Source organism: Streptomyces cirratus (assembly GCF_014650775.1).
Lineage (GTDB): Bacteria > Actinomycetota > Actinomycetes > Streptomycetales > Streptomycetaceae > Streptomyces > Streptomyces cirratus.
The window spans coordinates 1-229,387 of the sequence record NZ_BMVP01000009.1 but is presented as its reverse complement, the minus strand read 5'-3'; the positions used below and the strand labels follow the sequence as shown (position 1 = coordinate 229,387).

General features: G+C 72.1%; 201 protein-coding genes, 3 tRNA genes and 2 pseudogenes (1 of these 206 cut by a window edge). 127 read left to right on the top strand and 79 right to left on the bottom strand.

Features of this window, described 5'->3' with window-relative positions; genetic code table 11:
* Together IE207_RS22590 and IE207_RS22585 are read right to left on the bottom strand one after the other, a co-directional pair.
* A protein-coding gene (locus IE207_RS22590; protein WP_229873894.1) for an alkaline phosphatase crosses the window boundary here: on the bottom strand, positions 1-1,100 show its 5' portion. 403 nt of this gene lie to the left of the window's left edge; the window shows 1,100 of its 1,503 coding nt (coding positions 1-1,100); the start codon lies at positions 1,098-1,100; its stop codon lies off the left edge, out of view.
* Between the two features lie 171 nt (positions 1,101-1,271).
* Positions 1,272-2,198 carry an alpha/beta fold hydrolase gene (locus tag IE207_RS22585; protein WP_190186092.1) on the bottom strand — a complete coding sequence of 309 codons (927 nt, stop codon included), beginning with the start codon at positions 2,196-2,198 and terminating at the stop codon, positions 1,272-1,274.
* Between the two features lie 141 nt (positions 2,199-2,339).
* On the opposite strand from IE207_RS22585, the gene IE207_RS22580 reads away from it, so the two are divergent.
* Positions 2,340-2,963 carry a TetR/AcrR family transcriptional regulator gene (locus IE207_RS22580; protein WP_190186091.1) on the top strand — a complete coding sequence of 208 codons (624 nt, stop codon included), beginning with the start codon at positions 2,340-2,342 and terminating at the stop codon, positions 2,961-2,963.
* Positions 2,964-2,982: 19 nt separating this feature from the next.
* Here IE207_RS22580 and IE207_RS22575 read toward each other — a convergent pair whose 3' ends face one another.
* Positions 2,983-3,984, bottom strand: coding sequence for a LuxR C-terminal-related transcriptional regulator (locus IE207_RS22575; RefSeq protein WP_190186114.1), 1,002 nt, complete (start codon positions 3,982-3,984; stop codon positions 2,983-2,985).
* A 24-nt stretch (positions 3,985-4,008) separates the two neighbouring features.
* Between IE207_RS22575 and IE207_RS22570 the strand changes: the two genes are divergently transcribed.
* Complete coding sequence (locus IE207_RS22570; protein WP_229873893.1) at positions 4,009-4,668, top strand: protein kinase domain-containing protein; 660 nt, start codon at positions 4,009-4,011, stop codon at positions 4,666-4,668.
* A 208-nt stretch (positions 4,669-4,876) separates the two neighbouring features.
* Here the strand turns inward: IE207_RS22570 and IE207_RS22565 are convergent, their stop codons facing one another.
* Positions 4,877-6,166 carry a tannase/feruloyl esterase family alpha/beta hydrolase gene (locus IE207_RS22565; RefSeq protein WP_190186090.1) on the bottom strand — a complete coding sequence of 430 codons (1,290 nt, stop codon included), beginning with the start codon at positions 6,164-6,166 and terminating at the stop codon, positions 4,877-4,879.
* A gap of 216 nt (positions 6,167-6,382) precedes the next feature.
* Here IE207_RS22565 and IE207_RS22560 point away from each other — a divergent pair, with 216 nt between their 5' ends.
* Together IE207_RS22560 and IE207_RS22555 are read left to right on the top strand one after the other, a co-directional pair.
* The gene (locus IE207_RS22560; RefSeq protein ID WP_190186089.1) at positions 6,383-7,468 is read left to right on the top strand and encodes a sensor histidine kinase; all 1,086 of its coding nucleotides are present in this window, start codon (positions 6,383-6,385) and stop codon (positions 7,466-7,468) included.
* Entirely contained in the window at positions 7,462-8,106 is a 645-nt protein-coding gene (locus IE207_RS22555) for a response regulator transcription factor (RefSeq protein ID WP_190186088.1), read from the top strand. The genes IE207_RS22560 and IE207_RS22555 overlap by 7 nt, the downstream gene beginning before the upstream one ends.
* A gap of 20 nt (positions 8,107-8,126) precedes the next feature.
* Here the strand turns inward: IE207_RS22555 and IE207_RS22550 are convergent, their stop codons facing one another.
* Complete coding sequence (locus tag IE207_RS22550; RefSeq protein ID WP_190186087.1) at positions 8,127-8,462, bottom strand: DUF6204 family protein; 336 nt, start codon at positions 8,460-8,462, stop codon at positions 8,127-8,129.
* Entirely contained in the window at positions 8,455-9,174 is a 720-nt protein-coding gene (locus IE207_RS22545) for a TetR/AcrR family transcriptional regulator (RefSeq protein WP_190186086.1), read from the bottom strand. The genes IE207_RS22550 and IE207_RS22545 overlap by 8 nt, the downstream gene beginning before the upstream one ends.
* Positions 9,175-9,275: 101 nt before the next feature.
* On the opposite strand from IE207_RS22545, the gene IE207_RS22540 reads away from it, so the two are divergent.
* The 7 genes and pseudogenes from IE207_RS22540 to IE207_RS22510 form a co-directional block, all read left to right on the top strand.
* Positions 9,276-10,817: an MFS transporter gene (locus IE207_RS22540; protein ID WP_190186085.1), complete on the top strand. Its 1,542-nt coding sequence runs from the start codon at positions 9,276-9,278 to the stop codon at positions 10,815-10,817.
* Between the two features lie 510 nt (positions 10,818-11,327).
* A complete protein-coding gene (locus IE207_RS22535) occupies positions 11,328-12,869 on the top strand; it encodes a sigma-70 family RNA polymerase sigma factor (protein WP_229873892.1) in 1,542 nt (513 codons plus the stop codon).
* A gap of 461 nt (positions 12,870-13,330) precedes the next feature.
* Positions 13,331-15,712 carry a non-reducing end alpha-L-arabinofuranosidase family hydrolase gene (locus IE207_RS22530; protein ID WP_190186083.1) on the top strand — a complete coding sequence of 794 codons (2,382 nt, stop codon included), beginning with the start codon at positions 13,331-13,333 and terminating at the stop codon, positions 15,710-15,712.
* Positions 15,713-16,199: 487 nt separating this feature from the next.
* Positions 16,200-16,715, top strand: a complete 516-nt coding sequence (locus IE207_RS22525; RefSeq protein WP_190186082.1) for a hypothetical protein — start codon at positions 16,200-16,202, stop codon at positions 16,713-16,715.
* A 99-nt stretch (positions 16,716-16,814) separates the two neighbouring features.
* Entirely contained in the window at positions 16,815-16,949 is a 135-nt protein-coding gene (locus IE207_RS22520; protein ID WP_373304750.1) for an SDR family oxidoreductase, read from the top strand.
* 30 nt (positions 16,950-16,979) lie between these two features.
* Positions 16,980-17,414 carry an NUDIX hydrolase gene (locus tag IE207_RS22515; protein WP_190186081.1) on the top strand — a complete coding sequence of 145 codons (435 nt, stop codon included), beginning with the start codon at positions 16,980-16,982 and terminating at the stop codon, positions 17,412-17,414.
* A 389-nt stretch (positions 17,415-17,803) separates the two neighbouring features.
* Positions 17,804-18,160, top strand: a pseudogene (locus tag IE207_RS22510) (tyrosine-type recombinase/integrase); the annotation flags it as partial.
* A 126-nt stretch (positions 18,161-18,286) separates the two neighbouring features.
* On the opposite strand, the gene IE207_RS22505 reads toward IE207_RS22510, so the two are convergent.
* Positions 18,287-18,360: transfer RNA gene (locus IE207_RS22505), tRNA-Gly, on the bottom strand.
* Positions 18,361-18,827: 467 nt separating this feature from the next.
* Between IE207_RS22505 and dcd the strand changes: the two genes are divergently transcribed.
* Positions 18,828-19,415, top strand: coding sequence for a dCTP deaminase (gene dcd / locus IE207_RS22500; protein WP_190186080.1), 588 nt, complete (start codon positions 18,828-18,830; stop codon positions 19,413-19,415).
* Positions 19,412-19,909: a phosphoribosyltransferase gene (locus tag IE207_RS22495; protein WP_190186079.1), complete on the top strand. Its 498-nt coding sequence runs from the start codon at positions 19,412-19,414 to the stop codon at positions 19,907-19,909. Before dcd ends, IE207_RS22495 begins: the two co-directional genes overlap by 4 nt.
* A 79-nt stretch (positions 19,910-19,988) precedes the next feature.
* Here IE207_RS22495 and IE207_RS22490 read toward each other — a convergent pair whose 3' ends face one another.
* From IE207_RS22490 to IE207_RS22480, 3 genes and pseudogenes are all read right to left on the bottom strand, one after another.
* Positions 19,989-20,936: a Yip1 family protein gene (locus tag IE207_RS22490; protein ID WP_190186078.1), complete on the bottom strand. Its 948-nt coding sequence runs from the start codon at positions 20,934-20,936 to the stop codon at positions 19,989-19,991.
* 903 nt (positions 20,937-21,839) lie between these two features.
* Positions 21,840-24,098: pseudogene (locus IE207_RS22485) on the bottom strand ((Fe-S)-binding protein); the annotation flags it as partial.
* A gap of 110 nt (positions 24,099-24,208) precedes the next feature.
* Entirely contained in the window at positions 24,209-24,835 is a 627-nt protein-coding gene (locus tag IE207_RS22480; protein ID WP_190186076.1) for a sugar transferase, read from the bottom strand.
* A 208-nt stretch (positions 24,836-25,043) separates the two neighbouring features.
* Between IE207_RS22480 and dnaK the strand changes: the two genes are divergently transcribed.
* The 4 genes from dnaK to IE207_RS22460 are packed head-to-tail and all read left to right on the top strand — an operon-like array spanning position 25,044 to position 29,258.
* Positions 25,044-26,903: a molecular chaperone DnaK gene (gene dnaK / locus IE207_RS22475; protein ID WP_190186075.1), complete on the top strand. Its 1,860-nt coding sequence runs from the start codon at positions 25,044-25,046 to the stop codon at positions 26,901-26,903.
* On the top strand, positions 26,903-27,586 hold the full coding sequence (gene grpE / locus IE207_RS22470; protein WP_190186074.1) for a nucleotide exchange factor GrpE: 684 nt from the start codon (positions 26,903-26,905) through the stop codon (positions 27,584-27,586). The genes dnaK and grpE overlap by 1 nt, the downstream gene beginning before the upstream one ends.
* Positions 27,587-27,625: 39 nt before the next feature.
* Positions 27,626-28,810, top strand: coding sequence for a molecular chaperone DnaJ (gene dnaJ / locus IE207_RS22465; RefSeq protein WP_190186073.1), 1,185 nt, complete (start codon positions 27,626-27,628; stop codon positions 28,808-28,810).
* 1 nt (position 28,811) lies between these two features.
* The gene (locus IE207_RS22460) at positions 28,812-29,258 is read left to right on the top strand and encodes a heat shock protein transcriptional repressor HspR (RefSeq protein ID WP_190186072.1); all 447 of its coding nucleotides are present in this window, start codon (positions 28,812-28,814) and stop codon (positions 29,256-29,258) included.
* A gap of 76 nt (positions 29,259-29,334) precedes the next feature.
* On the opposite strand, the gene IE207_RS22455 is transcribed toward IE207_RS22460, so the two are convergent.
* The gene (locus IE207_RS22455) at positions 29,335-30,369 is read right to left on the bottom strand and encodes a helix-turn-helix transcriptional regulator (RefSeq protein ID WP_190186071.1); all 1,035 of its coding nucleotides are present in this window, start codon (positions 30,367-30,369) and stop codon (positions 29,335-29,337) included.
* A gap of 342 nt (positions 30,370-30,711) precedes the next feature.
* Here IE207_RS22455 and IE207_RS22450 point away from each other — a divergent pair, with 342 nt between their 5' ends.
* Positions 30,712-30,993, top strand: a complete 282-nt coding sequence (locus IE207_RS22450; RefSeq protein WP_136210630.1) for a Rieske (2Fe-2S) protein — start codon at positions 30,712-30,714, stop codon at positions 30,991-30,993.
* A gap of 163 nt (positions 30,994-31,156) precedes the next feature.
* Here IE207_RS22450 and IE207_RS22445 read toward each other — a convergent pair whose 3' ends face one another.
* Entirely contained in the window at positions 31,157-31,561 is a 405-nt protein-coding gene (locus IE207_RS22445; protein ID WP_190186070.1) for a pyridoxamine 5'-phosphate oxidase family protein, read from the bottom strand.
* 134 nt (positions 31,562-31,695) lie between these two features.
* Here IE207_RS22445 and clpB point away from each other — a divergent pair, with 134 nt between their 5' ends.
* Positions 31,696-34,311, top strand: coding sequence for an ATP-dependent chaperone ClpB (clpB, locus tag IE207_RS22440; protein ID WP_190186069.1), 2,616 nt, complete (start codon positions 31,696-31,698; stop codon positions 34,309-34,311).
* Positions 34,312-34,468: 157 nt separating this feature from the next.
* Complete coding sequence (locus IE207_RS22435) at positions 34,469-35,011, top strand: type III secretion system chaperone family protein (protein ID WP_190186068.1); 543 nt, start codon at positions 34,469-34,471, stop codon at positions 35,009-35,011.
* A 4-nt stretch (positions 35,012-35,015) separates the two neighbouring features.
* Here IE207_RS22435 and IE207_RS22430 read toward each other — a convergent pair whose 3' ends face one another.
* The gene (locus tag IE207_RS22430) at positions 35,016-36,167 is read right to left on the bottom strand and encodes a putative hexosyltransferase (RefSeq protein WP_229873891.1); all 1,152 of its coding nucleotides are present in this window, start codon (positions 36,165-36,167) and stop codon (positions 35,016-35,018) included.
* 269 nt (positions 36,168-36,436) lie between these two features.
* Positions 36,437-37,621, bottom strand: a complete 1,185-nt coding sequence (locus IE207_RS22425) for a pyridoxal phosphate-dependent aminotransferase (RefSeq protein ID WP_190186067.1) — start codon at positions 37,619-37,621, stop codon at positions 36,437-36,439.
* Between the two features lie 697 nt (positions 37,622-38,318).
* Here IE207_RS22425 and IE207_RS22420 point away from each other — a divergent pair.
* The 9 genes from IE207_RS22420 to IE207_RS22380 all read left to right on the top strand — a co-directional run bounded on the left by IE207_RS22420 (position 38,319) and on the right by IE207_RS22380 (position 48,121).
* Positions 38,319-38,870 (top strand): DUF2617 family protein, encoded by a 552-nt coding sequence (locus IE207_RS22420; RefSeq protein ID WP_190186066.1) that lies wholly within the window; start codon positions 38,319-38,321, stop codon positions 38,868-38,870.
* A gap of 109 nt (positions 38,871-38,979) precedes the next feature.
* Positions 38,980-40,620: a polyamine aminopropyltransferase gene (locus IE207_RS22415; RefSeq protein WP_190186065.1), complete on the top strand. Its 1,641-nt coding sequence runs from the start codon at positions 38,980-38,982 to the stop codon at positions 40,618-40,620.
* 58 nt (positions 40,621-40,678) lie between these two features.
* A complete protein-coding gene (locus IE207_RS22410; protein ID WP_190186064.1) occupies positions 40,679-41,593 on the top strand; it encodes an SRPBCC domain-containing protein in 915 nt (304 codons plus the stop codon).
* Positions 41,594-41,646: 53 nt separating this feature from the next.
* On the top strand, positions 41,647-42,435 hold the full coding sequence (locus IE207_RS22405) for an aldose epimerase family protein (RefSeq protein ID WP_190186063.1): 789 nt from the start codon (positions 41,647-41,649) through the stop codon (positions 42,433-42,435).
* Positions 42,436-42,468: 33 nt separating this feature from the next.
* On the top strand, positions 42,469-43,008 hold the full coding sequence (pyrE, locus tag IE207_RS22400) for an orotate phosphoribosyltransferase (protein WP_190186062.1): 540 nt from the start codon (positions 42,469-42,471) through the stop codon (positions 43,006-43,008).
* A 262-nt stretch (positions 43,009-43,270) separates the two neighbouring features.
* Positions 43,271-44,293: a class II fructose-bisphosphate aldolase gene (fbaA, locus tag IE207_RS22395; protein ID WP_190186061.1), complete on the top strand. Its 1,023-nt coding sequence runs from the start codon at positions 43,271-43,273 to the stop codon at positions 44,291-44,293.
* Positions 44,294-44,507: 214 nt separating this feature from the next.
* Entirely contained in the window at positions 44,508-45,269 is a 762-nt protein-coding gene (locus IE207_RS22390; protein ID WP_190186060.1) for a ScbR family autoregulator-binding transcription factor, read from the top strand.
* A gap of 127 nt (positions 45,270-45,396) precedes the next feature.
* On the top strand, positions 45,397-46,098 hold the full coding sequence (locus IE207_RS22385; RefSeq protein WP_190186059.1) for an AfsR/SARP family transcriptional regulator: 702 nt from the start codon (positions 45,397-45,399) through the stop codon (positions 46,096-46,098).
* A gap of 70 nt (positions 46,099-46,168) precedes the next feature.
* Positions 46,169-48,121 carry a helix-turn-helix domain-containing protein gene (locus IE207_RS22380; RefSeq protein WP_190186058.1) on the top strand — a complete coding sequence of 651 codons (1,953 nt, stop codon included), beginning with the start codon at positions 46,169-46,171 and terminating at the stop codon, positions 48,119-48,121.
* Between the two features lie 463 nt (positions 48,122-48,584).
* On the opposite strand, the gene IE207_RS22375 is transcribed toward IE207_RS22380, so the two are convergent.
* Entirely contained in the window at positions 48,585-49,775 is a 1,191-nt protein-coding gene (locus IE207_RS22375) for an IS701 family transposase (RefSeq protein WP_229873889.1), read from the bottom strand.
* Between the two features lie 181 nt (positions 49,776-49,956).
* On the opposite strand from IE207_RS22375, the gene IE207_RS22370 reads away from it, so the two are divergent.
* From IE207_RS22370 to IE207_RS22350, 5 genes are all read left to right on the top strand, one after another.
* Positions 49,957-50,370: a DUF3151 domain-containing protein gene (locus tag IE207_RS22370; protein ID WP_190186057.1), complete on the top strand. Its 414-nt coding sequence runs from the start codon at positions 49,957-49,959 to the stop codon at positions 50,368-50,370.
* 128 nt (positions 50,371-50,498) lie between these two features.
* Entirely contained in the window at positions 50,499-51,344 is an 846-nt protein-coding gene (locus IE207_RS22365; protein ID WP_190186056.1) for a tryptophan 2,3-dioxygenase, read from the top strand.
* Between the two features lie 13 nt (positions 51,345-51,357).
* Positions 51,358-52,620, top strand: coding sequence for a kynureninase (gene kynU, locus IE207_RS22360; RefSeq protein ID WP_190186111.1), 1,263 nt, complete (start codon positions 51,358-51,360; stop codon positions 52,618-52,620).
* Positions 52,621-52,831: 211 nt separating this feature from the next.
* Positions 52,832-53,707, top strand: a complete 876-nt coding sequence (locus IE207_RS22355; RefSeq protein WP_190186055.1) for an alpha/beta hydrolase — start codon at positions 52,832-52,834, stop codon at positions 53,705-53,707.
* Between the two features lie 209 nt (positions 53,708-53,916).
* A complete protein-coding gene (locus IE207_RS22350; RefSeq protein WP_190186054.1) occupies positions 53,917-54,849 on the top strand; it encodes a hypothetical protein in 933 nt (310 codons plus the stop codon).
* Positions 54,850-54,951: 102 nt separating this feature from the next.
* Here IE207_RS22350 and IE207_RS22345 read toward each other — a convergent pair whose 3' ends face one another.
* On the bottom strand, positions 54,952-56,235 hold the full coding sequence (locus IE207_RS22345) for an adenylosuccinate synthase (protein WP_190186053.1): 1,284 nt from the start codon (positions 56,233-56,235) through the stop codon (positions 54,952-54,954).
* Positions 56,236-56,419: 184 nt separating this feature from the next.
* Here IE207_RS22345 and IE207_RS22340 point away from each other — a divergent pair, with 184 nt between their 5' ends.
* Positions 56,420-57,235 (top strand): serine/threonine-protein kinase, encoded by an 816-nt coding sequence (locus IE207_RS22340; RefSeq protein WP_190186110.1) that lies wholly within the window; start codon positions 56,420-56,422, stop codon positions 57,233-57,235.
* 18 nt (positions 57,236-57,253) lie between these two features.
* Here IE207_RS22340 and IE207_RS22335 read toward each other — a convergent pair whose 3' ends face one another.
* The 7 genes from IE207_RS22335 to IE207_RS22305 form a co-directional block, all read right to left on the bottom strand.
* Positions 57,254-58,456: a cytochrome P450 gene (locus IE207_RS22335; RefSeq protein WP_190186052.1), complete on the bottom strand. Its 1,203-nt coding sequence runs from the start codon at positions 58,454-58,456 to the stop codon at positions 57,254-57,256.
* Between the two features lie 38 nt (positions 58,457-58,494).
* Positions 58,495-59,154: a response regulator gene (locus IE207_RS22330; RefSeq protein WP_190186051.1), complete on the bottom strand. Its 660-nt coding sequence runs from the start codon at positions 59,152-59,154 to the stop codon at positions 58,495-58,497.
* Positions 59,151-60,530, bottom strand: a complete 1,380-nt coding sequence (locus IE207_RS22325) for a sensor histidine kinase (RefSeq protein ID WP_190186050.1) — start codon at positions 60,528-60,530, stop codon at positions 59,151-59,153. Before IE207_RS22325 ends, IE207_RS22330 begins: the two co-directional genes overlap by 4 nt.
* 181 nt (positions 60,531-60,711) lie before the next feature.
* Entirely contained in the window at positions 60,712-61,329 is a 618-nt protein-coding gene (locus tag IE207_RS22320; RefSeq protein ID WP_190186049.1) for a LysE family translocator, read from the bottom strand.
* A 35-nt stretch (positions 61,330-61,364) separates the two neighbouring features.
* Entirely contained in the window at positions 61,365-61,754 is a 390-nt protein-coding gene (locus tag IE207_RS22315) for a nuclear transport factor 2 family protein (protein ID WP_190186048.1), read from the bottom strand.
* Between the two features lie 81 nt (positions 61,755-61,835).
* The gene (locus IE207_RS22310; RefSeq protein ID WP_190186047.1) at positions 61,836-62,414 is read right to left on the bottom strand and encodes a MarR family winged helix-turn-helix transcriptional regulator; all 579 of its coding nucleotides are present in this window, start codon (positions 62,412-62,414) and stop codon (positions 61,836-61,838) included.
* On the bottom strand, positions 62,407-63,048 hold the full coding sequence (locus IE207_RS22305) for a DJ-1/PfpI family protein (protein ID WP_190186046.1): 642 nt from the start codon (positions 63,046-63,048) through the stop codon (positions 62,407-62,409). The genes IE207_RS22310 and IE207_RS22305 overlap by 8 nt, the downstream gene beginning before the upstream one ends.
* Positions 63,049-63,219: 171 nt before the next feature.
* Here IE207_RS22305 and IE207_RS22300 point away from each other — a divergent pair, with 171 nt between their 5' ends.
* The 3 genes from IE207_RS22300 to IE207_RS22290 all read left to right on the top strand — a co-directional run bounded on the left by IE207_RS22300 (position 63,220) and on the right by IE207_RS22290 (position 66,253).
* Positions 63,220-64,572: an aspartate aminotransferase family protein gene (locus IE207_RS22300; protein ID WP_190186045.1), complete on the top strand. Its 1,353-nt coding sequence runs from the start codon at positions 63,220-63,222 to the stop codon at positions 64,570-64,572.
* 149 nt (positions 64,573-64,721) lie between these two features.
* On the top strand, positions 64,722-65,393 hold the full coding sequence (locus IE207_RS22295) for a GntR family transcriptional regulator (protein WP_190186044.1): 672 nt from the start codon (positions 64,722-64,724) through the stop codon (positions 65,391-65,393).
* 209 nt (positions 65,394-65,602) lie between these two features.
* Positions 65,603-66,253, top strand: coding sequence for a putative DNA-mimic protein (locus tag IE207_RS22290; protein ID WP_190186043.1), 651 nt, complete (start codon positions 65,603-65,605; stop codon positions 66,251-66,253).
* A 36-nt stretch (positions 66,254-66,289) separates the two neighbouring features.
* On the opposite strand, the gene IE207_RS22285 is transcribed toward IE207_RS22290, so the two are convergent.
* Positions 66,290-67,015 carry an SLATT domain-containing protein gene (locus IE207_RS22285; protein ID WP_190186042.1) on the bottom strand — a complete coding sequence of 242 codons (726 nt, stop codon included), beginning with the start codon at positions 67,013-67,015 and terminating at the stop codon, positions 66,290-66,292.
* Positions 67,016-67,288: 273 nt separating this feature from the next.
* On the opposite strand from IE207_RS22285, the gene IE207_RS22280 reads away from it, so the two are divergent.
* From IE207_RS22280 to IE207_RS22250, 7 genes are all read left to right on the top strand, one after another.
* Positions 67,289-67,630, top strand: coding sequence for a YbaB/EbfC family nucleoid-associated protein (locus IE207_RS22280; RefSeq protein ID WP_190186041.1), 342 nt, complete (start codon positions 67,289-67,291; stop codon positions 67,628-67,630).
* A 66-nt stretch (positions 67,631-67,696) separates the two neighbouring features.
* Complete coding sequence (recR, locus tag IE207_RS22275) at positions 67,697-68,296, top strand: recombination mediator RecR (protein ID WP_190186040.1); 600 nt, start codon at positions 67,697-67,699, stop codon at positions 68,294-68,296.
* Positions 68,289-68,954: a DUF5063 domain-containing protein gene (locus IE207_RS22270; protein ID WP_190186039.1), complete on the top strand. Its 666-nt coding sequence runs from the start codon at positions 68,289-68,291 to the stop codon at positions 68,952-68,954. Before recR ends, IE207_RS22270 begins: the two co-directional genes overlap by 8 nt.
* A 163-nt stretch (positions 68,955-69,117) precedes the next feature.
* Positions 69,118-70,392 (top strand): aspartate kinase, encoded by a 1,275-nt coding sequence (locus IE207_RS22265; RefSeq protein WP_190186038.1) that lies wholly within the window; start codon positions 69,118-69,120, stop codon positions 70,390-70,392.
* Positions 70,389-71,465, top strand: coding sequence for an aspartate-semialdehyde dehydrogenase (locus IE207_RS22260; RefSeq protein ID WP_190186037.1), 1,077 nt, complete (start codon positions 70,389-70,391; stop codon positions 71,463-71,465). Before IE207_RS22265 ends, IE207_RS22260 begins: the two co-directional genes overlap by 4 nt.
* Before the next feature lie 169 nt (positions 71,466-71,634).
* The gene (locus IE207_RS22255; protein ID WP_190186036.1) at positions 71,635-72,468 is read left to right on the top strand and encodes a SigE family RNA polymerase sigma factor; all 834 of its coding nucleotides are present in this window, start codon (positions 71,635-71,637) and stop codon (positions 72,466-72,468) included.
* Entirely contained in the window at positions 72,465-73,568 is a 1,104-nt protein-coding gene (locus tag IE207_RS22250; RefSeq protein ID WP_190186035.1) for a hypothetical protein, read from the top strand. Before IE207_RS22255 ends, IE207_RS22250 begins: the two co-directional genes overlap by 4 nt.
* On the opposite strand, the gene IE207_RS22245 is transcribed toward IE207_RS22250, so the two are convergent.
* Together IE207_RS22245 and IE207_RS22240 are read right to left on the bottom strand one after the other, a co-directional pair.
* The gene (locus IE207_RS22245; protein ID WP_190186034.1) at positions 73,540-74,337 is read right to left on the bottom strand and encodes an SURF1 family protein; all 798 of its coding nucleotides are present in this window, start codon (positions 74,335-74,337) and stop codon (positions 73,540-73,542) included. The two genes, IE207_RS22250 and IE207_RS22245, sit on opposite strands and share 29 nt — an antisense overlap.
* Before the next feature lie 42 nt (positions 74,338-74,379).
* Positions 74,380-76,197, bottom strand: a complete 1,818-nt coding sequence (locus tag IE207_RS22240; RefSeq protein WP_190186033.1) for a S9 family peptidase — start codon at positions 76,195-76,197, stop codon at positions 74,380-74,382.
* Positions 76,198-76,355: 158 nt separating this feature from the next.
* On the opposite strand from IE207_RS22240, the gene codA reads away from it, so the two are divergent.
* Together codA and IE207_RS22230 are read left to right on the top strand one after the other, a co-directional pair.
* The gene (gene codA, locus IE207_RS22235; RefSeq protein ID WP_229873887.1) at positions 76,356-77,657 is read left to right on the top strand and encodes a cytosine deaminase; all 1,302 of its coding nucleotides are present in this window, start codon (positions 76,356-76,358) and stop codon (positions 77,655-77,657) included.
* A 36-nt stretch (positions 77,658-77,693) separates the two neighbouring features.
* On the top strand, positions 77,694-78,284 hold the full coding sequence (locus IE207_RS22230) for an HD domain-containing protein (RefSeq protein ID WP_190186032.1): 591 nt from the start codon (positions 77,694-77,696) through the stop codon (positions 78,282-78,284).
* A 330-nt stretch (positions 78,285-78,614) separates the two neighbouring features.
* Here IE207_RS22230 and IE207_RS22225 read toward each other — a convergent pair.
* Positions 78,615-78,688, bottom strand: a tRNA-Pro gene (locus tag IE207_RS22225).
* Between the two features lie 101 nt (positions 78,689-78,789).
* On the bottom strand, positions 78,790-79,734 hold the full coding sequence (locus IE207_RS22220) for a metallophosphoesterase (RefSeq protein WP_190186031.1): 945 nt from the start codon (positions 79,732-79,734) through the stop codon (positions 78,790-78,792).
* Between the two features lie 79 nt (positions 79,735-79,813).
* Here IE207_RS22220 and IE207_RS22215 point away from each other — a divergent pair, with 79 nt between their 5' ends.
* On the top strand, positions 79,814-80,275 hold the full coding sequence (locus tag IE207_RS22215; protein ID WP_190186030.1) for a GatB/YqeY domain-containing protein: 462 nt from the start codon (positions 79,814-79,816) through the stop codon (positions 80,273-80,275).
* Between the two features lie 96 nt (positions 80,276-80,371).
* Here IE207_RS22215 and IE207_RS22210 read toward each other — a convergent pair whose 3' ends face one another.
* A complete protein-coding gene (locus tag IE207_RS22210) occupies positions 80,372-82,675 on the bottom strand; it encodes a transglycosylase domain-containing protein (protein WP_190186029.1) in 2,304 nt (767 codons plus the stop codon).
* Positions 82,676-83,071: 396 nt separating this feature from the next.
* Between IE207_RS22210 and IE207_RS22205 the strand changes: the two genes are divergently transcribed.
* Positions 83,072-83,422 carry a WhiB family transcriptional regulator gene (locus tag IE207_RS22205; RefSeq protein ID WP_053676911.1) on the top strand — a complete coding sequence of 117 codons (351 nt, stop codon included), beginning with the start codon at positions 83,072-83,074 and terminating at the stop codon, positions 83,420-83,422.
* 64 nt (positions 83,423-83,486) lie between these two features.
* On the opposite strand, the gene bagB is transcribed toward IE207_RS22205, so the two are convergent.
* A complete protein-coding gene (gene bagB, locus IE207_RS22200; protein WP_373304746.1) occupies positions 83,487-84,812 on the bottom strand; it encodes an ATPase BagB in 1,326 nt (441 codons plus the stop codon).
* A complete protein-coding gene (bagA, locus tag IE207_RS22195) occupies positions 84,809-85,792 on the bottom strand; it encodes an ATPase BagA (protein ID WP_190186028.1) in 984 nt (327 codons plus the stop codon). Before bagA ends, bagB begins: the two co-directional genes overlap by 4 nt.
* A 178-nt stretch (positions 85,793-85,970) precedes the next feature.
* Between bagA and sp36 the strand changes: the two genes are divergently transcribed.
* The 5 genes from sp36 (at position 85,971) to IE207_RS22170 (ending at position 89,766) form a co-directional block, all read left to right on the top strand.
* Positions 85,971-86,135, top strand: a complete 165-nt coding sequence (gene sp36, locus IE207_RS22190; RefSeq protein WP_136216794.1) for a Sp36 family protein — start codon at positions 85,971-85,973, stop codon at positions 86,133-86,135.
* Positions 86,132-86,605, top strand: coding sequence for a RidA family protein (locus IE207_RS22185; protein WP_190186027.1), 474 nt, complete (start codon positions 86,132-86,134; stop codon positions 86,603-86,605). The genes sp36 and IE207_RS22185 overlap by 4 nt, the downstream gene beginning before the upstream one ends.
* 1,105 nt (positions 86,606-87,710) lie before the next feature.
* On the top strand, positions 87,711-88,640 hold the full coding sequence (locus IE207_RS22180) for an NUDIX hydrolase (RefSeq protein ID WP_190186026.1): 930 nt from the start codon (positions 87,711-87,713) through the stop codon (positions 88,638-88,640).
* Positions 88,637-89,482 carry an MBL fold metallo-hydrolase gene (locus IE207_RS22175; protein ID WP_190186025.1) on the top strand — a complete coding sequence of 282 codons (846 nt, stop codon included), beginning with the start codon at positions 88,637-88,639 and terminating at the stop codon, positions 89,480-89,482. The genes IE207_RS22180 and IE207_RS22175 overlap by 4 nt, the downstream gene beginning before the upstream one ends.
* Positions 89,479-89,766, top strand: coding sequence for a hypothetical protein (locus IE207_RS22170; RefSeq protein ID WP_190186024.1), 288 nt, complete (start codon positions 89,479-89,481; stop codon positions 89,764-89,766). The genes IE207_RS22175 and IE207_RS22170 overlap by 4 nt, the downstream gene beginning before the upstream one ends.
* Positions 89,767-90,304: 538 nt before the next feature.
* Here the strand turns inward: IE207_RS22170 and IE207_RS22165 are convergent.
* Positions 90,305-90,979 (bottom strand): Crp/Fnr family transcriptional regulator, encoded by a 675-nt coding sequence (locus tag IE207_RS22165; protein ID WP_003981529.1) that lies wholly within the window; start codon positions 90,977-90,979, stop codon positions 90,305-90,307.
* A 211-nt stretch (positions 90,980-91,190) separates the two neighbouring features.
* On the opposite strand from IE207_RS22165, the gene nth reads away from it, so the two are divergent.
* The 3 genes from nth to IE207_RS22150 all read left to right on the top strand — a co-directional run bounded on the left by nth (position 91,191) and on the right by IE207_RS22150 (position 94,246).
* Positions 91,191-92,156 carry an endonuclease III gene (gene nth / locus IE207_RS22160; protein WP_229873897.1) on the top strand — a complete coding sequence of 322 codons (966 nt, stop codon included), beginning with the start codon at positions 91,191-91,193 and terminating at the stop codon, positions 92,154-92,156.
* A gap of 115 nt (positions 92,157-92,271) precedes the next feature.
* Positions 92,272-93,030, top strand: coding sequence for an NUDIX hydrolase (locus IE207_RS22155; RefSeq protein WP_190186023.1), 759 nt, complete (start codon positions 92,272-92,274; stop codon positions 93,028-93,030).
* Between the two features lie 13 nt (positions 93,031-93,043).
* Positions 93,044-94,246 carry a MarP family serine protease gene (locus IE207_RS22150; protein WP_190186022.1) on the top strand — a complete coding sequence of 401 codons (1,203 nt, stop codon included), beginning with the start codon at positions 93,044-93,046 and terminating at the stop codon, positions 94,244-94,246.
* A 33-nt stretch (positions 94,247-94,279) separates the two neighbouring features.
* Here IE207_RS22150 and IE207_RS22145 read toward each other — a convergent pair whose 3' ends face one another.
* From IE207_RS22145 to IE207_RS22120, 6 genes are all read right to left on the bottom strand, one after another.
* Positions 94,280-94,453, bottom strand: coding sequence for a hypothetical protein (locus IE207_RS22145; protein WP_190186021.1), 174 nt, complete (start codon positions 94,451-94,453; stop codon positions 94,280-94,282).
* Positions 94,454-94,645: 192 nt separating this feature from the next.
* Complete coding sequence (locus IE207_RS22140) at positions 94,646-95,602, bottom strand: alpha/beta fold hydrolase (RefSeq protein WP_190186020.1); 957 nt, start codon at positions 95,600-95,602, stop codon at positions 94,646-94,648.
* Positions 95,599-96,057 carry a phage holin family protein gene (locus IE207_RS22135; RefSeq protein WP_190186019.1) on the bottom strand — a complete coding sequence of 153 codons (459 nt, stop codon included), beginning with the start codon at positions 96,055-96,057 and terminating at the stop codon, positions 95,599-95,601. Before IE207_RS22135 ends, IE207_RS22140 begins: the two co-directional genes overlap by 4 nt.
* Before the next feature lie 52 nt (positions 96,058-96,109).
* Positions 96,110-97,546, bottom strand: coding sequence for a Na+/H+ antiporter NhaA (gene nhaA / locus IE207_RS22130; RefSeq protein WP_190186018.1), 1,437 nt, complete (start codon positions 97,544-97,546; stop codon positions 96,110-96,112).
* A 244-nt stretch (positions 97,547-97,790) separates the two neighbouring features.
* Complete coding sequence (gene acs, locus IE207_RS22125; protein ID WP_190186017.1) at positions 97,791-99,788, bottom strand: acetate--CoA ligase; 1,998 nt, start codon at positions 99,786-99,788, stop codon at positions 97,791-97,793.
* 447 nt (positions 99,789-100,235) lie between these two features.
* Positions 100,236-102,677, bottom strand: a complete 2,442-nt coding sequence (locus IE207_RS22120; RefSeq protein ID WP_190186016.1) for a SulP family inorganic anion transporter — start codon at positions 102,675-102,677, stop codon at positions 100,236-100,238.
* A gap of 230 nt (positions 102,678-102,907) precedes the next feature.
* Between IE207_RS22120 and IE207_RS22115 the strand changes: the two genes are divergently transcribed.
* On the top strand, positions 102,908-104,218 hold the full coding sequence (locus tag IE207_RS22115; protein ID WP_190186015.1) for a polysaccharide deacetylase family protein: 1,311 nt from the start codon (positions 102,908-102,910) through the stop codon (positions 104,216-104,218).
* Here the strand turns inward: IE207_RS22115 and IE207_RS22110 are convergent.
* Positions 104,172-105,206, bottom strand: a complete 1,035-nt coding sequence (locus IE207_RS22110; RefSeq protein ID WP_190186014.1) for an ATP-binding protein — start codon at positions 105,204-105,206, stop codon at positions 104,172-104,174. The genes IE207_RS22115 and IE207_RS22110 overlap by 47 nt on opposite strands.
* Before the next feature lie 109 nt (positions 105,207-105,315).
* Here IE207_RS22110 and IE207_RS22105 point away from each other — a divergent pair, with 109 nt between their 5' ends.
* Positions 105,316-106,164 carry a Fic family protein gene (locus tag IE207_RS22105; protein WP_190186013.1) on the top strand — a complete coding sequence of 283 codons (849 nt, stop codon included), beginning with the start codon at positions 105,316-105,318 and terminating at the stop codon, positions 106,162-106,164.
* A 1,135-nt stretch (positions 106,165-107,299) separates the two neighbouring features.
* Here the strand turns inward: IE207_RS22105 and IE207_RS22100 are convergent.
* Complete coding sequence (locus tag IE207_RS22100; RefSeq protein WP_190186012.1) at positions 107,300-108,163, bottom strand: HAD family hydrolase; 864 nt, start codon at positions 108,161-108,163, stop codon at positions 107,300-107,302.
* Between the two features lie 490 nt (positions 108,164-108,653).
* Here IE207_RS22100 and ssd point away from each other — a divergent pair, with 490 nt between their 5' ends.
* Genes ssd through IE207_RS22065 form a run of 7 tightly spaced genes read left to right on the top strand, consistent with a single transcriptional unit; the run spans position 108,654 to position 113,672 of the window.
* Positions 108,654-109,910 (top strand): septum site-determining protein Ssd, encoded by a 1,257-nt coding sequence (ssd, locus tag IE207_RS22095; RefSeq protein ID WP_190186011.1) that lies wholly within the window; start codon positions 108,654-108,656, stop codon positions 109,908-109,910.
* Positions 109,907-111,055 (top strand): TadA family conjugal transfer-associated ATPase, encoded by a 1,149-nt coding sequence (locus IE207_RS22090; protein ID WP_190186010.1) that lies wholly within the window; start codon positions 109,907-109,909, stop codon positions 111,053-111,055. The genes ssd and IE207_RS22090 overlap by 4 nt, the downstream gene beginning before the upstream one ends.
* Positions 111,056-111,081: 26 nt before the next feature.
* Positions 111,082-111,951: a type II secretion system F family protein gene (locus IE207_RS22085; RefSeq protein WP_229873886.1), complete on the top strand. Its 870-nt coding sequence runs from the start codon at positions 111,082-111,084 to the stop codon at positions 111,949-111,951.
* Entirely contained in the window at positions 111,951-112,727 is a 777-nt protein-coding gene (locus IE207_RS22080) for a type II secretion system F family protein (RefSeq protein WP_190186009.1), read from the top strand. Before IE207_RS22085 ends, IE207_RS22080 begins: the two co-directional genes overlap by 1 nt.
* A gap of 48 nt (positions 112,728-112,775) precedes the next feature.
* Entirely contained in the window at positions 112,776-112,973 is a 198-nt protein-coding gene (locus IE207_RS22075; RefSeq protein WP_190186008.1) for a DUF4244 domain-containing protein, read from the top strand.
* Positions 112,960-113,337 carry a TadE family type IV pilus minor pilin gene (locus tag IE207_RS22070; protein WP_190186007.1) on the top strand — a complete coding sequence of 126 codons (378 nt, stop codon included), beginning with the start codon at positions 112,960-112,962 and terminating at the stop codon, positions 113,335-113,337. The genes IE207_RS22075 and IE207_RS22070 overlap by 14 nt, the downstream gene beginning before the upstream one ends.
* Entirely contained in the window at positions 113,334-113,672 is a 339-nt protein-coding gene (locus IE207_RS22065; RefSeq protein ID WP_190186006.1) for an Rv3654c family TadE-like protein, read from the top strand. The genes IE207_RS22070 and IE207_RS22065 overlap by 4 nt, the downstream gene beginning before the upstream one ends.
* Before the next feature lie 1,150 nt (positions 113,673-114,822).
* On the opposite strand, the gene sftH is transcribed toward IE207_RS22065, so the two are convergent.
* A complete protein-coding gene (gene sftH, locus IE207_RS22060; protein ID WP_190186005.1) occupies positions 114,823-117,276 on the bottom strand; it encodes a DEAD/DEAH box helicase in 2,454 nt (817 codons plus the stop codon).
* An 81-nt stretch (positions 117,277-117,357) separates the two neighbouring features.
* Here sftH and bldG point away from each other — a divergent pair, with 81 nt between their 5' ends.
* The 10 genes from bldG to IE207_RS22010 all read left to right on the top strand — a co-directional run bounded on the left by bldG (position 117,358) and on the right by IE207_RS22010 (position 134,110).
* A complete protein-coding gene (gene bldG, locus IE207_RS22055; RefSeq protein ID WP_008743037.1) occupies positions 117,358-117,699 on the top strand; it encodes an anti-sigma factor antagonist BldG in 342 nt (113 codons plus the stop codon).
* Between the two features lie 187 nt (positions 117,700-117,886).
* On the top strand, positions 117,887-118,333 hold the full coding sequence (locus IE207_RS22050; protein ID WP_190186004.1) for an ATP-binding protein: 447 nt from the start codon (positions 117,887-117,889) through the stop codon (positions 118,331-118,333).
* Positions 118,334-119,021: 688 nt separating this feature from the next.
* Entirely contained in the window at positions 119,022-121,427 is a 2,406-nt protein-coding gene (locus tag IE207_RS22045; RefSeq protein ID WP_190186003.1) for a sodium-translocating pyrophosphatase, read from the top strand.
* A gap of 219 nt (positions 121,428-121,646) precedes the next feature.
* Positions 121,647-122,204, top strand: a complete 558-nt coding sequence (locus IE207_RS22040; RefSeq protein WP_190186002.1) for a small secreted protein — start codon at positions 121,647-121,649, stop codon at positions 122,202-122,204.
* A gap of 345 nt (positions 122,205-122,549) precedes the next feature.
* Complete coding sequence (locus IE207_RS22035) at positions 122,550-124,079, top strand: DUF7059 domain-containing protein (protein ID WP_190186001.1); 1,530 nt, start codon at positions 122,550-122,552, stop codon at positions 124,077-124,079.
* 453 nt (positions 124,080-124,532) lie between these two features.
* On the top strand, positions 124,533-127,340 hold the full coding sequence (topA, locus tag IE207_RS22030) for a type I DNA topoisomerase (protein ID WP_190186000.1): 2,808 nt from the start codon (positions 124,533-124,535) through the stop codon (positions 127,338-127,340).
* A 319-nt stretch (positions 127,341-127,659) separates the two neighbouring features.
* The gene (gene tmk / locus IE207_RS22025; protein WP_190185999.1) at positions 127,660-130,866 is read left to right on the top strand and encodes a dTMP kinase; all 3,207 of its coding nucleotides are present in this window, start codon (positions 127,660-127,662) and stop codon (positions 130,864-130,866) included.
* 119 nt (positions 130,867-130,985) lie between these two features.
* The gene (locus IE207_RS22020; RefSeq protein ID WP_190185998.1) at positions 130,986-132,197 is read left to right on the top strand and encodes a DNA polymerase III subunit delta'; all 1,212 of its coding nucleotides are present in this window, start codon (positions 130,986-130,988) and stop codon (positions 132,195-132,197) included.
* A gap of 170 nt (positions 132,198-132,367) precedes the next feature.
* Entirely contained in the window at positions 132,368-133,921 is a 1,554-nt protein-coding gene (locus tag IE207_RS22015) for an alpha/beta hydrolase (protein ID WP_190185997.1), read from the top strand.
* Positions 133,922-134,036: 115 nt separating this feature from the next.
* Positions 134,037-134,110 (top strand) — tRNA-Thr (locus tag IE207_RS22010).
* 85 nt (positions 134,111-134,195) lie between these two features.
* Here the strand turns inward: IE207_RS22010 and IE207_RS22005 are convergent.
* The 7 genes from IE207_RS22005 to IE207_RS21975 form a co-directional block, all read right to left on the bottom strand.
* On the bottom strand, positions 134,196-135,098 hold the full coding sequence (locus IE207_RS22005; RefSeq protein WP_190185996.1) for a DMT family transporter: 903 nt from the start codon (positions 135,096-135,098) through the stop codon (positions 134,196-134,198).
* A complete protein-coding gene (gene dcsG, locus IE207_RS22000) occupies positions 135,095-136,027 on the bottom strand; it encodes a D-cycloserine synthetase (RefSeq protein ID WP_190185995.1) in 933 nt (310 codons plus the stop codon). Before dcsG ends, IE207_RS22005 begins: the two co-directional genes overlap by 4 nt.
* Before the next feature lie 42 nt (positions 136,028-136,069).
* Entirely contained in the window at positions 136,070-136,816 is a 747-nt protein-coding gene (locus IE207_RS21995) for an SDR family oxidoreductase (RefSeq protein WP_190185994.1), read from the bottom strand.
* A gap of 28 nt (positions 136,817-136,844) precedes the next feature.
* Entirely contained in the window at positions 136,845-138,014 is a 1,170-nt protein-coding gene (gene metX, locus IE207_RS21990; protein WP_190185993.1) for a homoserine O-acetyltransferase MetX, read from the bottom strand.
* Between the two features lie 57 nt (positions 138,015-138,071).
* Positions 138,072-139,049 carry a cysteine synthase A gene (gene cysK / locus IE207_RS21985; RefSeq protein WP_190185992.1) on the bottom strand — a complete coding sequence of 326 codons (978 nt, stop codon included), beginning with the start codon at positions 139,047-139,049 and terminating at the stop codon, positions 138,072-138,074.
* Between the two features lie 67 nt (positions 139,050-139,116).
* A complete protein-coding gene (locus IE207_RS21980) occupies positions 139,117-139,932 on the bottom strand; it encodes an arginase family protein (RefSeq protein WP_190185991.1) in 816 nt (271 codons plus the stop codon).
* 2 nt (positions 139,933-139,934) lie between these two features.
* The gene (locus IE207_RS21975; protein WP_190185990.1) at positions 139,935-140,717 is read right to left on the bottom strand and encodes a YqcI/YcgG family protein; all 783 of its coding nucleotides are present in this window, start codon (positions 140,715-140,717) and stop codon (positions 139,935-139,937) included.
* A 291-nt stretch (positions 140,718-141,008) separates the two neighbouring features.
* On the opposite strand from IE207_RS21975, the gene IE207_RS21970 reads away from it, so the two are divergent.
* Complete coding sequence (locus IE207_RS21970; RefSeq protein ID WP_190185989.1) at positions 141,009-141,950, top strand: UbiA family prenyltransferase; 942 nt, start codon at positions 141,009-141,011, stop codon at positions 141,948-141,950.
* 93 nt (positions 141,951-142,043) lie between these two features.
* Here IE207_RS21970 and IE207_RS21965 read toward each other — a convergent pair whose 3' ends face one another.
* Complete coding sequence (locus IE207_RS21965; protein ID WP_190185988.1) at positions 142,044-142,742, bottom strand: helix-turn-helix transcriptional regulator; 699 nt, start codon at positions 142,740-142,742, stop codon at positions 142,044-142,046.
* Between the two features lie 366 nt (positions 142,743-143,108).
* Here IE207_RS21965 and IE207_RS21960 point away from each other — a divergent pair, with 366 nt between their 5' ends.
* Together IE207_RS21960 and IE207_RS21955 are read left to right on the top strand one after the other, a co-directional pair.
* On the top strand, positions 143,109-144,365 hold the full coding sequence (locus IE207_RS21960) for a serine hydrolase domain-containing protein (RefSeq protein WP_190185987.1): 1,257 nt from the start codon (positions 143,109-143,111) through the stop codon (positions 144,363-144,365).
* A gap of 22 nt (positions 144,366-144,387) precedes the next feature.
* Positions 144,388-144,864, top strand: coding sequence for a GNAT family N-acetyltransferase (locus tag IE207_RS21955; protein ID WP_190185986.1), 477 nt, complete (start codon positions 144,388-144,390; stop codon positions 144,862-144,864).
* 80 nt (positions 144,865-144,944) lie between these two features.
* On the opposite strand, the gene IE207_RS21950 is transcribed toward IE207_RS21955, so the two are convergent.
* Entirely contained in the window at positions 144,945-146,624 is a 1,680-nt protein-coding gene (locus IE207_RS21950; RefSeq protein WP_190185985.1) for a bifunctional 3'-5' exonuclease/DNA polymerase, read from the bottom strand.
* Positions 146,625-147,107: 483 nt separating this feature from the next.
* On the opposite strand from IE207_RS21950, the gene IE207_RS21945 reads away from it, so the two are divergent.
* The 3 genes from IE207_RS21945 (at position 147,108) to IE207_RS21935 (ending at position 150,884) form a co-directional block, all read left to right on the top strand.
* Complete coding sequence (locus IE207_RS21945) at positions 147,108-148,274, top strand: DUF2786 domain-containing protein (RefSeq protein ID WP_229873885.1); 1,167 nt, start codon at positions 147,108-147,110, stop codon at positions 148,272-148,274.
* A 172-nt stretch (positions 148,275-148,446) separates the two neighbouring features.
* Positions 148,447-150,498 carry an FUSC family protein gene (locus IE207_RS21940; RefSeq protein ID WP_190185983.1) on the top strand — a complete coding sequence of 684 codons (2,052 nt, stop codon included), beginning with the start codon at positions 148,447-148,449 and terminating at the stop codon, positions 150,496-150,498.
* A 140-nt stretch (positions 150,499-150,638) separates the two neighbouring features.
* Positions 150,639-150,884, top strand: coding sequence for a DUF397 domain-containing protein (locus IE207_RS21935; protein WP_190185982.1), 246 nt, complete (start codon positions 150,639-150,641; stop codon positions 150,882-150,884).
* 153 nt (positions 150,885-151,037) lie between these two features.
* Here the strand turns inward: IE207_RS21935 and IE207_RS21930 are convergent, their stop codons facing one another.
* A complete protein-coding gene (locus tag IE207_RS21930) occupies positions 151,038-151,526 on the bottom strand; it encodes an ATP-binding protein (protein ID WP_229873884.1) in 489 nt (162 codons plus the stop codon).
* Positions 151,527-151,901: 375 nt separating this feature from the next.
* On the opposite strand from IE207_RS21930, the gene IE207_RS21925 reads away from it, so the two are divergent.
* The 6 genes from IE207_RS21925 to IE207_RS21900 all read left to right on the top strand — a co-directional run bounded on the left by IE207_RS21925 (position 151,902) and on the right by IE207_RS21900 (position 158,981).
* Positions 151,902-152,780, top strand: coding sequence for a Sco1979 family transcriptional regulator (locus tag IE207_RS21925; RefSeq protein ID WP_190185980.1), 879 nt, complete (start codon positions 151,902-151,904; stop codon positions 152,778-152,780).
* Between the two features lie 92 nt (positions 152,781-152,872).
* Positions 152,873-154,330, top strand: coding sequence for an aldehyde dehydrogenase family protein (locus tag IE207_RS21920; protein WP_190185979.1), 1,458 nt, complete (start codon positions 152,873-152,875; stop codon positions 154,328-154,330).
* 226 nt (positions 154,331-154,556) lie between these two features.
* On the top strand, positions 154,557-156,632 hold the full coding sequence (gene mrdA, locus IE207_RS21915) for a penicillin-binding protein 2 (RefSeq protein WP_190185978.1): 2,076 nt from the start codon (positions 154,557-154,559) through the stop codon (positions 156,630-156,632).
* A 106-nt stretch (positions 156,633-156,738) separates the two neighbouring features.
* Entirely contained in the window at positions 156,739-157,281 is a 543-nt protein-coding gene (locus IE207_RS21910) for a DinB family protein (RefSeq protein ID WP_190185977.1), read from the top strand.
* An 82-nt stretch (positions 157,282-157,363) separates the two neighbouring features.
* Positions 157,364-158,122, top strand: coding sequence for a MerR family transcriptional regulator (locus IE207_RS21905; protein WP_190185976.1), 759 nt, complete (start codon positions 157,364-157,366; stop codon positions 158,120-158,122).
* A gap of 154 nt (positions 158,123-158,276) precedes the next feature.
* Complete coding sequence (locus IE207_RS21900; RefSeq protein ID WP_190185975.1) at positions 158,277-158,981, top strand: DedA family protein; 705 nt, start codon at positions 158,277-158,279, stop codon at positions 158,979-158,981.
* 68 nt (positions 158,982-159,049) lie between these two features.
* Here IE207_RS21900 and IE207_RS21895 read toward each other — a convergent pair whose 3' ends face one another.
* Entirely contained in the window at positions 159,050-160,690 is a 1,641-nt protein-coding gene (locus tag IE207_RS21895; protein WP_190185974.1) for a threonine/serine exporter family protein, read from the bottom strand.
* Positions 160,691-160,898: 208 nt separating this feature from the next.
* Positions 160,899-161,393: an inorganic diphosphatase gene (locus tag IE207_RS21890; RefSeq protein ID WP_030031597.1), complete on the bottom strand. Its 495-nt coding sequence runs from the start codon at positions 161,391-161,393 to the stop codon at positions 160,899-160,901.
* Positions 161,394-161,553: 160 nt separating this feature from the next.
* On the opposite strand from IE207_RS21890, the gene dacB reads away from it, so the two are divergent.
* The 6 genes from dacB (at position 161,554) to folE (ending at position 169,187) form a co-directional block, all read left to right on the top strand.
* Positions 161,554-163,008 carry a D-alanyl-D-alanine carboxypeptidase/D-alanyl-D-alanine endopeptidase gene (gene dacB / locus IE207_RS21885; RefSeq protein ID WP_190185973.1) on the top strand — a complete coding sequence of 485 codons (1,455 nt, stop codon included), beginning with the start codon at positions 161,554-161,556 and terminating at the stop codon, positions 163,006-163,008.
* A gap of 82 nt (positions 163,009-163,090) precedes the next feature.
* Positions 163,091-164,254 carry an Rv3626c family coenzyme F420 biosynthesis-associated protein gene (locus IE207_RS21880; RefSeq protein ID WP_190185972.1) on the top strand — a complete coding sequence of 388 codons (1,164 nt, stop codon included), beginning with the start codon at positions 163,091-163,093 and terminating at the stop codon, positions 164,252-164,254.
* A gap of 293 nt (positions 164,255-164,547) precedes the next feature.
* Positions 164,548-165,570, top strand: a complete 1,023-nt coding sequence (tilS, locus tag IE207_RS21875) for a tRNA lysidine(34) synthetase TilS (protein ID WP_190185971.1) — start codon at positions 164,548-164,550, stop codon at positions 165,568-165,570.
* A gap of 69 nt (positions 165,571-165,639) precedes the next feature.
* Positions 165,640-166,200 (top strand): hypoxanthine phosphoribosyltransferase, encoded by a 561-nt coding sequence (hpt, locus tag IE207_RS21870; RefSeq protein ID WP_136216392.1) that lies wholly within the window; start codon positions 165,640-165,642, stop codon positions 166,198-166,200.
* A gap of 239 nt (positions 166,201-166,439) precedes the next feature.
* Positions 166,440-168,467 carry an ATP-dependent zinc metalloprotease FtsH gene (ftsH, locus tag IE207_RS21865; RefSeq protein WP_190185970.1) on the top strand — a complete coding sequence of 676 codons (2,028 nt, stop codon included), beginning with the start codon at positions 166,440-166,442 and terminating at the stop codon, positions 168,465-168,467.
* A 111-nt stretch (positions 168,468-168,578) separates the two neighbouring features.
* On the top strand, positions 168,579-169,187 hold the full coding sequence (gene folE, locus IE207_RS21860; RefSeq protein ID WP_190185969.1) for a GTP cyclohydrolase I FolE: 609 nt from the start codon (positions 168,579-168,581) through the stop codon (positions 169,185-169,187).
* 37 nt (positions 169,188-169,224) lie between these two features.
* Here folE and IE207_RS21855 read toward each other — a convergent pair whose 3' ends face one another.
* The 6 genes from IE207_RS21855 to IE207_RS21830 all read right to left on the bottom strand — a co-directional run bounded on the left by IE207_RS21855 (position 169,225) and on the right by IE207_RS21830 (position 174,154).
* A complete protein-coding gene (locus IE207_RS21855) occupies positions 169,225-169,713 on the bottom strand; it encodes a DUF3180 domain-containing protein (RefSeq protein ID WP_190185968.1) in 489 nt (162 codons plus the stop codon).
* A 55-nt stretch (positions 169,714-169,768) separates the two neighbouring features.
* Positions 169,769-170,377 (bottom strand): 2-amino-4-hydroxy-6-hydroxymethyldihydropteridine diphosphokinase, encoded by a 609-nt coding sequence (gene folK, locus IE207_RS21850; protein WP_190185967.1) that lies wholly within the window; start codon positions 170,375-170,377, stop codon positions 169,769-169,771.
* Positions 170,374-170,733, bottom strand: coding sequence for a dihydroneopterin aldolase (folB, locus tag IE207_RS21845; RefSeq protein WP_190185966.1), 360 nt, complete (start codon positions 170,731-170,733; stop codon positions 170,374-170,376). Before folB ends, folK begins: the two co-directional genes overlap by 4 nt.
* 130 nt (positions 170,734-170,863) lie before the next feature.
* Positions 170,864-171,250 carry a nuclear transport factor 2 family protein gene (locus IE207_RS21840; RefSeq protein WP_229873896.1) on the bottom strand — a complete coding sequence of 129 codons (387 nt, stop codon included), beginning with the start codon at positions 171,248-171,250 and terminating at the stop codon, positions 170,864-170,866.
* A gap of 85 nt (positions 171,251-171,335) precedes the next feature.
* Entirely contained in the window at positions 171,336-172,208 is an 873-nt protein-coding gene (gene folP / locus IE207_RS21835; RefSeq protein ID WP_190185964.1) for a dihydropteroate synthase, read from the bottom strand.
* Positions 172,209-172,300: 92 nt separating this feature from the next.
* Complete coding sequence (locus IE207_RS21830; protein ID WP_190185963.1) at positions 172,301-174,154, bottom strand: phosphatidylglycerol lysyltransferase domain-containing protein; 1,854 nt, start codon at positions 174,152-174,154, stop codon at positions 172,301-172,303.
* A 153-nt stretch (positions 174,155-174,307) separates the two neighbouring features.
* Between IE207_RS21830 and IE207_RS21825 the strand changes: the two genes are divergently transcribed.
* Positions 174,308-175,417, top strand: coding sequence for an alpha/beta hydrolase (locus IE207_RS21825; RefSeq protein ID WP_190185962.1), 1,110 nt, complete (start codon positions 174,308-174,310; stop codon positions 175,415-175,417).
* Between the two features lie 80 nt (positions 175,418-175,497).
* Here IE207_RS21825 and IE207_RS21820 read toward each other — a convergent pair whose 3' ends face one another.
* Positions 175,498-176,460, bottom strand: a complete 963-nt coding sequence (locus tag IE207_RS21820; RefSeq protein WP_190185961.1) for an ABC transporter ATP-binding protein — start codon at positions 176,458-176,460, stop codon at positions 175,498-175,500.
* 171 nt (positions 176,461-176,631) lie between these two features.
* On the opposite strand from IE207_RS21820, the gene IE207_RS21815 reads away from it, so the two are divergent.
* The 4 genes from IE207_RS21815 (at position 176,632) to IE207_RS21800 (ending at position 180,276) form a co-directional block, all read left to right on the top strand.
* Positions 176,632-177,357, top strand: a complete 726-nt coding sequence (locus IE207_RS21815) for an ABC transporter permease (protein ID WP_190185960.1) — start codon at positions 176,632-176,634, stop codon at positions 177,355-177,357.
* A gap of 3 nt (positions 177,358-177,360) precedes the next feature.
* The gene (locus IE207_RS21810; RefSeq protein ID WP_190185959.1) at positions 177,361-178,032 is read left to right on the top strand and encodes an ABC transporter permease; all 672 of its coding nucleotides are present in this window, start codon (positions 177,361-177,363) and stop codon (positions 178,030-178,032) included.
* 86 nt (positions 178,033-178,118) lie between these two features.
* A complete protein-coding gene (locus IE207_RS21805) occupies positions 178,119-179,102 on the top strand; it encodes an ABC transporter substrate-binding protein (protein ID WP_190185958.1) in 984 nt (327 codons plus the stop codon).
* Positions 179,103-179,214: 112 nt separating this feature from the next.
* The gene (locus IE207_RS21800) at positions 179,215-180,276 is read left to right on the top strand and encodes a hypothetical protein (RefSeq protein ID WP_190185957.1); all 1,062 of its coding nucleotides are present in this window, start codon (positions 179,215-179,217) and stop codon (positions 180,274-180,276) included.
* 267 nt (positions 180,277-180,543) lie between these two features.
* On the opposite strand, the gene IE207_RS21795 is transcribed toward IE207_RS21800, so the two are convergent.
* Both IE207_RS21795 and IE207_RS21790 read right to left on the bottom strand, forming a co-directional pair.
* Positions 180,544-180,759 (bottom strand): hypothetical protein, encoded by a 216-nt coding sequence (locus IE207_RS21795; protein ID WP_190185956.1) that lies wholly within the window; start codon positions 180,757-180,759, stop codon positions 180,544-180,546.
* A 96-nt stretch (positions 180,760-180,855) separates the two neighbouring features.
* Complete coding sequence (locus IE207_RS21790; protein WP_190185955.1) at positions 180,856-181,998, bottom strand: NADH-quinone oxidoreductase subunit D; 1,143 nt, start codon at positions 181,996-181,998, stop codon at positions 180,856-180,858.
* Positions 181,999-182,029: 31 nt separating this feature from the next.
* Here IE207_RS21790 and IE207_RS21785 point away from each other — a divergent pair, with 31 nt between their 5' ends.
* The 3 genes from IE207_RS21785 (at position 182,030) to IE207_RS21775 (ending at position 184,540) form a co-directional block, all read left to right on the top strand.
* Positions 182,030-182,521 (top strand): PH domain-containing protein, encoded by a 492-nt coding sequence (locus IE207_RS21785; protein WP_229873883.1) that lies wholly within the window; start codon positions 182,030-182,032, stop codon positions 182,519-182,521.
* A 71-nt stretch (positions 182,522-182,592) separates the two neighbouring features.
* Positions 182,593-183,945, top strand: coding sequence for a PH domain-containing protein (locus tag IE207_RS21780; RefSeq protein ID WP_373304749.1), 1,353 nt, complete (start codon positions 182,593-182,595; stop codon positions 183,943-183,945).
* 121 nt (positions 183,946-184,066) lie between these two features.
* Complete coding sequence (locus tag IE207_RS21775; protein ID WP_190185953.1) at positions 184,067-184,540, top strand: carboxymuconolactone decarboxylase family protein; 474 nt, start codon at positions 184,067-184,069, stop codon at positions 184,538-184,540.
* 21 nt (positions 184,541-184,561) lie between these two features.
* Here the strand turns inward: IE207_RS21775 and IE207_RS21770 are convergent, their stop codons facing one another.
* Positions 184,562-185,239, bottom strand: coding sequence for a response regulator transcription factor (locus IE207_RS21770; RefSeq protein ID WP_190185952.1), 678 nt, complete (start codon positions 185,237-185,239; stop codon positions 184,562-184,564).
* Positions 185,240-185,242: 3 nt separating this feature from the next.
* Complete coding sequence (locus IE207_RS21765) at positions 185,243-186,445, bottom strand: sensor histidine kinase (protein ID WP_190185951.1); 1,203 nt, start codon at positions 186,443-186,445, stop codon at positions 185,243-185,245.
* Positions 186,446-186,552: 107 nt separating this feature from the next.
* On the opposite strand from IE207_RS21765, the gene IE207_RS21760 reads away from it, so the two are divergent.
* Complete coding sequence (locus tag IE207_RS21760) at positions 186,553-187,551, top strand: SAM-dependent methyltransferase (protein ID WP_190185950.1); 999 nt, start codon at positions 186,553-186,555, stop codon at positions 187,549-187,551.
* A gap of 33 nt (positions 187,552-187,584) precedes the next feature.
* Here the strand turns inward: IE207_RS21760 and IE207_RS21755 are convergent, their stop codons facing one another.
* The 3 genes from IE207_RS21755 to IE207_RS21745 form a co-directional block, all read right to left on the bottom strand.
* Entirely contained in the window at positions 187,585-189,141 is a 1,557-nt protein-coding gene (locus IE207_RS21755) for a M28 family metallopeptidase (protein ID WP_190185949.1), read from the bottom strand.
* 120 nt (positions 189,142-189,261) lie between these two features.
* Positions 189,262-190,386 (bottom strand): DUF5937 family protein, encoded by a 1,125-nt coding sequence (locus tag IE207_RS21750; RefSeq protein ID WP_190185948.1) that lies wholly within the window; start codon positions 190,384-190,386, stop codon positions 189,262-189,264.
* A gap of 203 nt (positions 190,387-190,589) precedes the next feature.
* Entirely contained in the window at positions 190,590-191,714 is a 1,125-nt protein-coding gene (locus IE207_RS21745) for a threonine aldolase family protein (RefSeq protein WP_190185947.1), read from the bottom strand.
* A gap of 108 nt (positions 191,715-191,822) precedes the next feature.
* Here IE207_RS21745 and IE207_RS21740 point away from each other — a divergent pair, with 108 nt between their 5' ends.
* The 11 genes from IE207_RS21740 to IE207_RS21690 all read left to right on the top strand — a co-directional run bounded on the left by IE207_RS21740 (position 191,823) and on the right by IE207_RS21690 (position 200,377).
* Positions 191,823-192,779 carry a Rossmann-like and DUF2520 domain-containing protein gene (locus IE207_RS21740; protein WP_190185946.1) on the top strand — a complete coding sequence of 319 codons (957 nt, stop codon included), beginning with the start codon at positions 191,823-191,825 and terminating at the stop codon, positions 192,777-192,779.
* Positions 192,776-193,786 carry a pantoate--beta-alanine ligase gene (gene panC, locus IE207_RS21735; protein ID WP_190185945.1) on the top strand — a complete coding sequence of 337 codons (1,011 nt, stop codon included), beginning with the start codon at positions 192,776-192,778 and terminating at the stop codon, positions 193,784-193,786. Before IE207_RS21740 ends, panC begins: the two co-directional genes overlap by 4 nt.
* Positions 193,783-195,525: an L-aspartate oxidase gene (locus IE207_RS21730; protein WP_190185944.1), complete on the top strand. Its 1,743-nt coding sequence runs from the start codon at positions 193,783-193,785 to the stop codon at positions 195,523-195,525. Before panC ends, IE207_RS21730 begins: the two co-directional genes overlap by 4 nt.
* Positions 195,522-196,511, top strand: coding sequence for a carboxylating nicotinate-nucleotide diphosphorylase (gene nadC / locus IE207_RS21725; RefSeq protein WP_190185943.1), 990 nt, complete (start codon positions 195,522-195,524; stop codon positions 196,509-196,511). The genes IE207_RS21730 and nadC overlap by 4 nt, the downstream gene beginning before the upstream one ends.
* Before the next feature lie 3 nt (positions 196,512-196,514).
* Positions 196,515-197,324: a type III pantothenate kinase gene (locus IE207_RS21720; RefSeq protein WP_190185942.1), complete on the top strand. Its 810-nt coding sequence runs from the start codon at positions 196,515-196,517 to the stop codon at positions 197,322-197,324.
* A 310-nt stretch (positions 197,325-197,634) separates the two neighbouring features.
* The gene (locus IE207_RS21715; RefSeq protein ID WP_190185941.1) at positions 197,635-197,826 is read left to right on the top strand and encodes a DUF397 domain-containing protein; all 192 of its coding nucleotides are present in this window, start codon (positions 197,635-197,637) and stop codon (positions 197,824-197,826) included.
* 111 nt (positions 197,827-197,937) lie between these two features.
* Complete coding sequence (locus IE207_RS21710) at positions 197,938-198,564, top strand: hypothetical protein (RefSeq protein WP_190186104.1); 627 nt, start codon at positions 197,938-197,940, stop codon at positions 198,562-198,564.
* A gap of 14 nt (positions 198,565-198,578) precedes the next feature.
* Positions 198,579-198,746 (top strand): hypothetical protein, encoded by a 168-nt coding sequence (locus IE207_RS21705; protein ID WP_190185940.1) that lies wholly within the window; start codon positions 198,579-198,581, stop codon positions 198,744-198,746.
* Positions 198,747-198,855: 109 nt separating this feature from the next.
* Positions 198,856-199,326: a BlaI/MecI/CopY family transcriptional regulator gene (locus IE207_RS21700; protein WP_190185939.1), complete on the top strand. Its 471-nt coding sequence runs from the start codon at positions 198,856-198,858 to the stop codon at positions 199,324-199,326.
* A gap of 9 nt (positions 199,327-199,335) precedes the next feature.
* The gene (locus IE207_RS21695; protein WP_190185938.1) at positions 199,336-199,866 is read left to right on the top strand and encodes an amino-acid N-acetyltransferase; all 531 of its coding nucleotides are present in this window, start codon (positions 199,336-199,338) and stop codon (positions 199,864-199,866) included.
* A gap of 175 nt (positions 199,867-200,041) precedes the next feature.
* Complete coding sequence (locus IE207_RS21690) at positions 200,042-200,377, top strand: histone-like nucleoid-structuring protein Lsr2 (RefSeq protein ID WP_190186103.1); 336 nt, start codon at positions 200,042-200,044, stop codon at positions 200,375-200,377.
* Here IE207_RS21690 and IE207_RS21685 read toward each other — a convergent pair.
* Entirely contained in the window at positions 200,359-200,964 is a 606-nt protein-coding gene (locus IE207_RS21685) for an SCO3374 family protein (protein ID WP_190185937.1), read from the bottom strand. The genes IE207_RS21690 and IE207_RS21685 overlap by 19 nt on opposite strands.
* A 462-nt stretch (positions 200,965-201,426) precedes the next feature.
* Between IE207_RS21685 and IE207_RS21680 the strand changes: the two genes are divergently transcribed.
* Positions 201,427-203,952: an ATP-dependent Clp protease ATP-binding subunit gene (locus IE207_RS21680; protein ID WP_190185936.1), complete on the top strand. Its 2,526-nt coding sequence runs from the start codon at positions 201,427-201,429 to the stop codon at positions 203,950-203,952.
* Between the two features lie 437 nt (positions 203,953-204,389).
* Positions 204,390-205,040 (top strand): M23 family metallopeptidase, encoded by a 651-nt coding sequence (locus tag IE207_RS21675; protein ID WP_190185935.1) that lies wholly within the window; start codon positions 204,390-204,392, stop codon positions 205,038-205,040.
* Positions 205,041-205,093: 53 nt separating this feature from the next.
* Here IE207_RS21675 and IE207_RS21670 read toward each other — a convergent pair whose 3' ends face one another.
* The 6 genes from IE207_RS21670 to IE207_RS21645 all read right to left on the bottom strand — a co-directional run bounded on the left by IE207_RS21670 (position 205,094) and on the right by IE207_RS21645 (position 210,856).
* On the bottom strand, positions 205,094-206,296 hold the full coding sequence (locus tag IE207_RS21670) for a LamG domain-containing protein (RefSeq protein WP_190185934.1): 1,203 nt from the start codon (positions 206,294-206,296) through the stop codon (positions 205,094-205,096).
* Positions 206,297-206,384: 88 nt separating this feature from the next.
* Complete coding sequence (cseC, locus tag IE207_RS21665) at positions 206,385-207,698, bottom strand: two-component system sensor histidine kinase CseC (protein ID WP_190185933.1); 1,314 nt, start codon at positions 207,696-207,698, stop codon at positions 206,385-206,387.
* Positions 207,699-207,711: 13 nt separating this feature from the next.
* Positions 207,712-208,422, bottom strand: coding sequence for a two-component system response regulator CseB (cseB, locus tag IE207_RS21660; RefSeq protein ID WP_190185932.1), 711 nt, complete (start codon positions 208,420-208,422; stop codon positions 207,712-207,714).
* A 13-nt stretch (positions 208,423-208,435) separates the two neighbouring features.
* On the bottom strand, positions 208,436-209,074 hold the full coding sequence (locus tag IE207_RS21655; protein WP_190186102.1) for a hypothetical protein: 639 nt from the start codon (positions 209,072-209,074) through the stop codon (positions 208,436-208,438).
* Positions 209,075-209,118: 44 nt separating this feature from the next.
* Positions 209,119-209,679 carry a SigE family RNA polymerase sigma factor gene (locus tag IE207_RS21650; RefSeq protein ID WP_190185931.1) on the bottom strand — a complete coding sequence of 187 codons (561 nt, stop codon included), beginning with the start codon at positions 209,677-209,679 and terminating at the stop codon, positions 209,119-209,121.
* A gap of 271 nt (positions 209,680-209,950) precedes the next feature.
* Positions 209,951-210,856: an iron-sulfur binding domain-containing protein gene (locus tag IE207_RS21645; RefSeq protein ID WP_190185930.1), complete on the bottom strand. Its 906-nt coding sequence runs from the start codon at positions 210,854-210,856 to the stop codon at positions 209,951-209,953.
* A 345-nt stretch (positions 210,857-211,201) separates the two neighbouring features.
* Between IE207_RS21645 and IE207_RS21640 the strand changes: the two genes are divergently transcribed.
* The gene (locus IE207_RS21640; protein ID WP_308433643.1) at positions 211,202-211,933 is read left to right on the top strand and encodes a hypothetical protein; all 732 of its coding nucleotides are present in this window, start codon (positions 211,202-211,204) and stop codon (positions 211,931-211,933) included.
* Positions 211,934-211,951: 18 nt separating this feature from the next.
* Here IE207_RS21640 and disA read toward each other — a convergent pair whose 3' ends face one another.
* The gene (disA, locus tag IE207_RS21635; protein WP_190185928.1) at positions 211,952-213,076 is read right to left on the bottom strand and encodes a DNA integrity scanning diadenylate cyclase DisA; all 1,125 of its coding nucleotides are present in this window, start codon (positions 213,074-213,076) and stop codon (positions 211,952-211,954) included.
* A gap of 176 nt (positions 213,077-213,252) precedes the next feature.
* Positions 213,253-214,665, bottom strand: a complete 1,413-nt coding sequence (gene radA, locus IE207_RS21630; RefSeq protein WP_190185927.1) for a DNA repair protein RadA — start codon at positions 214,663-214,665, stop codon at positions 213,253-213,255.
* Between the two features lie 158 nt (positions 214,666-214,823).
* Here radA and IE207_RS21625 point away from each other — a divergent pair, with 158 nt between their 5' ends.
* Positions 214,824-216,566, top strand: coding sequence for a BACON domain-containing protein (locus IE207_RS21625; protein WP_190185926.1), 1,743 nt, complete (start codon positions 214,824-214,826; stop codon positions 216,564-216,566).
* A gap of 29 nt (positions 216,567-216,595) precedes the next feature.
* Here IE207_RS21625 and IE207_RS21620 read toward each other — a convergent pair whose 3' ends face one another.
* Positions 216,596-217,414: a DUF3109 family protein gene (locus tag IE207_RS21620; RefSeq protein ID WP_190185925.1), complete on the bottom strand. Its 819-nt coding sequence runs from the start codon at positions 217,412-217,414 to the stop codon at positions 216,596-216,598.
* 63 nt (positions 217,415-217,477) lie between these two features.
* On the opposite strand from IE207_RS21620, the gene IE207_RS21615 reads away from it, so the two are divergent.
* The 4 genes from IE207_RS21615 to ilvD all read left to right on the top strand — a co-directional run bounded on the left by IE207_RS21615 (position 217,478) and on the right by ilvD (position 221,955).
* Positions 217,478-218,407 (top strand): Ppx/GppA family phosphatase, encoded by a 930-nt coding sequence (locus IE207_RS21615; protein ID WP_190185924.1) that lies wholly within the window; start codon positions 217,478-217,480, stop codon positions 218,405-218,407.
* 127 nt (positions 218,408-218,534) lie between these two features.
* Entirely contained in the window at positions 218,535-219,362 is an 828-nt protein-coding gene (locus IE207_RS21610; RefSeq protein WP_190185923.1) for a sugar phosphate isomerase/epimerase family protein, read from the top strand.
* Positions 219,359-219,979 (top strand): TetR/AcrR family transcriptional regulator, encoded by a 621-nt coding sequence (locus IE207_RS21605; RefSeq protein WP_190185922.1) that lies wholly within the window; start codon positions 219,359-219,361, stop codon positions 219,977-219,979. The genes IE207_RS21610 and IE207_RS21605 overlap by 4 nt, the downstream gene beginning before the upstream one ends.
* 125 nt (positions 219,980-220,104) lie before the next feature.
* Positions 220,105-221,955, top strand: a complete 1,851-nt coding sequence (gene ilvD, locus IE207_RS21600) for a dihydroxy-acid dehydratase (RefSeq protein ID WP_190185921.1) — start codon at positions 220,105-220,107, stop codon at positions 221,953-221,955.
* 52 nt (positions 221,956-222,007) lie between these two features.
* Here ilvD and IE207_RS21595 read toward each other — a convergent pair whose 3' ends face one another.
* Entirely contained in the window at positions 222,008-224,164 is a 2,157-nt protein-coding gene (locus IE207_RS21595; RefSeq protein WP_229873881.1) for a serine/threonine-protein kinase, read from the bottom strand.
* Positions 224,165-224,271: 107 nt separating this feature from the next.
* On the opposite strand from IE207_RS21595, the gene IE207_RS21590 reads away from it, so the two are divergent.
* The 5 genes from IE207_RS21590 to proC all read left to right on the top strand — a co-directional run bounded on the left by IE207_RS21590 (position 224,272) and on the right by proC (position 227,721).
* Entirely contained in the window at positions 224,272-224,583 is a 312-nt protein-coding gene (locus IE207_RS21590) for a peptidase (RefSeq protein WP_190185920.1), read from the top strand.
* Between the two features lie 79 nt (positions 224,584-224,662).
* Positions 224,663-225,199, top strand: a complete 537-nt coding sequence (locus IE207_RS21585) for a hypothetical protein (protein WP_190185919.1) — start codon at positions 224,663-224,665, stop codon at positions 225,197-225,199.
* Between the two features lie 104 nt (positions 225,200-225,303).
* A complete protein-coding gene (locus IE207_RS21580) occupies positions 225,304-226,110 on the top strand; it encodes an ABC transporter ATP-binding protein (RefSeq protein WP_190185918.1) in 807 nt (268 codons plus the stop codon).
* Positions 226,107-226,844, top strand: a complete 738-nt coding sequence (locus tag IE207_RS21575) for an ABC transporter permease (RefSeq protein WP_190185917.1) — start codon at positions 226,107-226,109, stop codon at positions 226,842-226,844. The genes IE207_RS21580 and IE207_RS21575 overlap by 4 nt, the downstream gene beginning before the upstream one ends.
* A 67-nt stretch (positions 226,845-226,911) precedes the next feature.
* Positions 226,912-227,721 carry a pyrroline-5-carboxylate reductase gene (proC, locus tag IE207_RS21570; RefSeq protein ID WP_190185916.1) on the top strand — a complete coding sequence of 270 codons (810 nt, stop codon included), beginning with the start codon at positions 226,912-226,914 and terminating at the stop codon, positions 227,719-227,721.
* A 49-nt stretch (positions 227,722-227,770) separates the two neighbouring features.
* Here proC and trpS read toward each other — a convergent pair whose 3' ends face one another.
* Positions 227,771-228,769 carry a tryptophan--tRNA ligase gene (gene trpS, locus IE207_RS21565; RefSeq protein WP_190185915.1) on the bottom strand — a complete coding sequence of 333 codons (999 nt, stop codon included), beginning with the start codon at positions 228,767-228,769 and terminating at the stop codon, positions 227,771-227,773.
* Positions 228,770-229,387 lie beyond the last annotated feature (618 nt).

Below are 229,387 nucleotides of genomic sequence, written 5' to 3'. Positions count from 1 at the left end.
AAGCCGGCGCACTCGTGGTCGGCCGTGACGATCACCAGCGTGTGGCCGTCCTTCTTCGCGAAGTCGTACGCGGCCTTCACCGCGTCGTCGAACGCCTTGACCTCACCGAGCGTCTGCGCGGCGTCGTTGGCGTGCGAGCGCTTGTCGATCTGGGCGCCCTCGATCTGGAGGAAGAAGCCCTTGCCCTTGCCGCGCTCCTGCTGCTTGCGGTCGGAGAGCAGCGCGATCGACTTGCGGGCCATGTCGGCGAGCGACGGCTCCTGCTTCTGCGGGGCGTCGGCGGGCAGAGCGGCCTTGGCCTGCTCGACCGTCAGGTTGCCGCGGTTGAAGAGGCCGATGACCTTCTTGCCCTTGGCGTTGTCGAGGTCGGCCTTGGTGGCGACCTTCTGGCTGGCGGCGGTCTGGGCGGGCAGCGCGGCGTCACCGAAGCTGCCGAGCACCTGGTAGCCCTGGGCCTGGAGGGCCTTCTGGTCGTCCGGCTCGAAGCGGGCGAGGCCGCCGCCGAAGACGACGTCGGCGGTGCCGTTGCGGGCGATCTGCTCGGCGATCGGCGTGATCAGCGTCTTGTCGGCGGGCGCGGCCTCGTACGTACCGTCCTCCTTCTTCGGGAGGCAGGCGGCGTCGGAGTAGACCGGGCCCTGGCAGCCGCGCAGCAGCGCGTGGCTGAACTCGGCCGCCGGGGTGGCGTCGGTGACCTCGGCGGTGGAGACGTTGCCCGTGGCGAAGCCGGCCGCCTTGGCCTGCTCCATCAGCGTGGCGACCTTCTTCTCGTACGAGTCCACGCCGATCGCGGCGTTGTACGTCTTGACGCCCGAGGACCAGGCGGTGGCGGAGCTGGCCGAGTCGGTCACGAGGGAGGGCTTGGCGGTGCCCTTCTCGACGGCGTACGTGGCGACCGCACCCGTGAAGGGGAGGGTCTCCATCGTCAGCTTCCCGCCGGCGCCGTAGAACCGGTCGCGGGCGGCCGTGACGTGAGTGCGGCCCATTCCGTCACCGAGCAGGTAGATGACGTTGCGGATTTCCTTGTCATGGTCGCTGTTCTGCGGCGCGGAGTTGGCGGCGCCCGCCGTCCCGGCGGCCAGGGCCCCCGCAAGGGCCATAACGGTCAACGTCTTCACAGGTCTGCGGCGCATCTGCTGGAGGATCCCCTCGAAAGGACTACTCGGTCCCTCCGAAGCTATGAGCGCCACATGAACGGCCCCTGTTCAACGCGTAACCACCACCCGAACGCAGCACGCCGCACCCCCGCCCGGCGGCAAGGCGACCGCCACCTACGCGTCGGCCTGCGCGTCGACGTCCGCCATGAAACCCAGCATCCGGGCGTTGACCACGTCGGGGTGGTCGATCTGCGGTCCGTGACCCGTGGCGGCGATGATCTCGGCGCGGGCCCCCGGGATCAGGCGCGGTACGCGCTCCAGCTGCCTCCTCGGGTGCACGAGCAGGCTCCGCTTGCCCATGACCAGGTAGAACGGCGTGCGGATGGAACCCAGTTCGGCGTCGGTCAGCGGCAGGGGTGCGGGGCGGCGTATGCGGAAGGCCCGGGCGCCGGCGTGGACCCACTTGCGCAGCTCGGGAACGGCGATGACGGGCTGCTCCAGCCAGGAGGCGAGCCGCGGGCGCAGCGCTTTGGGGGCGAAGGTGGCGAAGAGGCTCACGAAGACCCAGGCGAAGAAGCGCAGGCCCACCTTTTCCAGGCCGCCCGGGTCGAGGGCGGTGACCGAGGCGAGCCGTCCGGGCCGCAGGTGTGCCTGGTTGATGACGAGCCAGCCGCCGTAGGAGGAGCCGACGAGGTGGACCCGGTCGAGGCCGAGGGCGTCGAGGGCCTCGTCCATCCACTGGGCGGCGCGCTCGGGTTGCCACATGGGCTCGCGCTGGACGCTGCGCCCGGCGTCGCCGGGGGTGTCGAGCGCGTAGACGGGCCGTTCGGCGCTGAGCGCGGGGGTGTTGGGATACCACATCGCCGAGCAGTAGCCCGCGCCGTGGATCAGGACGATCGGGGTGCGGGACTCGCCGGCCGGGTCGGTGGGGCCGTACCGGTAGACGTGCGTGGTGCCGAAGCTCGTCTCGACGTCCGTCTCGCAGCGGGCGGGCGCGCCCATCGCGTAGACGGCTTCGCAGGCGGCGAAGTACCGGTCGCGCAGCTCGTCGTTGACGTAGCGGCCGACGTCGCGGCGCACGCGGGTCGTGTTCCTGGGCACGGGGCACCTCCGGGGGAAGATCCGTTCTTCGTGGTACGAACGTATCATGATGTTGATACGGCGGTATCATGAAGAGTGTCGCGAGTCATGAAGAGGCCCGGCCACGACGGATCCGACGACGAAGGACAGAGAGCCGAACACATGCCGAAACGCGTGGACCACGAGGAACGGCGCGCCCAGATCGCCGAGGCGCTCATCCGGGTCGCGGGGCGGCGAGGGCTGCACGCCGTCGGCATGCGCGACGTGGCCGCCGAAGCCGGGGTGTCCCTCCGGCTCGTGCAGTACTACTTCCAGACCAAGGAGAAGCTGCTCTTCTACGGGCTACAGCACCTGACCGACCGCTTCACCGCCCGCGTGGGCGCCCGCCTGCGTGACGCCGGCCCCGAACCGGGTCCGCGTGCGACCGTCGAGGCGCTGCTGCTGGCCTCCCTGCCGACCGACGAGGAGAGCCGTACCTTCCACCTCCTCTACAGCTCCTACTCGATCCTTTCCGTGACCGACGAGGCGCTGGCCGCCCAGCCCTTCATCGACAGTCCCGACGCCGCGGAGAACGCGCTGACGGGGCTGCTGGAGCGGGCCCAGGCCGAGGGCCTGGCCGACCCGGACGCCGACGCCCGTACGGAGGCGATCAGCCTGCTGGCGATGACGGCGACGATGGGCACCAGCATCCTGGTCGGCCAGCGCACCCCGCAGTCCGCCGTCGCGGTCCTCGACCACCACCTCGACCGCGTCTTCCGGCCCGGCCCGCGCCCGCCGGCCGCGTAGCAACGGGGCGGTCAGGTCACTAGATCCAGCCGTGGTCGCGGGCCAGCAGTGCGGCCTGGAAGCGGTTCGTCGCCCCAAGGCGCTGCATGAGGTCCGCCACGTACTTGCGGTAGGTGCGGACGGAGACGCCGACCTCGCGGGCCCCGCTCTCGTCCTTCTCCGCCTGGTACATGGTGGTCAGCACCTTGCGTTCGATCCCGGTGAGCGCGGCGCCCGTACCCTGGCGGGCCGCGACCGCCTCGCGCAGGTCGACGGAGTCCGACCACATCCGCTCGAACAGCGACACCAGGTTGGCCACCAGCCCCGCCTCCCGGATCACCAGGGCCCCCAGGCGCGGGTTCTGCGGGTCGATCGGGGTCAGCGCCGCGGCCCGGTCGAAGACGAGCATCCGTTCCAGCGGCTTGTCCGAGATCCGGATCTCCGCGCCCATCGCCGAGATCTCCTGGAGGTAGGCGAGGGTCGGGCCGTCCTCCACCGCCGCCGAGCGCATGATCGTGCGCATCTGTATGCCGCGCCGCAGGATGCGGGCGTCCAGCGGCCGGGACGCCTCGATGCTGGCCGCGCTGAGCGCGCCGTGCGGCTGGGTGGTCAGTCCCTCCTGCCGGGTGAAGAACGTCAGCTCGTCGATCACCGCCCGGACGTTCGGGGTCCCCTCCACCCGTTCGATGGCCGGCCGTTCCGACATGTCGTCGGCCGCCGCACGCACCGCGTGGCGCTCCGCGAGCAGCGACTCGACGACCCGCTGCTCGGCCGCCACCCGCTGCAACTCCTCACGCAGCTCCCGCAGTCGCAGATCGATCAGGCGCTGCACGGCGATCGCGGGAGGAGCGGGCCGGATACAGCCATTATCGGCCAAAGCCGTCAGCTCCACCGACTCCAGCCGTGCCAGCCATTCCTCCACATCGGGCAGCGGCCGGCCGAGCTGGTCGGACAGGTCGGCGGGCGTGGCCTCGGACAGGTCGCCGCGCGCAACGCCGCCACCCTGCGGGACTTCCCGTTCCGGGCGACCAGGGCCCTGCACTTCTCCAACGGCGGCGGCGTCTACGTGGCGACCGACACCCGCACCGGCGGCTCCGTCCTGCTCAAGGAGGCGCGCCCGCTGGCCGGGCTCGACGAGGACGGCGCCGACGCCGTGGCCCGGCTGGAGCGCGAGCACTGGGCGCTGGAGCAGCTGTCCGGCCTGGACTGCATCCCGGCGGTCGTGGACTACCGCAAGGGCCACGAGCACTGGTTCCTGGCGCGGGAGTACGTGGAGGGCAAGCCGCTCGCCCGGGAACTCCTGAGCCGCAACCCCATGGTGGCCGACGACGGCACCCCCGGGGCCGCGGACGCGCGCGGGGCGTACACCGCCTGGGCCTTGAAGATCCTCGACCAGGTGGAGCGGGGCGTGGAGGCCATGCACGCCAAGGGGGTCGTCTTCGGCGACCTCCACCCGAACAACATCCTGGTCCGCCCCGACGACACCCTCTCCTTCATCGACCTGGAGACCGCGACCCCCGTCGGCGACGAGTCCGCGCAGGCCATCGGCGCCCCCGGCTTCCGCGCGCCCGCCGGCTACCGGGGGACCGCCGTCGACCGGTACGCGCTCGCCTGCATCCGGCTGGGCCGGAGCGATCTTCGTCCTCATCGGCGGCGGAGCGTGGTGCCTCGCACGGGGCTGGAAGCGCAGGTGACACGAGCCCCCCTGCTCCAGCTCGAGGGCTGAGGATCGCGGTGGCCGGGACCGGCCGAGCGAGGGCGCCGTCACCTTCGAAGGGAGCCCGCGGCCGGCCGCGGTTCGCCGGACGCGCCAGGCCCGCGAGGCGTGACGGCCGGAAGCGGGGGACGGCTTCGTGCCGGCACGGCAAGACGCGGACCGATGCCCCGGACGCTGGTCGTCCGGGGCGCTTCCGCACGTTCGGGGGGTGTGTCCGTCAGGAGGCGGAAGTGGGTCGCGTCCAGCACTCGAGGTCGCTCAGGGCCTTGGTGAAGGAGCCGAGCATCGGGCGCAGGTGGTCCGGGTCGAGCGGGACGAGGCCGTCGGTGTGGGCACCGCCCGGCACCGTGACGTAGCGGTGCAGGCCGGCGCGGCCGGCGGTGGTGACCATGCGGTGGTAGGCGTCGCCGAAGGCGGCCGGCGGGGTGAGGGCGTCGAGGCTGCCCTGGATGCTGATGAGGGGGCGGCGGATGTTCCCGGTGAGGGAGATCCGTTCCACGGCCTCGTGCACCGCCCGGGGGCGGGAGGCGAAGTCGTAGTCGGTGTCGCAGCCGGCTCCGGTGCCCGCGGGGCAGGGCGGGGTGCCCGGCTGGGGGGCTCCGGGTCCGTCGTAGTCGGGGTCGAGCTCCTCGCGGATCACGCGCTGGAGGAGGTTCCACTGCTTGTCGTAGTGCCAGCCCCACTGGGGTTCGGAGCCCTTGGGATAGCCGGCGGCAAGCATGGCGGCCTGGGCGGTCCGGTCGCCCTCGTCGTAGCGGGGGTAGGCGCGCAGGGCGGGCGGGAGGGTGGCGAGGAGGCCGCCGTCGGGGGTGAAGGTGAGGGCGTTCCAATCGAGGCCGCCGGTGTAGAGGTCGGGTCGGTGTTCGAGTTGCCAGCGGACGAGGTAGCCGCCCGCGGAGAGGCCGGCGGCGTAGGTGAAGCGCGGGCTGCGCCCGTAGTGCTGGTCGGTGACCTGTTTGGCGGCGACGGTGAGTTCGGTGACCCTGCGGTGCCACTCCAGGATGGCGTCGCCGGGGCGGTCCCCGTCCTTGTAGATCTCGGGGCCCGTGTTGCCCTTGTCGGTGGCGGCGTAGGCGTATCCCTTGGCGAGCACCTGGTCGCTGATGATCCGGTCGTTGGCGTACTGCTTGCGCAGTCCCGGCGGTCCGGCGACCACGAGTCCGCCGTTCCAGTGGTCGGGCAGCCGGATGACGAACTGGCTGTCGTGCTTCCAGCCGTAGTTGACGTTGGTGTTGGTGGTGGAGGTGTCGGGGAAGTAGCCGTCGACCTGTATGCCGGGGACGCCCGAGGGGGTCGTGGTGCCGGGAGCCTCCAGGCCCGCCCAGTCGAGCGGGTCCGTGTGCCCGGTGAGCTTGGTGCCCGTGGTGGTCAGATCGGTCAGGCGGGCGGAGACGGTGTGCTCGGCGCCCGGGACCTTGATGTCGGCGGTGTGGGTCCGGGCGGCCGCCGGGGCTGTCAGAACGGTTGCCAACAGCAGGGGTGCGATGGCGAGGGAACGCAGGTGCATGAGTCCTCATCTCGTGCGGTGGTGACGCCGAGAAACCTAGGAACCGCAGGTCATGGCGGGTAAGTACGGAGCGGCAGGGGTGTGCGGCACCGGAGGGCACATGACCTTCGGCCACATCCCGCACTCCGTCCGTCGCGTGGTGCGGACGGGCCCCGTGGGTCTGCGTACGCTGCGGAGACCGTGCGTGGGCACGGGATTTGCGAGGAGGTCCGTCCGATGCCGCGTCCAGTGCCCTGGATACCTGCCGTCCTCTACGGGGCGGTGCTCGCGGGGGGTCTCTACTACGCCGCGATCGGTCCGGGGTTCGACGTCCGCTCCGCCGGGTTCACGGTGCTGCTGTGTGTGCTGGCGGCTCTCGACGGGAGGGCGTGGCCGATCCCCGGGAGCGCGGTGTTCGCCTTCAGGGTCGTACTGCTCTGCGCGGTGTCCGCTCTCGACACCTCGGGGCTCTCGCGGGTGCTGTTCGTGCTGGTGCCGTTCCTGGGGTTCTTCACCTTCGGGCCGGCCGCCGCGGTGTGGCTCGGTGCGGGCTGTGTGCTCCTGCTGGCGGGCGCGTTCACCCTGTGGGTGCCGGACTGGGCCGTGCGCGCCGAGTACATCTCCGACCTGTTGATGTTCGCGCTGGGCATCGTACTGGCGCTGGCCACGGCGGCGGTTGCCGTGCGCGAGCAGCGGGCCCGCGGCCGGCTGGAGGACACCCTCGCGCAGGTGGCGCAGCTGTCGGCGGCCCGGGAGCGCAACCGGCTGGCCCGCGAGATCCACGACAGTCTCGGGCACCACCTGACCGCGATCGGGATCCAGTTGGAGAAGGCCGAGGCGTTCGTCTCCCTCGATCCGGCCGCCTCCGCGCAGGCGGTGTCGCATGCCCGCTGGTCCGCGAACCGGGCCCTGGACGAGGTACGGGCCTCGGTGCGCACTCTCGGCCCCGAGGCGGAGTCGGAGCCGGTGGGCCTCGCCCGGACGCTGGCCGACCTCGTGCACCACCTGGACGGCGGTGCCCGCCGGATCTCCCTGGACGTGTCGGGCGTCGAGCGGCGGCCCCTGCTGGTGCTGTACCGGGCGGCGCAGGAGGGCCTCACCAACGCCTGCCGGCATTCCGGAGCCACCGAGATCGGCGTGCGGGTCCGCTACGACGACCTCGGCGCGAGCCTGTGCGTCACGGACAACGGCAGCGGACTGGGCGCAGCCGAGGAGGGCTTCGGCCTGGCCGGGCTGCGGGAGCGGGTCCGCCTGGCCGACGGGACGCTGGAGCTGTCCAGTTCGGACCGGGGCACCGCCCTCACGGTGGGGGTGCCGTGGTGAACGGGCCCGTGGCGCAGGAGGGGGCGACCGTACGCGTCCTCGTGGTCGACGACCAGGACCTCGTCCGCGAGGGCATCGCCGCACTGCTCGGCATCCAGCCGGGCATCGAGGTGGTGGGCAGCGCGCGGGACGGCGCCGAGGCCGTGGACCTGGCCGGGCGGTGTCACCCCGACGTGGTGCTGATGGACGTCCGGATGCCCGGCATGGACGGAGTGGCCGCCACGGCGCTGCTGAGGCGGCAGCTGCCCGGCTGCCGGATCGTGATGCTGACGACGTTCAACGACGACGAGTACGTCGGACGGGCGCTGAGGGCGGGCGCGGTCGGCTACCTGCTCAAGAACCTGCCCGCGGCAGAACTCGCCCGGGCGGTCCGCCTGGCGCACGCCGGTGTCGCCCAGTTCGATCAGACGGTCCTCGCCGCGCTGGCCGCCGGCGCCCCCGCTCCGGACCTGCTGACGCCGCGGGAGACGGAGGTGCTGCGGCTCATCTCCGCGGGCGCCACGAACAGGGAGATCGCCGCCCGGCTGTACCTGAGCGAGGGGACCGTCAAGAACCACATCTCGCGCGTGCTGAGCCGGCTGGGCCTGCGCGACCGGACCCAGGCCGCGCTCTACGCCCGGGACAACGGGCTGATCTGAGCGACGGCCCGGCCGCTCGATCAGCCCCGGCGGGGCCGGCGGATCTTCATGTCGTCCACGCTGGTGACCTTGGTGCGCAGGGCGCCGTGGCCGATGCCGCGTGCGGCGAGGGCGGCGGCCGCACGGTCGCAGGCCGCACCGCCCGCGGCCTCGTCCTCCAGGTCGGCGGCCTGCCGGACCACGCAGCGGAAGGAGAAGGCGCGCAGCTCCCGGTCGTAGACGAGGGTGCCGTCGTCGGTGAACGCCGCCCTGAGGATGTCGTGTTCGCCGGCGGAGGCGAGGAGCCGGGTGCGCTGGGCATCGTCCAGGTCGGCGAACACGCCGCGGACGATGACCCGGTAGGTGCGCTCACTCATGGGACGTTCCTTCTTCTCGTACGCCGGAGCTCTGCTCCAGCAGGGTGGACAGTCCGTCCAGGACGCGTTCGAGGGCGAACGAGAAGCGGGCTTCCATGGACGGGCCGGTCAGGTCACCGGCGAGTGCGACCAGGTGGGGGAAGGTCTCCGGCGGCAGTCGGCGCAGCTGCTCCCCCGCGGCCGTGGCGACCTCCCGGCGGTCGGCGCCCATGGCCTCGGACGCCGAGAGGGGGCCCAGCTCCTGGAGCACGAAGCCCTGGACGAACGCGCCGAGCAGATAATTGATCATGGCTGCGTCGGCGTCGGCGAAGCCGGCCTCCCGCAGGCGGCCGAGCTGGTCCTCCATCAGGCGCAGCAGGTGCGGGCCCGGGACGAGCCGGCCCGCGACGACCTTGGCGGCGTCGCGCTTGCCGAGCAGGTGCCGGCGGTAGCGCACGCAGTACTCGCGCAGCTGCTCCCGCCAGTCGCCCTCTCGGGGCGGCGCCTGCGCATCGGCCATGAGCTCGTCGGTGAGCAGGTCGAGCAGCTCCTCCTTGTTGCGCACGTGCCAGTACAGCGAGGGCGCCTTCACTCCCAGTTCGGAGGCGAGCCTGCGCATCGACAGGCCGCCCACGCCCTCGCGCTCCAGTACGCGCAGGGCGGCCCGGACGAGCGCCTGGCGGGTGAGTCCCGGCTGCTGCGGGCTGTCATCGCCCTTGCCCTCCACGGCCATCGGCCACCTCCTTCGCGGGCCCCGCAGGGAATCCCGCTTGCCAACTAACACTGTTAGAGGCAGTCTAGCCGCACCAGCGACTAACACCGTTAGGGATTGTGATGATGAAGCCGCACACCCGACGCAAAGGGCTCGTGCTCGCCACCCTGTGCGCCACGATGTTCATGGCGATGCTCGACAACGTCATCGTCAACAACGCGCTGCCCCGCATCGGGCAGCAGCTGCACTCCGGCGTCAGCGGTCTGCAATGGGTGGTGGAGGGCTACAGCCTGGTCTACGCGGCCCTCCTGCTCACCGGCGGCACCCTGGGCGACCGGTACGGCCGCAGACGCGTCTTCCTGACCGGCCTGGCCGTCTTCACGGCGGGCTCGGCGGCCGCGGCGCTGTCCGGATCGACCGGCACGCTGATCGCCGCCCGGATGTTCCAAGGCCTCGGAGCGGCACTGCTCACACCGGGCAGCCTGTCCATCCTGCGCCACGTCTTCACGGACGAGAAGGAGCGGGCCAGGGCCGTCGGCCTCTGGTCCGGCGTCTCCGCACTGGGCCTGGCCGTCGGCCCGGTCCTCGGCGGGCCGATCGTGGACGCCTTCGGCTGGGCCGCCGTCTTCTGGATCAACGTCCCCATCGGGGTGGCGGGTCTGCTGCTCGCGGCCCGGTTCCTCCCCGAGTTCGCGGCCCGCACGAGGCGGCTGGACCTGCCGGGCCAGGCGCTCTCCGCGCTGGGATTCGGGGCACTGGTGTACGCCCTCATCGAGGGGCCTGCCCGGGGCTGGACCGACACCCGGGTGCTCCTCTTCGCCGCCGTGGCGGCAACGGCCCTGCCCGCCTTCGTCGTGGTCGAGGCCCGCAGCGCCGACCCCATGCTCGACCTGCGCTTCTTCCGGGACCGGGTGCTCACCGGCGCCGCGGTGAGCGGCTTCATGACCAGCTTCGGCATGTTCGGAGCCGCGTTCTTCCTGCCCCTGCTCATGCAGGACGTGATGGGCTGGTCCCCGTCGGACGCGGGCGTGGCGGGCCTGCCGATGACCGCGATGATCGTCGTTGCCGCGCCGCTGTCGAGCGCGCTCACCTCACGGCACGGCCCCCGCCTCCCGCTGGTCGCCGGCCTGGCCCTGTGCGCCGCTGGGCTCGGCGCCCTCTCGCTCTACGGCGCACGTGCCCACTACGCGCAGTACGTCTGGGTACTGCTCACCATGGGCCTCGGCATGGGGATGACGTTCACCCCCGTGTCCATCGCGGTCATGCAGCGCGTCGACCCGGCGCGGGCCGGCATGGCCTCCGCGACCCTCAACACCCTGCGGGAGATCGGCGGTGTCATCGGCGTCGCCGTCCTCGGAGCCGTCCTCGGCAGCCGGCTCACCACCACCTTGGCCGACTCGCTCCACCGGCTCGGCGCACCGTCCGAACTCGGCCGCCCCCTCCCCGGCACGGCCCCGGACAACACCGCCGCCCTCCCCGCCCCCGTCCGCGACGCCGTCAACGCCGCCTTCATCGACGCCCTGCACCTGGCGCTGCGCTGCGGCAGCGCCGCACTGGCCGCCGCAGCGCTCCTGGTCGCGCTGCTCCTTCGCCCACGACCGGACGTCACCCCGTCGCTGCCCGACGAACGACAGGCCCCGCAGCCGGAAGCGGCACAGCGGTAGGGAGGAAGGACTCCTCCGCAGATCCTCGACCGGTAGCGGAAGAAGTCGTCGCCGGGCTCCGCGAGCCACGGCGGTGCGTCCCAGACGTGTCTCCGGTCGGCCGAGTCCACGTCCGAGGAGTTTTCGACCGGGTCCGGGTTGCTGTTGGCGAGCTTGAAGCGGTCTGCCCGGATGAACGAGATCGTCGCGCCCAGCTCGACGCGCAGCACGAAGCGAGGGCCGGATCCGACTCCTTGTGGTCACAGGCCCCGCAAAAGGTTGCCTCGAGCCGGGAACGTCCTCAGGTCACCTCGTGGTGGCGCGGTAGGCGTTGATCAGTGGCCGCCTGACGCTCGTGCCGCGGCCGGAACACCACCGACAAGCCCACAACGCGCGGTACCGGCACGCCAAGTGGACGCGGGCCGGACCGGTGACCCAAGGCACGGGCTTTGGCCACATACCCTTGCCGACGCCAAGGGGCTGCACCGCACTCGGCGGATCGCTCTTCTGAGGGAGGCAGGAATGGGGCTCATGGATGCGGACCACGCGGGGCTGGTCGTCGCGGCGCAGGCCGGTGACGACCGGGCACGCGAGGAGCTGATCGCCGCGTACCTGCCGCTGGTCTACAACATCGTCCGGCGATCGCTGAGCGGGCATGCCGACGTCGACGACGTCGTCCAGGAAACCCTGCTGCGCGTGGTGCGCGACCTGCCTGCCCTGCGTGCCCCGGAGAGCTTCCGCTCCTGGCTGGTGTCGATCACGCTCCGCCAGATCAATGCTCACTGGCACCGGCAACGCGCCTTCGCCGGCCGGACCACGGTCATCGACGAGGCACTCCAGATACCGGACGCCGGCGCCGAACCCGAGGACGTGACGATCCTGCGTCTGCATGTGTCGGACGAGCGCCGTCAGGTCGTCGAAGCCGGCCGGTGGCTCGACCCGGACCATCGGGTGCTGCTGTCGCTGTGGTGGCAGGAATGCGCCGGCCTGCTGAGCCGTGACGACATCGCCGCCGCGATGGGGCTCACCGTCGCCCACGTCGGAGTACGCCTGCAACGCATGCGCGAGCAGCTGGAACTGAGCCGGACGATCGTCGCCGCGCTGGAGGCCGACCCGCGCTGTCCGCAGTTGGACGAGACCGTCGTCGGCTGGGACGGTCTCCGTTCATCGGTGTGGCGCAAGCGGATCGCGCGGCACACCCGCGTCTGCCCCCTCTGCATGGCGACGACGGCAGAACGGGTGCCGGCCGAACTGCTGCCCCTCGGCCTCACGACGCTGGCCGTCCCGGCCGCACTCATCGCCGCGCTGGCCGCCAAGGGCCTGCTCCCGGGTACGGCCGCGAGCGCCGCCGGGCTGGCCACGGCACACGCCGCCGTCGGCACGGCGACGGGGGGAGGAAGTCTGCACAGCGCGCTGATCGGCAAGTTCCACGCGGTGACCGCCCATCCGATGGTGAGCCTCGCCACCGCCGCGGTGCTCATCACCGGGACCGCCACCTACGCGACCTGGCCCGAACCGGCGCACCGGGAGCCCGGCGCCATCGCCGCTCCCACGGTCGGCACTGCCACGCCGATCCCGTCGCGCACCACCACGTCGACCGGACCGTCCCCGGTGAGTCCGTCCGCCGTCGCAGGCACTGTTCCGCTGGGCCCACAGTCGCTGGAGTCCGTGGACGAACCCGGCCTGTACCTGGCGTATGCCGACGACTTCGCGACGCTCGGCCGAGTCTCCGCGTCCAGCAGCGCGCAGACACGGCAGCGGGTCACGTTCACGGTGGTCCGGGGGCTGGCCGACCCACGGTGCGTCACCTTCAGCTCGGCCGACGGCCGCTATCTGCGCCATCGTGACCTGCGGCTGCGGCTGAGCACCGACGACGGCAGTGAGCTCTTCCGTGAAGACGCCACCTTCTGCGCACACCCCGGGGCGGTCGCCGGGTCGGTGACCCTGCACGCGCACAACTATCCCGGATCGGTCCTCCGCCACCGCGACGGTGGCATCTGGCTCGATGGCTCCGACGGCACTCGGTCCTTCGCCGGCCAGGCTTCCTTCGTCATGCGCAAGGCATGGGCTTGAGAAACGCTCCCTGCGCGATTCGGACCGAGTCGCGCAGTGACAGCCGGTGATCCTGCCGGCTCGTTTCACTGACGATCAGGGCGCGTGCACCTTCCCCAGGGGCGGACCCCGGGGCTTGGCGTAACGCTTTTTGCCTGCGAGATGCATCACTGGGCAATCGTCCGGGCGGCGCGAATTTTCCGTTACGAGAGCGCGAGTTCGGAGGCCTCCACTTCATGGGGTGCCCTTCCCGCCGCTCACCATGACGTGCCGGCGTGGCGGGTTCCCCGACTTTCCCCATGGACGTATCCCCGGAAGAAAGCCCCTCCAATGACGCGACACAGCCACGAACCCCCGGCGACCGGTGGGCAGGAACGGCCCCAGCTCCTGCACCGCACCCACCCCGCGGCGGATCAGGCCGTACCGGCCGGTGCGCGCACGATCACGGCATCCTGGGTGACCCGCGGCTCCCGAGGAGAATCATGAAGGGCCTGCACCGGCTCGGCCGGCGTCGCCGCACACTGACGATAGGACTGTCGGCCGCGGCGCTGGTGGCCGGTGTCGTGACGCTCCTCCCCAGCTCCGCCGGAGCCGCAACACCCCTGGGTACGCAGGCGGCCCCCTCGGGCAGGTACTTCGGCACCGCTGTGGCCGCCGGCAGGCTCGGCGACTCGGCGTACGCCGCGATCGCGGACCGGGAGTTCAACATGATCACCCCGGAGAACGAGATGAAGTGGGACGCCATCGAACCGTCCCGCGGCAATTTCAACTTCGGCCCCGCCGACCGGATCGTCAACCACGCCTCGGCACACGGCCAGCGCATGCGCGGCCACACCACGGTCTGGCACTCGCAGCTCCCGGCCTGGGTCAGCTCCATCGGCGACGCGAACACGCTGCGCAGCGTGATGAACAACCACATCACCACCGAGATGACCCACTACAAGGGCAAGATCTACGCCTGGGACGTGGTCAACGAGGCGTTCGCCGACGGTTCCACCCAGCACCGCAGCTCGGTGTTCCAGAACGTGCTGGGCAACGGCTTCATCGAGGAAGCGTTCCGCACCGCCCGGGCGGCCGATTCCTCGGCCAAGCTCTGCTACAACGACTACAACATCGAGAACTGGTCGGACGCCAAGACCCAGGGCGTCTACGGCATGGTGAAGGACTTCAAGTCCCGCGGCGTGCCGATCGACTGCGTCGGCTTCCAGAGCCACTTCGGCGCCGGCGGCCCTCCGTCCGGCTTCCAGACCACCTTGTCCAACTTCGCCGCCCTGGGTGTTGACGTCCAGATCACCGAGCTGGACATCGCCCAGGCGTCGCCCACCCACTACGCCAACACGGTCAAGGCCTGCCTGTCCGTGGCCCGGTGCTCCGGCATCACGGTATGGGGCATCCGCGACAGCGACTCCTGGCGCAGCGGCGAAAGCCCCCTGCTGTTCGACAATAACGGCAACCCCAAGGCCGCCTACACCGCCGTCGTGAACGCCCTCAAGGCAGCCCCCGGTACCACCGGCGGGGCCGGTACCGGGGCAATCAAGGGCGTCGCCTCCGGCCGTTGTATCGACATCAACGGCTCCACCACCGTCAACGGCACGCAGGCGCAGTTGTGGGACTGCAACGGGCAGACCAACCAGCGGTGGACCTACACCTCCGACAAGCAGCTGATGATCTACGGCACCAAGTGCCTGAGCGCCATGGCCAACGGCACCACCAACGGCACCGCGGTGGTCATCGGGGACTGCAACGGCGGCGCCGGCCAGCAGTGGAACATCAACACCGACGGCACGATCGCCGGCGTCCAGTCCGGGTTGTGCCTCGACGCCGTCGGCGCGGCCACCGCCAACCGCACCAAGATCCAGCTGTACGCCTGCTGGTCCGGCGGCGGCAACCAGAAGTGGACCGGCCTGTCCGGGACCTCGGCCCCGACGACGCCCGCGCCGCCGGGCGGCCCGTGTGCTCTTCCGTCGACCTACCGGTGGACGTCGACGGGTGCGCTGGCGCAGCCGGCGAACGGATGGGCCTCGCTGAAGGACTTCACCACCGTGACGTACAACGGCAAGCACCTGGTCTACGGGACGGACTTCTCGGGATCGTCGTACGGCTCGATGATGTTCGGTCCCTTCACGAACTGGTCGGACATGGCGTCGGCCGGCCAGAGCGGCATGAACCAGGCCGCGGTCGCGCCCACGCTGTTCTACTTCGCGCCCAAGAAGATCTGGGTGCTGGCGTACCAGTGGGGTCCGTGGCCCTTCATCTACCGCACGTCGAACGACCCCACCAACCCCAACGGCTGGTCCGCGCCGCAGCCGCTGTTCACCGGCAGCATCCCCCGCACCGACTCCCCGACCGGCCCGATCGACCAGACCCTGATCGCCGACGACAAGAACATGTACCTGTTCTTCGCCGGTGACAACGGCAAGATCTACCGGGCGAGCATGCCGATCGGGAACTTCCCGGGCAACTTCGGCTCCTCGTACACGACGGTCATGAGCGACACGGCGGACAACCTGTTCGAGGCGCCTCAGGTCTACAAGGTCCAGGGCCAGAACCAGTACCTCATGATCGTCGAGGCGAAGGGTGCGAACCAGGTGCGCTACTTCCGCTCGTTCACGGCCTCCGGCCTGAGCGGTTCGTGGACCCCGCAGGCCACGAGCGAAGGCAAGCCCTTCGCGGGCAAGGCGAACAGCGGTGCCGGCTGGACCAACGACATCAGCCACGGTGACCTGGTCCGCAACAACCCCGACCAGACCATGACCATCGACCCCTGCAACCTGCAGTTCCTCTACCAGGGCAAGTCCCCCACCGCGGGCGGCCCCTACGACCAACTGCCGTACCGGCCGGGTGTCCTCACCTTGCAGCGCTAACCCGCCCGATCCCCGCTGATCACCATTCGGGGCGGCCTGCCGGAGCGGAGACGAGCGGTTCCCGGCCCGGGCGACTCCACCCGCTGACCACACTCACCGCATCGAGGAACCCCAGCCGTGCTCCGGCTGGGGTTCCTCTCCTCTGTGGACTTCCATCGTGGGCTTCGGCATGCTGAAGCCGCTCACGCTCCACGACGTCCGCCACACGGGGCGCACCCTGTCGAGGCCTATGGGTGCGTGACGACGGCCGCCTACGGCGTCAAGGGCCATGCCCGCTAGTGCGGTCACCACCGCCCGCACCGAGCGCCCGGCCGCCGAAGCGCTTGCGACCGTCGTTCTCCAGGGCTGGCCGGACACCCTCCCTGGGGAGGGGGCGTGAGTACGGGCCCCCGGCAGGCTGCGGTGGCAGCGGCCACCTTCCACAAGGCGGTGGCCACAGCTCCTCGCCTACGAGGACGTCTTCGCCACCGGACGGTGCGAGCTGCTCATGGGCGACGTCATCGCCCTCGCCGACCGCGACCCGGCCGTGCAGCCCCGCCTCGACCGACTCGTAGACGGCGTCTGCGCTGACCTGCGGGCGGCGGCCGACGAGACAGGGAGGCGCGTGTCACTGGCGGAGTGCGTCCCGGGCCTCTACCTCGCCCTGCCACCACTGACCCGCCCGCGCGTCGTGCACCTGGAGGTGCACGAGGGCAGCCGCCACATCGACGTCCGTTACTCCTGGAACACCGGGCCCGGGCGCAGTGCGGCCATCACAAGGGCCTTGCACCGCCTCCGTGGGGAGGACGGCTGCGGCCTGGAGGAGATCCACGCCTTCCTCGCCATGCGCATCCTCGGCGTTATCCCGCCCACCCGGCTGACCGGCCACGACCTCCTGCTCGTGCTGATCAAGCTCGCCGAGAGTCAGCACCCGCTCACGCCGATCGACACCTTCTTCACCACCACACCGGCCCCTCACTCCCACTCTGGCGAACGGAGCAGCCAGGTCCCTGCCCCTGCTTGAGACCCCTCTCCAGGCCCGCCCACTTCATGGCCGCAACGCGCTCGTCACCGGCGGAGCCACCGGCATCGGCGCCGAGATCGGGGGCGCCCGGAAGACCAGATCAAGCGCCAGTGCGTCCCTCGCCGTGGCCGGCCCGAGGACGTCGCGGCCCTGGTGGCATTCCTCGTGGGCCCCTCCGCATCGTTCATCACTGGGCAATCCGTCCACGTCGACGGCGGCCGGCTGCTGCACTGAGACCGACAACAAGCAAGGAGACAGACCGAAATGAAGGAACGAGTCCGCGCCGTCCTCGTCACCGCCGACGACACGATGCTGGTCATCCGCCGCACCAAGCCCGACATCCCCCCGTACTGGGTGCTTCCCGGTGGCGGAGTCGAGCCCGGCGACGAGTCCCGGGAGGCCGCCCTCCACCGGGAGATCCACGAGGAGATCGCCGGGAAGGCCGAGATCGTCCGACTCCTCCACACGATGGAGACCGACGACGAGCGCCAGCTCTTCTACCTCGCCCGCATCGCCACCTGGTCCTTCGAGGACCGCACCGGGCCCGAGTTCAGCGCCGAAGACCGGGGCGAGTACGCGCTGGAGGAGATCCCGCTGACCGTCGAAGGCCTCGACGGCATCGACCTCAAGCCGGAGGAGATCGCCCACGTCCTGCGGGGCGCCATCAGCGCCGGGACTCTCACCTTGCTCAGTCACTGAACGACCAGGTGTGCTTCCGGGGCACACCTGCTTGCTCCGGGAGGGAGATGGTCGCCGCCAGTGATGGCGGCGGCCATCGAGCTGCCGTCCGATTCGGCGAGCGCTTGCGTCGGGGTGCGGACTTCTCCCCGGCTGCGATCCGCCCTCGGTCGCTGCCTGGCGGACCGGTGCCGCCTGGCTCCGGTCCGCACCGCCGCCCCAGGGCGGCAACGGCCGAGCCGCGCTTCCCCGACGGGGTGGAGTGTCTTGGCCGATAACTTGCTCCGTCTGGAACGAGGTGAGCGGTTCCGGCTGCCGTCGGTCGTTGACGACGAGGGTGTGCTGATCGTGCGTCGTACGGATGTGGGCGGTGCGGGTGACTACCACCGCGGCGCCCCGCCTCTTCGGTGGGCGCACCCCTGCGTGGGACCTCCTTCGGCAGGAAGTGGCGCAAAGCCCGCGAGGCGGTCGCCATGCCGAAGGAGTTCCGCTTCTACGATCTGCGCCACACCGGGAACACCCTCGCCGCCGACACCGGCGCCAAGCTGAAGGACCTCATGGTCCGCGCGGGCCAGTCCCCGGAGCGGGCCCAGCTGATCTACCAGCACTCCACGAAGGAGCACCAGCGCAGGCTCGCCGACGACATCGACGCCACCGTGCGGCTCCAGCGGGTGCCCGGCGACAGGGGGCGGCCCAGCCCGGCTGGGGCCGGGCACATGTTCGTGCCCGCGCCGCCGGCATCCGGGCGGACTGCTCGGGCGAGGTGATCCTCACAGGGGGCGCGACAGCAACCTGACGCCCTGTCAGGAGAGTTATGGCACGCGAATGACACGCGGGCCCGAAGAGGTCTAGACAACAAACAAACCCCAGGTCGCTGACCTGGGGCTTTGCTGTGGAGCGGATGACGGGAATCGAACCCGCGCTATAAGCTTGGGAAGCTCATGTTCTACCATTAAACTACATCCGCATAGGTATCCAGCTGTCTGGAACCCCATCTTTGCCCACTCTACCTCATGATCGACCCCCGGTGAATCCGCCGCGGGGTCGTTGTCGTTCGTGGGCGGCAGGAGGGTTCGTGGGGGCGGGAGTTGGGGGGTAGCTTAAGGTTCGGAGCGGCGGCTGGAGTGGGTTCGGGTCATCCCCTAATGTGGCGATTCGTCGTAGTACGGCTCGTTGGGGAAAGGGACTCGATGGAGCACACCGTCGTCCGTTGTGCCGAAGGGCACGTGTTCAGCACCGCCTCCTTCCCGTTGCGGCAGCTCGGTGCCGCCCGGATCGGGCCCGGGCGGTTGCTGCGGTGTCCGCGGTGTGCGCGGCTGAGGCATGCCGTGCCCGTGGGCGGCCCGAAGCGGTAGTCGTCGGGGCGGGGAGGCGGGGCGCGCGGGCGCCGCTCTCGATTGGGGGTGGCCCGGGCGCTCTGCGTATCCTCGGGACGTGCTTCTCTCTGACAAAGACATCCGGGCCGAGATCGACAGCGGACGGGTTCGCATCGACCCGTTCGACGAGTCGATGGTGCAGCCCTCCAGCATCGATGTGCGTCTCGACCGGTTCTTCCGGGTCTTCGAGAACCACCGCTACGCCCACATCGACCCCGCCACCGAGCAGCCGGACCTGACCCGGATGGTCGAGCCGGACGGGGACGAGGCGTTCATCCTCCACCCGGGCGAGTTCGTGCTCGCCTCGACCTACGAGGTCATCTCGCTGCCCGAGGACATCGCCTCCCGGCTGGAGGGGAAGTCGAGCCTCGGCCGCCTGGGGCTGGTCACGCATTCCACCGCCGGCTTCATCGACCCGGGCTTCTCGGGCCACGTGACCTTGGAGCTGTCGAACCTCGCCACCCTGCCGATCAAGCTGTGGCCGGGGATGAAGATCGGCCAGCTGTGCCTGTTCCGGCTGAGCTCCCCCGCCGAGTTCCCGTACGGCAGCGAGCGGTACGGATCGCGGTACCAGGGCCAGCGCGGGCCGACGGCGTCGCGCTCCTTCCAGAACTTCCACCGCACCCAGGTGAGGCACGAGGCATGAGCGAAGTACGCGAGAACCTGACCTACGACGGGTTCGGGCGCGCCGTGCGCGAGCTGGCGCAGACCATCGCCGACGACGGCTACGAGCCCGACATCATCCTGAGCATCGCCCGCGGCGGCGTCTTCGTCGCCGGCGGGCTGGCGTACGCGCTGGACTGCAAGAACATCCACCTGGTCAACGTGGAGTTCTACACGGGCGTCGGCACGACGCTGGAGATGCCGGTCATGCTGGCACCGGTCCCCGAGGCGATCGACTTCACCGACAAGAAGGTGCTGATCGCCGACGACGTCGCCGACACCGGCAAGACGCTCAAGCTGGTGCACGACTTCTGCCTGGGGACGGTGGCGGAGGTCCGGTCGGCCGTCATCTACGAGAAGTCGCACTCGCTCGTGAAGTGCGAGTACGTGTGGAAGAAGACCGACGAGTGGATCAACTTCCCGTGGTCGGTCGAACCGCCCGTGGTCAAGCGCGAGGGTCAGGTACTCGACGCCTGACGGCGGCGAGGGGCAGGTCGACGTACGGAAGGGGACCGGCGCGGTGGCGCCGGTCCCCTTCCGTATGGGTGTGGAGGGCTCAGATCGTGCCGAGCTTGATGATCGACAGGAGCGCTACCAGCTGGATCGCGGACGCGCCGAGCGCCTTCGGCCAGGGCAGGTCGTGCGACTTGCTCATCAGCGAGGTGAAGAGCGCGCCGGCCGCGAGCCAGGTGGCCCACCCCAGGATCTGGACGACCATGTTGTCGCCGCCGAGGAAGATCGCGAACAGCAGGCGCGGCGCGTCGGTGATGGACATGACCAGCATCGACAGGCCCACGGTCGGCTGCCACGCGCCGTCGCCGCCCAGTTGGCGGGCGAGGGTGTGGGTGACGCCGCCCAGGATCAGGCCGCAGATGACGAACGCGACGCCGGTGCTGAGGACGATCGGGACGGCCTGGGTGAGGGTGGCCTTGATGGCGTCCTCGCGGGCCTTGTCGAAGCCGAAGACCGCGAGCATGCCGTAGATGAACGTCACGATCAGCGCCGGGCCCCAGACGGGGTAGTCCCGCATCCGGAAGAACGTCGGGCCCGGCCGCATCACGATGCCGCGCAGGAGTTCCTTCCAGTGCAGCCGCGGACCGGCCGGGGGGGCCGGGGTGGCGCCGGCCTGGTAGGTCGCGCCCTGGTAGGGCGCGGCCTGGCCGTACGGGTCCTCGCCGATGGAGAAGGCCTGGGTGTAGCCGGGGTTGTCGGCGTACGAGGCCTCGTGCGGGGGCTGCTGGTACGGGTGGGGGTGCGGTGGGTGCGGTTGACCGTAGGGGTCGAAGTACTCGGGCTCGCCCTGGTCCCCGGCGCCGCCGGCGGCCTGCTGGGGCCACTGCTGCTGAGGCGGCGGGCCGGCGGGAGGGTAGGCCTGGCGGCCGTACGGGGCCTGCGGCGCGCCTGGCGCCTGCCGCCCGTACGGCTGCTGCCGCGAGGGGTGTTGCGGGGGTTGCTGCGGGGTGCGGTTGTTGTCCCGGCCGCGTCCGATCCTGAATCCAGCCACGTGATCGAAAGTACCTGGTCCGGCGGGCGGGGGTGGACGGGCGGCCGGAACCGGCGTCCTTTGCGGCTGAGCTGTGACATCCCCTAGGGGATTCCCTGGGGGCTCCTTGGGGGGTCCCCGGGGCCGCCGTGGCCCTCCGGGGGAAGCCGGAACGGCCGGCCCCCCTCGGGTGGGGGACCGGCCGTTGCGATGCCGCTGTGACGGCGGGGACCTGCGGGGAGCCGCGTGGACCTACTTGACGCCCTCGGCCTCCGGCTCGGCCGGCTCGGCCTTGGGGGCGGCTTCCGCTTCTGCGTCGGCCTTGGCCTCGGCCTTGGCCCCGGCGTCGGCGGCCTCCGCCTTCGGCTCGGTGTCCGTCACGGGCGCGTCGGCCTTGGCGGCCTCTGCCTTCGGCTCGGCCTGCGCCACGGGGGCGTCGGCCTTGGCGGCCTGCGCCTTCGGCTCGGCGTGCGCCGCGGGGGCGTCGGCCTTGGCCTCGGGCGCCGGTTCTGTGTCGGCCTCGGCCTTCGTCTCGGCCTTGGCGGCCTCCGCCTTCGGCTCGGTGTCCGTCGCGGGGGCGTCGGCCTCGGCCTTGGCGGCAGCCGCCTCGGCTTCCGCCGCGGGCGCGTCGGCCTTGGCGGCCTCTGCCTTCGGCTCGGCCTGCGCCGCCGGGGCGTCGGCCTTGGCGTCGGGCGCCGGTGCGGTGTCGGCCACGGCCTCCGTCGCGGGGGCGTCGGCCCCAGACTCCGCCTTGGCCGCAGCCGCAGCCGCAGCCGCAGCCGCAGCCGCAGCCGCAGCCGCAGCTTCGGCCTCCGCCTCCGCCTCGGCCTTTGCGGCAGCCGCTTCGGCTTCCGCCTCGGCCTGGGCCGCCGCCTCCGCCTTGGCGGCCTCCGCGGCTTCGGCCTCCGCCTTGGCGGCAGCGGCAGCCGCCGCCTCCTCCGCCTCGGCCAGCGCCAGCGCCTCCGCGTCCGGTTCCGGGGCCTTCACCGACTCCAGCAGCAGCTGCGCCACGTCCACCACCTGGACGGACTCCTTGGCCTGGCCGTCGTTCTTCTTGCCGTTCACCGAGTCGGTCAGCATCACCAGGCAGAACGGGCAGGCCGTCGACACGATGTCCGGGTTCAGGGACAAGGCCTCGTCGACGCGCTCGTTGTTGATGCGCTTGCCGATCCGCTCCTCCATCCACATCCGCGCGCCGCCCGCGCCACAGCAGAAGCCCCGCTCCTTGTGGCGGTGCATCTCCTGCTGCCGCAGCCCCGGCACGGCCGACATGATCTCGCGCGGCGGCGTGTAGACCTTGTTGTGCCGGCCCAGGTAGCAGGGGTCGTGGTACGTGATCAGCCCGTCGACCGGCGTCACCGGCGTCAGCCGGCCCTCGTCGATCAGGTGCTGGAGCAGCTGCGTGTGGTGGATGACCTCGTACTCGCCGCCCAGCTGCGGGTACTCGTTCGCGATGGTGTTGAAGCAGTGCGGGCAGGTCGAGACGATCCGCTTCGCCGACTTCGGCTTCTTCGTCTGCGGGTCCTCGTCGTCCTCGCCGAAGGCCATGTTCAGCATGGCCACGTTCTCCTGCGCCAGCTGCTGGAACAGCGGCTCGTTGCCCAGGCGGCGCGGCGAGTCACCGGTGCACTTCTCGTCCCCGCCCATGATCGCGAACTTGACGCCCGCGATGTTCAGCAGCTCCGCGAAGGCCTTCGTGGTCTTCTTCGCCCGGTCCTCCAGCGCGCCGGCGCAGCCGACCCAGTAGAGGTAGTCGAACTCGGAGAGGTCCTCCGCGTCCTTGCCGATGATCGGGACCTCGAAGTCGACCTCCTTGGTCCACTCCACCCGCTGCTTCTTGGCCAGGCCCCAGGGGTTGCCCTTCTTCTCCAGGTTCTTGAGCATCGTGCCCGCCTCGGACGGGAACGCGCTCTCGATCATCACCTGGTAGCGCCGCATGTCGACGATGTGGTCGATGTGCTCGATGTCGACCGGGCACTGCTCGACGCACGCACCGCACGTGGTGCAGGACCACAGCACGTCGGGGTCGATGACGCCGTTCTCCTCGACCGTGCCGATCAGCGGACGCTCCGCCTCGGCCAGGGCGGAGGCGGGGACGTCCTTCAACTGCTCGGCGGACGCCTTCTCGTTGCCCTCCATGTCCTTGCCGCCACCCGCGAGCAGGTAAGGCGCCTTGGCGTGCGCGTGGTCGCGCAGCGACATGATCAGGAGCTTCGGCGAGAGCGGCTTGCCCGTGTTCCAGGCGGGGCACTGCGACTGGCAACGCCCGCACTCGGTGCAGGTGGAGAAGTCGAGGATGCCCTTCCAGGAGAACTGCTCGACCTGGGAGACGCCGAAGACGTCGTCCTCGCCCGGCTCCTCGAAGTCGATCTCCTTGCCGCCGCTGGTCATCGGCTGGAGCGCGCCCAGCGCGGTCGCGCCGTCCGCGTTCCGCTTGAACCAGATGTTGGGGAAGGCGAGGAAGCGGTGCCAGGCGACACCCATGTTGGTGTTGAGGCCGACCGTGATGGCCCAGGTCATGGTGACGCCCAGCTTGATCATGGCGGTCAGGTAGACCAGGTTCTGCAGGGTGCCGTAGGAGAGGCCCTTGAACGCGAGCACCAGGGGGTACGAGGCCCAGTACGAGGCCTCGTAGTGCCCGACGCCGTGGATCGCGCCCTCCAGGCCGCGCAGGGTCATGATCGCGAGGCCGATGGTGAGGATCACGTACTCGACGAAGTACGCCTGGCCCGCCTTCGAGCCGGCGAAGCGGGACTTGCGGCCCGCCCGCGAGGGCAGGCTCGCCAGCCGGACGCCCATCAGGGTCAGGATGCCGAGGGTGGTGAACAGCGCGATGAACTCGGTGTAGAGCTCGTACGGCAGCCAGCCGCCGAGGACCGGCAGCACCCAGTCGGCCTTGAACAGCTGGCCGTAGGCCGTGACGATCGTCAGCCCGAGGGTCAGGAAGCCCACGGCGACGAACCAGTGGGCGACGCCGATGACGCCCCACCGGTTCATCCGGGTGTGGCCGACGAACTCCTTGGCCAGCGTGAGGCTGCGGGCCGTCGGGTCGTCGGTGCGGCTGCCCGCCGGCACCGGCTGGCCCAGCTTCACGAAGCGGTAGATCTGCGCCACGGCTCGGGCGATGAGCGCGACGCCGATCACGGTCAGGACCAGCGACACGATGATCGCGGCGAGTTGCATGGGACGGCTCCTCGGGCGGGACTTACTAAGCGGTAACTTATTGAGTCAAGGCTTGAGGTTACCCAGTTCCCGCGCCGCAATGTAGGTGGGCGAGCGGTGATCTGTGTCGCTCAGGCATGCCTGTGTCGGCAGGCCGCCCGAGGGGTCCGGGCGAGGATCGCCAGATCCGTCCCCAGCCAGTGACTCTCCACATAGTGCCGGTCCAGCAGGGCCATCTCTTCCCAGGGCAGGTCGGAGCGGGTGCTCACTTGCCACAATCCGGTCATACCGGGCCGCACGAGCAGCCTATCGGCCCTGTCCACGTCCGCTTCGGGGCGCGGGCCGACCAGTGACATCTCACCCCGCAGCACGTTGAGCAGCTGCGGCATCACGTCCAGGGCGCACCACTCGACGAGTTCGCCCGCCCGCCCGGCGCCCTCCGTCCGCAGCCGCCAGGTCCGGAACGTCCGCCCGCCCGGCCCCGCCGCCGGTTCCCGTACGAGGACGCGCCCGCCCGGCCCCGCCGCCGGTTCCCGTACGAGGACGCGCCCGCCCGGCGTCCGGCGCCGCGGCGTCCCGCGCCGCCCGGACCGGGCCGCGTACAGCACCGCGCCCGCCGCCAGCAGCGGGGCGGCGAAGGCGGCGGCCAGCAGCAGTGCGCCGAGGAGGTCGAGCACCCGCTTCGCCGAGAGGTCCGGCCGCGGGAGCGGCGGGGCGGGACGCCGGAGCGCGGGGAGCGTGAGGGGCGGCAGCGGCATGCACGCACCGTGCCGCACGGCCGCCCCGCGTCCGGGGTGACGCGCGGCAGGCGTCGCCCGCTCGGCCCTCCGCCCCAGGCGCCCCGGCTCCGGTTGAGCGTAAGACTGGCGTAAGAGTTGAGTCGACTCGGCTCACCTCTGTTGACGCGGGCCGGGGGCTTCCCGCATGCTTGAGTCTGTTCCACTCAAGTCAGCTGGAGGAATCAAAATGGCACGTGCGGTCGGCATCGACCTGGGCACCACTAACTCCGTCGTCAGCGTTCTGGAAGGCGGCGAGCCCACCGTCATCACCAACGCCGAGGGCGCCAGGACCACGCCGTCCGTCGTCGCCTTCGCCAAGAACGGCGAGGTCCTCGTCGGCGAGGTCGCCAAGCGCCAGGCGGTCACGAACGTGGACCGTACGATCCGCTCGGTCAAGCGCCACATGGGCACCGACTGGAAGATCAACCTGGACGGCAAGGACTTCAACCCGCAGCAGATGAGCGCCTTCATCCTGCAGAAGCTGAAGCGCGACGCCGAGGCGTACCTGGGTGAGAAGGTCACGGACGCGGTCATCACCGTCCCGGCCTACTTCAACGACTCCGAGCGTCAGGCGACGAAGGAGGCCGGTGAGATCGCGGGTCTGAACGTCCTGCGCATCGTCAACGAGCCGACCGCCGCCGCCCTGGCCTACGGTCTCGACAAGGACGACCAGACCATTCTCGTCTTCGACCTCGGTGGCGGCACCTTCGACGTGTCCCTCCTGGAGATCGGTGACGGCGTCGTCGAGGTGAAGGCCACCAACGGTGACAACCACCTCGGTGGTGACGACTGGGACCAGCGCGTCGTCGACTACCTGGTGAAGCAGTTCGCCAACGGCCACGGCGTCGACCTGTCCAAGGACAAGATGGCGCTCCAGCGTCTGCGCGAGGCCGCCGAGAAGGCGAAGATCGAGCTGTCCTCCTCCACGGAGACCACGATCAACCTGCCCTACATCACGGCGTCCGCCGAGGGCCCGCTGCACCTGGACGAGAAGCTCACCCGCGCCCAGTTCCAGCAGCTGACCGCGGACCTGCTCGACCGCTGCAAGACCCCGTTCCACAACGTCATCAAGGACGCCGGCATCCAGCTGTCCGAGATCGACCACGTGGTCCTGGTCGGCGGCTCCACCCGCATGCCGGCCGTCGCCGAGCTCGTCAAGGAGCTCACCGGCGGTCAGGACGCCAACAAGGGCGTCAACCCGGACGAGGTCGTCGCCATCGGCGCGACCCTCCAGGCCGGTGTGCTCAAGGGTGAGGTCAAGGACGTCCTGCTCCTCGACGTGACCCCGCTGTCCCTGGGTATCGAGACCAAGGGCGGCATCATGACCAAGCTCATCGAGCGCAACACGACCATCCCGACCAAGCGGTCGGAGATCTTCACGACGGCCGAGGACAACCAGCCGTCGGTGCAGATCCAGGTCTACCAGGGCGAGCGCGAGATCGCGGCGTACAACAAGAAGCTCGGCATGTTCGAGCTGACCGGTCTGCCGCCGGCCCCGCGTGGCGTCCCGCAGATCGAGGTCTCCTTCGACATCGACGCCAACGGCATCATGCACGTCACGGCCAAGGACCTCGGCACGGGCAAGGAGCAGAAGATGACCGTCACCGGCGGCTCTTCGCTCGGCAAGGACGAGGTCGACCGCATGCGCCAGGAGGCGGAGCAGTACGCGGACGAGGACCTGCGCCGCAAGGAGGCCGCGGAGACCCGCAACCAGGCCGAGCAGCTCGTGTACCAGACGGAGAAGTTCGTCAAGGACAACGAGGACAAGGTCCCGGCCGACGTCAAGACCGAGGTCGAGGCGGCCGTCGCGGAGCTCAAGGAGAAGCTCAAGGGCGACTCCGCCGAGGGCGACAACACCGCCGAGATCCGTACGGCGACGGAGAAGGTCGCGGCGGTCAGCCAGAAGCTCGGCCAGGCGATCTACGCCGACGCCCAGGCGGCCCAGGCCGCGGGCGGCGCGGCGGACGCCGGTCAGGCCAAGGCCGACGACGACGTGGTCGACGCCGAGATCGTGGACGACGAGAAGCCGAAGGGCGGCGCTGCCTGATGTCGGAGGAGACCAAGGGTTTCGACGAGGAGCCCGAAGTCCCCACCGGCGCCGGCGCGGACGACGCGGCAGCCGAGCCGAAGGCCGCCGACTCCTCCAAGGAGGACGAGGCGGCCCCGGCCGGGGACGCAGCAGCCGAGGCCCTCGGCAAGGAGAGCGCCCTCGTGGCGCAGCTGGACCAGGCCCGCACCGCGCTGAACGAGCGCACCGCGGACCTCCAGCGGCTCCAGGCGGAGTACCAGAACTACCGCCGTCGGGTGGAGCGGGACCGGATCGCCGTCAAGGAGATCGCGGTCGCGTCCCTCCTGACGGAACTGCTCCCCACCCTGGACGACATCGGCCGGGCGCGGGAGCACGGCGAGCTGGTCGGCGGCTTCAAGTCGGTGGCCGAATCGCTGGAGACGGCCGCCGCCAAGATGGGGTTGCAGCAGTTCGGCAAGGAGGGCGAGCCCTTCGACCCGACGGTCCACGAGGCCCTGATGCACTCGTACGCGCCGGACGTCACCGAGACGACCTGCGTGGCGATCCTGCAGCCCGGCTACCGGATCGGCGAGCGCACCATCCGTCCCGCCCGGGTCGCGGTGGCCGAGCCCCAGCCGGGCGCGGCTCCTGCCGCGAAGTCCGAGTCCGCGGACGGCGACGCGCCGTCTGACAAGGACACGGATGCCCCGGACAAGGGCTGACGTCGAACATGTAGGTGTACGAGAGGAGGGCCACCGGGGATGAGCACGAAGGACTTCGTCGAGAAGGACTACTACAAGGTCCTCGGTGTCCCCAAGGACGCCACCGAGGCCGAGATCAAGAAGGCGTACCGGAAGCTCGCCCGCGAGTTCCACCCGGACGCCAACAAGGGCGACGCCTCGGCCGAGGAGCGCTTCAAGGAGATCTCCGAGGCGAACGACATCCTCGGGGACGCGAAGAAGCGCAAGGAGTACGACGAGGCCCGTGCCCTGTTCGGGAACGGTGGCTTCCGCCCCGGTCCCGGCGGGGCCGGCGGCTCGTTCAACTTCGACCTCGGTGACCTCTTCGGCGGTACCCAGCCGGGTGGCGCGGGCGGCGGGTTCGGCGGCGGCCTCGGGGACGTCTTCGGCGGCCTGTTCAACCGCGGCGGCGCGGGCCCCGGTGCGGGGACCCGCACCCAGCCGCGCCGCGGCCAGGACATCGAGTCGGAGGTCACCCTCTCCTTCACGGAGGCGGTGGACGGGGCCACGGTCCCGCTCCGGATGTCCTCGCAGGCGCCCTGCAAGGCCTGTTCGGGCACCGGCGACAAGAACGGCACCCCCCGCGTGTGCCCGACCTGCGTCGGTACCGGCCAGGTGTCGCGGGGCAGCGGCGGCGGCTTCTCGCTGACCGACCCCTGCGCGGACTGCAAGGGCCGCGGCCTGATCGCCGAGACCCCCTGTGACGTCTGCAAGGGGAGCGGCCGGGCCCGCAGTTCCCGCACCATGCAGGTCCGGATCCCGGCGGGCGTCTTCGACGGCCAGCGGATCCGGCTGCGCGGCAAGGGCGCCCCGGGCGAGCGCGGCGGTCCCGCCGGCGACCTGTACGTGGTCGTCCACGTCGGCAGCCACCCCGTGTTCGGCCGCAAGGACGACAACTTGACGGTGACCGTCCCGGTGACGTTCGCAGAGGCGGCGCTCGGCGCCGAGATCAAGGTGCCCACGCTGAACGGCCCTTCGGTCACGCTGAAACTGCCCCCGGGGACGCCGGGCGGCCGTACGATGCGCGCTCGGGGCAAGGGCGCGGTCCGCAAGGACGGCACCCGCGGCGACCTGCTGGTGACGGTTGAGGTGGCCGTCCCGGCGGAGCTGTCGGACAAGGCCCGCGAGGCGCTGGAGATGTACCGCGACGCGACCGGGTCCGAGGACCCGCGTGCCGCGCTGTTCGAGTCCGCGAAGGGAGCATGAGATGGACGGCCGCCGCAGGAACCCGTACCAACTGACCGATGAGACACCGGTCTACGTGATCTCGGTGGCCGCCCAGCTCTCGGGCCTGCATCCGCAGACCCTGCGCCAGTACGACCGCCTCGGGCTGGTCTCACCGGACCGGACGGCCGGCCGCGGACGTCGGTATTCGGCCAGAGACATCGAGCTGCTCCGTACGGTGCAGGCGCTGTCCCAGGACGAGGGCATCAACCTGGCGGGGATCAAGCGGATCATCGAGCTGGAGAACCAGGTCGCGGCGCTCCAGCAGCGCGTGGCCGAACTGTCCAGCGCTGTGGACGGTGCGGCCGCCGCCCTGCGGGCCAGGGAAGCACAGGTGCACGCCTCGTACCGGCGGGACCTGGTCCCCTACCAGCCCCCGCAGCCGGGCAGCGCCCTGGTCGTCTGGCGCCCCAAGCGCCCGCAGGGCTGAGGACCGTCCGCCCGAAGGGCCGTCCGCGCGCAGGACCCCGCCGGGGCAACCGGGCGGGGTTTCGCGTTCCGGGGCGTCAGACGTGGCCCGGGGGCAGTGGTGGGGGCGTGCTGTGGAGGATGCCCGACTGGGCTATGAGGAAGCCGAGTTGGGCGCGGCTGCCGCTGCCCAGGGTGGTCGCCAGCTTCGCGATGTGGGCGCGGCAGGTGCGTACGTTCATCCCCAGCCGGCGCGCGATCGCCTCGTCCACGTGCCCCTCTATGAGCAGCTGGGCTATGGAGCGCTGCACGCCGGAGATACCATCCGGCGTGTGCGTGTACGTCACCTCGTCGCCCAACGGCACTGCTCTGCGCCACAGTTGTTCGAAGACCTTGATGAGGTAGTCGACCAGTCCCGGGTGGCGCAGTTCCAGGGCCACCCGGCGGTCGTCGCTCGCGGGGATGAACGCCACCGTCCGGTCGAAGATCATGAGGCGCTCTATCAGCTCTTCCAGCGTGCGGATCTCCACTTTCCCCGTGGAGATGCGGTCCACGTAGGCGAGCGTGCCCTGGCTGTGCCGCACCGTGTGCTGGTAGAGCGTACGGATGCCCACCCCGCGGTCTATCAGGGGCGCGGCGCGCTCCAGGGCCTCGCTGAGGATGAACGTGGGCCGGGCGCCGCCCGGCTGGACGGTCAGGGCCTCGGTGTGGCACTCGGCGGTGGCCAGGTCCAGGGCGGCGTTGATCTGGTCGATCCCCTCCAGCACCGTGATGGCGTGGGTGTTGGCGGGACTCTGCGCACTGATGGCGAGGAACGGCTCGAATGCATCGGTGAGATCTACAGCAGTGCGTCTGCGGTCCTGGATCTCGCGTTCGATGGGGTGGAGCCGCTGGGCCAGCGCGACGGACGGGGGAACCGCGCGGAGCTGGTTCGCGTCATCGGGGTCGGGTCTCAGTAGGGCGAATTCGAGCAGGCAGGGGGCGTTCCTGACCTCACCGCGGGCGACGCGGCCGTTGCTGAGCGCGGCCGCGTAAAGGCGTGCTCCCTCGGCGCACATCGCCGTGACGGGGTGGGGATGTGTCGGGTTTGTCTCGCTTCTTGCCAAATCTCCACCCCCCAGGGTCCTGAACATGTAAGAACATGATGCATCGTCCCTGTGGCACTGACGTGCCTGAATGAGCCATCGTCTGTCACTGCGGGGGAGAGGATTCCATCAAGTGAGGACGAAGCCGACCATGTATAAGAGAATGCTTCGCTCGGCGCTTGCCGTTGTTTTCTCCGCCGTTGCGGTCTTCGGGGCAGTCGTCGCCGTCAGCGGGGACGCGGGAAGCGTTCAGGCCAGCGCCGGTGCGCCCGTCGAGTCGGTAGGCAAGCACGATCTCGGCTGGAACACGGCTCCGCAAGACCTCGGTTGGGACACCGCGCCTGCGCAGGTTTCCCGGTGACCCCCGACGATCGTGACTTCCGTCGCGAGATGGCTTCGGCGTACCGGTCGGGATGGCAGTTCATCGACCTCGCCACGGCGATCCCCCACGCCGGCGACTCGTTGATGGTCACCCTGTTCGGCCAGCCGATCGTCGTAGTACGAGAAGAGGACGAAGACGTCCGGGCCTACCGCTGTCTGCGCCGCCCCCGGGGCGCACCGCAGCCCGTCCGCTGCGAAGTGCGGTACGGCATGGTCTTCGTCAACCTCGACCAGCGTGACCACCAGCTGTTCGAGCCCGATATCACCGCCGCCACCCCCCGAAGTGCCTGAAGCGATTCCCCCTCGTTGCACATCGCTCAGGTGCTACCCCCACACAACGGCGCCATCGTGGACCTGACCACGATGGCGCCGTTGTGATGTCCGCTGCCTTCGGCGACCGTCGGCGGCCTTCGGCGACCGTCGGCGGCCTTCGGCGGCCCCGGCGGCCGGCGCCTCAGGCGCGGCCCATCGCCCGGTCCAGCGTGATCTCCAGGACGACCCGGTCCGGATTGGGCGAGGGCGTCCGCCCGTACCGCTGCGCGTAGCGCGCCACCGCGTCGGCCACCGACGCCTCGTCCGTACGGACCGTGGCGCGTCCCTCCAGGGTGGCCCAGCGCCGGCCCTCCATCTGGCACACCGCCACCCTCGCGACGCCGTTCGGCGCCGCCAGCACGTTGCGGACCTTCTTGCTGTGCTTGTTGCTGATCACCCGGGCCAGTCCCGCCTCGGGGTCGTACGTGACGCCCACCGGCACCACGTGCGGGCTGCCGTCCGGGCGGTGGGTGGTGAGGGTGCAGACGTGCCGCTCCCGCCAGAAGGCGAGGTATTCGGGCGTCGGGTGGAGTACGTCGTGGGCCATGGGCCGAGCGTACGTCCGCGCCCGTCCGTGTCATTCGGCAGTGGCCGTCGTAAAACCGCCTTGAGTGGAATAGACTCAACTTTGTACACGCTGTGTCTGTCAGACCAGACCCTGTCAGGGAGAGGAGAGCGGCGGTGGACGCCGAGCTGACGAACAAGAGCCGGGACGCGCTGAACGCGGCCACCAGCAGGGCCGTCAAGGACGGCCACCCGGACCTGACCCCCGCGCACCTGCTGCTGGCTCTCCTCGCCGGCGAGGACAACGAGAACCTCGTCGACCTGCTCGCCGCGACCGGGGCCGACCAGGCCGCCGTGCGCACCGGAGCCGAGCGGCTGCTGGCCGCCCTGCCCAGCGTCACCGGATCCACGGTCGCGCCCCCGCAGCCCACGCGCGAGCTGCTCGCCGTGCTCGCGGAGGCCGACGACCGGGCCGGGAAGCTCGGCGACGAGTACCTTTCCACCGAACACCTCCTCATCGCCCTCGCCGCCAAGGGCGGCGCGGCCGGCGAGGTCCTGACCGCCCAGGGCGCGACGGCGCGCAAGCTGCTGGACGCCTTCGAGAACGCACGAGGAGGGCGGCGGGTGACCACTCCCGACCCCGAGGGCCAGTACAAGGCCCTGGAGAAGTTCGGCACCGACTTCACGGCGGCCGCCCGCGAGGGCAAGCTCGACCCGGTCATCGGCCGCGACCACGAGATCCGCCGCGTCGTACAGGTCCTGTCCCGCCGCACGAAGAACAACCCGGTGCTCATCGGCGAGCCCGGCGTCGGCAAGACGGCCGTGGTCGAGGGCCTGGCCCAGCGCATCGTCAAGGGCGACGTCCCCGAGTCCCTCAAGAACAAGCGGCTCGTCGCCCTCGACCTCGGCGCCATGGTCGCCGGTGCGAAGTACCGAGGCGAGTTCGAGGAGCGGCTCAAGACCGTCCTCGCCGAGATCAAGTCCAGCGACGGCCAGATCATCACCTTCATCGACGAGCTGCACACGGTCGTCGGGGCCGGCGCCGGCGGGGATTCGGCCATGGACGCGGGCAACATGCTCAAGCCCATGCTCGCGCGCGGTGAACTGCGCATGGTCGGCGCGACCACGCTGGACGAGTACCGCGAGCGGATCGAGAAGGACCCGGCGCTGGAGCGCCGCTTCCAGCAGGTGCTGGTCGCGGAGCCGACCGTCGAGGACACCATCGCCATCCTGCGCGGCCTCAAGGGCCGCTACGAGGCCCACCACAAGGTCGTCATCAACGACAGCGCGCTCGTCGCCGCAGCCACCCTCTCGGACCGCTACATCACCTCCCGCTTCCTTCCGGACAAGGCCATCGACCTGGTGGACGAGGCCGCGTCCCGGCTCCGCATGGAGATCGACTCCTCGCCTGTGGAGATCGACGAGCTCCAGCGTTCGGTCGACCGGCTGCGCATGGAGGAGCTGGCGCTCAAGAACGAGTCCGACCCGGCCTCCATCGAGCGCCTGGAGAAGATCCGCAAGGACCTGGCGGACAAGGAGGAGGAACTGCGCGGCCTGACCGCACGCTGGGAGAAGGAGAAGCAGTCCCTCAACCGCGTCGGCGAGCTCAAGGAGCGCCTGGACGACCTGCGCGGACAGGCCGAGCGCGCCCAGCGCGACGGCGATTTCGACGCGGCGTCCAAGCTGCTGTACGGGGAGATCCCCGCGCTGGAGCGCGAGCTCGCGGAGGCCACGGAAGCCGAGGCGGAGGCCACCCAGGCCGGTCCGGCCAAGGACGCCATGGTCAAGGACGAGGTGGGCCCGGACGACATCGCGGACGTGGTCGGCGCCTGGACGGGCATCCCCTCGGGCCGCCTGCTCGAAGGCGAGACGCAGAAGCTGCTGCGCATGGAGGCCGAGCTGGGCCGCCGTCTGATCGGCCAGGAGGAGGCCGTACGGGCCGTTTCCGACGCCGTGCGCCGCACCCGGGCGGGCATCGCGGACCCGGACCGGCCGACGGGCTCGTTCCTCTTCCTCGGCCCGACGGGCGTGGGCAAGACCGAGCTGGCCAAGGCGCTCGCCGACTTCCTCTTCGACGACGAGCGGGCGATGGTCCGCATCGACATGTCCGAGTACGGCGAGAAGCACTCCGTGGCCCGGCTGGTCGGCGCGCCGCCCGGCTACGTCGGCTACGAGGAGGGCGGCCAGCTCACCGAGGCCGTGCGCCGGCGCCCCTACTCGGTCGTCCTGCTGGACGAGGTGGAAAAGGCCCACCCCGAGGTCTTCGACATCCTGCTCCAGGTCCTGGACGACGGCCGCCTCACGGACGGGCAGGGCCGGACGGTGGACTTCCGCAACACCATCCTGATCCTGACCTCCAACCTGGGCAGCCAGTTCCTGAGCGGTCCCGGCCTGACGGACGCGTCGGCCTCCCCGGAGGACCGCAAGGCCAAGGTCCTGGAAGTGGTGCGGGCCTCCTTCAAGCCGGAGTTCCTCAACCGCCTGGACGACCTGGTGGTTTTCTCCGCGCTGACCCGCGACGAGCTGGCCCACATCGCCGAGCTCCAGATCGGCCGCCTCGCCAAGCGCCTCGCCGACCGCCGGCTGACCCTGGACGTCACGCCGGAGGCCCTGGCCTGGCTGGCGGACAAGGGCAACGACCCGGCGTACGGCGCCCGGCCGCTGCGCCGCCTGATCCAGACGGCCGTCGGCGACCGCCTCGCCAAGGAGATCCTGGCGGGCGAGGTCCGCGAGGGCGACACGGTACGGGTGGACGTGGCGGGTGAGGACCTGCTGGTCGGCAAGGTGCTGTGAGGCGGGACCGGGGCCCCGGGCGACGGGGCCCCGATCCGGCCCGGCCCTTACCCGGGCCCTACTCGTGTCCGCCCGGAGCGGATCGCACGTGCGGGGCTGGACACGGGGTAGGACCGATGGGGGAGGATGACATCATCCGCACGAAGGGAAGTACACGGTGAGCATCGACCCGGCCTCGATTCCGAATTTCGGAGGGCAGCAGCCCGATCCGCAGGCCACAGGACCGGCGGGCCCCGTCGTCCCCGACCAGGACCTGGTCAAGCAGCTGCTGGAGCAGATGGAGCTCAAGTACGTCGTCGACGACGAGGGTGACCTCGCGGCGCCGTGGGAGGAGTTCCGGACGTACTTCATGTTCCGCGGCGACGGCGAGCAGCAGGTCTTCTCGGTGCGGACCTTCTACGACCGTCCGCACGGCATCGAAGACAAGCCGCAGCTGCTGGAGACGATCGACGACTGGAACCGCCGCACCCTGTGGCCGAAGGTCTACAGCCACACGCACGACGACGGCTCCGTCCGCCTGATCGGCGAAGCGCAGATGCTGGTCGGCACCGGCGTCAGCCTGGAGCACTTCGTGTCCTCCACCGTCAGCTGGGTCCGCGCCTCGATCGAGTTCGACAAGTGGCTCGTCGAGCAGCTCGGCCTGGAGCAGGACGCCGACTCCGCCGACGGCGGGGACGACAAGGGCGACGAGGAGAACTGACCCGTCACAGCGGTACCCGCGCCACCAGGAGCAGGTACACCCCATAGCCGTACGAGAGCCCGGCCAGCACCGCGGTCACCACGACCGCGGTGCGGGGCCGGGCTCTGGCCATCACGGCGGACGGGGCCAGCAGCAGCGGGAACGCGGGCAGCAGGAAGCGCGGCTTCGACTCGAAGAAGCCGCCCCCGCCGTAGGTGATCACCATCAGCACCCCGGTGTACGCGAGCAGCGCCAGCGGTGCCCGGTCCAGCACCAGCGGCACCGCCAGCAGCGCCGCCACGACCAGCACCGCCACGGTGACGGTGGTGGCCAGCGGTACGGGGCCGCCGGTCAGCACCTTCTCGGCGTCGCGCAGCGTGCCCACGCCGAAGTCGAAGCGGGACCCCCAGCGCCGCTGGACGGTGAAGTACCCGCCGACGGGACGCCCCGTGCGCACCCCCACCGCCAGGACGTACGCGGCCCAGCCGGCCGGGGCCAGCAGCGCGGCCGCCCACACCTCGGGCGCGCGGGGGCCCCGTATCGCCAGCGCGTGCAGGGCCGTCAGGGACACCGCGGCGGCGACGGCGATCCCCGTGGGCCGGGTCAGTCCCGCGAGGACCGCGAGGGCCGTGGCCCACAGCCAGCGCTCCCGCAGCAGCGCGTACAGCGCCCAGGCGGCGAGTGCGGCCAGCAGTGCCTCGGTGTAGCCGGCGCTGAGCACCACGGAGTGCGGCAGCGCCGCCCACAGTGCGACCAGCAGGACTCCGCCGCGGGCACCCAGCAGCCGTTCGCCGACCCGGTGGACCCCGAGTGCGGCCGCGGAGGCGGCGGCCCACGCCACGGCCAGCGCGGCCAGCGCGGTGCCGCCCGCGAGGCGCACCAGTACGGGGTAGAGCGGGAAGAAGGCGTAGTCGCTCTGGACGGAGCCGTTCGCCCACATCTGGGTCCGCCCGTACCCGTGGGCGGCGATCCCGAGGTACCAGACGGAGTCCCAGGAACCGCCGAGCACCCGGACCGGGTCCCGGCCGGTCCACCAGGCGCCGGCGGCGATGACCAGGACACCCGCCCCGCGTACTGCGGCGAACACCCCGAGCGCGAGGAGGGCCGGCGACGGGCCGTCCGTGCGCGTCTGCGGCGGCCGAAGGGACACCGCCGGACCCGTCGAAACCGCAGCCATGTCTCCCGGTCTTCCCGCCGGCGCTTCCGGCGCGTTCGCGTACGTCAGCCTCACTCCGGCGCCGATACGCCGGAGCCCGCGGTGGAACGGGCTCCCGGCCGGCCTCCCCACGACGGGGCAAACCCTACGAGCCCAACCCTCTGGCCGACTTCCCCCCGACACCCGCCCACACCACCGTTTCCCCAGGTGAAAGCCTCGAACGACGATTCCCCGACACAGTCTTTCGAGGGACCCGCACACACCCGTTCGGGTGCTCGCGCACCCTAGCGCTACAGCCGGCCGAGGCGGGCGACGGCCTCGCGGAGGACCTCGTCGCGTTTGCAGAAGGCCCAGCGGACCTGGGGGGCGCCGGCGGACCGGTCGTCGTAGAAGACCTGGTTCGGGATGGCCACCACGCCGCAGCGGGTCGGCAGGGCGCGGCAGAAGGCGAGGCCGTCCTTCTCGCCGAGGGGGGTGATGTCGGTGGTGATGAAGTACGTGCCCTGAGGGCGGAACACCTCGAAGCCCGCCGCCGCGAGGCCGTCGGCGAGCAGATCGCGCTTGGCGAGGTGGTCCGCGCGGAAGGTCTCGTAGAAGGAGTCCGGCAGGGCCAGGGCTTCGGCGATCGCGTGCTGGAAGGGGCCCGAGGAGACGTACGTGAGGAACTGCTTCGTGGAGCGCACGGCGGAGACCAGCGCGGGCGGAGCGGTGATCCAGCCGACCTTCCACCCGGTGAACGAGAACGTCTTGCCGGCCGAGGAGATGGTGACCGTACGCTCGCGCATGCCGGGCAGGGAGGCCAGCGGGACGTGCGAGCCGTCGAAGACCAGGTGCTCGTAGACCTCGTCGGTGACGACCAGCAGGTCCCGCTCGATCGCCAGCTCGGCGACGGCCGCCAGCTCCGCCGGGGTCAAGACCGTGCCCGTGGGATTGTGCGGGGTGTTCAGCAGGAGCAGCCGGGTTCGGGGGGTGACGGCGGCGCGCAGGGCGTCCGCGTCGAGGCGGAAGTCCGGGGCGCGCAGCGTCAGCGGCACGCGGACCGCGCCGGCCATGGCGATGCAGGCGGCGTAGGAGTCGTAGTACGGCTCCAGGGCGATGACCTCGTCACCCGGTTCGAGCAGGGCCAGGAGCGCCGCCGCGATGGCCTCCGTGGCGCCGGCCGTGACCAGGACCTCCGTGTCGGGGTCGTACGACAGCCCGTAGAAGCGCCGCTGGTGTTCGGCGATCGCGAGCCGCAGCTCCGGGACGCCCGGGCCCGGCGGGTACTGGTTGCCCCTGCCGTCCCGGATCGCGCGTACGGCCGCTTCGGCGATCTCGGCGGGACCGTCGGTGTCGGGGAACCCCTGGCCCAGGTTGATCGACCCGGTGGCGGTGGCCAGGGCCGACATCTCCGCGAAGATCGTGGTGCCGAAGGCCGCCAGACGGCGGTTCAGGAAGGGGCGGCTGCCGCCCGCGGGTGCGCTCATGGCGGCCATCCTGCGGGCAACCTCTGGAGTTGCTCAAGTGTGCTTTGGCGCGGGTGGCCTGCGGGCATCTCCCCCGCACACGGGACACGGGGGTCCCGCACCCCGGGGATCCGGGGGTTCAGAGAGGGGCGAGAAGATGGTTCTTGCCGTAGTGCTCTTGGGTGTCTTCGTCGTCGGGGTCGTCGTGGTGGCCGTCAAGGCGGCCTCCGGCGCGAGCGGCGGCAGCGGAAGCCGCAGTGGCAGCAGCTGGTGGGCCGGGGGCGGGGACGGTTCCTCGGGCGGCGGGTGCTCCAGCAGCTCCTCGTGCGGGTCCTCGTCGTCCTGCGGGTCCTCATCGTCGTGCGGTGGCGGCGGGTGCGGATCCAGTTGAGGATCGGTACGGCCGGTACCGCGTAAACGGGGCGTCCGGCGGGGACAACTTCCCTTGGACGCCACCCTGTTAGCACCCGCATCCGCCCGCGCGTTACGACGTACGGGCGGCATGTGGTTGAACACGTGAACCGGGTAGCCCCCGGGGGGATGTAAACCCCGTCAAGTTGGGTAAAAACGCTGTGAGTGCCGTGCCTTTCATGATTCCCTCGGTTGAGTAGACCAGTCCTCGGACCTCCCTGGACTTCCTGTGGACCCGTGCCGGTGTCCCCCACCCGTTGACCAACCGCTGGCGGTTCCCCGGCCCACCTTCCTCGCGCGTTTGCGGAGCCGACTCATGCTCACGACCCTCCAGACCACCTATACCGACACGCGTGCCGCCGATCTCGCCTGGGCCCTGGGACGGGACCGGCTGCCCGCCCTCGCCGTACTGAACCTCCAGCTCGCGGGCGCGAAGGTGGAGCTGCGCCTGCTCGGCGCCTCCCATCAGGTGCTCCTGGAGGAGGGCGAGGTCCTCTGCTCGGAGACGGTCGCCTGCATGCCCGGCAGCAGCACCCCGCTACCGCTGGGGGTGGCCGAGCGGTGGGGCGACTGGGAGTACGAGTTCGCCGCGCGCGTCGAGACCCTTTCGCGCGGCTCGTTCGCCGGACGCGCCCAGGAACTGCTCGCGCTGGTCGCGGATCACCCGAACGGGCTCGCCGGGACCTTCCCGGGCAGCCCGCACGCCTTCACCGCGCTGCTGGCGCAGCGTCACGAGGGCCAGGTGCGGTGGCGGACCTGGCACGCGTACCCGCAGGAAGGCCAGTTGGTCGCCACCCGTACGCGGGTGGGCGTGCGGATGGGCGCGGGTGCCGAGACGCCGGAATCGGTGGCCGTGGCGTCGCTGTAAAGGGTGGCGCGGGGCGGCCCCGTGGTTACTCCAATTGGCTGGATCAGTACATCACTTGCACCCATGTGAGTGACGGGGTGCAAGTGGACGGTGACGTACGGTTCGCTGCATGATCGACCGTTCCGTACCGCGCCGGGTGTTGCCGGCTCCGGGGCCACGGGGCGTGGCGACCGTCCCGGCCGCCCTGCCCGTACGGCCCCGGACCGGCCGACTCCTCGTGCTGGCCACCGTCTTCGTCTGTGCCGCCTGCGGCCTCGTGTACGAACTGGAGCTGCTCGCGCTCGGCTCCTACCTCATCGGAGACTCCGTCACCCAGGCGTCGGTGGTGCTGTCCGTCATGGTCTTCGCCATGGGTGTCGGCTCCCTACTCGCCAAACGGCTGCGCAGACGGCCCGCGTTCGGGTTCGCCGCCGTCGAAGCGGCCCTGGCCCTGCTCGGCGGGCTCTCCGCCATGGCCCTGTACGCGACTTTCGCCTGGCTCGGGGAGTCACGGCCCGCGCTCGTCGCCTTCTCGTTCACCATCGGCGTGCTCATCGGCGCCGAGATCCCGCTGCTGATGGTGCTGATCCAGCGGGTCCACCGGCAGGACGCGGGCGGCGCCGTCGCGGATCTGTTCGCCGCCGACTACGTGGGCGCACTCGTCGGCGGGCTCGCCTTCCCGTTCCTGCTCCTGCCGGTGCTCGGCCAGCTCACCGGCGCGGTGCTCACGGGCACCGTCAACGCGGTCGTCGGCGGAGGGCTCGTCCTGTGGATGTTCCGCCGCGACCTCAGCCGCCGCTGCCGCCGGCTGCTGATCGCCGTGAACCTGACCGTCCTCGTCGTCCTCGCCTCCGCGGTCCTCCTGGCCGACGACTTCGAGCGGATCGCGCGCAGCGCCGTGTACGGCGGGGACGTGCGGGTCGCCGTCCAGAGCAACGTGCAGGAACTGGTGCTGACCGGGCCGGCCTCCGGGTCACCGCGCTCCCTCGACCTGTACCTGGACGGGCGGCTGCGGGTCAGCGGCTACGACGAGTACCGCTACCACGAAGCCCTCGTCCACCCCGCGATGACCGGCCCGCACGCACGCGTCCTGGTCCTCGGCGGCGGTGACGGGCTCGCCGCCCGCGAGGTGCTGCGCTACCCGGACGTCGCCTCCGTCACCGTCGTCGAACTCGACCCCGGGGTGGTCCGGCTCGCCCGCACCGACCCGATGCTGTCCGAGCTGAACGGCGCGGCGTACCAGGACCCCCGCCTCGGCGTCGTCACGCAGGACGCCTTCAACTGGCTGCGGAGCCCGGCCGCCCGGGACCGCTTCGACGTCATCGTCTCCGACCTGCCGGACCCGGGCATCACGCCCAGCACGAAGCTGTACTCGCAGGAGTTCTACGGGCTGGCCGCGCGCGCCCTGCGGCCCGGCGGCCGGATCGCGGTGCACGCGGGACCGCTGGCCACCCGGCCGCGCACGTACTGGACGGTCGAGGCCACCCTCCGGGCGGCCGGCCTGCGGACCGCGCCCTACAGCGCGGGCGGCCGGCTCTCCGGCTTCGCCGCCGGCCCCGACCGCGGGCAGGGCGGCGCAGGCACCCGGCCGCAGGACTGGGGCTTCGTACTCGCCGCCCGGGACGCCGTACCGCAGCTGCGGGTCGACCGCGACACGCCGGGGCTGCGCTCGGTGTCGACCCCGGCCCTACAGGACGCCGCCCGCGAGGCGGAACGCACCCGGGTGCCGGGCCTGCCGCCGTCGACGCTCCCGCACCCGAGGTACACGTAGGGTCCGGGTCGGCGCAGGACCGGATACAGGAACGGGTCTCGTCGGTAGGCTCGTCCGCATGGAGCATCAGGTGTTCGTTCCGGTACCGGCAGACGACCTGCGCGCCGTGCTGCGCGATCCCGCCCGGGTGGCCCGTTGTGTACCCGGGCTCCAGCAGGACGCCGACACCGCGTCCGGTCCGCTGGCGGGCCGGCTCAAGGTGCGCGTCGGCGGGCACACCGTGACCTACCGGGGGGCGCTGGCCCTCACCGAGCGGGACCCGGAGCACTTCGCCGTCGAGGGGGAGGGCGCCGAGGTGCGGGGCAACGGGGCCGTCAAGCTCGCGCTGACGCTGCGGCTCACCCCCGAAGGGGGAGGCACCCGGCTGGCGGTATCCGGCGGGGGGTCCGCCGACGGGCGGGCCGCCGACTTCCCGCCGGAGGCCACTGCCGCGGCCGTGCAGCGGCTGCTGGACCGTACCGCCGCCAACCTCGCCGCGGCGGTCGCGGAGCCGGAGCCGCTGGCCGAGCCGGTGACCGACCCCGTCGCGGACGCCGAGGACGCGGCGGCGGCCGCTGACGACTCCGACTCCGATAGCGACTCCGACTCCGATAGCGACGCCGACGCCGACGCCGACTCCGGCTTCGACGACGTCGAGGACGGCATCACCGAGATCACCGAGTCCGTGTTCGATGCGGAGGTTCCGCCCCCGTCCCTCGACCCCTTCGAGGGAGGCGGCTTCGAGCGCCTCGGCGAACCGGGCGCGCTCGACGGCCCCGCGCGGCCCCCCGCCGAAGCCGCCCACGCCCGCCGCACGATGATCGGCCGCAGCGCCGAGGAGGTCGACCACGCACCTCCGCGCGGCCGCTACGCCCCCGTCCCGGCCCCCTCCTCCGCCGCGGCCGGGGTCGGCCTGCGCTGGATCGCCCCGGCCGCCGCCCTTGCCGTCGCCTCGGCCGTCGTGGTCGGCCGCGTCCTGCGCCGCCGCCGCTAGGCCGTCTGACCCTTGACGCGGAAACGGCCCGGCGGCCGTTTAGGGTCGGCCGTATGAGTACGCGACTGAGCGCCGGCGGCGCCGAGCTGACGATCGACCAGGAAAACGGCTGCCGGATCAGCAGTCTGCGCGTCGACGGGACGGAGCTCCTGCTACAGGGCCCCAAGTACGGGGCCTTCCCGATGGTCCCGTGGTGCGGGCGCACCGCGAACGGCCGGTTCCGCGACGGGGCGACCGTCCACCAGCTGCCGCTCAACCACCCCCCGCACGCCATCCACGGCTTCGGCCGTGAGGTGGCCTGGCGCCCGGCCCACAGCACCGGCACCACGGCCGTGTTCACGTACGACCTCGCCGACCCGTGGCCGTACCCGGGCCGCGTGACGCAGGTCTTCCAGCTGGGCGAGGACGCGCTGACGCTCACGATGGGCGTCGAGACGTACGGGGACTCCTTCCCGGCCCAGGCCGGCTGGCACCCCTGGTTCAACCGCAGCCTCACGCCGGGCGGCCCGGAAGCGCAGCTGGACTTCACCCCCGCCTGGCAGGAGGAGCGCGGCCCCGACCACATCCCCACCGGCAACCGCATCGACCCCAAGCCCGGGCCGTGGGACGACTGCTTCGGGATGCCCGAGGGGGTGGACGTCACCCTCACCTGGCCCGGTTCGCTGGAACTGAAGATCACCAGCCGGGCCGAGTGGGTGGTCATCTACGACGAGCAGCCGCAGACGGTCTGCGTCGAGCCCCAGTCCGGCCCGCCGAACGGCCTGAACACCCTGCCGCGGCTGGTCACGCCGGTGGACCCGCTGGAGGTCTCCACCACCTGGACCTGGCGGCGCTTGGCTTAGGCCCTGGACCCCGTCCCCTTTAAGCTCGGAGCCATGAGTGACGTACGCGATGAGCTTCTGCAGCAGATCAAGGACAAGGCCGTCGTGCACGGCAAGGTGACCCTGTCCTCCGGGCGGGAGGCCGACTACTACATCGACCTCCGCCGGATCACCCTCGACGGCGAGGCCGCCCCGCTGGTCGGGCAGGTCATGCTCGACCTGACCGCCGACCTCGACTACGACTGCGTCGGCGGCCTGACCCTGGGCGCCGACCCGGTGGCGACCTCGATGCTGCACGCCTCCGCCGCGCGCGGCGCGCGCCTGGACGCCTTCGTCGTCCGCAAGGCGCAGAAGGCGCACGGCATGCAGCGCCGGATCGAGGGCACCGACGTGAAGGGCAAGCGCTGCCTCGTGGTCGAGGACACCTCGACCACCGGCGGGTCCCCGCTGACCGCCGTCGAGGCGGTCCGCGAGGCCGGCGGTGAGGTCGTGGCCGTGGCGACGATCGTGGACCGCGGCGCGGCCGACGCGATCGCCGAGGCGGGGCTGCCCTACCTCACCGGCTACCAGCTCGCAGACCTGGGCCTCTCCTAGATCGTTTGGGGGGTCGTCGCGTTTGCGGAAGCCGGGCGTCCACGGGACGAGACGCCCGGCGGAACCCGGTCGTCGGGACACCGTGGTCGCTGACCTGCTGTTTTCTCTCCGCCCCCGGGCCCGGCCGAATGTTTCACGTGAAACGTCCACTGGGCCCGGGTGGAGGCGGGTACCGAGTCTGGAAAGATAGGCGCGACGGCAACGTCGCCCCCAGGTCAGGGCCAGCAATCGCACACTCCCCGCACATCCAAGGAGCGGACAGATGCCCATCGCAACCCCCGAGGTCTACAACGAGATGCTGGACCGGGCGAAGGCAGGCAAGTTCGCCTACCCGGCGATCAACGTGACCTCGTCCCAGACCCTGCACGCTGCGCTTCGCGGCTTCGCGGAGGCCGAAAGCGACGGCATCATCCAGATCTCCACCGGTGGTGCCGAGTTCCTGGGCGGCCAGTACAACAAGGACATGGTCACCGGCGCCGTCGCCCTGGCGGAGTTCGCGCACGTCGTCGCCGCCAAGTACGACATCACGGTCGCGCTGCACACGGACCACTGCCCGAAGGACAAGCTGGACGGCTATGTGCGTCCGCTCCTGGACATCTCGGCCGAGCGCGTGAGCCGTGGTCTGAACCCGCTCTTCCAGTCGCACATGTGGGACGGCTCCGCCGAGACCCTGGCCGACAACCTGGCCATCGCCCAGGAACTGCTCGCCAAGGCCGCCGCCGCGAAGATCATCCTTGAGGTCGAGATCACCCCGACCGGTGGCGAGGAAGACGGGGTCAGCCACGAGATCAACGACGAGCTGTACACCACCGTCGAGGACGCGATCCGCACCGCCGAGGCCCTCGGCCTCGGTGAGAAGGGCCGCTACCTGCTGGCCGCCTCCTTCGGCAACGTGCACGGCGTCTACAAGCCGGGCAATGTCGTCCTGCGCCCCGAGCTCCTCAAGGACCTCCAGGCCGGTGTCGGCGAGAAGTACGGCAAGGCCTCCCCGTTCGACTTCGTCTTCCACGGCGGGTCGGGCTCCACGGCCGAGGAGATCGCCACCGCGCTGGAGAACGGCGTCGTGAAGATGAACCTCGACACCGACACCCAGTACGCCTTCACCCGCCCCGTCGCGGACCACATGTTCCGCAACTACGACGGCGTCCTCAAGGTCGACGGCGAGGTGGGCACCAAGTCCAAGTACGACCCCCGCACCTGGGGCAAGGCCGCCGAGGCCGGCATGGCCGCGCGTGTCACCGAGGCCTGCGCGAACCTGCGCTCCGCGGGGACCCGACTGAAGTAGCCCCGGCGTCACGGCGGCGTCCGTGACAGGGCCCATGGCAGGGGCCTGCCCGTCCACGAGGGACGAGCAGGCCCCTGCCGCATGTCCGCGGCTCCCGGGCGGGATGGCCGGAGATGACACACGGCGGTGGACTGCGGCTCCGCGATGGTGTGGAATCACCTCACAAGAACGTACTCCCGGGGATGTAAATCCGGGGGTCAGGAGAGGCCCACCCATGAGAACAGAGCGCCCCCCGGTAAAACAGGACCGGGCGGTACGCACCCGGCAGGCCATATTGGAGGCGGCCGCGACGGTCTTCGAGGAGTACGGCTACGACGCCGCCAAACTCTCCGACATCGTCAACATCGCCAAGGTCACCAAGGGCGCCCTGTACTTCCACTTCGGTTCGAAGGAAGCCCTGGCCCAGGCCGTCATCGACGCCCAGAACCAGGGGCAGCCGCCGGCCCTGCCGCAGGAGTACAAGGCGCAGGAGTTCCTGGACATGGGGATGATCTTCTGCCACCAGCTGCGGCACGACGTGCTCATGCGGGCCAGTGCCCGGCTCACCCTGGACCGCGCCGGTCAGACCCTCGACAAGGCGGCCCCCTACGAAGCGTGGATCGCCCTGCACACCGAGGTGCTGGCGGAGGCGAAGCGGCGCGGCGAGCTGCTGCCGGGCGTGGATCCCGCGATCCCCTCGCAGTTGATCGTCGGCGCGTACGCCGGTCTCAATACGATGTCCCATACGCTGGGCCTGGACATGGACCGCCAAGTCTCGGAGCTGTACGCGCACGTGATGCCGAGCGTGGTCGTCCCTGCCGTGGCGATCCGTTTGGACACCGCCCCGGGACGGGGCGCGCGGGCGCTCTTCGGCGGGCGGGGCACCCACGTGTGCCGGGAGGGCTGCGCGGTGGGCGTGGCGCCGCGAGCGGACGGCGCGGAGGGCGGCGCGGAGGACGGCGCCGATGCGAACCTCCCGGAGGCGCTCGGCGCCTGACGAACCGTCGCCTGACGGTTCCCCAGTGCCACATGAGCCACTTGGTTTTCGTACCTCCCCTTCCAAAAAAGATGCTTCCGGGTATTATTTTTTGAGGGCGGAGCCCCTGCGTCAGGGGGAGAAGACTGTGGACATTCAGGTGCTCGGAGTGCCGCGCGTCACCGAGAACGGCTTGCCCCTCAAGGCGCCCACGCCCGAGGCGAGGCACGTACTGGCGGTGCTGGCCGTTTCTCCCGACCGCGTCGTACCGGAGGCCGTCCTCGCTGACGAGCTCGCCCACCGCACCTCGTCCCACTACGACCACGCCGTCCTGCTCACCGCCGTGCGCCGCCTGCGCGAGCGGTTGGCGGAGGCGCTGGGAGCCGGTTCGGTACGAACTCCCGAGACCGTGCTGTCCGCGAGGCCCGGCGGGTATGTTCTCGACACCGGTGGCGGCCGGTCCGACGTCCGGGAATTCGAGCGCGAGGCCGGAGCCGGCTACCGGGCCATGGGCCGGGGCGACTTCGAACAGGCCGCCCGCCGGCTGCGCCGCGCCCTCGCCCTGTGGACCGGCCCCGCCCTGGACGGCATCGACGCCGGACCCTGGCTCCGCTCCCGCGTCGCCGTGCTCGACGCCGACCGGTGCTCGGTACTGGAGCAGTGGGTCGAAGCCGAACTCGCCCTGGGACGACGCCGGGAACTGCGGCTGGAACTGGCCGGGCTGCACGGCGCCGGCGGAGGCGAACGGGCGGGCGCCTTCCTGGAAGGGGTCCGCCGCGCCGAGGAACGCCTCGACGCCCTCCGCTCCGCCCGCTTCCTCGCCGGCATACCGGTGGCGTGTGGCGCTTGACCCTCCGCCGCGCGGAACCTAGGTTCAAGATCCGGGCTGAAAACAGCAGGTCGGACGGGGGAAGCGCCCTATGGGGGACAGCGGGACGCGGGACGGGGGCGCCGACGGCGGCGTGCTCGCGGTACTGGAACTGCTCGCGGAGGAAGCACCGCAGAGCGCCTACGAAGCCCTGCTGGACGAAGCCCGACGCGGGGACGCGGACCCCGCCCGGCTCGCGGGACTCACCCACGCCGTGGCGCTGGCCCGCTCCGTCCGCGCCAGCGCGAGCCGCCGCAAACAGCGCGAGGCCGCGCTGACCGCCCTCGTGGACACCGCGCACGACCTGACCTCCCCGTACGACATCGACGGCCTACTGCGCCTGATCACCCGCCGGGCCCGGCGCCTCCTCGGCTTCGACATGGCATGGCTGTCCCTGAGCCGCCCGGACGGTTCCGCGTACGTACGGACCTCCGAGGGCGAGACCACCTCACTGAACATCGGCCTCGAACTGGGCACCGGCAACGGCCTGGGCAGCGTCGCCCAAGAGCGCCGCTCCCCCGTCTGGACCGCCGACTACCTGAACGACGACGCCATCGCGCACGAGCCCGGCATCGACGCCGTCGTCCGCGCCGAAGGGCTGCACGCGATCATCGCGGTACCGCTGCGGCGCGGGGACTCCACCCTCGGCGCGCTCTACGGGGCCGAACGCCGCGTGCGCCGGTTCACCCCCGACGAGATCGGCCTGCTGCTCTCCCTCGCCGACCTGGCCGCCGTCGCCCTGGAGAAGGCCCGGCTGCTGGAGCAGACCCGCGACGAGGTCACCGAACTGGCCGCCTTCGGCACGCGGACCAATACCGCCCTGACCCGGGTCCGTTACCTGTGGGAGTGCCACGCCCGGCTGGCCGGACTGGTCCTGGACGGAGCCGGGCTGCTGACCTTGGCCCGGGCCACCGCCGACGCGCTGGACGGCGTGCTCCAGGTCCGGGACCCCGGCGGGCGGGTGCTGACCGTCACCGGTGAACTCCCGGAACTGGACGAGGAGTCGGTGACCAAGGCGTCGCTCCAGGCGCTGACCGGGCGGCGCCCCGTCAGACTGCCCGGGGAGGTGTGGCTGGCGCCGGTGCTGGCGGGCGCCGAGGACCTCGGGGTGCTGCTGCTGAGCGCGTCCGCGCCGCTCGCGGAGGAGGACGTACGGCTGCTGCGGCTGGCGGCGCAGTCGGTGGCCTCGCTGATGCTGATCCAGCGGGGTACGGCCGCCGCCGAAGGGCCCGTCCACGACGAACTGCTGGCCGATCTGCTGGAGCGGCCCAACTCGTTCGACCTGCGCCTCTCGGAGCGCACCCGGCGGCTCGGCGTCGACCTCGACCGCCCGCACGTGGTGGTCGTGGCCCGGCCCGAGGGCGGCGAACTGGGCCGGGCGGTGGCGTGGGCGTCCTCGTACGCGTACCGCATGGGCGGTCTCAAAGGCGTCCGCCGTGGCTGCATCGTGCTGCTCCTGCCGGGTACCGACGCCTCGGACGCCGCGCACCGGGCCTCCGGGGAACTGTCGCCGCTGCTGGGCCACGCGGTGTCGACGGGAGCCGCCGGACCGGCCGAGGGGCCGGGGGAGGTGGCGCGGGTGTACGCGGAGGCGGTGCGCTGCCTGGACGCGCTGACCGCGCTCGACGGGGCGGGCGGTACGGCTTCTATGCGCGAGCTGGGGTTCGTGGGGCTGCTGTTATCCGCGGACCACGACGTGGAGGCCTACATCGCGTCGACGATCGGCCCGGTGCTGGAGTACGACGCGGACCGCATGACGGATCTGACGCGGACGCTGGACGCGTACTTCGCCTCGGGCGGCAGCCCCACGCACGCCGCTGAGGCTCTGCACGTCCACCCGAACACGGTGTCGCGGAGACTGGAGCGGATCACGGACCTGCTGGGCGAGGGCTGGCAGAAGCCGGGGCAGGCCCTGGAGATCCAGATGGCGCTGCGGCTGCGCAAGACCCGCGCGGTCCTCCACGCCCGCCGCTCGCCGGAATCCCCCTACCCGAGCATGCCCTGACCTCTCCGCTCGCCCGTGCCCGGCCGGCCGGTCCGGCTGCCCGTCGGGGCGGACGCGGCGCGAAGTGCGGCAGCCTTGCCGGGGCGGGCGCGGGGCCGGTGCCTGCCGGCCTGGCTCGTGCGGAACACGGCGCCCCCGGCCGGCCGGGGCGGCAGCCCGTCGGGGTGGACGGGGCGCCGGTGCCTGCCGGTCTGGCCCGTGCGGAACACAGCGCCCCCGGCCGGCCGGGGCGGCAGCCCGTCGGGGCGGACGGGGCGCCGGTGCCTGCCGGTCTGGCCCGTGCGGAACACAGCGCGCCCTGCTCGGCCGGGCCATCAACTCGGCGGCGAACGCGGCGTCGCGCGTGGCGGTTTCGCCAGGCCGGCGCGGGGTCGGTGTCGGCGGTTCCCGTCAGGGTGTGACGCGCGCCCCCGGCGGTCTTCGTCGGGGCGGTCGGGGCCCGTGTCGGCGGGCGCCGGGTGGGTCAGCAGCGGGCCAGGGCGGGGGAGGGGCGGCGCGGCCGCGCGCCCGGGGCGGGGGCCGGCGAGGACGGCGGAAGGCGGCCGGCCAGCCACAGCCCTGCGTGCGCCACCGAAGCCAGTGTCACGTGCCGGTGCCACCCCGAGAGCGACCGGCCCGCGAAGTCCCGCAGCCCCACCCGGTCCATGCTCGCCCCGGCCGCCAGGGACACCTTCCCCGCATTCTTGGTCAGCCGCACCAGCGCCCCCGGGGCGGCCCGCGTCATGTCCGTCACCCACATCCGCCCCGGCAGCCGCCGCGCATCCGACCACTCCCCGAACAGCAGCATCTCCCGCCCCGCGAGCAACACCCGTACCGCCGCCACGAGCGAGCTGCGCCGCGCCCCGGCCCGCTCCGGATCCGCCCACTCCACCGGCATCCGCATCCCGCGCACGTTCTGCAGGATGTCCCGCGCCGCCATCGGCAACGCCCCGTAGCCCGGGAGCCGCTGGTCCGCCACCCCCAGCCGCGCCCCGGGGCTGACGCGCGCCACCACCGGCACCCGCGCCTCGGCGAAGCGCCCCAGGGTGGCCCGGGTCGCGATGTCGGGGACGTCGAGCACGACCGGCCGTACGCCCCCGGCGGACCCCCGCGCGAGCTCCACCGCCCCCGCGACCGCGCAGGCTTCGTAGGAGTCCGCGGACACCGCCGGCCCCTCGCCGCCGAGGAGCAGCCGCCACTGCACCGGCGTCGCCACACCGCCCGAGATGAACCACGTGGCGAGGGCCTGCTGCCCCCGGAACACCTGCCCGTGGTGCGGGTCGAAGCGGTTGCCGACGCCCACCGAGTGCTCGCCGCCGCGCGGGATCGCCATCGGCTGCACCACCCACGCGCTGAGCGGCGCCGACCGGCCGAGGTAGTGCGCCAGAGCGGTACGGATCGGCTGCCAGTCCCAGGTCGAGCCGGCGATGAAGTGGTGCAGCGCCTGCTCCTCGGCGGCGCCGCCGGAGCCCGTCTGAAGCGCCATGTTGCGGATCGACTTGCGCCCCTCCGCGGCGAGCAGCCCCCGTACGTACTGGCGTCCGCGCTCGCGCTGGTCGCGGCGCCGCAGCGGCTCGAACACCGCGGCGCACAGCTCCTCGACGACCTCCCCCGTGGCGGCCTCCGCCATGACGGCCTCCCCCGTGCGGTCGGGCCGGCCGGTGCCGGTGTTCACGCGCTTCCCCCTCCGTCGACGACCCCCCTACCGTCCGCCCCAGGACCTCCTCGCGGGGAGGTGCGCCGGGCACACCCCTGCCGCCCGCCGTGGTGGGGCGCCCACCACCGGCCCACCACCACCCCACCCCCGGCCCGCCACCGGGCGGCGTGGACCGGGCCCGATACCCCAGACTGGGCGCATGTCGATTCACCAGAACCTGCTCGGGGGCCCCGCCCCCACCCACCTGCCCGACGAGCCCGGCCCCCGCGAGGCCCTCGCCGCCGGCACCCCGGCCGCCGAGGTGGCCGCCGCGCACCCGACGTCCTCGCTGGCCTGGGCCACCCTGGCCGACGAGGCCTTCGCCGCCGGCCGCACCGTCGAGTCGTACGCGTACGCCCGAACGGGCTACCACCGCGGCCTCGACGCCCTGCGCCGCGCCGGCTGGAAGGGCCACGGCCCGGTGCCGTGGGAGCACGAGCCGAACCGCGGGTTCCTGCGCGCCCTGCACGCCCTGGCGCGCGCCGCAGGAGCCATCGGGGAGAAGGACGAGTACGAGCGCTGCTCGACCTTCCTGCGGGATTCCTCGGAGACGGCTGCGGACACGCTCGCGTAACGCCCTGGCCTGCCGCCCTAGAGGGGCCCCGGAAGTCCTGTTTATGATGCGAGCAGGGGACCGGGGCTCCACTTACCTCACCGGAAGGAGCGGACCGCTACCCGGAAGCACGTGTCGAGGAGACAGAGATGTCGCAAGCCCTTGATGCCTCCGGAGCCGGTTCGGACACCCCGAACCTCGACTTCGCCGGCACCACCCCCTACGAGGACTACGTCCAGGCGGACGTCCTCACCCACCTCCAGCACCTCCGCTCGGACGACCCCGGCGAGATGGTCTTCCTGGTGACGACCCAGGTCATGGAGCTGTGGTTCACGGTGATCGTCCACGAGTGGGAGACGGCCGCGAAGGCCCTCCGCGAGGACCGGATCCCGGCCGCGATGGACGCGCTGAAACGTTCCCTCCGTGAACTGGAGGCCCTCAACGCCTCCTGGCGACCGCTGGCGCAGCTGACCCCCGCGCAGTTCAACTCCTACCGCTCCGCGCTCGGAGAGGGTTCCGGCTTCCAGTCCGCGATGTACCGCCGCATGGAGTTCCTGCTCGGCGACAAGTCCGCGTCGATGCTGGTGCCGCACCGGGGCGCCCCGCGCGTCCACGCCGAGCTGGAGAAGGCCCTCCAGGAGCCGAGCCTCTACGACGAGGTGCTGCGGCTGCTCGCGCGTCGCGGCCTGCCGGTGCCGGCGTCCGTGCTGGACCGGGACCTGTCGCAGCGTTACGAGCCGTCGCCGCAGGTCGAGGCCGTCTGGACGGAGCTGTACGCCGACCCGGACGGGCAGGCCGACCTGCACCGGCTCGGCGAGGTGCTGACGGATGTGGCGGAGCTGGTGTGGCGCTGGCGCAACGACCACCTGGTGGCCACGCGCCGGGCGATGGGCGCGAAGACGGGAACCGGCGGCTCCGCGGGTGTGACCTGGCTGGAGAAGCGCGCGCAGAAGAACGTGTTCCCCGAGCTGTGGACGGCGCGCAGCCATGTCTGAGCCGACCCCCACCATGGCCCAGCCGTCCCTGACCGGGCCGTCCCTGACCGGGCCGTCGCTGACCGGGCCGTCCGCGACCCGGCCGTCCCCGGGTGAACTCGCGCGGCGCGCCGAGGCGCTGGACGCCGCCGACGAACTGGGCAAGCTCCGCGAGCGCTTCACCCTCCCCGAGGGCGTCGTCTACCTCGACGGCAACTCCCTGGGCGCCCTCCCGGCCGGCGTCGCCGCCACCACGGCCGACGTGGTCGGCCGCCAGTGGGGCGAGCTCCTCATCCGCTCGTGGGACGAGTCCGGGTGGTGGACCGCCCCCGAGCGCATCGGGGACAAGATCGCCCCCCTGATCGGCGCGGCGCCCGGCCAGGTGGCCGTCGGCGACTCCACCAGCGTCAACCTCTTCAAGGCGCTGGTCGGCGCGGCCCGCCTCGCGGATCCCTCCCGCACCCGGCTGCTGGTCGACGCCTCCACCTTCCCCACGGACGGCTACATCGCCGCGTCGGCCGCCAGGATGACCGGCCTGACGGTCGAGCCGGTCGACCCCTCGCAGGCCGCGGCGGCGATGGGGGCGGACACCGCCGTCGTCCTGCTCAACCACGTCGACTACCGCACCGGGCGCCTGCACGACCTGCCGGCCCTCACCGCCGCGGCCCGCGCCGCCGGCGCCGTCATGGTCTGGGACCTGTGCCACTCCGCCGGGGCGCTGCCCGTGGGCCTGGACGAGAACGCCGTCGACCTCGCGGTGGGCTGTACGTACAAGTACCTCAACGGCGGCCCCGGTTCGCCCGCGTACCTGTACATCGCCGAACGGCACCAGACCGCCTTCGACTCGCCCCTGCCGGGCTGGAACGGGCACGCGGACCCGTTCGCGATGACGGCTCAGTACGTTCCGGCGACGGGTGCGGCGCGCGCCCGGGTGGGGACCCCGGACATCCTGTCGATGCTGGCGCTGGAATCCTCCCTCGACGCCTGGGACGGGGTTTCGATCGAGGCGGTGCGGGCCAAGTCCCTCGCGTTGACGGACTTCTTCCTGGAATGCGTGGCCGCCTACGTCCCGGCGGGCAACGTGGAATCGGTGACTCCCGACGAGCACGCCCGCCGCGGCAGCCAGGTCTCGCTGCGGACCGCGAACGCCCGCGAGGTCATGGCCGAACTCGTCGCGCGGGGCGTCATCGGGGACTTCCGGGCACCCGACGTCCTGCGTTTCGGGTTCACCCCGCTCTACGTCGGATTCGCCGACGTGGAGCGCGCGGCCCGGACGCTGGGTCACATCTTCGGGTGACGTAGCGGAGAAACGTCACATCGCGAGGTGTGTCACTGGGCGGGCGGAGCTTCGGCTCCGCCCGCGTCCACATTGCCTCGGGCCGCCGCCTGTCGGCCTGTTCAGGCCTGATACGGTCCCGCTCTGCCGGGGCACCGGAACACGTGTCCCTGCGGTAACTCCTGCTGCGCCTGTTCTCCCTTGCCCCATGCGTTACCGAGAGGTTGAGCCGATGACGGACCCCGCAGTCGAACGGGACGCCGCCGAGTCCGCTTCGGCCTTCTCCCATCCACCGGTCGAGCCGGACGCGAGCGCCGCCTACGGTGAACACCCGGACCAGGTCGTCGACTTCTATGCCCCGCGCGGTGGCGCGACGGGCCCGGTTCCGCTGGTCGTCGTCCTGCACGGCGGCGCGTGGCGGGCCCCGTACGACCGGGGCCACGTCACCCCGCTCGCGGACTTCCTGGCCCGGCGGGGGTTCGCCGTGGCCAATGTCGAATACCGCCGCGGGAGTTCACTGCCGCACCAGGGCGGAGGGGCTCCCGTCGCGGGGCGCTGGCCCGAGACCTTCGATGACGTCGCCGCCGCCATGGACGCGCTGCCGCGGCTCGCCGCCGGGGCGCTGCCGCAGGCCGATGTGCGCCGGATGGTGGTGACGGGTCACTCCGCCGGGGGCCACCTCGCCCTGTGGGCCGCCGCCCGTCACGTGCTGCCGGAGGGGAGCCCGTGGCGGCTGCCGGCCCCGCCGCTGCTGCGGGGTGTGGTGGCGCTGGCCCCGATCGCGGACTTCGCGGTGGCGGAGGAACTGGGCGTCTGCGGCGGGGCGTCGGCGCAGCTGCTGGGCGGGGAACGGTACTGGGACGAGCGGCTGCCGTGCGCGGACCCGGCCGCGCTCCTTCCGACGGGCATCGCGACGGCCGTGGTGCAGGGCCGCGAGGACATCGTCGTCCCGGAACAGGTGGCGGAGGCGTACGTGGCCGCGGCGGCCAAGGCGGGCGAACTGGTCGGCCTGACCCTCCTGGACGGCGTGGGTCACTTCCCGCTCATCGACCCGGCCGCCGACGCCTGCGCGGTGGTCGCCGAGGAGATCTCGCAACTCGCCTGGTGACGGAGCCCCTCAGACCGGCCGCCAGGCTGGACAAAAACGGCCCAAGGGGACTGGTTCTGGCCTCGTTGATCTTTCAACGTGGCCGGTTTCCCGCAGGTGGGTTGGCTGGTGATGCCCACCTGGCTACGGTCGATCGCGGCGTGGGACATCGCGCCGTTGCCCTCCGGACGGGCCCGGTTTCCCGTCCGGTCGAGCGAAGGGGAGCACGCATGGCCGAGGACGAGCGGGGGCTCTGGCTTTCCGTCTACAGCACGGCAGGCGGCTGGCAGGCAGACCAGGTGTTCGCCGACCGGACGAGCGCGGCCGCGCCCGCGATCGCGCTCCACGAGGGCAAGCTGTACTGCGCCCACCGGGGCGCGCGGCAGGAGGACGGGCGCTACCTGCCGCTGCGGGTGACCACGTACGAGCCGGAACTGCTGGACGTACTGCGCGGCGAGGTCACCGAGGACCGGCTGCTCGGCGAGGCGGTCGAGACGCCGGCCCTGACCGCGCACCACGGCGAACTCCACTGCGCCCACACGCTCGCGGAGCCCCCGGGCCACACGCGCATCGCCGTCACCCCGCTCGCGGGGGACGGGCCGTCCGCCCCCGCCCTGGAGGACGCGATCGCCCCGGCGCTGGTCTCGTACGGGGACGCGCTGCACCTGCTCGCCGTCGCACCGCTGTACGGGAAGATCATCCACCGGGTGGCGCGCACGGCCCGCGGACCGTGGGAGAAGCCGGCCGGTGGCGACACCGCTTACGGGATGCTGCGCGTCTGGAACAAGAGCGGCCCCTACCCCGCGAACCTGTCCGCCACCGTCCACGACGGCAGCATCCACCTCGTCTACCGCTTCGGTTCGGACGACGCCCGACTGATGCACGCGGTCTACGACGGCGCCACCTGGCACAAGCCCGCCCCGCTGGGCGAGGGCCACACGAGCCGGCGCGGGGCGGCCGTGGCCTCGTACGACGGCCGGCTGCACGCGGTGTACCCGTCGTCGCGCGCGGACCGGCTGCGCCACGCGGTCTTCGACGGCAGGACCTGGGACGAGGGCACGGACCTCGACGGGCACGACAGCCGCAACACCCCGGCGCTGACCCCGGTCCGCGACACGGCCACCGGCACCTACACGCTCCTGCTGATCCACCGCTCCACCTGACCGCCCCCTCCCGGCGTCGCCCCGGCCGGAGTCGCCGGACACGCCGAAGGGGCCGGGCGTCCGTCGACGCCCGGCCCCTTCCGGCTCGTTCCGCCCGGTTTCCTACAGGAACGAGTTGATCTCGATCGTCTCGGTCCGGCCCGGGCCGACACCGATCGCGGAGATCGGGGCGCCCGACATCTCCTCCAGCGCCTTGACGTACGCCTGGGCGTTCTTCGGGAGGTCCGCGAAGGTCTTGGCCTTGGTGATGTCCTCGGACCAGCCGGGGAGGTTCTCGTAGATCGGCTTCGCGTGGTGGAAGTCCGACTGCGAGTACGGCAGCTCCTCGACGCGCTTGCCGTCGATCTCGTACGCGACGCAGACCGGGATCTGCTCCCAGCCGGTCAGCACGTCCAGCTTGGTGAGGAAGAAGTCCGTCAGGCCGTTCACCCGCGTGGCGTAGCGGGCGATCGGGGCGTCGAACCAGCCGCAGCGGCGGTCACGGCCGGTGGTCACACCGCGCTCCCCGCCGATGCGGCGCAGGTCCTCGCCGTCCTGGTCGAACAGCTCGGTCGGGAACGGGCCCGCGCCGACGCGCGTCGTGTAGGCCTTGAGGATGCCGATGACGCGGCTGATCTTCGTGGGGCCGACACCCGTACCGGTGCAGGCGCCGCCCGCGGTCGGGTTGGACGAGGTCACGAAGGGGTACGTGCCGTGGTCGACGTCGAGCAGCGTGCCCTGGCCGCCCTCGAACAGCACGACCTTGTCCTCGTCCAGCGCGTTGTTGAGGATCAGGGTGGTGTCCGCGACGTACGGCTTGATCTGCTCCGCGTACTGGAGCATCTCCTCCACGATCGCGGCGGCGTCGATCGCGCGGCGGTTGTAGAGCTTCGCGAGGAGCTGGTTCTTGCCCTCCAGCGCCGCTTCGACCTTCTGCTGGAGGATCGACTCGTCGTACAGGTCCTGGACGCGGATGCCGATGCGGTTGATCTTGTCGGCGTACGTCGGGCCGATGCCGCGGCCGGTCGTACCGATCTTGCGCTTGCCGAGGAAGCGCTCGCCGACCTTGTCGAGGGTGACGTTGTACGGGGTGATCAGGTGCGCGTTACCGCTGATCAGCAGCTTCGAGGTGTCGATGCCGCGCTCGTTGAGCCCGCGCAGCTCGGAGAGGAGTACGGCCGGGTCGACGACGACGCCGTTACCGATGACCGGGGTGCATCCGGGGGAGAGGATGCCGGAAGGGAGAAGGTGCAGCGCGTACTTCTGGTCGCCTACGACGACCGTGTGGCCGGCGTTGTTGCCGCCCTGGTAGCGCACCACATAGTCAACGGATCCACCGAGCAGGTCGGTGGCCTTTCCCTTGCCCTCGTCACCCCACTGAGCTCCGAGCAGCACAAGAGCGGGCACAGGCGTACACCTCTTCCGGATGGGGCATGTCCAAGGTCAGGGGGCGTACGACGATGTACACCGCAGGCTGAGCCGTCGGACCGGTACCCCGGAATAGACGAAGGCCCTGGCGCAATAGCGCAAGGGCCTCTTGCACAAAGATGCTACCCGAGGAAGGACCGAGGTGTCGGCTCCAGAGCCCACCATGAGCCATGCGGGCGCGCCGGTAGGCGGCCTGCTCGTGCTCGTCGACCCGGTCGCCCGCCGTCTTGACGGCGAGTCCGTACGGATCGCGAAAGATGTGTTGTGCGCCGGCGCCACGGCGAAAGTTTCTCTCCCCGACTCGCCGGAGGAGTTTGCGCGGGCCCTTGCCCGCCGGGGCCATCGGCGACCCGTGGTCGTGGGTGACGACCGGGCGCTGCTACGGACGGTGACCCTCTTGCACCGCTCGCGTGACCTGCTGGGGGAGCCGTTGTCGCTGATCCCGGTGGGGCCGGTGGGCTCCCTCACGCTGGCGGGGTCGCTGGGCGTGCCGCTGTCGGCGGTGATGGCTGCGCGGGCGGCGCTGGACGGGGCGGTCCAGGAGCGTGACCTGCTGGTGGACGACAGCGACGGGGTGGTGCTGGGCGGCCTGCGGATCCCGCCGCCGGCGCGGGCGCAGGTTCCACCCGTACGGAGCTACCGGTCGTTGCTCCGGATGCTGCTGCCGGGCCCGCCGGGGACCGCGCAGGCGCCGGCGGGGCCGGTGCACCGGCTGCGGGTGGAGGCGGACGGGGTGGTGCTGGCGGACGTGGACCACCCGGTGCAGGACGTCGCGGTGGTCACCCGGCAGGCGGGCGGCCAGGCGGAGGTGGTGGTGCGGCTGACGGGGTGCGCGGCGCTGACGGAGCGGGCGGCGACGGTGACGGTGTCGGGCGCGGACTTCCGCTACCGCGCCGACCACGCGGCCGTGTCGGGCCCGCTCCGGCGCCGCACCTGGACCCTGCGCCCCGCTGCCTGGTCCCTGACCGTGCCGCGCTGACGGCCGTGGCTGCCGTTTTCAGCAGGCGACGAGCAGCTCCCGCAGCCCCCGGATGACGTACCCGTCCCGCCACTGCGGCTCCTCCACGAGCCGCAGCGGCGGCACGCCGGCTGCCAGCAGGGCGCCGAACGAGGCCCCCAGCTCCAGCCGCGCCAGCGGTGCGCCGAGGCAGTAGTGGATCCCCGCCCCGAAGGTCAGGTGCGGGTTGTCGGCGCGTACGAGGTCCAGTGCGTCGGGGTTCTCGAAGCGCGCGGGATCCCGGTTGGCGGACCCGAAGAGCAGCGCGACCTCGGCGCCGCGCGGGATCACCGAGTCCCCGATCCGGATCTCGTCCAGCACCCAGCGTTCGAACATTTGTAGGGGTGTGTCGTACCGCATGAGTTCATCCACAGCTGTGGACAACTTTTCGGGACGGCGCCGGAGGTCGTCGAGCTGCGCGGGATTGCGGAACAGTGCCCACCAGCCGTTGACGGTCGTATTGACCGTCGCCTCGTGGCCCGCGTTCAGCAGCAGCACGCAGGTGGAGATCATTTCCTGCTCGCTGAGCCGGCCCTCCTCGTCGTGGGCGGCGATCAGCGCGGAGATCAGGTCCGCGCCGGGGAGGCGGCGCCGCTCGGCGATCAGCGCGCGCAGGTAGTCGCTGAATTCGACGCTCGCCCGGACGGCCCGCCGCGCGGTCTCCTCGTCCGGCCGGAGCTCGAACATCCCGCAGATGTCGGCCGACCAGGGCCGCAACAGCGCGCGGTCGGACTCCGGGATCCCGAGCAGCTCCGCGATCACCGCTACCGGGAGCGGCTCCGCGACGGCGGTCAGCAGATCACCGCCGCCCTCGGCCAGGAACGCGCCCGCCAGTTCCCCGGCCAGCCGCTCGACGGCGGGCGCGAGCCGCTCCACGGTGCGCGGGGTGAAGGCCTTCGCCACCAGCCGCCGCACCCGCGCGTGCGCCGGGTCCTCCAAGTCCAGGAGGCCGTTGCCGTTGAGGACATGGAACGGCTCGTGCTCCGGCGGGGGCGCCTGCTGCCCGAACTCCTCGTGCGTGAAGCGGTGCAGGTACGTGCGCCCCAGCCGCCGGTCGCGCAGCAGCGCGCTCACATCGGCGTAGTGCGGCACCAGCCACTGCCCCGTCGCCGGCGACCACACCGCCCGCCCCTGCTCGCGCAACTCCCGATAGGCGGGGTACGGATCGGCGACGAACGCGGCATCCCACGGATCAAAGCCCATCACCGAAGCCTAGTGCTGTGGCCGCGATTTCCCGGGCCTCACGCTGGGGTCACCAGGCGGGTCTCGTACGCGAACACGGCGGCCTGGGTACGGTCGCGCAGGCCCAACTTGACCAGGATCCGGCTCACATGGGTCTTGATGGTGGACTCCGCCACGACCAGCCGGTCCGCCATCTCGGCGTTCGTCAGCCCCTGGGCGATCAGGATCAGCACCTCCGTCTCCCGCTCCGTCAACTGCGCCACCCCGGCCGGGTCCGCGAGCTTCGGTGACTCCGCGAGCTTCGAGAACTCGGAGATCAGCCGCTTGGTCACCGAGGGGGCCAGCAGCGCCTCGCCGCCCGCCACCACCCGCACCCCCTCGGCCAACTGCCTCGCCGACGCGTCCTTGAGCAGGAACCCGGACGCCCCTGCCCGCAGGGCCTGGTACACGTACTCGTCGAGGTCGAAGGTCGTCAGGACCAGCACCTTCGCGTCGGTGTCGGCGGCCACGATCCGCCGCGTCGCCTCCAGCCCGTTCATCTCCGGCATCCGGATGTCCATCAGCACCACATCCGGCCGCAGGGCGTTCACCTGCGCGATGGCCTGGTGGCCGTCGACCGCTTCGCCGACCACCTCGATGCCCTCCATCGCGTTCAGCAGGACGGAGAAACCCTCACGGACCATCATCTGGTCATCGACGATCAGCACCTTGATCGTCATGCCGACCGCTCCTGCGCGGGCGACGCCGAGGGTGAGGACGGGGGCGAGGGCAACGCCGACGCCGACGCCGACGGCTCGGAAGTCCGGCGCACCGGTATGAAAACGGCCACCTCGTACCCGCCGGCCGCCGTCTCCCCGGCCGTCATCTCGCCCTCCAGCATGGCCACCCGCTCCCGCATCCCGGTGATCCCGTGTCCCGCACCCGGTGACGGCAGCACCTTCTCCGTCGGCGGGCCGTTGACGACCCGTATCCCCAGGCCGCCCAGCACGTACGACACCTCCACCCCGGCCGCGGCGCCCGGCGCGTGCCGCAGCGAGTTGCTCAGCGCCTCCTGGATGATCCGGTACGCCGACAGCTCCACGCCCTGCGGCAGTTCCCGTACCGCTCCGGTGACCGTCTTCTCCACGCTCAGCCCGGCCTCCCGCACATTGGCCAGCAGCCTGTCCAGCGAGGCCAGCGTCGGCTGCGGCGCGTCCGGCGCCTCGTAGTCCGCGGAGCGCACCACCCCGAGTACCCGCCGCAGTTCCGTCAGCGCCGCCACCGCGTTCTCCCGGATGGTGACGAACGCCGCCTCCAGTTCGGCCGGCGGGTTCTTCACCCGGTACGGTGCCGCCTCCGCCTGGATCGCCACCACCGACATGTGGTGCGCGACCACGTCGTGCAGCTCTCGCGCGATGGTCGTCCGCTCCTCCAGGAGCGTGCGCCGGTCCCGCTCGACGGCGGTCACCTGCTGCTGCGCGACGACCTCCCGCTCCGCCTGCCGACGGGTGTTGCCGACGGTGACCGTCAGCAGGACGAGGGCGGAGGCGAACGCCATGGGGGCCACGTTCGACTCGTAGCTGCTCACGAGCACCGGCATCGCCGCCCCGAACACCAAGGTGATCGCCCACAGCCAGCAGGCCACCCGGGGCCGGCTCCGCATGGCCACGACGGCCATCACCGCGAGGTAGGCGGTGAAGGTCGCCGGCGACCACGGCCAGGTCAGGTCCCGGTTCTGGACGAGCGAGAGGCCGGTCGTCACGGCCAAGGCCACCCAGAACGCCCCCACCGGCCGCACCAGCGTCATCAGGACCGGTACCGCCGCCAGCAGACCCATGAACAGCAGCACGGCTTGCGGCATACCGTGGGAGTCGGCGTTGGTGACCAGCACGACGAGCACCGCCATCACCCCCACCACCGCATGCGGCAGGTAGCCGGCCTTCGCGCGCACGCCCGCCGGCAGCAGCCGCAGCAGCGGCCCGTCCACACGCATCTGCGGCAGCGGCCGGTAGGCGAACGCGCCGCTGATCAGGTCCTGGCGCAGGGTCTCGAAGAGCCCCGAAGCCATGCGCAATTCCGGTGTCCGGGCTGTCCCCCCGGTGGTCGTCTCGCTCATGTGAGAACCGTAGGTCCGCACCCCCGCCGTCCGCGTCGCCACCGGTGGGGACATCCGCGGCTCCCCCTCAAGTACTACGGGGGTGCGTCAGTAGCCCGTCGGACGGATCAGCCCCGTCTCGTACGCGAACACCACGGCCCGGGTCCGGTGCGTTGTGACGGGGCGTTACCGCAGGCGGCTCTCACGAGGCTGCCGTCGCCACGCGGATGCCGAAGGCGATCAGGACCACGCCCGTCAACCGGTCCAGGGCGCCGCGGACGCGCGGGCGGGCGAAGAAGCGCCGGGCGCGGGAGAGGACGTGGACGTACGTACCCAGCCAGAGCAGCGTCAGCAGCAGGTGGACCGCCACGAGCAGCGCCATGCCCACCGCAGGGCGCAGACCGGACGGGGCGAGGGCGGGAAGCAGGCCCGTGTAGAAGACGGCGATCTTCGGGTTCAGGGCGTTGCTGATCAGGCCGGTGCGCCAGGCACTGCCCCCGCGCCGGTCCGCCTGCTCCCCCCGGACGGCCGGATCGGCGCCCGCGTGGCGCAGCGCCTGGACGCCGAGGAAGCAGAGGTAACCCGCCCCGGCGAGCTTGACCACCAGGTACACCTCGGCGGACGCGGCGAGCAGCGCCGCGAGTCCGGCGACGGTGAGGGCACCCCACAGGAGCAGCCCGAGGCAGATCCCGCCGACGGTACGCATCCCGTCGGCGCGCCCGTGCGAGACGGCCCGCTTCGTCACGATCGCCATGTCCGGTCCGGGAACGAGCGTCAGCAGGGCCAGGACGCCGGTGGCGGCGAAGACTTGGGTGTACACGCGGCCCAGTCTGGCAGCCGGACCTCGATTGTGACTCAGTCCGCGACCAACGGCTCGACGTACCCCGCCCGCCAACGGGGCGCCGGGTCCTGGCCCGGGCTGGTCCAGTACTCCCTCGCTCCGACGATCTCCCCGTCCCGCACCGTCCACAGCGAGACGGCCCGGTAGACCACGTGCTCCTGAGGTGCCTCCACCTCGGTGACCACAAGGTCCCCGTCGGCGAGCACGCGCAGCACTTCCACCGGCGCCTCGTCCGCGTCGTCGTCCTCGGCGAGCACGGCGATGAAGTTGGCCCGGCCCACGATCCGCTCGCCGCTGACCGGCCACTCGATCACGGCGTCCTCGGCGACCAGCTTGGCGACGCCGTCCCAGTCGCGCGCCTCGATCCGCTCCCACAGTCGTGCCACTACCTCCAACGGCTCCATGTGCGGCAGTCTGCGACGCGGTCGCGGTACGCAACAAGCTTTGCTTGCAGGCTTATTGACTTCGACACAATCCGCCCGGTCCTACCCTCCGCCGGGGTCGGCCGGCGGCGTGGCCGTCAGCGCGTCGAGGGCGCAGGACAGCCGTTCCAGGGTGCGGACGGTTTCCGCGAAGGCCTCCTCGCCCAGTTCCGCGGCGAGCCGGGCGGCCAGCGCCGCATGGCCGGGAGCGATGCGGGCGATCGCCGCTCGCCCTTCCTCCGTCGGCCGCAGCAGCTTCGCGCGCCGGTGGGCGGGGTTCGGTACGTACTCGGCGAGACCGTTCGCGGCGAGCAGGTCGGCGATGCGCTGGACGCTCTGGCGGGTGATGCCCATGGCACGTGCGATGCCCGCGACGGACAGGGGTTCGCGGAGCACCGCGCCCAGCACCTGCCAGCGCGCCGCCGTCAGCCCGGCCGGGCGGGCCAGCTCCTCGGAGACGGCGAGGAGCTGGCCGTTCAGCCGGAAGACGCCGAGGGCCGTACGGCTCAGGAGGTCCTGGCGCGCCCGCACGGAAAGCGCGGGCGCGGTCCCAGGTCCGGACCCCGTCCCAGGTCCGGGCGCCGTCCCAGGCCCGGACCCCGTCCCGGGCCCCGCGCCCACCGCCGCATCCGCCTCACGCATCGTCGGGTTCCGCGGCGCCCATCAGGACCGGGTACGCGCCGGCGTCCGAGTCGTGGAAGAGGCGGTACCAGGCATCCAGCACGACCGGCTCGTACACCTCCAGCCGGGCGAAGACCTCCCGGGCGAACGCCACCGGCTCGGTCGGCCCCGCCGTGACGAGGTCCGCGTCCGTGACGGCGTCGACCTCGACGTAGTCGGGGGCGCCCGCGTAACCGGGCTGCGCCGCCAGGTACTCGGCGGCGGCGCTCGTGTGCCGCCGTCCGTCCAGCAGACCCGCCCGGGCGAGGCCGGCCGTCGCCCCGCAGATCGCGGCGACGGGTACCCCCGCCGCCAGGAACTCGCGGGCCTTCGCCGCGAACGGCGCCAGCGTGTCCCCGGAGTCCCAGAGCGACGCGCCCGTGAGGATCAGCAGGGAGGAGTCCTCGGGGCGCAGGCCGGCCAGGGCCAGGTCGGGCAGGATGCGGACGCCGCCCATGGTGGTGACGGGCTCCTCGGCGGCGAAGGCGACCGTGCGGACCCGGTACCCGCGTCGGGTGAGGTGCGCCGTGGTGTGTCCGGTCTCCCAGTCCGCGTACGTGTCGTAGACCGCGAGGTGGACCGGCTTGCCGGGCGTTGCCCGCGCAGTGTCGCTCATGGTGCTCGCCTCCCTGTGAGGACCCGGCATGACCATATGACAACATGCTGTCATATCGGCAGGAGGCTGCCAAGCCTCCGGCCCGCCGCAGACAGACTGCCGAGGACGGGCCCCCACCCGCATACAGTCCGCCGATGTCCCTCCCCACCAGGGCGCTCCTAGCGTGGCGGTATGACCCCTCATGTCACCGGCGCGGCAGTCAAGGCCGCCGATCGCGCCCACGTCTTCCACTCCTGGTCCGCCCAGGCCCTGATCGATCCCCTGGCCATCGCCGGTGCCGAGGGGTCGTACTTCTGGGACTACGACGGGAACCGCTACCTCGACTTCTCCTCCCAGCTGGTCAACACCAACATCGGCCACCAGCACCCCAAGGTCGTCGCCGCGATCCAGGAGCAGGCCGCCCGGCTCTGCACCCTCGCACCGGGGTTCGCCGTCGACGTCCGCTCCGAGGCCGCACGCCTCATCGCCGAGCGGACCCCCGGCGACCTCGACAAGGTCTTCTTCACCAACGGTGGCGCCGAGGCCGTGGAGAACGCCGTACGCATGGCCCGGCTGCACACCGGCCGGCAGAAGGTGCTCTCCACGTACCGCTCGTACCACGGCGCCACCGCCGCCGCGATCAACCTCACCGGCGACCCGCGCCGCTGGCCCTCCGACACGGCCGCCGCCGGTGTCGTGCACTTCTGGGGACCCTTCCTCTACCGCTCGCCCTTCCACGCGACCACCGAGGCCGAGGAGTGCGAGCGCGCCCTCACCCACCTCGCCGACACCATCGCCTTCGAGGGACCGGGGACCATCGCGGCGATCATCCTGGAGACCGTGCCGGGCACGGCCGGCATCATGACCCCGCCGCCCGGTTACCTGGCGGGCGTCCGGGAGCTGTGCGACCGGTACGGCATCGTCTTCGTCCTGGACGAGGTCATGTCCGGATTCGGCCGGACCGGCAAGTGGTTCGCGGCCGAGCACTGGGACGTCACCCCCGACCTGATCACCTTCGCCAAGGGCGTCAACAGCGGTTACGTCCCGCTCGGCGGCGTCGCCATCTCCGGCGCGATCGCCGAGACGTTCGCCACCCGTCCCTATCCGGGCGGACTGACGTACTCCGGTCACCCCCTGGCCTGCGCCGCCGCCGTCGCGACGATCAACGCGATGGAGGACGAGGGCATCGTCCAGAACGCCGCCCGCATCGGGGAGGACGTGATCGGCCCCGGCCTCGCCGAGATCGCCGAGCGCCACCCGTCGGTCGGGGAGGTCCGGGGGCTCGGTACCTTCTGGGCCCTGGAACTCGTACGGGACGAGGGGACGCGCGAGCCGCTCGTCCCGTACAACGCGGCCGGCGCCGACAACGGGCCGATGGCCGAGTTCGCGGCCGCCTGCAAGGCCTCCGGCCTGTGGCCCTTCGTCAACATGAACCGGACCCACGTCGTCCCGCCCTGCACCGTCACGGAGGCGGAGGCCAAGGAGGGCCTGGCCCTGCTGGACGCGGCGCTCGACGTGGCCGATCGCCACACCACGGCCGGCTGAAAGCCGAAGGGCGAAGGGCGAAGGTACCGACGCGCGACATAGCGCCCGAATATCGGGCGCTATGTCCTTTTACTCCCCCTGTATCGATCGGTTTCGGCCGGATCGGCTGCCCTAAGGTGTCCGAAGTCCTACCGAGGAGACGGACCCCTATGCCAGGCAGCGGAGCTGTCACCCGCAACACACTTCGCCGGCAGATAGCGGACGCGCTGCGCGACGAGGTGCTCGCGGCGCGCCTGCCACCCGGCACCGAGTTCACGGTCAAGCAGATCGCCGAGACCTACGAGGTCTCGGCGACCCCGGTGCGCGAGGCGCTGGTGGACCTCTCGGCCCAGGGCCTCCTGGAGTCGGTGCAGCACCGCGGGTTCCGGGTGCGCACCTACAGCGTCGAGGACTACCGGGGCATGATCGAGGCCCGCGCCCTGGTCGTGGACGGGATCTTCCGCCGGCTCGTCGAACGCGGCATGGCGGTCGGCTCGGGCGAGCGGCTGGTCTCCGTGCGGCGCCGGGCCGAGGAGGCGCGACGGGCCGCGCAGAGCGGTTCCCTCGAAGTGCTGATCGGCTATGACCTGCGGTTCTGGCGGGAGCTGAGCGGGCTGGTCGGGAACACGTACATCTCCGAGTTCCTGCACCGGATCCGGGTCCAGTGCTGGGTTTTCTCCGTACCCCACCTCCAGAGGGCGACCGCGGCGGAGATACGGCGGGCGTTGTGGGACGGCCACGGCGAGCTGGTGGACGCGGTGACGCGGGCGGACGCCGAGGAGGCGCGCCGCATCGTGCACGCGTACGACCAGCACGGCCTGGACTGGGCCGCCGGCCTCTAGGGCTCTGACCGGGAAGGTTCACCGGGTCGCGACGCCCGGCCGCCCCGCCCCCGACCCGCCGGCCGCCGGCCGCCCCGCCCGCCGGCCGCCGGCCATCCCGTACGCCGACCTCCGGCCATCCCGTGGGCCGGTGTCCGCCGACCCCTTCGCGGAGCGTGTCCGGCGCACTACGCTGGCCCGATCGGCGGCAATGACTGATCGGAGGCCGCGTGGCCTGTGACCTGTGGCTGGTCCCCCTTGTCGACGTGCTGTGCCACAGCCCCGACAACCCCTTCGCGGAAGAGATCGCCTCGTACGACAAGGCGCTGGGCGAGGCGGGCCTGCCGTCCGTCCCCGTGTTCGCCTACATGCCGGGCCTGAGCGGCGACGTCGCTCCGGTGGCCGGTTTCGACTACGACGCCCTGCACTTCCTGCGCCGGGCGTACCTGCTCCAGATCTGCGGGCTGCCGGTGACGCCGGTGGACGAGCTGGGCGGTGACTACGAGCAGCTGCTGGAGATGTTCGAGCCCACGGCCCAGCAGTCGCACCTCGTATGGCACTACGACCACGCGGGGGCCTACGTCCCGGTGGACTTCCCCGCTCCGCTGGCCAACGAGGAACTGCTGGCCGGGGGCGGACCGCTGGGCTCCGCCCAGGGGCTGCTGCGGGAGCTGGCCTTCGTGGCGCCCGCGATCGGGATAGACCCGGGCAACCCGCCGGCCGCCCCCGCGCCGCCGGGCCGCCCGACCTCACTGGAGGAGCCCGCGGGGCCGATCCCCTACGACGACAGTCCCTTCGCGCGGGAGCGGCACGTGTGGCTCGGACTGCACGCGGCGGCGACCCGGAGCCTCGGCCAAGGGTCGATGATCATTTTCAGCTGAGCGCGCCGACCGTGCCGCGTCGCCCCCGGTCCGGCCTCAGCGGGGCTGCTCCGGGGGCCGCTGGCGCGGCATGTTCGGCCGGGTGCCCGGGGGAAGGGCGAAGCGGGCCGGGGGGACGCCCGGGTCCGGCCGGGTGGCCGCGGAGCCCAGGGACTGCATGACCAGCGGGGCCGGTCCGGCCCGGAACTCGACCATCCAGTCCGCGGTCTCCGAGCGCACGAGCTCCGTGACGTCCTCCGCGAACCGCCGCAGGACGGTCAGGCAGCGCTCCGCCGCCTCGCTCGCCGTGCCCTCGGTCGGCCCGAGCACCTCCCGCACGTTCTCCGAGGCCCAGTCGAACTGGAGGCTCTGGAGCCGGCGCTGCACGGCCTGCGCCGTGGCCACGTCCCGCATCCATCCGGAGGTCAGCCCGAAGAACCGGTCGCAGGCCAGGCAGGCCGCGCCGAGCAGCAGGCACAGGTAGCCGTACGAGGCCGCCCCCGGGGCGGAGCCCGTCAGCTCCATCAGCGGCAACGACGCACCCACCACGGCGCCGGCGGCCGCCCCCACCCGCAGGGTGCGCGCGCCGCGCCGCTTCCACGCCCGGTCGGCCAGGTACCACTCCGCGGTGCGCAGGGCGTCGTCCTCGACCCGCCGGTAGAGCTCGTCGAGCCGCTCGGCGGGCTCACCCCAGTCCCCGAGAGGAAACGGCCGGCCGGTCAGGTCGCCGTCCTCTGCGGGATCCCGGGGTGGCCCCTCGGGCTGCATCTCCGGCTGGCTCACCCGGCACTCCCTCTGCCTGCGCTGACGTGTGGTGGTGCGCGTGTGCGCAATGGTGCGCATGCACTTCCTACCTTCGAAAGACGCGCGATGGACAACGAATCCCGCGATTTCCGCTCACAAGGAGGGCTCCAGCAGGTGCGCGCACCCCCGCTCTCTCACTCGAAAGAGTTGGTCCTCACGGCGTAGGGCGCTGTGCGCGGGGACCACGTAGGCTCGGATTGACCGAGCGTTGAGAAGCATCCGTAGCTTCCGCAGTGATGGAGTGAGTGCCCTGTGATTCCCGGTGGTGGCCAGCCCGACATGCAGCAGCTGCTCCAGCAGGCCCAGAAGATGCAGCAGGACCTCGCCGCGGCCCAGGAGGCCCTGGCGCAGGCCGAGGTCGAGGGCCAGGCCGGCGGCGGTCTGGTCAAGGCGACCGTCACCGGCTCCGGTGAGCTGCGCGCCCTCGTGATCGACCCCAAGGCCGTGGACCCCGAGGACACCGAGACCCTCGCGGACCTGGTGGTCGCGGCGGTCCAGGCGGCCAACGAGAACGCCCAGGCGCTCCAGCAGGAGAAGCTGGGCCCCCTGGCCCAGGGCTTCGGCGGCGGCGGGATCCCCGGCCTCCCGTTCTAGCCGGAGCCCCGGCACCCAAGACATCCATAGCCCGAACACATCTGAAACCCGAAAGAAGGCAGTCCGTTGTACGAAGGCGTGGTCCAGGACCTGATCGACGAACTGGGCAGGCTGCCCGGCGTCGGGCCCAAGAGCGCGCAGCGGATCGCCTTCCACATCCTGCAGACCGAGCCCACCGACGTCCGCCGCCTCGCGCACGCGCTGCTCGAAGTGAAGGACAAGGTCCGGTTCTGCGCGGTGTGCGGGAACGTGGCGCAGGAGGAGCGGTGCGGGATCTGCCGCGATCCGCGCCGCGACCCGTCGGTCATCTGTGTCGTGGAGGAGCCCAAGGACGTGGTCGCGATCGAGCGGACGCGCGAGTTCCGGGGGAAGTACCACGTCCTCGGAGGCGCCATCAGCCCGATCGAGGGCGTCGGCCCGGACGATCTGCGCATCCGCGAGCTGCTGGCGCGCCTCGCGGACGGCACGGTCACCGAGCTGATCCTCGCCACCGACCCGAATCTGGAGGGCGAGGCGACCGCCACCTACCTCGCCCGCATGATCAAGCCGATGGGCCTGAAAGTCACCCGCCTGGCCAGCGGACTCCCCGTCGGGGGAGATCTGGAGTACGCGGACGAGGTCACGCTCGGGCGGGCCTTTGAAGGAAGGCGACTTCTCGATGTCTGACGCAACGCTGCACGCCATTGGCCAGGATCCGGACGACTTCGCCGTCCAGATCGCGGACCAGATCGAGTCCTTCATCGTCGCCGTCACCGAGGTGGCCAAGGGCGAGGACCCGGACAGCGCGGTGCCGTTCCTCCTGCTGGAGGTTTCGCAGCTGCTGCTGGCGGGCGGTCGGCTGGGTGCGTACCAGGACGTCCTGCCGGACGAGCGCTACGAGCCCGACCTGGGTCCGGAGCCGGATGTGGACGAGCTGCGCGAGCGGTTCGCGTACATGCTCGACCCGGTCGACGTGTACTCGGAGGTCTTCGACCCCTACGAGCCGCGCAAGGCTCCGGTCGCGCACCGGATCTCCGACGACCTCGCCGACGTCGTCGCCGACCTGCGGCACGGCCTGGCCCACTACCGGGCGGGCCGGACCACCGAGGCGCTGTGGTGGTGGCAGTTCTCCTACTTCTCCAACTGGGGTTCGACGGCCTCGGCCACCTTGCGCGCGCTCCAGTCGCTGGTGGCCCACGTGCGCCTCGACCAGCCGCTGGACGCCCTCGACGGCCTGGACACCGACGAGGACCTCGCCGAGGACGACCTCGCGGAGCAGGCGGGCGAGGTCATGGCGCAGGAACTGGGCGGCATGGGACGGGCTCCGCAGCGCAGCCAGGCCTGACGCGGGGCCGGCCCGCGGCCGGTCCGGCCGGTTCCCTGACGCCGTCGCCGCGGTGTTCCTGAGATGAACTCAACATCTCATGATGTGGTACGTGCCGGTCGGATTACGGTCGCTCGTTAGACTGCGTGACTGACCGCAGTACTGGATTGAGCGAGGAGCGCACGTGGGCCTTGTCGTGCAGAAGTACGGAGGCTCCTCCGTAGCCGATGCCGAGGGCATCAAGCGCGTCGCCAAGCGGATCGTGGATGCCAAGAAGGACGGCCACCAGGTCGTCGTCGTGGTATCCGCGATGGGCGACACGACGGACGAGTTGATCGATCTCGCCGAGCAGGTATCCCCGATGCCCGCCGGTCGTGAGTTCGACATGCTGCTGACGGCGGGAGAGCGGATCTCCATGGCCCTGCTGGCCATGGCGATCAAAAACCTGGGCCACGAGGCCCAGTCGTTCACCGGCAGCCAGGCAGGTGTCATCACCGACTCGGTCCACAACAAGGCGCGCATCATCGATGTCACGCCGGGCCGTATCCGCACCGCGCTGGACGAGGGCAACATCGCCATCGTCGCCGGCTTCCAGGGTGTCTCGGCCGACAGCAAGGACATCACCACGCTCGGCCGCGGCGGCTCGGACACGACCGCCGTCGCGCTGGCCGCGGCGCTGGACGCCGAGGTCTGCGAGATCTACACCGATGTCGACGGCGTCTTCACCGCGGACCCCCGCGTCGTGAAGAAGGCCCGGAAGATCGACTGGATCTCGTCCGAGGACATGCTGGAGCTCGCGGCCTCCGGTTCCAAGGTGCTGCTGCACCGCTGCGTCGAGTACGCACGCCGCTACAACATCCCGATCCACGTCCGTTCGTCCTTCTCCGGACTGCCGGGCACCTGGGTCAGCAACGAGAATCCGCAAGGGGACGAGCCGGTGGAGCACGCCATCATCTCCGGAGTCGCGCACGACGTCTCCGAAGCCAAGATCACGGTCGTCGGCGTCCCGGACAAGCCGGGCGAGGCCGCGGCGATCTTCCGCGCGATCGCGGACGCCGAGATCAACATCGACATGATCGTGCAGAACGTGTCGGCCGCCTCGACCGGGCTGACGGACATCTCCTTCACCCTCCCCAAGGCCGAGGGCCACAAGGCCATCGACGCCCTGGAGAAGGCGAAGGGCGCGATCGGCTTCGACTCGCTGCGCTACGACGACCAGATCGGCAAGATCTCCCTGGTCGGCGCCGGCATGAAGACGAACCCCGGCGTCACCGCCTCGTTCTTCCAGGCGCTGTCCGACGCGGGCGTCAACATCGAGCTGATCTCGACCTCCGAGATCCGGATCTCGGTCGTGACCCGCCAGGACGACGTCAACGAGGCCGTCCGCGCCGTGCACACGGCCTTCGGCCTCGACTCCGACAGCGACGAGGCCGTCGTCTACGGAGGCACCGGACGATGACCGGCACCCGGTCGGCCCCGGCCCCGGCGCTCGCCGTGGTCGGGGCGACCGGAGCGGTCGGCTCCGTCGTCCTGCGGATACTGTCCCAGCGCGCCGACGTCTGGGGCGACATCCGCCTGATCGCCTCCCCGCGCTCCGCCGGCCGCATGGTGGCCGTGCGCGGTCTGGAGACGGAGGTGCTCGCCCTGAGCGAGGACGCCTTCGACGGCCTCGGGGCGGGCGACGTGGCGCTGTTCCTGACCCCGCCCGGGGTCTCCGCGCAGTGGGCTCCCGCCGTGACGGCGCGCGGAGCCGTGGCCGTGGACCAGTCGGCGGCCTTCCGGGAGGACCCCGAGGTGCCGGTGGTGGTGCCCGAGGTGAACGGGCACGCCGTACGGGTCCGGCCGCGCGGCATCGTGGCGGGGCCCGACTGCGTGACCGCCACCATGATCGCCGCCCTGGGCGCGCTGCACGCCGACTACGGGCTGGCCGACCTGGCCGTTTCCTCCTACCAGGCCGCCAGCGCCGCGGGCCGGGCCGGTACGCAGGCACTGCGCCGGCAGCTCTCGCTGGTCGCCGGGACCTCCCTCGGGGAGCAGCCCGGGGACGTACGGCGGGTCGTGGGCGAGGACACGGGGCCCTTCGCGGCCCCGCTCGCGCTGAACGTGGTGCCCTGGTCCGGGGAGCTGCGCGAGGGCGGCTGGTCCTCGCACGAGCTGGCGGTGCGGTCGCAGACCCGGCGGATCCTGGAACTGCCGGAGCTGCCGATCGCGGTGACCTGTGTGCAGGTTCCCGTGCTGGAGGGGCATTCGCTGACGGTACGGGCCCGGTTCGAGCGCGAAGTGGACGCCGGGCAGGCCCGCAAGACGCTGGAGACGGCGCCCGGCGTGGTCCTCGTGGACGATCCGGCGGCGGGGGAGTTCCCGACGCCCGTGGACGCGGCCGGGACGGATCCGGCCTGGGTGGGCCGGGTGAGGGCGTCGCTCGACGACGACCGGGCCCTGGAGTTCTTCGTCTGCGCGGACAATCTGCGCAAGGGCGCGGCGCTGAACGCGACCCAGATCGCGGAACTGATCGCGGGTGAATTCGCGTAGTTCACTTTGTAGGATCGTCGGCGATCCCTCGATCAAGGTGATGGCCCGACTGCCGCCTGGATAAACGGGGCGAACGGGAAGATCGGGTGCGCATGAGGGCAACGGGGACATGGTCGGCCCATCTGACCGGCGCGTACAACCCCGGCGGGGCGAAGTGCGTCCAACGGGCGTGGCAGAGGCATTGCTCGACTTCACCATCGCTCCGGCGCGCGGCGCCGCGGCACGCACCGCTGCGGCGCTCGTCGCCCCGGCACACGTCGCCCCGGCACACGTCGCCCCGACGTACGTCGCTTCGGCACGTGTCGCTCCGCCGCGCCGGCGCTCCCCGGCGTCCGCGCCCGGCGGGCTCCCGATGATCCTTCCCGTCCCGCCGGCCGGCGTACCGACGGCGGCCCTGGCGACCCGTGGCGGCCGCGTCCCCGCGCCCCGCGACAGTGCGGAAACCGCCGGGAGCACGCGGGCCGCGGGGGAAACGGTGGAGACCCCCCTCGACGAGGCGGTCGTCGCCGGCACCACCGTCGACCACCTCACCCAGACCTACCAGGCCCACTACCGCTCCCTCCTCGGGCTCGCCGCACTGCTCCTGGACGACACCGCCTCCTGCGAGGACGTCGTCCAGGAGGCCTTCATACGCGTCCACTCCGCCCGCAACCGGGTCCGGGACCGCGACAAGACGCTGGCGTACCTCCGCCAGACCGTCGTCAACCTCTCCCGCTCCGCACTGCGCCGCCGCATCCTCGGCCTGAAACTCCTCTCGAAACCCATGCCGGACATGGCGAGCGCGGAAGAGGGCGCGTACGACCAGCTGGAGCGCGACGACCTGATCAAGGCGATGCGGGGGCTCCAGCGACGGCAGCGCGAGGTACTGGTCCTGCGGTACTTCGCGGACATGACCGAAGCCCAGGTCGCCGAGACGCTCGGCGTATCCCTCGGCTCGGTGAAGGCGTACGGTTCGCGGGGCATTGCCGCGCTGCGGGTGGCGATGGAGGCTGCGCAGTCATGAGGGACGACCACACCACGCCCCAGGCCTTCGACGAGCAGCGGCTGCGCCACCTGCTCAGCGGGGCCGTGCAGGACCTGGAGCCCTCCGAGCACGCCCTGGAGCGGCTGCGCCACGCGGTCCCCGCCCGCCGCACCCGCACCCGCAAGCGCCGCGCGCTCGTCGGCGCGGCCGCGGCCGTACTCCTCGCCGGGGCCGCGGTCCCGACGGCCCTGCGCATCACCGGCACCGCGAGCAGCAGCGCCGCCGGACACCCGGCCATGGCCGGACACGGGGAGCCCCGGGGCGGCAGGACGGGCGGCCCCTCCGACCCGCACCAGAACGGCTCCGGGGCGTACTCCAAGTCCACGGGCCCCACCGGCGGTCACCCCGAGCCGGGCGGCACCGGCGCCGGCCCGGCCCCCCACCCGAGCGGCTCCGCCCCCGGGGGAACGGCCTCGGGCCCGACGGCGGGCAGCACCTCGGCCGGCACCCCCGGTACCGGCAACCCCCAGCTGCCCCCGCTCGGAGCGGTGCGGGGCCTCCCGGAGTGCACCGCCGCGCAGCTCGGGGTGCTGGGCGGCGCCCGCGCCCCCGGCGCCGACGGAACGGTGTACGGCAGCTTCAAGGTCACCAACGTCTCGGACCGGGGCTGTCTCGCCGCCGGCCCGGACACCGTGACCGCGGCCCCCGCGGCCGACTCCCCGCCGCCCGCGAAGAGCCCCGCGGTCGCCGTGGTCGGCCACACCGCGGGCGATCCGGCGAGCGGGCTGCTCCCCGACCCGTCCGCGGAGTCCCCGTCGGTCGTGCTCCAGCCGAACGCGGCGTACGAGGTCCGGTTCGCCTGGGTCCCCTCGGACCGCTCCTGTCCCGCGGGCACCGCCGGCCCGTCGGCCAAGCCGGCACAGGGCGACCGCGGCGCCACCGCCGGGGCGGGCGCCACCACCGGCCAGGCCGCGGTCTCGGACCCGCTGGGCGGCACCACCGCCCCGGCCCCCACCGGGGTCGAGGTGTCCCACACCCCGGCGGCGGGCGCCCCGACGACCCGGGCGACGATCCCGGCGGCCTGCGGCGGCACGGTCTACCGGACGGGGGTCATTCCCCTGACGCGGCCGTCGCCGTAGCGGCCGGCCGCGCCTGCGGCGGCACCAGACCGGCCTGCGCGTCCCGCAGGGTCTCCACCTCGCGCCGGTAGAAGCGGAACCACATGAACAGCACGAAGGCGGCGAACACGAACCACTCGCCCGTGTAGCCGAGGTTCTGGAACGCCTTCAAGTCGAGCCCGGTGTTGTCCGGCGCCTTCGCGGGCACCGCGAGCATCCCGTCCGACGGGGCCTGCACGGTCAGCCACGCGTCGTACAGCGGCTCCTGCACCAGGTTCACCAGCGACGCCGCGCCGATCACCCCGAGCTGGCCGGCCGGCAGGCCGCCTTGCGCGTGCACGCCCTTCGTCCCCGAGTTCTCGGACGCCTGGAGCGCTCCGGTGACCTGCACCCGGCCACCCGGCGCGGCCGGTGCCCTCGCCGCGTCCGCATCGCCCGGCAGCCAGCCCCGGACCACCGGGAGGGCCTTGCCGGAGTCGGTGCGGAGCAGGCTGAGGACGTAGAAGCCGCTCCTGCCGTCGAGATCCCGCTCGGGAACCAGCAGCTGCTCCCCGTATACCCCGGCCGCGGAAGCCAGCCTTCCGGAGGTCTTCTTGTCCACCGGGAGCAGCGAATCCAGGGGCGCGGCGGCCTGGACGGCGCCCTGCCGGCCGGTGGCTTCCCGGTGGTCGCCGACGCGGTCCTCGAAGCGGCCGAGCTGCCAGGTCCCCATGAACAGGCAAAAGGGGATGGCGAGCGCGACGAAGACGTTGATCCCCCACCAGCGCGGGGTCAGGAGAAACCGGTGCACCCCACCACGGTACGGGGGGCGCACCGGATCACCGGTGCCGGGTCAGGCGGGAAGGTGCTTGAGGGCGAACTCCAGATCCATCCGGACCTGCTTGATCCGCTCCTCCACCACGAGCGAGCCGTGCCCCGCGTCGTACCGGTACACCTCGTGCACCGCCCCGCGCGCCGCGAGCCGCTCCACGTAGTTGTCGATCTGCCGGATCGGGCAGCGCGGGTCGTTCACGCCCGCCGCGATGTGGACGGGGGCCTTCACCGCGTCCACGTACGTCAGCGGCGAAGACGCCTCGAAGCGCTCCGGCACCTCCTCGGGCGTACCGCCGAAGAGGGTGCGGTCCAAGGACTTCAGCGCCTCCATCTCGTCGTGGTACGCCGTCACGTAGTCCGCGACCGGCACGGCGGCCAGGCCCACCGCCCAGGCGTCGGGCTGCGTGCCCAGGCCCAGCAGCGTCAGGTATCCGCCCCAGGAGCCGCCCGACAGGACGAGCCGCTGCGGGTCGGCGAGGCCGCTGCCGACGGCCCACTCGCGGACCGCCGCGATGTCCTCCAGCTCGATCAGGCCGACGCGGTGCTTGAGGGCGTCGGTCCACTCCCGCCCGTACCCGGTCGAGCCGCGGTAGTTGACGCGGACGACCGCGAAGCCGTGGTCCAGCCAGGCCGCCGGGGTCGCGGCGAACGCGTCGCTGTCGTGCCAGGTGGGCCCGCCGTGGACCTCGAAGATCGTCGGGAAGGGGCCGTCGCCGTGGCCCACGGGCCGCTGCGCCAGCGCGTGGATGCGCCCGCCCGGGCCCTGCACCCACACGTCCTCCACCGCAACCGAGCCCGGGGGCCGGAAGCCGGGCGGGTCGAGCACGACCCCGCCCGCCGTGGACCGGATCGCCGACGGCTCGGCGGCCGATGACCACTGGTACTCCACCGTCCCGTCCGGCCGGGCCGTCGCACCCGAGACCGACCCCGGCGGCGTGTCCACCCGTACGAGTCCCCGCGCGGTCAGGTCGTAGCGCCACAGCTCGCTGCGCGCCTCGAAACCGTGGTGGACCAGCAGCGCGGACCCGTCCGGGTACCACTCGGCGCCCACGTCACCCGGCAGCTCGATCGCCAGCTCCTCCTCGGCGCCGGTCGCCACGTCCCACACCATCGGCTCCCAGCGGCCGCGCCGCTGGTGCCCGACGAGCAGCCGGGTGTCACCGGCGACCGGCGCGAAGCCGAGGACGCCGAGGCCCAGTTCCTCGGTGCCGCCCTTGGAGTCGTCGAGCTCGGCGACGGTGGTGCCGTCGAGGGTGACCACGCGCAGCGCCGAGTGCATCGCGTCGCCGTGCTCGGTGTGCTCGATCGCGATCAGGGTCCCGTCCCGGGACAGGTCGCCGACGCCCGCCGACTCGCGGTGCCGGTAGATGACCGCAGGGGCGCTCCCGTCGGGCCGTACGACGTGGATGGTGGTGCCGTCCTCGTCGGTGGAGCGGCCCACGACGGCCGTGCCGTCCCGGCCGATGGCCAGCCCGGCCGGGTAGGAGGGCGCGAGTCCGGGGGTGGCCGGCTCGTCGGGACCGCCCGCGAAGGGCTGGCGCACCCAGGTGCCGAACTCGTCGCCGTCGGTGTCGGAGAACCACCAGATCCACTCGCCGTCGGGGGAGAGGGTGCCGTCGGTGGTGCCGTTGGGGCGGTCCGTGGCCTGGCGCTGGGCGCCGGTGGCGCGGTCCCAGGCGTAGAGCTCGTAGGTTCCGGTCGCGTTGGAGACGAAGAGCGAGCGGTCCGGGGCGTCCTCGGCCCATTCGGGCAGCCCGACGCGCGGAGCCCGGAAACGCTTCTCCCAGTCCGGCATCTCGGGGGACGGTACGGAGGTCACATGGGTGTCGCTGGTCATGGCCCCACCTTGCCGTACCGGGAGCCGGGATGCCGAGTAGGCCGAACGGGCGGCCGCAGGGGCGGGGGGCCCCGGCGGGCGGCCGGTCGCCGCGACATCGCGGGGCACGAGGCACGAAGCCCGGGCCCGGCACGGCTGCCGGCCCTAGGCTGACAGGCATGCGGATGATCGTCCGGGGTGCCCGGCTGCTGCACGCACACGGCCTGTCCGACGTGGAGGTGTCCGAGGAGGGACGGATCGCGCGCGTCATCCCGTACGACGATCAGAAGGAACCACCGGCTACCGGTGTGCTGATCGAGGCGCACGGCGCGCTGCTCACGCCCCCCTTCGTCGAGCCGCACATCCACCTCGACACCGCCCTGACCGCCGGCGAGCCGCGCCCCAACGCGTCCGGCACCCTCTGGGAGGGCATCGCCTGCTGGAGCGAGCGCAAGAAGACCCTGACCCGCGAAGACGTGATCGCCCGGGCCACGCAGGTGCTGCGCTGGCAGGCCGCCCAGGGGGTGCTGCACGTGCGGACCCACTGCGACACCACCGATCCGGCGCTGACCGCGCTGGACGCGCTGCTGGAGGTGCGCGACCGGGTGCGGGACGTCATGACCCTCCAGATCGTGGCCTTCCCGCAGGAGGGCATCGTCTCCTTCCCGGACGGCGGGGCCCTGCTGCGCGAGGCGGTCCGGCGAGGGGCGGACGTCGTCGGCGCGATCCCGCACTTCGAGGACACCCGGGAAGACGGGATCGCCTCGCTGGGAACCGCCTTCGCGCTGGCCGAGGAGCACGGACTGCGCGTCGACGCGCACTGCGACGAGATCGACGACGAACAGTCCCGCTTCGTGGAGGTCCTGGCCACGCTCGCGCTGCGCTCGGGCCTGCGGGAGCGGGCGACGGCCTCCCACACGACGGCGATGGGTTCCTACGGCGGCGGGTACAGCTTCAAACTCCGGCGGCTGCTGGCGCGTTCGGGGATCAACCTGGTCGCGAACCCGTTCGCCAACCTCAACCTCCAGGGCCGCTTCGACGCCTACCCCAAGCGGCGCGGCCTCACCCAGGTCAAGGAGATGCTGGCGGCGGGCGTGAACGTGGCCTTCGGCCATGACGACGTGATGGACCCGTGGAACGCCCTCGGGACCGCGAACCCGCTGCAGACCGCCCTGGTCGGCCTGTACGCCGCCCAGCTGACCGGCGCGGACGAGATCCCGGTGGCGTTCTCGATGGTGACGGACCGTGCGGCGCGGGTGCTCGGCCTGTCCGGGACGGAGTACGGCATCACCGCGGGCGCTCCGGCCTCGTTCCTGCTGCTGCCGGCCGACTCCCCCGAGGAGGCCCTCCGCCGCCAGGTCCGCCCCCGCTACGTCGTCTCGCGCGGCACCGTCCTCGCCGAAACCCCGCCCGCGCCGACGCGCCTGCTGTCCTGGCCGGGCGAAGCCGGCCCGACGGAGGTGGACTTCACCCGGAAGTAGGACGGCAGTCCGACGGGAACGGCCTACGCTGCGCCCATGACGTGGACCTTTGACTCCGATGCCGGGCGGGCCGCACTGGAGGTCGCGTCCGAGTACGCGGACGCGACCCTGCTGCACCACTCCGTCCGTTCGTACGCCTTCGGGGCGTGGTACGCGCGCCGGCACGACCTGACCCATGACGCCGAACTCTTCTACGTCAGCGCGCTGCTGCACGACCTCGGCCTGACCGCCCCGTTCGACAGCCACACGCTGCCGTTCGAGGAGGCGGGCGGCCACGTCGCGCGTGTCCTGACGGCGGGCCTGGGCTGGCCGGCGGCCCGGCGGGCGCGGGTGGAAGAGGTGATCGTCCTGCACATGCGGGACGACGTCACGGCCGCGCAGGACGTGGAGAGCCACCTCCTCCAGGTGGGTACGAGCGCAGACGTGTCGGGGCTGCGGGTGGGGGACTTCCCCGAACCGTTCCTCGCCGAACTCCTCGCGGAGTACCCGCGCCTCGGCTTCGGCAAGGCGTTCCTGACGCTGGTCGAGGACCAGGCGGAGCGCAAGCCGGACTGCGCGGCAGCGGCGTACGTGGCGGGCGGAGCGGAGGGCCGCATCGCGGCGAACCCACTGGACCACCGCACCTGACCCGGCGATCCCGGTGGCGTGCGCCGAGCCCGCCCCCCGGGCCCGCGGCCTCACCCCGGCCCGCCGACTGCGCGTCCCCGTACCCCAGGGCCGAACCCACCGGCTGACCACCGGACCACCGCCTTGAGGCCGCTACGGGGTCGGCCTCAAGGCAGCCGGTGTACGTCTCCCCGGCCTCCGCCGGCGAGCTTCCCGTGCAGGTGAGCGCCGCGGCCCGCTCAGGCCGGTGATCTCCACGTCCCTGCCGCGCCCTCCCCGGCTGATCATCGCCCGGAAACGCAGGAAGGGCTTGATCCGCATTGCGGATCAAGCCCTTCCTGTCTTACAGCGTCGGGGTGGCGGGATTTGAACCCACGACCTCTTCGTCCCGAACGAAGCGCGCTGCCAAGCTGCGCTACACCCCGATCGTCACCCGTGCAGCGTGTGCTGTCCTGGCGACATCGATTACTTTAGCGGACCCTCGGCCGGAGACGAAATCCGGTTTTCGCGGGGCGGTCGCGGGCCGTCAGGCGGGGTGGGCCGGCGTCAGGGTCAGGAGGGTGGCCTCCGGGGGGCAGGCGAAGCGGACCGGGGTGAAGCGGTTGGTGCCGCAGCCCGCCGAGACGTGGAGGTACGCGCGGTTGCCGTTCGCCGTGTGCGTGGACAGGCCCTTGACCCGGCCGGTGTCCAGGTCGCAGTTGGTCACCAGCGCCCCGTAGAACGGGACGCACAGCTGCCCGCCGTGCGTGTGGCCGGCCAGGATCAGCGGGTAGCGGTCGGCGGTGAACGCTTCGAGGACGCGCAGGTACGGGGCGTGGACCACCGCCATCGAGAAGTCGGCGTCCGCCTCCGGACCGCCCGCGACCATCTCGTAGCGGTCCCGCTTGATGTGCGGGTCGTCCAGGCCGGTGAAGGCGATCTCCAGCCCGTCCAGCTTCATCCGCGCCCGCGTGTTGGTCAGGTTCAGCCAGCCGGCTGCGTCGAAGGCGTCCCGCATCTCCTCCCACGGGTTGTGGACGGCGCCGACGACCGGCTTGTTGCCGTTCAGCCCGTGCCGGCCCTGCGCCTTCTCGATCAGGTAGCGGCCGGGATTGCGAAGCCGGGGACCGTAGTAGTCGTTCGAGCCGAAGACGTACGCCCCGGGGAAGGACATCAGCGGCCCCAGGGCGTCCAGTACCTCCGGCACGCCCTCCGTGTCGGAGAGGTTGTCGCCCGTGTTCACCACGAAGTCCGGGCGCAGCCCCGCGAGCGACTGGAGCCAGGCGCGCTTCTTGCGCTGCCCGCCCACCATGTGGATGTCCGACACCTGCAGGATCCGCAGGGGCCGCATGCCGGCGGGGAGGACGGGAACCGTCACCCGGCGCAGCCGGAACGACCGGGCCTCGAATCCGGCGGCATAGGCCACACCCGCGGCCCCCACCGCCGCGATACCGGCGGTGACCTTCAGAGGTACTCCGTAACGCGCACGCATGACCCCATCGTCGCACCCCGCGTCACCCCCGCGGAAAACCGGCGGGCGCATGCGCCGCCGCACCTGGCAGACTCGGGGCATGACCACGCTCAAGGCCAAGCTCCAGGAAGACCTCACCGCTGCCATCAAGGCGCGCGACGAGCTCAGCTCGTCCACGCTGCGACTGACCCTCGCCGCCATCACCAAGGAGGAGGTCGCGGGCAAGGAAGCGCGCGTGCTCTCCGACGACGAAGTCCTCAAGGTGATCGCCAAGGAGGCGAAGAAGCGCCGCGAGGCCGCGGAGGCGTTCAGCCAGGGTGGTCGCGCCGAGTCGGCCGCGCGGGAGCTCGAGGAGGGTGCGTTCCTGGACAGGTACCTGCCCAAGCAGCTCACGGACGAGGAGCTCGGCGAGATCGTCGAGCAGGCCGTCGCGGAGGCGAAGGCCGCCGGGGCCGAGGGGCCGCGGGCCATGGGCGCCGTCATGAAGATCGTGAACCCGAAGGTCGCCGGGCTGGCGGAGGGCGGCCGCGTCGCCGCCGTCGTCAAGGCGAAGCTTTCCTAGACCGGACCCTGTCGATGCACGAAGGGAGGCCCCCGCCGGATCCGGCGGGGGCCTCCCTTCGTGCATCGACCACTGGACGGACTACTGGACGACGGACTACTGGACGTCGCCGCCGATCGTGCCCGGCGGGAGGGGGATCCCGGGGAAGGGATCGACGGGTACGCCGCCGCCGGTGGGTCCGGCGATCGTCGCCCCGCCCGGATCGCCGTCACCCGGCTTGCCGTCCCGCCCGGGCTTGCCGGGCTTGCCGGGCTTGCCCGGCTTGGCCGGGGTGGGGTTGCCCGGCTGGGCCGGCGGCCGGTTGCCGCGGGCGCCGCCGGACGGGGTGGCGGCGTCCCCGACGAACACCGTCGCGAAGGGCATGTTCTCCCGGCCCGCCAGCGCGCCGGTCACCGCCTGCTTCCAGATCGGGCCGGGCAGCCCGCCACCGTAGACCTTGTCGTAGAACTCGCCGCCGATGGTGATGTTCTCCATCGACACCTGCTTGAGGCCCGCGGAGCCCACCCACGTCGCGCCGGCCATGTTCGGGGTGTACCCGACGAACCAGGCGTTGTAGCGGTTCTCGGTGGTACCCGTCTTGCCCGCGCTCTGCCGGTCGGTGAGACCGGCCTGCGCACCGGTACCGGAGTCGACGACGCCCAGCAGCAGGGTGTTGATGGTGTCGGCCGTCTTCTCCGACATCACCCGCTCGCACTGCGACTTCGGGACGGCCAGCGCCTTGCCGTGCGCGTCGGTGATCGACTCTATGGCGATCGGCGTGCAGCGCACACCCCGGTTGGCGAAGGTGGCGTAGGCGTTGGCCATGGTCAGCGGGGACATGCCCTCGGTGCCGAGCGCGATGGCCGGGACCTCCGGCAGCTTGGCGCCGTCGGCCGGGATGACACCGAGCTTCGTGGTCATCTCGGTGACCGGGCACAGCCCCATGTCGCTGATCATCTCGACGAAGTAGGTGTTGACCGACTTGGCCATCGCCTCCCTCATCCCGTACGGCCCGACCTCGGACTCGGACTCGTTCTCCACCCGGTCCTTGGGCTTGCTGTCGTTGACCCACAGCTTGTCGCCGCAGGTCTGCACGCCGCTCGGGTACTCCATGTCGTGCGGGGAGGCGTACACCTTGGTCGCCGGGACGCCCTGCTCGATGGCCGCGGCCGCGACGAACGGCTTGAAGGTCGAGCCGGTCGGGAAGCCGAAGTTCGAGCCGCCCATCCGCTTGTCGACGGAGTAGTTGATCTGCGTCTCGTTCTTGCCGAAGCCGTACGGCCTGGACTGGCCCATGCCGAGCACCCGGCCGGTGCCGGGCTGCACGAGGGTGACCGCCGTCGCGACCTTGTCGTCCTGGTGGACGTGGTCCTTGATGGAGTCGTTGACCGATTCCTGCGACTGCGGGTCGAGCGTCGTACGGACCGTCAGGCCGCCCTGGTTCCAGAGCTTGGCGCGCTCCTCGCGCGTCTTGCCGAACACCGGGTCGGTCAGGAACGTGTTGCGCACGTAGTCACAGAAGAAACCGGCGCCCTTCACGGCGGTGATGCAGCCGTTCTTGGGCCGGGTCACCTTGAGCGTGACCGGCTTCTCCTTCGCCTCGTCGGCTTCCGCCTGAGAGATGTCCTTCATGTCGGCCATCCGCTGGAGGACGACGTTGCGGCGCTTCATCGCCTCCTGCGCGTCGTTGACAGGGTCGTAGCGGGTCGGCGACTGCACCACGCCGGCCAGCAGCGCGGACTCGTCCAGCGTCAGGTCCTTGGCCGGCTTGCTGAAGTAGCGCTGGGAGGCCGATTCGATTCCGTAGGCCTGCTGCCCGAAGTAGGTGATGTTGAGGTAGTTCTCGAGGATCTTCTTCTTCCCGAGTTCCTCCTCGACCTGGATCGAGTACTTCAGCTCGCGGATCTTTCGCCCGAGGCTCTTCTCCTGCGCCTCGCGCACCTTCGATTCGTCGTCACCGGCTTCCTCGACGAAGACGTTCTTCACGTACTGCTGCGTGAGCGTGGACGCGCCCTGCGCCGCTCCGCCTTCCTGCGCGTTGCGGTTGACCGCGCGCAGGATGCCCTTGAGGTCGACCGCGCCGTGTTCGTAGAAACGCGAGTCCTCGATGGCGACGATCGCCTTCTGCATGTACGGGGAGATGGCCGTCAGCGGCACGACCTGCCGGTCGCGCGAATAGACGGTGGCGATCAAGCCACCCTCCGCGTCCAGGATCGTGGTGCGCTGGCTCAACGGAGGTGTCTTGAGATTGGCCGGGATCTCGTCGAATCCCTCGACCGTCCCCTTGGCCGCGAGGCCCAGGGCGCCTGCGCCCGGGATCGCGATGCCGGCCAGCACGACTCCGGAGAGAACCGACACCCCGAGGAACTTGGCGGCCTGTTGTGGCCCCGTGAGCCCGCCGCCCGAGCGCTTCTTTCCCATGGAGGGCAGCCTACGTTCTCATTCGCCGGACACGCGCGAATGCCTTGGCCTAAGCTGGCCCCAACTGTCACAGCAGCGCGGCGCGACATCAACCCCTCGGCTTGATTTTCACCCTTGCCGAATGCGGTGGACTGATGTCCGAATCCCGCCGTTCACTCGGACGGCACCCGAGGGTGATTCTCCGATTTCACCCGAATCGCCGGAATGGCCGGGCATGTCGTCCGATCACTCCGTCGGGTGATCTGCCGCTTACCCATAGTCCGTTCGGACCATTCAAGATTGGGCCCGTCGGGGGTGTTGCGCTGTGCTCGCCTTCCGTAACGTCCTCAACTGGCAGCGGTGAATATGCCGCTACCGCCGTGGGGGAGCCTCGATTCGGGAGAGGACGGCGCCGGGATGGGCTGGGTTACCGACTGGAGTGCGCAGGCAGCCTGCCGCACTACCGATCCGGATGAACTGTTCGTTCAAGGAGCGGCACAGAACAGGGCCAAGGCGGTGTGCACCGGGTGTCCGGTGCGGACCGAGTGCCTGGCCGACGCGCTCGACAACCGTGTCGAGTTCGGAGTATGGGGCGGAATGACCGAGCGGGAGCGTCGCGCGTTGCTGCGCCGGCGTCCCACCGTCACCTCGTGGCGACGGCTGCTCGAAACCGCCCGCACGGAGTACGAGCGCAGCACGGGCATCCTCACCATGGATGTCGACGCGGAGATCGACGTTCCGTACGAGACGTACGCGGCAGCCGGGTAAACCGACCGCCCGCGACGCACGCGCCAGCCGGGTCAACCACCCGCGCCCGCCTTCGTACGAACGCTTACGCTCCGGCCGGAACCCCGGTCGCGAGCCGCTCTCCGATGGCCCGTAGCCCGGCGAGGTCGTGCACATCGCCGGGCAGGGCGGCCACTTCGGCCACCGCCACCTCAGGGTGCAGCGAGGTGAAGCGGTCACGCGTGCGCTGTTCGCGCGCGATCACCTGCATCCGCTCGGCGTGCAGGCGCAGCAGCCCCACGGTGATCTCGTCCACGTCGGCGTCGCTCATGTCGGCGCCGGGGGAGCCGGTGTCGGTGGTGCCGGTGTCGGGAGTGCCGGTGTCGGTGGTGCCGGTGTCCGCGTCCGAGTCACGAAGTCCAGCTTTCCCGGACTCCTGATCGACAATGCCGGCGTCCTCAAGATTCTCCGCGGCGGCCAACGCCCGCTCCGCGGACAGCTGTCGGGCGTCACTGCCGTGGACCCGGTTCAGTACCAGACCGGCCAGCGGCATCCGTTCCGCCGCCAGCCGCTCCACGAAGTACGCCGCCTCGCGCAGGGCGTCCGGCTCGGGCGCGGCGACCACGAGGAACGCCGTACCGGGGGCCTGGAGCAGCCGGAAGGTCGCGTCCGCACGGGTGCGGAAGCCGCCGAACATGGTGTCCATTGCGGCCACGAAGGTCTGTACGTCCCTCAGCAGCGAGGCGCCCATCAGCTTGCTCAGCGTGCCGGTCATCAGCGACATGCCGACGTTGAGGAACTTCATCCCGGCCCGCCCGCCGACCTTCGCCGGAGCCATCAGCACCCGGATGAACTTCCCGTCCAGGAAGGACCCCAGGCGCTTCGGCGCGTCGAGGAAGTCGAGCGCGGACCGGCTCGGCGGCGTGTCGACCACGATCAGGTCCCAGTCGTCCCGCGCCCGCAGCTGGCCCAGCTTCTCCATCGCCATGTACTCCTGCGTGCCCGCGAAACCGGCCGACAGGGACTGGTAGAAGGGGTTGGCCAGGATGGCCCGGGCCCGTTCGCCCTCCGCGTGCGCCTCGACGATCTCGTCGAAGGTGCGCTTCATGTCGAGCATCATGGCGTGCAGTTCGCCGCCGTGCCCCGACACGCCCGCGACCTTGCTCGGCGTGTTGCCCAGCGAGGCGATCCCCATCGACTGGGCCAGCCGGCGCGCCGGGTCGATGGTCAGCACGACCACCTTCCGGCCGCGCTCCGCCGCCCGTACGCCGAGCGCGGCCGCGGTGGTGGTCTTGCCGACGCCACCCGAGCCGCAGCACACGATGATCCGGGTCTTCGGGTCGTCCAGCAGCGTGTCGACCGCCAGCACGGGCGGAGTGTCCAGGCCCATCTCGTCGCCCACCAGCTTCTCGCTCGTCTCCGGCCCGCTCATTCGTCGACCGCCTGCTTGCGCAGCTCCGTCGCCAGCTCGTACAGCCCGGCCAGGTCCATGCCCGTGCCGAGCAAGGGGAGTTCGTACGTCGGCACGTCCAGCCCCTCCAATACCGACCGTTGCTCCCGCTCGAGCTTCACCCGGCCCGTGTGTTCCGCGGCCTGCGCCAGCAGCGGATCCACCAGCCGCTCGGCCAGGCCGCCACGGCGCGAGCCGCCCAGCCCCGCGCGGGACAGGGCCTTGGCCACATCGGCGCGCCGCTCGCCGGCCGCGGAGCCCAGGGCCTCCTCGTCCAGATGGTGCGGGCGGACCATGTTGACGACGACCCGGCCCACGGGCAGCCCCGCCGCCTGCAATTCGGCGATCCCGTCCGCCGTCTCCTGGACGGGCATCTCCTCCAGCAGGGTGACCAGGTGGACGGCCGTCTCCGGGGACTTGAGCACCTTCATGACGGCCTGCGCCTGATTGTGGATCGGCCCGAACCGGGCCAGGCCCGCCACCTCGTCGTTGACGTTCAGGAAGCGGGTGATCCGCCCGGTCGGCGGGGCGTCCATGATCACGTGGTCGTAGACGTACCGCCCGGCCTTGTCCTTGCGCCGCACCGCCTCGCAGGCCTTGCCCGTCAGCAGGACGTCGCGCAGGCCGGGCGCGATGGTCGTCGCGAAGTCGATCGCGCCGAGCTTCTTGAGGGCGCGGCCGGCGGAGCCCAGCTTGTAGAACATCTGGAGGTAGTCCAGCAGCGCCCGTTCGGCGTCGATCGCCAGCGCGTACACCTCGCCGCCGCCGGCCGGCGCGACGGCGATCTTCCGCTCCTCGTACGGGAGCGCCTCCGCCCCGAAGAGCTGTGCGATGCCCTGCCTGCCCTCAACCTCCACCAACAGAGTCCGTCTGCCCTCGCGTGCGAGGGCGAGCGCGAGTGCGGCGGCGACCGTGGTCTTGCCGGTGCCGCCCTTGCCGCTGACCACCTGGAGCCTGCTCACAGCGACCGAGCCTAACGAGTCGCCCGGACGGTTCGTGTTGCGGGCCGCGATCGGGTGCGGTCGGGGGCGCCATCCGGGCCGCTTTCCGGGCGGCTTTCGGGCGGCTTTCCGGGCCGCTCTTCCGGTCGCGCACGAGGCCGGGCAGGGGGCCCGGGCCACAGGCACTACCCTCGCTCCCATGACCAAGAAGTTCGAATACGCGACGGTCCCGCTGCTGGTCCACGCCACCAAGCAGATCCTGGACACCTGGGGCGAGGACGGCTGGGAGCTCGTCCAGGTCGTGCCCGGGCCGAACAACCCCGAGCAGCTCGTGGCCTACATGAAGCGGGAGAAGGCCGCATGAGCGGGACGGTCGATGCGAGGCTGGCCGAGCTCGGCCTGACCCTGCCGGAGGTCGTGCCGCCGCTGGCGACGTACCAGCCGGCCGTGCGGTCGGGCGTGTACGTGTACACGGCCGGCCAGCTCCCGATGGTCAAGGGCAGCCTGCCGGTCACCGGCAAGGTCGGCGCGGAGGTGTCGGCGGAGCAGGCCAAGGAGCTGGCGGCGACCTGCGCGCTGAACGCCCTGGCGGCCGTCAAGTCGCTGATCGGTGACCTGGACAAGATCGCGCGTGTCGTGAAGGTCGTCGGCTTCGTGGCCTCGGCCCCGGACTTCACCGGGCAGCCGGGCGTGCTGAACGGTGCCAGCGAGCTGCTGGGCGAGGTGCTCGGCGACAAGGGCGTCCACGCCCGCAGCGCGGTCGGCGTCGCGGTGCTCCCGCTGGACGCCCCGGTCGAGGTCGAGATCCAGGTCGAACTCACCCCGGACGCCTGACCCCCCCCCGCAAGCGCCCGATCGGGCCCGGAGCCCCATGCGGACCCCGGGCCCTCGGCGGGCCCCGGCCCGCGCGGACCCCGGGCCCTTGGCGGGCCCCGGGCTTGTAGCGGCCCCGGCCGCTGAGACTCCCGGGCCCTCGGCGGCCCCCGAGCCTGTAGCGGCCCCGGCCGCCGAGACTCCCGGCCTCCGGCCGCCCGGGCCCGCGCCGCCTCTGGTCGCTCTGCCCCGGACTCGGTCCGTGCCCCGGCCTTCGCCTTCTCCAGCTCCGGCCGGTCGGTCCTTTGCCGCTCGCGCTCGTGGCCGGTCCGTCCTGGGTTCGGCCTTTGGCCGCTCCGGCTCCCGGCCCCTGGCCGCTCTGGCCCTGAGTCGGCCCGTGGCTCGGTTTCGGCCGGAGCCTGCGGTCCGTATGCCGCTCCGGTCCTGCCCGGTCGGGCCTTCCGCCGCTCCGGTCCGCTGCAGCCCCCGGCCCCTGTGGCGCTCCGGCGCTGATTCGGCCTCTGGTCGCTCTGCCCCGGACTCGGTCCGTGCCCCGGCCTTCGGCCGCTCCGGCTCCCGGCCCCTGGCGGCTCTGGCCCTGAGTCGGCCCGTGGCTCGGCTTCGGCCGGGGCCGGCGGTCGGGAGCGCCCTGGGTGCGCCAGCCTTGGCCCGCTCCAGCCCCTCGCCGCTCCCGGCCCGCTGCGGCCCCCGGCCCCTACCCCAGCCTCCGGCCCGGGTCTGCGGGCCGGAGGCTCCGAGCACTCCGGCCCGACCGGCCGCGGGTTCGGCCCGTCCAGGCTTCCGGCCGCAGAAGCCCGGGAGGGCTCCGGCCGCGAGCAGGCGTCAGGGGCATGCGGCCTTCTCCCCAGCCCCGGCACCGGGACCCGGCCCCGGCTGTGGGCCCCGGGGGCTGCGTCCCGGACGTCGGCCCGCCGGCCCTTGCGCCCGGGCCCCGCCACCGGGGTTCGGCCCCTGCGGGGTGTCCCGCACCGGTCCCGGGTCCGGCCCCCGGGTTCCGCTCGGTGCTCGGGCCCGGCCTGCGGGCCGGTGCGCGTGCGGGGCCGGTGGGCCGGGGCCGACCGGGGTGGGCCTCGAACATCGGGGCGGATGGCCGTAGCATCCCGCCATGCCCAACGGTGAGCAGGGACAGCAGCAGCCGCACCCGAACGGAGCCACGCCCGCCGGGGGCCAGTGGTACCCGCCGGAGTGGCCCGACCGCATCCGCGCGCTCGCGGACGGCACGCTCACCCCTGTCGAACCCAGACGCGCCGCCACCGTGATGCTGCTGCGGGACACCGACGCCGGCCCCGCCGTGCACATGCTGCGCCGCCGCACCTCCATGGCCTTCGCCGGGGGCGCCTACGCCTACCCCGGCGGCGGAGTCGACCCCCGCGACGAGGACCACCGCATCGGCTGGGCGGGACCGAGCCTGGAGGACTGGTCGGACCGGCTCGGTACGGACCCCCGTACCGCCCAGGCCATCGTCTGCGGAGCCGTCCGCGAGACCTTCGAGGAAGCCGGCGTCCTGCTCGCCGGCGAAGCCCCCGACACCGTCGTCGGCGACACCACCGGCGACGACTGGGAGGCCGACCGGCTGGCCCTCGTAGCGCGCGAGCTGTCGTTCGCCGAGTTCCTCGACCGCCGCGGCCTCCTGCTGCGCTCGGACCTGCTCGGCGCCTGGGCCCGCTGGATCACCCCGGCGTTCGAGCCCCGCCGCTACGACACCTGGTTCTTCGTCGCCGCCCTCCCCGAAGGGCAGCGCACCCGCAACGCCTCCACCGAAGCCGACCGGACGGTGTGGATCCGCCCCGCAGAGGCGGCCGCCGGCTACGACAAGGGCGAGCTGCTGATGATGCCGCCCACCATCTCCACGCTGCGGTCCCTGGAGCCGTACGGGAGCGCCGCCCACGCCCTGGCCTGCGCCACGGGCCAGGACCTGACCCCGGTCCTCGCGCAGGCCGCCCTGGAGGGCGGGGATGTGGTGCTCAGCTGGCCGGGGCACGATGAGTTCACCAAGCGCGTCCGCCTCGGACGCCCCGGAGGTGCCACCGCATGACCGACGCCGCCGCCCTTCCCGGCCAGCCCCGCGGAGTGGTCTCCTCAGGGCCCGCCACCGCCCGCGCGGTCAACGTCCTGGCCCCCAACGCCTCCGCGATGACCCTGGACGGCACCAACACCTGGCTCCTCTCGGAGCCGGACTCCGACCTGGCCGTCGTCATCGACCCGGGTCCGCAGGACGAGGGGCACCTGCGGGCGGTCATCCGTACCGCCGAGGAGGCCGGCAAGCGGGTCGCCCTGACCCTGCTCACGCACGGCCACCCCGACCACGCGGAGGGCGCCGGCCGCTTCGCCGAGCTCACGGGGACCAAGGTCCGCGCCCTCGACCCGGCGTTGCGCCTGGGCGACGAGGGCCTGTCGGCGGGGCAGGGCATCCGGGTGGGCGGCCTGGAGCTGCGGGTGGTGGCCACGCCCGGCCACACCTCCGACTCGCTCTCCTTCCACCTGCCCGCCGACCGGGCCGTCCTGACCGGTGACACGATCCTCGGGCGCGGTACGACCGTCGTCGCGCACCCCGACGGGCGGCTCGGCGACTACCTGGACTCCCTGCGCCGCCTGCGGTCCCTCACGGTCGATGACGGGGTCCACACGGTGCTTCCGGGCCACGGGCCGGTCCTGGACGACGCGCAGGGGGCCGTCGAGTTCTACCTGGCCCACCGTGCCCATCGGCTGGCCCAGGTGGAGACCGCCGTGGAGAACGGTTTCCTCACCCCTGAGGCGGTCGTGGCCTACGTCTACGCCGATGTGGACCGGTCACTCTGGCCGATTGCGGAATGGTCTGTCCGGGCCCAGCTGGAGTACCTTCAAGATCACGGACTGATCCCCGGGGGGCCCGAATGACCGTACTGTTCCTTCTGCTCGCGCTGATCGCCACGACGGCGTGGGTCACCTCGACGGTGACCCTCCGGATGAAGGCCCTGGAACGCCGGGCGGACGGTCTGGAGCGGCGCCTGGGGCTGGTGCTGGACCACTTCGGCATCGAGGAGCCGGAACCGGCGGGGATGGACGAGGTACGGGCGCTGGCCCGCGACGGCCGCACCGTCGAGGCCATCCGCGCCCACCGCCGCCTGACCGGCTCCGGCCTCCTGGAAGCCAAGCAGGCGGTCGAAACCCTCACCCCCTAGCCGCCCCCACCACATGGGCAGGCCCCGACCGGCGAGGCGCAGGTCTGCTGGTCGGGCATCGGACCGGCTGACACAAGCTCACCGCCCGGAGGCACCCACGGCAGCGGGTGCGCTCACCGCCTGGGCAGGCGCCCACGAGCCGGGCGCGTCCACCGCGAGGCGCAAGCCCACCGACCGGGCAGGCACCGACCGGCAGGGCTGGCTCACCGCCGGGCAGGAGCCCACGGACCGGGCGCTTCGCTGCGGGGCGCTAGTTCACCGATCGGGGCAGATGCCGACCGGCGAGGCGGCAGCCGGCTGGGCAGGCGCCGTCCCGCGAGGCGAAGCCCGCCGCCTGGGCAGGCGCCCACCGGCCGGGCGCGCCTACCGGCGAGGCTTGAACCACCGGGCAGGCGCCGACCGGCGAGGCGAAGCTCACCGGCTGGGCAGGCGCCCACCGGCCGGGCGCGCCCATACCCACCGGCCCCCGCGGACGCGGAAGGGTCCCGCCCCCGTGGGGCGGGACCCTTCCGCTACAAGCCCGTGGCGTGGCCCCGCGTCAGCGCGAGCGCTTCGCCAGCCGCTCCACGTCCAGCAGGATCACCGCACGCGCCTCCAGCCGCAGCCAGCCGCGCCCGGCGAAGTCGGCCAGCGCCTTGTTCACCGTCTCGCGGGAGGCGCCGACGAGCTGCGCCAGCTCCTCCTGCGTGAGGTCGTGCACGACGTGGATGCCCTCCTCCGACTGCACGCCGAAGCGGCGCGACAGGTCCAGGAGGGCCCGGGCCACACGGCCCGGAACGTCGGAGAAGACCAGGTCGGACATCTGGTCGTTGGTCTTGCGTAGGCGGCGGGCCACCGCGCGCAGCAGCGCCGTCGCGACCTCGGGCCTGGCGTTCAGCCACGGCTGGAGGTCGCCGTGGCCGAGGCCCAGCAGCTTGACCTCGGTCAGGGCGGTGGCGGTGGCGGTGCGCGGGCCCGGGTCGAACAGCGACAGCTCGCCGATCAGCTCGCCGGGACCGAGGACGGCCAGCATGTTCTCGCGGCCGTCGGGGGAGGTGCGGTGCAGCTTGACCTTGCCCTCGGTGACGACGTACAGCCGGTCACCGGGGTCGCCCTCGTGGAACAGGGCGTCACCGCGTGCGAGGGTCACCTCGCCCATGGAGGCGCGGAGCTCCGCGGCCTGCTCGTCATCGAGCGCCGCGAACAGCGGGGCGCGCCGCAGAACGTCGTCCACGAGTCTCTCTCCTATGTCGACCAGCTCAAGGGGACCGCTCCCCATTTTGCCGGACGGCTGAAACAGTGCGATCAATCACAAGGATGCCGGACGGACGGGTGTGCTGGGTGGCCGGAGCCTCATCAGGGTGGTGTTACCTGAGGTCCGGGCGACTGTCGGCGGCCGGCCTTAGGCTGGCCGGGTGTCCAAGAAGCCGGTGAGAGCACAGGCCATGGGGTCCGCGGGAGTGACGGCGGCCCAGAATTCAGCCGTGGGCGAACAAGCCCCCGGAACGTCCCCATCGGAGGTTCCTCCGAGTCCTCAGGGCAAAAGTTCGACCAAGAAACAAGCATCCGGGCGGGCCGCGAAGCAGGCAGACGCGCGGGCCGTGAAGCAGGCGCCCGGGCGGGCCGCCAAGCAGCCGAAGCCGGAATCCCGTCTCGCGATGATCCGCAGGGCCCGCCGGATCAACCGGGAACTGGCCGAGGTGTACCCGTACGCCCATCCGGAACTGGACTTCCGCAACCCGTTCGAGCTCCTGGTCGCCACCGTCCTCTCCGCGCAGACCACCGACCTGCGCGTGAACCAGACGACCCCGGCCCTGTTCGCCGCCTACCCCACCCCCGAGGCCATGGCCGCGGCCGCCCCGGAGGATCTGGAGGAGCTGATCCGGCCGACCGGGTTCTTCCGGGCCAAGTCGCGTTCCCTCCTCGGCCTCTCGCAGGCCCTGTGCGAGAAGTTCGGCGGAGAGGTGCCGGGCCGGATAGAAGACCTGGTGACCCTGCCCGGTGTGGGTCGCAAGACCGCCAACGTGGTCCTCGGCAACGCCTTCGGCGTCCCCGGGATCACCGTCGACACCCACTTCGGCCGACTGGTGCGCCGCTTCAAGTGGACCGAGCAGGAGGACCCGGAGAAGGTCGAGGAGGAGATCTGCGCGATCTTCCCCAAAAGCGAGTGGACGATGCTCTCGCACCGCGTCGTCTTCCACGGCCGCCGGATCTGCCACGCCCGCAAGCCCGCTTGCGGCGCCTGCCCGATCGCCCCGCTCTGCCCGTCGTACGGGGAGGGCGAGACCGATCCGGAGAAGGCGCGGAAGCTGCTCAAGTACGAGAAGGGCGGCCAGCCCGGCCAGCGGCTGAGCCCGCCGGCGGACTATCCCGGCCTGCCCGCACCACCGCTGGGCGCCCCGGCGCCTTGAGCACGGAACGCGGCGCCGCGAGGCGGCTCGCGCAGGAACGAAACCGGCACCGGGCCGCGTTGAGCGGGTGTCGCCGTCGCCGGGGTGGACACGGATCCAGGGAGCAGGGGTGCCTATGACGCGGGGTACGAGGGACGAGAGCGTGACGGGCGCGCCGGTGGGCGCGCCGGAGGCCCCGGGCGATGAGTCGTACGTCGGCCCCCGCGGCGGAGTGACCCTGAGCACCCGGGGGCTTCCCGCCTGGCTGGGCCCAGTGGTCGAGGCCGCGCGCACCGTACGGCCCCACCAGCTGAGCCGGTTCCTGCCCCCCGAGGACGGGCGGGGCCGGCAGTCCGCCGTGCTGATCCTCTTCGGCGAGGGGCCCCGCGGCCCGGAGCTGCTGCTCCAGGAACGCGCGGGGAGCCTTCGCTCCCATGCGGGCCAGCCCTCCTTCCCGGGCGGCGCCCTCGACCCCGAGGACGGGGACCCGCACACCACGGGCCCGCTGCGCGCCGCCCTGCGGGAGGCGCAGGAGGAGACCGGCCTCGATCCCGCCGGGGTCCAGCTCTTCGGGGCGCTGCCCCGCCTCTACATCCCGGTCAGCGAGTTCGTCGTGACCCCGGTGCTCGGGTGGTGGCGGGTCCCCACCCCGGTCGGCGCCGTGGACCCGGCGGAGACGGCCCGGGTCTTCACGGTGCCGGTGGCGGATCTCGCGGATCCGGCGCACCGTGTGACAGCCGTTCATCCGAGCGGCCATCTGGGCCCCGCTTTCACCGTCGAATCGGCTCTGGTCTGGGGTTTCACCGCCGGGGTGATCGACCGGTTGCTGCACTTCGCGGGGTGGGAGCGGGAGTGGGACCGCTCACGTGAGGTCACGATCGACTGGCGCGCATGAGACGGTGGCCCACGTGAACGTGCTGGACATCCTGTTGTTGGTCGCCGCCGTGTGGTTCGCGATCGTCGGCTACCGCCAGGGCTTCGTCGTCGGCATCCTGTCGGTGATCGGCTTCCTGGGCGGTGGTCTCATCGCCGTGTCCCTGCTGCCTTTGATCTGGGACCGGGTCACGGACAACGGCACCCAGGTGTCCACCACCGTCGTGGTGATCGCCGTCGTCGTGATCATCATCTGCGCCTCGATCGGCCAGGCCCTCACCACTCATCTGGGCAGCAGGCTCAGACGCCACATCACCTGGTCCCCGGCCCGCGCCGTCGACGCGACGGGCGGGGCGCTGGTGAACGTCGTCGCGATGCTGCTGGTGGCCTGGCTGATCGGTTCCGCGCTCGCCGGGACCTCGCTGCCCACCCTGGGCAAGGAGGTCCGCAACTCCAAGGTGCTGCTCGGCGTGTCTCGGGTGGTGCCGGCGCAGGCGAACACCTGGTTCTCGGATTTCAGTTCGACCCTGGCGCAGAACGGCTTCCCCCAGGTGTTCAGCCCGTTCTCCAACGAGCCGATCACCGAGGTGCGGGCGCCCGATCCGGCGCTCGCCCGCAGCAACGTCGCCCAACTCGCCAAGCGCTCGATCGTGAAGGTCGTGGGCACCGCCCCCAGTTGCAGCAAGGTGCTGGAGGGCACGGGCTTCGTGTTCGCGCCCGGCAAGGTGATGACCAACGCGCACGTCGTGGGCGGGGTCTCCGAGCCGACCGTGCAGGTGGGCGGCGAGGGCAAGCTCTACGACGGCAAGGTGGTGCTCTACGACTGGGAGCGTGACATCGCCGTTCTCGACGTGCCCAAGCTGAAGGCGCCCGCGCTGGAGTTCACCGAGAAGGACGCGGTGAGCGGCAGCGATGCGATCGTGGCCGGCTTCCCGGAGAACGGTGCATACGACATCCGTTCGGCGCGTGTGCGCGGCAGGATCAACGCCAACGGTCCGGACATCTACCACCGCGGCACCGTGCGACGGGACGTGTACTCCCTGTTCGCGACGGTCCGCCAGGGCAACTCCGGCGGTCCGCTGCTGACGCCCGACGGCAAGGTGTACGGGGTCGTCTTCGCCAAGTCCCTGGACGACCCCGAAACCGGCTACGCCCTGACGGCGGACGAGATCCGCGAGGACGTCCGGAGCGGGAAGACCGCCGACCGGCGGGTGGACAGCCAGGGCTGCGCGCTCTGAGCCGCGGCCCGGGCCGGTGTCCCCAGAGGCGCTCTACATCCGCGGATGGCGCAGCCGGGCCGATACCCAGCGGGCCCGGCGGCGCAGGATGCGCGGAATCCCGAGTCGAGGGTCGTGGCCGTCGCGGCCTTCCCTCTCGTGGGTGCCCGGCGCGGCGGCCGAGCGGCGTTCGTGTGCGGTGTCACCGTAGTCGTGCGTCCAGCCCATACTCCGAGCTGTGCCCGGGCCCCAAGGTCGGTAATCCCGTACAGGGCGGCCAATTGGCCTATGCGCCGGGCAATTGAACGACCGTCATACAAGCGCATGGGGCGTCGGTCGAGTCATCCGCCGACAGCCGTCCCGGCCGGTTCAGCGTCCCGGCCGGTTCGGCGGTCCGCCCGCTTCAGCGTTCCGGCCGGTTCAGCGGTCCGGTTCGGGGTCCTTGAGCCAGTTCACCAGCTCCGCCGAGAACGCCGCGGGGTCCTCCTCGTGCGGGAAGTGCCCCAAGCCGTCGAACAGCCGCCAGCGGTACGGGGCTTCGACGTACTGCCCGGAACCGGCCGCGCTTCGCGTGCGCATCACCGGATCGAGCGAGCCGTGCAGGTGCAGCGTCGGCACCCGCACCGGCCGCTTCATGCGCCGGTTGAACTGGAGCCCGTCGGGCCGGGCCATCGAGCGCATCATCCAGCGGTACGGCTCGATCGAGCAGTGCGCGGTGGACGGGATGCACATCGCGCGCCGGTACGCCTCGACATCGGCGTCCTCGGGCGGCACCGGACCGGACCACTCCCGGATCAGCCGGCCCACGAGCGCCCCGTCGTCGGCGACGAGCTGCCGTTCGGGGACGAACGGCCGCTGGAACCCCCAGATGTGCGAACTCGCCCGGGTCTGACCGAAGTCCGCGAGCATCGCCGCGCGCCAGCGCCGCGGGTGCGGCATCGAGGAGACCACCAGTCGGCGGACCAGCTTCGGCCGCATCACGGCAGCCGTCCAGGCGAGGTAACCGCCCAGGTCGTGCCCGACGAGGGCGGCGTCCGGCTCGCCGAGGGAGCGGATGACTCCGGTGATGTCGAGCGCCAGGTTCGCCGGGTCGTAGCCGCGCGGAGTGCGGTCGCTGCCGCCCACCCCGCGCAGGTCCATCGCGACGGCGCGGTAACCGGCGTCGGCGAGGGCGGTCAGCTGGTGCCGCCAGGTCCACCAGAACTGCGGGAAGCCGTGCAGCAGCAGCACCAACGGCCCGTCACCGAGCTCGGCCACGTGGAACCGCGCGCCGTTGGCGGCGACGTCCCGGTGCGTCACCTTCCCGCCGGGGATGTCGATCCGTACCGCCGAGGCGGCCGTGGGCGGGGTGCCGGAAGCCGGCGAGGGCGCTGTCATGAGGACGAGCGTGCCACACCCACAGCCTTGTCACTGACCGGGCGCGGGTGCGGCTTGACGGTCCCGACGACCGCCGCCGTCTGCTTCATGGAGGCGATGGACTTCTCCGGGGGCTTGACCTTCTTGAACTTCGAGACGGCCAGCAGCGACAGCACCCCGGCGAGCAGCAGGAACGCTCCGCCGACGATGAGGAAGGACCAGGCGAGCCCCAGCCCGAGGTTGTGGATCCCGTACGCCGCGGCGAAGCTCAGCACCGGCAGCGAGAACAGTGCGAACACCCCTGAGATGGAAATCGCGGCGCCGCCGATGCCCGCGCGCTTGACGTCCTGGCGCAGCTCCGCCTTCGCGAGGGCGATCTCGTCGTGCACCAGGGCGGACATCTCGGCGGTCGCCGAGGCGACCAGCTGGCCGAGTGTGCGCTCGGCTCCTTCCACCCCTTGGTCCAGCGCGCTCATCGCTCTCTCCCTACGTCGTCCGTCGTCGACGGCTGTCCTCCGTCAGTTCAGATCATGCCGGACGGTCGCGCTCTGTGCTGGACCCGGCCGCCGCTTCGTTTCCCGCGAGCGCCGCGGCCGCTGCCGCGAGGCGGCGGTGTTCCGCCGCTTTTTCCTCGTGGATGCGGGCCATGCGCAGGTGGTATTCGGGGTTGTCGAGCTCGTAGATGTCCGGGATGCCGTCGCGGTCCTCGTCGCGGTCCTCGGCCTCCGTCAGCACCCTGTACTTGCGGTCGCGGAGCTTGAGCAGTACGCCCGCGACGATCGCGGCTGTGAACGAGCCGATCAGGACGGCGGCCTTGACCTCATCGGTGAGCGTCTCGTCGCCCGCGAAGGCGAGTTCCCCGATGAGCAGGGACACCGTGAAACCGATGCCGGCGAGCGAGGCGACCGCGAGGACGTCCGGCCAGGCGAGGTCCTCGTTCAGTTCGGCCTTGGTGAAGCGGGCGGCCAGCCAGGTGCCGCCGAAGATGCCCACCGTCTTGCCGACGACCAGGCCGAGCACCACGCCGAGGGTCTCCGGCCGGGTGAAGACCTGGGCTATCGCCTTGTCGGAGAGGGAGACTCCGGCCGCGAACAGGGCGAAGAGGGGGACGGCCAGGGCCGCTGAGAGGGGCCGTACGAGGTGTTCGACGTGCTCACCCGGTGAGGTGTCCTCCCCCTCCCGACGGGTGCAGCGCAGCATCAGGCCCATCGCGACACCGGCGATGGTGGCGTGGACCCCGCTGTTGTACATCAGGCCCCAGATCACCAGCGCGAGCGGGATGTACACGTACCAGCCGCGGACGCCGATGCGGAGCAGGAACCAGAACAGCGCCAGGCCCGCGACGGCGCCGCCGAGCGCCGGGAAGTTGATGTCGCTGGTGAAGAACACCGCGATGATCAGGATGGCGAAGAGGTCGTCCACGACCGCGAGCGTCAGCAGGAACGCGCGCAGGGCCGAGGGCAGCGAGGTGCCGATGACCGCGAGGACCGCGAGCGCGAAGGCGATATCGGTGGCGGTGGGGACCGCCCAGCCGTCCGTCGAGCCGTCACCGAGCAGGTTGACCAGTACGTAGACCAGTGCGGGCATCGCCATGCCGCTGAGGGCGGCGATCACTGGGAGGGCGGCGGCCTTGGGGTCGCGCAGGTCGCCCGCGACGAGTTCGCGCTTGAGCTCGATGCCGGCGACGAAGAAGAAGACGGCAAGCAGGCCGTCAGCCGCCCAGTGCTGGAGGGAGAGGTCCAGGCCGAGGGAGCCGGGGCCGATGTGGAAGGACCGCACGCTGTCGTAGGCGCCCGCGATCGGGGGGACGTTGGCCCAGACGAGTGCGGTGATGGCCGCCACCAGGAGGAGCACACCGCCGACGGTCTCGGTCCGCAGGGCGTCGGCGACGAAGCGGCGCTCGGGCAGTGAGAGCCGGCCGAGCAGCTTGCGGCTCTGGTGGTCGGTGGGGCTGGGCGCGGCCACGTGAGGCACCTCCGGGGCGGTTGGACGGCATGGCAAAGCTCATTGCCGACCAGACTTCCCGGCGCACCCTGAGTATTTCTTTACGTTCTTATGACTTTACAGGCAGTGCGCAAGGGCGTATCCGGCGATCTTCACTTTATGCGCGAAAGGGCCACCCGGCGCGTCGCACCGGATGGCCCCCTCAGCCCTGGCACGGCCTGCTCGGCCTGCTTGGCCTGCTTGGCGTGCGGCCTGCGCGCCCTGCTCAGTCCTCGCTGCCGGCGGCCGGCAGCTTGCTCTGGATCAGATCCATGACGGAGGAGTCGGCGAGCGTCGTCACGTCACCGACGGTCCGGTTCTCCGCCACGTCACGCAGCAGGCGGCGCATGATCTTGCCCGAGCGGGTCTTCGGCAGCTCCTGCACCGGCAGGATGCGCTTCGGCTTGGCGATCGGGCCGAGCGTGGCACCCACGTGGTCGCGCAGCTCGGCAACCAGGGTCTGCGTCTCGGAGGCGCTGCCGCGCAGGATGACGAAGGCGACGATGGCCTGGCCGGTGGTTTCGTCGTTCGCGCCCACCACCGCCGCCTCGGCGACCGAGGGGTGGGAGACCAGCGCGGACTCGACCTCAGTGGTCGAGATGTTGTGGCCGGAAACCAGCATCACGTCGTCGACGCGGCCGAGCAGCCAGATGTCGCCGTCCTCGTCCTTCTTCGCGCCGTCACCCGCGAAGTACTTGCCCTCGAAGCGCGACCAGTAGGTGTCGATGAACCGCTGGTCGTCGCCCCAGATGGTGCGCAGCATCGACGGCCACGGCTCGGTGAGCACCAGGTAGCCGCCCCCGCCGTCGGGGACCTCGCGGCCCTCGTCGTCCACGACCGTGGCGCCGATCCCCGGCAGGGCGCGCTGCGCCGAACCCGGCTTGGTCTCGGTGACGCCCGGCAGCGGGGAGATCATCATGGCGCCGGTCTCGGTCTGCCACCAGGTGTCCACGATCGGGCAGCGGTCGCCGCCGATGTGCTTGCGGTACCAGATCCAGGCCTCGGGGTTGATCGGCTCGCCCACCGAGCCGAGGACCCGCAGGCTCGAAAGGTCGAACTTCGCGGGGATGTCGTCGCCCCACTTCATGAACGTCCGGATCGCCGTGGGCGCGGTGTAGAGGATGGTGACGCCGTACTTCTGCACGACCTCCCAGAACCGGCCCTGGTGCGGGGTGTCCGGGGTGCCTTCGTACATGACCTGGGTGGCGCCGTTGGCGAGCGGCCCGTAGACGATGTAGGAGTGCCCGGTCACCCAGCCGATGTCGGCGGTGCACCAGTAGACGTCCGTCTCCGGCTTGAGGTCGAACACCGCCTGGTGGGTGTACGCGGCCTGCGTCAGGTAGCCGCCGGAGGTGTGCAGGATGCCCTTGGGCTTACCCGTGGTCCCCGAGGTGTAGAGGATGAACAGCGGGTGCTCGGCGTCGAAGGCCTGCGGGGTGTGTTCGGCGGACTGGCGGCCGACGATGTCGTGCCACCACACGTCGCGGCCCTCGGTGAAGGCGGTGTCCTGGCCGGTGCGGCGCACGACGAGGACGTGCTCGACCTGCGGGCACTTGGCGACGGCCTCGTCGATGGCGGGCTTGAGGGCGCTGGGCTTGCCGCGGCGGTAGCCGCCGTCGGAGGTGATGACCAGCTTGGCGTCGGCGTCCTGGATGCGGGAGGCGACGGCGTCGGCGGAGAAACCGCCGAAGACCACCGAGTGGGCGGCGCCGACGCGGGCGCAGGCGAGCATCGCCACGACGGCCTCGGGGATCATCGGCAGGTACACCGCGACCCGGTCGCCGGCCTGCACGCCCAGCTCGGTCAGGGCATTGGCGGCCTTGGAGACCTCGTCCTTGAGCTCGGCGTAGGTGATCGAGCGGCTGTCGCCGGGCTCGCCTTCGAAGTGGAGGGCGACGCGGTCGCCGTTACCGGCCTCCACGTGCCGGTCCACGCAGTTGTACGCGACGTTGAGCTTGCCGTCCGCGAACCACTTCGCGAAGGGCGGGTTGGTCCAGTCGAGCGTCTGCGTCGGCTCGGTGGCCCAGGTCAGCCGCCGGGCCTGCTCGGCCCAGAAGCCCAGCCGGTCCGCCTCGGCCTGTGCGTACGCAGCCCCTGTCACATTGGCAGCGGCGGCCAGGTCGGCAGGAGGAGCGAACCGACGCTCCTCCTTCAACAGGTTGGCCAGGCTTTCATTGCTCACGACATCTCCCTTTCCCAGGGTGTCCGTTGTGTCCCCGGGCATAGCTCATCAGTCAGCGGCCCAGGTGACAAGGGGTAGCCGAAAATTGGTTTAGACCTATAGCACGGCTGAGCCCATGCCGATGACCCCTTCCAGCTGCGCTGTACGCGCGGGAAGGGGCCACTCAGTGGCACGGATACGGGAGGTTATCGGTTCGCGGCCACCCGGGGCCTTGGCGTGGCCGATTCCCTACGGTGGCGGGGCGGCCGGGCGGGTCGGGCGGCCGGGCGGGTCGGGGTCCCGGGCCCGACGCCGCCGGGCAGGGCCGACGGGGGCCGGGGCCGACGGGGGCCGGGGCCGGGCAGGGCCGACGGCGGGTCGGGGCCGGGCAGGGCCGACGGGGGCTCCGGGCGGGGCAGAGCCGCAGGGGGCCGGGACCGGGGCCGGGGAGGGCCGGTCGGCCGGACCGCGGCATGGCCGACCGAGCCGAGCCGCGGCCCTGCCGCGCGGTCAGGCGTGGCCGCCGATGCTGTCGAAGACCCGGCAGTCGAAGAAGTCGTCGCCCCCGGAGAGCAGGTAGGCCTGGGCTTCGCCCACGTGGAAGTACATCCCGTGCAGCTCCAGCGTCCCCTCGGCCAGCCGTCTCGCCACCGATTCGTGCGCCCGCAGGTGCTCCAGCTGCTGGACCACATTGGTCAGGCACAGCTGCTCCACGGCGTCCGCCGGAAGCCGGCCCGCGATCCGGGCCCAGGGGTGGTGCCGGCTCGTCATCCGCTCCAGGCTGGGCAGCCCGTGCCGCAGCCACCGCCGCAGCGGGGTCATCGGCGCGCTCGGGTTCGAGTTCAACAACGCCTGCATCGCGCCACAGCCCGAGTGCCCGCACACGGTGATGCTGTCCACCTCGAGCACGTCCACGGCGTATTCGATCGCCGCTGCGACCGAATCGTCCGTGGCCTCCGCACCGGGCAGGGGGACCAGGTTGCCGACGTTGCGGACGGTGAAGAGGTCACCCGGCCCGCTGGCCGTGATCATGCTGGTCACCAGGCGGGAATCGGCGCAGGTGAGGAACAGCTGGGACGGCTGCTGACCCTCGCGGGCGAGCCGGGCCAGCTCGTCCCGCACGAGCGGTGCGGTGTCCCGCTGGAAGGCGCTGATTCCGCTCGCCAGCTGGCCGGCTCCGCGCCGCCGTGGCTCGGTCGCGGTGGTCGAGGCCGTCGCGCTGGGCGGCGTACGGTCCTCCTCGCGACCGGTGGCGCGGTGGTCACAGTGGTTCTTCCAGGGCGTCCAGGGGCGGCAGCAGTGGTGTGCCCCGCGCGGATCTCTTCCGGGGCCGGCCGGCTCGTCGCCGTCGGCCCGGCCGCTCTCGGCGGGCCGGGGCCCGGTCCGGCCGGTCACCTCGACCGAACCGCCGTGTGCCACGTGCGAGTCCTGCCAGTCCTGGAGGGTCTCGAAGGCGGCGTGGTCCATGAACGACCCGTCGAGCTCGATCACCGCCTGCGCCTCGTGCGGGATCTGGTTCAGCACCCGGCTCAGTCGCGGGACGGCGAGGAAGGTCAACTGCCCGCGGGCCCACACCCGGTGGACCCCGTCGAGCTCTTCCACCGTGATCCGGGTCCGGGCCAGCCGGTGCAGCGCGACCGCCACGGCCACCGCGATGCCGATGGCGACCCCCTCCAGGACGCCGCCGAGTACCACGGACGCGATCGTCGTCACGTACACCAGGATTTCGCGGTGCCGGGTCACGGTGCGCACGTGCGTCGCGCTCACCATCTGCACCCCCACCACCATCACCAGCGCCGCGAGCGAGGCCAGCGGGATCAGGTCGAGGACCGGCACCAGCAGCCCGGCGGCGAGGATGATCCACAGGCCGTGCAGCATCGACGCCCGGCGGCTGACGGCCCCGGCCCGTACGTTCGCCGCGCTGCGCACCGCCCCGCCCGCCACGGGCAGGCCGCCCAGCGCCCCGGAGATGACGTTCGCCGCGCCCTGTCCGCGCAACTCCCGGTTGAGGTCGGCGCGCGGCGGGTGGCTGCCTCTCTCCCGGGCGCTGGCGGTCAGCTTGTCGGTGGCGACGGCGGACAGCAGGGACTCCACACTGCCGACCAGCGTGACCGTCAGTACGGCGGCGATGATGCCGAGCACCGGCCCCTCGGGCAGTTCGGGCAGCGCATGGCTGCGCCAGGACGGCAGGTCCACACGGGGCAGGTGCAGCCCGGCAATGGCCGCGAAGGCGGTGGCCGTCGCCACGGCGGCGAGCGCGGCGGGCACCGTGCGCAGGGCACGTCCGGCCCGCCCGGGCAGTCTCGGCCAGCCGAGCAGCACGACCAGCGTCAGCACGCTGACCCCGACCGCGGCCGGGTGCAGGTCGGCCAACTGGGCGGGCAACCCCTGGACGTTGGCGAGGGCGGAGCTCTGCGGGGTGCCGCCGAGCACGATGTGCAGCTGGGCCAGCGCGATGGTCACCCCGATGCCCGCGAGCATGCCGTGCACGATGGCCGGGCTCACCATGAGCGCCGAACGGGCGGTGCGCAGGAACGCGAGCCCGAGCTGGCAGCAGCCGGCGAGCACGGTGATGGCGCAGGTGGTGCGCCACCCGTAGCGCTGGATCAACTCGGCGGTGACCACGGTCAGTCCGGTGGCCGCACCGCTCACCAGGAGCGGTGCGCCGCCGAGCCGCCCGGCCACGATCCCGCCGGCCGCCGCGGCCACCAGCCCCGCTTGGAGCGGGGCGCCGGTGGCCAGCGCGATACCGAGGGACAGGGGCAGGGCGATCAGGAAGACGGCGACGGAGGCGGAGAGATCGGCAGAGAGGCCTTCGGGCAGGCCTCTGCCCGGCCGCAGGTTGCGGAGCCGGTGGCTGGTGGCTGAGGAGTTGGCTGAGGAGTCGGCGGTTGGCTGGTGGGCGGTTGGTTGGTTGGCGGCGGGTGGGTTGGTGGCGGAGGTGGCTGTCATGGATCCCGTCTCCTCTGAGGAGGGATGAAGCGGCGGGAGTCAACACTCGGTAAATGGATGGTAATGGAGAGTAAAGAACGATGGCAGGGAATGGGGGCAAACGGCCTAGGAATTAGCCCTCAGGGGTGATTAAGCATTTTGTCCGGCTTGTCACATCATCTTCAAAGCAGACCGCGTGGGACGGTGCGCCCGGAAGTCCCGCGAGGGGGCTGTGAGGGAGAGGTGTGCGGATGATCGCCGCTACGAAGAAGATCGCCGGCGGCCTGGTCGCCACGGCCCTGGTCCTGTGCGCCGCCGGGTGCGGAAGCTCGGAAACCGCCAAACCCCCTGCTCTCGGGGGCCCGAACGCCAAAAAGGACGCCGTGCCGGAGGCCGCCCCGGGCAGCGTCAACCGGCTCATCGGCGACGGCTCGACCTCGTACACCGGCCGGCAGCCCAACGTGCAGCAGCCCCAGAAGCTCAAGCCCGGTGAAAAGCCCCCGCAGTTCGTCGTCTTCTCCTGGGACGGCGCCGGCGAGGACAGCCAGAAGCTCTTCTCCCACTTCCGCGAAGTCGGGAAGGAGTACAACGCGCGGATGACCTACTTCCTCAGCGGCCTGTACCTGCTGCCGGAGGAGAAGCGTTCCCTCTACACCGCGCCCCAGCACTCCCCGGGCCGCTCCGACATCGGCTTCGGCGATCCGCAGGGCATCAAGGACACCGCCACCCAGGTCCGTGCGGCCTGGCTGGAGGGCAACGAGATCGGCACTCACTTCAACGGCCACTTCTGCGGACCCGACGGCGGCGTGGGCACCTGGTCCGTCGAGGAGTGGAAGAGCGAGATCAACCAGGCCAAGGCCTTCGTCAAGAGCTGGAAGACCAACTCGCCCGAACTCAAGGGCATGGAGGCGCTCCCCTTCGACTACGACAAGGAACTCATCGGCGCACGCACCCCCTGCCTCGAAGGCCAGAAGAACTTCATGCTGGCGGCGAAGGACATGGGCTTCCGGTACGACTCCAGCGGCATCAGCAAGCAGATCTGGCCGAAGAAGACGGATGGCCTCTGGGACATCCCGCTCCAGCTGGTGCCCATGCCGGGCCGGGCGTTCGAGACCCTGAGCATGGACTACAACTACATGGTCAACCAGTCCGGGACGACCACGCAGGGCGACCCCTCGCAGCACGCGTACTGGGGCGAGCAGATGCGTGACGGCCTGCAGAAGGCCTTCGACCGCGTCTACCAGGGCAACCGCGCACCGCTGATCATCGGCAACCACTTCGAGTCCTGGAACGGCGGCACCTACATGAAGGCCGTCGAGGACTCCATCAAGTCGATGTGCACGCAGAAGGAAGTCCGCTGCGTGCCGTTCCATGAGCTGGCCGACTGGCTGGACGCACAGGACCCCAAGGTCCTGGAGTGGATGCGCTCCCTGGACGTGGGCGAGGCGCCCAAGGAAGGCTGGACGAAGTTCCTGACGGCGGGGCCGCCGGCCAAGCCGGCCGCCCCGGCCGAGGTCAAGCCGGCTGCGGAGCCGGCCGGATCCGGTTCGGACGAGGGCTGACCAGCCCCTGCGATCCGGCGGGGCGCGCCTCGTCGAGGACGAAGCCGGGGTCGATCTGTTCCGCGAGGTCGACCCCGGTCTTGGCGTTGCCCCAGCTCTCGGCGTTCTTCAGGTGGAAATGGACCATCTGCTCGGTGTACCGGACCCAGTCGCGGTCGGCGTAGGAGTCCTCTGCGGCGTCCTGGAGCACCTGCAGCGCGAGCCGGTTGCTCGCTTCCAGCAGCGCGAAGGCGGCCGGGCGGCCCTTCTCCAGCGACCGGACCCAGTCCGAGTGCCCGACGGTGACCAACAGGTCCTCGCCCACCTCGTCCTGGAGGAACTCGATGTCCTCCGGGCCCTGCACCTTGTTGCCGATCACCTTGAGGGCGACCCCGTAATCCCGGGCGTACTCCTTGTACTGGCGGTACACGGAAACGCCCTTGCGGGTCGGCTCCGCCACCAGGAAGGTCATGTCGAAGCGGGTGAACATGCCCGAGGCGAAGGAGTCCGAGCCGGCGGTCATGTCGACGACGACGTACTCCTCGGGGCCGTCCACCAGGTGGTTCAGGCAGAGTTCGACCGCGCCGACCTTGGAGTGGTAGCAGGCCACACCCAGGTCGGCCTCGGTGAACGGGCCCGTCGCCATGAGCCGTACGGGCTCCCCGTCGAGCATCACCGGGCGGGCGCACGCGGCGTACACCGGGTTGTCCTCGGTGACCCGTAGCAGCCGCGAGCCGGTACCGGGCGGGGTCGTCTTGATCATGGTCTCGGCGGACGCGATGCGGGGGTTGGAGCCGCGCAGGTAGTCCTTGATCATCGGCAGGTGCGCGCCCATGGCGGGCAGCGCCGCCGCCTCGGTCTCCGTGAGCCCGAGTGCGACGCCGAGGTGTTGGTTGATGTCGGCGTCCACCGCGACGACGGGGGCTTCATTGGCGACGAGGTGGCGGATGAAGAGGGAGGACAGCGTGGTCTTCCCGCTGCCGCCCTTTCCCACGAAAGCGATCTTCATGTTCACCAAGCGTAGTGGATCGGTTGCTTTGAGTGCTCTGGGTGAGTGAAGAAGACCACTCCAAGGAGGGGTCGGTGCTATGGGGGCGCAGTGCGTAGGCTCCTTACTTATGAGTAGCGCTGCTGACCCGCTGGCCCCACTGGCCGGGCTGCCGGGTGTCGCCGATTCCGTGGATTCCGTACGCAAGGCCGTGGACCGGGTCTACGGCCACCGGGTGATGCGCCGGCGCGGCGGCGAGATCACCTCGGAGGCCGCCCTGCGCGGGGCGAGGGCCAGTGCGGCGCTGTCCGGGGCCGACTGGGCGCTGGAAGAGGTGCGCCGCCGGACCGACTTCGGCACGGAGGAACAGGCCCGGACGGTGGGCGCGGCCCTGCGCCTGACGGCCGAGGCCGGTCAGCTGCTGAGCATCTGGCGCCAGTCGCCGCTACGGGTCCTCGCGCGCCTGCACCTGGTGGCCTCGGGTTCCACCCTGCCGACGGGGGCCGGCTCTGCCGAGCGCGGGGGCGACACGGTGGGGCGGCCGCGGCTGGCGGGCGAGCCCGTGCACGAACCGCTGATCGAAGCCCCGTTGCCCAGCGCCGAGGAGGTCGCGGGACGGCTGGACGGCCTGTCCCGGCTGGTCATCGCGGGAGGCTCCGCTCCGGCGTTGATCACCGCCGCGGTGGTGCACGGCGAGCTGCTGGCGCTGCGCCCCTTCGGCTCGTACAACGGCCTGGTGGCGCGGGCGGCCGAGCGCATCGTGCTGATCAACAGCGGGCTCGACCCGAAGGCGATCTGCCCGGCGGAGGTGGGGCACGCGGAGCAGGGCCCGGAGGCGTACGTGGCGGCCTTCGAGGGCTATGTCTCGGGGACCCCCGAGGGTATGGCGGCCTGGATCGCGCACTGCGGGCGGGCGGTCGAACTGGGAGTGCGGGAATCGACGGCCGTCTGCGAGGCCCTCCAGCGCGGCGCGGCCTGACGGCTGGGTCGGCTGCCGCGGTACTGCGGTTGCTGCTGCTGGGAACGGGACGCGTCCGGACAGGGTTGCGGCGACACCGTCTTGCTTTGGTGTCGCCGCTGGCATTCCCGCCGGGTTACCAAGCGTCCTCGATGTTGCCCATCAGGCCGGGAACTTTGCCCTTGGCCTGGTGCGGCTGGCCCGTAATCGACGGGTCGACGTCGCGTGGGTGCTCGGCGTTCCTGCTTCGGTCCGTGGGCCTTACTGCGTTTTAAAGATGATCCTCTCGGATGTTCTTTGGTCTCGCGGGCCGTTGACTCCTTTGTACTCCGCTTCCGAGATAAGCGAAACCCCTGGCCTCACTTCTTTACCTTTCCCCGTGTTTCGGGATAATCCGGACGCCTGAATCGGGCCATTTCCGGGCGTGGCGTCCCGACGGGACTGCGCCTCGCGCCTCCCGTCGTGCGCCCGAGGCAGCGGGCCGTCGCGTCCGTCAGAGTCCCCGGGCGGCCGGGGGAACCGAACCGGCCTGCAGGCACCCGGGGGGCCGCACCCCGCCCGCTCGGCGCGACCCACACGGGACGGCACGGGCACGGCTGGTGACCGAGGGAGTGAGCCGGCGCTGGAGGCGGGGCGAAGGGGGCTGAAACGGCACCCCCGGGAGCTCGGAGAAGGGCGAACCGGGCTGCCCGTACGCAGGCAGGGAGGGCGGGAGCCGAACCGGCGCCGGTGATGGGGGCGGGTCGAGCTGGGCCGCCCTGTGTGACCGCCGGGGGGCGGGCCGGCGACCGTAGCCGCCTTGGCGGAGCCGAGCCGACGACCGTAGCCGCCGTGGCGGAGCCGAACCGGCGACCGGTCAAGGCCACCGTCCGAGCCCTCAACCGGCGCCGTTCAAGGGCTCGGACGGGGCCGGGGCGGTGCTGGTGGGCGGCCTCGGTGAGGCCCGAACCGGCACCCGGGGGGCCGCCCCGGAGACGGGCGAGCCCCACCGGGCAGCGGTCGAGTCGGCGACGGGGCCCCGGACGGCGCCGAGGGGCGCGGGGTGGGCGCCCCCGCCAGGAGCGGGCCGGAAGGGGCCGCAACGGCGCAGGGCAGGCCGGGGGGCCGAACCGGCGGGTGTGCGGGGCGCGCCGGTTCGGGCGGGGTCCGGCCGGTCTCAGGCGGCGGCAGCGGTGGCGCGGCGGCGGCTGGCGTACCAGACGAGGCCGGCCGTCGCCGCCGCCGCTCCCACGGCTGCCGCAGCCACCCACGCCGGCCGCGCAGCCATCGACAGCCCCGGCACCCGCTGCTTGAGCCGAACCGGCCGGTTGAACACCAGCACCGGCCACTCCCGGGCCACCGCCTCGCGCCGAAGGGCCCGGTCGGGGTTCACTGCGTGCGGGTGCCCGACTGCCTCCAGCATCGGCACGTCGGTGATCGAGTCGCTGTAGGCGTAGCACCGCGCGAGGTCGTACCCCTCGGACTCCGCGAGCTCGCGCACCGCTTCGGCCTTCGTCGGGCCGTAGGCGTAGTAGTCGATCTCTCCGGTGAAGCAGCCGTCCTCGCCGACGACCATGCGGGTGGCCACGACGCGGTCCGCACCGAGCATCTCCCCGATGGGCTCGACCACTTCGGCGCCGGAGGTGGACACGATCACCACGTCACGGCCGGCGGTGTGGTGGGCTTCGATCAGCGACGCGGCCTCGTCGTAGATGATCGGGTCGATGAGGTCGTGCAGGGCTTCGGCGACGATCTCGCGCACCTGCTGGACGTTCCACCCCTTGCACAGGGCGGACAGGTACTCCCGCATCCGTTCCATCTGGTCGTGGTCGGCGCCGCCGGCCAGGAAGATGAACTGGGTGTACGCGGTGCGCAGAACGGCCCGCCGGTTGATGAGACCGCCCCGGTAGAACGACTTGCTGAACGTCAGGGTGCTTGACTTCGCAATGACCGTCTTGTCCAGGTCGAAGAAGGCAGCGGTCCGAGGCGAGGAGTGCGGCAAGGGCTGATTTTCCACGCCCCGAGCATATGCGCCCACCATTCGGCGTAAGGTGTGGCGCGTGGGTTTGCCTGAGAAGGCTCTCGGGTACACCATGGAAGTCACGGATCGTTCGCGACCGTGCTAACCCGGTCTGGCTCCTCCCCCCCCGAGTCGGACCGTGGGGACGACCCCCGCTCTCCCCCCCGGCGGGGGTCGTCGCATGTCCGGACGCGGTTCGCGCCCCTTGCCTCCGGCTCTTGAGGAACATCTTCCCGGCCCTTCTGCTCGGTGGGCCCGCGTGGCGAAGGCCCTCACCCCTCTCAACTCGTGACTCTGTGTAGTTGTTCCGGAGCGCTGTGAACTCACTCGATGGGGTGGCGGAGATATCCACAACCGCGTTCTTGTCCACAGATATCGAGCAAGATCCACTTCTTTTTCCTGATCGCTGCACCGTGATTCCAGCCGCGAAGTCCGCGGTTCATGGATTTGCAGCGAGAAGGGGGCGGAGATCGTGGCTGGATCGAAGTCGTGTGAAGTTCCGGAGTTCGCGATGTCGGGTGGGGCCGGGGTGCCGAACCGGACGGGCGGCGCCGTGCCCGGTGGCGGACGGCCGCTGATCATCACCGAGGATCCCGTGCTGCTCGACGACCTGCTGCGCCTGTGCGCCGCGGCGGGCGCCGAGCCGCATGTGCACCACACGGTGCCCGAGCAAATCGGAGGCTTCCGTGATGCGGGCGTCAGTGAGGCCGGAAGGCTCCTGAGTGGCGCGAGTGGCGTTCGTGACGGGAGCGGCGAGGGCCCGAGTGGCGTCAACCGCGCGGGCGATGATGGTGAGGGCATTGGCCGCTCCCGCGGTGGCATCGGGTGGGAATCCGCTCCGCTTGTCCTGGTCGGCGACGACGCCGCCCGACGGGTTCGTGGAGCGCCGCGCCGGGACGGGGTCTTCCTCGTCGGGCGGGATCTGGACGACCCCGGGGTGTGGCAGCGGGCGGTGGAGATCGGCGCCGAGGAGGTGCTGCGGCTGCCCGACGCCGAGAGCAGGCTCGTCGACCGCATCGCCGACGTGGTGGAAGGGGCCGGCCGGCCCGCCCTCGCCGTGGGGGTGATCGGCGGTAGCGGCGGGGCCGGGGCGTCCACCCTGGCTTGCGCCCTCGCCGTGCGGGCCGCCCGGGCGGGGGAGCGGACCATCCTCATCGACGGTGATCCGCTCGGCGGGGGCATGGACGTGCTGCTCGGCGGCGAGGGCGCCGAAGGGCTGCGCTGGCCGGACTTCGCCGGGTCGCGGGGGCGGGTGGGTGCGGGGGCGTTGGAGGAATCGCTGCCCGAGCTGCATGCCCTCAGGGTGCTGAGCTGGGACCGCGGGGACCGGGTCGTGGTGCCGCCCGCCGCGATGCGGTCGGTGGTGGCCGCTGCTCGGCGCCGGGGCGGGGTGGTGGTGGTCGACCTGCCCCGGCGGGTGGACGAAGCCGTCGCCGAGGTGCTGGCGCAGCTGGACCTGGTGCTGATGGTGGTGCCGGGTGAGCTGCGGGCCGTGGCCGCCGCGGGACGTGTGGCCGCCGGGGTGCGGATGGTGGCCCGGGACGTCCGCGTCGTCGTACGGGGCCGCTGCCCTGACGGGCTCGACGCCGAAGCGGTGGCGGACCTGCTGGGGGCGCCGTTGGCCGGGGTGGTGCCGGTGGAGGTGGGGCTTCCGGGGCGGGTCGCCGAGGGGGAACCACCGGGGGCGCGGGCTCGTGGTGCGCTCGCCCGGTTCTGCGACGGCTTCTGGCAGCGGGCGCTCGGCTCCGCCCAGGGGGTGCCGGCATGAGCGCGGTGCTGCTGGACGCGGTGCGGCAGCGGCTCGCCGAGAGCGGGGCGGAGCCGACCCCGGCCAGGGTGGCGGCGGCCCTTCGGGCGCAGGGCCGGTTGCTCGGGGATGCGGAAGTGCTCGGAGTAGCCGCGGAGTTACGGTCGGAGCTGGTCGGCGCGGGCCCGCTGGAGATGCTCCTTGCCGATCCGGAGGTCACCGATGTGCTGGTGGCGGCCCCGGACCGGGTGTGGGTGGACCGGGGTGGAGGGCTGGAACTGGCCGGCGTCGCCTTCGCCGACGCCGAGGCGGTGCGCCGACTCGCCCAGAGGCTGGCTGCGGTCGCGGGACGGCGGCTGGACGACGCCCGGCCCTGGGTGGATGCCCGGATGCCGGACGGCACCCGGCTGCATGCCGTGCTGCCACCGGTGGCGGTGGGATCGGCGTGCCTGTCGCTGCGGGTGGTGCGGCCCAAGGCGTTCACCCTGGACGAGCTGGTGGCCGCGGGCACGCTGCCGCCGGGCGGGCAGACGCTGCTTGCGGCGATGGTCGACGCGCGGCTGTCGTTCCTCGTCTCCGGCGGGACCGGAACCGGCAAGACCACCCTGCTGAGCGCCCTGCTGGGGCTGGTCGGCCCGGGCGAGCGGATCGTGCTCGCCGAGGATTCTGCCGAGCTGCGCCCCGACCACCCGCACGTGGTGCGGCTGGAGACCCGGCCCGCCAATCAGGAGGGGGCGGGGCTGGTCACCCTGGCGGACCTGGTCCGGCAGGCGCTGCGGATGCGGCCCGACCGGCTGGTGGTCGGCGAGGTCCGGGGCGCGGAGGTGGCGGACCTGCTGGCCGCGCTGAACACCGGGCACGAAGGTGGCTGCGGCACCGTGCACGCCAATGCCGCGGCGCATGTGCCGGCCCGGCTGGAGGCCCTCGGCACGGCGGCCGGGCTCGACCGGGCCGCGCTGCACAGCCAGTTGGCGGCCGCGCTGACTCTCGTGGTGCACCTGGTCCGGGACCGGTCGGGTCGTCGGCGGGTTGCCGAGGTGCATGTGCTGGAGCGGGATCCGGCCGGCCTCGTGGTCACGGTGCCTGCGCTGCGCTGGGGTGCTCGGGGCTTCGTACGGGAGTCCGGCTGGAACCGGCTCGGCCCGTTGCTGGGCGGTACCCGGTGAGCGCCGGGGTGGGCGCGGTGGGTGCCGTGGGGTCGGTACCCGTGTTCGCCGGGATGCTGTGTGCCGGAGCCGCGGCGTGGCTGCTGGCCGGGGGCGATCAGGTATCGCGGCGGGCCCGGCTGGTGCTGGACGGGGGTGGCCCGGTGGTGCCGGGCGGTCCCGTGCGCTGGGAGCGGCTGGTGATCGCGGTGCGGGTACGGGCCGCACGGTGGCGGGAGTGTGCCGGTCTCGGGGCGGGCCTGGCAGTCGCACTGCTCGGCGGATCGGTGATCCCCCTGGTGCTGGGGGCGGCCTCGGTGCCGCTGGTGCGTCGGTGGCTGCGGATCCGGGAGCGGGAAAGGGCCCGGGTCGGCAGGGCCGCCGAGGTGGTGGCGCTGTGCGGGGCTGCCGTGGGGGAGCTGCGGGCGGGCGCGCAGCCCGGTCAGGCGATGACCGCGGCGATCCGGCGGACGGCCTCCGGAGCGGGAAGGGCCGGTCCGGCGGAGCCCGGGGTGCTGGCGGCCGCGGCGTTCGGCGGGGATGTGGCGGCGGCGCTGCGGGAGGCGGCGCGGGAGCCGGGTTCGGAGGGCCTGGCCGGGATGGCGGCCTGCTGGCGGGTCTCCGTTGACGGCGGCGCTGGGCTGGCCGCCGGACTGGAGCGGCTGGAAGGGGCGTTGCGGGCCGAGCGGGACCGCCACGAGTCACTGCGGGCCCAGTTGGCGGGAGCCAGATCGACCGCGGTGGTCCTCGCCTTGCTGCCGCTGGTGGGGCTGCTGATGGGCACGGCGCTCGGCGCGGACCCGCTGCGGGTGCTGCTGCACACCCCGATGGGGTGGGGTTGCCTGCTGGCCGGCGGGGTGTTGGAGGCGCTGGGGCTGCTGTGGTGCCGGCGGATCGTACGGATGGGGGAGCGGTGATGGGCGCGTCGGTGGTGCACCGGCCGGCAATGGCGGTCTGTCTGGCGGTGGCCGTGCTGTGCCTGGCGTCGGTCGTGGCGGCAAGGGTGCGGGAGCGCGCGGCACGCCGGAGAATCGCGGCGCTGCTGACGGTGGCGGCCGTCCGGCCGAGGCCGCCGCGGGGCGTGCGGATACGCGCTCTGATGGTGGCGTGGGCCGGGCCGGCCGGAGCGGTGGTGGCGTGCTGGGTGCTGGTCAGCGGGGTGACGGGGGCGCTGCTGGGCTGCGGGGCCGCGTTCGGTGTGTGGCGGACGCTCCGGCTCCGCCGCCCGGAGGCCGGGGTGGATCCGGCGGAGGCGGAACGACAGTTGCCGTTCGCGGCCGACCTGCTGGCCGCGTGTCTGGCAGCCGGGGCCGGTCCGGTCGAGGCGGCCGAGGTGGTGGGCGAATCACTGGGCGGTCCGGTCGGTGAGCGGCTGGCGTTGGCGGGGGCGGAGCTGCGGCTCGGCGGCGAACCAGGGGTCGCGTGGGGCAGGTTGGCCGAGATACCGGGTGCCCGCGCTCTGGCGGAGTGCCTGGAGCGGGCCGCCCGTACGGGGGCGCCGGCCGCGGAGCCGGTCTCCCGCCTGGCTGGGGCTCTGCGGGCCGATCGGGTCCGGCACGCCACTGCCAGGGCGCAGCGGGCGGCGGTACTCATCACCGCGCCAGTGGGCCTGTGTTTTCTCCCCGCTTTTCTTGCCATGGGAGTGGCGCCCGTGGTGATCGGTATGGCTTCCGGTCTCCTTTCGGGCAGTTGAGATCACCAGCTGAAAACAGATTAAGAACACAATCAACAGGAGGCTGTCATGAAGATCATCTGGATTCGTGTCCGGGCGGCACTGAGCGGTCGCGGCCGTGATGCCGGGATGTCGACTTCCGAATACGCCATGGGCACGATCGCGGCGTGTGCGTTCGCCGCCGTTCTGTACAAGGTGGTGACGAGTGACGTGGTTTCGACGGCGCTTCAGTCGACCATTGGGAAGGCCCTCGATGTGCCGTTCTGAGAACGGCCCGCGGGGAATCGGAGACCGCGGATACGTCACGGCGGAGGCTGCCCTGGTGATGCCGGCGCTGGTGCTGTTCGCGGCGCTGCTGGTGTGGGCGCTGATGGCGGCGGCCGCGCAGATCCGGTGCGTGGACGCGGCGCGGGCCGGGGCGAGGGCCGCGGGCCGGTCGGAACCGGCGGAGGTGGCGGTGACCGTGGCCAAGGAGGCCGCCCCACCGGGGGCGGAGGTGGGGCTGGAGCGGTCGGGAGACCTGTGGCGGGTCCGGGTGTCGGCGCCCGCTCCGGGGCCGCGCGGGCTGCCGGTCCGGCTGGGTGCGCAGGCGGTGGCCCTGGCGGAGGACAGCGTGGGGCCGCCGCCGTGAGCCGGGACCGGGGCTCCGCCACGGTGTGGGCAGCGGTGGTGACGACCGTGCTGGGGGCGGTGTTCGGGGGTGTGCTGCTGCTGGGCCAGGCGGTGGTGGCCCGCCACCGGGCGGCGGCAGCTGCGGATCTGGCGTCCCTCGCGGCGGCGACGGCCTGGGCGCACGGCCCCGAGACCGCGTGCGGTACGGCGGTCAGGGTGGCCCGGGCCCAGGGGGCGGCCCTGACGGAGTGCCGCTTGTGGGGCGAGGTGGCGGACGTCACGGCCCGCGTCCCGATGGGCCCCTTCACCCCGTCTTCCGCGGCCCGCGCGGGCCCGCCCCTGCCCCCGCCGTAGGCCGGCTGACCCCGCCGCGGACGCGGCCCGCCCCCCCAGGCCGGCCGTTCGCACCCGCCCGACCGGCTGCGGCCTGCCCCGGGTCGCCCGACCGGCTGCGGCGCGGGCCCAGGGCCGCAGCCGCACCGCGGCCCGGCCCGGCCCCGGGATGCTCCGGTGGACGCCCGTTCCACCGAGGCCGTGCCACGGCCGGGTCCGGGCCGGGCGGGCGCCCTCGTCGGTACCCGGTCCGCCGCCTATGCGTCTCCCGTTGGCGGATGGGCCGGGGGCTGCCTTGGCTTGGCCGTCTGTGCGGGTCCGGCGGGCAGGGGGCGGCGGGAGCCCGGTGTGGGGCGTGGGCCCGTGCTCCGGGCGGCTACGGCACGGGCCGGGCGGGGGCAGCTCTTGTGGGCGCCCGCTGCGCCGCTGAGGCGGCTGCCGGTGGTGGGTGGGGTCGGGGTGAGCGCGCCGTAGCTTGGCCGTGTGGTCGGTTCCCGGTCCGTCAGGGCAGTGGGTCGGGGGAGCGCCGCCGCTCGGTTGGTGGGTGGGGGGACCCGCCGGGGTGGTGGGGTAGGCGGGGTGTGTCCGCGGCGGTGCCACGGTCGGTTCCGGGTCGGGTAAGCCGCCCTCGTCGGTCCCGGTTACGCCGGTCAGGTGCCTCCCGGTGGCGGGTGGGGCCGGGCGAGTTTTGCCGCGGCTTGGCCTTCTGGGCGGGTCCCGGTCCCGGTCCCGGGGAAGTCCGGGCCGGGGGCGGGCTCAGTGGGGCTCCGCTGGTGCCCGTCTCAGGGGCTCCGGCGGGGATGACAAGGCATCCACGCCTTGCACCTCGGCCCCGGACCGCCGACGACGGCGCGGCGGGCGTCCACGAGGAACTCCGGCGTCCGCCCGCCACCGGCAGCCGCATGAGCGGTGGACCAGGCGTCCACGAGAGGCACTCGGCGTCCACCCGTGCCGTGCCCCGCCGGAGCGCCGCACCGGCCCCACGCCGGGGGTACCCCGCCCGGTCCCAGCCGGAGGCCCAGGAGCCGGTCCGGGCCGACGCCCGGGCTACCCGCCCCTGCCCGCGCCGGCAGCTCGCAGGTCAACACCGCATCCAAGCGACCGCACCGGGGCCCGCACGGCCCGGCGTGGGCCGCAGACGTGCCGCTCAGGGCTCCGTGGGGCGTGGGGGTCAGGCGGGTGGGGCTTGGGCGAGGAGGCGGGTGAGGAGGCGGATCGCGCCGCGCTTGTGGAGGGGGTCGTTGCCGTTGCCACACTTGGGGGACTGGATGCAGGACGGACAGCCGGCAGCGCATTCGCAGGCGGCGATGGCGTCGCGGGTCGCCGTCAGCCAGGCGCGGGCCGTGTGGAAGGCGCGTTCCGCGAAGCCGGCGCCGCCCGGGTGGCCGTCGTAGACGAACACCGTCGGCAGCAGGGTGTCCGGGTGCAGCGGGACGGAGACGCCGCCGATGTCCCAGCGGTCGCACGTGGCGAACAGCGGGAGCAGCCCGATGGAGGCGTGCTCGGCGGCGTGCAGGGCGCCGCCGAGGATCTCCGGGGTGATCCGGGCCTCGTCCAGCTGGTCCTCGGTGACCGTCCACCACACCGCCCGGGTGCGCAGCGTGCGCGGCGGCAGGTCCAGCTTGGCCTCCCCGAGCACCTCACCGGAGAGCAGCCTGCGCCGCAGGTAGGAGACGACCTGGTTGGTCACCTCGACCGAGCCGAAACAGAGCCGGGCATCCCCCCAGGGGACCTCGTGCTCGGTCTCCAGCACCGAGATGGTGGTGGTGTCCCGGGCGGTCGTGGAGAACGGCGGGTTGGCCTCCTCCACCAGGGCCACGGAGTCCTCCAGGTCCAGGTGCTTCACCAGATAGGTGCGGCCCTGGTGGAGATGGACGGCACCGTCGTGGACGGCGGTGTGGGAGGCCGACTCGTCGACCGTGCCGAGCAGCCGCCCCGTGGCGGCCTCCACGATCTGCACCGGGCGCCCGCCGCCGCCCCTGATGTCGGTGAGGTCCGCGGCGCGCTCCCGCCGGGTCCAGTGCCACGCCGTCGCCCGGCGCCGGAGCAGTTTCGCCGCCTCCAGCTGGGGGAGTAGCTCCTCGGCGGTCGGGCCGAACAGGGGCAGGTCGGCCTCCGTCAGCGGGAGCTCCGCGGCGGCCGCGCACAGGTGGGGGGCCAGGACGTACGGGTTGTCGGGGTCCAGGACGGTGGCCTCCACCGGCCGCCGGAACAGCGCCTCGGGGTGGTGGACCAGATAGGTGTCCAGCGGGTCGTCCCGGGCGACGAGGACCGCCAGCGCCCCCTGCCCCGTGCGTCCGGCCCGGCCCGCCTGCTGCCACAGCGAGGCCCGGGTGCCCGGGTAGCCGGTGATCAGCACGGCGTCGAGGCCCGACACGTCCACGCCCAGTTCCAGCGCGGTGGTCGCGGCCAGCCCCAGCAGCTCCCCGGAGTGCAGGGCCCGCTCCAGGGCGCGCCGTTCCTCGGGCAGGTAACCACCCCGGTACGCGGCGACCCGCCCGGGCAGTGAACGGTCCACCGCCGCGAGCCGTTCCTGGGCGATCACCGAGATCAGCTCCGCGCCGCGCCGGGAGCGCACGAAGGCGACCGTGCGGACCCCCTGGACCACCAGGTCGGTCAGCAGGTCGGCGGTCTCGGCGGTGGCGGTGCGCCGGACGGGGGCGCCCTTCTCCCCCTTGAGGTCGGTCAGCGGGGGTTCCCACAGGGCGAAGACCACTTCGCCGCGCGGCGAGGCGTCGTCGGCGACCTCGGTGACCGCCAGCCCCGTCAGCCTGGACGCCGCGACCGCCGGGTCGCTGGCGGTGGCGGAGGCGAGCAGGAAGACCGGATCGGAGCCGTAGCGCGCGCACAGCCGCCGTAGCCGTCGCAGCACCTGCGCCACGTGCGACCCGAACACGCCCCGGTAGGTGTGGCACTCGTCGATGACGACGTAGCGCAGCGCCTTGAGGAACGAGGACCAGCGCGGGTGGGCGGGCAGGATGCCCCGGTGGAGCATGTCGGGGTTGGTGAGCACGTAGTTCGCGTACTGGCGGACCCATTCGCGTTCCTCCACGGGCGTGTCCCCGTCGTAGACGGCGGGCCGGATCGCGTTGCCCAGCGGCGCGGCCAGCTCCCGGACGGCCCGCCGCTGGTCGGCCGCCAGGGCCTTGGTCGGGGAGAGGTAGAGGGCGGTCGCCCCGCGCCCGTTGGGCGCCTGGGCGCCGTCGGCGAGGGCGGACAGGACGGGCGCCAGGTACGCCAGCGACTTGCCGGAGGCGGTGCCGGTGGCGACGACCACGGACGTGCCGTCCAGGGCGTGCTCGGCGGCTTCGGCCTGGTGGGCCCACGGACGGTCGATCCCGGCTGCGGTGATGGCCGCTACGACATCTGATCGAATACGGTCCGGCCAGACCGCATGACGACCCGCCCGAGGGGGCAAGTGCTCCGTATGGGTGATGCGCGCAGCCCGGGAAGGCCCCGCTGCCAGCCGGTCCAGGACCGTGCCGGGGGTGGGTCGTGTGTCCGCGTGAGCCGTGGGCCGACCGGGACCGTGAGTGTTGGCCATTGGAACCGAGTGTGTCACTGGCGTGCGGGACAATGGTCCCGAGGCGTCGTGCGCGCCTGCCGGTAAGTGATTGAATGCCATCGCGGCAGCCAATCCCTCCTCTACCTTCGGGTAAGGAGGCCCCTGGGGGGCGCCGCTCGATAGCAAGGTGCTGGAGGATCCGTGGACCTGTCCCTGTCGACTCGCACTGTCGGCGACCGCACGGTCGTAGAGGTCGGTGGCGAGATTGATGTGTATACCGCGCCCAAGCTGCGCGAGCAGTTGGTGGAGTTGGTGAACGACGGCAGCTACCACTTGGTTGTCGACATGGAGCGAGTGGACTTCCTCGACTCCACCGGCCTCGGTGTGCTCGTGGGAGGCCTCAAGCGCGTTCGCGCGCACGAGGGCTCGCTGCGTCTGGTCTGCAACCAGGAGCGCATCCTCAAGATCTTCCGTATCACCGGTCTGACGAAGGTGTTCCCGATCCACACCACTGTGGAAGACGCCGTCAACGCCACCGACTGACGCTCCCTGACGGCGACCAGCCGTCAAGGAGCCGACGACGGGCGGGGGTACCGGGCCATGGGTGGTCCGGGCCCCTGTAAGGCACGCCCGAGCAGCCGCTCGGCGCCTGAGCCCGCGCCCGAAGGTTGTGGCGCCCGCAGTTCGTGGCGCCCGCAGTCGAGGCGCCCGTAGTCCGAGGGGGACGCGCATGGCCACCGTTGAACTCCGCTTCAGTGCCCAGCCCGAACACGTCCGGACGGCCCGTTTGGTCGCCGCAGCCGTGGCGCGCAGGGCCGGTGTGGAGGAAGCAGTCCTCGACGAGGTGCGCCTCGCCGTGGGCGAGGCCTGCTCGCGTGCCGTCGGGCTGCACCGCAGCAACGGGATCACCGCGCCCGTCCGGGTCGTGCTGATCGAGGAGGAGAAGCTGTTCTCCATCGAGGTCGGCGACGAGCTTCCCGGTCCGGCCGGTGCTCCCGCCGATGCCGTTCCGGGGATCGAAGCCGTCCTGGACCCCGACATCGAGGGCGAGGACGAGATGGGCCTGGCCGTCATCAGCGGGCTCGTCGACGACGTCGAGGTGACCAGCGGCGAAGCGGGCGGGACCATTCGGATGACCTGGCCGGTCGCGCGGGTGTCGGCACTGCCGCAGTCGTGAGCGCCGCCTGCCCCGGTCTCGGGGTCCTGCTGCCGTAGTCGCGGCCGCCTGGACCGGCCGCGCCGTGAGGCCGCGTCGCGCCGTCTGGACCGGCCGTTCCGTCGGGTCGGCGCGCCGCCTGGACGGACCGTTCGGCGCGCCGTTTTCCGCGGGCCGCTGCCGCAGCCGTGACCGCCTCGATCCGCCGCGTCGGCGCGCCGTTCTACGCTCGGCCCCGGCTTCGCACCGGCCCTGACCCGTGCCCCGCGTTGCGGTCGGCTCCGGCCCGCGCCGGCGTCCTTCGCGTCCTCCGTCCCTGCCGTGTCGGTCCGGTGGCCGTGGTGCGGGTCTCGGCCTCGCCGGGGGCCCGGGTGGTGGGGTGGTGCCGTGGGGAGTTGGGCTCCGGGGCGGGGGGTGCCGGCCCGCCAGGGTGGGGATGGGTGCGCGTGCCATCGTATCTTCTGATCTTTATCAAGGCCCTGCTGAGCAGGGCCTTCTCCGTTTTCCGGATGGCGCCGCCATGAATATCCGGCTCAATGATCAATCGTCAATGCCTTTGCCCCATTACTACTTTCGAGGGTAATGGAGTGACGCGATCTATTGCTGAGGAGCAAGAGCAGGCCAATTCCGTTTGCCGCCCACTGTTTTGATCAGGTCGCGCTCCCTACAATCCGTCCACATCTTGAGCTCATCACGTCAAGGAGGACGAATGACGGGGCTCTTCACCCCCAACGCGCCGATCGGCAACTCCGATCTGGCAGCCGCAGTGCTCACCGATGACAATCGCCTCATCGTCATCGTGATCGCCGCGGTCGCACTCGCCGCACTCGTCGTCGCGCAGATCCTGGTCCGCCAGGTGCTCGCCGCCGACGAGGGCACCGACAGCATGAAGAAGATCGCCGCCGCCGTTCAGGAGGGCGCCAACGCCTACCTCGGCCGACAACTGCGCACGCTCGGCGTCTTCGCCGTCGTCGTTTTCTTCCTGCTCTTCCTGCTTCCCGCCGACGACTGGTCCCAGCGGGCCGGCCGGTCGGCCTTCTTCCTCGTCGGCGCCCTCTTCTCGGCCGCCACCGGCTACATCGGCATGCGCCTGGCCGTTCGCGCGAACGTCCGTGTCGCGGCCGCCGCACGCGAGGCGACCCCCGCCGAGGGCGGCCCCGCCAAGGACCTCACCGAGGTGTCCCACAAGGCGATGAAGATCGCCTTCCGCACCGGCGGCGTGGTCGGCATGTTCACCGTCGGCCTCGGCCTGCTCGGCGCCTCCTGCGTCGTGCTCGTCTACGCCGCCGACGCCCCCAAGGTCCTGGAGGGCTTCGGCCTCGGCGCGGCCCTCATCGCGATGTTCATGCGCGTGGGCGGCGGCATCTTCACCAAGGCCGCCGACGTGGGCGCCGACCTGGTCGGCAAGGTCGAGCAGGGCATTCCGGAGGACGACCCGCGGAATGCCGCGACCATCGCCGACAATGTGGGCGACAACGTCGGCGACTGCGCGGGGATGGCGGCCGACCTCTTCGAGTCGTACGCCGTCACCCTCGTGGCCGCGCTGATCCTCGGCAAGGCCGCCTTCGGCGACCTGGGCCTGGCCTTCCCCCTGATCGTCCCCGCCATCGGCGTGATCACCGCCATGATCGGCATCTTCGCGGTCTCCCCGCGTCGCTCCGACCGCAGCGGAATGGCCGCGATCAACCGCGGGTTCTTCATCTCCGCGGTGATTTCGCTGGTGCTCGTCGCGGTCGCCGTCTACGCGTACCTGCCGGCCACCTACAAGGAGCTCATCGGCGTCGAGAACACCGCGATCACCAACCACAGCGGTGACCCGCGCATCCTGGCCGTCGTCGCCGTCGCCATCGGCATCGTGCTCGCGGCGCTGATCCAGCAGCTGACCGGCTACTTCACCGAGACCAACCGCCGTCCCGTCCGGGACATCGGCAAGTCCTCCCTGACCGGCGCGGCCACCGTCGTCCTCGCCGGCATCTCGGTCGGCCTGGAATCCGCCGTCTACACCGCGCTGCTCATCGGCCTCGGCGTCTACGGGGCGTTCCTGCTCGGCGGCGCGTCGATCACGCTGGCGCTGTTCGCGGTGGCCCTGGCCGGCACCGGCCTGCTGACCACGGTCGGCGTCATCGTCGCCATGGACACCTTCGGACCGGTCTCCGACAACGCCCAGGGCATCGCCGAGATGTCGGGCGACGTGCAGGGCGCGGGCGCGCAGGTGCTCACCGACCTGGACGCCGTCGGCAATACGACGAAGGCCATCACCAAGGGCATCGCCATCGCGACCGCGGTCCTCGCCGCGTCCGCGCTGTTCGGCTCGTACAACGACGCGATCGCGACCGCCGTGAAGGAGGTCGGGGCGAAGGCCGGGGAGATGAACCTCAGCCTCGACATCGCCCAGCCCAACAACCTGGTCGGTCTGATCCTCGGCGCGGCCGTCGTGTTCCTGTTCTCGGGCCTGGCCATCAACGCCGTCTCCCGCTCCGCGGGCGCCGTCGTCTACGAGGTGCGCCGGCAGTTCCGCGAGCACCCCGGGATCATGGACTACTCGGAGAAGCCCGAGTACGGGCGCGTCGTCGACATCTGCACCAAGGACGCGCTGCGCGAACTCGCCACGCCCGGCCTGCTCGCGGTCCTCACCCCGATCGCGGTCGGGTTCTCGCTCGGCGTCGGCGCGCTCGGCTCGTTCCTCGCGGGCGCCATCGGCACGGGCACGCTGATGGCCGTCTTCCTCGCCAACTCCGGCGGGGCGTGGGACAACGCGAAGAAGCTGGTGGAGGACGGTCACCACGGCGGCAAGGGCAGTGACGCCCACGCCGCGACGGTGATCGGCGACACGGTCGGCGACCCGTTCAAGGACACCGCGGGCCCGGCCATCAACCCGCTGCTCAAGGTCATGAACCTGGTGGCGCTGCTGATCGCCCCGGCGGTCGTGCAGTTCAGCTACGGCGCGGACACCAGCGCGACGGTGCGGGCCATCGTCGCGGTCCTCGCCATCGCCGTCATCATCGCCGCGGTGTACATCTCGAAGCGGCGCGGCATCGCGGTCGGCGACGACCCCGAGAGCGGTGCGGCGGAGCGGGTGGCCACGCCGTCCACCGACGCGGCGACGGTCTCCTGACGGCCCCTCACCGCGGCCTCAAGGGGCTCTGAGCGGGCCCTACGGTGCCTCTGAGCGGCCCCTGCGGGGCCTTGCCGGGACCCTGAGCCGACCGGCTCGAAGGTACGCCCGAACGGCGGACGGGCGGCGCGGACTGACGCGCCGTCCGTCCGCCGTTGCATGTCACCCGATGGCTGGCGTGTATCTTCCGGGCCGAGAGCCTTCGAAGGGACCAATCCGGTGAACAAGAAGTTTGCGACCGCGGTGTCCGGCGGTGCGGTACTGATGCTCGTGCTGTCCGGGTGCGGCGGGGACGACGGCGACAAGAAGGCCGACGCGTGGGCCAAGAAGGTCTGTGACGCCTGGCAGCCCGAGCTCAAGAAGATCGAGGCCGCCAACACCGACATCAAGCGGGTGGCCACGGAGAGCAGCAAGCCGGAGGAGGTCCAGAAGACCGACTCGGCCGCCTTCCAGGTCATGTCGGACTCGTACAAGTCGATGGGGACCGCCCTGTCGGGCGCGGGGGTTCCGCCCGTGAAGAACGGCGAGACGACGCAGAAGGCGGCGGTGAAGGGCTTCGAGTCGACGTCGAAGGGCTACGCCGACCTCAAGGTCAAGATGGACGCCCTCGACGTCAAGGACCAGACGAAGTTCGCCGAGGGCCTCAACGAGGTCGCCGGTGGCCTGGAGACCGCGACGCAGGGCGGGAAGGACGCGCTGGACGGGCTCAAGTCGGGCGGCCTGGACAAGGCGATGAACGGCCAGAAGGGCTGCCAGGTCCAGACATCGGCCAAGTAGCGCCCGTCGCCCGGCCGGCGGGGCGCCTGCCCGGTCCGGCGTCGGCACTGCCCGGCGCCTGTTCGGCGGGGCGCCTGCTGGGCGGGGTCGGTGCGGTGGCGGCCGGTTGTGGTGTGATCGTCGTACGTCGACACGGCCGGGCGGGGCCGGAGGCGGCCCCCGCCGCCCTCTTGGCCCCCGCCGCCCGTCGCGTACCACTGCCGCCGGCCGACGACCGGTCGCAGCAACTGGCCCGGCCCGCATCTCCGCCCCGTCGGCCCGGCTTCGCCCGGATCCTTCGCGCCCCCCGCCGCCGTACGGCCGCGCGGCACACGCATTGTCGGAGTCAGCAGCCACAATGGGCGGGTGAGTACCACCAGCCTCCCCTCGCCCGACCGCGCCGCCGAGCTCCGTACCGCCCTGCTGGCCGCCGGCTTCACCGCCGACGGGCTGCTCGACCTGCTCGGCGCCCCCGCCTACGCCGCGCTGGCCCGCAGCGAGACGGTTCCGGCCCTGCGCGCCACCCGCGACCACGCCGACGCCCCGCTCGCCACGCTGGTCCGGCTCTTCCTGCTCCAGCAGCCGGTCCCCTCGGCGCGGGCCGCGGCCGCACTGCCCGTCGAGGCCGCGCTCGCCGACGGCTGGCTGCGGCGCGAGGAGGCCGCCGACGGCGAGGACACGGTGCGGGCCACCGTCGACCTGCGCCCCTACGGCGGCCCCGACGGGGAGGACTGGTTCATCGTCTCCGACCTCGGCTGCGCCGTGGGCGGGGCGGGCGGGATCGGCAGCCGCGAGGAGGGCGTGGTGCTCGGTGTGGGCGGCGCGTCCACCACGCTGGCCGGGATCACCGTCCGCATCCCCGTCGGCTCTGCCCTGGATCTGGGCACGGGGTCGGGGATCCAGGCGCTGCACGCCGCCCAGCACGCGACGCGGGTCACCGCCACCGACGTCAACCCCAGGGCCCTGGAATTCACCCGGCTGACGCTTGCGCTCTCGGGTGCCCCGGCGGCCGAGCTGCTCGCCGGGTCGCTTTTCGAGCCGGTGGGGGACGCCACGTACGACCTGATCGTGTCGAACCCCCCGTTCGTCATTTCCCCGGGCGCTCGGCTGACGTACCGGGACGGCGGGATGGGCGGCGACGACCTGTGCCGGACCCTGGTCCAGGAGGCCGGCGCCCGGCTCAACCCGGGCGGGTTCGCGCAGTTCCTCGGGAACTGGCAGCACGTGGAGGGCGAGGACTGGCGCGACCGGCTGCGCTCCTGGGTGCCGCGCGGCTGCGACGCGTGGATCGTGCAGCGGGACGTGCAGGACGTGACGCAGTACGCCGAGCTGTGGCTGCGCGACGCCGGTGACCACCGCACCGACCCCGCCGAGTACGCGCGGCGGTACGAGGACTGGCTGGACGAGTTCGAGGCCCGCAAGACCAAGGCGGTCGGCTTCGGCTGGATCACCCTGCGCCGGTCGGACGCCGCCGAGCCTTCGATCGTGGTGGAGGAGTGGCCGCACTCGGTGGAGCAGCCGCTCGGGGAGACGGTCCTGGCCCACTTCGCCCGCCAGGACTTCCTGCGCGAGCACGATGACGCCGCCCTGCTCGCGGGGTACTTCGCGCTGGCCGAGGAGGTCGTCCAGGAGCAGGTCGGCGCGCCCGGGGCGGAGGATCCGGAGCACGTGGTGCTGCGGCAGAACCGCGGGATGCGGCGGGCCACCAAGGTGGACACGGTCGGGGCGGGCTTCGCCGGGGTGTGTGACGGCTCACTCAGCGCCGGGCGGATCCTGGACGCGATCGCGCAGCTGATGCAAGAGGACCCGGTCGTCCTGCGCGACCGCACTCCGGAGGCGATCCGGATGCTGGTGGAGCAGGGTTTCCTGGAGCCCGTCACCGCGCCCGGGCGGTAGCCGGCGGACCCGGCCCGGGCGGCGGCGGGGGCGCGCGCCGCGTGGCGCGCGCCGGTGGCTGCGGACGTGCGCCCCGCCCTTGCGGGGCGCTCCGTCGAGCGGTTCGCGGACCCCGTGGGACCGGGGTCCGGCCCGCTTCCGGGCCCGGCTCCGGTGCACTTCCGGCCCGCTTGCGGAACGGGCCCGGACAGCCCCCGAGCCTTGCTTCCGGAGCGGGGCCGGACGGCCTCCGGGCTCTGCTTCCGGAGCGGGGCCAGACGGCCCCCCGGCCACTCGGCCCGGTGATCGCCAAGGGCCCGGCGCGGTATCCGGGCGGCAGAAGTGGCACTTGTCGGGTTACCGTTCGAGTGGCCGTTGCGGGCTTGTCCCGTTTGACACGGGGGCGGGTTGTACCGTCACACTCCGCAGCGTCGCCGTACCGCGACCGAGTGCCGACCGGAGAGAAGAGCCAAGTTGTCCCCGACTAGCGAGACCGCAGAGGGCGGCCGCCGACTCGTCATCGTCGAGTCCCCTGCCAAGGCGAAGACGATCAAGGGCTACCTCGGCCCGGGATACGTCGTCGAGGCGAGCGTCGGGCACATCCGCGACCTCCCCAGCGGCGCGGCCGAGGTTCCCGACAAGTACACCGGCGAGGTCCGCCGTCTCGGCGTCGACGTCGAGCACGATTTCCAGCCGATCTATGTGGTGAATGCGGACAAGAAGGCTCAGGTCAGGAAGCTCAAGGAGCTGCTGGCCGAGTCCGACGAGCTCTTCCTCGCCACCGATGAGGACCGCGAGGGCGAGGCCATCGCGTGGCACCTCCAGGAAGTCCTCAAGCCCAAGGTCCCCGTCCACCGGATGGTCTTCCACGAGATCACCAAGGACGCGATCCGCGACGCCGTCGCCAACCCGCGCGAGCTGAACCAGCGCATGGTCGACGCGCAGGAGACCCGCCGCATCCTCGACCGCCTCTACGGCTACGAGGTCTCGCCGGTCCTGTGGAAGAAGGTCATGCCGAAGCTTTCGGCGGGCCGCGTCCAGTCGGTGGCCACCCGCCTCGTCGTCGAGCGGGAGCGCGAGCGCATCGCGTTCCGTTCCGCCGAGTACTGGGACCTGACCGGCACCTTCGCCACCGGGCGCGCCGGTGACCCGTCGGACCCGTCCACGCTGGTCGCCCGCCTGAACGCGGTCGACGGCAAGCGCATCGCGCAGGGCCGTGACTTCGGCTCGAACGGGCAGCTCAAGAGCGAGGTCCTGCACCTCGACGAGGCGAACGCGCGGGCCCTGGCCGCCGCGCTGGAGCAGACGTCGTTCGCCGTCCGGTCGGTCGAGTCCAAGCCGTACCGCCGCTCCCCGTACGCCCCGTTCCGCACGACGACGCTCCAGCAGGAGGCCTCGCGCAAGCTGGGCTTCGGTGCGAAGGCGACGATGCAGGTGGCGCAGAAGCTGTACGAGAACGGCTTCATCACCTACATGCGTACGGACTCCACCACGCTCTCCGACACCGCGGTGTCGGCGGCGCGGGCGCAGGTCACGCAGCTGTACGGCGCCGACTACCTGCCGGAGAAGCCGCGCGTCTACGCGGGCAAGGTCAAGAACGCGCAGGAGGCGCACGAGGCGATCCGGCCTTCGGGTGATCGTTTCCGCACGCCGGCCGAGACGGGTCTGACCGGCGACCAGTTCCGCCTGTACGAGCTGATCTGGAAGCGGACCGTCGCCTCTCAGATGAAGGACGCGGTCGGGAACTCGGTGACCGTGAAGATCGGCGGCCGGGCCTCCGACGGCCGTGACGCCGAGTTCAGCGCCTCGGGCAAGACGATCACCTTCCACGGCTTCATGAAGGCGTACGTCGAGGGCGCGGACGACCCGAACGCGGAGCTGGACGACCGCGAGAAGCGGCTGCCGCAGGTCGCCGAGGGCGACGCGCTGTCGGCCGAGGAGATCACGGCGGACGGCCACTCGACCAAGCCGCCGGCCCGCTACACCGAGGCCTCGCTGGTCAAGGAGCTGGAGGAGCGGGAGATCGGCCGGCCGTCGACGTACGCGTCGATCATCGGCACGATCCTGGACCGCGGCTACGTCTTCAAGAAGGGCACGGCACTGGTGCCGTCCTTCCTGTCGTTCGCCGTCGTCAACCTGCTGGAGACCCACTTCGGGCGGCTCGTCGACTACGACTTCACCGCGAAGATGGAGGACGACCTCGACCGCATCGCGCGGGGCGAGGCCCAGTCCGTGCCGTGGCTCAAGCGCTTCTACTTCGGTGCGGAGGACGCGTCGGAGGTCGTACCGGCCGACGGCGACCACCTCGGCGGTCTCAAGGAACTCGTCACCGACCTGGGTGCGATCGACGCCCGGGAGATCTCCTCGTTCCCCGTCGGCGACGGGATCGTGCTGCGCGTCGGCCGTTACGGGCCGTACGTGGAGCGCGGTGAGAAGGACGCCGAGGGCCACCAGCGGGCGGACGTCCCCGACGACCTCGCGCCCGACGAGCTGACGACGGACTACGCGGAGGAGCTCTTCGCGAAGCCGAGCGGCGAGTTCGAGCTGGGCGCCGACCCGGTGAGCGGGAACCAGATCGTCGCGAAGGACGGCCGCTACGGGCCGTACGTGACGGAGATCCTGCCCGAGGGCACGCCGAAAACGGGCAAGAACGCGGTGAAGCCGCGGACGGCCTCGCTGTTCAAGTCGATGTCCCTGGACACGGTGACGCTGGACGACGCGCTGAAGCTGATGTCCCTCCCGCGGGTCGTGGGCGTGGACGCGGAGGGCGTGGAGATCACGGCGCAGAACGGCCGCTACGGCCCGTACCTCAAGAAGGGCACGGACTCGCGGTCGCTGGAGACCGAGGACCAGCTGTTCTCGATCACGCTGGACGAGGCGCTCGCGATCTACGCGCAGCCGAAGCAGCGGGGGCGGGCTGCGGCCAAGCCGCCGCTCAAGGAGCTGGGCACGGACCCGGTGAGCGAGAAGCCGGTGGTCGTCAAGGACGGGCGGTTCGGGCCGTACGTGACGGACGGCGAGACGAACGCGACGCTGCGGCGGGACGACGACGTCGAGACGATCACGCCGGAGCGGGGCTACGAGCTGCTCGCCGAGAAGCGGGCGAAGGGGCCCGCGAAGAAGACGGCGAAGAAGGCTCCGGCGAAGAAGGCCACCGCCAAGAAGGCCACGGCGACGAAGACCGCCGCGGCGAAGAAGACGACGACGGCGAAGAAGGCCGTCGCGAAGAAGGCCCCCGCGGCGAAGAAGACGGCGGCGTCCGCCCCGACGTCGGACGACTAGAACCCCGCGCCGCGCACCCCCGGCGGGCCTGGGAACCCAGCCCCGCCGGGCGTGAGCCGGCCCCCCCAGCCCCGCCGGCGCTTGAGCCGGCCCCCCGCCCCGTCGGCGCTTGAGGCGCGGGTCCGGGCGGAGCCCGGGGAACGGTGGAAGGGCGGGTAGGGGACCGGCCACGCGCAGCGGCGGGCTCCGTCGGCGGACCGGGCCCGGGGCGAAGCCCCGCACCCCCCCATCGGGCACGGCGGCTGCCGCGGATCCGGGGTCCCACCGGGGGTTATCCACAGGCTCCGCGAGCGCCAAGCGCAGCGGATAGGCTGGGCGGATGACGCGAGCCGAGCAGCCACCGGTCGTGACCGCCCCCGAAGACCCCACCTACGACGAAGCCCTAGCCGCCGACTCCCGCGAGAGAGCGGTACGCGCCCTGCTGCGCACGCCCAGGCTGCGCCGGCTCTGGAGCGCCCAGCTGGTGAGCGGCATCGGCGATGCCCTCGCCCTGCTGGTGCTGGTGTTGCTGACCCTCCAGGCGGCCGTCTCCGAGGAGACCTTCGGCGGCGGATACCGCGGCGCCGCCTTCGCCGTCGCCGCCGTCTTCGGCGTCCGGATCCTGGCGACGCTGCTCTTCGGCGCCGTGCTCCTCGGCCCGATCTCCCAGCTGACCGCCCCCGGCGGCAGGCTGGACCGCCGCTGGACGATGGTCGGCGCCGACGGGGTGCGGATAGCACTGTTCGTCGTCGCCCCGCTCTGGCTCGACTGGATCCCGGCGCAGGCCACGACCGCACTGCTGGCCACCGTCTTCGCCTCCGGTGCCGCCGAGCGGCTGTGGACGCTGGCAAAGGAGAGCGCCGCCCCCGCCCTGCTCCCCGCGCCGCCGCCGGAGGGCGCGACCGTGCGGCCGCTCCCCGACCACCTGGACACCCTGCGGCGCCTGACGCTGCGTACGGGATTCGCCGCGATGCCCGTCGCCGCGGCCGTGCTGCTGGCCGCGACCCTGATCGGGCGGGCCCTCGGTCTGGGCGTGGAGTGGTTCGCCGAGAACGAGGCGGCGCTGGGTTCGTACGTCGCCGCCGGCCTGTTCGCCGCGTCGGTCTCCCTGCTGCTGCCGCTGGTGCTCCCCGAGACGAAGACCCCGCGTCCGAGGTCACCGCTGGAGGGGCTGCGCGCCCCCAAGGCGGGGGACCGGCCGGAGAAGGGGCGTACGGGAGCCATCGCGCTGCTCGTGACGGCCTGCGCCGCCGTTGCCGCGGCCGTGGCCTGCGCCGCCTCCGTGGCGGTGCTGCACGCCTTCGACCTCGGCGGGGGCCCCTCTTCGTACGCGCTGCTGGTCCTCGCCCTGGTCGGCGGTACGGGGCTCGGTATCCGGGCCGCGCAGGCCGGCAAGGTGCTGCCGGGGCTGTCGCGGCGCCGGCTGCTGGCGCTCGCCATAGCGGTGACGGGGCTCGCGCTGCTGCTGGCCGGGCTGGTCCCGGACACGGCGACCGTGCTGTTCCTGTCGCTGTCGGCCGGTCTGGCCGCGGGGGTGGCCGCCAGTACGGGGCACACCCTGCTCGACCAGGAGACCGAGGAGTTCCGCCGGGCCCGGGTCACCGAGCACCTCCAGGCGGTCGTCCGGGTGGCCGTCGCCGTCGGGGCCGTCCTCGCCCCCGTCCTCGCCGCGGCCATCGGCCCGCACCGGCTGGGCGGCGGCCGGGTGGTGTTCGCCCACGGGGGCGCCTCGTTCACCCTGATGCTGGTCGGCGCGCTGCTGCTGCCGGTCGCGGTGCTGGTCCTGGCCAAGGCCGACGACCGCGGCGGTGTGCCGCTGCGCCGTGACCTGCGCGAGGCTCTGCGGGGCGGGGAGCCGGTACAGGCGCCGTCGGCGACCGGGTTCTTCATCGCCCTGGAGGGCGGTGACGGCGCCGGCAAGTCCACCCAGGTGGAGGCGCTGGCCGATTGGATACGCGGCAAGGGCCACGAGGTCGTCGTGACGCGTGAGCCCGGGGCGACGCCCGTCGGCAAGCGGCTGCGCTCCATCCTTCTGGACGTCTCCTCCGCCGGGCTGTCGAACCGCGCCGAGGCACTGCTGTACGCCGCCGACCGCGCGGAGCACGTGGACACGGTGGTCCGGCCCGCCCTGGAACGCGGCGCGGTGGTGATCACCGACCGCTACGTCGACTCCTCGGTGGCCTACCAGGGCGCCGGGCGCGACCTGTCGCCGACCGAGATCGCCCGCATCTCCCGCTGGGCCACGGGCGGACTGGTGCCGAACCTGACCGTGCTGCTCGACGTGTCGCCGGAGACGGCCAGGGAGCGGTTCACGGAGGCGCCGGACCGGCTGGAGTCGGAGCCGACGGAGTTCCACCAGCGGGTGCGGGCCGGGTTCCTGACGCTGGCCGCGGCCGACCCCGGGCGTTACCTGGTGGTCGACGCCGGCCAGGACCCCGGCTCGGTGACCACCGTCGTGCGGCACCGCCTGGACCGGATGCTGCCGCTCTCCGAGGCCGAGGTCGCCGCCCGGGCCGAGGCCCGCCGGTTCGCCGAGGAGGAGGCCAGGCGCAAGGCCGAGGAAGAGGCGGCGCGCAAGGCGGAGGAAGCCAGGCTGCGGGCGGAGGAAGAAGCCCGCCAGGCCCGTGAGGCTGAGGCCGCCCGGATCAAGGCGGAGGCCGAGGCCGCCCGAAAGGCGGAGGAGGAGCGGCGGCGGGCCGAGGAGGAGGCCCGCGTCCGGGCCGAGGCCGCGCGACTGCGTGCGGAGGCCGAGGAGCGGGCGCGCGCGGTGGAGGCGGAGCGGCTGCGCAAGCAGGCCGAGGAGGAGGCCCGGCTGCGGGCCGAGGCGGAGGAGCGGCGGCTGGAGAAGCAGCGGCGGGCCGAGGAGGCCCTGCTGCGGGCCGAGGAGGCGCGCCGGCTCGCGGAGGCGTCGGCCGCCGCGGCGGCTGCGGCCGCTGCTGCCCGGACGGCTGCGGAACCGGGCCCCGAGGCGGCCCCGGAGGCTCCTGCGGCTCCTGCGGCTCCTGCGGCTTCCGTGGTTCCTGAGGCTCGCGCTGTTTCGATGCGCAAGGAGCCCGAGCAGCCGCAGTCCCGGCGGCCGCATCCCGACGATGCCATCACGGTCGAAACCCCGGTGGTCAAGCGGGTCGTGCAGCCCGACGACGTCACGCAGACGGTGCCGGTCCCGAAGGTCGACCCTGCGGCGGAGACCTCCGTCCTGCCGCCGGTCCGCCCCGAGGACCCGCGCCGGGACCGGCCCGCCGGGACCGGCCGTACCCCGTCGGCTCCGTCGCGTTCCGCGGCCCCGTCCGCGTCGCGCCCCACCGCCCGCCACTCGCAGGAGAGCCCCGCCGACCGGGTGCCTCCGGGCGTGTTCCGGGACGCCGGCAACGACGTGACGCGCGAGCTCCCGGCCCTGGACCCCGACGGCCGGCCGCACCGGACCCGCTCGGAGTGGGCCGAGACGACCCCGCTGGACGACCTGCCGACGCTGGCCGACGAGCTCCTCGGCCCGCGCCCGGACGACGAGGGCGAGGGCGACGGCGACCGGCCGCGCCGCCGCCGCTGAGCCGGGGCCGGGTCGTCGGTCGATGTCAGTGGCTACCGCCACAATGTGGACAGGCACTCGGTCAGCACGCGAACACGTACACGCCTACACGGCGCAGACAGGGAAAGGCGGTGGGCGGGATGCCCGTATGGGACGACCTGGTGGGACAGGATCGCGTGCAGGCACAGCTCGCCGCCGCCGCCCGTGACGCGGACGCCCTGGTCACGGCAGTCTCGGACGGAGTGCCGCCCCCGGCCGCGTCCAAGATGACCCACGCCTGGCTGTTCACCGGACCGCCCGGCTCCGGCCGGTCCACCGCCGCCCGCGCCTTCGCGGCCGCCCTCCAGTGCACCAGCCCCGACCGCGCCCTCGGGGGCGAGCCGGGCTGCGGCTTCTGCGAGGGCTGCCACACCACCCTCGTCGGCACCCACGCCGATGTGGAGATCGTCCGCACCGACCTGCTGTCCATCGGCGTGAAGGAGACCCGCGAACTGGTCCGCCGGGCCCAGCTGTCGCCCGCCGTCGGGCGCTGGCAGGTCATCGTCCTGGAGGATGCCGACCGGCTCACCGAAGGCGCGGGCAACGTGCTGCTCAAGGCCGTGGAGGAGCCCGCTCCGCGGACGGTGTGGCTGCTGTGCGCGCCGTCCCTGGAGGACGTGCTGCCCACCATCCGCTCCCGCTGCCGGCACCTGACGCTGCGCACCCCGCCCGTGGCCGCCGTCGCCGATGTGCTGGTGCGGCGCGACGGCATCGAGCCCGCCGTCGCCGCTGCCGCCGCCCGCGCGACCCAGGGGCACATCGGCCGGGCGCGCCGGCTGGCGACCGACGAGGCAGCCAGGTCGCGCCGCGCCACCGTGCTGCGGCTCCCGCTGCGCGTGGACGATGTGGGCGGCTGCCTGAAAGCCGCCCAGGAGCTCGTCGATGCCGCCGCCGAGGACGCCAAGCAGGTCGCGGAGGAGGTCGACACCAAGGAGACCGAGGAGCTGAGGGCCGCGCTCGGTGCCGGAGCGGGGGCGGGCAGCCGGATGCCGCGCGGTACGGCGGGCGTGATGAAGGAGCTGGAGGACCGGCAGAAGCGCCGTCGTACCCGGACCCAGCGCGACAGCCTCGACCTGGCGCTGATCGACCTCACCGGCTTCTACCGGGACGTGCTGGCCCTCCAGCTCGGCTCGGGCCTGGCCATCGCGAACGAGGAGATACGGGCGGACCTCGACCGGATCGCCCGCGCCTCGGGCCCCGAGCGGACCCTGCGGCGCATCGAGGCGATTATCGCGTGCCGGGACGCCCTCGACCGGAACGTGGCCCCGCTCCTCGCGGTGGAGGCCATGACGATGGCGCTGCGGGCGGGCTGAGCGAAGCTCCCGTTGAGGCGTCACCCGTACGAGGGGTCCGGCGCCCGCGCCCCGGCGCGTCCCCTTCCGCCCGGGGCTCCCCGGGGGAAGGGGTGCTCCGCGCCCGACGGGCGGCCGCAGCGGCCGTCGCGGCGCCGTCCGAGGCGTCCGGCAAGTCGTAGGCTCGCCGCATGGACACCAGTCGCCTGCTGCGTACGACCGGAACCGTGATCGCAGCTGCCGGGCTGCTGCTCTCCGGGTGCACCTCCGGTGGACTGGGGGAGCCCCGCGCCTCCGCGTCTGCGGCCGCGCCGGGCACCGTACCGGCGGCGCTGCGTCCGTACTACGAGCAGAAGCTGAGCTGGCGCGAGTGCGGTGTGCCGGGCTTCCAGTGCTCCACGATGAAGGCCCCCCTGGACTACGCGGACCCGGGAACTCCCGGATCGGCCCAGGCGATCGACCTGGCGGTGGCCCGCCGGGTGGCGACGGGCCCGGGGAAGCGGCTCGGCTCCCTGGTGGTCAACCCGGGCGGCCCCGGCGGGTCGGGTATCGGGTACCTCCAGGCCTACGCGGGCATCGGCTACCCGGCGGCGGTCCGCGCCCAGTACGACATGGTGTCCTTCGACCCGCGCGGAGTGGACCGCAGCACTCCGGTCGAGTGCCTGACCGACCCGGCGATGGACAAGTACACCCAGGTGGACCAGACGCCGGACGACAAGGCGGAGCAGGCGCTGCTGGTGGCAGCGTTCAAGGAGTTCGCGGCGGGCTGCGAGACGCACTCGCGGCGGATCCTGCCGCACGTCTCGACCGTCGACGCGGCGCGGGACATGGACATGCTGCGCGCGGTGCTGGGTGACAAGAAGCTGACGTACGTGGGGGCCTCCTACGGCACCTTCCTCGGCGCGACGTACGCGAACCTGTTCCCCGGCCGCGTGGGCCGGCTGGTCCTGGACGGCGCGATGGACCCCTCCCGGTCCGCGCTGGAGATGAACCGGGACCAGACGGAGGGCTTCGAGACCGCCTTCCGTTCCTTCGCCAAGGACTGCGTGAAGCAGCCCGCCTGCCCGCTCGGGCAGGGCTCCCCGGACGCGGTGGCGCAGCGGCTGGCGGAGTTCTTCCGCAAGGTCGACGGCCGGCCCCTGCCCACGGGCGACGCGGCCCGGCCGCTCGGCGAGTCCCTGGCGACGACCGGGGTGATCGCGGCGCTGTACGACGAGAGCGCGTGGCCGCAGCTGCGCGAGGCGCTCACGGCGGCGCTGGGCGGCGACGGCTCGGGCCTGCTGGCGCTCGCGGACAGCTACTACGAGCGGGAGCCGGACGGCAAGTACGCGAACCTGATGTTCGCGAACGCCGCCGTGAACTGCCTGGACCAGCCCCCGGCCTTCGCCGGACCGGCGGCGGTCGAGGCAGCGCTGCCGTCCTTCGAGAAGGCCTCGCCGGTCTTCGGGGCGGGGCTGGCCTGGGCGTCGCTGAACTGCGCCTACTGGCCGGTGCAGGCCACCGGCACGGCGGGCCGGCTGACCGCGAAGGGGGCAGCGCCGATCGTGGTCGTCGGCACCACCCGGGACCCGGCGACCCCGTACAAGTGGGCCCAGGGCCTCGCGGACCAGCTCGACTCGGGCACCCTGCTGACCTACGACGGCGACGGCCACACGGCGTACGGGCGCGGCAGCGACTGCGTCGACACGGCGATCAACCGCTACCTCCTGGACGGCACTCCCCCACCCCCGGCCAAGCGCTGCTGACCCCCGCCACCCCCCTGCGCACAACCCGGTTCGGGGCACCCCGTTCAACCCTGTAGACTTGGCGCCGCTGCTGATGAGAGCACCTCTCCGGGGGAATTCTTGTCGATCCAGCGGTGCCGCCTTAGCTCAGTTGGCCAGAGCAACGCACTCGTAATGCGTAGGTCTCGGGTTCGAATCCCGAAGGCGGCTCTGTAGAAGCCCCAGGACTCACTCGCCGTGACCTGGGGCTTTTGCTATTTCCGGCGGGCGCCGGGTGGGGGCCCGTCGGTGGGGGTCAGGACGTGCGGGCGCGTTGGGTGGTGACGATGCAGGTGAGGACGATGGCGGCGGTCAGGGGGACGGCCCAGGTGATGTGTTCGCCGAGCAGGAGCACCGCCCAGACCAGCGTCAGCAGGGGCTGGGCGAGCTGGAGCTGGCTGGCGCGCGCCACGCCGATGAGGCCCATGCCCTTGTACCAGACGACGAAGCCGCCGAACTGCGAGATGCCCGCGATGTAGGCCATGCCGACCACGGCCTTGGCGGTGAGGTGGACGGGCTCGTGGGGGAGGGCCCACAGGGCCACGGCGAGGTTGACGGGAGCGGCGAGGACGACGCCCCAGGCGATGACGCGCCAGCCCGGCATGCGGGCGGAGAGCCGGCCGCCCTGGGCGTAGCCCGCCGCGCAGACCAGCAGGGCGCCGAAGAGGTAGAGGTCCGCGACGGTCGGCCGGCCGTGGTTCTGCGACAGCGTGTACACGATGACGGTCGCCGCTCCGACGCCGGCCGCGGCCCAGAAGACCTTCGAGGGGCTGCGCCGGGTGAGGACGGCGGAGAACACGGCCGTGGCCATGGGCAGGGCGCCGATCACGACGGCCGAGTTGGCGGTGGACGAGGTCTGCAGGGCGAGCGTGGTGAGGAGGGGGAAGCCGACCGCGCAGCCGCCCGCGACGACGGCGAGCGCGGGCCAGTCCCCGCGGGCCGGCAACGGCGCCCGGGTCAGCAGGAGTGCGGCGAACGCGAGGAGGGCGGCGAGCACCCCGCGGACGCCGATGGCGCTCCACGGCCCGAACCCGTCGAGCGCCCACATCGTCCCGGGGAAGCTGAAGGAGAAGCTGACCACTCCGAGCGCGGCGTAGAGGGTGCCGCTGGAGACCGTGGGCGTGGTGAGGGGGGCGAGGGAACCCTGTTGCGCGGTCATGACTGTCCGTTCTTGCGGTTGCGGGAGATTTCTTCGAGCCGTACTGCGATGACCTGCGCGAACCGTGTGGCCGAGGGTTCAGAGAACGGCATGCTGAACGAAGGTTCGCAAAGCTCCAGTTCCAGGACCAGGGGCTGTCCGTCGGCGTCGCGGATGAGGTCGACGCGGCCGTAGAGCAGCGGTTCGGCCAGTTCGAGGTGTGCGGCCGCGGCGTCCAGCGCGGCCGAGGCGACCGCGCGTTCGTCCTCGGCGGCGTCCCGCGCCGTGCGGGCCTCCTGGGTCGGTTCGTCGACGGTGCCGTCCGGCAGGAGCAGCGCGCGCTTGCGGATGGCGTGGCTGTAGACGCCGCCGAAGTGGATGAGGTCGGTTTCGCCGTGGTGGTCGACCGAGTCAAGGTAGGGCTGCAGGATGACGTGGCGGTCCTGGTCGAGCAGCTTGGCCACGTATGCGGCTGCCTCGGCCTGTGACGACCGGGGGAAGCGCTGCACGTCCTTGGAGTAGGCGCCGACGGTGGGCTTCACCACGATCTCCCGGGCCCCGTCGTGCCGGGCGAGGAAGGTGCGTACGGCCGCCGCCGCGTCCGCGCCGGGGGCCACGAATCCGCTCGGCACGACCGGTACGCCGGCCGCGGCCAGATCGGCCAGGTAGTGCTTGTCGAGGTTCCACCGCACCACCGGCAGCGGGTTGAACAGGTGCGTCACGTCGGTGACGTACTCGCACCATTCCAGGAACAGGTGCAGGCTCTCCACATAGCTCCAGGGAGAGCGCAGCAGGACGGCGTCGAAGCGGTCCCATTCGATGTCCGGATCCCGCCAGGAACATATCTCGGCTCTGATTCCCGCTGCTTGGCAGGCATCGAGCAGGAGCGGCATGTCGTAGTCAATGGCAATGCTGGTCTCGTCGGTGACCAATGCCAGATGGTTGCCCATCGGGTGAACTCCAATACGGGGGGGTGGGGGAGGGACTGGCGGCTACCAGGGGACGGTTTCTCCGCTGTGCGTGTAGGTGCCGGTGGGGCCGTCATCGCCGAGGAGCGCCATCGTGACGCTCGTCCTGGCTCCGTCCGTGACGTCGAGATCGCCCGCGCCGTCGTTCATCGCGGTCCGGGTGTAGCCCGGGTGCACGGCATTCACCTTGATCGGTGTTCCGCGCAGTTCATAGGCGAGGTGGACGGTCCAGGAATTGACCGCGCTCTTGGAGGCGCTGTAGGCGGGGAGCGATTTGAACATGGGGCTGTACGCGTACGACTGCGGGTCGCTGTGCGTGGTCAGCGAGCCGAGCAGGCTGGACACGTTGACGATGCGTCCGGCCGGGGACCTGCCGAGCAGCGGGAGGAAGGCCGTGGTCACTTCGACGACGCCGAACAGGTTGGTGTCGAAGGTCTCGCGCCACTGGCGCAGCGGTTGCTCGGACGGCTGTTTCCCGTACTCCTCGATCCGGATGCCCGCATTGTTGACCAGGATGTCGAGGCGGCCGTGGCTGCCCGCGACCTCCGAGGCGGCGGCCCGGATGCTGTCCGGGTCCGTGACGTCGAGTACCAGGGGGTCGGCGGCGAGGCCTTCGGCGCGCAGCTTTTCGGCGGATCCGGTGACCGCTCGGCGGTCGCGGCCCGCCAGCAGCACGCGCACGCCGGCGCCGGCGAGCTGACGGGCGGTCTCGAGGCCGATGCCCCGGTTGGCGCCGGTGACGAGGGCGATCCTGGGCTGGGGGTCGTGCATGCGGTTCTCCAGAAATGGGGACGGCGGGCTAGAGCAGGGTGAGGAATTTCGCCACGGGTGCGCCGAAACGGACGGTGTCGATGAGGAAGGCGTCATGGCCTTCGGGCGAATCCATCGCCACGAATTCGACGGCCGTTCCCCCGGCGCAGAGGCCGTCGGCGATCTGTTGCTGCTGGTGGAGCGGGAACAGGATGTCGGTTTCGACGCCGATGACCAGAGCTCTTTCGAGAGGGACACGGGAGAGGGCCTCGTCGGTGGTGGTGCCGCAGGACTCGCCGAGGTCGAACCGGTCCATGCAGCGGCTGAGGCAGAGGTAGCTGTTGGGGTCGAAACGGTGCGCGAAACGGCGCGCGTGTCGCTCCAGGTACTCCTCCACCTGGAATTCACGGCCGAAAGGCTCAAGGTCCGCCCGGCCCGCCCGGCCCGCCCGGCCCGCCCGGTCCGCGCGGTCCTCTTGTTCCTCTCGTTCCTCCGGCGCGATGCGCGCACGGCCGAACCGGATGTCCCATTCCCGGGCCGACCGGTACGTCAGCATCCCCAGCTTGCGCGCGGTGAACATGCCACGCTGCGGATAGTTCCCCTCGTCGTACCGGCCCTGGTTCCACTGGGGGTCGCACCGGATCGCCTCGCGCTGGAGCGAGCGGATCGCTATGGAGAACGGCAGCGCGCGCGCCGCGCCGCAGATGTTGATGTGGCCGCGGGCCAGGCCGGGGTGGCGGGCCAGCAGGGAAAGGGCGCTCATGCCGCCCATGGACGTACCGATCACGCATGCGAGCCTGTCGACGCCCAGGGCGCGCACCGTGTGGGCCGCGGCGTCGGCGATGTCCTCCATCGACAGTTCGGGGAAGCCGGGACCGTAGGGCCGGCCCGTGCCGGGATCGACGGAGGCGGGTCCGGTGGATCCCTTGCAACTGCCCAGGGAGTTGAGGCAGATCACGTACCAGCGATCGGTGTCGACGGGCTTTCCGGGCCCGACCATCGCCTCCCACCAGCCGGGGCCGGTGTCCGCCGGGTGGGAGGCGGCGTGGGCGTCGGGCGAGAGACCGGTGAGGATCAGGACCGCGTTGTCGCGCTCCGGCGACAGCCGTCCGACGGTCTCGTACGCGATGCGCGCGCCGGTCAGCGTGCCGCCCCGACGCATGGCGAATGCCGCGGGGAGGTCGACGAAACGGGCCGCGGGGGGGATGAATTCCCTCATGTGTCTGGTTCCTGCCAGGTGATGGTGTGCCGCGAGCGGGGGAGCCGGCCGCCGGGGTCAGGCCCCGCCGTCACCGCTCTCCAGCAAGGCGAGCCAGTCGTCGTCCGAGCCCTCGGGCATCCCTTCCATGAGGAACGTGGAGAGGTAGCGCTCACCGGTGTCGGGGAGCATGGCGAGGAGCACCGAACCCGCGGGCGCGGTCTCGGCGACGCGCAGCGCCGTCGCCAGGGTGGCGCCGGCCGAGATACCGGTGAAGATGCCTTCATCGGCTGCGAGCCTGCGCGCGGTGTCGCGCCCTTCCACCTCGTCGACGGTCACCAGTTCGTCGATGACGCTCGCGTCGAGCACGCCGGGTACGAAGTTCGGTGCCCAGCCCTGGATCCGGTGGACGTTCCATTCCTGGCCGGCGAGCACGGCGGCGTTGTCCGGCTCGGCGGCGACGATCCGCACCTGCGGGCGGGCCGCCTTCAGCATCTGCCCGACGCCGGTGAGGGTGCCGCTGGTGCCGAAGCCGGTGACGAAGTAGTCGAGGCGCTTGCCCGCGAAGTCGGCGAGGATCTCCGAGGCGGTGGTCTCGCGGTGGTACGCCGGGTTCGCCGGGTTGTCGAACTGGTTGGCGCGGAACCAGCCGTGCTTGTCGGCGAGTTCGTCCGCGATCTGGTTGCCGCCGCTGCTGCCCAGGTGGCCGGGGAAGAGGAGCACCTTGCCGCCGTAGGCCCGGATCAACTTGCGCCGCTCCGCCGAGTACGTGTCACCCATGACCGCGACGAACCGGTAGCCGCGGGCCGCGGCCACCATCGCGAGGGCGATCCCGACGTTCCCGGAGGTGCATTCGACGATGGTGTCGCCGGGCTTGAGCAGCCCCTTCGCCTCGGCGTCGAGGACGACGGAGAGCGCCAGGCGGTCCTTCACCGAGCCGCCGGGGTTGAACGACTCCACCTTCACGTACACCGTGGCGTGAGCGGGGGACATGCGGTTCAGCCTGACGATGGGGGTGCGGCCGATGGTGTCGAGGATGCTGTCGTGGAGGGGCATCGGGGGTTCTCCTTGGGCGGGCGGGGCCAGCGGTGCTGACGGTGGGTGTTCTCGGGCCGGGGGCCGGTCAGGCCGGGACGTTCTCGAAGGCGGGAGCGACCATCGCGAGGATCGTCTCGACCGCCTGGTCGCTGAGCTCGTCGTCCAGCGGGGCGTTGAACTCGGCGAGTTCGACCCCGCGGAGCTGCTGCGGCGGGATCGCGTCGAAGATGGCCCGGATCTGCTCGGGGAGCAGGCCGTCGGGCACCGTGTAGTCGGCCGGCACGTGTCCCGGTTCGAGTACGTCCCAGTCGATGTGCACCCATACCGGGGAGTCGCCGATCGCGTCCAGGATGGTCTCGGCCGTGGTCTGCGCCGGGGGGATGACCCGCACGCCGTGCTCCGCGATCAGCTCGCCCTCGGCTTCGTCGATGTCGCGTGCCCCGACCAGAACCGCCTTCGCGGGGTGCAGACCCGCGCCGTGGCCGCTGTCCCAGAGCCCGCACGCGCCGGCGAGGACCATGCCGCCCAGGTATCCGGTGCCGGTCGTCTCCGGTGTGTTGAAGTCGCCGTGGCCGTCGATGTAGAGCACCACGGCGTCCGGGTGTTCCCGGGCCACGACCGGCAGGGTGGCGAGGCTCGCCGAGCAGGTGTTGGAGATCATGACGGTCCGGTTGCCGTTCGCGATGCTGTCCGTCACGGCCCGGCGCAGGCCGGTCAGGGTCTCGCCGGCCTGCGGGAGGCTGACGGTCCAGTCGTCGTCTGCGGGCGGCGCGGGCTCGCCGACGAACCGGCCGGTGAGTCCGTAGCGGCTCTCCAGGGCCCGCGCGATGCGTGCGGCGCCCTCGATCATGCGGGGTTCCCGGTCGGCCACCCGGCCCTGGGAGACGATGAGATCGATCATTTTCAGGAATTCCTGTCCGTTTCGATTGCGGTCTGGGGCTGGAAAGGGCAAGCGCCGCTTCGTTCGGCGTTCTCGTCTATGAGTCCGTACTGGAACCATTCGAGTGCGCCGACACCGTACGAGCCCAGTTGCGGTGAGTGCCGCATTCCGTCGTAGCTGCGTATTCGCTTGCGTATGTTCGCTCGGACCTGCCGGCCGCTCGGGGTCTCGCCCGCAAATACGTCGAACCGTTCCCGCGGGTTGATGACGAGGGCGAAATGCCCGCCGAGGTTGCGGCTGCGTCGGTTGCGGTGGGCGGGACTGCTCATATTGCAGAACAACGGCATTCCGTTGAAGCACATGGACCACGATGCGGAATCCGGATCGTGCCCCACGTCCTCCGGCCACGGCGCGGCATCGAGGTGATGCAGTTCCTGTAGTACCTGCCAGCCGAAGGAGTGGTACTCCTCGACGGTGCGCGCGGTCACGGCCTGTGCCGAGAACATCACGACCAGCGGATACGCGGTGTCCAGTCGGCCGTCCCAGCCCCGGGACAGTTCGACGTACTCGGTGAGCGCGCCGGCCAGGTGCCGCATGCCGTCCCTGCCGGCGCTCTCCACGAAGACGAACCTCAGGAGCCCCTTCCGGAACGCGTTCCGGGAGAAGACGCACGGGAAGTCCGGATCGGCGAGGCGCGCGGCGACGTCCTCGAAGACGGCTCTGTGCCATCCCTCCCCGCATTCGAGGACTTGCGTCTGGGAGGTCAGTTTCGTGGTCTGTTGCGACCTGTCCACCTGAACATCCATTTCTACGGGGTCCCTGCCGTTTCGAATGAGGGGGTGAGAGGGTCGGCGCTCCTTTTCCGGACCGTTGCGCGAACTTGAGGAAAGTCGCGGAGGCGAAGATTCCGGTTGGGGCGCCATTCATGTCCCCGCCGCGGTGTCCGGATCGACTTCACCGGACCGCGGCGTTCCTCATCGTGCCCCACGAATTCCGGGCATCTCAATGCATTGCCACCAAGGGCTCAGTGGGGGTGTACACCGCGTACGCCGATGGTTGTATGGCGATGCGCCGGAGGTCATTCCTAGGCTGCGGCCGTGATCAATTCAGCTGGCTACCTGAGCGTTCCCGTGACGGCTCGCATTCCGGGTCTCCGATGGCATACCGCGGCAAATGCGGCCCGGTTGTGCTGGGCGGAAGCACGCCCTTCGGTACAGCTGGTCTTCCTGCTGCGGTTCGTGGTGGGGACGGTGTCGGCGGCCGGGCTGCCGCAGGTCACGGGCCGGACCGTGCTCGGCTTGGCGGCCTGGTGGTGCGCCGTGGCCTGCGCGTACCTGCTCAATGGCGTGACGGACGTCAGGGAGGACCGGGCGAACGGCTCCCGGCGGCCGATCGCGCGGGGTGATCTGCCGGTCCGCACTGCGGCGGCGGTCACGACCCTGCTGGCCGTTACCGCGCTGGTGCTCGGAGGGCTGGCCGGGTCCGGGGTGCTCGGGTGGGTGGTGGGCTTCCTATTGCTCGGCTGGGCGTACTCGGCCTCGCCGGTGCGGGCCAAGCAGTCGAGCGTGCTGTGCGCGGTGGTGGTGTTCGGCCTGGGCGCGACCTCGTACGCGGCCGGTGTCGCGGCGGCCGGGACCGGGTGGACCGCTACGGGCGGGGTGTTCGGCTGCGTGATGGCGGCCTGGATGGCCTTGGTCGGCTCCGTGGTCAAGGACCTGGGGGACGTCGGCGGGGACGCGGCCGGGGGGCGGCGTACGGTGGCGGTCGTCCACGGCGTGGTGGCGGCCCGGGCGTTGGCGGTGGCGGGTGCGGTGCTGGTCGGCGCGGCCGGGACGGCGGCGGCTGCCTTGTGGGCGCCGCTCGCGCTCGTGGGGGTGGTGCCGGTCGCGGTCGGGGCGGTGTGGGTCGTCGCCCGGGTGGTGCGCGATGCCCGGCGGGAGAGCGCCGACCGGACGCAACGGCGGGATGCCTACCGGGCGTTCATGGTCACGCAGTACGCCGCGAACCTGCTCGTACTGGCCGCCTTCGCCGCGGGGTGAGCGGCGGTGGGGTCCGGGTCCGCCGTGGCCGGGTCAGCCGTGGCCGGGGAACGCCTGGCCGGGTCCGCCGTGGCCGGGGAAGGCCTGGCCGGGTCAGCCGTGGCCGGGGAACGCCTTGTTGAGGGCCTGGACGCGGGAGCTGGCGCCGAGCTTGCGGTACGCGTTGTGGAGGTGCCGCTTCACGGTCGCCTCGCTGATCTCGAAGCGGCGGCCGATCAGACGGTTCGTCAGGCCCGCCCGCACCGCCTCCAGGATCTGCCGCTCCCGCAGGGTCAGCAGGTCGAGGGCTTGGGCGTCCGGGGCGTCCACCGTCGACCCCGGATCCGGCTCCGGCACTTCGGCCGCGGCCGGACGCTGGGCCTCCTCGTACCCCCGGATCCCCTGGTACAGGCGGCTCCCGGCAGCGGCCCGGAACGCGGTGCTCACGGTCTGCGTCGCCGCGTGCCGCTGCTCCGCCGGCACCAGCTCGACGGCCCCCGCGACCGCGACCTGCATCGCCTGCCAGAGCACCTCCGCCGCGCGCACCGACTCGGAGACCGGAACCTGCTGGACGACGCGGTGGGCCCCGAGGAGCCGGGAGTACTCCCGTACGCCGGGGGACTCCGCGTGCTCGCCGCCCTCAAGCGTCTGCGCGCATTCGGCCACGATGTTCTGCGCCTGGTGGCGGCACTGCCGCCAGATGTCCTCGCGGGACACCAGTGGGCTGCCGAGTCTTCCCAGTGCCGCCCGGTACGCCTCGATGACCTCGGGTGTGGCTGCACGGAGCTGCTGAGCAGCCGCCTGATGACCCACTGGTGTCTCCTTCCGGCCACGGAGCATCGCGGTCGCCCGGTCCCGGGCGACGCTCTCCGTGTGATGGCGTGGGCAAGCTAACATCCGAGCGGTGTACCCGAAAAGGAAGATCCAATTGGTGGGATCGGGGGTCACCGCACGTAGTCGTTGCTGGCTGCGGCCCCGGCGGCGAGCCGGCCGGACTTTCTGTGAACCCGCCCCGGAGCATGCCTGTTGAGCCTTGCCGGCCGGGCGTGCGACTGGACTTCTCCGCGGGCTCCGGGGCGGCCGTCGCAGGGCCGGGTGGCTGGTTCCGGTCGCCGCGTGGAGGGGGTCGGGCTAGGTTGGGTTGGTGGTGCTCGGGGGTCTCGTGGTAGGAGGCCTGGCATGACGAAACGGTGGCGCGGCGCGGCGGTCGGAACGGCCGCGGTGGGGCTCGTGGTGGTGCCGCTCGGCGTGAGCGCCGGCTACGCCTGGGACATGTCCGCCACCCCGGCGTCCGTGACGCGTACCGCGGTGCAGCCGTCGGCCACTGCGGAGCAGCCTTCGCCTCCGGCCTCCGACGAGTTCGCGCCGCTGACTCCAGCGGTCGCGCGGCAACTGGACGCAGCCATCCGGAAGGTGATGAAGGACGCCCATGTCCCCGGGGTGATCGTCTCCCTCTCGGCACCCGGCAAGGGCACCTACGAACGCTCCTTCGGCGTGGCCGACAAAGCCACCGGTGCGCCGATGACACCGAATCTGAACATGCGGATCGGCAGCGAGACCAAGACGTTCACGGTCACCGCCCTGCTCGAACTGGTCGACGCGGGCAAGGTCGGGCTCGACGACCCCATCGGCAAGTACGTGTCCGGCGTTCCCAACGGAGACCGGATCACCTTGCGCCAGCTCGCCGAGATGCGCAGCGGCCTCTTCAACTACTCCGAGGACCCGGGGTTCTTCAAGGCCCTGACCAGCAACCCGCGACGACCGTTCACTCCGCGGGAACTGCTGGCGTACTCCTTCAAACACCCCGTGATGTTCGCGCCGGGAGCCAAGTTCTACTACTGCAACACCAACCTGATCCTGCTCGGACTGGTGGTGGAGAAGGCCAGCGGGGACAAGCTGGCCGACTACATCCAGCACAACGTGATCGAACCCGCCGGGCTGCACCACACGCTCTTCCCCACCGGCGCGGAGTTCCCGAAGCCGCACGCCCAGGGCTACACGAACCAGACGGCCTCCGGCAAGACGCAGGACGCGGCGGACTGGAACCCTTCCTGGGGCTGGGCCGCCGGAGCGATGATCTCCGACCGCGACGACCTGCGGACATGGGCCAAGGTGCTGGCCACCGGCACCCTGCTGACGCCGGCGACCCAGGCCCAGCGGTTGAAGGTCCTGGACGCGGACAACATCCCGGACTCCGGCTACGGACTCGGCATCTTCAACGTCGAAGGCTGGATCGGGCACAACGGCTCCCTGCCCGGATACCAGTCCCTGACCGTCTACCTGCCCGGTCCGCAGGCCACCTTGGTGGTGCTGCTCAACACGGACATCACCTACCAGGGCTCGGAGCCCAGCACCCTGTTCGGGCAGGCGATCACCAAGACGGTGACTCCGAAGCACGTCTTCGACCTGCCCGCCCAGCCGGTGACCGGCCACTGACCCCTGCCGCACAATGGCCGGCATGGACGATCAGACGGCAGGTCAGCAGGAAGTGCGGCTGAGGGTGGCTGCGGAGACGGACGTCGAGGTGGCAGCCGAGCTGTTCCGCGGGTACCTCGACTTCTACGAGGTGAAGGTCGAGGACCCCGGTGCCCCGGGCGCATTCCTCGCCGAACGCATCCGGGGCGACGAGTCGCTCGTTCTGCTGGCCGACGTCCCCGGTCTTGGAACCGTCGGTTTCGCGCAGGTCTACCGGACCTTCGCCTCACTCCTGCTGCGGCCCATGTGGATCCTCAGCGACCTCTACGTCGCGCCCTCCGGTCGGCGCACCGGCGCCGGGCGGGCCCTGCTGCGCGAGGTCCTGCGCCGTGCGGCGGAGGCGGGAGTCGCAGGCGTCCAGCTGGAGACGGCCTACGACAACCAGGTCGCGCAGAACCTGTACGAGTCGGAGGGATTCGTGCGGGAGGGGTATCACATCTACTTCCGCGACCTCGGCTGAGAGGTGCCGCGGGCGGAGTCGAACGGCCGTGCAACGAGGCCTGTTTCACGTGAAACATCCGAACGGCCTTGTAGCGGGCATCACTTCGCGTCGGCGTAGCACTCCACGACGGCCGTGCTGAACGGGAACCGGACCGGGGTGTCGCCGAAGGTGATCCGGCCGGCCCGGTCGCCGGCGGCGCGGATGGCCTCCACGACGGCCTCGGCCTCCTCGGCCGGGCAGTGCACGATCACCTCGTCGTGCTGGAAGAAGACCAGCTCGGCGCGGAGCCCGGCGGCGGCGATGGCCTGCCGCAGGGCGGCGAGCATCAGTAGCGCCCAGTCGGCGGCGCTGCCCTGCACGACGAAGTTGCGGGTGAAGCGGCCGCGGGCGCGGGTGTCGGTCGAGGCGTAGCCCGGTGCCCAGCCGCCGTCCTCCCGGTCCTGCGGGATCCCGGCCTCGCCGTCCTCTTCGGCGGAGCCGGCGGGCGGCGGGCAGGTCCGGCCGAGCCAGGTACGCACCAGTCGGCCTTCCTCGCCCGCCTTGGCGGCGTCGTCCACGTAGGCCACGGCCCGGGGGAACCGGCGGCGCAGCGCGGCCAGGTTCTTGAGGCCGTCCCCGGAGGTCTGTCCGTAGACCGCGCCGAGCACGGCCAGTTTGGCCTTGTCCCGGTCGCCGGAGAAGCCGTGGCGGGAGATGGAGGTGTAAAGGTCCTCCGGGCGGCCGGCCACCTCCATGAAGGCCGGGTCACGGGAGATCGCGGCGAGCACCCGGGGTTCCATCTGGTCTGCGTCGGCGACGACGAGGCGCCAGCCGGGGTCGGCGACGACGGCCCGGCGGATCACCTTGGGGATCTGCAGGGCGCCTCCGCCGTTGGTCACCCAGCGGCCCGTCAGGGTGCCGCCGGGGATGAACTCGGGCCGGAAGCGGCCGTCATGGACCCAGTCGCCGAGCCAGGACCAGCCGTGGGCGGTGTAGATCCGGTACAGCTTCTTGAACTCGATGAGCGGGGCCACGGCAGGGTGGTCGAGACCCTGGATCTCCCAGCGCCGGGTGGACTTGAGCTTGATGCCGGCCTCGGCGAAGGCCTTGACGACATCGGCGGGCAGCTCGGGGTGCACGCGCCGGCCGAACGCGGTGGAGATCCGGTCGGCGAGCTCCGCGAGGCGGCGGGGCGCGCCGCCGCCCGCGTAGCGTTCGCCGAGCAGCTCGGTGAGCAGGGCCCGGTGTACGTCGGCCCGCCAGGGCAGCCCGGCCCGGTGCATCTCGGCGGCGACGAGGAACGCGGCGGACTCGGCGGCGGTGAGCAGACGGGTGCGGTCGGGGTGGGCGGTGGCGTCGTGCCGTTGCGCCTGGTCGGTGTGGATGGCGATGAGGGCGTCCAGCGGCACGGGGGAGGGACGCGGATCGAAGAGGGAGTCCTGCATGCCGGGGTCGGCGGCGCGCGCCGGCGGGTCGGGCGGGACCGGGAGCCCGCTCAGCCGGGCCCAGGCGGCCGCGGCCGAGCGGGGTTCGCCGAACCGGCCCTCGTGACGCAGGAGGAGGAGTTCGGCGTCCTCGACGTCGTAGCACCGCTCGACCCGCACTCCGGCGGCGAGGAGGCGGGGGTACACGGCGGCGGTCGACTGCCAGACCCAGCGGGTGCCGTCGGGGGCGGCGCGCACCGCCTCGGCAGGCTCCCGCACGCGCAGCGGCGCCGCTCCGGTGGGGGTCAGGGGGCCGGCATGCCACCAGCCGTCGCCGTCTTCGGCGAGGGCCCACCGGGGGGCGTGCGGGTTCATGGGGCGAGTGTCCCACCGGGGGGTGACAGGGGGCGGTGCGGGCGGTTGGTGCGGGTTGTCGGGTGCGGCGCCGTGGCGCGGGGCGGCCCCGGCTGCGCCGGGCTTCCTGGGGCTCCGCCCCAGGCCCCGCGCCTCAAACGCCGGCGGGGCTGGAGGGTGGCGCGGTGCGCGGTGCCCGGTGATGTGGGGTTGTCGGGTGCGGCGCCGTTGCGCGGGGCGGCCCCGGCTGCGCCGGGCTTCCTGGGGCTCCGCCCCAGACCCCGCGCCTCAAACGCCGGCGGGGCTGGAAGGTGCGCCGGCGGGGTTGGGAGGTGTGCCGGCGGGGCTGGAAGGTGCGCCGGTGGGGTTGGGAGGTGTGCCGGCGGGGCTGGAAGGTGCGCCGGTGGGGTTGGGAGGTGCGCCGGTGGGGGTGGAATGGGGCCGGGTGGGCTCGGGGTGGAGGGCTGGGGAGGGGGGCGCTGGGGGACATGCCACGCTGAGGGGGTGAAAGACATCGTCGACCGTGCCTGCGAAGCCGCTCTCTACGCCCAGGACGACGCCGCGCTGGACACCGGCGCCTCGTTGCTCGCCGCCGATCCCGCCCGGTGGAGCGGGGCCGCGGCGGAGCTGGTGGCGCGCGGGGAGACGTACGTGCGGCAGGCCTGGGAGCGCGGCTGGCGGCCGGCCGACGTGCTGCGGCTGGTCCGCCGGGACCTGGACGAGCGGCACGCGCGGATCACCGCCGACCTCATCGCGGCCGAGGCGCGGGGCTACGCACGGCTGCCGGAGCGGTGGACGGACGCCGAGGTGTGGTGGAAGCAGGACGGCCGTTACGGGGACCAGCTGGCACAGCGCGAGAAGGCGGACCGGTTCACGCTGGCGACGGCGGTACTGGAGGTGTTCCGGCTGCTGATCCGGCTGCCGTCGATCGAACCGGTCGGGCCGCTCCCGGGCGACCCGGCCGATCTCGGCGAACACGCCCACATCGAGCCGCGGATGCTCGGGCGGATCCGCGCGCTGCTCGCCAAGGCCGAGGCGACCACGTACCCGGAGGAGGCGGAGGCGCTGAGCGCGAAGGCGCAGGAGCTGATGGCCCGGCACACCGTGGACGAGGCCCTGCTCACGGCCGGGGGCGGGGGACCGGCCCGGACGCCCGGCGCCTGCCGGATCGGCGTCGAGCCGCCGTACGAGGAGGCGAAGGCGGTGCTGCTCGACGCGGTGGCCACCGCCAACCGGTGCCGGGCGGTGTGGAACAGCGGCTTCTTCTTCTCGACGGTGGTCGGCTTCGAGAGCGACCTGGAGGCGGTGGAGCTGCTGTACACCTCGCTGCTCGTGCAGGGCACGGCGGCGATGACCCGCGCGGAGGCGGCGCAGCGCTCGGGCGGGCGCAAGCGTACGAAGACCTTCCGGCAGTCGTTCCTGCTCGCCTACGCCAGCCGGCTCGGGCACCGCCTGGCCGAGACCGCGGAGCACGCGGCGTCCGAGACCCCGGCGCATCTGCCCGCGCTGGTGGCCCGGGACGTCGCCGTCACCTCCCGGGCGGAGGAGATGTTCCCCCGCACGACGACCACCCGCCTGCGCGGCGCCACCGACCACGCGGGCTGGGAGGACGGAACGGCCGCCGCCGACCGCGCTCACATGGCCGGCCGCCGTCACCCCCTGCCCGGCTGACGCTCCGGCCGCGCCGGTCGCGACGTGCGCCGGTGTCAGTGGCGCGTGCCCGTCCCCCGATGCGGGCCGGCGTTCGTGGCGCGTGCCGTGCAACGCAGGCCGACGCTCCCGGCGCGCGGCGTCGAACGCGGGCTCCGCAACGGGCTGCGCCCGTCCCGTTACGCTCGCTCCCATGAGTTGGCTGCGGGCGTTGAAGGACAGTGCCCGCGGCGGGATGAAGGTGGAGCGGGCGCGGTTGGAGCCGCTCATCGCCTTGCGGGCCGCCCTTGGGCTGGCGATCGTCATCGGCTTCGGGCTGGCCCTCCTCGGGCCGGGGGCCGCCGCCAGTTCCGCGTTCGGGGCCTTCACCGCCGCCACCGCCAGCTTCCAGCGGAGCTGGCGCCCCCGTCCCGCGCTGGCCCTCGTCTCCGGGCTGACACTGGCCGTGTCCACCTTCGTCGGCTACCTGGTCGGCTCCCGCGACACCCTGGCCTTCCTGGCCCTGCTCGCCGCCTGGACCTTCCTCGCGGGCCTGCTCTGGGCGGCCGGCCCCACCGCCGGGATCATCGCCTCCGGCAACGTCGCGATCATGCTGGTGACCGTCACCCTGCCGACCTCCGTCGCACAGGCCGCCGGGCACGCCGCGGTGATCGCCGCCGGCGGGATGGTGCAGGCGCTGCTCATCGTCCTGTTCCCGGTCCGCCGCTGGGGCGCCCAGCGAGACGCCCTGGCCGACGCGCTCGCCGCCGAGGCCGACTACGCCCGCCGGCTGCGCCACGACCCCCTGGCCCCCTTCGACCCGCAGCCCCTGATGAAGGCACGGGACGCCGCCGCGGTCACCGCCCGCCAGGCCCGGCGGCGCCCCGCCGAGCTGCACGGTGCGCGCGGGCTCGCGGAGCGGATCCGCCCGGTGCTCGCCTCGCTGGCCGACCCGGCGGTCGGGGCCCCCGCCGGCGGCCCGGGGCGGGACCGGGTCCGCGAGCTGCTCGCCGCCGCCGCGGAGGTCCTGGACGCCGCCGCGCGGGCCATCCGCCGCGGGGAACCGGTCCGGATCCCGGCGCCGTCCCTCGCGGTGCTGAAAGCCCCCGACCAGGGCGACCTCCTCCAGGGCGCCCCGCTGCGGGCCGCGCGCCGGCTGGCGGCGCTGCTGGACGAGGTACTGGAGACCGCCGAGCCGGGCTCCGGGCGGACCGCGGATCCCGGCTCCGCGATGCTGCGGCCCACGCTGCCCGCCCTGGTGCCGCTGGTGGTGAAGGCCGTACGGGCCGAGCTGCGGCCCGGGTCACCGGTGCTGCGGCACGCCCTGCGGGTCACTGCCGTCGCCTGCGCGGGGTACGTCGTCGGCCGGGCGCTGCCGTTCGGGCACGGCTACTGGGCGCCGATGGCCTCCGTCATGGTGATGCGGCCCGACTTCACCCAGACCTGGTCCCGGGCGGTGGCCCGCTTCGGCGGAACCCTCGTCGGGGTGTCCGTGGCCACCGCCGTAGTGCAGCTCGCCCATCCCGGGATGTACCTCTCGGGGCTCCTGGCCGTCCTCAGCGCGGGCGTGATGTACACGCTGATGCACACCGGTTACGCCGTCGGGCAGGCCTGTCTCTCCGCCTACGTGGTGTTCCTGCTCGGCATGGGCGGCCTGCGCTGGGACCAGACCGTGCCCGACCGGGTCTCCCTCACCCTGGTCGGGGGTCTCCTGGCGATGGCGGGGTACGCCCTCTACCCGGCCTGGGAGACGCCGCGGCTGCGTGGCCGTCTCGCCGACTGGCTGGCGGCCGCCGGGCGGTACGCGCATGCCGTGCTCACCCGGTACGCCGATCCGGCCGGCGCCCGCCCCGACGACGTCAGGCAGGCGCTGCTGGCCACCCGGGACGCCCGGATCGCCTGGCAGGAGGCGCTCGACCGGGCCGAGGGGGAACCGGTGCGCCACCGCGGCCTGTCCCGGGCGGCGGCCGACGGCGCGGCCGGCGCCCTGGCCGCCCTGGGCCGGGCCGTCATGCTGCTGGAGGCGCACATCCCGGACCGCGCCCACGCCCCGGTCCCGGGCGCGGCGGCGCTGGCGGCGGCGGTGCGGGCGGACACGGAGGCCGGTGCGAAGGCGGTGCGGGAGCGCCGTGTCCCGCAGTGGCGGGAGGTGCCGGCGGTTCTGGCAGATCCGGGCTGGGAAGCCGAGGAGTCCGGGGTGCTGCGGGCGGCGGCCCAGCAGGTGCTGGAGGCGCTGGAGGAGCTCTCCGAGGCGCTGCGTGCCTGATCAGCAGCGGTGTGAGGGACATGTGCGGCGTTCCAGTGATCACTACGGCACCCTCCGTGCACGTGCATCTGCCCATGCAGCTGGCCGTGAACAGAGCTATGATCCGGTGCAGTTGACATCTGCACTATCGGGGGCTTCCTGTGGACCACGCGTACAACGGGATGGCAGCTGCAGAACTCACTTCCTTGTTTGGGCTGACCTGGCAGAAGAGCAGACACAGCAATTCGCAAGGTTCCTGTGTCGAGTTCGCCAAACTGCCGGGCGGCGACGTCGCGATGCGCAACTCGCGCTTCCCGGACGGCCCGGCGCTCATCTACACGCCGGCCGAGATAGTGGCGCTGCTGCTGGGCGTCAAGGACGGAGAGTTCGATCACCTGGTCATCTGAACCGTTGATCGGCCTGACGCAAGGCGCAGCACTACATCCAGCCATGCACGTGCACCGGCCGGGATCGATCGGATAGATCGATCCCGGCCGGTGCACGTGGTTTCGGCCTTCGCCATGCAGGTGATGGCGGCCTGAGCCGCCCGCGCCGCCCGCTCAGTCGTGCAGCAGGAACAGCGCCCAGACGACCTTGCCGGTCAGCCGTCCCGCGAGCGGGTGCCAGCCCCAGCTGTCGCTGTACGAGTCCACGAGGAACAGTCCGCGCCCCGACTCCAGGTCGCAGTTCTCGTCGGTCCGCTCCGGTGAGAACTCTCCGCCCGGCCGGTCCTCGCTGGGGTCGCGCACCGCGCACACCAGCCGGGTGCTCCACCGCATCAGGTGCAGCCGTACCGGGGCGTCCGGATCCGGGGCGATCCCGCGCGCGTCATCGGGCAGGGCATGGCGCAGCGCGTTGGTGACGAGTTCCGAGACGACCAGGGACACGTCGTCGAAGCGCTGGTCGAGGCCCCACTGGGACAGCGTCGAGCGGGTGAACGAGCGCGCTCCGCGCACCGCTTCGAAGCGGGCGGGCAAGGCGCAGGAAGCGGACCCCGAGACAGCCGTGGGGTCGACCGGGGGCAGCCCCTGCCGTAACGGCTCGAGCATGGTCGATCCATTCGTCCCCATGCGAGGCACTCCCGGGATTCGCGGACGGAGCGGCGTCTCCGGCCAGAAAGAACTGCGGGGTGGGTCCGGCGCCGGCGCGAAGAGCACGCAGGTGCGCGGGGACCATCGTTCCGAATGCCGAAGCCGGATGCAAGGGCAGATGCACGTGCACGCGCCGGACCTGTCCCGTCCCGTGATGGTTCTTGCTCATTTCTTCCTACGCATACTTACGGACTTCTTTTCCGGGGCGCGGGATTCCGTTACAGAACGAGTACGGACAGGTGCGTTTTGGTGGCAGACTGCGGCCCCTGGGGTTCGGGGGCCCCAGCGACGCAGCACGCAGACGACAGCGCTGACCACGCGCACACCATTGCGATGGGGAGGGCAGGACTAGTGACCGCAGAAGCCAGCGGTTCCGTGGTGCGCCGCATCCTCCTGGGCTCACAGCTCAGGCGACTCCGAGAATCCCGCGGCATCACCCGTGAGGCGGCCGGCTACTCGATCCGCGCATCCGAATCGAAGATCAGCCGCTTGGAGTTGGGAAGGGTGAGCTTCAAGGCCCGGGACGTCGAAGACCTCCTGACGCTCTACGGAGTCACGGACGGCGCGGAGCGCGAGTCCCTCCTGGGACTGGTCCGCGAGGCCAACGCGGCGGGCTGGTGGCACAGTTACGGCGACGTGCTGCCCGGGTGGTTCCAGACGTACATCGGCCTCGAAGGCGCCGCCTCCCTCATCCGCATCTACGAGGTCCAGTTCGTCCACGGACTGCTACAGACGGAGGCCTACGCCCAGGCCGTCGTCAAGCGCGGCATGCCGGGCGCCTCCGCGGCCGAGATCGACCGCCGCGTCGCGCTGCGCCTGGAGCGCCAGAAGGTCCTCGTCTCCGAGAGCGCCCCGGTCTTCCACGCCGTCCTCGACGAAGCCGCGCTGCGCCGTCCCTACGGCGACCGCGACGTGATGCGCGGCCAGCTGGAGCACCTCATCGAGGTCTCCCAGCGCCCCAACGTCCAGCTCCAGGTGATGCCCTTCTCCTTCGGCGGCCACGCGGGCGAGAGCGGCGCGTTCACGCTGCTGCGCTTTCCGGAGTCCGACCTCCAGGACATCGTCTATCTGGAACAGCTCACCAGCGCCCTCTACCTGGACAAAGACGAAGAAGTGGCGCAGTACGCACGGGCGATGGAGCGGCTCCAGGCGGACTGCCCCGATCCCGACAGGACCCGCGATCTCCTGCGCGGACTCCTCCAACTGTCTTGATTCGCACGTACTATGACGTCTGATCAGTGCATGACGACGACCGATCGGTCTCCGGTGCAGCGCACGGGTGCGCGCTCGCAGTAAGGGATGGCATGTCCATATTCGACGACCTGGCCCACCAGTACATCGATGGCGAATGGCTGCCCGGCGCCGGTTCGTGGGACATCATCGACGTCAACCCCTACAACGGTGAGAAGCTCGCCGCGATCACCGCCGCCACGGTCGAGCAGGTCGACCAGGCCTACCGCGCCGCCGAACGCGCGCAGCGGGAGTGGGCCGCCACCAGCCCCTACGCGAGACGCGCCGTCCTGGAGCGGGCCCTCCGGATCACCGAGGACCGCCAGAAGGAGATCGTCGAGGCGATGATCGACGAGCTCGGCGGGACCCGTCCCAAGGCCGAGTACGAGGTCCACCTCGCGATGGAGTTCATCCGCGAGGCGATCCAGCTGGCGATCCGCCCCGAAGGACGGATCCTGCCCTCGCCGGTCGAAGGCAAGGAGAACCGCGTCCAGCGTCTCCCGGTCGGGGTCATCGCCGTCATCAGCCCCTTCAACTTCCCGTTCCTGGTGACCATGAAGTCGGTCGCCCCGGCGCTCGCGCTCGGCAACGCCGTCGTGATCAAGCCGAACCAGAACGCCCCCGTGGTGGGCGGCGGGGTCATCGCCAAGGTCTTCGAGGACGCCGGCCTCCCGGCCGGGCTGCTGAACGTCCTGGTCACCGACATCGCCGAGATAGGCGACGCGATCCTCACCCACCCCGTCCCCAAGGTCATCTCCTTCGCCGGTTCCGACCGCGTCGGCCGGCACGTCGGCGCCGTCGCAGCCCGCCACTTCAAGCGGACCGTCCTGGAACTCAGCGGCAACAGCGCCCTTGTCGTCCTCGACGACGCCGACCTCGACTACGCCGTGGACGCGGCCGTGTTCAGCCGCTTCGTGTACCAGGGCCAGGTCTGCATGGCCGCCAACCGGATCCTCGTGGACGCCTCCGTGGCCGAGGAGTTCACGGAGAAGTTCACGGCGCGGGTGCGGAGCCTCAAGACCGGCGACCCGCACGAGGCCGACACCCACATCGGCCCCCTCATCAACTCCTTCCAGGCCGACGCCCTGACCGCCCTCGTGGACCGGGCCGTCGAGGAGGGCGCGCAGGCACTCGTGCGCGGTTCTACGCGCGGCAACCTCGTGGAACCGACGGTGCTGGCCGGGCTCCCCGAGGACTCCCCGCTGCTGGGCCAGGAGATATTCGGCCCGGTGGCGCTGCTGGTGGTGTTCGACGGCGAGGACGAGGCCGTCCGGCTCACGAACGCCACCCCGTACGGGCTCAGCGGCGCGGTGCACACGCGGGACGTGGAGCGCGGGGTGCGGTTCGCCCAGCGGATCGAGACCGGGATGATCCACGTCAACGACTCCACCATCGGCGACGAGCCCCTGGCGGCCTTCGGCGGCGAGAAGGCCTCGGGGCTGGGCCGGCTGAACGGCGAGGCGACGGTGGAGGCCTTCACCACCCAGAAGTGGATCTCGGTCCAGCACGGCCGGACCAGCTTCCCCTTCTGACAGCCGCACCCCGCCCACGGGGCGCCTGCATCCGGCCGGGGCGGCGCCTGCACCCGGCCCGCGCGTCGGTCGCACCCCGCCCGCGCGGCGCCTGCATCCGGCCCGGGCGGCGGCCGCACCCCGCCCGCGCCCCGCCCGGTGGCCGGTCCGCGCGCGGTCCGTTCCGCTTCCCGTTCTACACTCGGCCGGGCAAGCGTCAGGCGGGAACGTCCGGGGGAGAGCCGAGTTGAGCAACATACCGGAGACCGGGCGGACCCCCCGGGTCCAGAACCGACTGGTGATCATCCAGGTGGTGGTCTTCTCGCTGCTGCTCACCCTCGGCGGCCGTCTCTGGTACCTCCAGATACGCAACGGCCAGGAGTACACGGACGAGGCGAAGAACAACAACACCCAGCAGGTGGTCCAGCCCGCCGTGCGCGGCTCCATCCTCGACGACCGCGGAGTTCCGCTGGCCGACAACGAGACCCGCATGGTGGTCTCCGCGAGCCGCACCGACCTGTCGAAGATGAAGGACCGCGGCAAGGGCGTCCTGACCCGCCTCGCGGGCGTCCTCGGCCTCCCGCCCGAGGACGTGGTCAACAGCGTCCGGCTCTGCGACGCCAAGACCCCCAAGCCCTGCTGGAACGGATCGCCGTACCAGCCGATCCCCGTCACCGACGAGGCGACCACCGACCAGGTCCTGGAGATACGCGAGCACGCGGAGCAGTTCCCCGGCATCACCGCCGAGCCCACCGCCCAGCGCCGCTACGCCGCCCCCGACCAGGCCAACACCTCCCAGGTGCTCGGCTACCTCTCGCCGGTCACCGACGAGGAGATCAAGAAGGCCAAGAACACCGACTCCCCCTACCTGCGCTCCGACCAGGTCGGCCGCTCCGGCCTGGAGCGCACGTACGACAAGGAGCTGCGCGGCAAGGCCGGCATCACCCGCTACGAGGTGGACAACCTCGGCCGGGTCATCGGCGAGGGCGTGAGCGTGAAGCCGCAGCCCGGGGCGAACATCGTCACCTCGATCGACGCGCGCGTGCAGGCGGTCGCCGAGCGCGAGCTGAACAACGCCATGGTCGAGGCCCGCAAGACGTACGACAAGAACACCCACCGCAACTACGAGGCCGACTCCGGCGCCGTCGTGGTCATGGAGGCCAAGACCGGCCGGATCGTCGCGATGGCCTCCAACCCGACCTACGACCCCAACGCCTGGGTCGGCGGCATCTCGGCCAAGGACTACAAGGCCCTCACCGACAAGGACTCCAACTACCCGCTGCTGAACCGGGCGATCCAGGGCCAGGCCGCACCCGGCTCGATCTTCAAGGTGGTCTCCTCGACGGCCGCGGTGAACGCCGGGTACCCCTTCAACGGCCGCTACGGCTGCCCCAGCTCGTACCGGGTCGGGAACCAGACCTTCACCAACTTCGAGTCGCAGGGCTACGGCGACATCACCATCGGCAAGGCCCTGGAAGTGTCCTGCGACACCGTCTACTACGGCATCGCGGACCAGGAGTGGAAGAACGACGGCGGCATCAAGCCGAAGAAGGACCCGGCCGACTGGTTCTTCAAGACGGCCCACGAGTTCGGCCTGGGCAAGCCCACCGGCATCGACCTGCCGAACGAGGTCCCGGGCCGGGTCCCCGACCGGCAGTGGAAGAAGGACTTCTTCGAGGCGAACAAGGCCGCCTGGTGCCGCGACGGCAAGAAGGACGGCAGTTTCGCGGAGAAGATCGCCTACGAGAACTGCCGCCAGGGCAACCAGCTCCGCGAGGGCGACGCGATCAACTACTCCATCGGCCAGGGCGACACCCTCGTCACGCCGGTGCAGATGGCCTCCGTCTACGCGGCCATCGCCAACGGCGGCATGCTCCACCAGCCCAGCATCGGCAAAGCGGTCGTCAGCGCCGACGGGTCCTCGGTCAAGGAGATCGCGCCGAAGGAGCAGGGCCGGCTGCCGATGGACGCCGAGACCCGCGACGACATCGACGGGGCCCTCGCCTCCGTCGTCACGAACGGCAGCGCCGCCTGGCGCTTCGGCGGCTGGCCGCAGAAGCAGATCCCGATGCACGCCAAGACCGGCACCGCCGAGGTCCAGGGCAAGCAGACCACCTCGTGGTTCGCCTCGTACACCGCGGACTATTCGATCGTGATGACGATCTCGCAGGGCGGCACCGGCTCCGGCGCCTCGGGGCCGGCCGTCCGCAACATCTACGAGGCCATGTACGGGCTCGACGACGCGGGCAAGCAGGACCTCTCCAAGGCGCTCCTCCCGCAGCCCCGCACCGCCCTCCCGGTGATCCGCCCGGACGCGCCGTGACCGGCGCGCGGCGACGACGCGATTGAGGACCGGACCTGACCGCAAGCCTGCGTAGCGTGGTTCTCGTCAGCAAGAGAGCACCAGCAACACGAGGCGGTCGGTCAGCATGGTCACTCACGTTCCCGCGGAAGCCCACGGCGACGAGCGCGGCGCGCTCCTGTCCTTCGTGGAGGCCCAGCGCGGCGGCATCCGCCGTGCGGTGCTCGGCCTCAGTGAGGAGCAGGCGGCGAGCCGCCCGAGCGCGAGCGAGCTGTCCCTGTCGGGGCTGCTCAAGCACTGCGCGGAGTGTGAGCTCAACTGGCTGCGGATGGCGCAGCAGCAGCCGAACGAGCGGCAGCGCACCGAGGAGACCTGGGGTGACTCCTTCCGGCTCGTCGGCGAGGAGACGGTCGGGGAGGTGCTCGCCTTCTGGGACGACGTGGCGGCGCAGACGGCCGCGTTCGTCGCGGGCCTGGACAGCCTGAACGAGACGTTCCCGCTGCCCGACGCGCCCTGGTTCCCGAAGGACGGCAAGGTGTCGATGCGCTGGCTGCTGCTGCACCTGATCGAGGAGTTCGCCCGGCACGCCGGTCACGCCGACATCGTGCGCGAGTCCCTGGACGGCAAGACGGCCTTCGAGCTGGTGGCGCTGGCATCCAGGCCCGAGTAGCGGTCCGCCCGGGCGGGACTTGCACCTCACGCCGCGTGAGGGCCCACAGTGAAGGGCGTACCCAACCAGAGGAGCGGAAGCAATGGGCTACTCCGTGGGCCAGGTCGCCGGTTTCGCCGGGGTGACGGTGCGCACGCTGCACCACTACGACGAGATCGGCCTGCTCAGCCCGAGCGGGCGCAGCCGGGCGGGACACCGGCGGTACGACGACGCCGACCTCGACCGGCTGCAGCGGATCCTGTTCTACCGGGAGCTCGGCTTCCCGCTCGAAGAGGTCGCGGTCCTGCTGGACGACCCGGAATCGGACCCGAGGGAGCACCTGCGCCGGCAGCACGCCCTCCTGTCCGACCGGATCGACCGGCTCCAGCGGATGGCCAAGGCCGTTGAGCACGCCATGGAGGCGCACCAAATGGGAATCAACCTCACGCCCGAGGAGAGGTTCGAGGTCTTCGGGGACAAGGACCCGGAGCAGTACGCGCAGGAGGCCGAGCAGCGCTGGGGCGCCACCGAGACCTACCGGGAGTCACAGCGCCGGGCGGCCTCGTACACGAAGGACGACTGGAAGCGGATGCAGGCCGAGGCCGCCGACTGGGGTGCCCGCTACGCGGCCCTGATGGAAGCCGCAGAGGCACCCGACGGCGAACGGGCCATGGCCATGGCCGAGGAGCACCGGCAGCACATCTCGACGTGGTTCTACGACTGCGCGTACGAGATGCACACCTGCCTGGGCGAGATGTACGTCACGGACGAGCGTTTCAAGGCGTTCTACGACTCCATGAGGCCCGGGCTCGCGGAGCACCTGCGGGACGCGATCCTGGCCAACGCGGTCCGCGCCGTGTGACGCGAACCGCGCGCTGTCTCCCGTACCGCCCCTCCCGGTCCCTGGAACCCGGTGGGGGCGGTGTGCGTTCATAATTGAAACCACCCGTGGTGGAAACCACCCGTGCCGCGCGCCGCGCAGCGGACGTCCCCCGATCCAGGAGAGCCCGGAACTCGTGTACACGCTTGCGCTCGGCCCTGAGTGGCTGTCCCCGGAGTACCTGATCGGGCAGTTCGGCCTGATCGGCACCCTGGCCATCGTCTTCGCGGAATCGGGTCTCTTCGCGTTCCTGCCCGGCGACTCCCTGCTGTTCACGGCGGGCCTGTTCACCGCGAGCGGTGACATCGACAAGCCGTTGTGGCTGGTCTGCACGTTGATCGTGGCGGCCGCGGTCCTCGGTGACCAGGTGGGTTACCTGATCGGCAAGTTCTTCGGCCCCAAGCTGTTCAGCCGGCCCGACTCCAGGCTGTTCAAGCAGGAGAACCTCGACTCGGCGCACGAGTTCATGGACAAGCACGGCCCCAAGGCCATCGTGCTCGCCCGTTTCGTGCCGATCATCCGTACGTTCGCCCCGATGGTCGCGGGCGCGGGCGCGATGAAGTACCGCACCTTCCTGGTGTTCAACGTCATCGGCGGTATCGGCTGGGGCGCGGGCGTGACCGTGCTCGGTTACAACCTGGGCCAGTTCGAGATCATCAAGAACAACATCGAGACGATCTTCATCGGCATCGTCCTCATCTCGGTGATCCCGGTGGTCTTCGAGGTGCTCAAGGCGCGCAAGCAGCGCAAGGCCGCCCCCGCCGAGGCCCCCGCCGCGGTGGGCCGCCAGCGCACGGCCGAGCCCCAGGCCTCCGGCCGCGGCCGCCACGCCAAGCGCTGACACCGCGCACGCGCGACGGCGCCCCGGAGGGTACGGCCTCCGGGGCGCCGTCGCGTGCGGCGGGGGCGTCAGAAGCCGCGGGTGCGCTTCGCCGCCCTGCGGGTGGCCGCGCTCGCGGCTCCCGGGATGCGCATGAACAGCCGCGAGGTCTCGGACCCCAGGTTCACGCCGATCGCGATGGCCAGGGCGATGGCGGCGGCGTTCACGAGCGAGGCGAGGCCTTCGCTCAGCCGGTTCTCGGCGATCAGCAGCAGCCCGTAGTACGTCGCCGAGCCCGGCAGCAGCGGGCCGATCGCCGCCGTCGTGTAGGGCAGTGCGGAGGCGAAGCGGTAGCGGGAGAAGAGCTGTCCGAAGAGGCCGACCAGTCCGGCCGCGATGGCCGTCGACGGCACCGGGGGGATGCCGCCCGCGTAGTGCAGGGCGCCGAACGTCACCCAGGCGACTCCGCCGTTCAAGGTCACGATCCCCACGGTGGAACGTTCCTGCTGGAGCAGGATCGCGAAGGTGAACACCAGCACCATCGAAGCCGCGATCTGGATCAGCGGCCGCTCCGTGATCAGCAGCACCTCGTCCGGATTGGGCTTCGCGTGCAGCTGGAGCCCGACGTACAGCACCACCAGCACGCCCATGATGATGCCGATGAAGAGGTACATGACCTCCAGCAGCCGGGCGGAGGCGGTGATGTAGAAGCCGGTCAGGCCGTCCTGCACGGCCGCGACCAGGGCCCGCCCGGGCAGCAGCGCGAACAGCCCACCGGTGATCACCGCGGAGGCGCGCACGTCTATGTCGGCCAGCTTGAGCGCCACGCCGATCGCGGCGGGAGGCATCGCGGCCACCACGAACTGGTAGAACTCCGGCAGCCCGCGCCCGGCGCAGAGCCAGGCCAGCCGGTCGCCGAGGACCGCGCCGATGGCGGCGGCGAGGAAGACGAACGCCCCACCGCCGACCAGGGTGGAGGCGGCCCCGGCGAGCAGCCCGGCGGCGGCCGTGAGCACCCAGCCGGGGTACGGGTGCCGGTTGCGCCGGATCTCCGCGAGGCGCCGGTAGGCCTCCTCCAACGAGACGTCGATCTCGTGGGCGCTGATGTCGTCCACCAGCCGGTAGACGGCCGCGAGCCGGGTGTAGTCGGTGCCCCGGCGGCGTACGGTCCGGCTCGCCGAGACCGGGTCGTCCACCAGGGAGGGCTGGTGGGTGATCGACAGCAGGGTGAAGGTGACCGTGGGCTCGCAGCGGTCCAGCCCGTAGCTGCGGGCCACGGCGAACATGGCGGCCTCGACGTCCTCGGCCCCCTCGCCGCCCGCGAGGAGCAGCTCGCCGATGCGTAGCGTGAGGTCGAGTACGCGACCCACGGCGGGCCCGGCCTCGCTCTGCTTCTGCACCTGCTCGGGGACGGGCCGGACGTCGACCGGCATGCGCAGCATGGTGCGCATGCGGTCCTGCCACGGGGACTGCGTCATGCCCGCCACGGGGAAGCCCTGGCCGGGGGTGTACGCGGGCGGGGAGTGCTGGGCGCTGTAGGTGGCCGGGGGCGCGAAAGCGGAACCCTCGGGCTCGGCGGACTGTGCGGCCATGCCGTCGGGGACGGCGAACTCCGAGGTCGGCTGGTCCTCCTCCGGCGCGTCGGGGGCCGTCCCGGCCGGCCGGGCGAAGGCGCTGTGCGCCTCGTCGGACGTGGGCTTCTTGTCCTCTGCCCCGTCGGCCTCCGCCACGCGTCCTCCAGTCAACGATCACCAGCGGTACCAGTATGCGGAATCGTTGCCTCCCCGGCGAAAGCGGAACCCCCGGGGGGCCGGCTGGGGGCCGGACCGGCCCCGAACGTGGAAACGACAACGGGCGGCACCCCCCTTGAAGGGGGTACCGCCCTCGGTGTCACAGGGGCGGCGGGACGTCCCGCTCACCCACGTCCGAGCACGAGGCTCAGTGGTGGCCGCCCTGGGCCTCGAGGCGCTTGTACGAGGCCTCGATCTCGGCCTCGGCCTCGGCGCGGCCCACCCAGTTGGCGCCCTCGACCGACTTGCCCGGCTCCAGGTCCTTGTAGACCTCGAAGAAGTGCTGGATCTCCAGGCGGTCGAACTCGGAGACGTGGTGGATGTCGCGCAGGTGCTCCACGCGCGGGTCGGAGGCCGGCACGCACAGCAGCTTGTCGTCGCCGCCCGCCTCGTCCGTCATGCGGAACATGCCGATCGCGCGGCACTTGATCAGGCAGCCCGGGAAGGTCGGCTCGTCCAGGATGACCAGGGCGTCCAGCGGGTCGCCGTCCTCACCCAGGGTGTTCTCGACGAAGCCGTAGTCGGCCGGGTAGCTGGTGGAGGTGAACAGGCGACGGTCCAGACGGATCCGGCCGGTCTCGTGGTCCACCTCGTACTTGTTCCGCGAACCCTTGGGGATCTCGATGGTGACGTCGAACTCCACGTCCTGCTCCTCCATGATCAGCTTCATGCTTCGAGACTGCATTTATTCAACTGCGCGCCCGTTCGGCTCAGCCTCCCCCAGCTACCGCTGGGAGGTGCCCCCAACCGGGTGGGGTGCCATGCTCGCGGCAAGACGCAATGGTTAAGTGTCCCTCACGCATATGTGTGATCGCGAAAGGGGCTGGTCCGAGGTGCCTCCGGTCAAGACGTGGCAGCTCATCGCGGGGTCGGCCGTCGCCGGCCTTGCCCTGTCGGCCGTGACGGTTACCGCCGCGGGTCCGTGGGACTCCGGCCAGCGTAAGGCCGAGCGGGACACAGCCGCCTCCTGGAGCCCCACGGGTGGCGCAGATCACGCGGCGGGGTCGCTTCCGCAGGCCGCGCCGAGCGCGCCCGGGGTGCTCACCGCGATCGGCCCCGGCGCCCTCCGCAAGGCCGCGGCGCCCGATTCCGCCGCCTTGGCGGCCGCGCTGGAGCCCCTGCTGGCCGATCCCGCCCTGGGCAGCGCCCGTAGCGCCTCCGTCGTGGACGCGGCGACCGGCGAGGTGCTGTACGAGTCCGGGTCGCGCGAAGCCATGACGCCCGCCTCCACCGTCAAGATCGCCACCGCTTCGGCCGCCCTGGCCGCCCTGGGGCCCGAGTACCGGATCCGCACCACGGTGGTCCCCGGGGCGGAGCCCGGACAGGTCGTCCTGGTCGGCGGCGGTGACCCCTCGCTCACCGCGATGAAGAAGGCCCCCGCGGGGTCCGGCGGCAGCCTCGTCGCGCTCGCCGCGGACACCGCCCAGGCGCTCAAGGCCGCCGGCACCGACTCCGTGACCCTGGGCTACGACGACTCCCTCTACAGCGGCCCGGTGCGCCACCCGATCGGCGAGAACGACAACCTCGCCCCCGTCACCGCCCTCATGGCCGACGAGGGCAGGCCCGGCGAGACGCCCTCGGGCGCCGTGGAGCGCAGCAGGCAGCCCGCCGAGGACGCCGCACGCGCCTTCGCCGCCCTGCTGAAGGAACGCGGCATCAAGGTCACCGCCGACCCCGCGAGAGCCAAGGCGCCCGCGGGCGCCCAGCCGCTGGCCACCACCTTGTCCACCCCGCTCGGCGGCCTCGTCGAGCGGATGCTGACCAACAGCGACAACGACATCGCCGAGGCCCTGGCCCGCCAGACGGCCATCGCCTCCGGCCAGCCCGCGAGCTTCGAGGGCGCCGAGAAGGCGGTGACCGCGAGGCTCGCCTCCCTCGGCGTCGACACCGCCGGCGCGCGCTTCGCCGACGGCAGCGGCCTCAACCGTGCCGACAGGGTCAGCAGCGGCCTGCTCACCGGCCTCCTCGTCCGGGCCGGCGACCCCAAGCGGCCCGAGCTGCGACCGGTCCTGACCGGCCTCCCGGTCGCCGGGTTCACCGGCACCCTGCGCACCCGCAACTCCGGCGGCTCCCCGGCCGCCGGACTGGTCAGGGCCAAGACGGGCACCCTGTACGGCGTGAACGCCCTGGCCGGGACCGTCGTGGCCCCCTCGGGGCGGCTGGTGGCCTTCGCGTTCCTGAGCGCGAACGGCCCCGACGGCCCGACCGCGGAGCGCGGCCTGGACAGGCTGGCGGCCGCGGTGGCGGCCACCTCCTAGCCTGAGCCGGCCACCTCCCGTGCCCGGGCCGGCCGGGGCCGGGGGGATCCCGCGGACGGCCTGGTCCACGTACGGTTGACGCATGACGAGCATCGGTGGTGCGGAGATGGTCGACTGGAACCTCGCGGTGGCGACCGCGACGCGGCTGGTCCGGCCCGGCCCGGAGGTCAGCAGGGACGAGGCCCGGGCCGTGGTGGCGGAGCTGCGCGGGCACGCCAGGACGTCGGAACGGCACGTGCGCGACTTCACCGGGATGATGGGCGCGCTGCCCGAGGGGACCACCGTCCACGACACCCCCGTCCTGGTCGTCGACCGGGCCGGCTGGGTCAGGGCCAACGTGGCCGGCTTCCGTGAGCTGCTGGCCCCGCTGCTCGGCAAGATGCGCGAGCGCCGCGGCAACTCCCCCGGCGGCACCGTCTTCGGCGCGGTCGGCGGCAAGGTCACGGGCGTCGAGCTGGGCATGCTGCTGAGCTTCCTGGCCTCCCGGGTGCTCGGCCAGTACGAGACCTTCGCGCCCGCGACGCTCGACCTGCCCGGCTCGGCCCGGGGCGGCGGTCGGCTGCTGCTCGTCGCCCCGAACATCGTGCACGTCGAGCGGGAGCTGGCGGTCGACCCGCACGACTTCCGGCTGTGGGTCTGCCTGCACGAGGAGACGCACCGTACGCAGTTCACGGCCGTCCCGTGGCTGCGCGCCCACCTGGAGGGCGAAATCCAGACGTTCCTCGGAGCCACCGAGATGGACCCGATGACCGTGCTGGAACGCCTGCGCGAGGCCGCCCAGTCCTTCGCCGGGGCGCGGCCCGACTCCGAGCAGGGCGACGAGGGCCGGTCGCTGGTCGACCTGGTGCAGACCCCCGAGCAGCGGGAGGTGCTGGCCCGGCTCACCGCCGTGATGTCGCTGCTGGAGGGCCACGCCGACTTCGTGATGGACGGCGTGGGCCCGGAGGTGGTGCCCTCGGTGGCCGAGATCCGGGAGAAGTTCCAGCAGCGCCGGGCCAGCGGCGCGGGCCGCCTCGACGCCGCGCTGCGCAAGGTGCTGGGCCTCGACGCGAAAATGCGCCAGTACCGGGACGGCGAGCGGTTCGTCCGCGCCGTCGTCGGCCAGGTCGGGATGGAGGGCTTCAACCGCGTCTGGACCTCCCCGAACACCCTGCCCACCAAGGCGGAGATCGCCAAGCCCGCGGACTGGGTGGCCCGCGTCCACCGCAAGGGGAGCGAGGGGCGCGACGGGAGCGCAGGGGCGTGAACGCGCGCGCGGCGCGGGGCGCGTTCCCCCGTCGGACAGGTGTGAAGTTGTCTCGTTGGGGGAAGCAGCATCACCCTTCCGAGGGACCGTAAGCCGTGGAAGGGCGTGCGATGCTCAGGGAACGGCTCGGTTCTGTCACCATCGACGCACTCTGAGTGACAACCGGAGTGATCGGCCGGCATGACGGGCGGTTCCCCGCGGGGAGCTGCCACCGATACCGGGCGGACCGAGGACATCCCTGCGCACCACCTCCACGCCTCCGAGGCATCAGAACTCCACGAAGGGCACCGGACATGGGTCCCCATCCTGCGGTCGCGGCGATACGCCTGGCGGTCCGCCGCGTACTCCACGACATCCTGACCGACCTGAACGACCCGACCGACCGGGACGGCGCAGCGCCGCTCGTCCTCGTCGCCTGCTCGGGCGGCGCCGACTCGATGGCGCTCGCCTCCGCCCTCTCCTTCGAGGCCCCCAAGCTCGGTGTACGGGCCGGCGGGGTCACCGTCGACCACGGCCTCCAGGTCGGCTCCGACCTGCGCGCCGCCGAGGTCGTCTCCCGCATGACCGCGCTCCGCCTGGACCCGGTGGAGTCCGTCGCCGTGCGCGTCGGCCGCGACGGCGGGCCCGAGGCCGCCGCCCGTGACGCCCGCTACGCCGCCCTGGACGAGGCCGCGGACCGGCTCGGGGCCGTCGCCGTGCTGCTCGGCCACACGCGTGACGATCAAGCCGAAACCGTCCTGCTGGGCCTCGCCCGCGGCTCCGGCATCCGCTCGCTGTCCGGCATGGCGGAAGTGTCCGGCGGCACCGGCCGCAGCCACCGCTACCGGCGCCCGTTCCTCCACATCGACCGGCAGACCGCCCGCAAGGCCTGCATGGTCCAGTCGCTCCCCGTCTGGGACGACCCGCACAACGCCGACCCCGCCTACACGCGCTCCCGGCTGCGCCACGAGGGACTGCCCGCCCTGGAGAAGGCGCTCGGCAAGGGCGTCGTCGAGGCGCTCGCCCGTACCGCCCAGCTGTCCCGCGACGACGCCGACGCCCTGGACGCCTGGGCCGCCGACGCGGAGACCCGCGTACGCGACGAGGACGGCCGCCTGGAGTGCGCGAAGCTGTACGCCCTGCCCCCGGCCGTCCGCCGCCGGGTCCTGCGCCGGGCCGTGGTCGCCGCCGGGTCTCCCGCCGGTTCGCTCTTCGCCCGTCACATCGAGGAAGTCGACCGACTCATCACCGGATGGCGCGGTCAGGGCGCCATCAACCTGCCCGGCCGGGTCGAGGCCCAGCGGCAGGGTGGCAGACTTGTCATCCGGCAGGGCTGATTGGTGCTGAAACGCGGCTGAGTCCTCCGGGGGCACCCACCTCCGGAGTCCCGGCCGACGACGAAAGTGATGCGGGTGGACGAGAAGGACATGGGCGACGACCTCCAGTCGGTGCTCATCACCAAGGAAGAGATCGACGCGAAGCTGGCCGAGCTGGCCGCGAAGATCGACGCGGAGTACGCGGGCAAGGACCTGCTCATCGTCGGTGTGCTCAAGGGCGCCGTGATGGTGATGGCGGACCTGGCGCGCGCCTTGTCCACCCCCCTCACCATGGACTGGATGGCGGTGTCCTCCTACGGCGCCGGGACCCAGTCTTCCGGCGTCGTGCGGATCCTCAAGGACCTGGACACCGACATCAAGGGCAAGCACGTCCTGATCGTCGAGGACATCATCGACTCCGGCCTGACGCTGTCGTGGCTGCTGTCGAACCTGGGCTCCCGCGAGCCGGCCTCCTTGGAGGTCGTCACGCTGCTGCGCAAGCCCGACGCCGCGAAGGTCGCCATCGACGTCCGCTGGGTCGGCTTCGACATCCCGAACGAGTTCGTGGTCGGCTACGGCCTGGACTACGCGGAGAAGTACCGCAACCTGCCGTTCGTCGGCACGCTCGCCCCGCACGTCTACGGCGGCTGACCGGCCCACGGGCCGTGCGGTGAACCCCGTACCCGCGCCCCCGGGGAACCTCGCGGAAACCTGCGGTCCCCGGGGAACCTCGCGGCGCTTCCCGCCGTTGGACCAGGGGAAGACGGGTCTGTCAGCCGTCCCACGAGGCCGCGGGTGACAATTCAGGGGTACATTCCGAAGAACAGTCTTTACTCACAGCAGCATTTACCTACGGGCAGGAGGGACGGGGCGCCTGGCGTCCCGTATGGATGGACGTGAAGCGATACTTCCGTGGGCCGGTCATGTGGATCGTGCTGGCCGTCCTCGCCGTGGTCGTGTTGATGAACGTCGTCGGCTCCGGCGGCGGCTACAAGTCGGTGGAGACCAGCGAGGTCATCAAGGCGATCAACAGTGGCCAGGTGCAGAGCGCCAAGCTCACCACCGGTGACAGCCAGATGATCAAGATCGAGCTCAAGAAGGACCAGAAGCTCGGCAACAACGACGGCACCAAGTTCCAGGCCAACTACATCGGGGACCAGGGCGTCCAGCTCGCCCAGAACCTCCAGACCAAGTACGAAGCCGGTCAGATCACCGACGGGTACACCGTCTCGCCGGACAAGACCAGCCCGTTCCTGAGCGTGCTGCTCTCGCTGCTCCCGTTCGTCCTCATCGTCGTCGTCTTCCTGTTCCTGATGAATCAGATGCAGGGCGGCGGCTCCCGGGTGATGAACTTCGGGAAGTCCAAGGCGAAGCTCATCACCAAGGACACCCCGAAGACGACGTTCGCCGATGTCGCGGGCTCGGACGAGGCCGTCGAGGAACTCCACGAGATCAAGGAGTTCCTCCAGGAGCCGGCGAAGTTCCAGGCCGTCGGCGCCAAGATCCCCAAGGGTGTGCTGCTCTACGGCCCGCCCGGCACCGGCAAGACCCTGCTCGCGCGTGCCGTCGCGGGCGAGGCCGGTGTTCCCTTCTACTCGATCTCCGGTTCCGACTTCGTCGAGATGTTCGTCGGTGTCGGTGCCTCGCGCGTCCGCGACCTGTTCGAACAGGCCAAGGCCAACGCGCCGGCGATCGTCTTCGTCGACGAGATCGACGCCGTCGGCCGGCACCGCGGTGCGGGTCTCGGCGGCGGCCACGACGAGCGCGAGCAGACCCTCAACCAGCTGCTGGTCGAGATGGACGGCTTCGACGTGAAGGGCGGGGTCATCCTGATCGCCGCCACGAACCGTCCCGACATCCTCGACCCGGCGCTGCTGCGCCCGGGCCGCTTCGACCGGCAGATCGCGGTCGACCGCCCGGACATGCAGGGCCGTCTGGAGATCCTCAAGGTCCACCAGAAGGGCAAGCCGGTCGCGCCGGACGTCGACCTCTCGGCCGTCGCCCGCCGTACCCCCGGCTTCACGGGTGCCGATCTCTCCAACGTTCTGAACGAGGCCGCGCTGCTCACGGCCCGCTCGAACAAGAAGCTGATCGACAACCACATGCTGGACGAGGCGATCGACCGCGTCGTGGCGGGCCCGCAGAAGCGGACCCGGATCATGTCGGACCGGGAAAAGAAGATCACCGCGTACCACGAGGGCGGTCACGCCCTGGTCGCGGCGGCCTCCCCGAACTCCGACCCGGTCCACAAGATCACGATCCTGTCCCGCGGCCGGGCCCTGGGTTACACCATGGTCCTGCCCGACGAGGACAAGTACTCGACCACGCGCAACGAGATGCTCGACCAGCTCGCGTACATGCTCGGCGGGCGCGCGGCCGAGGAACTGGTCTTCCACGACCCGACCACGGGCGCGGCGAACGACATCGAGAAGGCCACCGCCACCGCGCGGGCCATGGTCACCCAGTACGGCATGACCGAGCGTCTGGGCGCGATCAAGTTCGGCGGCGACAACACCGAGCCGTTCCTGGGACGCGAGATGTCGCACCCGCGGGACTACTCGGAAGAGGTCGCGGCGCTGGTCGACGAAGAGGTCAAGAAGCTCATCGAGACCGCGCACAACGAGGCCTGGGAGATCCTGGTCGAGAACCGGGACGTCCTGGACAACCTCGTGCTGGCGCTGCTGGAGAAGGAGACGCTGGGCAAGGAGGAGATCGCGCAGATCTTCTCCACGATCGTGAAGCGCCCGGCCCGTCCGGCGTGGACCGGTTCCGCCCGCCGCACCCCCTCCACCCGTCCGCCGGTGCTCTCTCCCAAGGAGCTCCAGCTGACGAACTCGGCGAACGGTGCCTCGGCGGCGTCGCCCGCGGTGTCGGTGGAGAAGGCCCCCGAGGTCTCTCCGGAGGACCGCGCCGAGTAGTCGGTGCGGCCCGTCGGGCCCCGGAATGCATGCCGCGCCCCCCAGGTTCTAGCCTGGGGGGCGCGGTACTTTCACATGCGCGCGAGCTGCGCACACAGGAACGAGGAAGAGATGACCGACCCAGTGACCCTGACCGGTGGCGAGGGCAGGATCGGCGAGTTCGACGAGAAGCGCGCCGAGGCGGCCGTGCGCGAGCTCCTGATCGCGGTCGGTGAGGACCCGGACCGTGAGGGCCTGCTGGAGACGCCGGCCCGGGTGGCGCGCTCGTACAGGGAGATATTCGCCGGCCTGTGGCAGAAGCCGGAGGAGGTCCTGACGACGACGTTCGACCTCGGCCACGACGAGATGGTCCTGGTGAAGGACATCGAGGTCATGTCGAGCTGTGAGCACCACCTGGTGCCGTTCCACGGTGTCGCGCACGTCGGCTACATTCCGTCGACGGACGGCAAGATCACCGGCCTGTCGAAGCTCGCCCGCCTCGTGGACGTGTACGCCCGCCGCCCGCAGGTGCAGGAGCGGCTGACGACGCAGGTCGCCGACTCGCTCATGGAGATCCTGGAGCCGCGCGGCGTCATCGTGGTCATCGAGTGCGAGCACATGTGCATGACCATGCGCGGTGTCCGCAAGCCCGGCGCGAAGACCATCACCTCGGCGGTCCGCGGCCAGCTCCGCGACCCCGCGACCCGCAACGAGGCCATGAGCCTGATCATGGCCCGCTGAGCGCTCGGCCGGTCCCCGCGGGGACCGGCCGCCGGCATCAGGCGCGGGCCGGGGACTGGGGGGCGGTGTCGTCGTCCTCGGGGAGTTTCAGGACGTGCTCCAGGAACAGGGCCGCCGCGATGACCGCCGCGCCCGCAAGGACGGAGCCGCCCGCGTACCAGGTCTGGTCGCGGCGGGCGGGGACGTCGAGGGAGTCGGTCAGCAGGAACACGCCGACGCCCCCGTACATGCCGGCCACCAGGGCCGCGACCAGGGCGCTGGCCTGCCCGAAGACCACCGCGCGGGCCGCCATCAACGGCTCGACGCCCTTGGCCCCCGGGCGGCGCTCGCGCTGCGCCTTGAGGCGGCTGCGCATCGACAGCCCGGTCGCGAAGAGGATCACCGCGATCACCGCGAGGACGATCGGCGCGGCCAGCGGGACGCCCGGCAGGGTGCCGTACGCGTTCCAGAGCCGGGCGCCCGCCCAGGAGAGCACCCCGGCGACCACGAAGATGCCCGCCAGGACCGCCGGCCTCAGTTGCTTCACGTGCCCGTTCCCCGCTTTCTGAGCCGCTTGCATTCAGCAGTGAACAGGCTAACGACTACTCGGGCAGGTGGAGTTCCAGGTCCGGGCGGGGCGCGACGCCGGCCAGGCCGGTTCCGGCCAGCAGCGCGGAGATCGCCCCATGACCCGGGAGCTGGGCCTCGGGGTCGATGTCGTGCCAGGGCGCGAGCACGAAGGCCCGCTGGTGGGCCCTCGGGTGCGGGAGGGTAAGGACCGGGTCGTCCGAAACGACCTCGGCGTACGCGACGATGTCGACGTCGATCGTGCGCGGCCCCCAACGCTCCTCGCGGACGCGGTCGAAGGCCTCCTCGATGGCGTGCCCGCGCTCCAGCAGGGAGGAGGGGGGCAGGGTGGTCTTCACGGTGACGACCGCATTCAGGTACGAGGGCTGCGAGCCGGGCGCGACGCCCCACGGCTCGGTCTCGTAGACGGGCGAGACGGCCTTGACCCGCAGGCCCGGGGTGTCACCGAGGGCGTCGATGGCGCCCTGGAGGGTCTCCAGCCGGTTGCCGAGGTTCGCGCCGAGCGCGATGACGGCCCATTTCGGGTTGGACAGCGTGGTGTCCGCCGCGTCGACCGCCTCCACCACCGAGGCGGGCACGGGCTGCACGGTCGGGTCGCTCTGGGCGCTGAGTCCGTTGTTCATGCGCGGCTCCGGGTGATCGTGATGGTCACGTCGTCGAAGGGGACGGTGATCGGCGCGTCCGGCTTGTGGACGACGACCTCGACCTGTGCCACCGCTTCGTGCTTGAGGCACTGCTGGGCGATCCGTTCGGCGAGGGTCTCGATCAGGTCGACCGGCTCTCCCTGGACCACGTCGACGACTTCCTCGGCCACGACCCCGTAGTGCACGGTCTTGGCCAGGTCGTCTTCGGCCGCCGCGGGGCGGGCGTCGATGTGCAGCACCAGGTCGACGATGAAGGTCTGGCCTTCCTCGCGTTCCCGGGGGAAGACGCCGTGGTGCCCGCGAGCCTTGAGGCCGCGCAGCGCGACACGATCCACGCGAATCACTCCTGTTTCGTAGGTGCTTCCGGTCCCGGGACTCCCCGGGGCCATGGGCCTACGCCGAGTGCGGTCGGCGTCGTCCACCTTCGAATTTACCTGCGTCAAACCTCCGGCCCCGCCCATGGGGTCAGTCGGTGTCCTCTTCGTCCTCATCTTCGGAGTCCGTAAGGACCGGGGAACCGTGGTGGGACCACAGGCGCCAGCCTTCGGATGTGCGTCGGAACACATTCGTGGCGACGACCAGCTGACCGACCAGCGGACCCAGCTCCCCGCCGTCCTCGGCGGGGCCGCCGCTGAGGATGTTCTCGGTGCAGGTGACCAGGGCGGTGTCGCCGAGGACGGCCACCTTGGTGTCGGTGAGGAAGAACTGGATGTACTCCGTGTGGGACATGATCAGGGCGTACGAGCGCAGCACCTCGCCGCGGCCGGAGAGCACCGGCCAGCCCGGGTGCACGCAGGAGATCTCGTCCTCCAGCCAGAGTGCCGACAGTGCGTCGAAGTCCCCCTGCTCCATGGCCTCGTAGAAGGCGGTGTTGATCTCTTCGACGGCCTCGATGTCGGTACGGCTCACCGTGCCCCTTCCCGGTCGGTCTGACGGATCACAGTGCCCCTTCCACGGCGCGGGCCACCCGAACCGCGTCGGCGGTCGCCCGTACCTCGTGGACCCGTACCGCCCAGGCACCCTGGTGGGCGGCGATGGCGGACACGGCGGCCGTGGCGGCGTCCCGCTCCCGGGCGGGCGGCGGGGCGCCGCCCTCGGGCCCGGCCAGGACCCGTCCGAGGAAACGCTTCCGCGAGGCGGCGACCAGCAGCGGGAAGCCCAGCTCCCGCAGCTCGCGCAGGTGGGCGACGAGGGCCAGGTCGTGCTCGGCGTTCTTCGCGAAGCCGAGCCCCGGGTCGACCACGAGCCGCCCGGGCGCGATGCCGCTGGCGATGACGGCGTCGATCCGGTCCCGGAGCTCGACGGTGACCTCGGCGAGGACGTCCCCGTAGACGGCGAGGCTGTTCATGCCGGCGCTGAAACCGCGCCAGTGCATCACCACGAACGGCACCTCCGCGGCCGCCACGGCCGGGATCATGCCGGGGTCGGCGAGCCCGCCGCTGACGTCGTTGACCAGGCGGGCCCCGGCCGCCACTGCCCGGGCCGCGACCTCCGCGCGCATGGTGTCGACGGAGACGACGATCCCCTCGGCGGCCAGGCCGCGCACGACGGGGACGACGCGGCGCAGCTCCTCCTCGGCGTCGACGCGGCTGGCGCCGGGCCGGGTGGACTCACCGCCGACGTCGACCAGGTCGGCTCCCTGCGCGACGAGGTCGAGGCCGCGCTTGACGGCGGCGGTGGTGTCGAACCAGCGGCCGCCGTCGGAGAAGGAGTCGGGCGTGACGTTGACGACGCCCATGACCGCGCAGCGGTCCCACTCCGGCAGGCCCGTCACCCGGCCCCTGGTGGTGGCCCCGTGGTTGGTGTTCATGACTCAAGGGTAGGGCCCGTGCCCCGGCCGGAGGGCGTACGGGGACGGGCCCTGGGAGGGGCGCGGGCGGGGCGGCCGGCGCCCCGCCGCGGCTACGCGGCCTGCACCTCGCGCTCGCCCGGCTGGGGCGGTACCGCCGTGCCGTCCGTGTGGGCGCAGGGGCGGACCTGCTTGGGCGGGCGGCGGCTGGCGAACAGCCGGGGCAGGGCCAGCGTCACGAAGCCCTCGGCCTGCATCACGGCGAAGCCGATGCGGGGCAGGTCGCGGGTCTGCCGGTAGACCATGAAGCGGGGTTCCCAGCGCGGGCGGAACTTTTCGTTGAACTTGTACAGGGACTCGATCTGGAACCAGCGGGACAGGAAGACCAGCAGGCCGCGCCACATCCGCAGCACCGGTCCGGCGCCGATCTTCTCGCCGCGGGCCAGGGCCGCGCGGAACATCGCGAAGTTCAGGGAGACCTTTTCGATGCCCAGCTCCGGGCAGGCCCCCAGGGAGGCCACGATCAGCAGTTCGTTCATGCCGGGATCGGCGGCGCGGTCGCGGCGCATCAGCTCCAGCGACATGCCGTCCTTGCCCCAGGGGACGAAGTGCAAGATGGCCTTGAGGTCGCCGAAGGGGCTGGTGTCGCCCTCCTCCACGCGGTGCGCGGTGGCGATGAAGCAGTCCCCGTCGCCCGGGTCGCCGACCCGGCCCAGCGCCATGGAGAAGCCGCGCTCGGTGTCGGTGCCGCGCCACGCCTCGGCGGCGCCGCGGACCTGCTCCAGCTCCTCCTCGGTCAGCTCGCTGACCCGGCGGACCTTGGTGGTGTAGCCGTTGCGTTCGATGCGCTTCACCATCTGGCGGACGTTGCGCATGGCGCGTCCGGCGAGGGAGAAGTCCTTGACGTCGACGATCGCCTCGTCACCGAGTTCCAGGGCGTCCAGGCCGGTCTCACGGGTCCAGACCTCGCCGCCGGTCTCACTGCATCCCACGACGGCCGGGGTCCAGGAGTGGGCCTTGGCCTCCTCCATGAACCGCTCGATGGCGCCGGGCCAGGCCTCGACGTCGCCGACCGGGTCGCCGGAGGCGAGCATCACGCCGGACACGACGCGGTAGGTGACGGCGGCCTTGCCGCTGGGGGAGAAGACGACGGCCTTGTCACGGCGCAGCGCGAAGTGGCCCAGCGAATCCCGGCCGCCGTGCTTGGCCAGCAGCTCGCGCAGCTTGGTCTCGTCGTCGGCGGTGAGCCGGGCGGCGGGGTGCTCGGGGCGGAAGGCCAGGTAGATGGTGGTGACGGCGGTCAGCATGCCGAGCGCGCCGAGGGAGTAGCCGACGGTCCAGGAGACGCGGCCCGCGTACTCGACGGGTCCCTCGAAGCCGAAGAGCCCGTAGACGACGTGCGTGATCTGCTCGTACAGGCTCGGGTTGCCGACGACCTTGTTCGGGTGGACGTTGACGATGACCAGGCCGAGTCCGATGGAGCCGGCGCTCAGCAGGACGAAGTTGGCCAGCGCCTTCCAGCGGCTGCGCGGGTCCGGCAGCGCCTTGAATTCACCCTGGTGGCGCAGCAGCAGGCCCAGGAGCACCGCCGCGATGACCACGCCGATGACGGAGTGGCGGTATGTGAATTGCGCCACGGCGCCCGCGGGCAGCAGGACGACCGCAGCCCGCCAGGCACGCCGCTTGCGCCGCTTGAGGCCGTGGGCCAGCAGCAGGATCAGCACGCCCGCGCTGATGGCCAGCGCGGCGGCGAACGGACCGAGGGAGCCGGGAAGCACCTCGGTGAACGAGTGGAACCGGCTGTGCCGGAATCGCGGGAAGACACCCGCCGCGATGTCCAGAAGGCCGACGATCATGACGGCCGTACCTACCAGGCCGGGCACCGACTCCGGCTGGGGTCCACGGAAGATTCGGCGGACCGCCTTCGGAACCTGTCCCGACTTATCGCCATCTATCCTGCTAGACATCGCTTCCCGTTGCTCCGCGAGAGATCATATGGCCGAAGGCCGCGACAGCCTCCGGAGTGTGGTGCGTCCCCTAGGACGACATCGAGGGCGAGCGGGTTCACTCATCCGTCGAGAAAAAACCAGTCCTGCCACCAGAAAGTCGACTGACTGCTCATGGGTCTCACCAGTAATACGGTTCTGGTCCTGGCCATCATCCTCGGTGTGCTGCTGTTCGCGGTCACCGTGTGGTTCTGGCCGCGGCTCTCGGGCCGCACCTGGCGTGCGTTGCTCGGCCGGATCGGCCTCCTGCTCGTGACCCAGCTGGCGCTCTTCGCGGCGGTCGGCCTGGCGGCGAACAAGTCCTTCCTCTTCTACGGTTCCTGGGCCGACCTGTTCGGCCAGCAGACGTCCATGGGCAAGGTCGTCGACCACTCGATGAGCAACAACGACATCAAGGTCGTCGACAAGCAGAGCCTGGACGTGCCCGGCGGCGCCAAGCCCCAGGTCGGTGGTCAGATCCTGAAGGTTGCCATAACCGGCCCCAAGTCGAAGATAACGAGCCCCGGGTACGTGTGGCTGCCGCCGGAGTACTTCCAGCCGCACTACAAGAACAAGAACTTCCCGGCCTCCATCGTGCTGACGGGCTACCCGGGTACGGCCGAGAACCTGATCAAAGGGCTGAACTACCCCATGACGGCCTTCAAGCAGGCCAAAGCGGGCAAGATGCAGCCGATGATCCTCGTGATGCTGCGCCCGACGATCGCGCCCCCGCGCGACACGGAGTGCGTGGACATCCCGGGCGGCCCGCAGACCGAGACCTTCTTCGCGCAGGACCTGCCGCAGGCGATCCAGACCACCTTCCGGGTGGGCAAGAAGCCGCAGAACATGGGCTTCATCGGCAATTCCACGGGCGGCTACTGCGCCTTGAAGATCGCCGCCCACTACCCGCAGACCTTCGGCGCCGGCGTGGGCCTGTCCGCGTACTACCAGGCGGCCGACGACCCGACGACCGGTGACCTGTTCAAGGGCGACGACAAGCTCAAGAAGCGCGCCGACGTCCTGCACAGCATCGAGCACAAGAAGCCGGCCGGTACGTCCTTCCTCGTCACCACCAGCGAGAAGGGCGAGGACAACCTCGGCGACACCAAGAAGTTCATCAAGCTCGTCAAGGGCTCGGACCGGGTCTCCTCGATCATCCTCGACAGCGGCGGCCACAACTTCAACACCTGGCGCCGCGAGATCGCGCCGATGCTGGTGTGGCTGAGCGGCCGGATGCAGGCCTGATCCGGGCCGCCGGCGGGGTACCGGCGGGGGACGGCGAGGAGGGTGACCGGCCTTGACGGCCGGTCACCCTCCTTTCTTGCTCACGCCTCCTGGAGCTGTGCCCGGCGCAGCGCCCGGTGCACGGCCTCGGGGGTCAGTACGCCGAGCAGTTCGCCGGAGTCCGGGTCCTTGACCCCGATCCGGCCGGAGTCCTCCTGGAGCAGCGCCGCGAGCGCCTCGCGCAGGGTGGCTCCCAGCGGCACGTCGGCGGCCGGGGCGGGACCGCCTGGCGGGGCCAGGTCGGCGGTGCCGACGCGGGTGACCGCGAGCCGCTTGAGGCCGCGGTCGGCGCCGACGAAGGAGGCCACGTACTCGGTGGCGGGCGCGGCCAGCACCACGGCCGGGCGGGCGAACTGCTCGATGGTGCCCGCCCCGTAGACGGCGATGCGGTCGCCGAGCCGGATCGCCTCCTCCAGGTCGTGGGTGACCAGCAGGATCGTCTTGCGGACGGTGCGCTGGAGCTCCAGGAACTCGTTCTGGAGGTGTTCGCGCACCACCGGGTCCACCGCGCCGAACGGCTCGTCCATCAGCAGCACGGGCGGGTCGGCGGCCAGTGCCCGGGCCACTCCCACGCGCTGGCGCTGGCCGCCCGACAGCTGCTCCGGGTACCGGTCGCCGTACACCGAGGGGTCCAGTCCGACGAGTTCGAGCAGCTCGGCGGCGCGGGCGCGGGCCTTGGCCTTCGGGGTGCCGATGAGCTGGGGCACGGTGGCCGTGTTCTCCAGCACCGTCTTGTGCGGGAACAGCCCGACCTGCTGGATGACGTAACCGATGCGGCGCCGCAGTTCGACCGGGTCGGCGGCGGAGATGTCCTCGCCGGCCAGCAGGATCCGGCCGGACGTCGGCTCGATGAGCCGGTTGACCATCTTCATGGTGGTCGTCTTGCCGCAGCCGGAAGGGCCGACCAGCGTGACCAACTCACCCTCCGCCACCTCGAAGGACAGGTCCTCGACGGCCGTGGTCCCGTCGGGGTAGCGCTTGGTCACATGCTCGAATCGGATCACCTCGCCATCTTTCCTCAACTCGGGGGCAACGTGTGTGAAGGCTGTGTTGCCTGAGTGCGAAGGATTCCGGCCATTGTCGGTGCCGGGGGTTATGGTCGATTCCGGCCGTGCCCCCCGGGCAACGGGCCCTTGATCGAAAACGTATGCGTCCGGTGAGGGGAGGTGAGCAGGGTGGACGGGCGGAACTGCCTCGTGGACAACGACTGGTTCTGCTGGGAGTACGTCACCTCCCGCTCCCGGGAACTCGCCGACGCCACCGTCCAGCACGTCTGGATCACCGCCGTCTCGGTGCTGATCGGTCTCGCCGTGTCGGTGCCGCTCGCGCTGCTGGCCCGCCGGGGCCGCCGCTGGGCCGCGCCCGTCCTCGGACTGACCACCCTGCTCTACACGATCCCCTCCCTCGCGATGTTCTCGCTGCTGCTGCCGTTCTTCGGGCTCTCGGCGGCGCTGGTGGTGACCGGCCTGGTGCTGTACTCGCTGACGATCCTCGTCCGCAATGTGATGGCCGGTCTGGCCGCCGTGCCCGAGGACGTACGGGAAGCTGCGCGCGGGATGGGGTACGGGCCGGGCCGGCTGCTGTGGCAGGTCGAACTGCCGCTGGCGCTGCCCGCGCTGCTCGCCGGGGTGCGGATCGCCACCGTGTCGACCGTGGCGCTGACGACAGTCGGCTCCATCGTGGGCAAGGGCGGGCTGGGCAACCTCATCGCCCCCGCCGTGAACAGCTCCTTCAAGGCGCAGGTGCTCACCGCCTCCGTGCTGTGCGTGCTGCTCGCGCTGGTGGCGGACCTGCTGCTGCTCGGCGTGCAGCGGCTGCTCACGCCGTGGACCCGGGCCGGCCGCGCGCGCAAGGCGGCTACCTCGGACGTACCGGTGCCGGTCCCGGCCGAGGGGGCCTGAGCCATGGGTGTACTGGGCGGGGCGTGGGACTGGCTGGCGGACGGCGCGAACTGGGCCGGGGAGAACGGCGTCTGGCACCGGCTCGCCGAGCACGTGTACGTGAGCGGGATCGCGCTGGCCGTCGCCTGCGCGGTGGCGCTGCCGCTCGGGCTGTGGCTCGGCCACCTCGGCAAGGGCGGCACCCTCGCGGTGAACGTGTCCAACGCCGGGAGGGCCGTGCCCGTCTTCGCGGTTCTGGCCCTTTTCATGGTCTCGCCGCTGCGCAGCGCCGGATATCTGCCGACCGTGACCGCGCTCGTACTGTTCGCGATCCCGCCGCTGCTGACCAACGCGTACGTGGGCATGCGGGAGGTCGACCGCTCGGTGGTCGAGGCGGCCCGGGGCATGGGGATGTCCGGGACCCAGCTGTTCCTGCGGGTGGAACTCCCGCTCGCCCGGGGGCTGGTGATGACCGGCCTGCGCTCGGGCGCCGTTCAGGTCATCGCCACCGCCACGATCGCGGCGATGGTCGGCCAGGGCGGCCTGGGCCGGATCATCACCACCGGTTTCAACACGTACAACACCCCGCAGGTGGTGGCGGGCGCCGTACTCGTGGCCCTGCTGGCCCTGCTCGTGGAGGGGGCGCTGGTGGCGGCGGACCGGCTGCTGCCGCGCCACCCGTCGGCGGCCCGCTGACCGTCCCGCCCGGCTTCCGACGTCTCCCGTTCTCGATGCCTTCCGTCCCCGATGTCTCCCGTCGGCCAACTCCTCTGGAGCACCACATGAGCAAGTCCCTGCACGTCCTCGGCGCGGCGCTGGGCGTGGCCGCCCTGGCCGCATCGCTCGCCGCGTGCGGCGGCGACAGCCTGGAAAAGACGAAGGACGGCGGCCCGGCCTCCTCCGCCTCCGGCGGCGGCGCCAAGGGCGAGCTGGTGATCGGCGCGGCCGGCTTCACCGAGTCCAACGTGCTGGCCGAGCTGTACTCGCAGGTCCTGCGCAACGCCGGCTACTCGACCTCCGTCACCACCGTCAACAACCGCGAGCTGTACGAGCCGTCGCTGGAGAAGGGCGAGATCGACGTCGTCCCCGAGTACGCGGCGACCCTCGCGGAGTTCCTGAACGCCAAGGTCAACGGCAAGGACGCGCCGAAGGACAAGCCGGTCGCGTCGAGCGATGCCGCGGCGACGACGGCGGCGCTGGAGAAGCTCGCGACCCCGCTCGGGCTGAAGGTCTTGCCGGCGGGTTCGGCGGTGGACCAGAACGCTTTCGCGGTGACGAAGGAATTCGCCGCGAAGAACAACCTCAAGAGCCTTTCCGATCTCGGCAAGTCGGGGCTCAAGGTGAAGATCGCCGCCGGTGACGAATGCGCCGTCCGTCCCTTCTGCCAGCCGGGGCTGGAGAAGACATACGGAATTTCGGTCTCCGGTATCGACCCGAAGGGTGTCGGCACCCCGCAGGCCAAGCAAGCCGTGAAGGACGGCGTGGACCAGCTCGTACTGACCACGACCACCGACGCCACGCTCGGCAACTACGGCCTGGTCCTGCTGGACGACGACAAGAAGCTCCAGAACGCCGACAACGTCCTGCCGGTCGTCAACGCCGAGGACGCCGGTTCTCCGGAGGTCGCGGCGGCGCTCGACCGGCTCACCAAGACGCTGACGACGGCCGACCTCGTCGACCTCAACCGGAAGGTCGACGCGGAGCGGGCGAAGGCCGCCGATGTCGCCAAGGAGTACCTGCAATCCAAGGGTCTGCTCAAGAAGTAGCAGCGTACGAAGATCAGTTACGCGGTTGGTGCGGAAATGGCGGGTAACCGCCCGGTAAGAGATTGCCGGGCGGCTACCCCACACCCCGTCTACGCCCTGTAAATTTCAGGCCATGCCCCGTGGACGCCACCGCAATCCAGAACCTCTGCACCGTCTGCTCACGCCGACGGCCCTCGCCGGTGTTTCCGTGGCCGGTGCCGGCGCGGCCTGGCTGCTCGCGGAACCGTTGGCGCTGCGCCTGCTCGTGGCCCTCACGGCGGCCGCGGGCGTGGCCGGCGCCGTCGTCATGCGCTCCTGGGACCGCTCGGCCGGGCGCCGGGTGGCGGAGCTCGCCCGAGAGCGGGTCAAGGACGAGTGGAAGACGGAAGAGCGGATAGCCGAGCTCGAAACCGACCTGGAAGAAGCCCGCGTGCTGCGCGCCAAGCTCGACGCGAAGCTGCGGGCCAAGCGGGTCGAACTGGCGGGCCTGCGCGGCGAACACGCCGCGCTGCTGCGCCGGTACGCGACCGCCGAGACGGAGCGCGCGAGCGCCCTGGAGCGGCGCAGGCTGCTCGCCATCGAGGCGGCTTCGGGACCGGCCGCGCCGAAGGAACTCCCGGCGGTGTCGCAGGAGCGCACCGGCAGCGGGGCGCCGACGGCGGTCGGGTACGCCCGCGCGAACGCGGCGATGGCCGCGCTGGTGCGCAAGGCGGAGCAGCGGGCCGCGGCGGCGGGAGCGTCGGGCGCGGCGCCGGCCGTGGCTGCGGCCGGCGGGTCCGACGCGCACGGCCGTACCCGTACGGCGGGCGGTGAGGCGGGCCGGGACGCGGGAGAGGCGGCGGACGCCGGAGCCGCGCAACTTCCGGCCCGGCGGCTCGCGGCCGCGGTGGCCCCGTACTCGGCGCCCCGGCGTTCCGCTTCGCGCGTCGAGGGCGGCTTCGACTTCTTCGGCACCAAGAACGCCGCTCAGGCCCGCGCCGTGATCGAGTCCGTGCAGAACGAGGACCTCGCGGACGTCGTCGGCGCGGAGGCCCTCGCGGTGCACAAGGCGGAGTCGGCCGGACAGGACGGCGCCGAACCGGAGTTCAAGGCGGCGACCGCCGAACAGCGCGCGGTGGGCCAGGTCATCGACCTGACGGCCCACGACGAGACCGAGCCGGTCGACGTGGCCCGCCTGCGCAGCGCGATCTCCTAGGGCGCGTTTCGAAAGTCCCGCCTGCCCCGCGACGCCCGGCACGCACGCTCGCCGCGTTGTCGGGATCGCCCGCGTACGGCCCGGTACGAGGGCGACCCTCCGCCTTGCGATCGCACGCACCGGACGCCGCGGGGCCCGCCCTTCGGGCGGCCGGCGCTACTTTCGAAACACGCCCTAGTGCCGTGATGGGAAGGGCATGCCGGGTCGCGACGCCCGGCACGGCACCTCTCCCGGCCACGGCACCAGGTCCTGTCCGACGGACCCGGGTCAGAACAGCGGTAGCTGACCCGGATGCGGGCCGAGGGTGAAGCCGTCCAGGGTGGGGGCCGAGGCGCCGAGGACCACGCGGGCGCGGGAACCGGGGCAGGACACCAGGCCACCGCGCTCCCGGCCGCCGGGCGGGTCGTGGCGGGCGATCCGGCCGGCCGTCACGGCGCAGTCGCGGCCGCAGGCGGGACAGGCCCGCCGGGGGGAGTGGGACATGCCCCCAGTCTGCACCCCGCCACCGACAGCCGGGCCGAAGACGGTGGCGTCGGCCTCGTGGAACTGCCCGGCGGCAGCCCGCCCGCCCGTGGACCGCTACTTGTCGATGTCGCCGACCACGAAGAACAGCGAGCCGAGGATCGCCACCATGTCCGCGACCAGCTGGCCCGGCAGCAGCACCGCGAGCGCCTGGATGTTGTTGAAGGACGCCGAGCGCAGTTTCAGCCGGTAGGGGGTCTTCTCGCCCTTCGACACGAGGTAGTAGCCGTTGATGCCGAGGGGGTTCTCGGTCCAGGCGTACGTGCTCCCCTCGGGCGCTTTCAGCACCTTCGGCAGGCGCTGGTTGACCGGCCCGGGCGCCAGCTCCGCCATCCGGTCCAGGCAGGCCTCGGCGAGGTCGAGGGCGTTGTGCGTCTGGTCGAGCAGCACCTCGAAGCGGGCCAGGCAGTCGCCCTCGGGACGGGTGATCACCTTGAGGACGTCCTGGAGCTCGCCGTAGGCCAGGTACGGCTCGTCGCGGCGCAGGTCGAAGTCGACGCCGGAGGCGCGGGCGATCGGGCCGGAGACCCCGTACGCGTGCACGGCCTCCGCCGACAGCACGCCCACCCCGCGCGTGCGGCCGCGGAAGATCTCGTTGCCGTGGACCAGCTTGTCGTAGACGTCCATGCGGGTGCGGACGTCGGCGATCGCGGCGCGGGCCCGGCCGAGCCAGCCGGCCGGGAGGTCCTCCTTGAGGCCGCCGACCCGGTTGAACATGTAGTGCATCCGGCCGCCGGAGATCTCCTCCATGACGGCCTGTAGCTCCTCGCGCTCGCGGAACGCGTGGAAGATCGGGGTGATCCCGCCCAGTTCGAGCGGGTACGACCCGAGGAACATCAGGTGGTTCAGGACCCGGTTCAGCTCGGCGAGCAGGGTCCGCATCCACACGGCGCGCTCGGGGACCTCCATGCCCAGCATCCGCTCGACGGCCATGACCACGCCGAGTTCGTTCGAGAACGCGGACAGCCAGTCGTGGCGGTTGGCCAGCATCACGATCTGCCGGTAGTCGCGGGCCTCGAAGAGCTTCTCGGCGCCGCGGTGCATGTAGCCGACCACCGGCTCGGCGCTGACGATACGCTCGCCGTCCAGGACGAGGCGCAGGCGCAGGACGCCGTGCGTGGAAGGGTGCTGCGGTCCGATGTTGAGCACCATGTCGGTGCTTTCCGCCGCTCCGCCGATGCCGACCGTGGTCTCCGTCATGGCCGCATTGTCTCAGCCATACGCTGTGCGCATGGATATGGGGACAAGGGGTGGGACGAGCCGCCCCGACTGGGTGGGACTGCCGGGCGGCCTGCTCAGGCTCCGCCGACTGCTGCTGGCGTTCTGGGCGGTTCTCTTCGCGGCGGTGACGGGGGTCGTGCTGGGGCTGACCGCCGGTCCGGCGTGGGCGGCCTGCGGGGCGCTGTGGCTCGCGGCGGCGGCCTGGGGCTGGGTGCTGCTCGGGCGGAACTGGCGGTCCTGGCGGTACGCGGAGCGCGCCGACGACCTGCTGATCAGCCGGGGGGTGCTGTGGCGGGCCCAGACGGTGGTGCCGTACGGCCGGATGCAGCTGGTGGAGGTGACCTCGGGGCCGCTGGAGCGGCGCTTCGGGCTGGCCTCCGTACAACTGCACACGGCGGCCGCGGCGACGGACGCGAAGATCCCCGGGCTGGTGCCGGGGGAGGCCGAGCGGCTGCGCGACCGGCTGACGGAGCTCGGCGAGGCAAGATCGGCCGGTCTGTGAGCCCGGCGGGCGCCGAGGGCGTGGGGGTCCCGGAAGCGGTGGGCGTCCCGGGCGCGGGCGTCCCGGAGGCGGTGGGCGGCGCGGGCGCGGGCGTCCCGGAGGCGGTGGGCGTCCCGGAGGGCGTGGCGGTGGCCGCGTACGAGCGGCGGCTGCACCCGCTGACCCCGCTGCTGCGCGCCTGGGTCCCGATCGCGGCCGTCATCGGCATGCTCGCGCAGCAGGGCGACCGGGCGGAGGAGTGGATCACGGAGCTGCCCGTGTCGCTCCGCTTCCTGGTACTCGTCGCCCTGCTCCTGGTCTTCGGTACGTACGGGCTGCTGAGCTGGTGGTTCACGCACTACGCCGTCACCGCCACCGAGCTGCGCATCCGCAGCGGGCTCCTCTTCCGCCGCACCGCCCACATCCGGCTCGACCGGATCCAGGCGGTGGACGTCACCCGGCCGATGCTGGCCCGGCTCGCGGGGGTCGCCAAGCTGCGGATCGACGTCATCGGCACCGACGACAAGGACGAGCTGGCGTACCTGGCCGAGAAGGACGCCGCCGCGCTGCGCGCCGAACTCCTGGCCCGGGCCGCCGGTTTCGCGCCGGCCGAGGCGGTCGCGCTCGGGGAGGCGCCGGAGCGGGCGCTGCTGCGGGTCGGGCCGCGCGAGCTGGTGGTCTCGCTGCTGCTGAGCCTGGGCGTGCTGGCGGCGGTCACCGGCGGGCTCCTCGTGCCGGTGGCCGTGTGGTGGTTCAGTGCCAGCCCCTGGGCGGCCGCGGCGGCCCTGCTGCCGCTGCTCGGCTGGGCCTGGAGCAGCAGCGTGGGCCGGTTCCTGACCGAGTACGACTGGACGGTCGCGGAGTCCCCCGACGGGCTGCGGCTCGACCACGGGCTGGCGGACCGGGCCCACGAGACGGTGCCGCCGGGCCGTGTGCAGACCGTACGCATCGTCGAGCCGCTGCTGTGGCGGTGGCGCGGCTGGGTACGGGTGGAGCTGGCGGTGGCGGGCTCGAAGAACGACGTCCTGGTGCCGGTGGCCGCGCGGGCCGCCGCGTACGAGGTGATCGCACGCGTGCTCCCGGGCGTGGACCTGGCCGCCCTGAGCTTCTCCCCCGCCCCCGGGGCCGGCGCGCGGTGGGTGGTCCCGGTGTGGTGGCGGGGCTACGGCGTGGCCGTCTCCGAGGACGTCTTCGCCGCCAGGCGGGGTCTGCTGTGCCGCCGTACGGAGATCGTTCCGCACGCCAAGGTGCAGAGCGTCAGGCTCACCCGGGGCCCGTGGGAGCGCCTCCACGGCGTGGCCGACGTCCATGTCGACACCGGCGCCAACGGCACGGTGACGGCGCGCCTGCGCCCGGCCCCCGAGGCCTCCGCCCTCCTCTACGCCCAGGCGGACCGCTCCCGCACCTCCCGCGCCACGGCCCGCCCGGACCGCTGGATGACCTGACGCGGGCGCCGGCCCCGCCCCTCGCCCACCGGGGGTGATGCACGTCACATCGACTTCTGTCACGCGGGGCCGGGCCGCCCGGTCATAGCGGTGTAACCCCGAAACGGCAGAGGAGAACACCATGAGCGCCCGTTTGAACCTCTTCGGCAACGCGACTGCCGGGAAGTTCTTCAAGCACATCAACTCGGCCGGCAAGGCGGTGTCGGATTCGGCGCTGCCCGCCGCCACGCAGGAACTGGTGAAGATCCGCGCGAGCCAGATCAACGGGTGCGGGTTCTGCACCGACATGCACGTCAAGGAAGCCGTCGCCGCCGGTGAGACCGACCTGCGCCTGCACCTGGTGGCGGTGTGGCGGGAGGCCACGGTGTTCACCGAGGCCGAACGCGCCGCGCTGGAGCTGGCGGAACAGGGCACCCGCATCGCGGACGCGGCCGGTGGTGTCACGGACGAGGCGTGGGCGAACGCCGCCAAGCACTACGACGAGGAGCAACTGGCCGCCCTCGTGTCGCTGATCGCCCTCATCAACGCCTACAACCGGCTGAACGTCATCGTCCAGCAGCCCGCCGGCGACTACCAGCCCGGCCAGTTCGGATAGCCGGGAGACGCCTCCCGCCGGTCAGGCCGGCGGGGGGCTGCCCGCGCGGACCAGGCCGGATTCGTAGGCCAGGACGACCACTTGGACGCGGTCGCGCAGGCCGAGCTTCGTCAGGATGCGGCCCACGTGGGTCTTCACCGTCGCCTCCGACAGGACCAGCCGGGCCGCGATCTCCCCGTTCGACAGGCCCTGCGCCACCAGCAGCATGACCTCCCGCTCGCGCTCCGTCAGCCGCTCGATCTCCTTGTTCCGCGGCTCCTGCGATGTCGTCGGCAGCATCGGCGCGAACCGGTCCAGCAGCCGCCGGGTCGTCGACGGCGCCACCACCGCGTCACCGCTGTGCACCGAGCGGATCGCGGCCAGCAGTTCCGCCGGCGGGACGTCCTTGAGCATGAAGCCGCTCGCGCCCGCCTTGAGGCCGGAGAACGCGTACTCGTCCAGGTCGAAGGTGGTCAGGATGATCACCTTGGGGTGTTCCTCCGGCTCGCAGATGCGCCGCGTCGCCTCCACCCCGTCGAGCCTCGGCATGCGGACGTCCATCAGCACCACGTCCACCTTCGTGGCCCGCAGCACCTCCAGCGCCTCCAGGCCGTCACCGGCCTCGGCGACGACCTCCATGTCCGGCTGGGCCGCCAGCACCATGCGGAAGCCCGTGCGCAGGAGCATCTGGTCGTCGACCAGCATCACGCGGATGGACATCGATCACCTCTTCTTGAGTGGGAGGAGCGCACTGATCCGGAAGCCGCCGCCGGGCCGCGGGCCCGCGTCCAGCGTGCCCCCGACCATACCGACGCGTTCGCGCATGCCGATCAGTCCGTGCCCGGCGCCGTCGGCGCCGCCGTCCTCGTACAGTTCGTGGGCCGCGCCCCGCCCGTCGTCCTCGATCAGCAGCCCGAGCCCGTCGTCGAAGTACACCAGCCGGACGCTCGCCTTCGCCTCGGGGCCGCCGTGCTTGCGCGTGTTGGTCAGCGCCTCCTGCACGATCCGGTACGCCGTCAGCTCCACGCCGCTCGGCAGTCGCCGCGGCGCGCCCTCGACCGCGAAGTCCACGGCGAGCCCGGCCGTGCGGACCTGCTCGACCAGGACCTCGATCTGTTCGACGTCCGGCTGCGGGACGTAGTCCTCGGACTCCTGCGGCTCGCCGGTGCGCAGCACGCCCAGCAGCCGCCGCATCTCGGCGAGCGCCTGGCGGCCGGTGCCCGAGATGGTCTGGAGCGCCTCCTTGGCCTGTTCCGGCGCCACGTCCATCACGTACGCGGCGCCGTCCGCCTGGACCACCATCACCGAGACGTTGTGCGCGACGACGTCGTGCAGCTCGCGGGCGATCCGGGCGCGCTCGGCGGCGACGGCCACCTTCGCCTGCGCCTCGCGCTCCTTCTCCAGCCGCTGGTTGCGCTCCACGAGCTGCGCGTAGTAGGCGCGGCGGGTGCGCAGGGAGTCGCCCAGCACCCAGGCCAGGGCGAAGGGGACGACGGCGAAGAGGGTGAAGAAGAAGTTGTCGCTGGTGTTGCCCTTGTCGATGTGGAAGCGCAGGGCGTACAGGGGCGCGGCGGTCAGCCCGAGGGCGAACGCGAAGCGGGACAGCCGGCGGGAGACCTCGGCCGAGGCGGCCACGGTGTAGAGGATCACCAGCATCCCGAAGTCGCCGTTGTGCACGTCGACCCCGGCGGCCAGCTGGTAGACGCCCGTGCCCACCGCCAGCCAGAACATCTGCGGCGTCCACTTGCGGCGCAGCGCGATGACGACGCCCATGGCGATCACCGAGGGGACGGTGAGCAGCCGCTCGCCGGTGCCGCGGTGACCGGCGGACGCCAGGTCCAGCAGCGCGATCCCGCACAGGAGGACGGCCCAGAAGCCGTCGACCCATGTCGGGTGTCTGCGGAGGAAATCGTAAAGGCGCTGCACGTAACCCAGCGTAGGCAACGGAGATAGGTGCGGGAGTCAACCACAGGGGCGATCCGCGCGAAGGGGGCGTACTCCCCAAGGTGGAGGGTGAGCTTAGCCTGTGGGGGATGAGCGCTCAGGGTGAAGGGATCGGGCCGGTCCGCTGGCGGACCGCCATGGAGGCCGCGCTGTACGGGCCGGGCGGCTTCTACGTGGACCCCCGCGGCCCCGGCCCCGCCGGGCACTTCCGTACCTCCGTGCACGCCTCCCCGCTCTACGCGGGCGCCGTGGCCCGGCTCCTCCTCGCGGTGGACGAGGCCCTCGGCCGCCCCGAGGGGCTGGACCTGGTCGACGTGGGGGCCGGGCGCGGGGAACTCCTGACCGGGGTGCTCGCCGCCCTGCCCGCGTCGACGGCGGCGCGGGTGCGCCCGTACGCCGTGGAACGCGCGGCCCGGCCCGAGGGGCTGGACCCGCGCGTCCGCTGGGTCGCGCAGCCGCCCGCGGGGACCACGGGGCTGCTGTTCGCCAACGAGTGGCTGGACAACGTACCGCTGGAGGTCGCCGAGGACGGGCGGTACGTCCTGGTCGCGCCGGACGGTACGCAGAGCCCGGGCGGCCCGCTGGAGACCCGCGACCGGGCCTGGCTGGAGCAGTGGTGGCCGGGCGGGGGCCGGGCGGAGATCGGCCGCCCGCGCGACGAGGCCTGGGCGGCGGCCGTCGCGACCCTCGAACGGGGCCTGGCGGTGGCGGCGGACTACGCGCACACCCGCGGGGCACGCCCCCCGTACGGCACCCTGACCGGCTTCCGCGGCGGCCGGGAGGTCCCGCCGGTCCCCGACGGCAGCTGCGACATCACCGCGCACGTGGCCCTGGACGCCTGCGCCGGACCGGGCGCGGCCCTGCTCACGCAGCGGGAGGCGCTGGCGGCCCTCGGCGTCTCGGGGGCCCGGCCGCCGCTGTCGCTGGCGTCGACGGACCCGGCCGGGTACGTGCGCGCCCTCGTCTCGGCGGGGGAGGCGGCCGAACTCACCGCCCGCGGCGGGCTCGGGGACTTCGGGTGGCTGGTGCAGCCGGTGGGGTTGCAAGGGCTGCCGGGGCTGCCCGGCTTCGGGGTCCGGCCGGGCTGACGCGGCGGGGCGCCGCCCGGCCGGAGCGCCGCACTACCGCGTCACGCCGTGGTCGTGGCCCTCGCGCAGGCCGCCGCCGCTGCCGCCCGCGCCGCCGCCCGCGGGCCCGGGCGGGACCGGCACGGCGAGCGGGGCCAGGTCGTAGGCGTAGTGGCCGACCGCGTTCGCGATGACGTCGACGTTGATGTCGAGCGCCTTCTGGTCGATGTTGGCGATGGTGTCGCCCTTGCCGTGGTAGTTCACGTCGTAGGCCACACCGGCCTGGCCGCCGAACTTGGCCGCCTGCGCCGCCGTCTTGATGCCTTCGGCGCCCGTGTCCGTACCCCCGGAGGGGATCCCGGCCTCGATGAACGGGCCGTAGTCGGAGCGGCCGGTGAAGTCCGATCCCTCGTGCGGGATCTTCCGTCCGTCCAGGAAGTCCGTGATGCCCTTCTCCAGTTGGGCGGAGCCCTCGGGCCCGGGGCCGGAGCCGACCTTGTCCGAGTCGTCGCCGTCGTAGACGAAGTAGGCGGCGTTCGGCGAGGCGATCATGTCGAAGTTCAGGTAGAGCCGGATCTGCTTCTTCTGCGCGTCCGTCAGGCCGCCCACGTACGCCTCGGAGCCGAGCAGGCCGAACTCCTCCGCCGACCACCAGGCGAACTTGACCTTGTTCTTGATCTTCTTCTGGCTGCTCGCGAGGCGCTGCGCGACCTGGAGGATGCCGGCCGAGCCGGAGCCGTTGTCGTTGATGCCGGGACCGGCCGCGACCGAGTCGAGGTGCGCGCCGAGGAAGACGGTGTTGTTCTCGTCGCCGCCACGGGTCTCGGCGATGACGTTGTACGTCGTGCGGTTCTCGCGGAGCTCGCGGATGTCCAGGGTGACCTCGACCGGTCCGGCCGCGGCCTCGGCGGCGAGCTTCTCGCCCTCCGCCTGGGTGACGCCGCCGGTGGGGACCTTGCCCGCGTCGGCCGCGCCGAGCGTGCCGTTCAGGGCGCCCTCGGTGTTGTTGTAGATGAGCGCGCCGACCGCCCCGGCCGCCGCGGCGTTGGCCTGCTTGACGGCGAAGGTGCAGCCGCCGCGCTTGACGAGTGCGATGCGGCCGGTGAACGCGCCGGGGGCGAAGTCGCCCGGCTCGCAGCCGTTCGTACCGTCCGCGTCGACGGGGGCGACGGCGAGCCGCGCCGTGACGCCGCCGACCGGACCGCTCGCGGTGTACGTCATCAGCTTGACCGGGACGTCGCGCGGGGCGGCGCCGTTGACCTTCAGCGTCTCGGCGACCGTCTCGACGTACACGAAGTCGAACGCGTTCTTGGTGACCTCGTACCCGGCGGCCTTCATCACGGCTTCCACGTACTGGGCGGACTGCACGTGGCCCTTGGAGCCGGCCACGCGGGTGCCGTTGTTGTAGTCCGCGATGGACTGGAAGACCTTGAGGTGCTTCTCGGCGCCCTTGCCGGTCGCCTCCTGGACCAGTTTCCTCGCCAGCGCGTCACCCTTGGCGGCGTCGCTCTGCGGACTGCTGGCGCCGGCGGGCCCGGCGAGCAGCAGCGGGGAGGCCAGGGCCAGCGCGGCCAGGGCGGCGGTGGCTGCGGCTATACGGCGTGAGGGCATGGAGGTCCTTTCATCGGCAGGGTGCGGCGGGCTGGACGGTGGACGCACGTTAAGCAGCGGAGGGCCGCTCCCGCCAGACTGCGAATTCCAGCCAGGTCCGGGGGAGTTGCCGGCCACGGGTCAGCGGAGGACGCCCTCGATGAAGTCGGAGCCGATGCGGGCCACCACCGACAGGTCCAACTGGTGCTGTGCGTAACGGCCTTGGCGGCGCGTGTGCAGCAGCCCGGCCTTCTTGAGCACGGCGAGGTGGCGGGAGACCTCCGGGGCGGATATGCCGCAGACGGTGGCCAGCTCGCCGGTGGTGTACGGGGCCCTGGCCAGGCTGCGGCACAACTGCATCCGCATCGGGTGCGCGAGGGCGTCCATACGCCGCCGCAGCAGCTCCACCGAGCCGGGGGCGGAGGCCGGTTCAGGCGAGCCGAGGGGGTAGTGCACCACCGGGCGCCAGCCGGGGGCGTGCAGTACGAGGAGGTGCGGCCAGCCGAAGTTGGTGGGAATGAAGACCAGGCCGGGGCCGATGGCGGGGTCCGTGGCGGTGGCCGACCCGTCGACCATCTTGTCGGCGGTGATGGTGGTCCCGGCCTCGTCGACGCTCAGCGCCGCCGAGACCTCCCGGAGCGCGGTGGGCAGGCCCTTGCGGCGCAGCACCTCGGTCTTGTGGCGGGCGTCGGCGGCCTGCTGGGGGCCGGTCCGCCGCCACGTCTCGGCGAAGAACGCCTCGTCGCAGTCCTCCAGGAGGCGGCGCAGCCAGACGCGGACGGCGGCGGTGTCGTCCAGGAGCCGCCGCGAGAAGCGCAGCTGGGCCGGACCGCGGGCGGCGGCGGCCTCCAGGACCTTGGTGCGGGAGGCGGGGTCCTTGAGGGGGGAGGGGGCGCCGCCCTCGTTGTAGAGCGCGAGCCAGCAGTGTTCGAGGGCGGCCGTCACGAAGCGCTCGTCGTCGAGGCCGTCGAGTACGTCGAGCTCCTCGGCCAGGGTCGCGCCGGGCAGGCCGGTGCCGCCGGGGGTGCCCGCGAAGGGCATGAAGATGTCGGAGAAGGAGCTGCGCCAGAGGAAGTCGGCCTCCAGGAGCCGGTCGGCGAGGCAGGAGTCGAACGCGGCGGCGGTGGCGGTGGCCCAGGGGGCGAGGCGGGGGTGGTGGGCCGGCTGGGAGAGCGCGTGCAGGGCCATGCAGAGTTCCGCGAGGGGGGAGGGCGCGAAGCGGATCCGCTCCGCGGGGAGCCCGGCGATGTCGATGGTGACGCTCATCGCCCCATTCTCCCGGGCCCCCTGCCACCCGCCCCCCACACGGGTCCGTCCGAGCGACGGGGCCGGCCCGGGGAGTTCAGCCCGCCGGCGTTTGAGGCGCGGGGGCTCGGGGCCGGCCCCCGCAGCGGCGCCGCGCGGTGGGCGTTGTGCGGGCCCGCGCTTCGAGTGGCGGCGGGGCTGGTCGTCGTAGCGGACGGGGGCGGCTACAGGTAGGACGCGAAGTCGGCGACCGCCGTGCGGATGTCCGACGGGGTCCAGGAGAGGGACGGGGAGGTGAGCTCCAGTTCCGTCAGGGACACGGCCGGAGGGCCGGCGGGGGACCAGCGGCGGAACAGGACGCGGCCGGTCGACTCCGCCTGCCGCAGCCCCGCCTCCGTCAGCCGGTCCGCCTCGTACGGCAGCCACACCTGGAACTGGTGCGTGTGCGGCACCTCCGGGTGCACCCGGAACCACGGCAGTCCCGCCTCCGCGAAGCCCTCCCGCAGCGCCGCCGCGACCACCCGCGCCTGGGCCACGTACGACGGCAGCCGCGGCAGCTCCCGCTCCAGCCCGGCCAGCGCGGACAGCGCCTGCGGGAACTGCCGGAAGATCTGGCCCCCGTACCGGTGGCGCCACACCCGGGCCTCCCCGACCAGCGCCGCCGGCCCCGCCAGCGCCGCCCCGCTCAGCCCCCCGAGCGACTTGTAGAAGGAGACGTACACCGAATCCGCGAGCCCCGCGATCTCCGGCAGCGGCCGCCCGAGCTGCACCGTCGACTCCCACAGCCGGGCCCCGTCGAAGTGGACCACCGCATCCCGTTCGCGGGCCGCCTCCACCAGCGCGACCAGCTCCTCCCACGTCGGCAGCAGGAACCCCGCCTCCCGCAGCGGCAGCTCCAGCATCAGCGTGCCGAACGGCTCCGCCAGCTCCGCGACCTCCCGCGCCGTCGGCTGCCGCGCCTCCCGCGTCGGGTGCACCGTCCGCAGCCCCGACACCACCGACAGCGCGCCCCCCTCCCACAGCTCCGGGTGGCTCATCGGGTGCAGCGCCACCACCGGGTTACCGGTCCGCCCCGCCCAGCACCGCAGCGCAACCTGCTGGGCCATCGTCCCGCTCGGGAAGAACGCCGCGTCCTCCATCCCCAGCAGCTCCGCGACACGCTGTTCCAGCCGGGCCACCACCCCGTCGCCGTACACGTCGGCGCCCTCGTCCGGGTCCGCCTCCGCCAGCCCCGGCAGGGTCGCCAGCAGTTCGCCCACCGTCGGCTCCAGCAGGCTCCGCGACAGCACCCGGTCGGCCCCGCGCCACGCCGCCACCAGCCGCTTCGTCCGTTCTTCGTCATCCGTCATGGCCCGATCATCGCCCGGCCACCGCCGACCGGCCGACACGCCCAGGGGCTAGCATGGCGGCGTATCGTCCGGTACCCCCCGCGGACTGGAACGGAAGGCATTCCCCGCGTGAACGCAGCCCATCAGACGGAGCCCCGGGATCCGTCCGACCGCCCTGCCCGGCTCGCCGTGGGCGTCGTCGGCGCCGGCCGGGTCGGCCCCGCGCTGGCCCGCGCCCTCCAGCAGGCCGGGCACCGCCCCGTCGCCGTCTCCGGCGTCTCCGACGCCTCCCGCCGCCGGGCCGCGCGAATGCTGCCCGACGTGCCGGTCGTCCCGGCCGAGCGGGTGTTCGAACGCGCCGACCTGGTGCTCCTGACCGTCCCGGACGACGCCCTGCCCGGCCTCGTCGAGGGGCTCGCCGACACGGGTGCGATCCGCCCCGGCCAGCTCCTCGTCCACACCTCCGGGCGCTACGGGACCGCCGTCCTGGACCCGGCCCGCCGCGCGGGCGCCCTGCCGCTGGCCCTGCACCCCGCGATGACCTTCACCGGCACCGAGGTCGACGTGCAGCGCCTCGCCGGCTGCTCCTTCGGCGTGACCGCCCCCGAAGAGCTGCGGCTCGCCGCCGAGGCGCTGGTCATCGAGATGGGCGGGGAGCCCGAGTGGATCGCGGAGGAGAACCGTCCGCTCTACCACGCCGCCCTCGCCCTGGGCGCGAACCACCTGGTCACCCTGGTCGCCCAGGCCATGGAGCTGCTGGGCAAGGCCGGCGTCGAGCACCCCGACCGGATGCTCGGCCCCCTCCTCGGCGCGGCCCTGGACAACGCCCTGCGCTCCGGCGACTCCGCGCTCACCGGGCCGGTGGCCCGCGGAGATGCCGGTACGGTCGCCGCGCACGTCTCCGAGCTGCGCAGGCACGCCCCGGCCGCCGTCCCCGGCTACCTCGCGATGGCCCGCACCACCGCCGACCGCGCCCTGGCGCACGGTCTGCTCAAGCCCGAGCTCGCCGAGGACCTGCTGGGGGCCCTCGCCGGGAGCGAGACCGCCCCCGATTCCGAAACCGACCCCGAGGGCGACGGCCGATGACCGAGCACCCCCTGCTGCTGGACACCGCGGACGCGCTGCACCGGCTCCCGCGCACCGGCCGCCGCGCCGTCGTCATGACCATGGGCGCCCTGCACGACGGCCACGCCACCTTGGTCCGCGCCGCCCGTGATCTCGTCGGTCCCACCGGCCAGGTCGTCGTCACCGTCTTCGTCAATCCCCTCCAGTTCGGGGCCAACGAGGACCTCGACCGCTACCCCCGCACCCTCGACGCCGACCTCGCGCTCGCCCGCGCGGCGGGCGCCGACGCCGTATTCGCCCCGTCCGTCGACGAGGTCTACCCCGGCGGCGACCCCCAGGTGCGGATCAGCGCCGGCCCCATGGGCGGCCGCCTCGAAGGGGCCACCCGACCCGGCCACTTCGACGGGATGCTCACCGTCGTCGCCAAGCTGCTCCACCTCACCCGCCCCGACCTGGCCCTCTTCGGCCAGAAGGACGCGCAGCAGCTGGCCCTGATCCGGCGGATGGTCACCGACCTCAACTTCGCGGTGGACGTGGTGGGCGTCCCCACCGTCCGCGAGGAGGACGGCCTCGCCCTGTCCTCCCGCAACCGCTACCTCTCGCCCGCCGAGCGCCGCACGGCCCTGGCCCTGTCCCACGCCCTGTTCGCGGGCCGCGACCGGCTCGCCGCCCAGGCCGCGCTCTGCGCCCGCGCGGAGGCCGCCCCCGCCAGCGACCAGCGGGCCACCGGCCTGGCCCGGCTCGGTGAGATCCGCGCCTCCGCCGACGCGCACGCCGTCTCGGTCGCGGTCTCCGCCGCCGGCCAGAGCCTGCCCGACGCCGTACGGGCGGCCGCCCGGCACGTCCTGGAGGAGGCCGGCCGCCAGGACCCGCCGCTGGCCCTGGACTACCTGGCGCTGGTGGACCCGCAGGACTTCACCGAGGTCGGCCCCGACTTCACCGGTCAGGCCGTTCTGGCCGTCGCCGCGAAGGTGGGCACGACCCGGCTGATCGACAACATCCCATTGGAGTTCGGAGCACACACGTGAGCACCCCAGGCACAGCCACCGCCGGCACCGGCATACGGCTGCACGCCCCCGCCCCCGGCTGGGCCGTCGAAGCCGATGTCGTGGTCGTCGGCTCGGGCGTCGCGGGCCTGACGGTGGCGCTGCGCTGCGCCGCCGCGGGCCGCCGTACGGTCGTGGTCACCAAGGCCCGGCTCGACGACGGCTCCACCCGCTGGGCACAGGGCGGCATCGCGGCCGCCCTCGGCGAGGGCGACACACCCGAGCAGCACCTGGACGACACCCTGGTCGCCGGGGCGGGCCTGTGCGACGAGGCCGCCGTACGGCTGCTCGTCACCGAGGGCCCGGGCGCGGTGGGCCGCCTCATGGAGTCCGGCGCCGTCTTCGACACGTCCGCCGAGACGGGCGAGATCGAGCTGACCCGCGAAGGCGGCCACCACCGACGCCGGATCGCGCACGCGGGCGGCGACGCGACGGGCGCCGAGATCTCCCGGGCCCTGGTCGAGGCCGTCCAGGCGGCCGGTATCCGCACCGTCGAGAACGCGCTCGTACTGGACCTCCTCCAGGACGCCGAAGGGCGTACGGCCGGCGTCACCCTGCACGTCATGGGCGAAGGCCAGCACGACGGCGTCGGCGCCGTCCACGCCCCGGCCGTGATCCTCGCGACAGGCGGCATGGGCCAGGTCTTCTCCGCCACCACCAACCCGGCCGTCTCCACGGGCGACGGCGTGGCCCTCGCCCTGCGCGCCGGCGCCGAGGTCTCCGACCTGGAGTTCGTGCAGTTCCACCCGACGGTGCTGTTCCTGGGACCGGACGCCGAGGGCCAGCAGCCGCTGGTGTCGGAGGCGGTCCGCGGCGAGGGCGCCCACCTCGTCGACGCCGACGGGGTGCGCTTCATGGTGGGCCAGCACGAGCTCGCCGAACTCGCCCCGCGCGACATCGTCGCCAAGGGCATCATGCGCCGCATGCAGGAACAGGGCACCCGGCACATGTACCTGGACGCCCGGCACTTCGGCGCCGAGATGTGGGAGCAGCGCTTCCCCACCATCCTCGCCGCCTGCCGCGCCCACGGCATCGACCCGGTCACCGAGCCCATCCCGGTCGCGCCCGCCGCCCACTACGCGTCCGGCGGCGTACGGACCGACCTGCACGGCCGCACCACGGTCCCCGGCCTGTACGCCTGCGGCGAGGTCGCCTGCACCGGCGTGCACGGCGCGAACCGGCTCGCCTCCAACTCCCTGCTGGAGGGCCTGGTCTTCGCCGAGCGCATCGCCGAGGACATCGTCGCCCACCCGCCCGCCGTGGGCGCCCCGGTCGTCCCCGTCCCCGCCACCGGCCCGCTCCAGCCCTCCGGGGCGCGCTACGAGATCCAGCGCATCATGACGGACGGCGCGGGGGTCCTGCGCTCGGCCGGCTCCCTCGCCGGGGCCGCCGCCGCGCTCGAAGACCTGTACGCGGCCGCGCTGGGCGAGCTCGAGACGCACGGCAAGACCGCCGAACCGGGCGTCGACACCTGGGAGGCCACCAACCTCCTGTGCGTGGCCCGGGTCCTGGTCGCCGCCGCGCGGCGGCGCGAGGAGACCCGCGGCTGCCACTGGCGCGAGGACCACCCCGACCGGGACGACGCGAACTGGCGGCGCCACCTCGTCGTCCGGCTCTCCGCGACCGAGAAGCGGGCCCTGGTCGTCACGCCCACCGACTCCGCGGACTTCCCATCCGTACAACACCCTCTCCTCAACGACAGCATGGAGCAGTCAGCGTGAGCACGCACGAGCACGACCACCAGCACGACGAACTTCCCCTCATCGAGCGGTCGGAGGGCGGTTGCGGCGACGACTGTGCCTGCGGTGAGGGCGAGGAGTCCGGCCTGGACCCGGCGCTGGCCCAGCTGCTGACCGACGCCGGCCTGGACCCGATCGAGGTCGAGGACATCGCGCACATGGCGCTGTCCGAGGACCTGGACGGCGGGGTCGACGTCACCACCGTCGCCACCGTGCCCGAAGAGGCGGAGGCCGTCGCGGACTTCGTGGCCCGCGAGGACGGCGTCGTGGCCGGTCTGCGCGTCGCCGAGGCCGTGTTCTCGATGGTGTGCACCGAGGCGTTCGAGGTGGAGCGGCACGCGGAGGACGGCGACGCCGTCAAGGCCGGCCAGCTGCTGCTGTCCGTACGCTCCCGCACCCGCGACCTGCTGACCGCCGAGCGCAGCGCGCTGAACATCCTGTGCCGGATGTCCGGCATCGCGACCGCCACCCGCCGCTGGGCGGACGCCCTGGAGGGCACGACGGCCAAGGTCCGCGACACCCGCAAGACCACGCCGGGCCTGCGCGCGCTGGAGAAGTACGCGGTCCGATGCGGCGGCGGCGTCAACCACCGCATGTCCCTGTCGGACGCGGCGCTCGTCAAGGACAACCACGTCGTCGCGGCGGGCGGTGTCGCGCAGGCGTTCACCGCCGTGCGCGAGGCCTTCCCGGAGGTCCCGATCGAGGTCGAGGTCGACACCCTGGAGCAGATCGGCGAGGTCCTGGAGGCGGGCGCCGACCTGATCCTGCTGGACAACTTCACGGTGGCCCAGACGGCCGAGGCGGTCGCCCTCGTCGCCGGCCGCGCCACCCTGGAGTCCTCGGGCCGGCTCACCCTGGACACCGCCCGCGACTACGCCCTGACCGGTGTGGACTACCTCGCGGTCGGCGCGCTGACGCACTCCTCGCCGATCCTCGACATCGGCCTCGATCTGCGCGAGGCGGTGTAACCGATGCTCCTCACCATCGACGTCGGCAACACCCATACGGTTCTGGGCCTGTTCGACGGTGACGAGATCGTCGAGCACTGGCGCATCTCGACCGACCCGCGCCGCACGGCCGACGAGATGGCCGTCCTGATGCAGGGTCTGATGGGTACGCACCCGATGCTCGGCACCGAACTGGGCGACGGGATCCACGGCATCGCGATCTGCTCGACGGTCCCCTCGGTGCTGCACGAGCTCCGCGAGGTCACCCGCCGGTACTACGGTGACGTGCCCGCGGTGCTGGTGGAGCCCGGCATCAAGACCGGCGTGCCGATCCTGATGGACAACCCGAAGGAGGTCGGCGCGGACCGCATCATCAACGCGGTCGCCGCCGTCGAGCTCTACGGCGGACCGGCGATCGTGGTCGACTTCGGTACGGCGACGACCTTCGACGCGGTGTCGGCGAAGGGCGAGTACGTGGGCGGCGTGATCGCCCCGGGCATCGAGATCTCGATGGAGGCGCTGGGCGTCCGGGGCGCCCAGCTGCGCAAGATCGAGCTGGCCCGCCCGCGCAACGTGATCGGCAAGTCCACGGTCGAGGCGATGCAGTCGGGCGTGGTGTACGGCTTCGCGGGCCAGGTGGACGGTGTCGTCGCGCGCATGGCCAAGGAGCTGGCCGGCCCGCACGGCGAGCCGGACGACGTACGCGTCATCGCGACGGGCGGCCTGGCCCCGATGGTCCTCGGCGAGTCCTCGGCGATCGACGACCACGAACCGTGGCTGACGCTGATCGGCCTGCGCCTGGTCTACGAACGCAACGCGCCCAACTTCGACTGACCCGGCCCCGCCCCGCCGCAGCCCGGCCCGGTGGCCCCCCCGCCGCGCGTCGCCCGGCGCGCTCCGGCAGCGCCCCGCACGGCCCCGGGCCGACGGGCGCGCGCTCCGGCCGGCCCCGGCCGACCGGACCGGCACGGGCCTCCGGCGGGGCGCCCCGCCGGGAGCCGGCGTCGGGCGGACGGGCCCGTCGTGTGGCCGGCCGGCGAATTCCCCGGCAAGGAATTTCCCCGAAATGGCCGGAACGCGCGCCCGGCGGGGTTACCGTCCCTCCGGGAAACACCCGAACCCTTCCCCGGCGGAGGAGACCACCATGACCGCGACCGCTCGGCTCACCTGGCAGAAGTCGTCCTACTGCGGCGACGGCGACGCGTGCGTCTACGTCGCCTCGGCCCCCGGCGTCCTGGTCCGCGTCGCGGACCGCGCGGACCCGGCGCACCTGGTCCTGGCCACCACCCACGCCGCCTGGGCCGCCTTCCTGGAAGCGGTCAAGGCGCAGCCGTAGCGCGCGCCCGCGAAGAACCCCGGCGCGCCGGGAAGAGCCCACATCGGGGGATTTTGTCCGATTAGCGCGTATCTTCGCCCCATGCCCACGCCCTACGGTTCCCGCGGCGGCATGGCGTTCAGCGCTGCTGAGCTGCACCTGCTCAGGCGTTCGCTCGCCCACGCCCTCCAGTCCTCCCCGGCCCCCCTGACGGCCGGCGAGGTCCAGGACTGCCTGCGCCTCGCGGCGTCGGTGGACGACGCGGTGCAGGAGGCGGGGCGGCTCAGAGAGTTCCTCCTCGCCGACCTGGCCCGCTACAGAGCCGCCCTCCCGGGCAGCCTGCCCGGGTACCTGGAGCTGCTCCAGGACGCCCTGGCCGCCGGCTACGAGCCCGTCCCCGACGACCTCGCCGCACTGCGGGCGCTGCGCGCCAACCCGGTCGCCGCCGCGGTGCTGGAGCGGGCCCAGACGGTCGCGGAGCGCTCCGTACGCCGCCGGTTCTCCACCACGCCCGCGCCCCGGACCCGCCTGCTGGCCCTGGCCGGCGGCCGCGAGGAGGAGCGGCGCCCCGAACCGGGGCCCGCGCCCCGCCCGGCGCCCCGGCCCGCCGAGAAGCCCGCGCAGCCCGCCGAGAAGCCCGCGCAGCCGGGCGGGAAGCCGGCCCCGCACCCGGACCGGCCCGTCCCCACTCCGGGTGAGGTCTTCCCGCCGCGCCGCAAGCCGACCCCGCCCCCGAAGGACGACCGCGCGGCGGGATAGCTACGCTGGTGGGCATGGACTACGTTTCCGCGCTCGTGCCCCCCTTCGTGATGGCCGTGTTCTTCGTCTTCCTCGTCAAGACGATCGTGAAGAGCCAGGGCGGCGCCAACAAGGCAAAGGAAGACGCGGCGGTGGACGCCGTACTCGCCCGCGCCGAGGCGGCCCGGCAGACCGGGAACTGACCCGGAGAACTCCCGTGGGGGCCCCGACCGAGTCGGGGCCCCCACATTTGTCGCGCGTTGCCTTCCGAATAGTCGGGCAATTCCCCACAACCCGCACTATCGTGCTGTTGTGCCTCGCCCCTTGGGAGAACTCGAAGACGCCGTGATGACACGGGTGTGGCAGTGGAACCGCCCGGTCACCGTTCGTGAAGTCCTGGAAGACCTTCAGCAGGAACGGTCCATCGCGTACACCACGGTCATGACCGTTATGGACAACCTCCATCAGAAGGGCTGGGTCCGGCGGGAAGCCGAGGGCCGCGCCTATCGCTATACGGCGGTCTCCACCCGAGCCGCCTACTCGGCCGCCCTGATGAACGAGGCCTGGTCGACCAGCGACAACCCGGCGGCCGCCCTCGTGGCCTTCTTCGGCATGATGTCCCAGGAACAGCGGGAAGCCCTCCGGGACGCCGTACGGATCGTCGGCCACGACGACGAGGCGCCCGCGGAACCGGCGGAACGCGCCGTCGCCGAAACGCCGGCCCCACCGGCCGCGGAAGCCGGGCAGCAGACCGGCGAGCGGCCGTCCGAGCCGGGGCGATAGCGTCACCGCATGGGAGAGTTTTCCACCGAAGACGCTAAATCAGTGACCATCCGCCGCGCGCGCACGAGCGACGTTCCCGCGCTGCGCCGTCTGCTCGACCAGTACGTGCAGCAGCGCATCCTGCTGGACAAAGCCCCCGTGGTCCTTTACGAGGACATCCAGGAGTTCTGGGTCGCGGAACGCGACGGCGACGGCCAGGTCGTGGGCTGCGGCGCTCTCCACGTGATGTGGGAAGACCTCGCCGAAGTACGCACTCTCGCCGTCGACCGCGCCTTGAAGGGGGCCGGCGTAGGGCATCGGGTGCTGGCCCAGTTGTTGGAGACCGCGCGCCGGCTCGGCGTGAGCCGGGTTTTTTGCCTCACCTTCGAAGTGGACTTCTTCGCGAAGCACGGCTTCGTCGAGATCGGGGAGACCGCGGTGGAGACCGATGTCTACATGGAGCTCCTGCGTTCCTATGACGAGGGCGTCGCCGAGTTCCTCGGTCTCGAACGAGTGAAGCCGAACACCTTGGGCAACAGTCGGATGCTTCTGCACCTCTGATCCGTGGGTGCTCGATCAGAGCCGCTTTTACGGGCTCCGCACGCCTGTGGCCTATGTCCGAATCGCGTACGTTTCCCGCTGTGCGGCGGCCTTGAACCTCTCACCGGGGGTTTGTGTTTTCCCGGCAAAAGCGGTTTCCTTTCCGCGTACTGCATTTTCGATGAAAGGAAATCCGGTGGCACAGAAGGTTCAGGTCCTTCTTGTCGACGACCTCGACGGTGGCGAGGCGGACGAGACGGTGACGTTCGCTCTGGACGGCAAGACCTACGAGATCGACCTCACCGCCGCCAATGCTGAAAAGCTTCGCGGCCTGCTCGACCCTTACACCAAGAGCGGTCGCCGCACCGGTGGCCGTGCCGCCGCGGGCCGTTCCAAGGGCCGCGCCGCCGCCACGTCCGGCAACCCGGACACCGCGGAGATCCGCGCGTGGGCGAAGGCCAAGGGCCTCACGGTCAACGACCGCGGCCGCGTCCCCGCCGAGATCCGCGAGGCCTACGAGAACCGGGCCTGACCGACGGCGCCGGCCCGCCCCGCCGGGGCCGTACGCCGCCGCAGGCGTGCCCTGTGGCACTCGGTCGCCGCCGCGGCGACCAGGCGTACGAGATCGGGTCCGGCGCCCTGCCCGGGACCGGGCAGGGCGGGCAGTGATGCCTCGCACCCCTGCTCGGGGGGCCGCAGCCACACTGCGGCCCCCCGGGGGCCGTGCGCCGCGTGCTGTCCGGGAGGCGCCGGGGCGGTGATCAGACCCCCCTCCCCGAGCGCGGTGAGGTCGAGGTCCACCCCGCCCCATTCCAGCCAGTCGAGGAGCCCGTCCAGCTCCTCCGCGCCCCCCGGGGCCACCAGGAACCGCATCCGGCGGCCCGCGACGGCCACCGGCCCGGTGGCGACCCGACGTCGCAGCACCTGCGTCCCCGCGTCGGCCGGCAGCTCCAGTACGTCGAACACCGTCCCGGTGGCGAGCCGGGCGGGCGCGGCGGCGGCCAGGGTCCAGCCGGGTACCCGGGCGTACCAGGCGGCGTAGGACTCCGCTCCGGGCGCGGTCCGGGGCGGCGGGACGGCGGCGAGGCCGAGGGCGTTCCCGGCGGCGGTGAGTGCCATGTCCCGAGCAACTGCGGATTGCGCTCCGGGTTACGCGATGCGTACGGAAGAATACGGAACGTAAACATCCGGCACGCTCCGTCCCACATTCGAAGACGGAAGCCTGTTCGCCCGTAGCGGAGACAACCGTGGTCCCCGGCATGGACCGTCCGTCCTTAGGGGTAAGACATTCCTAGTGGATAGGGGCGACACGGCGAGGTGAACGGCCTTCGAGGGGGTTCCGTTCGCCATCGGCGTACACGTGTGACGGGTATCTGCCTGGCCTGCGGGAACATCGTCTCGCACCATCGGGTTGGAGCAGTTGTCGGCTCTTGCGGCCGGTTTTCCCACAGAACGTGAGGGTGAGCCGCGGACGGATGTCGGCAGTTGGAATGAGCTGTCCCGCCCCGCGGGACTAGCATGCGGAAGGACAGGGCGGGGACCGACCCCGAACTGCCCGACCGCTCTGAGGAGCGATAAACGATGTTCGAGAGGTTCACCGACCGCGCGCGGCGGGTTGTCGTCCTGGCTCAGGAAGAAGCCCGGATGCTCAACCACAACTACATCGGCACCGAGCACATCCTCCTGGGCTTGATCCACGAGGGTGAGGGTGTCGCCGCTAAGGCCCTGGAGAGCCTCGGGATTTCGCTCGAGGCTGTTCGCCAGCAGGTTGAGGAGATCATCGGTCAGGGGCAGCAGGCCCCGTCCGGCCACATCCCCTTCACCCCGCGGGCGAAGAAGGTCCTGGAGCTTTCGCTCCGAGAGGCCCTCCAGCTCGGCCACAACTACATCGGCACCGAGCACATCCTGCTCGGCCTGATCCGCGAGGGCGAGGGCGTCGCCGCCCAGGTCCTCGTGAAGCTGGGCGCCGATCTGAACAGGGTCCGGCAGCAGGTCATCCAGCTGCTCTCCGGTTACTCCGGAGGCGGCAAGGAGTCGGCCACGGCAGGCGGCCCGGCCGAGGGAACCCCCTCGACCTCGCTCGTCCTCGACCAGTTCGGCCGCAACCTCACCCAGGCTGCCCGCGAATCCAAGCTCGACCCGGTCATCGGGCGCGAGAAGGAGATCGAGCGGGTCATGCAGGTGCTGTCCCGCCGGACCAAGAACAACCCGGTGCTCATCGGCGAGCCCGGCGTCGGCAAGACTGCCGTCGTCGAGGGCCTGGCCCAGGCCATCGTCAAGGGCGAGGTGCCCGAGACCCTCAAGGACAAGCACCTCTACACCCTCGACCTGGGCGCCCTGGTCGCCGGTTCCCGCTACCGCGGTGACTTCGAGGAGCGCCTCAAGAAGGTGCTCAAGGAGATCCGCACCCGCGGCGACATCATCCTGTTCATCGACGAGCTCCACACCCTCGTGGGTGCGGGTGCCGCCGAGGGCGCGATCGATGCCGCCAGCATCCTCAAGCCCATGCTGGCCCGTGGTGAGCTCCAGACCATCGGTGCCACGACCCTGGACGAGTACCGCAAGCACCTCGAGAAGGACGCGGCGCTGGAGCGCCGTTTCCAGCCGATCCAGGTGGCGGAGCCTTCCCTCCCCCACACGATCGAGATCCTCAAGGGCCTGCGCGACCGCTACGAGGCCCACCACCGCGTCTCCATCACGGACGAGGCCCTCGTGCAGGCGGCCACCCTCGCGGACCGCTACATCTCGGACCGCTTCCTGCCGGACAAGGCGATCGACCTGATCGACGAGGCCGGCTCCCGGATGCGCATCCGCCGGATGACCGCACCGCCGGACCTCCGCGAGTTCGACGAGAAGATCGCGAACGTCCGTCGCGACAAGGAGTCGGCCATCGACTCCCAGGACTTCGAGAAGGCGGCCTCCCTCCGTGATTCGGAGAAGCAGCTGCTGGCGGCGAAGGCCAAGCGCGAGAAGGAATGGAAGGCCGGCGACATGGACGTCGTCGCCGAGGTCGACGGCGAGCTCATCGCCGAAGTCCTCGCGACCGCGACCGGCATTCCCGTCTTCAAGCTGACCGAGGAGGAGTCCTCGCGGCTCCTGCGCATGGAGGACGAGCTCCACCGTCGCGTCATCGGCCAGAAGGACGCCATCAAGGCCCTCTCGCAGGCGATCCGCCGTACCCGTGCGGGTCTCAAGGACCCGAAGCGTCCCGGTGGCTCGTTCATCTTCGCCGGCCCCTCGGGCGTCGGTAAGACCGAGCTCTCCAAGACGCTCGCCGAATTCCTCTTCGGCGACGAGGACGCGCTGATCTCCCTCGACATGTCGGAGTTCAGCGAGAAGCACACGGTTTCCCGTCTCTTCGGTTCGCCCCCCGGCTACGTGGGCTACGAAGAGGGCGGCCAGCTGACCGAGAAGGTCCGCCGGAAGCCGTTCTCCGTCGTCCTCTTCGACGAGGTCGAGAAGGCGCACCCGGATATCTTCAATTCCCTTCTCCAGATCCTGGAGGACGGTCGCTTGACCGACTCCCAGGGCCGGGTCGTGGACTTCAAGAACACGGTCATCATCATGACGACCAACCTGGGTACGCGGGACATCTCGAAGGGCTTCAACCTGGGCTTCGCGGCCCAGGGCGACACCAAGACCGGATACGACCGGATGAAGGCGAAGGTCAACGAAGAGCTCAAGCAGCACTTCCGGCCCGAGTTCCTCAACCGTGTCGACGACACGGTCGTCTTCCACCAGCTCACGCAGGAAGACATCATCCAGATCGTCGACCTGATGATCGCCAAGGTGGACGAGCGCCTCAAGGACCGCGACATGGGCATCGAGCTCAGCGGCGAGGCGAAGCAGCTCCTGGCCAAGCGCGGCTACGACCCGATCATGGGTGCCCGCCCGCTGCGCCGGACCATCCAGCGCGAGATCGAGGACATGCTGTCGGAGAAGATCCTCTTCGGCGAGCTGCGCCCCGGTCACATCGTGGTCGTGGGTGTGGAGGGTGAGGGCGAAGACGCCAAGTTCACCTTCCGGGGCGAGGAGAAGACGGCTCTGCCGGACATGCCTCCGATCGAGGCGACGGGCTCCGGCCCGGACCTCTCCAAGGGCGCGTGAGCGCGAGGCGCCCGTAGCGGTGTGAAGGGCGGCCCCGGGACCGAAAGGTCCCGGGGCCGCCCTTTTGTCCGTGTGGGGGCGGGCGGCGCCGTGCCCCGCAAGGTGGGCCGCGCCGTGCCCCGCGGTGGGCGGCGTCCTGCCCCGCAAGGCGGCCCGTACACGCCCTCACGGCGGTGACAAGCCGCACAGGGCAAATCGGACCTCCTACCACCTTTCGTAGATCGAGTGTCCGTTTTGTCCATGACTTCACCCTGCTGGGGAGCGGTCAACAGGGTTGGGCGCCTCGTCCACATCTACGAGCTTGGGTAGTAAAGGGGCGGTTTGGGCGGGAGCGGGGGGCCGGGTTACCAAAGTGGGCGAGCCAAGCCCGGTACGTCGGCAGCAGCCGAGCGCGCCGGGCGGCTTGTTGCCCTGTTCCCGGCCCCGGAGGTCCCCGCATGTCCGCGAAGCGCGTCAGCACCCGTCGTACCCGTCTCGCCCTCGTCGCCACCGGTCTCGGTGCGGCACTGGCTCTCGGGGCCGGGACGTCCGCCGCCTTCGCCGACGAGGCCAACAGCGCCCTCACCGGTACCGCCCAGCTGGTGGCCGCCCAGGCGAAGGCCCAGGCGCAGGCCGCCGCCACCGCCGTGAAGCCCGCGGCCGCCAAGCCGGTGGCCGCGAAGACGGCGGTCAGCTGGAACAAGCCGGTCGCCCGCTACACGCTCTCCGCGACCTTCGCCCAGGCCGGCGGCCTGTGGGCGCACAAGCACTCCGGCCAGGACTTCGCCTGCCCGATCGGCACCCCGGTGCACGCGGCCAGCGCGGGCGTGGTCGTCAAGGCCGGCCCGAACGGCGGCGGCGACGGCCCGGCGTACGGCAACGCCATCGTGATCCGGCACGCGAACAACACGTACTCCCAGTACGCCCACCTCTCGCGGATCCAGGTCAAGATCGGCCAGAAGGTCGCGATGGGCGCGCAGATCGGCCTGTCCGGCAACACCGGGAACTCCACGGGCCCGCACCTGCACTTCGAGATCCGCACGACCCCGAACTACGGCTCGGCCGTGAACCCGGTCGCCTTCCTCCGCAAGGTCGGCATCACCGTCTGAGTCCCGTCCCGCCGGGCGGGGGCGTTACTCGGCCCCCGCCCCGGCGAGGGGACTCAGTACAGGAGCCAGGAAGCCGTCGGGCGGGCCACCGGGTCGAGCTTGCCCGCCTTGAGGGCGTCGATGCGGTACTGCGGCAGGGCCACGTCGTAGATGCGCAGGCTGTCCATGGCGCCGTTCCAGGCGGCGGTCCAGTTGTCCTGGTGGCGGGAGCGGCCGATCTCCAGCGGGCCGGGGGCCGGGAAGATGCCGGAGGCCACCGTCGCCTCCTCCGCCTTCTTGCCGTTCACGTACAGCGTGATCTTCTTGCTCGGTGCGTCGTAGGTCGCCGTCAGCTCCGAGAACGTCCTCTCCATCTTCGCGCTCACGCCCGAGACCGTCGTGGTGGTGGTCTCGGCGCCCTGGTCGCCGGTCTGCACGCGGAAGATCCAGACCGGCTTGCCGTTCACCTCGTCCAGGCCGAGCTCGAAGGAGAACGACTTCTCGTTGCCCTGGCTGATGGCGATCTGGCGCCCCTTGGGGACCCGGTTCCAGACGCGGGCCACGACGGTGAAGCTCTTGGACGTGTCGACGACGCGCTGCTGGGACTCGGCGAACGAGTTCGCGTTGTTCTTGAGCCGGACCTCGTAGCGCTTGTCGATCGGGAAGACCCCGGCGTCGGGACCCATCTTGAGGTTGGACTTGCCGCTCAGGTCCCGGATGGTCGTCTGGTCGCCCGGCACGGTCGGGGTGAGGTCGGTGGGCGGCTGGTTCTGCGTGGGGGACGCGGAGGGCTTGTCCTCGCCGCCCTTGGCCGCCTCGTCGTCCTTGCCGCCACCGAGCAGCAGGAACGTTCCTCCGGCGGCGAGCAGCGCCATCACGCTCACCCCGCCGACGATCAGCCAGAGCCGCTTCTTGCGCCGCGCCGCCGCCGAGCGGTCCGCGAGCGCGTCCCAGTCGGGCTGCGAGGTCTGGGCCGGGATCGGGAGGGGCTGCTGCGGGGGCTGGGCCTGCTGGCCCTGCGGGTAGGGGCCCTGCTGGTACGGGCCCGGCTGCGGCTGCTGCGGGTACCCGTATCCGTCCGGCTGCTGCGGGTACCCGTACCCGCCCGGCTGCGGCGGGGGGCCGAAGCCGCCCGGCGCCGGCTGCCCGCCGGGAGCCCCGGGCGGGAAGCCGTAGCCACCGGAGGCCGGAGTTCCCGGCGGGAACCCGTAGCCGCCGCTCCCCGGGGCGGGCTGCTCGGGCTGCGGGCTGCTGTTGGGATTCGTACCGTCGGTCATTCCACGGATGCTAAGACATCAGCGGTACGGAGCGAACGCCCGCAGGTCCCGATCGGGAACCGATCCGGATCAAGCCCCCGGCGCCGGGCTACGCCTGCGGCTTGATGATCGGGAAACTGCCCGTCGCCGTCGGCGCGTGCTCCGGCAGCCACAGCACCGCCACCGCCCCGGCGGCCGCGCCCTCGCCCGCCGCGCCGCCCCGCGCCGCCACGTTGCGGAACGTCAGCCGGGCGCCCAGGACCCGCGCCTGCCCCTCCGCGATGGTCAGCCCCAGCCCGTGCCCGACCCCGGCCCGGTCCGTGGACCCCGTACGGAAACGGCTCGGCCCCTCGCGCAGCAGCGCCTCGGGGAAGCCCGGCCCGTGGTCGCGTACGCGTACCACCCGTCCCTCGATGTCGACCTGCACCGGCGGCTGCCCGTACCGGCCGGCATTGGCCAGCAGGTTGCCCAGGATCCGCTCCAGGCGGCGCGGATCGGTGCTGACGATCTCGTCCGCCACGACCCGTACCGACGCCTCAGGCATCAGCGCCTTCACCCGCCGGGTCACGAACTCGCCCAGCGCCACGTCCTGGAGTTCGGCCCGCTCCGAGGCGCTGTCCAGCCGGGCCACCTCCAGCACGTCCTCGACCAGCGCCCGCATCGCCTGGGCCCGGTCCCGCACCAGCTCGGTCGGCCGGCCCGGAGGCAGCAGTTCCGCCGCCGTGAGCAGGCCCGTCACCGGGGTGCGCAGCTCGTGCGCGATGTCGGCGGTCACCCGCCGCTCGGCCTCCAACCGCTGCTGGAGGGTGTCTGCCATGGCGTCCACCGCCCGCGCCAGGTCGTCCGTCTCGTCCCGTACGACACCGCCGACCGCGTCCCGTACCCGTACGTCGGGATCCCCGTGCGCCACCCGTTGCGCGGCGGCGGCGGCCTTGCGCAGCCGGCGCGAGATCTGCCCGCCGATGAGCACGCCCAGCGCGGAGCCGGCGAGCACCACGGACAGCGAGCCGACGACCAGCGCCCGGTCCAGGTCGCGCACCATGTTGGCGCTCTCACGGAACTGGGTGTGCAGCGACACCACCTGCCCGTTGCCGAGCGGTACGGCCGCCCACACCTCCGGGAGCCCCTTGGGGTTCTCCTGGACGTAGGTCCCGCGCCGCCCGCTGCGCGCCTTCTCGCGCAGCTCGGCCGGCAGGTCGGGGTCGTTGAGCTTGGCGCCCATGGGGGGCTTGCGGCCGGCCTCGGCGTTGCGGGAGATGAACTGCACGCGGTCCAGCTGCACCTCGCGGGCGCTCTCCAGCATCGACACGCGGGCAGCGCTGTGCACCACCAGGCTCAGCGCGACGGCGGTCAGCGCACCGACCGCGGCGACGGCGAGGGCGATCTTCCAGCGGATCCCGGTGCGCAGGGTGAACCGTTTCACAGCGAGAACCGTTTCATGCCTTGAGCTTGTATCCGAAGCCCCGGACCGTTTCGATCCGGTCCTGTCCGATCTTGGTGCGCAGCCGCTGGACGTGGACGTCCACGACGCGGGTGTCGCCGCCCCAGTCGTAGTCCCAGACCCGCTCCAGCAGCCGGTCCCGCGAGAGGACGGTGCCGGGCGCGGAGGAGAACTCCAGCAGCAGCCGCATCTCGGTGGGGGTCAGGGCCACGGGGGCGCCCGCCTTGCGCACCTCCATGCCCTCGGTGTCGACCTCCAGGTCGCCGAAGGTCAGTACCCCGCGCTCGCCGGAGTCCTGTTCCCCGGTCGCCGGGCCGCCGCCGTGCACACCGTTCGCGTGGCCGAAGCGGCGCAGCACGGCGCGGATCCGGGCCACGAGGACGGAGCCGTCGAACGGCTTGGTGACGTAGTCGTCGGCGCCCGCCTCCAGGCCCAGGACGACATCGATGGAGTCGGCCCGCGCGGACAGCATGATCACCGGGACGGTGGACTCGTCGCGGATGCGGCGGCACAGGCTCACGCCGTCCATGCCGGGCACCATCACGTCGAGCAGCGCGATGTCGGGCCGGTTCGCCCGGAACGACTCCAGGCCGGCCAGGCCGTCGGGCATGGCGGTGACCACGAAGCCGTCGCGTTCCAGCGCCAGCGTCGTGGCCTCGCGGATGACGTCGTCGTCCTCCACGAAGAGCACATGGGTCTCGGCCACGCGGTGCCTCGCTTCAGTTCTTGGGTGTGGCGGCCGGGGCGGGCTGGGAACCGCCGTCGACGTTGCTGTAGTCCGTGTGGACCCGGTCCTGCTCGGTGAACTTGTCCCCGCTCCACCGGTATGTGATCACGTCCTCGCCGGACGGGTACGAGAGAGCGTCGCTCTTGCCGTACACCGGTTTGGTGACCACGAGGTCGCCGCGGTCGATCTCCGCGTAGACGGGAGGCTGTTCGTCCGCGAAGACGTTCTCGTACTTCGCGCCCTCGGCGCGGTACACGTACGAGCCGCGCCCCAGAGCGTCGGCGCACGACAGCACGTTGACGACGATGTCGACGACCGTGCCGCCGGTGACCTTCCCGTAGCTGACGTCGACGGGGTACTCCTTGCCCGTGCAGGGCTTGAGGTCCCGCTTGACCTCGGCGCTCACCTTGGGGTCCGCCTTGAGCAGGGCGACCGGGTCGACCTTCCCGGCCGGCCGGTCCGAGGCCGGGGAGGTCACGGCGTTCGGGGAGGCGGCCGAGCCGACCGGCGGGCCTGTCCGGGCCACCGTCTCGGTACGGGCCGGGCCGCCGTCGCGGAGCCCCGTGCCGCCGGTCGCGCAGCCGGCCGCGAGCAGCCCGGTGCCGACGAGGACGACCGTCCCCGCCGACATCAGCACCAGCGGCTTCCTGCCGCCGGCGTCCTTGCCCTGGCCGTTCAGGCCGCGCACCGCTCCCGCCCCTCGTACCGCACCGTGTGGTCGCCGCGCTCCAGCGCGCGCATGTCGAGGTCCCGGCTCTCCAGCTCCTGCCGGAGGCGGGCCAGTGCGCGGTGCAGGGTGCTCTTCACGGTTCCCGTCGACATGCCGAGCGCCGCCGCCGTCTCCTCGGTGCTCATCTGCTCCCAGTGTCGCAGCACGACCACACTGCGCTGCTTGGGGGCGAGGACCTTGAGGATGTCCATCAGCAGGGCGCGGTCGGCGCGCTGGTCGGAGCCGTCCTCGACGGAGGCGTCCGGGAGCTGCTCGGTGGGGACCTCGTCGAGCTTGCGGGCCCGCCACCACTCTGTACGCGTGTTGATCATGACGCGTCGCAGGTAGGCGTCGGCGAGCGCCTTGTCGGCGATGCCGTCCCAGCGGCCGTACGTGCGCACGAGCGCGGTCTGCAGGAGGTCCTGGGCGTCCGTGGGGTCCGGGACGAGGCGCCGGGCACTGCGCAGCAGCGCGTCCTGCCGGGTGCGTACGTACTCCTCGAATTCGAGTACCTCGCCGTGCGCCATCTCAGACCGCCTCCGTTCCGCCCAACGTGCATCCACCGCGTTACGGGTCCGACGGTACGGAGGCGTTGTCACGGCACTGTGCGGGTAAGCCTTCGGCGGGCGCACGGACACCCGTAGATTGTGTAACAACGCCGTTTGAGCTGCGGTTTCCCGGATGTGAGCGGAGCCGCCGAGTCCACTTCCTGCGGCTCCCCGCGGCTCCCTGCGGCTCCCCGAGGCTCCCCGCGCGACCGCGGGTCGTGGGCACCGGCTGCGCGGCGGGGCCTGGGCGTCAGGTCCGCGGCAGCCGGTACAAGCCCTGCGCCAGCGGCTCCACCAGCCCGTCGGAGACCAGCCCGTCCAGCGCCCGCGCCCGCTGCACCGGTTCGTCCCAGACCGTGTCGAGCACGGACTGCGGAACCGGCCCCACCGCCTCCCGGAGCACCGCGAGGAGCCTGCCGCGCACCTGCCGGTCGGTCCCGGCGTACGTCTGCCCGCGCCGCGGCGGTCCGTCGTGCGGCGGCTTCCCGGCCAGCCGCCACGCGCACTGCCCCGCCACCGGACAGCGGCCGCAGTCCGGGGACTTGGCCGTGCACACCAGCGCGCCCAGCTCCATCGAGGCCGCCGCCCAGCGCGCCGCGACCGCCTCGTCCTCGGGCAGCAGGGCCCGGGCCAGGCGCCGTTCGGCGGCGGTGGTGGCGTTCGGCGGGTACTCGACGCCGGTCGTGGTGCGGGCGAAGACCCGGCGGACGTTGGTGTCCAGCACCGCGTGCCGCTGCCCGTACGCGAAGGAGGCCACCGCCGCCGCCGTGTACTCGCCGATCCCGGGCAGCGCGAGCAGCTGTGCGTGGTCCCGCGGCACGTCGCCCCCGTGCCGTTCCGTTATCGCGACGGCGGCGCCGTGCAGGCGCAGGGCCCGGCGCGGGTAGCCGAGCCGGCCCCAGGCCCGTACGGCCTCGCCGGGGGCCTCGGCGGCCAGGTCGGCGGGCCGGGGCCACCGGGCGAGCCACTGTTCGTACACCGGCAGGACCCGGCTGACCGGGGTCTGCTGGAGCATGAACTCGCTGACCATGACCCCCCAGGGGCCGGCCTCGGGGCGGCGCCAGGGCAGGTCGCGGGCGTGCTCGTCGAACCACGCGATGACGGGGGAGTGCAGCGCGTGGGCGACGTCGGGGGAGGGGAAGGTGGATGCAGTCATGGCACACGCATCCTGGCACGTTTCGCCCCCCTCGTGCCGGGGGCCCGGCGCGGCGCCACGGGCGTGGCGCGGGCGGAGTCCGTATCCCGCCGCCGGTCCCGCCGTCGCGGTCCGGGCCCGCGATGGTCACCCACAGTGGCGGCCGGCCGTACGCGGCCCGAACCCCGTATGGCCTGATCTTTTCGGCCGGATGGGGCCAGCGGGATGATCATCGGCAAAACAAGCCGGATGTGCGGCATGTGGGGCGGTGATCGCGGCGCTGGTTCTCGTAAAGTTCCGTCCGTGGGATCACTGCGCAATCCGGTCGGGCCGCTCCCCTCCTCCATTTACTGGCGACGGAGGGCTGTGCTGGCGTCCGTCGCCGCGCTCCTCGCGCTCCTCGCCGTATGGACGGTCAGTTCCGGTGGGGGAAAGCCGAGTACGAACGGCGAGGGCAAGGGCGGCCCGCGTCCCGTCACCTCGATCACCCCCGGTCCCTCGGGCTCCGGCCCGGCGATCAGCCAGGCGCCGGGCGGCCGCGGGGACTCCGGCTCCGGTTCCGGCGGCGGTACCGGGACGGGTTCCGGTACGGGCGCCGGCAAGAACGGCGAAACGGGCGGCGGCGGTTCTAACGACGCCGGCGGCAACGGGGGTTCCGGCGCCGCGGCCGCGGTCCCCGCTGACTCCGTCCTCCCCACGTGCGCGCCGGGCGTGGTGCAGTGGGAGGTCAAGAGCGTGAAGAACGAGTACGAGGCGAACGAGAAGCCCCGGCTCGAACTGATCGTCCGCAACGTGTCCGGAACCACCTGCAAGGTCGGACTCGGTCCCAGGCAGGCCGTCGTGACGATCACTCAGGCCAGCGGCAACAAGCCGGTCTGGTCGGGCTCCGACTGCCCGGCCGGCGCGGCGAACGCCTTCTTCCGGCTGCCCGCGCAGGGGGAGGCGAAGCAGTCGCTGGAGTGGGACCGCAAGCCCAGCGCGCCCGACCAGTGCCAGACTCCTCCGGCCGGGTCGGCGGCCCCGGACACCTACGTGGTCGAGGTCAAGGCCCCCGGCATGCCGGTCGCCCGCACCTCGTTCGTCCTCAAGCAGGACTGAGCGGGGCGGGCGCGCGGCTCACACGTAGCGTTCGAGGATCGAGGACTCGGCCAGGCGGGACAGGCCCTCGCGGACGCTGCGCGCGCGGGCCTCGCCCACGCCGTCCACGGTCTGGAGGTCGTCCACACTCGCGGCCAGCAGCTTCTGCAGGCCCCCGAAGTGCTCGACCAGCCGCTCGATGATCGCGCCCGGCAGCCGGGGCACCTTCGCCAGGAGCCGGTACCCGCGCGGCGAGACCGCCGAGTCCAGCGTCTCCGGCGAGCCCGTGTACCCGAGGGCCTTCGCGACGATCCCCAGCTCCAGCAGCTCCGGGTGCGTCAGCGCGTCCAGCGCCGGCAGCGCCTCGTCCACCGTGCGGGAACGCTTCGCCGTCGGCTCGGGAACGTAGTCCCGGATCACCAGCTCCCGTTCCTGCTCGATCCCGACCGTCAGCTCGTCCAGCTGGAGCGACAGGAGGCGTCCGTCGGTGCCGAGTTCCACCACGTATTCGGCGATTTCCGTGGCAATACGGCGAACCATTTCCAGCCGCTGCGCGACCGCCGTCACGTCGCGCACCGTGACCAGGTCCTCGATCTCCAGCGCCGACAGGGTCCCGGCGACCTCGTCCAGCCGCAGCTTGTACCGCTCCAGCGTGGCCAGCGCCTGGTTCGCGCGGGACAGGATCGCCCCGGACTCCTCCAGGACCCGCCGCTCCCCGTCCACGTAGAGCGCGATCAGCCGCATCGACTGCGACACGGACACGACGGGGAAACCGCACTGCTTCGAGACCCGGTCCGCCGTACGGTGGCGGGTGCCGGTCTCCTCCGTCGGGATCGAGGCGTCCGGGACTAGTTGCACGCCCGCCCGGAGGATCTTCGTGAGGTCCTTGTCGAGGATGAGGGCGCCGTCGAGCTTGCACAGCTCGCGCAGCCGGGTCGCGGTGAACTCCACGTCCAGCACGAAACCGCCGGTGCACATCGCCTCGACGGCCTTGTCCATGCCGAGGACGATGAGGCCGCCGGTGTTGCCGCGGACGATCCGTTCGAGACCGTCACGCAGGGGCTGACCAGGAGCGACCGCGCTCAGCGAGGCCCGCATCATGGCTTCCTGCCTGGAGCTCGCGCCCGACTTCCCGGATGCTGCTGCACCGTCCTTGGCTGCCACTGCACTCCTCCGGTCGCGGGTTGCGCCGCCTGCGTACGGCCGGGCGGACCAGCACAAAGTCTACCGGCGCGCTCCGCGCCCGCGCCGTGCCTTGTTCCGTATAGGTCAGGAAGCGGCGCCACGGACGCGGCAAGGAGCGGGGCGGGGCCGCTGCGGCCGACGGGCGGTGGCCCGGGCTACTCGCCCGCCCGCTCCCGGGCAGGCGTGCGGGACCGGCCGCGCGGCAGGACCCGTAGCGCGTCTCCCATGTCCGCCACCTCGATGACCTTCATGCCCGGCGGCACCTTCCCCGGATCGGCCGGGACCAGCGCGTGGGTGAACCCGAGCCGGTGGGCCTCCGCGAGCCGCCGCTGGACGCCCGTCACCCGCCGCACCTCCCCGGCCAGCCCGACCTCCCCGATCGCCACGAGGTTCTTCGGCAGGGGGACGTCGCTCGCCGCCGAGGCCAGCGCCAGCGCGATCGCCAGGTCCGCGGCCGGCTCGGTGAGCTTCACCCCGCCCACCGTGGCGCTGTAGATGTCCCGCTTGCCCAGGGCCGTGATCCGGCCGCGCTGTTCCAGCACCGCCAGCATCATCGAGACGCGCGAGGTCTCCAGCCCCGAGGTGGTCCGGCGCGGCGAGGGGATCTGCGAGTCCACCGTCAGCGCCTGCACCTCCGCGACCAGCGGCCGCTTGCCCTCCAGCGTCACCGTCAGGCAGGTCCCCGGTACCGCCTCCGCGCGGCGCGTGAGGAACAGCCCGCTCGGGTCGGCGAGTCCGACGATGCCCTCGTCGTGCAGCTCGAAGCAGCCGACCTCGTCGGTGGCCCCGTAACGGTTCTTCACACCGCGCACCAGCCGCAGCCGCGCGTGCCGGTCGCCCTCGAAGCTCAGCACCACATCCACCAGGTGCTCCAGCAGCCGGGGGCCGGCGATGGCGCCGTCCTTGGTGACGTGGCCGACGAGCAGGGTGGACATCCCCCGCTCCTTGGAGGCCCGGATCAGCGCCCCCGCCACCTCGCGGACCTGCGCCATGCCGCCTGGCGCGCCGTCGATCTCGGGGGAGGCGATGGTCTGTACGGAGTCCAGGATCAGCAGCGAGGGCTTGACGGCGTCCAAGTGTCCGAGGACCGCCGACAGGTCGGTCTCCGCGGCGAGGTAGAGGTGGTCGTTCAGCGCGTTGATCCGGTCGGCCCGCAGCCGGACCTGGCTCGCGGACTCCTCGCCCGTCACGTACAGCGTGCGGTGGTCGTCGGTGGCCGCCTTCGCGGCGACGTCCAGCAGCAGCGTCGACTTGCCGACGCCCGGCTCGCCGGCCAGCAGCACGACGGCCCCCGGCACGAGCCCGCCGCCGAGGACCCGGTCCAGCTCGTCCACGCCGGTGCTGCGGGCCGCGGCCGTACGGCCGTCGACCTGCGCGATCGGGACGGCGGGGGCCGAGACCCGGCCGGCCGCGGTGGTCCGCACGGCGGGCGCGCCCATCTCCTCGACGGTCCCCCACGCCTGGCACTCGGGGCACCGGCCGAGCCATTTCGCGGTCGTCCAGCCGCACTCGGAGCAGCGGTAGGACGGCCGGTCCTTGGCGGATGAACGAGATGTACGGGCAGCCATGCGCCCACCGTAGCCGCCGCCACCGACACCGCCGGCGGCGCTGCCGCCGGTCGTGACGTCAGGGGCGCTGTCAGCACGAGCCCGATCTGTTCACCCGTAAGGGCTAAAACCGCTGAAGGCTTCCGGACCGTCACCGGCGCGCCGCCTACGGTCGCCGAGTGAACAGCAGCAACCAACCACACCCCCCGGCGCGCACCGGCGCACACCGGGCGCAGGGGCGCACGCCCTCCCGTGGACCGGAGCCGGCCCTCGCGGGCGAGCAGCCTCCCCCCTTCCGGCACGAGCCCTACCTCGACGGACTGTTCACCTACTGCCTGTCGGTGCTGTGTGACCACGACACCGCCACCGACGTGCTCGGTAACGTCCTCGCCGTCGCCGAGCGGTATCCCGGCCGCTGCCCCGACGAAGGGGACCGGCGAGCCTGGCTCTACGCCCTGGCCCGCTGGGGCTGCCTCACCCGGCTGGGCGAACAACGGCGCCCGCGCCAGGGGGCGCATTCCGCCGGGCGCACGCCGGAGCACACCGACGGAGAGTGTGCGCCGGGGGCCCTGGACGTGAGCGCCTACCGCCGCACCGAGCTGGCCCGCCTCGCCTGGCCCGAAGCCGCCGGAACCACCCCCGAGCAGCGGGAGGCCCTCGAACTCGCCGTCCGCCACCGCCTCGCCGTACCGGAACTCGCCGCCGTCCTCGGCACCCAGGCCGCCGCCGCCCGGGAGTTGCTCACCGGCGCCGCCTGCGAGGTGGAACGCACCCGCGCCGCTCTCGCCGTCGTCGAGACCGGCAACTGTCCGGCCGTGTCGCGGCTCACCGGCGACGGCCAGGTGCTGCTGTCCACCACCCTGCGCGCCGAACTCGTACGCCACGTGGACGACTGCCCGCGCTGCCGCCGGGTCGCCGAACGGGTGGGCGCCGCGGCCCCCTGGCCCGGCTCCGGCGGTGTCCACACCCCCGGGCTCCCCCTGGTCCCCGCCCCGCGCACCGCGGTCCACGCCGCGATGCTGCGCTCCGGCCGTCGCCGCCGGGGCGGCCCCGGCCCCCGCTTCGACCGCACCGGCTTCCCCATGGACCCCAAGGACCGCGCGGCGCGCCGCGACCGGCTCCGGGCGCGGGCGGTCACCACCACTGTCGTGGCCACCGTCGTCGCCGCCCCCGTCCTCGCGCTGTGGGCCGCGTACCGGGGCGCCCCCAGTACCGGCGAACCCACCGCGGGCACCACCGCCCGGATCTCCGCCAGCGAATCGGAACTCCCGCTCCCGCACGTCGACGGGCGCCCCTTCGCCGCCTACCTGAACGCCGGCAACACCGCCCACACCACCGGCGAGCCCGGCTTCGCGCCGGGTGCCGACGTCCCGGACGTGTCCGTCGAGGTGGTCAGCCCCGGTGCGTCCGGCACTCCGCAACCCGGTGGTCCGGGCGGCCCGGGCCACATCGCCGTGAGCGCCAGCACCCGGGGCGGCACCACCGTGCTCACCCTCACCGCCTCCGGCGGCGCCCCGGTGGACTGGCGGCTGTGGTCGGACGCGCCGTGGCTGCGGGCCGGCCGGAGCGCGGGCACCCTGGCCCCGGGAGAATCGGTCACCCTGTGGATCACCGTCGACGCCCATGCCCAGCCGGTCGGCGCCTGGTCCGCCAGGGTCGGGATCGACCCCGACGGCGCGGTGGTCTCCATCCGCGGCTACGGCCGCCCGGCGCCGGATCCCACTCCGCCCGCGACGCCGGACCCGACGCCGACCCCGACCCCGACACCGCCGAGCCCCACCCCCACGCCGACGCCGCCCGCGACGCCGGACCCGACCCCGACGCCGACCCGGACGCCGCCGAGCCCCACCCCGACTCCGACGCCGTCCGAAGGAACGGTTTCCCCGGCCCCGGACCCGGCCCCTTCGGGTTCGGCGCCCTAACGGTCAGGCACAGCGGTCAGGCACAGCGGTCAGGCGTGGGCGGCCGGCGGCGGGTCCGCCGGGTGCGGGGCCATCGGCAGCAGTGAAGCCAGCCGCGCCTCGCACAGCTTCACCAGCTCCGCGTACGCCTCCTCGCCCATGAGCTCCGTCAGCTCCGGCCGGTACGACACGTACACCGGCTGCCCCGCGCCGTGCGCGGAGGTGGCCGAAGTGCACCACCAGTGCAGGTCGTGGCCGCCCGGCCCCCAGCCGCGCCGGTCGTACTCCTCGATCGACACCTGGAGCACCCGCGTGTCGTCGGGCCGGTCGATCCAGTCGTACGTACGCCGGATCGGCAGCTGCCAGCACACGTCGGGCTTGGTCTCCAGCGGCTCCTGGCCGCTCTTCAACGCCAGGATGTGCAGCGAACAGCCCGCGCCGGCCGGGAAGCCGGGCCGGTTCAGGAAGATGCAGGCGCCGTCCCAGCGGCGGGTCTGCTTCTCCCCGTCGTCGTCGTTCTGCGTCCACCCGGACTCGCTGCCGACGTCGTGGAACTGCCACAGCTCGGGCGTCAGGCGGGCCACGTGCCCGGCGACCCGCTTCTCGTCGTCCTCGTCGGAGAAGTGCGCACCGAGCGTGCAGCAGCCGTCCTCCGCCCGGCCGGCCTGGATGCCCTGGCAGCCGCTGCCGAAGATGCACGTCCATCGGGAGGTCAGCCAGGTCAGGTCGCAGCGGAAGACCTGCTCGTCGTCGGCGGGGTCGGGGAACTCCACCCACGCCCTGGGGAAGTCGATCCCCTTCTCGTCGGCCACGACCTTCGGCTTCTTCTTGGGGGTCTTGGACATGTTGGCCTTCTTCGTATTTGGCACAAACCCAAGCCTAAGCGCCCCTTACTCCACCCATACGCGACGAGCCCAGTAGCGTTTCCGGTTATGAGACTCGGTGTCCTTGATGTGGGTTCGAACACGGTTCATCTGCTGGTGGTGGACGCGCACCCCGGTGCGCGCCCGCTGTCGGCGCACTCGCACAAGGTGGAGCTGCGGCTCGCGGAGCTGCTGGACGAACGCGGCTCGGTCACACCGGAGGGCATACAACGGCTCGTTTCGGTCATCGGCGACGCGGTGCAGGCCGCCGAGGACAAGGGCTGCGAGGACCTGCTGCCCTTCGCGACGAGCGCCGTGCGGGAGGCGACGAACGCGGACGAGGTCCTGGCCCGGGTCAAGGCCGAGACCGGTATCGACCTGCCCATCCTCAGCGGCGACGACGAAGCCCGCCTCACGTTCCTCGCGGTGCGGCGGTGGTTCGGCTGGTCGGCGGGCAAGCTGCTGGTCCTGGACATCGGCGGCGGCTCGCTGGAGATCGCGTACGGCATCGACGAGGAACCCGACGCGGCGGTGTCCCTCCCGCTCGGCGCGGGCCGCCTCACCTCGGCGTGGCTCCCGGGCGACCCGCCGGCGCCGGCCGACGTGAAGGCGCTGCGCCGCCACGCGCGGGCGCAGATCGCCCGGACGGTGGGGGAGTTCAGCCGCTTCGGGACGCCGGACCACGTGGTGGCGACGTCGAAGACCTTCAAGCAGCTGGCCCGGATCGCGGGCGCGGCCCGCTCAGCGGAGGGGCTGTACGTACAGCGCGACCTGACGCGCAAGGCGCTGGAGGAGTGGGTCCCGCGCCTGGCGGCGATGACCACCGCCCAGCGCGCCGCCCTCCCGGGCGTCTCGGAGGGCCGGGCGCACCAGCTGCTGGCGGGAGCGCTGGTGGCGGAGGGCGCGATGGACCTCTTCGGCGTGGACGACCTCGAAATCTGCCCCTGGGCCCTCCGCGAGGGCGTCATCCTCCGCCGCCTGGACCACCTCCCGACCTGACCCCCTTCGCTCCGCCACCGCCCAGCGGTGGTTGCCCACCGCCCCCCGGCGGTGGCGCGCAGGACGAGCGGGGCCGGGTGGTGGGTGTCACGGCGGGGGGCGGGGTGGGGACCGTACCCTGTCTCCCGTGGCAGAACCAGTCCGGATCCCGAACGCGAAAGTCGCCCTCTCCACGGCCTCCGTATACCCGGAGACGACGGCGACCGCCTTCGAGATCGCCGCGCGCCTCGGGTACGACGGCGTCGAGGTGATGGTCTGGACCGATCCCGTCAGCCAGGACATCGACGCGCTGCGGCGGCTGTCCGACCACCATCAGGTGCCGATCCTCGCCGTGCACGCCCCCTGTCTGCTGATCACCCAGCGGGTGTGGTCCACCGATCCGTGGACCAAGCTGCGCCGCGCCCAGGCCGCCGCCGAGCGGCTCGGGGCGTCCACCGTCGTCGTGCACCCGCCGTTCCGCTGGCAGCGCCAGTACGCCCGTGACTTCGTCACCGGCATCTGGCGGATGGCCGATGAGACCGACGTCCGGTTCGCCGTCGAGAACATGTACCCCTGGCGCTACCGCGACCGCGAGATGCTCGCGTACGCGCCCGAGTGGGACGTCACCAAGGACGACTACCGGCACTTCACCATCGACCTCTCGCACACCGCGACCGCCCGGACCGACGCGGCCGCCATGGTCGACCGCATGGGGGATCGCCTCGCCCACGTCCACCTCGCCGACGGGAACGGTTCCGCGAAGGACGAGCACCTCGTCCCCGGCCGCGGCACCCAGCCCTGCGCCGAGCTGCTCGCCGGGCTGGCCCGTACGTCCTTCGACGGACACGTGGTGATCGAGGTCAACACCCGCCGCGCCATGTCGTCCGCCGAGCGCGAGGCGGACCTGGCCGAAGCCCTCGCCTTCACCCGCGCCCACCTCGCCGCCTCCTCGCCGAAGCCGGCCCGCCGCCCGTGACCGAGCCGCCGCCCCGCCCCCGCCGCGGCCCCGGCCGCCCCCGCCAGGACGAGGCCGACGAAGGTCCCGGCACCCAGGAGCGCATCCGCGCCGCCGCCCGCGCCGAGTTCGCGGCGCGCGGCTACGACAAGACCTCCGTACGCGGCATCGCGAAAGCCGCCGGCGTGGACCCCGCGCTGGTGCACCACTACTTCGGCAGCAAGGACGACCTCTTCGCCGCCGCGATCGAGCTGAGCCTGGAGCCGGCCCTCGTCGTCCCGATGATCCTCGGCGGCGGCCCCGAGGGCATCGGCGAACGCCTCGCCCGCTACTTCCTCGGCGTGTGGGAGAACCCCGTCACCCGCGTGCCGCTGCTCGCCGTCATCCGGTCGGCGCTCACGCACGAGGCGGCGGCGAAGGTGCTGCGCGCACTCATCCTGCGCCGGGTCCTGGAGCGGGTCGCCGCCGACCTCAACGTGCCCGACCCCACCTTCCGCGCGGAGCTGGCCGCCTCCCACATGGTCGGCATCGCGATCCTGCGCTACGTCGTCCAGGTCGAGCCCCTCGCGTCCGCCGATCCGGAGGCGATCATCAGCCTGGTGGCGCCCACCCTGCAGCGTTACCTGACCGAGGACTGAGCCACCCGTCCCGGGATGCGGACAGTCTGTCCGCATCGCGGGCCGGGAGCGTAGCCTCGTAACCGAGCCTTATCCACAGTCGCGGGGGTGTGTGAACGCCGCCGTACTCATGGGGAGTGAACCCGATGCCCGAGCTGAGGTCCCGCACCGTCACCCACGGCCGCAACATGGCAGGCGCACGCGCGCTGATGCGCGCCTCGGGCGTAGCGAGCGCGGACATCGGGAAGCCGATCATCGCGGTCGCCAACTCCTTCACCGAGTTCGTCCCCGGCCACACCCACCTCGCCCCGGTCGGCCGGATCGTCTCGGACGCGATCCTCGCCGCGGGCGCCATCCCGCGCGAGTTCAACACCATCGCCGTGGACGACGGCATCGCGATGGGCCACGCCGGAATGCTGTACTCCCTGCCGTCCCGCGACCTGATCGCGGACTCCGTGGAGTACATGGTCGAGGCGCACTGCGCGGACGCGCTGATCTGCATCTCCAACTGCGACAAGATCACCCCCGGCATGCTGATGGCCGCCATGCGCCTCAACATCCCGGTCGTCTTCGTCTCCGGCGGCCCGATGGAGGCCGGTCAGGCCACCCTGGTCGACGGCACCGTCCGCAAGCTCGACCTGATCGACGCCATGGTCGACGCCTCCAACGAGAACGTCTCGGACGAGGACGTCCTGCGCATCGAGGAGAACGCCTGTCCGACCTGTGGTTCGTGTTCGGGCATGTTCACCGCCAACTCGATGAACTGCCTCGCCGAGGCCATCGGCCTGGCCCTCCCCGGCAACGGCTCTGTCCTCGCCACGCACACCGCCCGCCGCGCCCTGTACGAGGACGCCGGCCGGACGATCGTGGAGATCACCAAGCGCTACTACGAGCAGGACGACGCCTCCGTCCTGCCGCGCAACATCGCGACCCGCCAGGCCTTCGAGAACGCCATGGCCCTCGACATCGCCATGGGCGGCTCCACGAACACGATCCTGCACCTCCTCGCCGCCGCGCAGGAGGCCGGCCTGGACTACGACCTCACCGACATCGACGAGGTCTCCCGCCGCGTCCCGTGCCTGGCCAAGGTCGCGCCGAACGTGGCGCCCGGCGGCACGTACTACATGGAGGACATCCACCGCGCCGGCGGCATCCCCGCCATCCTCGGCGAGCTGCACCGCGGCGGCCTCCTCAACAAGGACGTCACCACCGTCCACTCCGAGAACCTCGAAGACTGGCTGGCCAAGTGGGACGCCCGCTCCGGCACGGCGTCCGAGGAGGCCATGGAGCTGTGGCACGCGGCCCCCGGCTGCAAGCGCTCCGCGACGGCCTTCTCCCAGTCCGAGCGGTGGGACACCCTCGACCTGGACGCCGAGGGCGGCTGCATCCGCTCCGTGCAGCACGCCTACTCCAAGGACGGCGGCCTGGCCGTCCTGCGCGGCAACATCGCCGCCGACGGATGCGTGGTCAAGACGGCCGGCGTCGACGAGTCGATCTGGACCTTCGAGGGCCCGGCAGTGGTCTGCGAGTCGCAGGACGAGGCCGTCGACAAGATCCTGCGCAAGGAGATCGAGCCGGGTGACGTCGTCGTCATCCGCTACGAGGGTCCGCGCGGCGGCCCCGGCATGCAGGAGATGCTCTACCCGACCTCCTTCCTCAAGGGCCGCGGCCTCGGCAAGGTCTGTGCGCTGGTGACCGACGGCCGCTTCTCCGGCGGCACTTCGGGCCTGTCCATCGGCCACGCCTCCCCGGAGGCGGCCTCGGGCGGCACCATCGCCCTGGTCGAGGACGGCGACCGGATCCGCATCGACATCCCGAACCGCTCCATCGAACTGCTGGTCTCCGACGAGGAGCTGGCGGCCCGCCGCGACGCGCTGGGCGGGGTGTACGCCCCGAAGAACCGCGAGCGCAAGGTGTCGGCCGCGCTGCGCGCCTACGCCGCGATGGCCACCAGCGCCGACAAGGGCGCGGTTCGCGACGTGTCCCGCCTCGGCTGAGCTCCCGGGCCGCCCGGCCCCGCCGCCACGCCCGCGAACCCCGCCGGGGTCCTCACCACCCGGCGGGGTTCGCCGCGTCCACGGCGAACACGGAACCGTCGGGCGCGGCCGCGTACACCGTGCCGTCCGCGACGACGGGCGCGGTCAGGGACGCGGCGAAGGAGCCCTGGTCGCCGCCCATCCGCGGCTTCGTCTGCCCCAGCAGCCGCCCGTCCAAGGCCCCGACCGCCAGCAGCCGGCCGTCGGGCGCCGTCAGGTAGACCCGCCCGCCGTCGACCGCCGGGCGGGACGAGACCGCCAGGCCCGTCTCCAGCCGCCACAGCTCCCGTTCGGGGCCGACGGCGGCCAGTGCGCCCGCGGAGCCCGCGAGGTACACGACGCCGTCGGGCCCCGCCGTGGCCTGGGCCTCATACAGAGGGACGGCCAGGCTGACCCGCCGCACCGAGCGCGTCGCCAGGTCCACGCGGACGACGGCGTCGGTCCTGCCCTGCGCGTCGCTCTCCAGCAGGTACGCGCTGCCCCGCACGGTGGCGACCGGCTGGAGGAGCCCCGCCGTACGGATCTGCCAGCGCACCGTCCCGTCGCCCGGGTCCACCGCCGCCACCCGGGTCCGGCTGCCGTCGGGCTCCCGGGTCGCCACGTACAGCGCGGCCTTGCCCGAGGTGTCCGGGCCGCCCCACCACACCGAGCCCGTCCCCCCGATCCGCCGGGTCCACTTCGGCGTGCCCGTCGCCGCGTCCAGCAGGGTCGCGGTCCCGTCGGAGCCGGCCGCGAGGACGTGCCCGGCCTCCGCGACGACCTGCGCGCCCGGCAGGTCCCGCTGCCAGAGCCGGGCTCCGGTCGCCGGGTCCAGGGCCTGGAGCACGCCGCTGCCCGCCCCGGCGGCGAGGACGAGGCCGCCCGCGTACAGGGGCGCCCGGGCCGACCCGGGCCCGGGCGCCGCCTGCGCCGGGACGGTCCAGCCGACGGCGCCGTTCGCCGGGTCGAGCCGGGCGGCGGCCAGCCCCCGCCCCGAGCAGTACAGTGCCGCGCTCCCCCAGGAGCAGGCCCCGGTCCCCTTCCCGGCGCCCGGGCCGGCCAGGGGCACCGACCAGGGCGCGAAGCGCTTCGTCGCGCCCGCATGCGCCGCCTTCGAGGCCGCCGGACCGGCGGAGTCGTCCCCCGTCGCGGAGCCGAGGTAGCCGCCGACGGCGCCGCCCGCGAGCAGCACCACCAGCCCCGCAGCCCACGCCGTGCGGACCCGGCCGCGCACCGGCCGCCCGGCCCCCTCGCCGGTCACGGGGCCCCCCGCGTCCCCACCGCCGGTGTCGACGCGCTCCCGCCGGTGCGTGTCGACTTCTGCCGGGGCGGGCCGGCGCGGCTGCGGGACGAACGCCTGCGTGTCCTCCCCGGTGGGGTAGGCCAGCGCCCGCATCCGCGCGATCAGCGCGTCGGCGGTCGGCCGCCGGGCGGGGTCCTTCGCCAGGCACTGGGCGACGAGCGGTACGAGCGGTTCCGGCAGCCCCGTCAGGTCGGGCTCGCCGTGCACCACCTGGTAGGCGACGAGGTAGTGGCTGTCGGAGTCGAAGGGGCCGCGTCCGGTCGCCGCATGCACCAGTACCGCGCCCAGCGCGAACACGTCGGCGGCCGTGCCGACCTCGCGGGGCGACTGGAACTGCTCCGGCGCCATGAACGGCGGCGTCCCGATCAGCTTCCCCGTTTCGGTCCGCAGGTCGCTGTCGGCGGGCCGCGAGATCCCGAAGTCGATGACCCGCACCCCGTCGGGGGCCATCAGCACGTTGCTGGGTTTGAGGTCGCGGTGCACCACTCCCGCCCGGTGGATGTCCCGCAGCGCCTCCGCCAGCCCGGCGGCGAGCCGCGTCAGCTCACCGGGGTCCAGCACCCGTTCCCGTACCCGCTCGGAGAGAGTCGGCGCGTCGATGAACAGCGTCGCCATCCAGGGCCGTTCGGCATCGGGGTCCGCGTCCACCACCGGCGCGGTGAACGCCCCGCTCACCCGGCGCGCGGCCGCGACCTCCTGCCGGAAACGCGCCCGGAACTCCGGGTCCACCGCGTGCTGCGCGTGCACCACCTTGACGGCGAGTTTCAGCCCCGAGCTGGAAGCGGCCAGGTGGACGACGCCCATGCCGCCGGAGCCGAGCACGGATTCCAGCCGGTAATGCCCGGCGTACTCGGGAAAGCCCGCGTTGTCCGCGCGCCGCGCATGCACCACTCACCACCCCCGCCGGAGCCTAGTCGATGGCCCGTGCGACCATCCAAGGGCTTGCCGCCCTGCGCGAGTTGCGCCGGGCAACACCCACGGGGGGAGTTTCACGCATGACTGTCGAGAACGATTCAAGCCAGGTGCAGGTCCAGGCCCAGAGCCTGTCCGGCTCCGGTTTCCCGACGTTCCCGGTCGCTCCGGGATACCAGGTCAACGTCCGCACCGGTCCGGGTACCGGCTACTCGATCTCCCGGGTCCTGCCGCTCGGCGCGTACGTCTCCATCCACTGCCAGTGCGACGGCACCACGGTCTCGGGCCCCTACGGCACCACGGACATCTGGGACTGCGTCGGCAACGGCGAGTTCGTGTCGGACGCGTACGTGAAGACGGGCAGCGACGGGTACGTGGCCACCCGCTGCGGCTGACCCCAGCCGGCCGGCCCCGGCGTTCTGCCAGATGAGACGCACCCCGGCGGGTGCGTCTCGGGCTGGAATAATCGCCGGTGTGAGCGACGACCAGCGAGACCAGACCCCCGCCGGACCGGCCCCCGCCGAGCCGGCCCCGGCCGCCGCCGGACCGCGCCCCGAGCCCCTCCGGTTCTTCGGCACCACCTGGGTCGACCACGACGGTGGCTACGCCCTGCGCCGCGCCGGGGTCGCCGTCGGTTCCCTGGTCTCGGCCTTCGCCGCCGCGTACCTGCTGCGCTTCGCCTACGAGGGGCTGGAGATCGGCGACGTCGGCCCGTTCCTCAGCATCTCCGTGGTCGTCCTCTTCGCGCTCGCCAGCGCCATCGCCTTCGTCAAGACGTGGGAGTCGTTCGGCCGCCGTCCCCGGCCGTCCTCGGACGAGGCCGCCCTCAAGGGGCTCAAAGCGATCGGTTTCATCGGCTCCCTCATCGCGTACTTCCTGCGCAGCCTGACCGAAGCCCCGGGCGAGAAGCTGCACCGTGCGGAGTACGAGCAGGCCCGCGCCGAGTTCGCCCGCCGCCGCAGCACCCGTACCGGCAACCCGTCCGCCCGCCGCCCCAAGCGCAAGAAGTAGCGGGACCACCACCCCCGGGCCGCCACCCCCGGGCAGCCCCGGGACACCCCTCCACCCACCTGGCCTGTTGACGCCCGGGCACCGCCGGGAGCATTATTCATCACATGATGAATAAACCGCCCGACGGCGCCGACCGGGCCGCGACCCCCGCCGTCCACGCCCACGCACTCACCGTCCGCCGCGGCACCGGCCGCCATCCCCGCACCGTCCTCGACGACCTCGCCTTCGACGTCCCCCGCGGCCGCATCACCGGCCTCCTCGGCCCCTCCGGCTGCGGAAAGTCCACCCTCATGCGCTCCGTCGTGGGCACCCAGGCCCACGTCACCGGCACCCTCGACGTCCTCGGCAGCCCCGCCGGCCACCCCGGGCTGCGCTCCCGCATCGGCTACGTCACCCAGGCGCCCTCCGTCTACGACGACCTCACCGTCCGGCAGAACCTCGACTACTTCGCCGCCGTCCTCGATCCCGGCGGCGCCGCCGCCGAACGCCGGCGCGCCACCGTCACCCGCGCCATCGCCGACGTCGACCTCACCAGCCGCTCCACCGCCCTCGCCGGCAACCTCTCCGGAGGCCAGCGCAGCCGCGTCTCCCTCGCCGTCGCCCTCCTCGGAGCCCCCGAACTGCTCGTCCTCGACGAACCCACCGTCGGCCTCGACCCCGTCCTGCGCCGCGACCTGTGGAACCTCTTCCACGACCTCACCGCCACCCGCGGCACCACGATCCTCGTCTCCTCCCACGTCATGGACGAAGCCGAGCGCTGCCACGACCTGCTCCTCATGCGCGAAGGCCGCATCCTCGCCCAGGACACCCCCGACGCGCTCCGCACCCGAACCCACAGCGCCACCGTCGAAGAGGGCTTCCTGCGCCTCGTCGACGAGGCCAACGCCCTGACCCGGGAGCAGACCCGATGAACGCATCCCGCACCACCACCACCGCCGGCCGCGTCCTGCGCCAGCTCCGCCACGACCCGCGCTCGATCGCGCTGATGCTGCTGGTCCCCGTACTGATGCTGATCCTGCTGCGCTACGTCTTCGACGGGAACCCGCGCACCTTCGACAGCATCGGCGCCAGCCTCCTCGGTATCTTCCCGCTGATCACGATGTTCCTCATCACCTCCATCGCCACCCTGCGCGAACGCACCTCCGGCACCCTCGAACGCCTCCTCGCCATGCCGCTCGGCAAGGGCGACCTCATCGCCGGCTACGCCCTCGCCTTCGGCGCCATGGCCGTGGTGCAGTCCGTCCTCGCCACCGGCGTCGCCCTGTGGGCCCTCGGCCTCGATGTCGTCGGCTCCCCCTGGCTGCTCCTGCTCGTCGCGCTCCTCGACGCGCTCCTCGGCACCGCCCTCGGCCTGTTCGTCTCCGCCTTCGCGGCCTCCGAATTCCAGGCCGTCCAGTTCATGCCGGCGGTGATCTTCCCCCAGCTGCTGCTCTGCGGCCTGTTCGCGCCGCGCGCCACCATGCAGCCGGTCCTCGAAGGCCTCTCCGACGTCCTGCCCATGTCCTACGCCGTCGACGGCATGACCCAGGTCCTCACCCACACCGACATGACCGCCGACTTCATCCGGGACGCCGCCATCGTCGCCGCCTGCGCCCTGCTCGTCCTCGCCCTCGGCGCGGCCACCCTGCGCCGCCGCACCCCGTAGGCACCCCGGGCCGACCGCACTACGGACACCACGGCCCCGCGCCCCGCCCGGATGCAAGGATGAAGGCATGACCCAGACAGTCGCCGTCCTCGGCACCGGAAAGATCGGCGAGGCCCTGCTCAGCGGGATGATCCGCGGCGGTTGGCCGGCCGGCAAGCTCCTCGTCACCGCCCGCCGCGCCGAACGGGCCGCGGAACTCCGCGACCGCTACGGCGTCGAGGCCGTCAGCAACGCCGAGGCCGCGAAGCGCGCGGACACCCTCATCCTCACCGTCAAGCCGCAGGACATGGGCAAGCTCCTCGAAGAGCTCGCCCCGCACGTCCCCGCCGACCGCCTGGTCATCAGCGGCGCCGCCGGCGTCCCCACGGCCTTCTTCGAGGAACGGCTCGCCCCCGGCACCCCCGTCGTCCGCGTCATGACGAACACCCCCGCCCTCGTCGACGAGGCCATGTCCGTCATCTCGGCCGGCAGCCACGCCACCGCCGCGCACCTCGCCCACACCGAGGAGATCTTCGGCGGCGTCGGCAAGACCCTGCGCGTCCCCGAGTCCCAGCAGGACGCCGCGACCGCCCTCTCCGGCTCCGGCCCGGCCTACTTCTACTTCCTGGTCGAAGCCATGACGGACGCCGGCATCCTCCTCGGTCTGCCCCGCGCCCAGGCCCACGACCTGATCGTGCAGGCCGCCATCGGCGCCGCCGTGATGCTCCGCGACAGCGGCGAACACCCGGTCAAACTCCGCGAGGCCGTCACCTCCCCCGCCGGTACGACCATCAACGCCATCGTGGAGCTGGAGAAGCACGGCGTACGGGCGGCCCTGATCGCCGCCCTGGAAGCGGCCCGCGACCGCAGCCGCGAACTCGCCTCCGGCAACAGCTGACGCACCCGGTCGCGGTCCCGCCCCGGAGCGGGACCGCGACCGCACCCTTTCAGGGCTCCAGCAGCCCGATGTTCCGGTACGCCCGGTCCACCACCGGCCGGGCGAGCCCGCGCGCCCGCTCCGCCCCGGCCCGCAGCACCCGCTCCACGCCGCCGGGATCGGCCGCCAGCTCCGCGTGCCGCTCCTGCACCGGACGCAGCACCTCCACCACGGCCTCGGCCACGTCCCGCTTGAGCGCCCCGTACCCGGAGTACCGGTCGGCCAGCGCGGCCGGCTCTGCGCCCGTACAAGCGGAGAGGATGTCGAGCAGGTTGGCGACCCCGGGGCGCGCGGCCCGGTCGTAGACGACCCCGCCGTCCCCGCTGTCGGTGACGGCCCGCATCACCTTTTTGGTGATCACCGCCGGCTCGTCGAGGAGATAGACGATGCCCGCCCCGTTCTCGTGCGACTTCCCCATCTTCGCGGCCGGGTCCTGGAGGTCCATGACCCGCGCCGCAACGGTGGGCAGCACCACCTGCGGGACGGTGAAGGTGTGCCCGTAGCGCAGGTTGAACCGGACCGCGAGATCGCGGGCCAGCTCCACGTGCTGGCGCTGGTCCTCACCGACCGGCACCTCGGCCGCGTCGTACGCCAGGATGTCGGCGGCCATCAGCACCGGATAGGTCAGCAACGACAACCGCACGCCGTCCCCGGCCGCCCGGGCCCGCGCCGCCTTCTCCTTGTACTGGATCATCCGCCGCAACTCACCGTCGGTGGCGGTGCACTCCAGCAGGTACGACAGCCGGGTGTGCTCGTCCACGTGGCTCTGCACGAACAGCGTGCACTTGAGGGGGTCCAGCCCGGAGGCGAGGAACAGCGTGGCCGCCTGCCTGCTCAGCCGCCGCACGCGGGCCGGATCGTGATCGACGGTCAGCGCGTGCAGGTCGACCACACAGAACAGCGCGTCGTGCGGCTCCTGCTCGGCCGCGACCCACTGCCGCAGGGCGCCCAGGTAGTTCCCCAGCGTCAGGTGCCCGCTCGGCTTGATCCCGCTGAAGATCCTCGTCATGTCCGTCTCCCTGTGTGAGTGGCCGTACGGCCGTCCGGTCGGTGGCACCGCGTGGGGCGACCGAGCCACTCCCGGGGGAGAAACAGAAACGGCCGCCGAAGCGGCGGCCGTGAGCGCATGCGCGCGCAAGTGGAGGTCGGCCGCCGTCAGGCGGCCCACCAGCAGAGGTTGAGCGTGAGCGCATGCGTAGTCATGGGGCAGAGGCTAGCGGGGAGACGGCGGGCCGCGCCAGGGTTGACACACCTGTGGCAGGTCCGTAAGGTTCTTCGAGTTGTCCGAAGTGAGCGCCGACCCCGGTCGGTCCCCGGACGGCCATCCCGCACTACAACATTCGAACGAACGGCTCATTTTGTCGTCTCGTTTTCATGCGTATTTGCGAATGAGGAATCCGCGTCCGAGGACGCAGCCGCCGATTGGCTTCGGGGGCACGGAATCCGCTACTGTCTCACTCGCCGCAAGGGCCCAACAGCCCGACCGGCAAACCCCGCTGACCGGGAGTCAGGCCCGAAAGGATCTGATAGAGTCGGAATCGCCGGAAAGGGAAACGCGAAAGCGTGGAACCGGAGGGCGGAAAACAAGCGGGACTGACTCTGATAGAGTCGGAAACGCAAGAACAAA

Coding starts and splice junctions, on each gene's coding strand:
- IE207_RS22580 (WP_190186091.1), top strand. CDS start 2,340: ATGCCGAAACGCGTGGACCACGAGGAACGGCGCGCCCAGATCGCCGAG.
- IE207_RS22565 (WP_190186090.1), bottom strand. CDS start 6,166: ATGCACCTGCGTTCCCTCGCCATCGCACCCCTGCTGTTGGCAACCGTT.
- IE207_RS22560 (WP_190186089.1), top strand. CDS start 6,383: ATGCCGCGTCCAGTGCCCTGGATACCTGCCGTCCTCTACGGGGCGGTG.
- IE207_RS22550 (WP_190186087.1), bottom strand. CDS start 8,462: ATGAGTGAGCGCACCTACCGGGTCATCGTCCGCGGCGTGTTCGCCGAC.
- IE207_RS22545 (WP_190186086.1), bottom strand. CDS start 9,174: ATGGCCGTGGAGGGCAAGGGCGATGACAGCCCGCAGCAGCCGGGACTC.
- IE207_RS22540 (WP_190186085.1), top strand. CDS start 9,276: ATGATGAAGCCGCACACCCGACGCAAAGGGCTCGTGCTCGCCACCCTG.
- IE207_RS22535 (WP_229873892.1), top strand. CDS start 11,328: ATGGATGCGGACCACGCGGGGCTGGTCGTCGCGGCGCAGGCCGGTGAC.
- IE207_RS22530 (WP_190186083.1), top strand. CDS start 13,331: ATGAAGGGCCTGCACCGGCTCGGCCGGCGTCGCCGCACACTGACGATA.
- IE207_RS22525 (WP_190186082.1), top strand. CDS start 16,200: ATGGGCGACGTCATCGCCCTCGCCGACCGCGACCCGGCCGTGCAGCCC.
- IE207_RS22515 (WP_190186081.1), top strand. CDS start 16,980: ATGAAGGAACGAGTCCGCGCCGTCCTCGTCACCGCCGACGACACGATG.
- IE207_RS22495 (WP_190186079.1), top strand. CDS start 19,412: ATGAGCGAAGTACGCGAGAACCTGACCTACGACGGGTTCGGGCGCGCC.
- IE207_RS22480 (WP_190186076.1), bottom strand. CDS start 24,835: ATGCCGCTGCCGCCCCTCACGCTCCCCGCGCTCCGGCGTCCCGCCCCG.
- dnaK (WP_190186075.1), top strand. CDS start 25,044: ATGGCACGTGCGGTCGGCATCGACCTGGGCACCACTAACTCCGTCGTC.
- grpE (WP_190186074.1), top strand. CDS start 26,903: ATGTCGGAGGAGACCAAGGGTTTCGACGAGGAGCCCGAAGTCCCCACC.
- dnaJ (WP_190186073.1), top strand. CDS start 27,626: ATGAGCACGAAGGACTTCGTCGAGAAGGACTACTACAAGGTCCTCGGT.
- IE207_RS22460 (WP_190186072.1), top strand. CDS start 28,812: ATGGACGGCCGCCGCAGGAACCCGTACCAACTGACCGATGAGACACCG.
- IE207_RS22455 (WP_190186071.1), bottom strand. CDS start 30,369: ATGTTCAGGACCCTGGGGGGTGGAGATTTGGCAAGAAGCGAGACAAAC.
- IE207_RS22450 (WP_136210630.1), top strand. CDS start 30,712: ATGGCTTCGGCGTACCGGTCGGGATGGCAGTTCATCGACCTCGCCACG.
- IE207_RS22445 (WP_190186070.1), bottom strand. CDS start 31,561: ATGGCCCACGACGTACTCCACCCGACGCCCGAATACCTCGCCTTCTGG.
- IE207_RS22430 (WP_229873891.1), bottom strand. CDS start 36,167: ATGGCTGCGGTTTCGACGGGTCCGGCGGTGTCCCTTCGGCCGCCGCAG.
- IE207_RS22425 (WP_190186067.1), bottom strand. CDS start 37,621: ATGGCCGCCATGAGCGCACCCGCGGGCGGCAGCCGCCCCTTCCTGAAC.
- IE207_RS22420 (WP_190186066.1), top strand. CDS start 38,319: ATGCTCACGACCCTCCAGACCACCTATACCGACACGCGTGCCGCCGAT.
- IE207_RS22415 (WP_190186065.1), top strand. CDS start 38,980: ATGATCGACCGTTCCGTACCGCGCCGGGTGTTGCCGGCTCCGGGGCCA.
- IE207_RS22410 (WP_190186064.1), top strand. CDS start 40,679: ATGGAGCATCAGGTGTTCGTTCCGGTACCGGCAGACGACCTGCGCGCC.
- IE207_RS22405 (WP_190186063.1), top strand. CDS start 41,647: ATGAGTACGCGACTGAGCGCCGGCGGCGCCGAGCTGACGATCGACCAG.
- pyrE (WP_190186062.1), top strand. CDS start 42,469: ATGAGTGACGTACGCGATGAGCTTCTGCAGCAGATCAAGGACAAGGCC.
- fbaA (WP_190186061.1), top strand. CDS start 43,271: ATGCCCATCGCAACCCCCGAGGTCTACAACGAGATGCTGGACCGGGCG.
- IE207_RS22390 (WP_190186060.1), top strand. CDS start 44,508: ATGAGAACAGAGCGCCCCCCGGTAAAACAGGACCGGGCGGTACGCACC.
- IE207_RS22380 (WP_190186058.1), top strand. CDS start 46,169: ATGGGGGACAGCGGGACGCGGGACGGGGGCGCCGACGGCGGCGTGCTC.
- IE207_RS22370 (WP_190186057.1), top strand. CDS start 49,957: ATGTCGATTCACCAGAACCTGCTCGGGGGCCCCGCCCCCACCCACCTG.
- IE207_RS22365 (WP_190186056.1), top strand. CDS start 50,499: ATGTCGCAAGCCCTTGATGCCTCCGGAGCCGGTTCGGACACCCCGAAC.
- kynU (WP_190186111.1), top strand. CDS start 51,358: ATGGCCCAGCCGTCCCTGACCGGGCCGTCCCTGACCGGGCCGTCGCTG.
- IE207_RS22355 (WP_190186055.1), top strand. CDS start 52,832: ATGACGGACCCCGCAGTCGAACGGGACGCCGCCGAGTCCGCTTCGGCC.
- IE207_RS22350 (WP_190186054.1), top strand. CDS start 53,917: ATGGCCGAGGACGAGCGGGGGCTCTGGCTTTCCGTCTACAGCACGGCA.
- IE207_RS22340 (WP_190186110.1), top strand. CDS start 56,420: ATGAGCCATGCGGGCGCGCCGGTAGGCGGCCTGCTCGTGCTCGTCGAC.
- IE207_RS22335 (WP_190186052.1), bottom strand. CDS start 58,456: ATGGGCTTTGATCCGTGGGATGCCGCGTTCGTCGCCGATCCGTACCCC.
- IE207_RS22330 (WP_190186051.1), bottom strand. CDS start 59,154: ATGACGATCAAGGTGCTGATCGTCGATGACCAGATGATGGTCCGTGAG.
- IE207_RS22325 (WP_190186050.1), bottom strand. CDS start 60,530: ATGAGCGAGACGACCACCGGGGGGACAGCCCGGACACCGGAATTGCGC.
- IE207_RS22315 (WP_190186048.1), bottom strand. CDS start 61,754: ATGGAGCCGTTGGAGGTAGTGGCACGACTGTGGGAGCGGATCGAGGCG.
- IE207_RS22310 (WP_190186047.1), bottom strand. CDS start 62,414: ATGCGTGAGGCGGATGCGGCGGTGGGCGCGGGGCCCGGGACGGGGTCC.
- IE207_RS22305 (WP_190186046.1), bottom strand. CDS start 63,048: ATGAGCGACACTGCGCGGGCAACGCCCGGCAAGCCGGTCCACCTCGCG.
- IE207_RS22300 (WP_190186045.1), top strand. CDS start 63,220: ATGACCCCTCATGTCACCGGCGCGGCAGTCAAGGCCGCCGATCGCGCC.
- IE207_RS22295 (WP_190186044.1), top strand. CDS start 64,722: ATGCCAGGCAGCGGAGCTGTCACCCGCAACACACTTCGCCGGCAGATA.
- IE207_RS22270 (WP_190186039.1), top strand. CDS start 68,289: ATGTCTGACGCAACGCTGCACGCCATTGGCCAGGATCCGGACGACTTC.
- IE207_RS22260 (WP_190186037.1), top strand. CDS start 70,389: ATGACCGGCACCCGGTCGGCCCCGGCCCCGGCGCTCGCCGTGGTCGGG.
- IE207_RS22250 (WP_190186035.1), top strand. CDS start 72,465: ATGAGGGACGACCACACCACGCCCCAGGCCTTCGACGAGCAGCGGCTG.
- IE207_RS22240 (WP_190186033.1), bottom strand. CDS start 76,197: ATGACCAGCGACACCCATGTGACCTCCGTACCGTCCCCCGAGATGCCG.
- codA (WP_229873887.1), top strand. CDS start 76,356: ATGCGGATGATCGTCCGGGGTGCCCGGCTGCTGCACGCACACGGCCTG.
- IE207_RS22230 (WP_190186032.1), top strand. CDS start 77,694: ATGACGTGGACCTTTGACTCCGATGCCGGGCGGGCCGCACTGGAGGTC.
- IE207_RS22220 (WP_190186031.1), bottom strand. CDS start 79,734: ATGCGTGCGCGTTACGGAGTACCTCTGAAGGTCACCGCCGGTATCGCG.
- IE207_RS22215 (WP_190186030.1), top strand. CDS start 79,814: ATGACCACGCTCAAGGCCAAGCTCCAGGAAGACCTCACCGCTGCCATC.
- IE207_RS22210 (WP_190186029.1), bottom strand. CDS start 82,675: ATGGGAAAGAAGCGCTCGGGCGGCGGGCTCACGGGGCCACAACAGGCC.
- IE207_RS22205 (WP_053676911.1), top strand. CDS start 83,072: ATGGGCTGGGTTACCGACTGGAGTGCGCAGGCAGCCTGCCGCACTACC.
- bagB (WP_373304746.1), bottom strand. CDS start 84,812: ATGAGCGGGCCGGAGACGAGCGAGAAGCTGGTGGGCGACGAGATGGGC.
- sp36 (WP_136216794.1), top strand. CDS start 85,971: ATGACCAAGAAGTTCGAATACGCGACGGTCCCGCTGCTGGTCCACGCC.
- IE207_RS22185 (WP_190186027.1), top strand. CDS start 86,132: ATGAGCGGGACGGTCGATGCGAGGCTGGCCGAGCTCGGCCTGACCCTG.
- IE207_RS22180 (WP_190186026.1), top strand. CDS start 87,711: ATGCCCAACGGTGAGCAGGGACAGCAGCAGCCGCACCCGAACGGAGCC.
- IE207_RS22175 (WP_190186025.1), top strand. CDS start 88,637: ATGACCGACGCCGCCGCCCTTCCCGGCCAGCCCCGCGGAGTGGTCTCC.
- IE207_RS22170 (WP_190186024.1), top strand. CDS start 89,479: ATGACCGTACTGTTCCTTCTGCTCGCGCTGATCGCCACGACGGCGTGG.
- nth (WP_229873897.1), top strand. CDS start 91,191: ATGGGGTCCGCGGGAGTGACGGCGGCCCAGAATTCAGCCGTGGGCGAA.
- IE207_RS22155 (WP_190186023.1), top strand. CDS start 92,272: ATGACGCGGGGTACGAGGGACGAGAGCGTGACGGGCGCGCCGGTGGGC.
- IE207_RS22145 (WP_190186021.1), bottom strand. CDS start 94,453: ATGGGCTGGACGCACGACTACGGTGACACCGCACACGAACGCCGCTCG.
- IE207_RS22140 (WP_190186020.1), bottom strand. CDS start 95,602: ATGACAGCGCCCTCGCCGGCTTCCGGCACCCCGCCCACGGCCGCCTCG.
- IE207_RS22135 (WP_190186019.1), bottom strand. CDS start 96,057: ATGAGCGCGCTGGACCAAGGGGTGGAAGGAGCCGAGCGCACACTCGGC.
- acs (WP_190186017.1), bottom strand. CDS start 99,788: ATGCCCGGGGACACAACGGACACCCTGGGAAAGGGAGATGTCGTGAGC.
- IE207_RS22120 (WP_190186016.1), bottom strand. CDS start 102,677: ATGACAGCCACCTCCGCCACCAACCCACCCGCCGCCAACCAACCAACC.
- IE207_RS22115 (WP_190186015.1), top strand. CDS start 102,908: ATGATCGCCGCTACGAAGAAGATCGCCGGCGGCCTGGTCGCCACGGCC.
- IE207_RS22110 (WP_190186014.1), bottom strand. CDS start 105,206: ATGAAGATCGCTTTCGTGGGAAAGGGCGGCAGCGGGAAGACCACGCTG.
- IE207_RS22105 (WP_190186013.1), top strand. CDS start 105,316: ATGAGTAGCGCTGCTGACCCGCTGGCCCCACTGGCCGGGCTGCCGGGT.
- IE207_RS22100 (WP_190186012.1), bottom strand. CDS start 108,163: ATGGTGGGCGCATATGCTCGGGGCGTGGAAAATCAGCCCTTGCCGCAC.
- ssd (WP_190186011.1), top strand. CDS start 108,654: ATGTCGGGTGGGGCCGGGGTGCCGAACCGGACGGGCGGCGCCGTGCCC.
- IE207_RS22090 (WP_190186010.1), top strand. CDS start 109,907: ATGAGCGCGGTGCTGCTGGACGCGGTGCGGCAGCGGCTCGCCGAGAGC.
- IE207_RS22080 (WP_190186009.1), top strand. CDS start 111,951: ATGGGCGCGTCGGTGGTGCACCGGCCGGCAATGGCGGTCTGTCTGGCG.
- IE207_RS22075 (WP_190186008.1), top strand. CDS start 112,776: ATGAAGATCATCTGGATTCGTGTCCGGGCGGCACTGAGCGGTCGCGGC.
- IE207_RS22070 (WP_190186007.1), top strand. CDS start 112,960: ATGTGCCGTTCTGAGAACGGCCCGCGGGGAATCGGAGACCGCGGATAC.
- sftH (WP_190186005.1), bottom strand. CDS start 117,276: ATGGCATTCAATCACTTACCGGCAGGCGCGCACGACGCCTCGGGACCA.
- IE207_RS22050 (WP_190186004.1), top strand. CDS start 117,887: ATGGCCACCGTTGAACTCCGCTTCAGTGCCCAGCCCGAACACGTCCGG.
- IE207_RS22045 (WP_190186003.1), top strand. CDS start 119,022: ATGACGGGGCTCTTCACCCCCAACGCGCCGATCGGCAACTCCGATCTG.
- tmk (WP_190185999.1), top strand. CDS start 127,660: ATGACGCGAGCCGAGCAGCCACCGGTCGTGACCGCCCCCGAAGACCCC.
- IE207_RS22020 (WP_190185998.1), top strand. CDS start 130,986: ATGCCCGTATGGGACGACCTGGTGGGACAGGATCGCGTGCAGGCACAG.
- IE207_RS22015 (WP_190185997.1), top strand. CDS start 132,368: ATGGACACCAGTCGCCTGCTGCGTACGACCGGAACCGTGATCGCAGCT.
- IE207_RS22005 (WP_190185996.1), bottom strand. CDS start 135,098: ATGACCGCGCAACAGGGTTCCCTCGCCCCCCTCACCACGCCCACGGTC.
- dcsG (WP_190185995.1), bottom strand. CDS start 136,027: ATGGGCAACCATCTGGCATTGGTCACCGACGAGACCAGCATTGCCATT.
- IE207_RS21995 (WP_190185994.1), bottom strand. CDS start 136,816: ATGCACGACCCCCAGCCCAGGATCGCCCTCGTCACCGGCGCCAACCGG.
- metX (WP_190185993.1), bottom strand. CDS start 138,014: ATGAGGGAATTCATCCCCCCCGCGGCCCGTTTCGTCGACCTCCCCGCG.
- cysK (WP_190185992.1), bottom strand. CDS start 139,049: ATGCCCCTCCACGACAGCATCCTCGACACCATCGGCCGCACCCCCATC.
- IE207_RS21980 (WP_190185991.1), bottom strand. CDS start 139,932: ATGATCGATCTCATCGTCTCCCAGGGCCGGGTGGCCGACCGGGAACCC.
- IE207_RS21975 (WP_190185990.1), bottom strand. CDS start 140,717: ATGGATGTTCAGGTGGACAGGTCGCAACAGACCACGAAACTGACCTCC.
- IE207_RS21960 (WP_190185987.1), top strand. CDS start 143,109: ATGACGAAACGGTGGCGCGGCGCGGCGGTCGGAACGGCCGCGGTGGGG.
- IE207_RS21955 (WP_190185986.1), top strand. CDS start 144,388: ATGGACGATCAGACGGCAGGTCAGCAGGAAGTGCGGCTGAGGGTGGCT.
- IE207_RS21950 (WP_190185985.1), bottom strand. CDS start 146,624: ATGAACCCGCACGCCCCCCGGTGGGCCCTCGCCGAAGACGGCGACGGC.
- IE207_RS21940 (WP_190185983.1), top strand. CDS start 148,447: ATGAGTTGGCTGCGGGCGTTGAAGGACAGTGCCCGCGGCGGGATGAAG.
- IE207_RS21930 (WP_229873884.1), bottom strand. CDS start 151,526: ATGCTCGAGCCGTTACGGCAGGGGCTGCCCCCGGTCGACCCCACGGCT.
- IE207_RS21925 (WP_190185980.1), top strand. CDS start 151,902: ATGGGGAGGGCAGGACTAGTGACCGCAGAAGCCAGCGGTTCCGTGGTG.
- IE207_RS21920 (WP_190185979.1), top strand. CDS start 152,873: ATGTCCATATTCGACGACCTGGCCCACCAGTACATCGATGGCGAATGG.
- IE207_RS21910 (WP_190185977.1), top strand. CDS start 156,739: ATGGTCACTCACGTTCCCGCGGAAGCCCACGGCGACGAGCGCGGCGCG.
- IE207_RS21905 (WP_190185976.1), top strand. CDS start 157,364: ATGGGCTACTCCGTGGGCCAGGTCGCCGGTTTCGCCGGGGTGACGGTG.
- dacB (WP_190185973.1), top strand. CDS start 161,554: ATGTGTGATCGCGAAAGGGGCTGGTCCGAGGTGCCTCCGGTCAAGACG.
- IE207_RS21880 (WP_190185972.1), top strand. CDS start 163,091: ATGACGAGCATCGGTGGTGCGGAGATGGTCGACTGGAACCTCGCGGTG.
- tilS (WP_190185971.1), top strand. CDS start 164,548: ATGGGTCCCCATCCTGCGGTCGCGGCGATACGCCTGGCGGTCCGCCGC.
- hpt (WP_136216392.1), top strand. CDS start 165,640: ATGCGGGTGGACGAGAAGGACATGGGCGACGACCTCCAGTCGGTGCTC.
- ftsH (WP_190185970.1), top strand. CDS start 166,440: ATGGACGTGAAGCGATACTTCCGTGGGCCGGTCATGTGGATCGTGCTG.
- folE (WP_190185969.1), top strand. CDS start 168,579: ATGACCGACCCAGTGACCCTGACCGGTGGCGAGGGCAGGATCGGCGAG.
- folK (WP_190185967.1), bottom strand. CDS start 170,377: ATGAACAACGGACTCAGCGCCCAGAGCGACCCGACCGTGCAGCCCGTG.
- IE207_RS21840 (WP_229873896.1), bottom strand. CDS start 171,250: ATGGAGCAGGGGGACTTCGACGCACTGTCGGCACTCTGGCTGGAGGAC.
- folP (WP_190185964.1), bottom strand. CDS start 172,208: ATGAACACCAACCACGGGGCCACCACCAGGGGCCGGGTGACGGGCCTG.
- IE207_RS21830 (WP_190185963.1), bottom strand. CDS start 174,154: ATGTCTAGCAGGATAGATGGCGATAAGTCGGGACAGGTTCCGAAGGCG.
- IE207_RS21825 (WP_190185962.1), top strand. CDS start 174,308: ATGGGTCTCACCAGTAATACGGTTCTGGTCCTGGCCATCATCCTCGGT.
- IE207_RS21810 (WP_190185959.1), top strand. CDS start 177,361: ATGGGTGTACTGGGCGGGGCGTGGGACTGGCTGGCGGACGGCGCGAAC.
- IE207_RS21805 (WP_190185958.1), top strand. CDS start 178,119: ATGAGCAAGTCCCTGCACGTCCTCGGCGCGGCGCTGGGCGTGGCCGCC.
- IE207_RS21800 (WP_190185957.1), top strand. CDS start 179,215: ATGCCCCGTGGACGCCACCGCAATCCAGAACCTCTGCACCGTCTGCTC.
- IE207_RS21795 (WP_190185956.1), bottom strand. CDS start 180,759: ATGTCCCACTCCCCCCGGCGGGCCTGTCCCGCCTGCGGCCGCGACTGC.
- IE207_RS21790 (WP_190185955.1), bottom strand. CDS start 181,998: ATGACGGAGACCACGGTCGGCATCGGCGGAGCGGCGGAAAGCACCGAC.
- IE207_RS21785 (WP_229873883.1), top strand. CDS start 182,030: ATGGATATGGGGACAAGGGGTGGGACGAGCCGCCCCGACTGGGTGGGA.
- IE207_RS21775 (WP_190185953.1), top strand. CDS start 184,067: ATGAGCGCCCGTTTGAACCTCTTCGGCAACGCGACTGCCGGGAAGTTC.
- IE207_RS21770 (WP_190185952.1), bottom strand. CDS start 185,239: ATGTCCATCCGCGTGATGCTGGTCGACGACCAGATGCTCCTGCGCACG.
- IE207_RS21760 (WP_190185950.1), top strand. CDS start 186,553: ATGAGCGCTCAGGGTGAAGGGATCGGGCCGGTCCGCTGGCGGACCGCC.
- IE207_RS21755 (WP_190185949.1), bottom strand. CDS start 189,141: ATGCCCTCACGCCGTATAGCCGCAGCCACCGCCGCCCTGGCCGCGCTG.
- IE207_RS21750 (WP_190185948.1), bottom strand. CDS start 190,386: ATGAGCGTCACCATCGACATCGCCGGGCTCCCCGCGGAGCGGATCCGC.
- IE207_RS21745 (WP_190185947.1), bottom strand. CDS start 191,714: ATGACGGATGACGAAGAACGGACGAAGCGGCTGGTGGCGGCGTGGCGC.
- panC (WP_190185945.1), top strand. CDS start 192,776: ATGACCGAGCACCCCCTGCTGCTGGACACCGCGGACGCGCTGCACCGG.
- IE207_RS21720 (WP_190185942.1), top strand. CDS start 196,515: ATGCTCCTCACCATCGACGTCGGCAACACCCATACGGTTCTGGGCCTG.
- IE207_RS21715 (WP_190185941.1), top strand. CDS start 197,635: ATGACCGCGACCGCTCGGCTCACCTGGCAGAAGTCGTCCTACTGCGGC.
- IE207_RS21710 (WP_190186104.1), top strand. CDS start 197,938: ATGGCGTTCAGCGCTGCTGAGCTGCACCTGCTCAGGCGTTCGCTCGCC.
- IE207_RS21705 (WP_190185940.1), top strand. CDS start 198,579: ATGGACTACGTTTCCGCGCTCGTGCCCCCCTTCGTGATGGCCGTGTTC.
- IE207_RS21695 (WP_190185938.1), top strand. CDS start 199,336: ATGGGAGAGTTTTCCACCGAAGACGCTAAATCAGTGACCATCCGCCGC.
- IE207_RS21685 (WP_190185937.1), bottom strand. CDS start 200,964: ATGGCACTCACCGCCGCCGGGAACGCCCTCGGCCTCGCCGCCGTCCCG.
- IE207_RS21680 (WP_190185936.1), top strand. CDS start 201,427: ATGTTCGAGAGGTTCACCGACCGCGCGCGGCGGGTTGTCGTCCTGGCT.
- IE207_RS21675 (WP_190185935.1), top strand. CDS start 204,390: ATGTCCGCGAAGCGCGTCAGCACCCGTCGTACCCGTCTCGCCCTCGTC.
- IE207_RS21670 (WP_190185934.1), bottom strand. CDS start 206,296: ATGACCGACGGTACGAATCCCAACAGCAGCCCGCAGCCCGAGCAGCCC.
- IE207_RS21655 (WP_190186102.1), bottom strand. CDS start 209,074: ATGTCGGCGGGGACGGTCGTCCTCGTCGGCACCGGGCTGCTCGCGGCC.
- IE207_RS21650 (WP_190185931.1), bottom strand. CDS start 209,679: ATGGCGCACGGCGAGGTACTCGAATTCGAGGAGTACGTACGCACCCGG.
- IE207_RS21645 (WP_190185930.1), bottom strand. CDS start 210,856: ATGACTGCATCCACCTTCCCCTCCCCCGACGTCGCCCACGCGCTGCAC.
- radA (WP_190185927.1), bottom strand. CDS start 214,665: ATGGCTGCCCGTACATCTCGTTCATCCGCCAAGGACCGGCCGTCCTAC.
- IE207_RS21615 (WP_190185924.1), top strand. CDS start 217,478: ATGAGACTCGGTGTCCTTGATGTGGGTTCGAACACGGTTCATCTGCTG.
- ilvD (WP_190185921.1), top strand. CDS start 220,105: ATGCCCGAGCTGAGGTCCCGCACCGTCACCCACGGCCGCAACATGGCA.
- IE207_RS21590 (WP_190185920.1), top strand. CDS start 224,272: ATGACTGTCGAGAACGATTCAAGCCAGGTGCAGGTCCAGGCCCAGAGC.
- IE207_RS21580 (WP_190185918.1), top strand. CDS start 225,304: ATGATGAATAAACCGCCCGACGGCGCCGACCGGGCCGCGACCCCCGCC.
- IE207_RS21575 (WP_190185917.1), top strand. CDS start 226,107: ATGAACGCATCCCGCACCACCACCACCGCCGGCCGCGTCCTGCGCCAG.
- proC (WP_190185916.1), top strand. CDS start 226,912: ATGACCCAGACAGTCGCCGTCCTCGGCACCGGAAAGATCGGCGAGGCC.
- trpS (WP_190185915.1), bottom strand. CDS start 228,769: ATGACGAGGATCTTCAGCGGGATCAAGCCGAGCGGGCACCTGACGCTG.